The 230,686-nt window shown below is 51.4% G+C and carries 199 protein-coding genes, 1 pseudogene and 5 riboswitches (2 of these 205 cut by a window edge); of the genes and pseudogenes, 38 read left to right on the plus strand and 162 right to left on the minus strand.

Going from position 1 to position 230,686, the window contains the following annotated elements:
* The 11 genes from argH to hpf form a co-directional block, all read right to left on the minus strand.
* Positions 1–194, minus strand: the 5' end (the start) of a protein-coding gene (argH, locus tag AWM70_RS17010; protein ID WP_068698382.1) for an argininosuccinate lyase. The gene continues 1,225 nt to the left of window position 1, outside the view; 194 of the gene's 1,419 nt are visible here — the first part of the coding sequence; it begins with the start codon at positions 192–194; its stop codon lies off the left edge, out of view.
* Between the two features lie 326 nt (positions 195–520).
* Positions 521–1,756 carry an argininosuccinate synthase gene (locus tag AWM70_RS17015; protein WP_068698384.1) on the minus strand — a complete coding sequence of 412 codons (1,236 nt, stop codon included), beginning with the start codon at positions 1,754–1,756 and terminating at the stop codon, positions 521–523.
* Between the two features lie 86 nt (positions 1,757–1,842).
* Positions 1,843–2,799: an ornithine carbamoyltransferase gene (gene argF, locus AWM70_RS17020; protein ID WP_099093104.1), complete on the minus strand. Its 957-nt coding sequence runs from the start codon at positions 2,797–2,799 to the stop codon at positions 1,843–1,845.
* Position 2,800: 1 nt separating this feature from the next.
* Entirely contained in the window at positions 2,801–4,087 is a 1,287-nt protein-coding gene (locus tag AWM70_RS17025) for an acetylornithine transaminase (protein ID WP_068698386.1), read from the minus strand.
* A 34-nt stretch (positions 4,088–4,121) separates the two neighbouring features.
* Entirely contained in the window at positions 4,122–4,901 is a 780-nt protein-coding gene (gene argB, locus AWM70_RS17030; protein ID WP_099093161.1) for an acetylglutamate kinase, read from the minus strand.
* A 159-nt stretch (positions 4,902–5,060) separates the two neighbouring features.
* On the minus strand, positions 5,061–6,290 hold the full coding sequence (gene argJ / locus AWM70_RS17035; RefSeq protein WP_068698390.1) for a bifunctional glutamate N-acetyltransferase/amino-acid acetyltransferase ArgJ: 1,230 nt from the start codon (positions 6,288–6,290) through the stop codon (positions 5,061–5,063).
* Between the two features lie 21 nt (positions 6,291–6,311).
* Positions 6,312–7,367 carry an N-acetyl-gamma-glutamyl-phosphate reductase gene (gene argC / locus AWM70_RS17040; protein ID WP_068698392.1) on the minus strand — a complete coding sequence of 352 codons (1,056 nt, stop codon included), beginning with the start codon at positions 7,365–7,367 and terminating at the stop codon, positions 6,312–6,314.
* A gap of 290 nt (positions 7,368–7,657) precedes the next feature.
* Positions 7,658–8,545: a YitT family protein gene (locus AWM70_RS17045; protein WP_068698394.1), complete on the minus strand. Its 888-nt coding sequence runs from the start codon at positions 8,543–8,545 to the stop codon at positions 7,658–7,660.
* A 213-nt stretch (positions 8,546–8,758) separates the two neighbouring features.
* Positions 8,759–9,872, minus strand: a protein-coding gene (gene prfB / locus AWM70_RS17050; protein ID WP_099093105.1) for a peptide chain release factor 2 whose coding sequence is annotated in 2 segments (ribosomal slippage) — positions 8,759–9,799 and positions 9,801–9,872 — 1,113 coding nt in all. Because the reading frame shifts where the segments join, the coding sequence is not laid out codon by codon here.
* Between the two features lie 175 nt (positions 9,873–10,047).
* A complete protein-coding gene (gene secA, locus AWM70_RS17055; protein WP_068698396.1) occupies positions 10,048–12,552 on the minus strand; it encodes a preprotein translocase subunit SecA in 2,505 nt (834 codons plus the stop codon).
* A 216-nt stretch (positions 12,553–12,768) separates the two neighbouring features.
* Positions 12,769–13,332, minus strand: a complete 564-nt coding sequence (gene hpf, locus AWM70_RS17060; RefSeq protein ID WP_068698398.1) for a ribosome hibernation-promoting factor, HPF/YfiA family — start codon at positions 13,330–13,332, stop codon at positions 12,769–12,771.
* A gap of 89 nt (positions 13,333–13,421) precedes the next feature.
* On the opposite strand from hpf, the gene AWM70_RS24130 reads away from it, so the two are divergent.
* Positions 13,422–13,544 carry a hypothetical protein gene (locus AWM70_RS24130; RefSeq protein ID WP_257784531.1) on the plus strand — a complete coding sequence of 41 codons (123 nt, stop codon included), beginning with the start codon at positions 13,422–13,424 and terminating at the stop codon, positions 13,542–13,544.
* A 57-nt stretch (positions 13,545–13,601) separates the two neighbouring features.
* Here the strand turns inward: AWM70_RS24130 and AWM70_RS17065 are convergent, their stop codons facing one another.
* The 33 genes and pseudogenes from AWM70_RS17065 to AWM70_RS17225 all read right to left on the minus strand — a co-directional run bounded on the left by AWM70_RS17065 (position 13,602) and on the right by AWM70_RS17225 (position 52,229).
* Positions 13,602–13,799, minus strand: a complete 198-nt coding sequence (locus AWM70_RS17065; protein ID WP_068698400.1) for a cold shock domain-containing protein — start codon at positions 13,797–13,799, stop codon at positions 13,602–13,604.
* A 276-nt stretch (positions 13,800–14,075) separates the two neighbouring features.
* On the minus strand, positions 14,076–14,906 hold the full coding sequence (locus AWM70_RS17070) for a class I SAM-dependent methyltransferase (RefSeq protein WP_068698402.1): 831 nt from the start codon (positions 14,904–14,906) through the stop codon (positions 14,076–14,078).
* A 137-nt stretch (positions 14,907–15,043) separates the two neighbouring features.
* Positions 15,044–16,252 (minus strand): acylneuraminate cytidylyltransferase, encoded by a 1,209-nt coding sequence (locus AWM70_RS17075; protein WP_206093370.1) that lies wholly within the window; start codon positions 16,250–16,252, stop codon positions 15,044–15,046.
* Entirely contained in the window at positions 16,209–17,084 is an 876-nt protein-coding gene (locus AWM70_RS17080) for an N-acetylneuraminate synthase family protein (RefSeq protein ID WP_068698406.1), read from the minus strand. Before AWM70_RS17080 ends, AWM70_RS17075 begins: the two co-directional genes overlap by 44 nt.
* Before the next feature lie 25 nt (positions 17,085–17,109).
* A complete protein-coding gene (locus AWM70_RS17085; RefSeq protein ID WP_068698408.1) occupies positions 17,110–18,981 on the minus strand; it encodes a motility associated factor glycosyltransferase family protein in 1,872 nt (623 codons plus the stop codon).
* Between the two features lie 21 nt (positions 18,982–19,002).
* Complete coding sequence (locus AWM70_RS17090; protein WP_068698410.1) at positions 19,003–19,566, minus strand: hypothetical protein; 564 nt, start codon at positions 19,564–19,566, stop codon at positions 19,003–19,005.
* Between the two features lie 372 nt (positions 19,567–19,938).
* Positions 19,939–21,290: pseudogene (locus AWM70_RS22935) on the minus strand (IS1182 family transposase).
* A 130-nt stretch (positions 21,291–21,420) separates the two neighbouring features.
* On the minus strand, positions 21,421–22,239 hold the full coding sequence (locus tag AWM70_RS17100; protein WP_068698412.1) for a flagellin N-terminal helical domain-containing protein: 819 nt from the start codon (positions 22,237–22,239) through the stop codon (positions 21,421–21,423).
* A 113-nt stretch (positions 22,240–22,352) separates the two neighbouring features.
* On the minus strand, positions 22,353–22,778 hold the full coding sequence (locus tag AWM70_RS17105; RefSeq protein WP_068698414.1) for a hypothetical protein: 426 nt from the start codon (positions 22,776–22,778) through the stop codon (positions 22,353–22,355).
* Positions 22,762–23,151 carry a flagellar export chaperone FliS gene (fliS, locus tag AWM70_RS17110; RefSeq protein ID WP_068698416.1) on the minus strand — a complete coding sequence of 130 codons (390 nt, stop codon included), beginning with the start codon at positions 23,149–23,151 and terminating at the stop codon, positions 22,762–22,764. The genes AWM70_RS17105 and fliS overlap by 17 nt, the downstream gene beginning before the upstream one ends.
* A gap of 32 nt (positions 23,152–23,183) precedes the next feature.
* The gene (gene fliD, locus AWM70_RS17115; RefSeq protein ID WP_068698418.1) at positions 23,184–24,602 is read right to left on the minus strand and encodes a flagellar filament capping protein FliD; all 1,419 of its coding nucleotides are present in this window, start codon (positions 24,600–24,602) and stop codon (positions 23,184–23,186) included.
* Positions 24,603–24,651: 49 nt separating this feature from the next.
* Positions 24,652–25,050, minus strand: a complete 399-nt coding sequence (locus AWM70_RS17120; RefSeq protein WP_068698419.1) for a flagellar protein FlaG — start codon at positions 25,048–25,050, stop codon at positions 24,652–24,654.
* A 38-nt stretch (positions 25,051–25,088) separates the two neighbouring features.
* Positions 25,089–25,328, minus strand: coding sequence for a carbon storage regulator CsrA (csrA, locus tag AWM70_RS17125; protein WP_068698421.1), 240 nt, complete (start codon positions 25,326–25,328; stop codon positions 25,089–25,091).
* Position 25,329: 1 nt separating this feature from the next.
* A complete protein-coding gene (gene fliW / locus AWM70_RS17130; protein ID WP_068698423.1) occupies positions 25,330–25,758 on the minus strand; it encodes a flagellar assembly protein FliW in 429 nt (142 codons plus the stop codon).
* Positions 25,755–26,150, minus strand: coding sequence for a DUF6470 family protein (locus AWM70_RS17135; RefSeq protein ID WP_068698425.1), 396 nt, complete (start codon positions 26,148–26,150; stop codon positions 25,755–25,757). The genes fliW and AWM70_RS17135 overlap by 4 nt, the downstream gene beginning before the upstream one ends.
* Before the next feature lie 26 nt (positions 26,151–26,176).
* On the minus strand, positions 26,177–27,067 hold the full coding sequence (gene flgL / locus AWM70_RS17140) for a flagellar hook-associated protein FlgL (protein WP_237167741.1): 891 nt from the start codon (positions 27,065–27,067) through the stop codon (positions 26,177–26,179).
* Positions 27,068–27,091: 24 nt separating this feature from the next.
* Positions 27,092–28,669 carry a flagellar hook-associated protein FlgK gene (flgK, locus tag AWM70_RS17145; RefSeq protein WP_068698427.1) on the minus strand — a complete coding sequence of 526 codons (1,578 nt, stop codon included), beginning with the start codon at positions 28,667–28,669 and terminating at the stop codon, positions 27,092–27,094.
* A gap of 57 nt (positions 28,670–28,726) precedes the next feature.
* Positions 28,727–29,227: a flagellar protein FlgN gene (locus AWM70_RS17150; RefSeq protein ID WP_068698429.1), complete on the minus strand. Its 501-nt coding sequence runs from the start codon at positions 29,225–29,227 to the stop codon at positions 28,727–28,729.
* Positions 29,228–29,236: 9 nt separating this feature from the next.
* Positions 29,237–29,518: a flagellar biosynthesis anti-sigma factor FlgM gene (gene flgM, locus AWM70_RS17155; protein ID WP_068700789.1), complete on the minus strand. Its 282-nt coding sequence runs from the start codon at positions 29,516–29,518 to the stop codon at positions 29,237–29,239.
* Between the two features lie 128 nt (positions 29,519–29,646).
* Positions 29,647–30,054 carry a flagellar protein gene (locus AWM70_RS17160; protein WP_068698431.1) on the minus strand — a complete coding sequence of 136 codons (408 nt, stop codon included), beginning with the start codon at positions 30,052–30,054 and terminating at the stop codon, positions 29,647–29,649.
* 120 nt (positions 30,055–30,174) lie between these two features.
* A complete protein-coding gene (locus AWM70_RS17165) occupies positions 30,175–31,029 on the minus strand; it encodes a ComFC family protein (RefSeq protein WP_083180386.1) in 855 nt (284 codons plus the stop codon).
* Positions 31,030–31,069: 40 nt separating this feature from the next.
* Complete coding sequence (locus tag AWM70_RS17170; protein ID WP_068698433.1) at positions 31,070–33,154, minus strand: ATP-dependent helicase ComFA; 2,085 nt, start codon at positions 33,152–33,154, stop codon at positions 31,070–31,072.
* 165 nt (positions 33,155–33,319) lie between these two features.
* On the minus strand, positions 33,320–33,751 hold the full coding sequence (locus tag AWM70_RS17175) for a hypothetical protein (protein ID WP_068698435.1): 432 nt from the start codon (positions 33,749–33,751) through the stop codon (positions 33,320–33,322).
* A 268-nt stretch (positions 33,752–34,019) separates the two neighbouring features.
* Positions 34,020–34,748 (minus strand): response regulator, encoded by a 729-nt coding sequence (locus AWM70_RS17180; RefSeq protein WP_068698437.1) that lies wholly within the window; start codon positions 34,746–34,748, stop codon positions 34,020–34,022.
* The gene (locus AWM70_RS17185) at positions 34,749–35,915 is read right to left on the minus strand and encodes a sensor histidine kinase (RefSeq protein ID WP_068698439.1); all 1,167 of its coding nucleotides are present in this window, start codon (positions 35,913–35,915) and stop codon (positions 34,749–34,751) included.
* A gap of 52 nt (positions 35,916–35,967) precedes the next feature.
* Complete coding sequence (locus AWM70_RS17190; RefSeq protein WP_068698441.1) at positions 35,968–38,658, minus strand: stalk domain-containing protein; 2,691 nt, start codon at positions 38,656–38,658, stop codon at positions 35,968–35,970.
* Positions 38,659–38,910: 252 nt separating this feature from the next.
* The gene (locus AWM70_RS17195; protein ID WP_068698443.1) at positions 38,911–42,657 is read right to left on the minus strand and encodes a SwmB domain-containing protein; all 3,747 of its coding nucleotides are present in this window, start codon (positions 42,655–42,657) and stop codon (positions 38,911–38,913) included.
* A 231-nt stretch (positions 42,658–42,888) separates the two neighbouring features.
* Positions 42,889–44,307 carry a group II intron reverse transcriptase/maturase gene (gene ltrA, locus AWM70_RS17200; RefSeq protein WP_068693838.1) on the minus strand — a complete coding sequence of 473 codons (1,419 nt, stop codon included), beginning with the start codon at positions 44,305–44,307 and terminating at the stop codon, positions 42,889–42,891.
* 460 nt (positions 44,308–44,767) lie between these two features.
* Entirely contained in the window at positions 44,768–45,970 is a 1,203-nt protein-coding gene (metK, locus tag AWM70_RS17205; protein WP_068698445.1) for a methionine adenosyltransferase, read from the minus strand.
* A 213-nt stretch (positions 45,971–46,183) separates the two neighbouring features.
* Positions 46,184–46,456 (minus strand): alpha/beta-type small acid-soluble spore protein, encoded by a 273-nt coding sequence (locus tag AWM70_RS17210; protein ID WP_068698447.1) that lies wholly within the window; start codon positions 46,454–46,456, stop codon positions 46,184–46,186.
* Positions 46,457–46,593: 137 nt separating this feature from the next.
* Complete coding sequence (locus AWM70_RS17215; protein ID WP_068698449.1) at positions 46,594–47,112, minus strand: hypothetical protein; 519 nt, start codon at positions 47,110–47,112, stop codon at positions 46,594–46,596.
* Between the two features lie 115 nt (positions 47,113–47,227).
* Positions 47,228–49,795 (minus strand): hypothetical protein, encoded by a 2,568-nt coding sequence (locus tag AWM70_RS17220; RefSeq protein WP_237167742.1) that lies wholly within the window; start codon positions 49,793–49,795, stop codon positions 47,228–47,230.
* Positions 49,796–50,054: 259 nt separating this feature from the next.
* On the minus strand, positions 50,055–52,229 hold the full coding sequence (locus tag AWM70_RS17225) for a hypothetical protein (RefSeq protein ID WP_068698453.1): 2,175 nt from the start codon (positions 52,227–52,229) through the stop codon (positions 50,055–50,057).
* 549 nt (positions 52,230–52,778) lie between these two features.
* On the opposite strand from AWM70_RS17225, the gene AWM70_RS17230 reads away from it, so the two are divergent.
* On the plus strand, positions 52,779–53,426 hold the full coding sequence (locus AWM70_RS17230) for a hypothetical protein (protein ID WP_068698455.1): 648 nt from the start codon (positions 52,779–52,781) through the stop codon (positions 53,424–53,426).
* A 235-nt stretch (positions 53,427–53,661) separates the two neighbouring features.
* Here AWM70_RS17230 and AWM70_RS17235 read toward each other — a convergent pair whose 3' ends face one another.
* The 49 genes from AWM70_RS17235 to spoIIR form a co-directional block, all read right to left on the minus strand.
* Positions 53,662–54,468, minus strand: a complete 807-nt coding sequence (locus tag AWM70_RS17235; RefSeq protein WP_068698458.1) for a hypothetical protein — start codon at positions 54,466–54,468, stop codon at positions 53,662–53,664.
* A 53-nt stretch (positions 54,469–54,521) separates the two neighbouring features.
* Positions 54,522–55,430 (minus strand): tyrosine-type recombinase/integrase, encoded by a 909-nt coding sequence (locus AWM70_RS17240; protein WP_083180388.1) that lies wholly within the window; start codon positions 55,428–55,430, stop codon positions 54,522–54,524.
* 14 nt (positions 55,431–55,444) lie between these two features.
* Entirely contained in the window at positions 55,445–57,322 is a 1,878-nt protein-coding gene (locus AWM70_RS17245) for a DUF927 domain-containing protein (protein ID WP_068698460.1), read from the minus strand.
* Between the two features lie 86 nt (positions 57,323–57,408).
* Complete coding sequence (locus AWM70_RS23665) at positions 57,409–58,308, minus strand: hypothetical protein (protein WP_068698462.1); 900 nt, start codon at positions 58,306–58,308, stop codon at positions 57,409–57,411.
* A gap of 679 nt (positions 58,309–58,987) precedes the next feature.
* On the minus strand, positions 58,988–59,344 hold the full coding sequence (locus AWM70_RS17255; protein ID WP_068698464.1) for a hypothetical protein: 357 nt from the start codon (positions 59,342–59,344) through the stop codon (positions 58,988–58,990).
* 28 nt (positions 59,345–59,372) lie between these two features.
* On the minus strand, positions 59,373–60,257 hold the full coding sequence (locus tag AWM70_RS17260) for a tyrosine-type recombinase/integrase (RefSeq protein WP_206093372.1): 885 nt from the start codon (positions 60,255–60,257) through the stop codon (positions 59,373–59,375).
* Between the two features lie 49 nt (positions 60,258–60,306).
* Positions 60,307–60,519, minus strand: coding sequence for a hypothetical protein (locus AWM70_RS17265; RefSeq protein WP_068698468.1), 213 nt, complete (start codon positions 60,517–60,519; stop codon positions 60,307–60,309).
* 186 nt (positions 60,520–60,705) lie between these two features.
* On the minus strand, positions 60,706–61,002 hold the full coding sequence (locus AWM70_RS17270; protein ID WP_068698470.1) for a hypothetical protein: 297 nt from the start codon (positions 61,000–61,002) through the stop codon (positions 60,706–60,708).
* Between the two features lie 14 nt (positions 61,003–61,016).
* Complete coding sequence (locus AWM70_RS17275; protein ID WP_068698472.1) at positions 61,017–61,496, minus strand: JAB domain-containing protein; 480 nt, start codon at positions 61,494–61,496, stop codon at positions 61,017–61,019.
* A gap of 793 nt (positions 61,497–62,289) precedes the next feature.
* Positions 62,290–65,679, minus strand: a complete 3,390-nt coding sequence (locus AWM70_RS17280) for an Ig-like domain-containing protein (protein WP_068698474.1) — start codon at positions 65,677–65,679, stop codon at positions 62,290–62,292.
* A gap of 511 nt (positions 65,680–66,190) precedes the next feature.
* The gene (locus AWM70_RS17285) at positions 66,191–66,532 is read right to left on the minus strand and encodes a hypothetical protein (protein ID WP_068698476.1); all 342 of its coding nucleotides are present in this window, start codon (positions 66,530–66,532) and stop codon (positions 66,191–66,193) included.
* Positions 66,533–66,685: 153 nt separating this feature from the next.
* The gene (locus AWM70_RS17290; RefSeq protein WP_169823464.1) at positions 66,686–70,633 is read right to left on the minus strand and encodes an S-layer homology domain-containing protein; all 3,948 of its coding nucleotides are present in this window, start codon (positions 70,631–70,633) and stop codon (positions 66,686–66,688) included.
* Between the two features lie 223 nt (positions 70,634–70,856).
* The gene (locus AWM70_RS17295; RefSeq protein ID WP_068698480.1) at positions 70,857–71,981 is read right to left on the minus strand and encodes an MraY family glycosyltransferase; all 1,125 of its coding nucleotides are present in this window, start codon (positions 71,979–71,981) and stop codon (positions 70,857–70,859) included.
* Between the two features lie 121 nt (positions 71,982–72,102).
* On the minus strand, positions 72,103–72,852 hold the full coding sequence (locus tag AWM70_RS17300; RefSeq protein WP_068698482.1) for a WecB/TagA/CpsF family glycosyltransferase: 750 nt from the start codon (positions 72,850–72,852) through the stop codon (positions 72,103–72,105).
* A 6-nt stretch (positions 72,853–72,858) separates the two neighbouring features.
* A complete protein-coding gene (gene csaB / locus AWM70_RS17305; RefSeq protein WP_068698484.1) occupies positions 72,859–74,094 on the minus strand; it encodes a polysaccharide pyruvyl transferase CsaB in 1,236 nt (411 codons plus the stop codon).
* The gene (locus tag AWM70_RS17310; RefSeq protein ID WP_068698486.1) at positions 74,067–76,085 is read right to left on the minus strand and encodes a DUF5693 family protein; all 2,019 of its coding nucleotides are present in this window, start codon (positions 76,083–76,085) and stop codon (positions 74,067–74,069) included. The genes csaB and AWM70_RS17310 overlap by 28 nt, the downstream gene beginning before the upstream one ends.
* 139 nt (positions 76,086–76,224) lie before the next feature.
* Positions 76,225–77,943 carry a phospho-sugar mutase gene (locus AWM70_RS17315; protein ID WP_068698488.1) on the minus strand — a complete coding sequence of 573 codons (1,719 nt, stop codon included), beginning with the start codon at positions 77,941–77,943 and terminating at the stop codon, positions 76,225–76,227.
* Between the two features lie 53 nt (positions 77,944–77,996).
* A complete protein-coding gene (gene fabZ / locus AWM70_RS17320) occupies positions 77,997–78,419 on the minus strand; it encodes a 3-hydroxyacyl-ACP dehydratase FabZ (RefSeq protein WP_068698490.1) in 423 nt (140 codons plus the stop codon).
* 368 nt (positions 78,420–78,787) lie between these two features.
* Positions 78,788–79,117, minus strand: a complete 330-nt coding sequence (locus AWM70_RS23955) for a DNA-directed RNA polymerase subunit beta (RefSeq protein WP_237167743.1) — start codon at positions 79,115–79,117, stop codon at positions 78,788–78,790.
* Between the two features lie 12 nt (positions 79,118–79,129).
* Positions 79,130–79,966, minus strand: a complete 837-nt coding sequence (locus AWM70_RS17330; protein WP_068698492.1) for a flagellar hook-basal body protein — start codon at positions 79,964–79,966, stop codon at positions 79,130–79,132.
* A 10-nt stretch (positions 79,967–79,976) separates the two neighbouring features.
* Positions 79,977–80,852 (minus strand): flagellar hook-basal body protein, encoded by an 876-nt coding sequence (locus tag AWM70_RS17335; RefSeq protein ID WP_068698494.1) that lies wholly within the window; start codon positions 80,850–80,852, stop codon positions 79,977–79,979.
* 81 nt (positions 80,853–80,933) lie between these two features.
* Positions 80,934–81,929, minus strand: coding sequence for a rod shape-determining protein (gene mreB / locus AWM70_RS17340; protein ID WP_068698496.1), 996 nt, complete (start codon positions 81,927–81,929; stop codon positions 80,934–80,936).
* Between the two features lie 223 nt (positions 81,930–82,152).
* Positions 82,153–82,437 carry a sporulation transcriptional regulator SpoIIID gene (gene spoIIID, locus AWM70_RS17345; protein WP_068698498.1) on the minus strand — a complete coding sequence of 95 codons (285 nt, stop codon included), beginning with the start codon at positions 82,435–82,437 and terminating at the stop codon, positions 82,153–82,155.
* Between the two features lie 277 nt (positions 82,438–82,714).
* Complete coding sequence (locus AWM70_RS17350) at positions 82,715–83,494, minus strand: M23 family metallopeptidase (RefSeq protein ID WP_068698499.1); 780 nt, start codon at positions 83,492–83,494, stop codon at positions 82,715–82,717.
* A 77-nt stretch (positions 83,495–83,571) separates the two neighbouring features.
* Positions 83,572–84,957, minus strand: a complete 1,386-nt coding sequence (spoIID, locus tag AWM70_RS22950; RefSeq protein ID WP_083180574.1) for a stage II sporulation protein D — start codon at positions 84,955–84,957, stop codon at positions 83,572–83,574.
* A 23-nt stretch (positions 84,958–84,980) separates the two neighbouring features.
* Entirely contained in the window at positions 84,981–85,208 is a 228-nt protein-coding gene (locus AWM70_RS23530) for a hypothetical protein (RefSeq protein WP_169823465.1), read from the minus strand.
* 360 nt (positions 85,209–85,568) lie between these two features.
* Positions 85,569–86,357, minus strand: coding sequence for an alpha/beta hydrolase (locus AWM70_RS17360; RefSeq protein WP_068698501.1), 789 nt, complete (start codon positions 86,355–86,357; stop codon positions 85,569–85,571).
* A 173-nt stretch (positions 86,358–86,530) separates the two neighbouring features.
* The gene (murA, locus tag AWM70_RS17365) at positions 86,531–87,868 is read right to left on the minus strand and encodes a UDP-N-acetylglucosamine 1-carboxyvinyltransferase (RefSeq protein ID WP_068698503.1); all 1,338 of its coding nucleotides are present in this window, start codon (positions 87,866–87,868) and stop codon (positions 86,531–86,533) included.
* 336 nt (positions 87,869–88,204) lie between these two features.
* Positions 88,205–88,459, minus strand: a complete 255-nt coding sequence (locus AWM70_RS17370) for a DUF1146 family protein (protein WP_237167744.1) — start codon at positions 88,457–88,459, stop codon at positions 88,205–88,207.
* 536 nt (positions 88,460–88,995) lie between these two features.
* The gene (locus tag AWM70_RS17375; RefSeq protein ID WP_068698505.1) at positions 88,996–89,409 is read right to left on the minus strand and encodes a F0F1 ATP synthase subunit epsilon; all 414 of its coding nucleotides are present in this window, start codon (positions 89,407–89,409) and stop codon (positions 88,996–88,998) included.
* 49 nt (positions 89,410–89,458) lie between these two features.
* Entirely contained in the window at positions 89,459–90,859 is a 1,401-nt protein-coding gene (gene atpD / locus AWM70_RS17380; RefSeq protein WP_068698507.1) for a F0F1 ATP synthase subunit beta, read from the minus strand.
* Positions 90,860–90,987: 128 nt separating this feature from the next.
* Complete coding sequence (atpG, locus tag AWM70_RS17385) at positions 90,988–91,854, minus strand: ATP synthase F1 subunit gamma (protein WP_068698509.1); 867 nt, start codon at positions 91,852–91,854, stop codon at positions 90,988–90,990.
* A 232-nt stretch (positions 91,855–92,086) separates the two neighbouring features.
* Positions 92,087–93,601 carry a F0F1 ATP synthase subunit alpha gene (atpA, locus tag AWM70_RS17390; RefSeq protein WP_068698511.1) on the minus strand — a complete coding sequence of 505 codons (1,515 nt, stop codon included), beginning with the start codon at positions 93,599–93,601 and terminating at the stop codon, positions 92,087–92,089.
* Positions 93,602–93,616: 15 nt separating this feature from the next.
* A complete protein-coding gene (locus tag AWM70_RS17395; RefSeq protein ID WP_068698513.1) occupies positions 93,617–94,168 on the minus strand; it encodes a F0F1 ATP synthase subunit delta in 552 nt (183 codons plus the stop codon).
* Positions 94,165–94,653, minus strand: coding sequence for a F0F1 ATP synthase subunit B (gene atpF, locus AWM70_RS17400; RefSeq protein ID WP_068698515.1), 489 nt, complete (start codon positions 94,651–94,653; stop codon positions 94,165–94,167). Before atpF ends, AWM70_RS17395 begins: the two co-directional genes overlap by 4 nt.
* Positions 94,654–94,785: 132 nt before the next feature.
* Complete coding sequence (atpE, locus tag AWM70_RS17405; protein ID WP_068698517.1) at positions 94,786–95,010, minus strand: F0F1 ATP synthase subunit C; 225 nt, start codon at positions 95,008–95,010, stop codon at positions 94,786–94,788.
* A 104-nt stretch (positions 95,011–95,114) separates the two neighbouring features.
* Positions 95,115–95,948, minus strand: a complete 834-nt coding sequence (gene atpB / locus AWM70_RS17410; RefSeq protein ID WP_068698519.1) for a F0F1 ATP synthase subunit A — start codon at positions 95,946–95,948, stop codon at positions 95,115–95,117.
* Positions 95,949–95,977: 29 nt separating this feature from the next.
* Entirely contained in the window at positions 95,978–96,421 is a 444-nt protein-coding gene (locus AWM70_RS17415) for an ATP synthase subunit I (protein WP_068698521.1), read from the minus strand.
* Positions 96,414–96,647, minus strand: coding sequence for an AtpZ/AtpI family protein (locus tag AWM70_RS17420; protein WP_068698523.1), 234 nt, complete (start codon positions 96,645–96,647; stop codon positions 96,414–96,416). The genes AWM70_RS17415 and AWM70_RS17420 overlap by 8 nt, the downstream gene beginning before the upstream one ends.
* A gap of 176 nt (positions 96,648–96,823) precedes the next feature.
* Positions 96,824–97,996: a non-hydrolyzing UDP-N-acetylglucosamine 2-epimerase gene (gene wecB / locus AWM70_RS17425; RefSeq protein ID WP_068698525.1), complete on the minus strand. Its 1,173-nt coding sequence runs from the start codon at positions 97,994–97,996 to the stop codon at positions 96,824–96,826.
* Positions 97,997–98,055: 59 nt separating this feature from the next.
* Positions 98,056–98,685 (minus strand): uracil phosphoribosyltransferase, encoded by a 630-nt coding sequence (gene upp / locus AWM70_RS17430; protein ID WP_068698527.1) that lies wholly within the window; start codon positions 98,683–98,685, stop codon positions 98,056–98,058.
* 318 nt (positions 98,686–99,003) lie between these two features.
* Positions 99,004–99,477, minus strand: a complete 474-nt coding sequence (gene tnpA / locus AWM70_RS17435; protein ID WP_068693347.1) for an IS200/IS605 family transposase — start codon at positions 99,475–99,477, stop codon at positions 99,004–99,006.
* Positions 99,478–99,710: 233 nt separating this feature from the next.
* Positions 99,711–100,961 (minus strand): serine hydroxymethyltransferase, encoded by a 1,251-nt coding sequence (locus AWM70_RS17440; RefSeq protein ID WP_068698529.1) that lies wholly within the window; start codon positions 100,959–100,961, stop codon positions 99,711–99,713.
* Positions 100,962–101,042: 81 nt separating this feature from the next.
* Positions 101,043–101,636: a TIGR01440 family protein gene (locus tag AWM70_RS17445; RefSeq protein WP_418303221.1), complete on the minus strand. Its 594-nt coding sequence runs from the start codon at positions 101,634–101,636 to the stop codon at positions 101,043–101,045.
* 213 nt (positions 101,637–101,849) lie between these two features.
* Positions 101,850–101,931: riboswitch (ZMP/ZTP riboswitch) on the minus strand.
* A 92-nt stretch (positions 101,932–102,023) separates the two neighbouring features.
* On the minus strand, positions 102,024–102,614 hold the full coding sequence (locus AWM70_RS17450; protein WP_068698533.1) for a low molecular weight protein arginine phosphatase: 591 nt from the start codon (positions 102,612–102,614) through the stop codon (positions 102,024–102,026).
* Between the two features lie 83 nt (positions 102,615–102,697).
* Positions 102,698–103,258 carry a manganese efflux pump MntP gene (locus AWM70_RS17455; RefSeq protein WP_068698534.1) on the minus strand — a complete coding sequence of 187 codons (561 nt, stop codon included), beginning with the start codon at positions 103,256–103,258 and terminating at the stop codon, positions 102,698–102,700.
* A gap of 122 nt (positions 103,259–103,380) precedes the next feature.
* Positions 103,381–104,229, minus strand: coding sequence for a DUF72 domain-containing protein (locus AWM70_RS17460; RefSeq protein WP_068698536.1), 849 nt, complete (start codon positions 104,227–104,229; stop codon positions 103,381–103,383).
* Between the two features lie 13 nt (positions 104,230–104,242).
* Positions 104,243–105,457 (minus strand): L-threonylcarbamoyladenylate synthase, encoded by a 1,215-nt coding sequence (locus AWM70_RS17465; protein ID WP_237167745.1) that lies wholly within the window; start codon positions 105,455–105,457, stop codon positions 104,243–104,245.
* Positions 105,458–105,648: 191 nt separating this feature from the next.
* A complete protein-coding gene (gene spoIIR, locus AWM70_RS17470; RefSeq protein ID WP_237167746.1) occupies positions 105,649–106,380 on the minus strand; it encodes a stage II sporulation protein R in 732 nt (243 codons plus the stop codon).
* Positions 106,381–106,524: 144 nt separating this feature from the next.
* On the opposite strand from spoIIR, the gene AWM70_RS17475 reads away from it, so the two are divergent.
* The gene (locus tag AWM70_RS17475; RefSeq protein ID WP_068698540.1) at positions 106,525–106,974 is read left to right on the plus strand and encodes a DUF305 domain-containing protein; all 450 of its coding nucleotides are present in this window, start codon (positions 106,525–106,527) and stop codon (positions 106,972–106,974) included.
* A gap of 148 nt (positions 106,975–107,122) precedes the next feature.
* On the opposite strand, the gene AWM70_RS17480 is transcribed toward AWM70_RS17475, so the two are convergent.
* Together AWM70_RS17480 and AWM70_RS17485 are read right to left on the minus strand one after the other, a co-directional pair.
* Positions 107,123–107,539, minus strand: a complete 417-nt coding sequence (locus tag AWM70_RS17480) for a DUF421 domain-containing protein (protein WP_169823466.1) — start codon at positions 107,537–107,539, stop codon at positions 107,123–107,125.
* A gap of 69 nt (positions 107,540–107,608) precedes the next feature.
* Positions 107,609–108,505 (minus strand): SDR family NAD(P)-dependent oxidoreductase, encoded by an 897-nt coding sequence (locus AWM70_RS17485; RefSeq protein ID WP_068698542.1) that lies wholly within the window; start codon positions 108,503–108,505, stop codon positions 107,609–107,611.
* Positions 108,506–108,651: 146 nt separating this feature from the next.
* Here AWM70_RS17485 and AWM70_RS17490 point away from each other — a divergent pair, with 146 nt between their 5' ends.
* A complete protein-coding gene (locus AWM70_RS17490; protein WP_068698544.1) occupies positions 108,652–109,104 on the plus strand; it encodes a MarR family winged helix-turn-helix transcriptional regulator in 453 nt (150 codons plus the stop codon).
* An 89-nt stretch (positions 109,105–109,193) separates the two neighbouring features.
* Here the strand turns inward: AWM70_RS17490 and AWM70_RS17495 are convergent, their stop codons facing one another.
* The 3 genes from AWM70_RS17495 to prfA form a co-directional block, all read right to left on the minus strand.
* Entirely contained in the window at positions 109,194–110,360 is a 1,167-nt protein-coding gene (locus AWM70_RS17495; RefSeq protein WP_068700798.1) for an FtsW/RodA/SpoVE family cell cycle protein, read from the minus strand.
* A gap of 139 nt (positions 110,361–110,499) precedes the next feature.
* Entirely contained in the window at positions 110,500–111,507 is a 1,008-nt protein-coding gene (locus AWM70_RS17500; protein ID WP_068698546.1) for a N5-glutamine methyltransferase family protein, read from the minus strand.
* A 4-nt stretch (positions 111,508–111,511) separates the two neighbouring features.
* Positions 111,512–112,579, minus strand: coding sequence for a peptide chain release factor 1 (gene prfA, locus AWM70_RS17505; RefSeq protein ID WP_068698548.1), 1,068 nt, complete (start codon positions 112,577–112,579; stop codon positions 111,512–111,514).
* A 212-nt stretch (positions 112,580–112,791) separates the two neighbouring features.
* Between prfA and AWM70_RS17510 the strand changes: the two genes are divergently transcribed.
* Complete coding sequence (locus tag AWM70_RS17510) at positions 112,792–113,736, plus strand: SDR family oxidoreductase (RefSeq protein ID WP_068698549.1); 945 nt, start codon at positions 112,792–112,794, stop codon at positions 113,734–113,736.
* 43 nt (positions 113,737–113,779) lie between these two features.
* Here the strand turns inward: AWM70_RS17510 and AWM70_RS17515 are convergent, their stop codons facing one another.
* The 3 genes from AWM70_RS17515 to fni all read right to left on the minus strand — a co-directional run bounded on the left by AWM70_RS17515 (position 113,780) and on the right by fni (position 117,908).
* On the minus strand, positions 113,780–115,267 hold the full coding sequence (locus AWM70_RS17515) for a helix-turn-helix domain-containing protein (protein ID WP_068698550.1): 1,488 nt from the start codon (positions 115,265–115,267) through the stop codon (positions 113,780–113,782).
* Positions 115,268–115,534: 267 nt separating this feature from the next.
* Positions 115,535–116,635, minus strand: coding sequence for a redox-regulated ATPase YchF (gene ychF, locus AWM70_RS17520; protein WP_068698553.1), 1,101 nt, complete (start codon positions 116,633–116,635; stop codon positions 115,535–115,537).
* A 214-nt stretch (positions 116,636–116,849) separates the two neighbouring features.
* A complete protein-coding gene (fni, locus tag AWM70_RS17525) occupies positions 116,850–117,908 on the minus strand; it encodes a type 2 isopentenyl-diphosphate Delta-isomerase (RefSeq protein WP_418303222.1) in 1,059 nt (352 codons plus the stop codon).
* Positions 117,909–118,345: 437 nt separating this feature from the next.
* Here fni and AWM70_RS17530 point away from each other — a divergent pair, with 437 nt between their 5' ends.
* Positions 118,346–119,962 (plus strand): phospholipase D family protein, encoded by a 1,617-nt coding sequence (locus AWM70_RS17530; RefSeq protein WP_068698555.1) that lies wholly within the window; start codon positions 118,346–118,348, stop codon positions 119,960–119,962.
* Between the two features lie 106 nt (positions 119,963–120,068).
* Here AWM70_RS17530 and cls read toward each other — a convergent pair whose 3' ends face one another.
* Positions 120,069–121,577: a cardiolipin synthase gene (gene cls, locus AWM70_RS17535; RefSeq protein ID WP_068698557.1), complete on the minus strand. Its 1,509-nt coding sequence runs from the start codon at positions 121,575–121,577 to the stop codon at positions 120,069–120,071.
* A gap of 192 nt (positions 121,578–121,769) precedes the next feature.
* On the opposite strand from cls, the gene AWM70_RS17540 reads away from it, so the two are divergent.
* The 5 genes from AWM70_RS17540 to AWM70_RS17560 all read left to right on the plus strand — a co-directional run bounded on the left by AWM70_RS17540 (position 121,770) and on the right by AWM70_RS17560 (position 127,358).
* Positions 121,770–122,363: a TetR/AcrR family transcriptional regulator gene (locus tag AWM70_RS17540; RefSeq protein ID WP_068698559.1), complete on the plus strand. Its 594-nt coding sequence runs from the start codon at positions 121,770–121,772 to the stop codon at positions 122,361–122,363.
* A 91-nt stretch (positions 122,364–122,454) separates the two neighbouring features.
* Entirely contained in the window at positions 122,455–122,790 is a 336-nt protein-coding gene (locus AWM70_RS17545) for a DMT family transporter (RefSeq protein WP_068698561.1), read from the plus strand.
* Positions 122,790–123,104: a DMT family transporter gene (locus AWM70_RS17550; protein ID WP_068698563.1), complete on the plus strand. Its 315-nt coding sequence runs from the start codon at positions 122,790–122,792 to the stop codon at positions 123,102–123,104. Before AWM70_RS17545 ends, AWM70_RS17550 begins: the two co-directional genes overlap by 1 nt.
* Positions 123,105–123,196: 92 nt before the next feature.
* Positions 123,197–124,144, plus strand: coding sequence for a TetR/AcrR family transcriptional regulator (locus AWM70_RS17555; protein WP_068698565.1), 948 nt, complete (start codon positions 123,197–123,199; stop codon positions 124,142–124,144).
* A 43-nt stretch (positions 124,145–124,187) separates the two neighbouring features.
* A complete protein-coding gene (locus AWM70_RS17560; RefSeq protein WP_068698567.1) occupies positions 124,188–127,358 on the plus strand; it encodes an efflux RND transporter permease subunit in 3,171 nt (1,056 codons plus the stop codon).
* A 135-nt stretch (positions 127,359–127,493) separates the two neighbouring features.
* Here AWM70_RS17560 and mobA read toward each other — a convergent pair whose 3' ends face one another.
* The gene (mobA, locus tag AWM70_RS17565; protein WP_169823467.1) at positions 127,494–128,123 is read right to left on the minus strand and encodes a molybdenum cofactor guanylyltransferase; all 630 of its coding nucleotides are present in this window, start codon (positions 128,121–128,123) and stop codon (positions 127,494–127,496) included.
* Between the two features lie 144 nt (positions 128,124–128,267).
* Here mobA and AWM70_RS17570 point away from each other — a divergent pair, with 144 nt between their 5' ends.
* Complete coding sequence (locus AWM70_RS17570; RefSeq protein ID WP_237167932.1) at positions 128,268–129,482, plus strand: MFS transporter; 1,215 nt, start codon at positions 128,268–128,270, stop codon at positions 129,480–129,482.
* 69 nt (positions 129,483–129,551) lie between these two features.
* Here the strand turns inward: AWM70_RS17570 and AWM70_RS17575 are convergent, their stop codons facing one another.
* The 3 genes from AWM70_RS17575 to AWM70_RS17585 all read right to left on the minus strand — a co-directional run bounded on the left by AWM70_RS17575 (position 129,552) and on the right by AWM70_RS17585 (position 132,398).
* Positions 129,552–130,061 (minus strand): metallophosphoesterase family protein, encoded by a 510-nt coding sequence (locus AWM70_RS17575; protein ID WP_068698571.1) that lies wholly within the window; start codon positions 130,059–130,061, stop codon positions 129,552–129,554.
* A gap of 169 nt (positions 130,062–130,230) precedes the next feature.
* A complete protein-coding gene (locus AWM70_RS17580; RefSeq protein ID WP_151208770.1) occupies positions 130,231–130,674 on the minus strand; it encodes a hypothetical protein in 444 nt (147 codons plus the stop codon).
* 29 nt (positions 130,675–130,703) lie between these two features.
* A complete protein-coding gene (locus AWM70_RS17585) occupies positions 130,704–132,398 on the minus strand; it encodes a glutamine--tRNA ligase/YqeY domain fusion protein (protein ID WP_099093107.1) in 1,695 nt (564 codons plus the stop codon).
* A 137-nt stretch (positions 132,399–132,535) separates the two neighbouring features.
* Between AWM70_RS17585 and AWM70_RS17590 the strand changes: the two genes are divergently transcribed.
* Complete coding sequence (locus AWM70_RS17590; RefSeq protein ID WP_237167747.1) at positions 132,536–132,838, plus strand: DUF2164 domain-containing protein; 303 nt, start codon at positions 132,536–132,538, stop codon at positions 132,836–132,838.
* Positions 132,839–132,932: 94 nt separating this feature from the next.
* Here the strand turns inward: AWM70_RS17590 and AWM70_RS17595 are convergent, their stop codons facing one another.
* From AWM70_RS17595 to AWM70_RS17625, 7 genes are all read right to left on the minus strand, one after another.
* On the minus strand, positions 132,933–133,724 hold the full coding sequence (locus AWM70_RS17595) for an SDR family oxidoreductase (RefSeq protein WP_068698577.1): 792 nt from the start codon (positions 133,722–133,724) through the stop codon (positions 132,933–132,935).
* A 42-nt stretch (positions 133,725–133,766) separates the two neighbouring features.
* Positions 133,767–134,198 carry a GNAT family N-acetyltransferase gene (locus AWM70_RS17600; protein WP_068700805.1) on the minus strand — a complete coding sequence of 144 codons (432 nt, stop codon included), beginning with the start codon at positions 134,196–134,198 and terminating at the stop codon, positions 133,767–133,769.
* A 57-nt stretch (positions 134,199–134,255) separates the two neighbouring features.
* Positions 134,256–135,488: an MFS transporter gene (locus AWM70_RS17605; RefSeq protein ID WP_068698578.1), complete on the minus strand. Its 1,233-nt coding sequence runs from the start codon at positions 135,486–135,488 to the stop codon at positions 134,256–134,258.
* A gap of 123 nt (positions 135,489–135,611) precedes the next feature.
* The gene (locus AWM70_RS17610; RefSeq protein ID WP_068700807.1) at positions 135,612–137,690 is read right to left on the minus strand and encodes a molybdopterin-containing oxidoreductase family protein; all 2,079 of its coding nucleotides are present in this window, start codon (positions 137,688–137,690) and stop codon (positions 135,612–135,614) included.
* A gap of 385 nt (positions 137,691–138,075) precedes the next feature.
* Entirely contained in the window at positions 138,076–138,903 is an 828-nt protein-coding gene (locus tag AWM70_RS17615; protein WP_068698580.1) for a formate/nitrite transporter family protein, read from the minus strand.
* 97 nt (positions 138,904–139,000) lie between these two features.
* On the minus strand, positions 139,001–139,663 hold the full coding sequence (locus AWM70_RS17620; RefSeq protein ID WP_068698582.1) for a phosphatase PAP2 family protein: 663 nt from the start codon (positions 139,661–139,663) through the stop codon (positions 139,001–139,003).
* A 140-nt stretch (positions 139,664–139,803) separates the two neighbouring features.
* Positions 139,804–141,162, minus strand: a complete 1,359-nt coding sequence (locus AWM70_RS17625; protein WP_068698584.1) for an FAD-dependent oxidoreductase — start codon at positions 141,160–141,162, stop codon at positions 139,804–139,806.
* A 323-nt stretch (positions 141,163–141,485) separates the two neighbouring features.
* Here AWM70_RS17625 and AWM70_RS17630 point away from each other — a divergent pair, with 323 nt between their 5' ends.
* Positions 141,486–141,722: a DUF5316 family protein gene (locus AWM70_RS17630; RefSeq protein ID WP_068698586.1), complete on the plus strand. Its 237-nt coding sequence runs from the start codon at positions 141,486–141,488 to the stop codon at positions 141,720–141,722.
* Positions 141,723–141,763: 41 nt separating this feature from the next.
* On the opposite strand, the gene AWM70_RS17635 is transcribed toward AWM70_RS17630, so the two are convergent.
* From AWM70_RS17635 to AWM70_RS17670, 8 genes are all read right to left on the minus strand, one after another.
* Complete coding sequence (locus AWM70_RS17635; protein WP_068700809.1) at positions 141,764–143,017, minus strand: stalk domain-containing protein; 1,254 nt, start codon at positions 143,015–143,017, stop codon at positions 141,764–141,766.
* A 295-nt stretch (positions 143,018–143,312) separates the two neighbouring features.
* The gene (locus AWM70_RS17640) at positions 143,313–144,173 is read right to left on the minus strand and encodes an ABC transporter ATP-binding protein (protein ID WP_068698587.1); all 861 of its coding nucleotides are present in this window, start codon (positions 144,171–144,173) and stop codon (positions 143,313–143,315) included.
* A gap of 267 nt (positions 144,174–144,440) precedes the next feature.
* Positions 144,441–144,779: a DUF3243 domain-containing protein gene (locus AWM70_RS17645; protein WP_068698589.1), complete on the minus strand. Its 339-nt coding sequence runs from the start codon at positions 144,777–144,779 to the stop codon at positions 144,441–144,443.
* A gap of 290 nt (positions 144,780–145,069) precedes the next feature.
* Positions 145,070–146,023 (minus strand): M15 family metallopeptidase, encoded by a 954-nt coding sequence (locus AWM70_RS17650; protein ID WP_068698591.1) that lies wholly within the window; start codon positions 146,021–146,023, stop codon positions 145,070–145,072.
* Between the two features lie 240 nt (positions 146,024–146,263).
* Positions 146,264–147,712: a DEAD/DEAH box helicase gene (locus AWM70_RS17655; protein ID WP_418303185.1), complete on the minus strand. Its 1,449-nt coding sequence runs from the start codon at positions 147,710–147,712 to the stop codon at positions 146,264–146,266.
* A 276-nt stretch (positions 147,713–147,988) separates the two neighbouring features.
* Positions 147,989–148,867, minus strand: a complete 879-nt coding sequence (locus tag AWM70_RS17660) for a uroporphyrinogen-III synthase (protein WP_068698593.1) — start codon at positions 148,865–148,867, stop codon at positions 147,989–147,991.
* Positions 148,868–148,954: 87 nt separating this feature from the next.
* Entirely contained in the window at positions 148,955–149,704 is a 750-nt protein-coding gene (locus AWM70_RS17665; protein WP_068698595.1) for a winged helix-turn-helix transcriptional regulator, read from the minus strand.
* Positions 149,701–150,099, minus strand: coding sequence for a Fur family transcriptional regulator (locus tag AWM70_RS17670; RefSeq protein WP_068698597.1), 399 nt, complete (start codon positions 150,097–150,099; stop codon positions 149,701–149,703). The genes AWM70_RS17665 and AWM70_RS17670 overlap by 4 nt, the downstream gene beginning before the upstream one ends.
* 259 nt (positions 150,100–150,358) lie before the next feature.
* Here AWM70_RS17670 and AWM70_RS17675 point away from each other — a divergent pair, with 259 nt between their 5' ends.
* Together AWM70_RS17675 and AWM70_RS17680 are read left to right on the plus strand one after the other, a co-directional pair.
* Positions 150,359–151,924 carry an FAD-dependent oxidoreductase gene (locus tag AWM70_RS17675; protein WP_206093374.1) on the plus strand — a complete coding sequence of 522 codons (1,566 nt, stop codon included), beginning with the start codon at positions 150,359–150,361 and terminating at the stop codon, positions 151,922–151,924.
* Between the two features lie 345 nt (positions 151,925–152,269).
* The gene (locus AWM70_RS17680; protein WP_068698601.1) at positions 152,270–153,220 is read left to right on the plus strand and encodes a DUF4097 family beta strand repeat-containing protein; all 951 of its coding nucleotides are present in this window, start codon (positions 152,270–152,272) and stop codon (positions 153,218–153,220) included.
* Between the two features lie 157 nt (positions 153,221–153,377).
* Here AWM70_RS17680 and AWM70_RS17685 read toward each other — a convergent pair whose 3' ends face one another.
* A complete protein-coding gene (locus AWM70_RS17685) occupies positions 153,378–153,830 on the minus strand; it encodes a hypothetical protein (protein ID WP_068698603.1) in 453 nt (150 codons plus the stop codon).
* A gap of 299 nt (positions 153,831–154,129) precedes the next feature.
* On the opposite strand from AWM70_RS17685, the gene AWM70_RS24355 reads away from it, so the two are divergent.
* The 3 genes from AWM70_RS24355 (at position 154,130) to AWM70_RS17695 (ending at position 157,034) form a co-directional block, all read left to right on the plus strand.
* Positions 154,130–154,237 carry an RAxF-45 family protein gene (locus AWM70_RS24355; protein ID WP_418303223.1) on the plus strand — a complete coding sequence of 36 codons (108 nt, stop codon included), beginning with the start codon at positions 154,130–154,132 and terminating at the stop codon, positions 154,235–154,237.
* A 149-nt stretch (positions 154,238–154,386) separates the two neighbouring features.
* Positions 154,387–156,339, plus strand: coding sequence for a ribosomal protection-like ABC-F family protein (abc-f, locus tag AWM70_RS17690; RefSeq protein WP_068698605.1), 1,953 nt, complete (start codon positions 154,387–154,389; stop codon positions 156,337–156,339).
* Positions 156,340–156,527: 188 nt separating this feature from the next.
* Entirely contained in the window at positions 156,528–157,034 is a 507-nt protein-coding gene (locus AWM70_RS17695; RefSeq protein ID WP_257784546.1) for a DNA-3-methyladenine glycosylase family protein, read from the plus strand.
* Between the two features lie 146 nt (positions 157,035–157,180).
* Here AWM70_RS17695 and AWM70_RS17700 read toward each other — a convergent pair whose 3' ends face one another.
* From AWM70_RS17700 to AWM70_RS17725, 6 genes are all read right to left on the minus strand, one after another.
* On the minus strand, positions 157,181–159,079 hold the full coding sequence (locus AWM70_RS17700) for an ABC transporter ATP-binding protein (RefSeq protein ID WP_068698609.1): 1,899 nt from the start codon (positions 159,077–159,079) through the stop codon (positions 157,181–157,183).
* Complete coding sequence (locus AWM70_RS17705; protein WP_068698611.1) at positions 159,076–160,896, minus strand: ABC transporter ATP-binding protein; 1,821 nt, start codon at positions 160,894–160,896, stop codon at positions 159,076–159,078. Before AWM70_RS17705 ends, AWM70_RS17700 begins: the two co-directional genes overlap by 4 nt.
* 159 nt (positions 160,897–161,055) lie before the next feature.
* Positions 161,056–161,508, minus strand: coding sequence for a MarR family winged helix-turn-helix transcriptional regulator (locus AWM70_RS17710; RefSeq protein WP_083180394.1), 453 nt, complete (start codon positions 161,506–161,508; stop codon positions 161,056–161,058).
* A 109-nt stretch (positions 161,509–161,617) separates the two neighbouring features.
* Complete coding sequence (locus AWM70_RS17715) at positions 161,618–163,000, minus strand: ATP-binding protein (RefSeq protein WP_237167750.1); 1,383 nt, start codon at positions 162,998–163,000, stop codon at positions 161,618–161,620.
* Positions 162,997–163,671: a response regulator transcription factor gene (locus AWM70_RS17720; protein WP_068698613.1), complete on the minus strand. Its 675-nt coding sequence runs from the start codon at positions 163,669–163,671 to the stop codon at positions 162,997–162,999. Before AWM70_RS17720 ends, AWM70_RS17715 begins: the two co-directional genes overlap by 4 nt.
* A gap of 104 nt (positions 163,672–163,775) precedes the next feature.
* Positions 163,776–163,991: a hypothetical protein gene (locus AWM70_RS17725; protein ID WP_068698615.1), complete on the minus strand. Its 216-nt coding sequence runs from the start codon at positions 163,989–163,991 to the stop codon at positions 163,776–163,778.
* 13 nt (positions 163,992–164,004) lie between these two features.
* On the opposite strand from AWM70_RS17725, the gene AWM70_RS23535 reads away from it, so the two are divergent.
* Positions 164,005–164,172, plus strand: coding sequence for a hypothetical protein (locus AWM70_RS23535; RefSeq protein WP_169823468.1), 168 nt, complete (start codon positions 164,005–164,007; stop codon positions 164,170–164,172).
* Positions 164,173–164,247: 75 nt separating this feature from the next.
* On the opposite strand, the gene AWM70_RS17730 is transcribed toward AWM70_RS23535, so the two are convergent.
* Entirely contained in the window at positions 164,248–164,697 is a 450-nt protein-coding gene (locus AWM70_RS17730) for an SRPBCC family protein (protein ID WP_068698617.1), read from the minus strand.
* A gap of 122 nt (positions 164,698–164,819) precedes the next feature.
* Here AWM70_RS17730 and AWM70_RS17735 point away from each other — a divergent pair, with 122 nt between their 5' ends.
* Genes AWM70_RS17735 through AWM70_RS17750 form a run of 4 tightly spaced genes read left to right on the plus strand, consistent with a single transcriptional unit; the run spans position 164,820 to position 170,978 of the window.
* Positions 164,820–165,626 carry an AraC family transcriptional regulator gene (locus AWM70_RS17735; RefSeq protein WP_068698619.1) on the plus strand — a complete coding sequence of 269 codons (807 nt, stop codon included), beginning with the start codon at positions 164,820–164,822 and terminating at the stop codon, positions 165,624–165,626.
* A gap of 13 nt (positions 165,627–165,639) precedes the next feature.
* On the plus strand, positions 165,640–165,993 hold the full coding sequence (locus AWM70_RS17740; protein WP_206093376.1) for an MGMT family protein: 354 nt from the start codon (positions 165,640–165,642) through the stop codon (positions 165,991–165,993).
* Positions 165,994–166,017: 24 nt separating this feature from the next.
* Positions 166,018–167,778, plus strand: a complete 1,761-nt coding sequence (locus AWM70_RS17745; RefSeq protein ID WP_068700819.1) for an SWIM zinc finger family protein — start codon at positions 166,018–166,020, stop codon at positions 167,776–167,778.
* Positions 167,775–170,978, plus strand: a complete 3,204-nt coding sequence (locus AWM70_RS17750) for a DEAD/DEAH box helicase (protein WP_068698621.1) — start codon at positions 167,775–167,777, stop codon at positions 170,976–170,978. The genes AWM70_RS17745 and AWM70_RS17750 overlap by 4 nt, the downstream gene beginning before the upstream one ends.
* Positions 170,979–171,109: 131 nt before the next feature.
* Here the strand turns inward: AWM70_RS17750 and AWM70_RS17755 are convergent, their stop codons facing one another.
* The 3 genes from AWM70_RS17755 to AWM70_RS17765 form a co-directional block, all read right to left on the minus strand.
* On the minus strand, positions 171,110–171,472 hold the full coding sequence (locus AWM70_RS17755; RefSeq protein ID WP_068698623.1) for a fluoride efflux transporter FluC: 363 nt from the start codon (positions 171,470–171,472) through the stop codon (positions 171,110–171,112).
* Between the two features lies 1 nt (position 171,473).
* Positions 171,474–171,872, minus strand: a complete 399-nt coding sequence (gene crcB, locus AWM70_RS17760) for a fluoride efflux transporter CrcB (RefSeq protein WP_068698625.1) — start codon at positions 171,870–171,872, stop codon at positions 171,474–171,476.
* A gap of 72 nt (positions 171,873–171,944) precedes the next feature.
* Positions 171,945–172,005: riboswitch (Fluoride riboswitch) on the minus strand.
* Between the two features lie 92 nt (positions 172,006–172,097).
* Positions 172,098–172,940, minus strand: a complete 843-nt coding sequence (locus AWM70_RS17765; protein ID WP_068700821.1) for a helix-turn-helix transcriptional regulator — start codon at positions 172,938–172,940, stop codon at positions 172,098–172,100.
* 203 nt (positions 172,941–173,143) lie between these two features.
* Here AWM70_RS17765 and fabF point away from each other — a divergent pair, with 203 nt between their 5' ends.
* Complete coding sequence (fabF, locus tag AWM70_RS17770) at positions 173,144–174,382, plus strand: beta-ketoacyl-ACP synthase II (RefSeq protein WP_068698627.1); 1,239 nt, start codon at positions 173,144–173,146, stop codon at positions 174,380–174,382.
* 96 nt (positions 174,383–174,478) lie between these two features.
* Entirely contained in the window at positions 174,479–175,009 is a 531-nt protein-coding gene (locus AWM70_RS17775; protein ID WP_068698628.1) for a cysteine hydrolase family protein, read from the plus strand.
* Positions 175,010–175,218: 209 nt separating this feature from the next.
* Here the strand turns inward: AWM70_RS17775 and AWM70_RS17780 are convergent, their stop codons facing one another.
* Positions 175,219–176,445 carry an MFS transporter gene (locus AWM70_RS17780; RefSeq protein ID WP_068698630.1) on the minus strand — a complete coding sequence of 409 codons (1,227 nt, stop codon included), beginning with the start codon at positions 176,443–176,445 and terminating at the stop codon, positions 175,219–175,221.
* Between the two features lie 115 nt (positions 176,446–176,560).
* Here AWM70_RS17780 and AWM70_RS17785 point away from each other — a divergent pair, with 115 nt between their 5' ends.
* A complete protein-coding gene (locus AWM70_RS17785; protein WP_068698632.1) occupies positions 176,561–177,400 on the plus strand; it encodes a helix-turn-helix domain-containing protein in 840 nt (279 codons plus the stop codon).
* Between the two features lie 445 nt (positions 177,401–177,845).
* Positions 177,846–179,405: an MDR family MFS transporter gene (locus AWM70_RS17790; RefSeq protein WP_068698634.1), complete on the plus strand. Its 1,560-nt coding sequence runs from the start codon at positions 177,846–177,848 to the stop codon at positions 179,403–179,405.
* Here AWM70_RS17790 and AWM70_RS23540 read toward each other — a convergent pair.
* From AWM70_RS23540 to AWM70_RS17855, 13 genes are all read right to left on the minus strand, one after another.
* Positions 179,391–179,603: a hypothetical protein gene (locus AWM70_RS23540; RefSeq protein ID WP_169823469.1), complete on the minus strand. Its 213-nt coding sequence runs from the start codon at positions 179,601–179,603 to the stop codon at positions 179,391–179,393. The genes AWM70_RS17790 and AWM70_RS23540 overlap by 15 nt on opposite strands.
* A 191-nt stretch (positions 179,604–179,794) precedes the next feature.
* Positions 179,795–180,115 carry an SDR family NAD(P)-dependent oxidoreductase gene (locus tag AWM70_RS17800; RefSeq protein WP_083180402.1) on the minus strand — a complete coding sequence of 107 codons (321 nt, stop codon included), beginning with the start codon at positions 180,113–180,115 and terminating at the stop codon, positions 179,795–179,797.
* Positions 180,116–180,136: 21 nt separating this feature from the next.
* Positions 180,137–180,697, minus strand: a complete 561-nt coding sequence (locus tag AWM70_RS17805; RefSeq protein WP_068698638.1) for an NAD(P)H-dependent oxidoreductase — start codon at positions 180,695–180,697, stop codon at positions 180,137–180,139.
* 89 nt (positions 180,698–180,786) lie between these two features.
* Positions 180,787–181,548, minus strand: a complete 762-nt coding sequence (locus tag AWM70_RS17810; RefSeq protein ID WP_068698640.1) for an SDR family oxidoreductase — start codon at positions 181,546–181,548, stop codon at positions 180,787–180,789.
* Between the two features lie 93 nt (positions 181,549–181,641).
* On the minus strand, positions 181,642–182,220 hold the full coding sequence (locus tag AWM70_RS17815; RefSeq protein WP_068698642.1) for a TetR/AcrR family transcriptional regulator: 579 nt from the start codon (positions 182,218–182,220) through the stop codon (positions 181,642–181,644).
* Positions 182,221–182,291: 71 nt separating this feature from the next.
* Complete coding sequence (locus AWM70_RS17820) at positions 182,292–182,708, minus strand: hypothetical protein (RefSeq protein ID WP_068698644.1); 417 nt, start codon at positions 182,706–182,708, stop codon at positions 182,292–182,294.
* 227 nt (positions 182,709–182,935) lie between these two features.
* Positions 182,936–183,517: a TetR/AcrR family transcriptional regulator gene (locus tag AWM70_RS17825; protein ID WP_068698646.1), complete on the minus strand. Its 582-nt coding sequence runs from the start codon at positions 183,515–183,517 to the stop codon at positions 182,936–182,938.
* A gap of 201 nt (positions 183,518–183,718) precedes the next feature.
* Positions 183,719–184,792 carry an aromatic ring-hydroxylating dioxygenase subunit alpha gene (locus AWM70_RS17830; protein ID WP_237167751.1) on the minus strand — a complete coding sequence of 358 codons (1,074 nt, stop codon included), beginning with the start codon at positions 184,790–184,792 and terminating at the stop codon, positions 183,719–183,721.
* A 40-nt stretch (positions 184,793–184,832) separates the two neighbouring features.
* On the minus strand, positions 184,833–185,831 hold the full coding sequence (locus AWM70_RS17835; RefSeq protein ID WP_068698648.1) for an aromatic ring-hydroxylating oxygenase subunit alpha: 999 nt from the start codon (positions 185,829–185,831) through the stop codon (positions 184,833–184,835).
* 300 nt (positions 185,832–186,131) lie between these two features.
* A complete protein-coding gene (gene msrA / locus AWM70_RS17840) occupies positions 186,132–186,833 on the minus strand; it encodes a peptide-methionine (S)-S-oxide reductase MsrA (protein WP_083180405.1) in 702 nt (233 codons plus the stop codon).
* A 207-nt stretch (positions 186,834–187,040) separates the two neighbouring features.
* Entirely contained in the window at positions 187,041–188,267 is a 1,227-nt protein-coding gene (locus AWM70_RS17845) for a Zn-dependent hydrolase (protein WP_068698650.1), read from the minus strand.
* A gap of 236 nt (positions 188,268–188,503) precedes the next feature.
* Positions 188,504–189,607: a threonine aldolase family protein gene (locus tag AWM70_RS17850; protein WP_068698652.1), complete on the minus strand. Its 1,104-nt coding sequence runs from the start codon at positions 189,605–189,607 to the stop codon at positions 188,504–188,506.
* 102 nt (positions 189,608–189,709) lie between these two features.
* Entirely contained in the window at positions 189,710–190,810 is a 1,101-nt protein-coding gene (locus AWM70_RS17855; protein ID WP_068698654.1) for a mechanosensitive ion channel family protein, read from the minus strand.
* A 139-nt stretch (positions 190,811–190,949) separates the two neighbouring features.
* On the opposite strand from AWM70_RS17855, the gene udk reads away from it, so the two are divergent.
* From udk to AWM70_RS17880, 5 genes are all read left to right on the plus strand, one after another.
* The gene (gene udk / locus AWM70_RS17860; RefSeq protein ID WP_068698656.1) at positions 190,950–191,585 is read left to right on the plus strand and encodes a uridine kinase; all 636 of its coding nucleotides are present in this window, start codon (positions 190,950–190,952) and stop codon (positions 191,583–191,585) included.
* Between the two features lie 190 nt (positions 191,586–191,775).
* Entirely contained in the window at positions 191,776–192,420 is a 645-nt protein-coding gene (locus AWM70_RS17865) for a TetR/AcrR family transcriptional regulator (RefSeq protein ID WP_068698658.1), read from the plus strand.
* On the plus strand, positions 192,413–195,508 hold the full coding sequence (locus tag AWM70_RS17870) for an MMPL family transporter (RefSeq protein WP_068698660.1): 3,096 nt from the start codon (positions 192,413–192,415) through the stop codon (positions 195,506–195,508). The genes AWM70_RS17865 and AWM70_RS17870 overlap by 8 nt, the downstream gene beginning before the upstream one ends.
* Before the next feature lie 412 nt (positions 195,509–195,920).
* A complete protein-coding gene (locus AWM70_RS17875; RefSeq protein WP_068698662.1) occupies positions 195,921–196,190 on the plus strand; it encodes a DUF2188 domain-containing protein in 270 nt (89 codons plus the stop codon).
* A 241-nt stretch (positions 196,191–196,431) separates the two neighbouring features.
* A riboswitch (cyclic di-GMP riboswitch) is annotated at positions 196,432–196,515 on the plus strand.
* A 144-nt stretch (positions 196,516–196,659) separates the two neighbouring features.
* Positions 196,660–196,747, plus strand: a riboswitch (cyclic di-GMP riboswitch).
* 42 nt (positions 196,748–196,789) lie between these two features.
* Entirely contained in the window at positions 196,790–197,452 is a 663-nt protein-coding gene (locus tag AWM70_RS17880; protein WP_068698664.1) for an anthrax toxin lethal factor-related metalloendopeptidase, read from the plus strand.
* A 231-nt stretch (positions 197,453–197,683) separates the two neighbouring features.
* Here the strand turns inward: AWM70_RS17880 and AWM70_RS17885 are convergent, their stop codons facing one another.
* Positions 197,684–201,691: an S-layer homology domain-containing protein gene (locus tag AWM70_RS17885; RefSeq protein ID WP_068698666.1), complete on the minus strand. Its 4,008-nt coding sequence runs from the start codon at positions 201,689–201,691 to the stop codon at positions 197,684–197,686.
* A 69-nt stretch (positions 201,692–201,760) separates the two neighbouring features.
* A riboswitch (cyclic di-GMP riboswitch) is annotated at positions 201,761–201,859 on the minus strand.
* Between the two features lie 411 nt (positions 201,860–202,270).
* Between AWM70_RS17885 and AWM70_RS17890 the strand changes: the two genes are divergently transcribed.
* The gene (locus tag AWM70_RS17890) at positions 202,271–202,627 is read left to right on the plus strand and encodes a DUF1304 domain-containing protein (protein ID WP_068698668.1); all 357 of its coding nucleotides are present in this window, start codon (positions 202,271–202,273) and stop codon (positions 202,625–202,627) included.
* 227 nt (positions 202,628–202,854) lie between these two features.
* On the opposite strand, the gene AWM70_RS17895 is transcribed toward AWM70_RS17890, so the two are convergent.
* A complete protein-coding gene (locus AWM70_RS17895; RefSeq protein ID WP_169823470.1) occupies positions 202,855–204,054 on the minus strand; it encodes an MFS transporter in 1,200 nt (399 codons plus the stop codon).
* Positions 204,055–204,251: 197 nt separating this feature from the next.
* Between AWM70_RS17895 and AWM70_RS17900 the strand changes: the two genes are divergently transcribed.
* Complete coding sequence (locus tag AWM70_RS17900; protein ID WP_068698672.1) at positions 204,252–205,136, plus strand: LysR family transcriptional regulator; 885 nt, start codon at positions 204,252–204,254, stop codon at positions 205,134–205,136.
* A gap of 102 nt (positions 205,137–205,238) precedes the next feature.
* On the opposite strand, the gene thrS is transcribed toward AWM70_RS17900, so the two are convergent.
* The 8 genes from thrS to AWM70_RS17945 form a co-directional block, all read right to left on the minus strand.
* Complete coding sequence (thrS, locus tag AWM70_RS17905; protein WP_068698674.1) at positions 205,239–206,981, minus strand: threonine--tRNA ligase; 1,743 nt, start codon at positions 206,979–206,981, stop codon at positions 205,239–205,241.
* Between the two features lie 921 nt (positions 206,982–207,902).
* Positions 207,903–209,384, minus strand: a complete 1,482-nt coding sequence (locus AWM70_RS17915; RefSeq protein ID WP_068698678.1) for a chitinase — start codon at positions 209,382–209,384, stop codon at positions 207,903–207,905.
* Between the two features lie 479 nt (positions 209,385–209,863).
* On the minus strand, positions 209,864–212,653 hold the full coding sequence (locus tag AWM70_RS17920) for a glycoside hydrolase family 3 protein (RefSeq protein ID WP_068698680.1): 2,790 nt from the start codon (positions 212,651–212,653) through the stop codon (positions 209,864–209,866).
* Between the two features lie 279 nt (positions 212,654–212,932).
* Positions 212,933–214,009, minus strand: a complete 1,077-nt coding sequence (locus AWM70_RS17925) for an SPFH domain-containing protein (RefSeq protein ID WP_068698682.1) — start codon at positions 214,007–214,009, stop codon at positions 212,933–212,935.
* Positions 214,010–214,048: 39 nt separating this feature from the next.
* Positions 214,049–214,858 (minus strand): TPM domain-containing protein, encoded by an 810-nt coding sequence (locus AWM70_RS17930; RefSeq protein ID WP_068700827.1) that lies wholly within the window; start codon positions 214,856–214,858, stop codon positions 214,049–214,051.
* A 14-nt stretch (positions 214,859–214,872) separates the two neighbouring features.
* Positions 214,873–215,907 (minus strand): TFIIB-type zinc ribbon-containing protein, encoded by a 1,035-nt coding sequence (locus AWM70_RS17935; RefSeq protein ID WP_068698684.1) that lies wholly within the window; start codon positions 215,905–215,907, stop codon positions 214,873–214,875.
* A 29-nt stretch (positions 215,908–215,936) separates the two neighbouring features.
* Complete coding sequence (locus tag AWM70_RS17940; RefSeq protein ID WP_068698686.1) at positions 215,937–216,674, minus strand: PspA/IM30 family protein; 738 nt, start codon at positions 216,672–216,674, stop codon at positions 215,937–215,939.
* Positions 216,675–216,815: 141 nt separating this feature from the next.
* Entirely contained in the window at positions 216,816–217,655 is an 840-nt protein-coding gene (locus AWM70_RS17945; protein ID WP_068698688.1) for an aldo/keto reductase, read from the minus strand.
* Positions 217,656–217,822: 167 nt separating this feature from the next.
* Between AWM70_RS17945 and AWM70_RS17950 the strand changes: the two genes are divergently transcribed.
* On the plus strand, positions 217,823–218,953 hold the full coding sequence (locus AWM70_RS17950; RefSeq protein WP_068698690.1) for a 5-methyltetrahydropteroyltriglutamate--homocysteine S-methyltransferase: 1,131 nt from the start codon (positions 217,823–217,825) through the stop codon (positions 218,951–218,953).
* A gap of 61 nt (positions 218,954–219,014) precedes the next feature.
* Here the strand turns inward: AWM70_RS17950 and AWM70_RS17955 are convergent, their stop codons facing one another.
* Positions 219,015–219,782, minus strand: coding sequence for a hypothetical protein (locus tag AWM70_RS17955; RefSeq protein ID WP_068698692.1), 768 nt, complete (start codon positions 219,780–219,782; stop codon positions 219,015–219,017).
* Positions 219,783–219,919: 137 nt separating this feature from the next.
* Between AWM70_RS17955 and AWM70_RS17960 the strand changes: the two genes are divergently transcribed.
* Positions 219,920–220,549, plus strand: a complete 630-nt coding sequence (locus AWM70_RS17960; protein ID WP_068698694.1) for an HD domain-containing protein — start codon at positions 219,920–219,922, stop codon at positions 220,547–220,549.
* Between the two features lie 118 nt (positions 220,550–220,667).
* Here the strand turns inward: AWM70_RS17960 and AWM70_RS17965 are convergent, their stop codons facing one another.
* From AWM70_RS17965 to AWM70_RS17975, 3 genes are all read right to left on the minus strand, one after another.
* A complete protein-coding gene (locus AWM70_RS17965; protein ID WP_068698696.1) occupies positions 220,668–223,082 on the minus strand; it encodes a phosphoketolase family protein in 2,415 nt (804 codons plus the stop codon).
* A 179-nt stretch (positions 223,083–223,261) separates the two neighbouring features.
* Positions 223,262–223,990 (minus strand): GntR family transcriptional regulator, encoded by a 729-nt coding sequence (locus AWM70_RS17970; protein WP_068698698.1) that lies wholly within the window; start codon positions 223,988–223,990, stop codon positions 223,262–223,264.
* A gap of 149 nt (positions 223,991–224,139) precedes the next feature.
* Positions 224,140–226,359, minus strand: coding sequence for a bacterio-opsin activator (locus AWM70_RS17975; RefSeq protein WP_068698700.1), 2,220 nt, complete (start codon positions 226,357–226,359; stop codon positions 224,140–224,142).
* A gap of 229 nt (positions 226,360–226,588) precedes the next feature.
* On the opposite strand from AWM70_RS17975, the gene AWM70_RS17980 reads away from it, so the two are divergent.
* On the plus strand, positions 226,589–230,272 hold the full coding sequence (locus AWM70_RS17980; protein ID WP_169823471.1) for an S-layer homology domain-containing protein: 3,684 nt from the start codon (positions 226,589–226,591) through the stop codon (positions 230,270–230,272).
* 115 nt (positions 230,273–230,387) lie between these two features.
* Here the strand turns inward: AWM70_RS17980 and AWM70_RS23545 are convergent, their stop codons facing one another.
* Together AWM70_RS23545 and AWM70_RS17985 are read right to left on the minus strand one after the other, a co-directional pair.
* Positions 230,388–230,552, minus strand: coding sequence for a hypothetical protein (locus AWM70_RS23545; protein ID WP_169823472.1), 165 nt, complete (start codon positions 230,550–230,552; stop codon positions 230,388–230,390).
* A gap of 39 nt (positions 230,553–230,591) precedes the next feature.
* A protein-coding gene (locus tag AWM70_RS17985) for a methyl-accepting chemotaxis protein (protein ID WP_083180407.1) crosses the window boundary here: on the minus strand, positions 230,592–230,686 show its end. 517 nt of this gene lie beyond the right edge of the window; the window shows 95 of its 612 coding nt (coding positions 518–612); its start codon lies beyond the right edge, outside the window; its stop codon occupies positions 230,592–230,594.

Below are 230,686 nucleotides of genomic sequence, written 5' to 3' on the forward strand. Positions count from 1 at the left end.
GTCAGCAGGCCTTTTTTGATTGTCTCCACGTCTTCCTGCGGCACGATCCCACATTTGCCGAGCATGGTGACATGCGCCAGACTGCCCTGCACGTCCTCTTCCGCAAGCTTCTGATCGAATCCGATCGAAGCGGTGTATTCTTCTACCAGCTTGTTGGTCTGCTTCGTAAAGCGACCGCCCCACAGCTTGCTCAAATGGTTCACTCCTTGGGTGGCTTTATAGGGCATCGAACTTTTAAAAAAAACTCGCTAAGGATTTACGTCCTTCCGGTCCGCTACGGTTCGAATGTTCTTCCGATCGCTGTTGTATCTGAATTTTTCTGATTAGATGAATTCATGGAAAAAATTCAGATACAAGCTTATGCTTCCGATGCAGCTTTCCTCCGGAAAGCTTTTAGACGAACGCTCATGCTTCTCCAGAATCATTCGAGCTCCTCCGCTAAACGTCTGTTCTGCAACCAGCAAAGTTCTTTTCAAAAAAAACCGAGTCCTATAAAGCTAATTTTCTTATATAAAAAATACTACTTATTCTGCTGGTTAACACCCGCACTCACTTTAAGGCGCAAGGCGTTCAGGCGGATAAAGCCGGCGGCATCGGCCTGGTCGTAAGACTGGGTAGGGTCGGCCTCCATTGTGGCGATGTCCGGGTTGTACAGGCTGACCGGGCTTTTAACGCCGGCGCCGATCACGTTGCCTTTGTAGAGCTTGAGACGTACGGTACCGGATACGTTTTTCTGGCTTTCCGTCACCAGAGCTTGAAGAGCCAGCCGTTCCGGCGCAAACCAGAACCCGTTGTACACGAGGTTGCTGTAGCGGGTAATGAGGCTGTCGCGCAGGCTCATGACTTCGCGGTCCATCGTGATGGACTCCATTTTGCGGTGAGCGGTGAACAGAATCGTGCCGCCCGGAGTTTCATACACGCCGCGGCTTTTCATGCCGACGAAGCGGTTCTCTACCATATCTACACGGCCGATGCCGTGTTTGCCGCCAAGCTCGTTCAGTTTCTCCATCATGCGGAGCGGCTCCAGCGGCTCGCCGTTTAAGGCGATGGCGTTGCCTTGTGCAAACTCGATTTCGATATATTCCGGCTCATTCGGCGCATCCTCCGGGTCTACGCTCAGCAGGAACATATCTTTGTTCTCCGGCGCGCTGGCGTCGAACCAAGGATCCTCAAGCACGCCGCTTTCGTAGCTGATATGCAGCAGGTTGCGGTCCGTGGAATATGGTTTCGCCGCGGAGGCGGTAACCGGAATGCCATGAGATTCCGCGTAGGCGATCATTTCGGCGCGGCCCGGGAACGTATCCCGGAACTCCTGCAGGCGCCAAGGGGCGATTACTTTGATTTCCGGCGCAATCGCCGCTGCGTTCAGTTCAAACCGCACCTGGTCGTTGCCTTTTCCTGTTGCTCCGTGAGCAATGGCCGTTGCGCCCTCAGCGCGTGCGATCTCGACCATCCGTTTCGCGATCAGCGGACGGGCGATGCTGGTACCGAGCAGATATTGACCTTCATACAAAGCGCCCGCCTGGAACATCGGGTAGATGAAGTCTTTGGCGAACTCTTCGCGCAGGTCGTCAATATACACTTTGGAGGCGCCGGTCGCCAGCGCTTTCGCTTCCAGGCCGTCCAGCTCCTCTTTCTGGCCGATATCGGCCGTAAAAGCGATGATCTCCGCGTCATATGTCTCTTTGAGCCATTTCAAAATAATGGAGGTGTCCAGTCCGCCCGAGTAGGCGAGGACGATTTTTTCTTTTGCCATAAGAGTTCCGGTTCCCCTTCCAATTGTTGTTCTTCTATTCCATTCTTCTATTCCATTCTTCTATTCCGTTCTTCTATTCCGTTCTTCTATCCTATCAAAGCCGCCATCAGCGCTTTTTGCGCGTGGAGGCGATTCTCCGCCTGGTCAAAAATAATCGAATGTTTGCCGTCGATCACACCTTCGCTCACCTCTTCGCCGCGGTGGGCCGGGAGACAGTGCATGAACAGGTAATCCGGCTTCGCCAGCGCAGCCAGCTCTTCGTTCACCTGGTAAGCAGCAAAAGCGGCTTCGCGCACCTTCTGCTCTTCTTCAAACCCCATGCTCGCCCACACGTCGGTGTAGATCACGTCGGCGTCTTTAACAGCCGCTGCCGGATCGTTTACAACTTCAATCACAGCGCCCGTAGCTGCCGCGATCTCGCGGGCCTGCGCCACAATCTGCGGGTCCGGCTCATAGCCGGCCGGGCTGCCGACCGACACGTGAACGCCAAGTTTGGCGCCGCCGAGCATCAGCGAATGGGCCATATTGTTGCCGTCGCCGATGTAAGCGAGCTTCAAGCCTTCCAGCTTGCCTTTATATTCGTATACGGTCTGGAAGTCCGCCAGCACCTGGCACGGATGCGCCGCATCGCTCAGTCCGTTGATGACCGGAATGTCGGCGTGTTTCGCCAGTTCAAGGACGCGGTCATGACCGAACGTCCGGATCATGATGCCGTCCAGATAGCGGGACATCACGCCGGCTGTGTCGGCGATCGTTTCGCCGCGGCCGAGCTGGATGTCGTTTTTGCTGAGGAACAGGGCATGCCCGCCCAGCTGGTATACCCCGACTTCGAAGGAGATGCGGGTGCGGGTGGAGGATTTTTCAAAAATAAGTCCAACCGTCTTGCCCGCCAGCGGCTGGTAAACCTCGCCGTTCTTCTGCTTGCGCTTCAGCTCGATCGCCAGATCGATTAAATAGCGGATTTCCTCGCTGGTGTAGTCCGTCAATTCTATGAAATCGCGCCCTTTCAGCGCGAAGGTTGCTCCTGCTTGTGCCAAACTCATGTTAAACGTCCTCCTGGCTCTGCGCTTCATAAGCGCTGATCACGTTGTACAATGTCTCCACCGCTTGGTCGACTTCTTCATGCGTCACATAAAGGTTCGGCAGCAGGCGGATCACATTAGGGCCGGCTGTGATGAACAGCAGCTTATTGGCCTGCCCGGCGAGCACGAGGTCGCCGACCGGACCGGCACATTCGATGCCGACCAGAAGGCCAAGGCCTCTGACCTCCTTCACAAAAGAAAGCCTGGACAGCTTCTGCTCCAGCTGTTCTTTCAAATAAATGCCCATCTCTGCCGCACGATCCGGCAGCCGGTCTTCCTCCATCACTTCAAGAGTCGCCACAATCGCTGAAGTCGCGAGCGGCGTACCGCCGAACGTCGAGCCGTGGCTGCCCGCGGAGAAAGCTTCGCGCAAATAGGCTTTGCCCAGCATCGCCCCCGCAGGGAAACCGCTGGCAATCCCTTTGGCCACCGTAATGATGTCCGGCTGGATGCCGTAATGCTGGTGGGCGAACCATCGCCCAGTCCGGCCCATGCCGGTCTGCACCTCGTCGATGATCAGCAGCAGACCGTGCTCTTGGCAGAGCCCCGTAATCGTCTGAACAAATTCCGGCGTCACGGCATAAATGCCGCCTTCCGCCTGGACCATCTCCAGCATAATAGCCGCCGTGTTGGGGCCGATCGCTGCTTTCAGCGCTTCTTCATCGTGCAGAGGAACCGTCTTGAAGCCTTCCGGAAGAGGCAGGAACCCTTCTTTGACCTTATCCTGTCCCGTAGCCGTCAGCGTAGCGAGCGTCCGTCCGTGAAAAGACTGTTTAAACGTGATGATCTCATAACGTTCTTCGCCTTTTACCTTCTGAAAATAACGCCGCGCCAGCTTAATCGCCGCTTCATTCGCTTCAGCTCCGCTATTGCAGAAGAATGCCGCATCCAAACCGCTGTGCTTTGTGAGCAATTGTGCCGCCTGCTCCTGCAGCGGCAGCTGGTACAGGTTCGAGACATGCCACAGCTGATCGAGCTGGTTCTTCAGCTTCTCCTTCACTTTCTCAGGCGCATGGCCCAGATTGGTGACGGCAATGCCGCTCATAAAGTCCAGATAACGGTTGCCTTTGTCATCCCACAGCCAGCTGCCGTGGCCTTTCACCAGAGCAAGCGGATAACGGCTGTAATTGGGAAAAAGCGCGCTTGGCGCTTCCCCGGTTCCTGCTGCGGCTCCCGCCGCCGGCTGAACTTCCTTGCCCTGCGGCTGTGCTGATGCTGCCGCCTGAACTCCGGATGGTGTTATAGTCATTTGGTTCTACCCCTTCCTGAAATGGTTTTATGATCTACATCCGAACAATCCGTGTCCCGATCGGTTCGCCGGCCAGCACGCGGCTGAGCACTTTAGGTTCAGATCCAGGCACGATAACAACCTCCTGCACTTCACCGTGAATGCAGTCAATAGCCGCCCGTACTTTCGGAATCATGCCGCCGTAAATTTCGCCGCTGCCGATCATATCTTCGGTCTGCTGAACGGTAACCACTGGCAATACCTTGTTCTCGCCGTTAACGTTCCGCATAATCCCCGGCACATCGGTAACAACGATCATCTGCTTGACGCCGAGCTGGGACGCCACAGCTCCTGCGGCCGTATCGGCATTGATGTTCAGGCGCTGACCTGCTTTGGTGACGCCAAGCGGCGCCACAACGGGCATATACCCTAGTTCCAGCACACCCTTCAGAATTCCTGCCTCCACCGTGGTCACTTCGCCTACAAGACCTACCTCATGGCTTTGGGCCACCGGTTTGGCCAGCAGCAGCGAACCGTCGCTGCCGGATAAACCAATCGCCTTGCCGCCTGCCGACTGGATGCGGCGGACAATGAGCTTGTTGATGGTACCGGCCAGCACCATTTCAACAACATCCAGCACTTCTTCTGTTGTATAACGCAGCCCGTTCACAAACCTCGTTTCGATGCCAAGCTTGGACAAATTGTCCGAGATGGCAGGTCCCCCGCCGTGTACGATAACGGGCTCGAAGCCTTGTCGCTGCAGGGTCCCCAGCTCCTCGAAGAAACTTTCCGGCAGCGCCGCCAGCGTGCTGCCTCCACATTTCATGACGAACATGCCCTTTGGCGAAGCGCTGCCGCTCCCCGTCTGCTGGTTGGTTTGTACGGCCTGACCGGACGATGTTAGGCTCATCCTCTTGTTCCCCTCTCTCTTGGACCCTGTCTCTGCCTCGGCATAGACACGGGAAGCTAATCTAATCTGTAGTTTATAAAAGAATCAAGTCCGATAAGCGGCGTTAATCCGCACGTAGTCATAGGTTAAATCGCAGCCCCAGGCCGTTGCCGATCCAGCGCCGCCATGCAGGTTCACGAAAATCTGCACCGTGTCGCCTTTCAAATACTCCAGCGCCGCTTCCTCGTCGAAGGCAACCGGCTTGGAGCCTTCCAGCACAAGGATCGGCCCGAGCTTGATGTCAACGTTCGATGGATCAATCGGCTCTCCGGCACGTCCGGCGGCTGCGATGATCCGTCCCCAGTTGGCATCGGCGCCGAAGACAGCCGATTTCACAAGGCTTGAGCCAACAATTGTTTTGGCGATGGCTCCAGCCGATGTATCGCTGTTGCCTCCTTCCACCTGCACTTCGATCAAATGTGAAGCCCCCTCGCCGTCACGGGCGATCTGCTTCGCCAGCGATTCGTTGACATAACGGAAGGCCTCGGCAAAAGCTTCCCACTGCGGGTGGGCTGGAGATAACGGCTCATTTCCCGCCAGACCGCTGGCCATAACGAGCAGCATGTCATTGGTGCTGGTGTCGCCGTCTACCGTAATCATATTGAAGGTGACGTTCGTAGTATCGACTAGAAGGCTCTGCAGCACTTCAGGTTCAACGGCTGCGTCAGTTGTCACGAACGCAAGCATGGTCGCCATATTCGGGTGAATCATTCCCGAGCCTTTGCAGGCGCCGCCAATGGTTACCTCGTGCCCGTCAATCGTCAGTTTGACGCAGGCAGTCTTTTTCACCAGGTCTGTCGTCAGGATCGCCTGGCTGAACTGCTCCGCACCATCCGTACCATAAGCGGCCGCAGCCGGCAGCTTCGAAATGCCGCCGATGACCTTCTCCATGGGGAGATTTTCCCCGATGACCCCGGTTGAAGCGACGGCAACGTCGCCTTCCTCCAAACCAAACACGGAGGCTGCCTCCGCCCGCATCGCGAAAGCATCCTCTTCGCCCTGCTTGCCCGTGCAGGCATTGGCGTTGCCGCTGTTGACGACCACCGCGCGCAGGCGGCGGTCTTTCAGACTGTCCCGTGTCACCAGCAGCGGAGCTGCCTGGAACACGTTGGTGGTATATACCGCAGCGGCGACTGCTGGCACTTCGCAGAGAATGACGCCGAGATCGTTGCGGTCGGTTTTTTTCAAACCGCAGTGCAGTCCGCCTGCCTGAAATCCTAACGGAGAAGTGACGGAGCCGTCCTCCACCACACTCCAATGCTCAATTGTTCTCATGATTCTCTCCCTCTCGAAGCCTTACGGATATACGGGACTCAGCTGCAGCCCGGTCGTCTCCTCCCAGCCCATCATCAGATTCAAATTCTGGATCGCCTGACCTGCCGCACCTTTGACGACATTATCAATGACCGAAACGATCGTCAGCCTGCCCGTTCGGGCATCGGCGGCAAAGCCGATATCGCAATAATTGGAGCCAAAAACCTCTTTCGTCGCCGGAAACTTCCCTGGCTCCCGCACACGGACAAAAGGCCGGCCTTCATAATAATGCCTGTATAAATCAACCAGCTCCTGCTCGGACCGGCTGCCCGTCAGCTTGGCATACATCGTGCTCATGATGCCCCTCGTCATCGGAACGAGATGCGTCGTAAAAGTAACGGTAACCGGACTGCCTGACGCAATCGACAAGGCCTGCTCGATCTCCGGAATATGCTGGTGTTTGTTCACCTTGTATACTTTCATGTTCTCGTTGATCTCCGCATAATGCGTCATCAGGCTGGTGCCGCGCCCCGCTCCGGAAACGCCGGACTTGGCATCAATAATGATGCTGCCGGGATCAATCCAGCCTTCCTTCACCGCCGGAAGAAGTCCCAGCAGCGTTGCAGTCGGGTAACATCCCGGATTGGAGACAAAATCGAGGCCCTTCACCTGAGCGCCGTTCTCCTCGCATAAACCGTATACCGCCTGCTCCAGCAGGCCCGCTGGAGGGGCATCGTGTTTGTACCACTCCTCGTAAACAGCCCCGTCTTTGATCCGGAAATCGCCGGATAAATCAATGACTTTCAAGCCCTCTGCCAGAAGCTGCGGCACCAGCTTGCCGCTGACGCCGGAAGGCGTTGCCGTAAACACCACGTCCGCTTTGGACTTGATCAGCGCCGGATCAACGCCGTCCAGCCGCTGCACCAGAAGCTCGGACAGATGCGGGAATCCTTCGGTAATCGATTCGCCCGCATTCGAAGACGAAATGACCGAGGTAATCTCAACGTTTGGATGATTCAGCAAAAAACGAATCAGTTCCACCCCTCCATACCCGGTGGAACCGACAATGGCCACTTTCACTTGGTTTGACTCTGACAATCTTCTCCCCCGCTTCCCTGCTTCTAACTGTGTTGGACTTCGTTAGCCGTTATTAATTATTCATAGCCGATAATATTTATGAATTATTATACATTCAAGGTTATATAAATACAATGCTTTAAGCGTAATTTAATAGGCTGACCAAATGAGCTGTCCTTTATACCTAAACCAAAAAGCCCTCACGCCGAAGGGGATCCCCTAAGCGCGAGGGCTTGGATATTTTACTCGGATTAAGTTAGGTTGGAGCCGTCCCTTCCGTCATCCCGGCATTCATGGTTGAAGCCCTATTGTCAGGCCTGACGCTTAAAACCCTCCCCGAGCACCTCATGGGCATTGCTGATAATGACAAAGGCGTTCGGGTCAATGGCCTGGACCGTTGTTTTTAAGCGGGTCACTTCGCTCTGGTTCACGACCACCATTAAGACGGTCCGGTTGTCGCCGGTGTATCCGCCATGAGCATCCAGCTTGGTCAGACCGCGGTCCATGTGTACAAGAATAGCTTCGGACAGCTCATCGGTTTTGTCGGCGATAATATAAGCCACCTTGGTAAAGTTAAAGCCGAGCTCGACGGCGTCTATGATTTTGGCAGTGATGTAGAGCCCGATGAGGGCGTACAGCGCTTTTTCCCAGCTCAGCAAAAATCCCGCAACCGTGATGACCGTTCCGTCCATCAGGGCCACGCAGGTGGCCAGATTCAGGCCGCTGTACTTCTGGACAATCTGGGCCAATGTAGACAAGCCTCCTGTAGAACCGCGCCCGCGAAACACGATGCCAAGTCCCAAACCAACGCCGATGCCTCCATACAGGGAAGCCAGCAGCGGGTCGGTCGTCGGCGCAGTCCAATGCTGCGTAAATAACACAAACAGCGGCAGCAGAATCGTGCCAAGCAGCGAACGAATGGAATATTCGCGGCCCAGCAGCCACCAGCCGGCCAGGAACAACGGGATATTGAGCGCCCACTGGACATAAGCCGGGTTAATCCCCAGCGTATAGTTCAAGATAACGGAAATTCCCGACACACCGCCCGAAGCGATATGCGCAGGAAGCAAAAACAAATTAAACGCCAAAGACGTAATAAACGAACCGATGATGATCATCACCGTATCGACAGCATGGCGGCCCGGTCCTTCTACGGGGATCCATTCGTTGATCCGGCGTTTGCGGCCTTTAGGCGGCATGGAAACTTCACTCCTCTAAAGCGGTTAAGCTCTCTTCTTCATAAAAACACCCCACAAAGCTTCCTCCAAGAGAAGCCGGTGTAACCGGACACTCCCGTAGGAACCCTTGCGGGGGAATAGGATGGGACACTGTTCATAACCTGTTCATCAAAAAGGTTCACGCACCGTACTTGAAAAATCAGTAACGGTATCTTCGATCTTCTGTCTTCTGTCTTATTTCGGCTCGACCTTAATCTGGCTGCGCAAATAGCCATCAATAAACGGATCCAGATCGCCGTCCATTACCGCGCCTACGTTGCCGGTCTCTACGCTGGTCCGGTGATCCTTGACCATGCTGTAAGGATGGAATACGTAAGAACGGATCTGGCTGCCCCAGGCAATGTCGGACTGCTCGCCGCGGATTTCGGCCAGTTCCTTCTGCTGCTCTTCAATCTTGCGTTCATAGAGCTTGGAACGGAGCATCGTCATCGCGCGTTCGCGGTTTTTGATCTGGGAGCGTTCGTTCTGACACGTTACGACGATCCCGGTCGGAAGGTGCGTAATCCGCACGGCCGAGTCGGTCGTATTGATATGCTGACCGCCGGCGCCGCTGGCGCGGTACGTATCAATTTTTAAGTCCTCGGTACGGATATCAATTTCGACATCATCGGAAATTTCCGGCACTACATCGCAGGATACAAACGAAGTGTGGCGTCTGCCCGACGAGTCAAAAGGCGAGATGCGGACGAGCCGGTGTACGCCTTTTTCCGCCTTCAGGTAGCCATAGGCATTGTAGCCTTTGATCAGCAGCGTCACACTTTTGATGCCGGCTTCGTCGCCAGGCAGGAAGTCCAGCGTCTCCACCTTGAAGCCGCGTTTCTCGGCCCAGCGGGTGTACATCCGCAGCAGCATCGAACCCCAGTCCTGGGATTCCGTACCGCCCGCACCCGGGTGGAGCTCGAGAATCGCGTTCATTTTATCGTAAGGCTGATTCAGCAGCAGCTGCAGCTCAAACGTGTTCAGCTTCTCAACCAACTCCTGCACGGAAGCCGCAATGTCCGCTTCCAGCGATTCGTCGCCTTCCTCTTCAGCCAGCTCGATCATAACCGTAATATCGTCATACTCCTGCTGCAGGCGGGAATACTGATCCACAGACGATTTGACCGCATTCATCTCATTGATGACCTGCTGAGCCGCGTCATTGTCGTCCCAGAAATCGGGAGCGGCCATCTTCTCCTCGAAGTTGGCAATCATCTCTTGCTTGAGGTCTAAGTCAAAGAGACCCCCTAAGATTGGTTAGTTTCTTGCTCACTTCACGCAGATCCTGCTTAATGCTTACATCGATCATTTTGATTCCTCACCTCAGGCAAAAGTATAGCCGCCGCCTCTTTCCACTGCTTCTGAAAAAGACGGGGCCTCATTAGTAAGATATATAAAACTGGAGCCGTCCGGAACCCTTCCGGATAAAAACGACGTTTCAAACGACACAGTATATTGAATGATCCTTACGAGCTCTACGAGTTTTACGCTTCCTGACCGTGGCAATGTTTGTATTTCTTGCCGCTACCGCATGGGCAGAGGTCGTTGCGTCCAACCGCTTCGCCGCGCTGTACCGGATGTTTCTCGGCCGGTTCGCCGTTCGTCGAAACCTTGTTCTCGTCCACAACCGCTTGACGCTCCTGGTTGGTTTCGATTTGGGCTTTCATGATGTAAGTCGCAATTTCCTCCTGGATGGTTGCGATCATCTCATGGAACATTTCAAAGCCTTCAAACTGGTATTCACGAAGCGGATCGGTACCGCCGTATGCCCGGAGATGGATACCTTGACGAAGCTGGTCCATCGCATCAATGTGATCCATCCATTTGCTGTCCACGGAGCGAAGCACGATAACCTTCTCGAATTCGCGGACCATTTCTTCGCCGATTTGCTGTTCGCGGGCATTATATTTTTGCAGCACTTTATCAAAAATATACTCGACCATTTCCTCTTTCTCTTTGCCCCAAAGCTCGTCTTTGGTCATTTCGCCGTCGAGCAGTTTGGCATTTACGTAGTCGGCTACTTCTTCAAGCTCCCAGTTCTCAGGGATGTCATCGCTGCAGTGTGCTTCCACAATACGTTCGACAACTGGCTTGATCATATCCAGCACGATTTCTTTGATGTTCTCGGACTCGAGCACTTCGCGGCGCTGTTTGTAGATAATTTCGCGCTGCTGGTTCATCACGTCGTCATACTGCAGGACGATCTTCCGAACGTCGAAGTTATTGCCTTCAACCCGTTTCTGAGCGGATTCGATCGCACGGGTAATCATTTTCGATTCGATCGGTGAATCTTCATCAAAGCCCAGACGGTCCATCATGGCCAGCACGTTGTCAGCCCCAAAGCGCTTCATCAGCTCATCGCCCATGGACAGATAGAACTGTGTGGAGCCCGGGTCGCCCTGACGGCCGGCACGGCCGCGCAGCTGGTTATCGATCCGGCGGGATTCGTGACGTTCCGTACCGATGATGTGCAGACCGCCGACTTCTTCAACGCCTTCACCCAGCAAAATGTCGGTACCACGGCCCGCCATGTTGGTGGCGATCGTTACGGAACCGGCTTCGCCGGCATGAGAGATAATCTCCGCTTCTTCAGCGTGATATTTGGCATTCAGGACTTTATGCGGAACGCCTTTGCGTTTCAGCATTTCGGACAACAGCTCGGAATTCTCGATCGATACCGTACCGACCAATATCGGCTGATTGTTGGCATGGCGTTTAACGATTTCGTCCACAACAGCGCGGAACTTGCCCGCTTCTGTCTTGTAGACCACATCCGGCATATCAACGCGGCGGTTCGGACGGTTCGTAGGCACTTGAAGCACCTCAAGACCATAAATCTTCTTGAATTCTTCTTCCTCCGTCTTCGCCGTACCGGTCATACCCGCCAGCTTGCGGTACATCCGGAAGTAGTTCTGGAACGTAATCGTTGCCAGCGTCATGCTTTCGTTCTGTACTTCAAGCTGTTCTTTCGCTTCGATCGCCTGGTGCAGGCCATCGCTGTAACGGCGGCCCTGCATAATGCGGCCTGTGAATTCGTCGACGATCAGGACTTCACCTTCCGATACGACATAGTCCACGTCGCGGCGCATAATGGCGTTCGCTTTCAGCGCCTGCACGATATGGTGGTTCAGCGTAACGTGAGCGTGGTCGTACAGGTTGGAGATGCCGAAGGCTTTCTCCGCTTTCGCCACACCCGCTTCTGTCAGCGCCACCGATTTCACTTTAATATCTACCGTATAATCCTCTTCTTTAACGAGGCGTTTCACGAAACGGTCCGCCGCATAATACAGCTCGGCCGATTTCTGCGCCTGACCGGAAATGATTAGCGGTGTACGCGCTTCGTCGATGAGGATGGAGTCCACTTCGTCAATAATACAAAAATACAGCGGACGCTGTACCATCTGTTCCTTGTAAAGCACCATATTGTCACGAAGATAGTCGAAACCAAATTCGTTGTTCGTTCCGTAAGTAACATCACATGCGTAAGCTGCCTGCTTATCCGCATGTTCCATGCCGTTCAGGTTAACGCCGACCGTCATGCCAAGGAAGTTGTAAATCTGGCCCATTTCCGCGCTGTCGCGCTGCGCCAGGTAATCGTTGACCGTAACGACGTGAACGCCTTTGCCCAGGAGGGCATTCAAATAAACCGGCAGGGTACCGACCAGCGTCTTACCTTCACCGGTTTTCATTTCGGCGATTCTGCCTTCATGCAGCGCCATACCGCCGATCATCTGTACATCGTAGTGACGTTTGCCAAGCACACGTTTGGATGCTTCACGTACCGTTGCAAAAGCCTCCGGCAGCAAATCATCCAGTGTTTCTCCCTTATCCAGCCGTTCGCGGAATTCGACGGTTTTGGCTTTCAGCTGCTCATCCGTAAGCTCCACAAATTTCGGTTCTAATGTATTAATAAAGTCCACAGTCTTTGAAAGACGTTTGACATCACGTTCATTCATGTCGCCAAAAATCTTCTTTACAAGTCCTAGCATGGTTTTCCCCTTTCACGCAAAACAGGTCGTTTGCCTAAATTGTAACAGTTTGTAAGACAGGCCGCAACACGGGTGTTAATGCCAAATTCTCGTTCTTCCTATATATACGAGTAAAGAGCCTTATTCGGGTGCGAACAAGGCTCCATTTTCGACATTTTTGCTAAAAAAGTTTCATCATATATTCACATATTCAGTTACAGGGTTATTAAGTTCAAATTAATCCTGGGCAATTAACCCGTATCTGCCATCGTTCCGTTTGTAAACCACATTGACATCTCTCGAATCAATGTTGGAGAAGACGAAGAAATTGTGTCCGAGCAGATCCATCTGCAGGATGGCCTCTTCGACGTCCATCGGCTTCAGCGTGAAACGTTTGGTGCGGACAACCTCAAGACCGCTGTAGTCTTCGCTTTCATCCTCCGAAACGGCGAGCATAGGAGCATCCACCGGTTCCTCAACCACCAGGCCTTTAATGCCTTCCTGACGTCTGCGGTTCACCTTCGTTTTGTATTTGCGGATCTGACGTTCCAGCTTGTCCACGACGGCATCAATGGAGCCATACATATCGTCGCTCTTGTGCTCCGCCCGAAGCAGCATGCCCGGGAGCGGGATCGTAACCTCAACCGTGTGTACGCCTTTCGCAACGCTCAGCGTAGCTGTTCCATCAGAAGTGGGGGGTGCATCAAAGTATTTCTCTAGCCGGGTTAACTTCTTGCTCACGTAATCACGCAAAGCATCAGTTACTTCAATCTGTTGACCTCGAACACTTATATTTAGCATAAAGCACTCCTCCTTTGCCTCTATATTATACCACACTGTTAAGGCAGTGTAAAAACTTTGCAGAGGGTGGAGAAAGCGCTTTATATAGCGTGTACACAAGGAATTCAGCGAGCAGCCCAGTGGGCAAACCGGAGGTGCACAAGGGGGTTCAAACGGATCGCGAAGCGGACAAGAAAGAAAGACCCCATGGCTGGGGTCTGCTGCTACGCTAAGCGATTTCAATTGTTAACCATCAATACCGTATATGTAGGTCGGCCGGGCCGGGATGATTATAATTTGATAACGTTAGCCGCTTGAGGTCCGCGTGCTCCTTCAACGATGTCGAATTCTACGTCTTGTCCTTCTTCGAGCGTCTTGAAGCCTTCTGCCTGAATTGCGGAGAAGTGTACGAATACGTCTCCACCTTCGGAAGTTTCGATGAAGCCATAACCCTTCTCAGCATTAAACCATTTAACTTTACCTTGCATGCACTAACATTCCCTTCATTGTCAAATAAGTGAGTCAGTCCCACATTTCGAATATACCACCCGCTATCCCCTTCGTCAATCGGGGTAAAAACAGTTAAATTGTTGGGAAATGTAGAAAACTGTCTTTTTCCTTGTCTTTTCGAAGGAGACGGCTGTTTTTCTGACGTAAACAAAATGGAGCCTGACAATTACTATTAACCACGGAAGGGATACGATGAAACCTCAGCGAAAAAATCTTCATTTTATTAAGAGCAAAGTGGAATAATTAGAACCTAATCATTTATTTCCTAACGAGAAACTTGCAAATAATGTGTCACATTTCCCTATATTTGCAAGTTGTCTTTCATATGCCACTTTTAGGCTTTCTGAATCAAGAAAATTCCAAACTTGGTGCCCACCTGGTTTATTATTCGAAAGCCAGTACAAATGATTGGAAAGGGGATAGCGTTGAACTTGTGTGATGTAGTCTACCGTCAAACCAGCCTTTGTGGCAATTTCAGAAAGAGTTTGTTCATTAAATAAATATAAATGACAACTCCAATAAGTAAACTCTGAGAATGCCTCATTTTTATAAAGGGTAAGTAACGCATCATTAGAACTAGGTACTTCAACTATTATTCTTCCATGATTATTAAGCATTCCGGATAATTGTTTAAGCATTTTTATCGGATCTGATAAATGCTCTAATACATGAAAAAGCGTGATAATATCATAAGTCTCAGTTACGTCTTCGGCGCTTTTATAGACCTTTAATCCTTCAAACTCATTTAAGTATTCGTTTATTTTTTTATCCAGTTCCACACCACTTACTGAAGAACATAATTGTTTGGCCATATTCAAAAACCCACCAGCCCCACAACCAAAATCCAACAGTTTTTTGTGCTGTATTATCTTCTTTAGGTGATGAAACCTTCTTTGATCATCATCTAGGGAATTGGCTCTATATTCTTTAATATTTACTTTACCTGATAACATACCTGAATCCTCATAAAATTTGTCATTTATATGGTCAAACGAAGATAAATAGACCAGCCCGCAATTATTACATTCTAGAACTTCCAACACATCACTATCTCTAACCTTCCCCTCTCGTTTCCGATTGTCCAAGGAACCACATAAGTAACAATTATTCACTTTATTCTCCTTTACCCTTGATATTTAAGTATCCAATACCCTAAAAATAAGGGTCCTTCTAATAAAGGAACCCAGTCGTAACTGATTAAAGTAATTTTTAGAGAATATAATTATCCATTCGATTTAGATTTTATAATTAGATCGCATATTTCCCGAACACATCCTTCTCCACCCTTATAAGTGGAAACATACATTACTTTTTCAAGTACATCAGTTACCGCATTAACAGGAGAAGCGGAGAAAGCGACTTGACTTAAAGCCTCAAGATCATTGACATCATCTCCAATGTATGCTGTCGTTTTATAACTAAATTCAGGATTTTGTCGAAAGAAATCATCTAAAAAGGCAACTTTATTAAGGACTCCCATCCCCAAGAAGTCAACTTTTAGTTTCTCAGCACGGTTTCGAACAAGCTCTCGATTCTCTGAAGTGAGAATCATGACCTTAGTGCCTGTCGCTCTTAGTAATTCTATCCCTTTTCCATCTCTAGTATTAAATTTCTTCAATTCGTTTCCGTTTTCTGAATAATACATCCCAGCATCGGTAAGCACTCCATCAACATCAGTTACCAACAGATTAATATTTGATAGATCACTTACCTTAGTATGCAAACGCTTCGCCATTAATTTCTCCACGACTTCCCAATCACTCGGTTCGTCAATCTCAAAATAGGTGTCTTCATGCATTTGGAACGTAAGTACTTTCCCTGAAACCCTGCATCTGCTATTAATTAACGCAGATCTACTCGTTAAATAGAAGGCACCATTTTCAACAAAATAACCATCCCAATCTTGCCGACGAGGTCTATTATTAGGATCATAATTCAAAGGAGAGAAAAAACGGCTGTTCTCCTCCTTTCTCCAAACAAATCGTTTTTGCAATACTACAGAAAGCAAACTATCAGCTTTTTCATTTATATACTGAGAGTATGCACTCTGAAGATCTTGTGTCTGGAGCAAAGGAGAAGTAGCCTGAATCAGAAATATATAATCAAACATTTCCTTCTCTGCAAATTCAAGAAGTACATCTTCTGTCGCTGCTTGATCTGTCGCACTCTCGGCACTTCTATGATATATCTCAACATTATCAAATCCAAAGGAAGACACTACCTGCTCAATTTCTGCACTATCAGTAGCAACAACAACCTTTGTAATGATATCGGCTTCTGCTGCAGCCTTAATTGTCCAATAAACAAGAGGTTTACCAAAGAAATTCTTAATATTCTTTAAAGGGATACTTTTACTTCCGCCTCTTACCGGAATAAATGCCACCGTTCTATAATTCATTTTTCTTAAGCTTCTTTCTTTGTATTTTTTCAATATCAAGAATATCTTCTCTCTTAAATGTAAGTGCAGTACACACGTTATTCAAGTCCCTCACCAACTTCAACATACCACCAGGTTCTAGACTAGCTGCATGGTCTGTCCCTTTCCAAGTACGATTTAATGTAAAGTGTCTTTCGATAAATTGTGCTCCAAGAGTAAAAGCAGCAACATCCGCGGCAATACCGTTATGATGTCCTGAAAAACCTACCGCTTTTACACGTTTCGCAAATTTTTCTTTTAAGTTTACAATATCCAGCAATGAAAGATCCTCAAAGGGAACCGGATAACCTGATACACAAGAATAAATTATAAGATTTTTATTTTTCCCATTTTGTTCAAAAAAGTCGATTATTTTTTCTTCTTCTTCTGGTGTAGTCATTCCGAACGACAAATGAATATCCCCACTGTAATTTCCCGAGAGATAAGTTAACATGTCAAACTGAAGGTTGCTTGCAGAAGGTATCTTGATAAATTTCGGATTTAAAGCAGCAATTTCTTTGGCTGAGGTTAGATCCCAAACAGAAGTGCTATAGTCAACACCAAATTTATTACATTCAAACATCAATTCTTCATGTTGTTCAACTGTAAATTCTAGGAACTCCCTATGTTCACCATATGTGTTGCCATATGAGTTATATGGATTTGGATGAGGGGCATTATACTCCTCAAATGTAAGCAGTTCTTTAGGATTCCTTTTTTGGAACTTAACTGCATCAACTTTACAATGCGTTGCAGCAACTTGAATCATTTCTTTGGCAATCTTCAATTCACCTTTGTGATTGCAACCAACCTCAGCTATAACGTATGGCTTTTTATATTCGGTCATGTTGTTACTCCGTTCTTTATATTAGTTATAATTGTGTGTTGACTTCAGAACTAATTCTATTTAAAGCAGATTCTAATGCGCTTTTTAACTCCGGATTAAAATAGACAATTTGTTTTACTAAATTCCCAAGATGTTCTTCTATCAATTTTGCTTTCTTAAACAAATCTGTCGTTTCAACAATCTCCGATACATTTCTCATATATATATTTGTATAATGAGCCAATGAATAGTCGTAGAATACATTGAACACTTCCTTGCTTGTTATCCAATTCCAAATTTCATTGATCTCGTTAATAATTGCTTCGATTCTCTTATGATTATAAACGGCTGCAGCTTGTCTTAGATCTGTTAACTTTTCCAATAGTTTCTTGGATTTAATTTCTATTTTAGAGACTTGTAATATAACCTTGTTAAGATTATTTAATATTACTTTTAATTTTTCATTTCTTTGAACTACTCCCACAGGAGTTAACAAACTCTTCAAATCATTGGGATCAAAGCTTAAATCATTAAGTTGTGGAAGCAATTCCTCCAATGATATCCACTCTGTTCCTTCAATAATTGCCCCTTTTTTTGAAGTGTTAATGATGCTAACCCCTCTTAACTTCATGACTTGTACTAATACTTGAATATCCTTAAGAAGGACTTGCATACTCCCTTTAGTTCTGTTTTTGCCCCCTTCAACATTATCAACCCACAGAGAAGCCTGAGAAATGCGAGCTTCTTTATCTTCAGTGCTTATATGATTTACACCTGGAGCATAATATTCATTGTCAGGGAAGGATAAATCTTGCCCCATAAGAACAACTTCTTCTATGCCCATATATTCGGCCAATTGAATAGCGGTCCCCGTTACAGTAGAAGTAGATATGAATTTTGGAATTTCATCCTCGGGATCAACAAGATAACTAATAATTGAATCACTCTGAAACTTGGCGTGAAACATTTCACCCTTATAACTTTCAGTAATCAAATAATTAATGGGCGGTAAGAAAATTAATGAAGTGTTTGCAGTATTAATATTTTCAAATACGTTGTAATTAGATAAACTACCGTCCATTGAAATTACAAAATGAGGCGATATTCCATAGCTCTCCATTGCTTGAATACTCGAACCTGCAGCGATTATTATACATTTTTCTTTCAATTGAGGAAGTAAATGTATATCCTTTTTTAGTGATGGACCCGATCCTACTACAACCGCTTTTACACCTTTTCCCAAAAGAACACCTTTTAACGCTAAAATGGAAGATGTACTTGCTATATATTGCATATTGTTAAGAATATTTGTTAGCCAGATTACCTTGTTTTCCTGCCTGGTCTGCATATCAGATATTTGCTGAATTATCATGTCTTTCAAATAATTATCAAAACGACGAATTAACTCAGGGTATTTCCTCTCATATATGGGTGGTGTGACTTTGACAAATGCACCTGAAATTTGCTCAGCCAAATTCTTGGCTACTAGAATAAAAAGGTGCTCATCTTCTCCTATTGCAATTAACCTAATTCTTTTATCTGATAGTGCGGTACGTACATCTCTTAAGTACAGCCAGCTTTTAAATACAGTAATGGAAGGTTCATAAATAAATATATCTTTTACCTTTGTAAATTCTAAATATGACTCGAGAAAGTAGCCTAGACCGGTACCTAATATAAACGCATGCTTACTTTCCTTGGCTCCTTTCTCCAAGGTCAAGGTCCATTTTCTCGCTTCTTCCGTTGCATTAAAACGACTGTGTAATGGATATACACGATCACCGATATTGATCATAATGTTAGGCTCACCCATACGAGTAGAATAATTCTCTATTTCAGCAGAATGACCTTCTAATAGCGGTACCAGGTTCGGATAATGCACCTTTAAAAATTCTAAATTGGTCTTATAATAATTCATTGGTTTTGCTCCCTAATTAATCTATACAAAAAGTTTTATTTTTTCAATTAAAGGAATAAGATCATAGTTAACCAAATCTCCTATCAAGACCATCTCATTATTTTGTAGGGCTTGATCAAGTTCAGTAACTCTAGCAGTAATTTCGTCAGCAAGATTTGAATAGCTAGTAGCTGTACTATTGGAAAGAACCTGGATAAATTCTAAAGAACTAATAATCCACTTTATTCCTTCTAACAGATCAGTAAACTCCGTCCAATGCTCATCTTTCATATTCCCATAAAAATAGTCTGCGATTTTCTGAGAAATTGGAATGAATCCCTCCAAATACTGGCCCAACAAAATTTTTGTTTCTTCTATACTTTCTTCTTTACCTTTTGTGTTTATATTAATCCTGCTAATATTATTTATATTTTCATAGATTATCAATTCATATCCGTTATAGAAGATGTTGCTGTCTATTTCTACGTTATATATTAATCGGTTTTCTTTATAAATCTTTGCTGTGGCTCCTGTCCACCATTCATCCAATTTTTTGAAATCATCCTCAATAGTAAGTACTTCAATATTATCAATAGCTACTTGCATAAAATGATCACACCTTTCTGGATCGTTAATATATTTATCGGAATCCTAAAGGAATTTATGTATAGAAGTAAAAGGAGGCTGTCCCAAAAGTAAACTATGGAACACCCTCGCAATGCATTAGAGTCATTTTTCAAAGAATTTAGGAGCTAAGCGGTCTATTTCCGCTTAGCTCTTTGGCTTTTGGCGTCCATTGATGCTTTCTTAAGCAGATTATAAGCAAGCGAAAGCCACCCGACTTCCAGACTTACTTTGTGTAAGCCTCGAAGCAGGAATCTTTTAAAGCCTCCTCCTCAGAATGTCGAGAAACCCACGTCTTTGAGACGTTGGGTTTCTTTTTTTCATTGGTAGTTGTAATGATCCCCCCAAAAGGGGTTACCCCTTCTTTTCCAGGCGATCCAGGTGAATCGCCATCTTCTTCATGTTCTGCACGGCGGCCGTCATCAACGCCTGTTTCCTTACGTTTGAGAGTCCTCTCAAACGGCAATAGCGAAACCCATGGGACTCTTTAGCATCCACGAAGCTTCGCTCAATCGTTTCTTTTTGTTTTCGGTATAGCTGCTTGCCGTCTCGGCTTAGTCGGTTGTTGAACCCCCATCTTTACTGTCTTCTCAGACGTGCCGGGTCAGCGCTTTCGGTGGTTTTGGGTGTAAGTACACCCGGCAAGCATCGGGCAAGTCTTGCAATGCGATGGATCTGACGCATACTGCCGGTAACCCTTCCAGTCGGTTGTCCGGTACGTTAGCCGGTGTTTCTCCGGGCAGGTATAGGTGTCACTTTCAGCGTCATAATTAAACTTTCACTTAGAAAACAAACCCTGCTTCGGGTGAAATCTTCGGTGAGCAATAACGGCAAATATTTTTCGCTTCTGTAGGCCTCGGCAAATCGGCGTTGTTAAATAACCCGAATCCGGGGCTACAGCTTCAACCTTGAATCCAAAGAGGTCTCTTTGGCAGTCTAACCGGGACAAATACGGAACGGAATCATGGACATTTCCTGGCGTGACATGGACATCAGTAATGAAATTGTATTTCAGATCCACCGTCTGGTGATCGAGATAAAAGAACCCCTCCGGTTTGCCGTCGCGAATCATATAGCCGCTATCCGGATCGGTGGTGCTCACTTTTACTTCTTTGGTTTCGTTCACTTTCTCTCATGCTTTTGGGCTCTTCTCCGTGCGCTTTGCGGTCCTCCGACACAGCCTCATCGAGTTCGTCTAGGTAGTCTTTGGTGTTTTGCAAAACTTCCTGCTTGGTATAGTGGTGTTTGTTGGCATTGGCTTGTACGTGAGTCGAATCCGTAATGAGTACACTTCCGCCCACAATGTTGTGCGAAATGGCTCTAAGAACGATTTCGTCAAAATTTTCTGAAAAATGCCGGTATCCTTAAACCGAGTACGCCAATTCCAGCTAATCGTGGAGTGATCCGGGCTTTGTCAGTTAGACCCAGGCCTAAAAACCAGCTGTAAGCGACAGTGGTTTGAATCTCGCGCTCCAACGGGCGTTCCGAGCGAATGCCGTAAAATAACCGAGGAAAATCATCTTAAATAAAACAACTGGATCGATGGCCGGCCGCCCCTTATCTGCGGAATACAGAGGACGAACCTTGTCCTAAATAAAGGCAAAGTCGATATATGGATCCACTTTCAAAAGCATGATCCTGCGAAACCAACTCCTCAATAGATACGAATTCGTTTTTTCTTGTTTTTCCCGGTTAGATCTCAGCATTCTATCTATATTATATACATTAATGCGATGTCGTCTTAAAATAAACACACATAAAGAACGGCTGTCGAGACTTTCTCGACAGCCTGAAAAGGAGACCTCCAATGAAGGTCTCCTTTTACTGGAGTATAAATTATCCCAAAAGTTTCAATACAGCTTGTGGTGCAGAATTAGCTTGAGCCAACATTGCTGTACCAGCTTGAACCAAAATCTGTTGTTTTGTAAAGGATGTCATTTCAGTAGCCATATCAGCATCCTTGATACGGGAGTTAGCAGCCGAAAGGTTCTCAGAAGTTACTCCTAAGCTGTTGATTGTGTGTTCCAGACGGTTTTGATAAGCCCCCAGATTTGCACGGTTAGTAGATACTTTAGAGATTGCAGATTTAATAGTCGCCAATGCAGCTGCTGCTGCAGTAGCAGTACTAATAGAAAGACCACTGATACCCAAAGCAGAAGCTTTATTACTTGCAAGAGTTACTGTCAAAGACTCTGTAGATGTTACACCGATTTGGAAGGAAACGTTGGTTTGAGAACCGTCAAGCAATTTAACACCGTTGAAGTTAGAATTGCCAGTGATTCTGTCAATTTCGCTAACAAGTTGGTTAACTTCTTTTTGCAGATTAGCACGGTCTTCAGATTGGTAAGTACCGTTCGCAGCTTGGTTTGCCAAGGTGTTCATACGTTGCAGCATGGAGTGAACTTCAGTCAAGTCACCTTCAGCTGTTTGCAAGAGGGAAATACCGTCTTGTGCATTACGCTGAGCTTGATTCAACCCGTTAATTTGGTAGTTCATTTTCTCGGAAATTGCCAATCCAGCAGCATCATCAGCAGCGCGGTTGATGCGGGAACCGGAAGAAAGCTTTTCCATTGTTTTGCTCAAGCTAGTGTTGTTAGTGCTCAGGTTGCGGTTAGCGTTGATAGCACCAACGTTTGTGTTAATGTACATTGCCATTTCGAATCATCCTCCATGATTGGTTGTTTTAGCCACATCCTTGTGGCCTAATACATTTATCGACTTAAAGTCCTAGTTTATTTAGAGCTTTTGGATCTAATTCAAAAATATTTTTATTTTTTCTCATCGAAATAGAGCGGCACCTGTTCACGGCTTTGCAGATGATAATAAGCATTCATAACCTTCTGCTGATTTTTTACATTTTTTAAATTTTGTCCGGTAGATTGGGAATATCTTCCCAAAGCATTTTGAATAGACCTTACTACTTTTTGAATTTCAGAGATTAGTTCCAAGACAACTGGAGCAGGGGAACTGTCTGGATCGTGCATGTTGATTTGAACTTGCAGATTCTCTATTTCATTCTGAATCTGAGTACTGGAGTCGACCAAAGAAAGAAAGCGAGAAGAAATTTCTTCCCACTCGTTCTCCACTATCAACAACTCACGCTGCTCTACGAAGCAGGCGAGCAGTCGACGGTACATGGCTTCTCTTTGCTCCAAATATCCCGTTAGTGTTATTGCGTTATCCAAGGGTTCCACCCTTTCCAATTTCCTCCCATGCCGACTGTAGTTCTTTCAAGAGACCAATTACTTCTTCAACTTTTTCTACTTTCTTATTAACATTGGCATCAATTAATTGCTGAATCATGTACATATATAATTGATTAAGGTTATGGGCAATTTCTCCGCCAGCCTTAGGATTCAAGGAAGAAACCAATTCATAGATGATGTCCTGAACCTTTTGAATCCACTTATTAGTATCCGCAATATTGTTATCTGTAATGGCCTGCTTGCCTTTTTCCGCAAAATTAATCGCTCCGCTGTAAAGCATAAGTATTAGTTTATGCGGAGATGCTGTCTGGTATTTGTTTCTTTGATAAGCTTGATAGCCGGCCAGGTTGGTTGATGTCATTGGATCTTCATCTCCCGAGTTTCGTTTTCTTCCTATTTAGAAGATTTAGTCAAAGCGTCAAATTGGCTGGTTAGCCAAGTAGAAGTGTTGTTTAGTGATGACATTACAACTTCCAAATTAGCGTAGGTCGATTTCAGAGCGGCTTCTTTCATATCCAGCCGATTTTGCATATCGGAAATCTGGTCACTTATAAAATCAATATCATCCGAATAGCCTTTAATTTTAGATGTAATTAATCCGTCTACACTATCTGTATATACTTTTAGACGTGATTCGAACATAGCTCCAAAACCATCATAAGTTGTTGCTGTTCCATTTATGGGGGTTACTGTTCCTCCACCCGTTAGAATTTTTTGAACAGCATCTGGATTCTGTGATAGTTTTGATAAGAATGTATCTTTATCGAAAGTAAGCGTTCCGGTCATTTCGGCTGCTGTAGTTGCACCTTTATCCACTTCTAATCCAATGTCAGACAACAGCTTAAAACCAGGAGTATCCCCAACAATGGTATTCATCATGTCGTTTAGCTGAGACTGCAAGTCTCTAAGTAATGAATCTCCTTGCAGAGTAAGAGTTGTACTGCTGCTTGAGTTGGGGTCTGGGGTTGCCGTACTATTGCGTATAGAGGTTACTATGTCGTTATAAGCTTTTACAAAAGCGTCAATCTTATCAGTAATGGCCGCAGTATCTTGAGATACCTTGATAGTTGAGGTTCCCGTCCCTGTTAGGTTTAAAGTTACTCCAGGGATTGAACCCTCTATAGAATTGCTGTTACTTGTAATTTCAAGCCCATTTACAGTTAACTTTGCGTTAGCAGCACTTTGAATGTTATTAACAGCATAACTGGAAGAATCCGTTGAAACGGTAAACTGGTTATCTTCACCAGTTTTACTTGCAGTAAGAGTAATTGCCTTTTCTGTCGAAGAGGTCTGGACGACCGCAGCCGTTATCCCTAAGTCTGTTTTTTTATTGATAAGTTGAGCGACTTGCGTTAACCAATCATTCGTATTAGTTGCGCTAATATCCTTTAAATCAATTGTCTCGTCATTAATAGTAATACTTGTTGGTAAATTGCTGTCTTTTGTTGTGGAACTTGCAGTGAATCCTTGAATTGCAGATACTTGTGCCGCAGCCAAACTCGTCACATTTACAGCATAACTCCCGCCGGTCGCTCCCGTCCCGGCCGTCACTGTCATTTTAGTTGTATCCGAGCTCGTCGCTGTCAGTGCTTGAAAGTTCGAAATATCCTTCAAGGCTGTTGCTGCTGTCTTCAACGTATTCATCTTAGTATTCAGCGTAGTAAACGCTGTTTTATAAGCTGTCAGTTTAGACTGCTTCGTCTGGAGATTCGTGAGCGGAATTTTCTCTTGGTTCATAATCGCCGTTATATAATCAGCTGAATTAAACCCTGAAGCTAAGCCGAGAATACCGCCTGTTGATGATGTTGCCATTAGTGCTCATTCCTTTCTAAAATAAATTTATACCTTTAAGAGTCGTTCCTTACACCTTCTTATCCATAAACATCCCGATCATTTCTTTCATTTTTATAGATAAATCAATAAGAAACTCAGGTGGAAGACTTGTGACTACTTTTTTGGTCTGGGAATCAACCACTTCAACATAAAGCTGCTTCGCTTCGTCGTTATATTTGAAATGCAGTTCTTTGCCGGACTGAGCAATGGACTTGTTTAAGGCTTCAATCTGCTTGTCAAGCTTGGTTTTATCCTCTTCAGTCAAGGAAAAATAATCAACCCCCCCATTTCCGAGCCCGTTGGTACCTGAAGAGTGTACCGCGGATGAGGAAAAAGAAGATGAGCCAGATTGTCCCATTGCTAACCCAAAGTTGTTTTTCACATACTCCATGCTGACGCTTTCGATTTGATGCCTGTTAATATGCATAGGCGATCTCTCCCCAATATCAGGAATGATAAAGCAGCTTATACTTTAAAATTCTTAAGCAAGTCAAGGAGTTCTTCCTGCTGCAGTTGCCCACTCTGTTCCTTAGCCGACTTATTTTCCTCCACAATGCCTTGATAAAGCTCCTGACGAAGGATTTGTATTTCCTTAGGTGCAATAAAGCCAAGTTTGATCTGATCCCCCTCTATACCGAGGATCTGGATCTGAATGTTGTCCCCGATCATAACTGTTTCTCCAACCCGGCGCTTCAGGACAAGCATCTTAAGCTTCCTCCTTCCGCCGCTGCAAAGGAAATCGGAGAGGCAATTCCTGATCCGTTATAATAAACTGATGTGCTTTATGGATTTCTGGAGAAAATAAAAGGGGAGCCCTCATATTAACAAAAAGCTCGCCGCCGCTAATGTTTACGATCAACATAACTCCAGCATCTTCACCAGACTTTAATCCAAGCAATTCAACAACTTCTTGATTGATCTTAAAAGAATACTCACTTACCGCTTGTTCTGCCGGCAAAAGAATAAAGCTGACGTCTTCCTCAAGAGCATGAAGGACGAAAAAAGGCGTATCCCCCAGCGGCATGAGTCCATATTCATAAATACCTGCTATACCTAATATTTCGGTATCGAATCGGTAAATCTGTTCTTCGTCGATTTCAAGCTCTCCGTAAGTAGAACTATGAATGGTCCTCATTTAGGTAATACTCCTCTCGCCTCTACATGGATCTCCGGCGGATAACTTCTGAAATCGATATAAACGCCCTGCGAAGGAACTAATGCTATATTGGTTTCTTTTTGACCAAAGCGAGTGAACCGTTCAAAGGCAACATGGCCAAACGCATTTTTTTCGTTTCTAGCTAAGTTCCCTATCCTGTCGCCTTCTTGGGCTTTTTCAGCTACAGACTGCGTAAACTCTGCGTTTGTTTTCCCAGAAAGATCCTTTCGAAGCTTTTCCGGCCTCTTCAAATCCATATCGTTGTAAACATTGGTCCAGTCGGTTGTCAGCTCCGCCTGTTTGATTCGAATCGTAATATCAGCAGGGCGGTATTGTCCCCAGTTAGGCGACAGGGAAACGTCAATTCCCATGGTTACTCCTCCTCAAATCTCTGATATTATCTTAAGAAGTCCAGCAGAGACATTTGAGAAATCCTTGCTCCGGTAGACAAGGCCGCCTGAAGAACCGTTTCATTTGTTTTTAGCTCTGTGATTGCCGAAGGCATGTCCACATCAGCAACATCGGCCCGCATACTTTTGGTGTTCACCTGATCATCCTCAATCCGGCTTTGCATGATTTCAAAACGGTTCATTCTCGCCCCTACCTCTGCCCAGCTGAGCATTAAACGGTCGGCTGACTGGTCAATTTTGTCCAAAGAAGCGGAGATGCCGTCCACATCGTTGGAGTTAAGCGCAGCCACCAGGTCATCTAACGTCTTAAAAACGTTATCTCCCCCTGCCTCTCCAAACACCGTCTCCCCCGTAATACTCACCGGCACCGAAACAGCAGCGCTAACATTTAAATAAAATACGCCTTGGTCCGTCTGATCGTTGGCTGCATTTGCTGACGAATAGGGTGCCTGATCAGTCTTTTGACCATTAAACAAATAACGACCATTAAATGTGCTGTTCCCGATGGTCACCATCTGTTCTTTTAACTGCTCGATTTCTTTGGCTATAACTTGCCTTTGATTTTCGTCATAAGTTCCATTAACCGCTTGCAGCGTTAGCGTTCGGGCTCGTTTCAGCACATCATCTGCCTGCTGGAACAAAGAATCCATTGTGCTCAGAATATTGCTGCCTGTCTTCGAATTTTCCATAAACTGATCGCTTCGCGCCAAATCTGTATCATACCGCATTTGATATCCTACACCTATCGGATCATCACTTGGCTTAGAGATCTTCTCTCCCGTTGCTAACTGGTTTTGTCCAACGTTCATTGAATTATTGATGTTCCGCAAATTTTTAAGCAGCTGCATATTTTGCATATTGCCGGTAACACGTATCATGATTTAACTCCTTTCTTTAGGGGATTAGCGCCCTACTGTCCCCATTTGATTGATAACGCGGTCCAACATCTCATCAACGGTAGTCATGGCTCTGGCAGCAGCATTATAAGCCTGTTGAAAACGAATCATGTCCGACAATTCTTCATCCATATTTACACCGCTGACCGATTGTCTTGACATTTGAAGCGTATCTACCATATCCTGTTGGTTTTCTTGGTTCCGGGTTGTATTGCTGGCCTTAATCCCCAAATCTGACGTTAACGCACGGAAGTAATCGTCTGTTGTTCCCTGTGTCAGGGAAGTCAGATTACTCGGAAAGGTAAAGCTTGCATCACGCAGGGAAGCAAGAGCGTTGGCAATATCACTATTCCCTTTAATGGTCTGGTTAGCGCCGCCCACCACTTCAAATTTGGAGGATGCTGCAATTTTATTCGTATTTTTGACGATATCTGGATTTACTGCAATATTATCGATTGTAAATGTGCCGCTTCCGTCTGTTGTAGTGAAGAAGGATAAGCCGGTTTCTGCCGGATTCTGAAGGTTATATCCTAACTGATGCAGTCCGTTAAAACCGTTAACCTGAATCTTCATTTCCGACGTAATCGTTGAGCCGGCAGGGATATTTTGTCCAGCAGGAATCGTTGTTCCGTTCGATAAAGTTACATCATTTAAAGCTGTAATATTGGTCGAAGTCACATAACCATTAGCTAAAGTAACTGTGACAGGTGCGCTCACAAGCGTGTTGACCATCCCGTTCAATTGATTGCGAAGTGAGCCGATCTCGGCCAAGGATTGTGTATACCCGTACAATTCGCCACCTGTGGCTGCCTGCGCACTTTCTGCTGTTAACGGGGTCACTCCATCCCCTGATACAAGGTCCACCCCTGCAGCAGTTACAGTAACCATCCCCGTATCGTCCTCACTGTAGGTTATATTAACCAGATTGGATAAGTTATCAAGCAAAAGGTCCCTCTGGTCCCTATAATCGTTTGCGTGATCACCAAAAGCTTCGTTATCGCGGATCAAAACATTCAGCTTCGCAATATTATCCGCAATGTTGTTGGCCTCCAGAATCTTCTTGTCGATATTGGAGTTCGTATCATTCTCCAAGTTAGTAAGAGAATCGCCAACATGCTTCAACGTATCTGTTAAATTTTGAGCAGCACCAGATACTGCGACACGTGCGCTAAGCAAGGAGGGATCACGATTCAGCGCTTCCCATGAATCCCAGAAATCATTCATGACGTTGCTGATACCGTTATCGGAAGGTTCATTCAAGATGTTTTGGAGCGAGGTCATTGTAGTATTCAAAATATTATAGACTCCCAAAGATTGATTCTCTCTTCGGTATTGAGTATCAAGAAAGCTATCCCGCATTCGGGTAATGCTGTCTACCTGAACGCCGGTTCCCAATTGACCAGGCATTTGGCTTTTGGTCATTCCCATCTGCCAAATGGGGTTAGTTGCGGAAGTATTTACCCGCTGACGGGAATAACCTTCTGTATTGACATTGGCAATATTTTGCCCGAGTGTCTGCATGGCTGTTGTATTGACAAAAAGCGCCCGCTTGCTGGTTTCTAATCCATGAAAGGTGGATGTCACTTATTACACTCCTTTACTATAAGAACTGGCCATAATGGTAAAACTATTCACTTCCCATCAGGCTCTGGTATCAAACATACTTCTGCTTTGTGTTTTTTTATCTGGAGCAGTTGGAGGAGCATATGTGGCCTCTTCGTCCCGGCTACCGATCATTACATTCATTGAATAATCTATAAATGAAAGGGATTGTGCAATCAATCTCTGGTTAAATTCATTATGTGATTTCAGTTCTTCCAAGGTAACATTCAATTTGGCATGTTTTTCCCTTAGAAGGGCTTTCTCCTCAGGATCAAAAACCACCCGCATGATTTCGGATAATGTCAGCTGCAAGTTGGATTGAATTCCCCTGTCCCTCAAAAGCTGCTGGACGGCCTGTTGAAGCTGTTCCTCCACTTCCTTTATAGCCTTTGATTTTCTGGATTCAGCATTCAGTGATTTGAGCAATTCCTCATAGTTCCTCGAAACGATTGCTTGTCTTTTGGCAATAGAAATCGAAAGCAGTTCACTGTACTTATTCTGGAGATCAGACATAGCTTTCAAAAGGTTTTGAACAGACATTTCTGCCTCCTACTTAATATAGTCCGTAAAATAAGGAGCTAACTTCTTAGCAAGCTTCTCGGCATCCACACGATAAGTCCCTGATTGAGTTTGTTCTTTAAGCTCCTGAATACGTTTAGCATTAGTCGAAGCTGCGGTTGTATCAGAAGCCTTCAACATTTCCAATGCTTCGGAAGAGATTGAAACTTCATCTTTTCTTTTGTTTTTCTTATCTTCAATTTGTCTTATGTTATCTGTTTGACGCTGATAGGAATTTACCGCTCCGAGCCGTCCAATATCATTTATCTTCAAGATCATAGTCCCCCTTAACAAAAATATAAGCCGATAACCTCATATCAAGTTTATCGGCACGGTTTAAAGCAATGTTAATAGATATTTAGTCCAAATCATGTATCTGTGTAACAGATATTAAAGCGTTTTTAATCCTTCCGGAATTTGTTTATAGCTCCATATGTCATAGTTCCCTGGGCCTCGGTCTCGACTGACAAATCCTGTGCGGCTGAATTCAGATCCCTGGTTAGCCGGGTCCGGCAGCTTTCGCACATGTTCCCTTCGCGGATCATCGTAACTCCGCACACTTCGCAAGGATACGCCATCTCCGGATTGTTTTCAATGGAAATCCGGCCCTCGCGGATGAATTTGGTGATCTGCTTGATGCTGACACCCGTAGCATCCGACAGCTGCTGCATGTGAGTGCCTTTATTCTCACGAAGATAAGTTTTACATTTATCGTATTCAAACTCAATCTCTTTAATACAATCGCCGCACAGACCCATGAAGTTCTTGGCATATAGTTTTCCGCAGCGAGGACAGTTATCCAGATTCATACTCATTCCCCCACCCAAAAAGTTAAAAAAGCGGTTATTTCATATATAGATTACTGCATACCTTCCCGTAAGTCTATCCAGTCTAACTCTCTATATCGGAAGAACCGCACAAAAAATGAATCAGGAACGCGCCCAGGTGAGACTGTAAATTTCGGCTTCCCGCCCCGATGGACAAACAAGTGTCTGCAATTGTTCTGCACAAGCGCCAATGGTGCTGCCCGTGGTATAGATATCGTCAACAAGGAGCAACCGAAGCCGCGGCTTATATCGATTCTGCCCCATTTGGGCTTGGGCAATATTTTGCCGGCCATCTCTACGGGATTCAAATCCTTCCATTAGCTGGTTTAGTTGATCTGCCGCTCCCGGTCCGGGGACAAAAACCTTTTTCATATCTTTGAGACGCTCTGATCGAGACTTCAGACTTTGCTTCTCTGTGTCCCGCGAACGCTCGAGCAAAGGGATATAGGCTGCTCCTGTCCTTCCCGCCACTGCCTCGGCCAGATGCTCGGCCTGATTAAACCCGCGCTCAAGCAGTCTGGAGGGACTTACGGGCACGCAGGTAACCGCATCGATCCGCCAGCTCGGGTCCTGCCAGGAATCCCGCATCTCCTGTTCCAAACGATTGTAGGCCTGGATCATCATTTTGCCGAATAAAGGGGCCAAGCTTTCACGTCCTCGGTATTTATACTGCCCAAGCCACTCTCTCATCCGCTCATCGTACAGGACCGCACTCCGGTTCAGAACAAAGGAACGCTCCACGGCCCAGTCCCCGCGCGTACAGTCCGGACAACCTATCCCTCTGCCGCAAATCGGGCAGCGCGGAGCCTTGATCCAGGGAATGGCTCCTGCACAATCCGGGCAAAGTTCCGTGAATTTCTCCGACATGTGCCGGGTTTGCTTGCCGCAGCCCAAACAACTGCTCACTGGAGGTGCAAGCAGGGCGTACAGTTGTTCAAATAAAGGGATTGAAAGCATAAACTCACCCAACTCCTTTTATCTTTTAATAGTTAATAGATCAGACTACCTTTAGATACCCTTTGCTGAGCGCGATCCGATTCATCTGCTTAATCTGCCGGATCGCCCCGCGCTGAGCCGAATTGGCCTGTCTGGAGAAAAAGAATACCCTGCCCGTCGGGTCCTCCATGGACCTTCCGGCTCTTCCGGCCATCTGCACCAGGGATGCTTCATCAAACAGCCCGCTGTCGGCATCCAGAATATAGACGTCGCTTCGTGGAACGGTTACGCCACGCTCCAGAATGGTTGTCGTGATGAGAATCCGAATGGCCCGGCTGCGGAAGGCCAGCACCTTGTCCGCACGTTCTCCGTCCTGCGAAGAAGTACCCTCAATCCTGACGCCAGGCAGCTTGCTGCGCAGCAGAGCCAGCAGCGGAGGAATCTGCTGAATCCGGGATATAAACAAAAAAATCTGCGCGTCCCGCTGCAAGGAACGTTCTAACTCCGTGATCAGGTTTGACGGCAACCTTTTACGGCTTATATTCTCGTCCGTGCCTGGGAACGAAGTCCGCTTGGGCACCGGAAGCGGGTGTCCATGGAATCTCGCCGGGACCTTGGCCACCCCGCAGCGGCCGGCGGCTGCGTCCCGCTGGAGCTTCTTAGGCGGCGTTGCCGATAAGAAGATAAAATGGCCGCTGTCTTTGCAGCAGGCTTCGGCGGCATAAGCAAGCATGGGGTCATTGTGGTAGGGAAAAGCATCAAGCTCGTCGATTATGACTAGATCAAAGGCTTGATGAAACCGCAGCAGCTGGTGGGTAGTCGATAAGACGAGATTGGCCGGAGTCCAGCGGTCCTCGCTTCCCCCGTACAGCACGCTCATCTGCTGCTCGGGGAACACCTTGGCCAGCCGGGGGGCCAGCTCAAGCACCACATCGCGTCTGGGCGTCGCCACAAGCGCCCGGCCTCCAGCTTCCAGCACATGGGCCAGAAGCGGGAAAATCATCTCGGTTTTGCCGGCGCCTGTCACGGCCCAGAGCAGGAAGCGGGCCGGACGGACGGGAACGGCGGACGGCGCGGCAGGCGGCCTGGCGGAGGACGATGCGGACTCCGCCGCGGCGGTTGCGGCGCGCCCGGCAGATGGCGCGGCAAGGAAGCGCAGCGCTTCGGCAGCGGCCTCGCGCTGCGCCGGGCTGAGCCCCCACCGATCGAGCTGGCGATCGGCGGGGGCTGGAGGGGCCGCGTGCCCCGCCGCGGCCCCGGAAACCGCGCTGCCGCGAAGCAGCAGCGCGCAGGAGCGGCTGCGCCCCATAGCGAGGCAGGCCTCGCAATAGGCGCAGCTGCTTTGCCCGCACCCGGCGCATGGCGCCGTGCGGGTCACTTCGCTGCCGCAGCGCCGGCAGCGGGGAAGCGCCGGCCCGCGCAGCAGGCCGGCGAACCGGCGCCGCCGCCCCGTCTGCGCGGGGGCGACGCCCGCCATCAGCGCAGCGTGCCCCGCAAGCTGGGCGAGCTGCGCCAGAGTGCGCCAGCTGCCGGCCAGCTCCGGCAGCTGCGCTTCGAGCAGCCCTCGCAGCTCGGGCTGCAGCAGCGAGCGCCCCGCGGTCAACGCAGCGAAGCGCGCCACCTCCCGGGCCGCCGGCATCCGGCCCGGCTCGGCAACCCCCTGTGCCCCGTCCATGTCCGGGGCACACAGCTCCCGCCACCGGGGATGGCCGCCCGCCCGGCGGTCATACAAGCAGACGGGAAACCCCATTTCCCAGTCTTTCTTATCCTGTTCCCGGTTATCTCTACCGGCTCCCCAGCCTTGCTTATCCTGCTCTCGCCGCTGCCCTGCCGAATTCCCCCTCAATCTCTCTGCCCCTTCCCATCTCGCTATACTCGCGCCAGCCGAGAGCAGACGCCCCCAATCCTCCAAGCTAAAACGGTCAAAACGCCACTCCGAATGAAACTGATCCCGCCAGGCTGCGGCCTGCCCGAGCGGAATCTTTTTTCCAAGCAATACGATCTTGTCCGCCGCCGGCTGTCCGGGCCAGCCTCCTGACCGTTCCCCGCTCCCGCTTGTCCAACTTACCCAATCCACCCGCAGATCCAGACTGATATAAGCGCTCCACTCGCCGTTTGACCTTACCACATACAGAGAAACCTTCATGTTCTCGCCCCTTGTTTTATGGATTCCCAGTCTAATGCTGCTGCCTGGTTTTTTTGAAAACACACAAAACACAAAAAAGCACACCCCACCAAGTTCAAGAACTTGTAGAGTGTGCTTCACCCGTCGTTTCTATTTCTCTTCCGAAACAAGAAACCTGCTATGAAATTAGACGACATGTACATAGGGGATTTTGGCAGCCTCCCCCGGCTTGCGAAGATCGACAAACAGAAATCCGTCCTGCTCAAGCTCTGGCGAATGCTGGGCCAAATCCTCCCGCGACAGCTCCCCGGAGAAGCGGATGACCTGAAGCTCCATGCCTTCCGACCGGCTCATCCGCTCGGCAATGGCCAGCGTATCATCTTCCGAGTGCTCATCAACCAGAGTAACCAAATGAGGTTTGCTGCTCAATTTGGCGTACCAGGAAATAGCGCGCAAATACCATTCCAGCTGACGTCCGTGATTCCGCGTTACCAATACATAGTGAACAAAACGCCGCTCCCCGGCGGCCTCACGGTTCAATGAACGACGATACAGCCCATGAACGGCGAGTGCCGCCAGCGCATATCCGGCCACAATCCATAAAGCCAACGTGATCATGGAGTCCACCTCCCTGTCTTGCAGACGAACGCCGCTTGCTGCTGCAGCGTTATGCCTGCCGCAAAACCTTAGGTTTTAACTAAGATACTATATGCGGCCACAGGGGGTCCGGTTACTGGGCGGCCCGGCTGCCGATCCGAACGGTTCGGGCCAGTCTTATCCTTCTTACGCAAGTTGGCTCCCGACCAGCGTCTATGTAGGGCATAGGGCAGCCAACGGTCTTATGTGCTTGTTCTTAGTGCTTAAGTATAGAAAAGCGGAACCGCGCCTACAAAGTCACCCAGCCCAGCTTGATAGCATTGATAACCGCCTGCGTACGATCATCGACTTCCATCTTCTGCAGGATGCTGCTGACGTGGTTCTTGACCGTCTTCTCGCTGATGAACAAATGCTCGCCGATCATTTTGTTGCTGCGTCCCTCGGCCATCAGGCGGAGCACCTCGGCTTCGCGGCGGGTCAGCGGATTGTCATCGCCGGCCACAAATTTGACGCCCGCTTCGCGCATCGTGCCGTCTTCGGCAATTGCGCCCGTTTCATGCAGATATTCCATGCGGCGGAGCTGCTGAATCAGCTTGCCCGTTACCTTTGGATGGATAAAAGCATGGCCCTCGGCTACGGAACGGATCGCATTGATCAGCGACTCCGCCTCCATATCCTTCAGCAAATAACCGGTTGCGCCTTTGCGCAGCGTTTCAAAGACATAACTTTCATCATCATGAATTGATAAAATAATTACCTTAATATTCGGCATCGCTTCGCGCAGCAGCTCTGTGGCATCAACACCGTTCGTTCCCGGCATGTTGATGTCCATCAGCACAATTTGCGGTTGGTATCGCTCACAGGCCTCCAGCACCTGCGAGCCGTCGCTGCACTCCCCGACAACCTGGATTTCTTCCTCCATATTTAAAATCCGCTTCAGGCCTTCACGAAACAACTGGTGATCGTCCGCCAAAAGCACTTTGATCTTCATGTTCTCCTCTACGTTGCTCTGCTCCATCTATTCTTGCTCCTTTCTCTTCTCTACATTTGTCGGGATATGAATCACAATCTTCGTTCCCTGGTTCTCCGCCGATTCAATTTCCATTCTGCCATCGAGCAGTTCAACCCGTTCACGCATGCCTATCAAGCCAAAATGAGAGTGTTCTTTGGACTTATGCTCCAGCTGATCCACTTTGAAGCCAAGACCATTATCCTGTACCACAATTTTGATCATCTGTGCTTGATAAGTAATTTCGACACCGACAAACGTAGGGTAGGCATGTTTGGCCGCATTGTTAAGAGCTTCCTGTACAAGACGGAAAATTGCTGCTTCCATGGCAGACGATAACCGCTGCTCTTTGCCTCTCGTCTCAAAGGTGGTTCTGATTTTGGTCTTCTCTTCGTAGTCGTGAACATATTTGCGCAGCGTTGGGATCAGCCCCAAATCATCCAGCGCCATCGGGCGCAGATTAAAGATGACTTTGCGCATCTCCTCCAGGCTGGATCTGACCTGCTGCTTCAAATCTATTATTTCGTCCCTCACCATATTGAAATCCTGCTTGATCAGCATTCTTTCGACAATTTCCGTCCTAAGCACCATATTGGCGAGCAACTGGGCAGGACCATCGTGAATTTCCCTGGAGATTCGCTTGCGCTCCTCTTCCTGGGCTAAAATAATTTTCAGTCCGATCAGCTGTCTGTTCTTGGCGGACTCGAGAATCCGGGTGACCTGGCCCAGCTCCCCGGACAAGTATTCCAGAACTACGTTCATCTGCGTCCCGATCGTCTCCGCCCGCTCTACGGAACGCTCGACATTGCGCGCCCGTTTCTGAAGCTCGTCCCGGCGGGCCTTCAGATACATCTCTTTCTCCCGGTAGATCAACAGATCCAGCTGCAGCTGCGTTGCCACTTCATAAGCCTGCTTGATGTCCTCTTCCTTGTAACGCACAAAATCCCGGCTGACTTCCGTCAGCCGGATTCGTGAACGGCGGTAATTCAGCTCTAGCTGATCGACTTTCTCAATCGTCTCCGCCGTCTCTTTCATCACCTGCTGAAGCTCGGTATTCAGCATCTTCAGCTCTGTCTGAGCGGCATCCAGGATTTCAATCATCTGCAGCTTGCTGTCCTGCATGACATTTATCGCATTTTTAATGACGCGGTCGATCGCATCGGTTTGAAAATCCACGTAGGCCCAATCTCCATTCTTTTACATCCGTGTAATGATCAAACCTATCATATCATGATTGCAGGGTGATAGACTTCGTTTTTTGTTCCCAATTTACAAAGATTCCTAGCCGTTCAGACACCAGTCTGAGCGGGACTAAAGTCCTACCATTGATGATCAGAGGTGTTACTTCGGACGTTTGGCGTCCGCCATTCAGAATGTAATCTTTGCTGCCTACAAACAGATCGATCAGCACGCTGCCGCGGACCACTGTAATCCGCTTGCTGGACGCGATCCAGTCCGCGGAACCTCCAAAGGAATCGACCACATAGCGGATTGGCACATAAGTGGTTCCATCCTTGACCACCGGAGCGGCATCGAAGGCTTTCTTCTGTCCATCAAGGAAATAGGATTTCTGCCCGACGGTCATAACCATTTTGGCGTTTGGATACAGATCGTCTCCGCCGGACGGCACCGTGAACTGGATATTATCGAGCGACACACTGCCGGTCATGGCCCGTTCATCCTGGCCATCCTCCAGATTCACGAGGTAGATCCGCTTCAGCTTTGCACCGGAGGCGAGTCCATAAGGACTCAGATCAATATTGATGTTCTTCCAGCCGGTCCAATCGACCTGTTTGGCGATATCTACGTAGGTTGTTTTTCCATTATTATCGATTTCGGCCCGCAGCCAGTTCAGACTGGAGTCACCCATCACGTCAATCGACATCGCCGATGCTCCGTCTGGAATGGCGCGTCCGCTGGTTCCGTTAAACTGTGCATAAGCAAACCGGCTGCCGGTGCCTGCCGTCATGTCATAACGCAGCTGCAGCACTTTGCCGTGACTGTCGCCGCTGCTGACCACCTGCGCTTGCCCGGTTACCTGTGACGGACTGCCGGTAAATCCAATGCTGTAAGCGAGGTTCTCAAAGTCTTCCCACGACTGGCTGCCGGCTGCGCTGAACGTAATGACCGAACTGAATCCGTCATACCGGGCAATCGCATAAGCAACCTTGACGCCAGGATTGATCGAGTTGATCGTTAACACGCCGCCGCCAACGCTGGCTTTCATGCCTTTGAATTCCCATTTCAGGGCACTGGACGGCACGTCGACCGTGCTGCCCGTCTTCAATTTGGCTTTAGGCGTTATCGTCACTTGTGCTCCAGCCTGAAGCGGACCGCTTTGTGCCCCCAGGCTCAAGCTGCTGAGGCTGTCTGCGCCCAGTATCGTCACTTTCGTGCTGGCCGAAGCTTGGCCGCTTACTGCCGTCAGTTGAGCTGTACCCGGCTGCACAGCTTTAAATGCACTTCCGGTCCACACCACATTGCCGTTGCTGGACTTCCAGGTTGGGCTGATTGTGGACGTATCAATCGGGTTGTAGTAAGTGTCATAACCTTTCAGCGAATAAGTCGCTTCCTGGCCGATCAGCAGCGTTTGCGCACCGCTTACGGTCAGGCCTTTGAGCGTGCCTTGCGGAGCGGTCGTATAAACCCCAACACCGTTGGCGACTTGACGCTGGGTTGTTCCCCCGTTGGACGTGGCAAACGTCAAGGTTGCATCGGTCTCACCAAGCGGACGGGAGACCAGGGTGGTCGAACCGCCTCCATCCAGGTCAAGGCCTTTCCATACGCCGATGCTGGTCATAAAACCTTGCAGCTCGGCTAAGGTCAAGCCGCTGCTGCTGTCATTTTTCTCGGCTGTAATCAAATAAGCGAATTTGCCGTCTTTAGAGTATCCAATCGCAGTCCGGGCCACGGCACTGCTGCCGCTGACACCGCTCGTGGAACGAGTGAAGGATGATGCCTTCCCCTGATCCACCAGCAGCGTATGGCCGCTGATCAGCATCTGCAGGTTCGCCGGGTTGACCAGCTTGCCGCCCGCTACCGTACGAAGCGCGTAATTGGACGTAATCGACTGACCGACCTGCAAATGGGTATTTACAAAAGTCGCCGCCGTGCCATGCGCCCGCAAAATATAACCATCAGCCGGAACCGGCCCCGGAATAGCCGCTCCAGGTGAAATCTGCTGAATGATGCCATTCTGCACCAGCACCTCCGTAGGTGTCGTCGAAGAATCCTTCGGCCGGTCTGTCGAAGCCCAGGCGCTGGTATAAATGTACATCGCGTTCACATGGCTGTAGCCGTTGTCCGGTTCGGTCCGGTAGGCTTCTTTGTTGATCCCGGCAAGCGGGAAGCTGGACCCGTCTGCTGCCGTCACATTCCCTTCAAATGTAAAGCTGTCGATCGCCGGTACCCGGTTCTGATCCAGATAGAAAGCATACATGCCCTTGAGCTGATTCGGACTGGTTACGAGCGTTCCCTGCGAGACCGATGCCCCCATGGCCACACCCTGTCCGCTGGTATTAAACACGTCCCCGTTCACGCCGGCAACCGCGCCGGTCTCCTTCGCCATACCGCTGACCGATTGGCGGGTTGTCACCTGGCCATTCTTGCCGGTCATCGTATCCAGTTTGACGTACGGATTCGTTAAATCAATCTGCACCACATCGGCCAGCACCTTCACCTGTTTGCCGGAGCGGGTGACGGTGTACTGATATTTTTGAAGTTTAGCGCCTGACGTAATGATATCTTCCGACAGTTTAACCGCCTGACTGCTCGCGGCATAAATCGTTGATGAATTTCCCCATAAAGGCGTTGCCCCCAGCACCGGCTGAACCCAAATCAATCCGGCCAAAGACAGAACGGCCCATTTCCTGCTTTTTTGTCCCCAATTGTGCTTTGACGCACCTTGTTGTTCTACCATTTCTGAAGCGACTCTCCCATCTCTTCCGCAGTCTCTTACGGCTGTTTCTCCTTAAACTACCAAGTCAGGAATACATCCTCTAGAATAATAGACTACAAAGTAACAAAAAAGTTACGAAAAATCATGAATTTTATGCTAAGGGAAATTTGTGGAAGAGTTTTTGGGACAAAAAAATAACCTCTTTTGGTTCCAAGACCTATTGTCATAGGCCCGCCAAAAGAGGTTGAGAGATTATAGTCGCCCTAGTCTTCTTTATTTTAGGAATCTCAGTTTATCCAATACCCGTTTGAGCATGACGGCAGCTTCGGCGCGTGTGGCCGTGCCTTTCGGATTAAAGGTACCTGTACTGGTTCCTTGAATGACCCCCGCATTTACCGCTTGAGCCACCACGGCCTTGGAGGCCGCAGAAATTTGTTTATTGTCTTTAAACTTGGAAAGGACACCGTCTGGATTCACGGAAGCATTAAGAGGCTGTCCGGCTGAGGACATCGCCCGGGCCATCATCAAGGTCATTTGCTCTCTTGTGATATAGCTGCCCGGTTTAAAGGCCGTGCTGGACACACCGGCCACAATCCCCGCTTTAGCCGCGGCACCGATATAACCGGCCGCCTCGGAGGATGGGGAGACATCGCCGAAGGCAGCCGCGCTCGCCTTGTCCGGCGACAAGCCAAGTCCTTTTGCGATATAGGTCGCGAATTCCGCCCTAGTAATATTCTGTTTCGGTTTAAACAAACCGCTCGCCGCCGGGTCCATAACCGATTTCGAAACCAGTTCGGAAATCGTTGTATTCGCCCAATGGTTCTGGATATCCGTCAGGTTCGCATACCCGCTTCTTGGGCCAACCAGGCTGCTGCCCGACTTCAGTGTTGTCGTAAGAACGGTATAGGCTCCGCTGGACGAAATCTTGGTCGGCACAAACAGCACCTTCTGCGTGCTTCTATCATAAGCATACATGGCCGTGTTAGAGGCGGATACCGATCCGCCGGTCTTGATGAACAGGTCACCCGAAACATTCATATAGCTAAGGTCCGCAGATGCACCTGTTGCCGCGCTGATGAACACTTCCGTCGGGTCGAGCAGCGGAAGCGTGGTGACCCCGTTTGAGCTGTTGATGATGTTCAGGTTATCTTTGGAAACCTGCTCGATTTGGAACCAGACGTTGGCGGAGTTGAATCCTGCTCCCAGCGACATGGCCAAACTTGAGAACGGCAGCTGCTTGAGCGGCAGCAAATATAGAACATCGCCATATTTAATGCCGAATTCCGCCTCGCTGCTCCGTGTAAAAGCATCCATAAGCGGTTTCAAAGGCGCTCCAACATAAGCCGCTTTGTTCGACGAAGGCACCTCAAACACCATCACGCGGGCATTCGCTGCCGCATTGGAGGCTATATAATTATAAGCATCCGTCAGCTTTGCAGCGTCTATGGTGTATTTATTTACGGTCTGCCCGCCTCTGGAGTACGCCGTAGCAGCTGTTGCAGCCGCTCTGTCCAGCACATAACCGCTTTGATTAAATTCACTGGAAGATAAAATACTCAAGTTAGGAGCAATCGCGGAGCCTGTTGTTCCGCCATTATTAACAGAACCGGTTGTATTTTGTACCGCTGCCTGGCTGATGGCATTCAGGCTGTTCCCCTGACTGTCTCTCAGAACTCCGGAAGATCCCGGAATGTAAGAGAAAGTGACCGTTTGTCCGGCATTCACCGGTGACCCCAGCATGATCGTTAACGTGTTGCCGCTAAGAGAAGCCGACATCAGGCTGCGATTCTGGTTATCCACCGTCACGGCGAAATAGCCGATAGAGATCCCGGAAGAGGAGGAAGCAGTCGAAAGCGAATTGTTAAACTGAATCTTCATCGTATCTCCGTTGACGGTAGCACTGCCGATTCCCGCCGTCACGTTTCCGTACTGGACAGGCACCAGATTCAAGTATCCGGCCAGATTATTGCTCCAGTCGGAAATCCCGCCGGCCGCCGAGACATACGAAAGCGTTACGCTCTGCGAAGCGTTGAAGGATGAAGCAAGCGTTAAAGTCACCTGGTTATCCTTAATACCAATAGCCGTGACGTAGACCGGACTATTATTTACCAATATGGAATATTGGCTCTTTAGGGGCACGTTGGTGGTGCTTAGTCCCTCATCGTAGGTCAAAATGATTTTGTTATTGGAACCCACCACACCCTGGAACTGCGGTGGCCGGTTATCGTTATAGTTCCTTACAAAGAAGTCGCTAAACGTTGGAATCTCAAGTCCGCGATAATCCTTGAGCGGATAAGAACCCGGAGTATAGTTCACTTTAACAACGGCGTTCGCTATCGCTGAGCTTGACAAAGTGAGCGTTACTGTTGAACCGCTTTGACTGATCCCCGCAACCGAAGTCGAAGATCCGTCCTGCGTCACCGTAAACTGACTGTAAGCGTAGGAGGATACACTCTGGAGACTGTCTGCAAAATGCAGAACTACCGTATTGCCGGAAATATACCCGTCTTTAGGTTTCGGCATGGAAGTTTCAAGTCCGTTCTCGACTTCCATATTGGAGAAAGAAGCCGCTGCATTTTGACTCAGATCCGCTACTCTTAAATAACTGCTGCTCGGGCTGTAGCTGATCCTGATGTTCTGCCCTACCGCAACACCTACCTGCAAGGTGACATATACGCTGTCGCCTGCCGCATACGCGCTGCTGATGCTTCTTGTTTCTCCATTTACCGTTACGCTGTAGATATTAGCAGGCAGCGAAACCGAACTTAAACTTTCGTTATATTGCAGCCGGATCGTGTTGTTGGAATACACCTGGGCTTTCTGGATTACCGGAGGTGTTTTATCCAAAGTAGCCGTTGTAAAATACCAGCCGCTTGTACTGGTCAGTCCACCAAAATAAGCGTTTGTTACTGCATCCATAATGGCTGTACCGGAAATGATAATGTAGTAACTGGAGCCTTCCGTTAACGCAGATGCAGGCGTAATCACCAAATTTTTTCCGCTTACAGCAGCCGTTCCTGAAAGAGGCGTTGAAGAACCATATTTATAAAGCAAGACCCCGCTGGCCGTTCCCAAACTAAAAGTTGTCCCTGCAGCAGCTTTGATATTTGAATTAAATGTAGCCGTCAGAACGGAAGTACCCGGAGACACGTTCGAACTGCCATTAGACGGACTCAGGCTGCTAATGACTAGCTGGCTCGATGTACTGCTGGCCGTTGTAAAGGTCCAGTCCGAATTCGCTATAGCCGGAGTCAAAACATGATCATTGTCTTCGAAAGCACCAGCTGGTACGGAAACCGTGTAAGACGTATTATATCGCAGGTTTTGAGGGAGCGAGATCACAACGGTATTAGTTCCGTTGACCGCTACAGCATTCGAGCTTATATCAATATTTTGTTTCGCTACGCCTTGCCCCTGAACCGCGATGGTTCCGCTTTTCTTGCCGATAATAGGCTTGCTGAATTGAATCGTCAGTTGAGTAGGAGGCTGGACATTTGTTCCTGTAGGTGTAAGTCTGGATACGATCGCTGGACTTGCCTGCTTGGTCTGAAATCTCCACGTCTGATCGTCTTGAAATCCGTCATAAATAACTGTTGGATCGTTAGCATCTACAAAAGCATCATCATCTATTGTGACATAGTAAGTTTTCCCGGGGCCTAGCCACTCTCTATTAACCAGGAAAGAAAGCTGTGGATTTCCGGAGGAATCCTGTGTTAAGGATTTTATGTCCCATGAGGCCAAATTTCTCTGAGGCGCATCCGCATCTATCAAATGAGCTGAGCGGTTCACGTTATCCGGATTAACCGCCACACTTGAAGTGAAAGTAGCTGTTAACGTAATAGTATCCCCAGATTGGGCTAAATCAATTGTTGCTTCTGGTGCCGGTAAAGTTGGCGGAACCAAACTGCCAATAGGCAAAGGCACAGCGTCCGCAGCCGAAACCGGTCGTAGTCCGGTAAATCCGCTAAATACAAGGGCTAAGGTAAGCAGTAACCCTGTCATTTTCTTGATCCATTTCAAAATCTTCAACTCCTCTTTGGTTAAACGTTAAGTCTTATGTACATCATTTCTGCCCATGCAAAAAAATAGAAAGCTACTATATTCGTCGGCAAATTACTATCTAATCTTTAGGAATCCTTCAGAATTGGCGTTCCCCGCTGCTCCAAAAATAATCGGGTAGGAGGCTACCCATTAATTGGGCAGCCGACCTCCCACACCACCGTACGTACCGTTCGGTATACGGCGGTTCCATTAGGAATGCGCAGTAACTTGTCGATAATAATCAGAAAAGAAAAGGAATCCGAGGTTCTTCAGCCTATTGTTACCGAGGGACTTCGAGAGGATTGGGCTATTGGAGATTCTCCAATAGCCCTTTCTTGTGTTTGCGTATTCCCACGCCTTCTGTTCATGAATTCCGAGCGATATAAGCCTTTCGAGTTTCGTCCTCACTCGTTTCCATTGCTTCCAGAAGACCATTCGGATACGCCTTCTCATCCATTTATCAGTGGTTTGGAGTAGTTGTTTCATGTCAGCAAGCTTGAAATAATTTACCCATCCCATGATGTAACGCCTAAGCTTCAGCGCCCGGTCGGTGTTGCCCATTCCGTTGCTTCTCGACGTTAGCTCTTTCACTTTAGCTTTCATCTTGGATACGGATTTGGGATGGATTCTGACCCGCGTTTCCCCTTTGCTCTGGTAGAATGAGAAGCCAAGAAATTTAACTTTTGTCGCATCGTCCACAATCGTTTTCTCCCGGTTTACCTTGAGAAACAACTTCTTCTCGATGTAAGGGAGAATTTTCGTCAGGGTACGCTCCGCACTCCTCCTGCTCCGGCAGAATATGAGCATATCGTCTGCGTATCGCACGAATCGATGTCCTCTTGCTTCCAGTTCCTTGTCCAATTCATTCAGCATGATATTGCTGAGAATCGGACTTAGGTTCCCTCCCTGCGGTACGCCGATTTCCGTGTCCTCAAACTTATGCTTCACGACGACTCCCGCCCGGAGATACTTATGGATGAGCGAGATCACTCGTCCGTCTTTGATCGTTCTTGAAAGCACCTCGATAAGCTTGCTTTGGTTGACGGTGTCAAAGTATTTCTCCAAGTCCATATCCACCACGTAACGATATCCCTCTTGCACGTATTGTTGGCTTCGTTTCATCGCGTGGTGTGCGCTCCGTTTGGGTCGGAATCCGTAGCTGTTGTCTGAAAACTGCCTCTCATAAATTGGCGTAAGCACTTGGGCGATTGCCTGCTGGATGACTCGGTCAACCACTGTTGGGATGCCAAGGTTTCTCTTCTTTCCGTTCTCTTTGGGAATCTCTACCCTTCGAACGGGATTCGGGCGGTACTTGCCGCCCAAGATCAGTTGCTTGATGGTCTCGCCGTTGTCTCTGAGATATTGTAGAAGTTCATCTACTCCCATCCCGTCGATTCCGTGCGATCCCTTGTTCGCTTTGACTCTCTTGAATGCTTCGTTCAAGTTGTCCCTGCTAACGATTTTCTCAAGCAACCGGTCCTTCGACTCGGTTGCGTTGGTGTCGTCGGTTTCGGTTATCCTCGCAGGACTGTGCACTCCCGCATATCCTTCGTGTTCCGCACTATTCTTTTGCAAAGAGTCTTCCGTTAGAAGTTGGCTGCCCTTGGCTCCTGTTTCGGTAACTTTCATTGACTTCACCTCCTAAGGTTCAGCCCTTCCCTCGAACCGTCGACTGTTCGCGGTACTATGGCGTCTGCTGACTTCTCATGATAAATCTTGTTTCAACCGTGATTCGAAGTGCATCTCCTCACGTCCATGAGACCTCCCACGGTAAGACGATTCACTTTCCTTCCATATACCCACATCATTTACATTGGTACGTCCGTGTAGTTAATTGGACTTCGTCTTGTTTAGCAGACTCATCCCGTATCCTATGCCTGATGATGTTCGTGTTCCTTGGGCCGGAAGTTTGCCTCCAGCTTCCTTTGGATTCCACCTCGCGGTGGACACCCTTGCTCTTGGCTAGTGGTTGGTAACTACAAACCCCCACAGTGGACTTTCACCACCTAGTTAATCGCCATGCGTGGCACACTAAAAAGGACAGTCCGGCCAAGGCCGGCTGTCCTCTAAACAAGCTAAGTATTAAAATTTACAATCCCGCCTGCTCCTTCAGCAGCTCCGCTTTATCCACGCGCTCCCAAGGCAGATCCAGATCGGTACGGCCGAAGTGACCGTATGCAGCGGTCTGACGGTAAATCGGACGGCGCAGGTCAAGCATTGAAATGATGCCGGCAGGGCGCAGGTCAAAGTTCTTGCGAACCAGCTCAACCAGCTTCTCTTCCGGCACTTTGCCTGTGCCATAGGTGTCCACGTTAATGGAGACCGGATTCGCTACGCCGATTGCGTAAGCCAATTGAATTTCCACTTTGTCGGCCAGTCCGGCAGCTACCAGATTCTTAGCGACATAACGTGCAGCGTAAGCAGCGGAACGGTCTACTTTTGTAGGATCCTTACCAGAGAACGCACCGCCGCCATGACGGGCATAACCGCCGTAAGTATCGACGATGATTTTACGACCGGTCAAACCGGCATCCCCCTGCGGTCCGCCAATGACGAAACGGCCAGTCGGGTTAATGAAATATTTGGTCTCCCCGTCCAGCAATTCAACTGGAACTACAGGAAGAATGACATGCTCTTTGATATCCTTCTGAATCTGCTCTAGCGTAATATCTTCCGAATGCTGCGTTGATACTACTATGGTATCCACCCGTTTGGGCTTTCCGTCTACATATTCAATCGTGACTTGCGTTTTGCCGTCCGGACGAAGGTACTCCAAAGTACCGTCCTTGCGAACCTCCGACAAGCGGCGGGCAATACGGTGGGACAATGCGATAGGAAGAGGCATAAGTTCAGGTGTTTCATTCGTTGCAAAACCAAACATCAAACCTTGGTCGCCTGCGCCAATATTGGCTGTCTCTTCAGCGACTTTAGCCGGATCACGATCTTCTAGGGCCGCATTCACGCCTTGGGCGATATCTGCCGATTGCTCGTTCAGGGACGTCAGCACAGCGCATGTATTGGAGTCGAAGCCATATTTGGCCCGGGTATAGCCAATCTCTTTGATGGTGTTGCGTACGATGGATGGAATATCTACATACTCTGATTTTGTGCTGATCTCGCCAATCACCAGAACCAGACCTGTCGCTACGGAAACCTCGCAGGCCACACGTGCATTCGGGTCATTCGCCAGGAAAGCGTCCAGAACCGCATCAGAGATTTGGTCACAAATTTTATCCGGATGTCCTTCGGTTACAGACTCGGAAGTAAATAGGTGTCGCCCTTGTATGGACATGAATGTTCAACCTCCCATAAGGATAGTATGGCTCCCGCCTGACCATCCTACACAAAAAATGAACCTTTTCCGAATGGAAAAGGTTGTTATACAAGCCTTACGTTTATTATCTTATTTAAAAACATAACTGTCAATCAATAGCCTGCGGAAATCAAGCTGATTTTGGCGAAATCCGCCGCTGTCACGGCTGACAATCGAAGGCCGTCAGAGCTATTACAGCAGGGATTGTTTTTCGGCCATGGCTACCAGACGTTTAGTGATTTCCCCGCCGACAGAACCATTCTCACGTGAAGTCAGATGCCCCCAGTAGCTGGATTGCGAAGAACCTTCACCAAATGCGCCCAGTTCCCCGGCAAACTCCGTATCTCCAAACCCATTGCCCCCATAACCCACCGGCAGGCCAAACTCGGCGGCAATTTCATATTTCATTTGTTTAATGGCATCCTTCGATTCCGGAATAAGCTGACGATTATTGCTTCTAGCCATATAAATACACCTCCAGATGATATTTGTTCCCTGTACGTGTATTATGCCGCCTGAACCCGCACATACACGTATGAATCATTGTTAATCAGGGAAAAACATACCTGGAGGCTTGAAATCATTTAGTCCAATATTAAAGTTTATTTGCTGATCGTATACCCGCCTCTAACCATAACGGTCAAGCTGCTGGTCACGCCGTCCTGAACCCTAATGCCACGGCCATCTCTTGGAAAAGAGAGCAGATGGTTGTTGCCTACCGGCTTGCCATCCATAATATCCGTTCCGTCCGTCAGGTCCGCAACCCCGTTGGAGTCCGTGCTGTAAATCGCAGCTTTGCCTACACGGACAATAAATTCCGCGCCAGCTTTAGCGATCAGCTTCTCGCCCGGCTTAACCGTAACCACTTCAACCGCTTCGCTGTCAGCGGACGAACCGGAGCCGCTTCCCGTAGAAGGTGAAGTCGGAGCCGTTGGTGTCTTGCCGTTCAGAGCGGCTTGAATTTGCTGATCCACGTAACTCTTCGTTACTACAGGATCGTCAGCCGTACCCGGCTGGACATTTGTTCCGGCGCCCTCGGCATTTCTATTCAGAAGCGACCCGGCCCAAAGACCGCCGCCGATCAATACAACTGCTGCTGTAATCTTCCAAACTCTGTTCATAAGTTCCTCCTAAACACATCATTCATTCTATTCTATCGGATATTTTGATAGTTTTAATGATAGGTGGTTTTAGGAAGAGTGACAACCCTGCAATAGGCCTGATTCCCGGATGAAATTATCTCGCAGAAGTATCCCCGTTGTAAATATAATAAAAGCCTTGGCTGGCCAGCGGGATTCTGGCTCCCTGGAACTCATCGTAAACGGTAAGCGTAAAGTTGCCGCCCTTAAGTCCCTCATACACCGAATCGCTGTTGCTGAAGCTGAGCGTATTACCGGAACCCGTCTTCAGGTCCGTCTCCGGTGTCAATTCCTTAGTGAAGATGCGTCCAAGCGAATCCTTCATTTCCAGCACGTATTTGTGCCCGAACTCTCCCATGATATAAGCATTACTGCGGGTGAGGCTGTACGTTAATCCGACCTGTACAGATGAAGAACCCGTCAGGGTGGCCGCAACATCCGTAATGCTCAGTGCATAAGGATTGATTACCATACCCGAAAGCGTGGAATTCGTTCCTGGCGTCTGAACATTCAACGCCATTTCGGCGGCATTGATATAGCCGGTAGATTCGCCTTTAAGCGGAGTAAGTTTGTTGTCCGCGATTCCTTCTCCGACAACCAGTTTCATGTCCTGCGTGTAAATGCCTTTTGGCAGCTTGGTCCAGAGAACAACAAGACCGCTTTGCAAGGATGGAGCAGGCGTATCCACCTGAACAGCCTGTGCTTGATAGGATTGTCCGGAGCTGGTTTCGAAATAACCCACCAATTGAGATAAATCCAACTGGTATTTCTCCAGGTTCTTCACTTCAAGTTCGGTATACATAATATCGTTAGAATCTCCTGTATAGACTACAGATCTAACTTCTTTAATTTCTTCCTGACGCCCCTGGTTGTCGAGCTTGTAGCTCTTTCCTTTATCCACCTCAGGCAAGCTTGGCATTTCACCCAAGTGGGTGAAACGGAACCATTCGGAAGAGCTTTCCCCTATTTTCTCCATCAAAGCCACTTGCAGCTGTGACACGTCCAGACTGGCTGGAAGCTTACTGACCACATAAACATTCGTGCTTTGATCTGCTCCCAGCAGACCGGAAGCCGAAGTGCTGACCAGCTTCACATCATTAGCAAGCTGCGCCGAATCAACTTTAAATTGACCGGTTAAATCCGGAAGCGTAATCGTTTTGTTCGCATGGTTGGCGATCGTAATCTTGGCGCTGACTAAATCTCCGTCGCTCCAAGGCAGGCGCTGTATGGAAGAGAGTGTTAATCCAACCAGGCCGTTATTGGTTTGCATAAACTGCTCAGTACCCAAAGTATTCTGCAATTGAACGGCCTCAGGCAGCTGGAAAATCCCTACCGGATAGTTGAAGGAAGCCGCTGAAGAAGTACCCGCACCAGTTCCTGTGCCAGTAGAATCGCTTGGTGTCTGCTGCGCTGCACCAGGAGCATTTACAAACAGCTGCAAGCCATCAGTAATGACAGAAGAATCTACCGTAATATTAAGTTTGATGCTTCTGCTCTCCTGAGGGGCCAACGTCACGTTGTCCAAAGCAGACGTTGTAATCGGAAGGGTGTAACCATTAGAAGTATGCAATTCGAACCCGTATTTAGGAACACTTACGGTTTGCACACCGGAATTACGTAATAAGAATTGGATGGATAAATCACTTTTGCCGTAACTTTGATTCACCCAAGCCCCTGTAACGCTGGCGGCCAGCTTCCCATTCGTCAGATCAATCGTCTTCTCAGCGTTTGGTTGGACAGCGATGGTTTCGTTCTTAACCGCTGCAAGCTGCATAGTAGCGATTGGCAAGCTTGTTTTAGCTGTTTCATCGTCTTGGATTACTTGCAGCTCCAGATTTTTAAGAGAAACGGATTTAGGAATGGAAGCCATCAGCTTTAAGGTTTGGCTATCCTGAGGCTGAATCGAATAGCCCGTACTCGATGCGTCTGCTGTCAGCGGGTAATTTGATCCGCTAGCCGTCTTGATAACAAACTTCAGCTTAGGATCTTCGAATAGTCTGTAGCCAATATTCTGGACATTGAGATCAACCCCAACATAATTGTAGCTGCCGGAGAGGAATGAAGTTGCGTTGTTTACCTTGAGTTTAACAGGCGCTTCATTAATTCGAAGCGTCTTCGAATATGCCGCTGGCGTAGACAATAAATAGCCCTCAGGAATCTTGAATTGCCCCAGCTTTCTTTCATAATTGGCCTGACTGAAATCCCATTTCACAATATCAAAAATCAGACTCGTAGGTTTAATATGCTTGGCCACTTTCACGGAGTAAGTCAAAGTCACCGATGATCCCGGAGCAACCGTTTTCTTTTCTTTGTCGGCTGTAATCAAGGTCGGATTATAGACCGTACCGCTTACCGTCTTGACCTTGGTCCAGTAGTCAAGCAAATTCAAGCTCTTTGTATCGCCGTTAGTAACGGTCAAAGTGTAAGTAATCAGATTCGAATCGTCTTGGGATAGAGTATTAATATCGGTTAGTCGTATGTAGCTCTTAGAGGTAAGTTTAACGGAAGGTAGATTGTTGATGGTATGTATGACTGGCGTGGAAGCAGCCTTGGATGTTGAAGCCTTGGAAGTTTGAGTGCTGCCTGTTGCCGCCATAGCTGGTGGCACACTGCCAACCAAAAGGGTTAGCCCCAACGCCGTCGCTGTGATTTGGATCTTTTTCAAACCTGTGACCTCCTGTTTATCTTGATATAGTATTTAACGTATTTGAGAGGAGAATGTTTCTTGGAAATGGAAAAAAGTGCATAGCTCTTAATTAGACCTATCGGCCGATTAAGGTTTGCACTTCCATTTTAGCATTATTTTATTGATTGGTGCCTTAAAGTTGGCTGAATAGAATCGTTATTTTTTGTATTTTATCTCCTCAAAAAAAGAAACCCCTGTCTACATGACAAGGGTTTCTCAGGAAGTTTCAAACAGTTACTTACTTAACAGCGCTATACAAAGCGGCTTTTGTAAAGCCAGCAGCTGCATTTTTGTTTGTAGAAGCATCAGTAATTGCTTTGGCACTAGTGTTAGCAGCAGCCAAGGAAACTGTGATTACAGAATCATAATCCAACGAAGCATTAGTAGTAAAAGTAATCACCAGTTCATTACTTGCGGCACCTTGATCATAAGATACATCGCTAACATCAACACCGGTAGCAGTCACATCGACAAGGTTTGTTCCTTCTACAACACTGATACCTTCATTGAAATATACATGTACTTTGTAAGTGTTAGCAGCACTGCTTGTTACTTTGAATGGAACATTCGTCGCAACATCTACAGTTTCTGGAGCCACTTTATCAGTGATTGTTTGAGGATTAAACTTTACCTTACCGCCGAATGCGTTTTGTGTGCTTGGAGAAGTAGTGTTGTTCAGTATAAACTTAGCAACTGGAGCAGCACCAAGGTCACCAACTACAGTAAAGGTTGCAATTGTATTGCTACCATCGTAGCTATAGCTATCCAAGTTAACATTATAAGTTGCATCTGTAGTAGTGACTCTGAAATCAGATGGATCAACGCTTGTCAACTTATCATCAAATGTAACTTTGATAGTATCCTTAGCAGTTGCTTCTACCTTATCAACTCCCACATTAATGGAATTTTCGGTAATTGGACCAGAAACGTAACCAACTCCATCATAAGCTAAGTTTCCATCTTGGTCAGCAATCAAGGATACTTTCAATTTAGGATTAGAAAGAGTCTTTTCAGTATAAGGCACTGTAATTCTTACTGTCTCAGGTGTTACCAAATCCACATAAGAGTCAACTGGCAAAGCAGTGAAGTTGTCGGTTCCATCCCAAGAAATGCTATATTTAGCAATAGAAGTTGCATCGCCTACACCAGAAGTAGCCACTGGCTTACTGAAGGAAACGTAGAAGTATACATCATGTTTATTACCTGTAGTGGTTTGTACTTCATGCCAGAACTTAGACACCTTGAATTCCGAGCTATCGCCAACGGTAAAGGATGTTGATACTGGCAAAATTGTATTAGCAACATAAGCAGTATCTTGAACACCAGTAATATCAAGAGTATAAGTACCTTGATTCAAGGCTCCAGCAAAAGTAATAGTAGCAGTGTTAGTAGTAGCATTCCAAGTAATAGTTCTTACCGGATGACCATTTGCATCCAAACCATTACCAGTTACTACTTTACCGTTTGCATCCTTAACTGTGTAGTTAGCACCTTTAAGAGCTGTATCATTCACTGCTTTACTGTATTTAACTTTCAAGATTGTATTACCTTGGTCAGCGTCAGAAGTTACAGAAACAACTTCTGGGCGAGTAGTATCAAGGGTTGGAGTCACTTTCACTTCACGAGTTGCACTATTGCCGCTGTAGTCAGTAACGTTGTTGAATACAAGAGTATTCTCATTAACACTCAGAGCATTATCTTTAGTAAATGTTACAGTTACTTCATTGCTAGCTGTGGAGTGAGTAACTGTACCCGTTTTGGAAGAAATGCCGTTGTATACTGTTCCTACAGATTTAACTGGTTCGTTGAAAGTGACAACTACTTTAGACAAATCAGTTGTTTTCACCGAAGCTACAGTTGGTGCTTCAGTATCTTCAGATACTGTCAAGTCGCTTTCTACAGGAACCACTTTGAGTCCAGAGAAATCTTGAACGTTGCTTACTGTTAATTTGTGATCGCCAGTTGTAAGGGCTGTAGAAATCACAACAGCATCTGGGTAAGCATATTCTACAGAACCGGCGATTGCTTTACCATCGATTTTGTAGTTAGCAGTAGAGATTGCAGTTGCACGATCTACAGGTTCAGAGAACACTACTTTGAAAGCTTTAGTTCCCAGGCCAGTAACTTCCTTAACCGAAGGTGTAGTTACATCAACTGGAGTGAAAGTAATATCTTGAGTGATTGTTTTAGACTTGTCGGAGTTTTTCACTCCAGATACAGTCAATTTCACTTCTTTTTGATTTTCCAGTTTGTTTGCATCTGTGTAATACTCACCATCAAGTGTCAATACAACAGTTTTATTGTCAGAAGACAAATCAGCAGATTTAATTGTTCTGTTAATTTTGTAGTTAGCTACATTCTCAGCAGTTTCAGCATCCACTTCACCATCAAATGCAACCGTAATTTGCTTCAAGTTAGTAGCAGAAAAGCAACCCGGCCTTTTCCTATTTTTTCAAGCCCCCAACCCCAAGCGGCACAACAGTTTGCGAAAAGGGAATGAGTTGTTCCATAGTTGCTCAATACAGAAAAAACAGAAAGTTTCCGCAGAGCTACGAAATCAATACAGAGTCAATACATACGAAAACCATAGTTTTTTGTTGCTGGAAAGGACTCTTTTCCCCTCTCTCCCCTTCCGCTCCCGACGGCACGAATCACCCAGGCCCATGCCGCACATGGAATCCCCCGAATCCCCTAGCTCCCACAGTTCCAAATAGATCGAAAAAAAATACATTCCCCTTTTTTGGAGGGTAAGGGAATTGTCCAATTGGGCCCAGATCGAAGTCTCCCTTTTTCCCGATTCTCTTTCAAATTACTCATCATAAAAATCGAGTTTCTTCTATTATATACATTCCAAAATGCCCCCAAATTTCTTACTGCTGGATTAGTGGCTTCCATACGACTAAATCCTTCATTACAATTATGATTAAGGTGCAATCCTATTCAAAGGGAGGTCTACATAACGATGTCCATAAATAAGGAACTAGAAGTTCTATATCAGAATTGGCTTCAAAGTCATCCAGGCCATTTCGTTACCGGTGGTGTTGTTGACGAAGATATGTTTTCAAGTTGTGAGGTGAAGCTATTATTCCTCCTAAAAGAGGTCAATGATGTGGATCAAATAGAGAATTGGTCGTTAGTACAGCTCATGCAAGATCAAATCGAAAGAATGGAGTTTTACCGCATCTGGGAAACGGTAGGACTTTGGAATTTCGGATTACTGCAAGGCTTTCCACCTTATCAGAAATTGAAATACATGAAGGAAGCCAATATAACGGAAGGATTGCTAAACATAGCCACCACGAACCTAAAGAAAACAGGTGGATCTGGAGAAAGCAATTACGAAGAAATCAAAGAACATGCCATCATGAACAAAGAACTCTGGATGAGGGAAATTGAAATCATCAAACCCGATGTTGTGATCTGTGGAGGGACTTTTCCGATCGTTCAGGAGATACTTGGATTCGAGGCCACAACCTGCGATTCAGGAGCTCTAATTGGCAAAGCTATGAATACTCTCTTTGTCGATTTCTATCATCCCATGTACCGGGTCAGTCCAAAGGTTTTGTACGCTTACTTCAAAGAAACGATGAAATCCTTGGGTTACCATTAGACCAATTTTGTTACAAGTTCAGAAAGAAGCAAAAAAAAACGGCCCTTATAAGCATAACTCCCTTACTCCTTTTAACCTGATGCATGTCCATCCGGTTTTGTTTTTCCTTTGTTTCTGGAGGGGGAGAAGGGGGACGGCTCCCAAAGCCTTGCCGCGACTGGGTTTCCGTGTCCCCCGCGCTAGGGGATGGGGCCGGGGAGGAAAGGGGAAAGCGCCGACTCGTGAGAATCAGCTGCTAATAAGACCCCATTAAGTTGGCTACTTCATAGTGGTATCCGTATTTCTTAAAGAATTCAATCAGCGCCACTTCGAAAAGTTCACGCTGTTTAATGTTTCGCTCATTGCAAAACGTAACCGCCATGTCCTGTAAGGAATCTGACATCTGGATGGTCTTCCCGGTAGCCCTCCCAGGGAGAATGTACCTAGGCAACGTATCCGCCCTGGTCGGTTCAATCATTTCTGAGATTCGGCTTTGATTGGCCTTTAACCATTGGAGCAGTGGCTCATATTGCTGTATGAAGGTGACCGGGTCTTGTGAATCGGTCCACTGTACAGGAACAGGCGGTGCCATGGACGCTCTGCTCGTCTCGGTAGGCTCTTCTATGAGCACCTCCCTTTCTTTTCCCTCTGGTCCATTGTGCTGTTCGACTCTTCCAAATTCCTTCTTGTACGTCCGATCTGCGGATGACCACGTGTATCCCTTTGAGGTCATGTATTCTGCTAACTGGCGGTTATCCCTGAAGCCGACGGCTGAACAGATACGCTCAATGTCGTAGTCGGGCTCTTTCATCATCTCTACCACTATTCCCGCTTTACTGGTGGGCATCACTTTCTCCTTTGCTTGGCTGCCCGTCACTTTAGGAACATAGGTCCGGTTCGTCTGATCCCAAGTGAAGTTCTTGCGACGCATGTAGATATCAAGGGTTTTGTAATTCTTATGTCCGAATTGCTGGGCCAGTTGATCCCTCGGAATCTTTTGGGACAGGCCTTTCAATATTTCTTTCACTCGTTGATTATAGATCGGCTTGGTATCTTCCGTCATTGTCACTCATTCCTCCCCTTCTGATCGTAAGAAAAGAGGGACTAAGCGTCCCTCTATAGTACATCTACAGCTTTAGCGAGTTGATCGTAATTGGAGTGTACGTAGCGCGAAGTCGTCTTGAGATCGCTATGCCCCAGTAGCTTCTGGATGTGAACCACGTGAACATCTTTCTTAACCAGATTGGATGCAAAGCTATGCCGGAGGATGTGGCAAGTGATCACCTTCTCCCACCCCAGCTTAGCTGTCGTTTGATGCAGAACATAGTTCACGTACACGTCCGAGACCTTTCCTGTTTTTTCGAGCGCGAAGAACCGTTTGCTGCTAATTTCGGGCCGTATGGCGTCTTTGTACTCGGCCAGAATCGGAGCGAGTTTCGCGCTAATGGGAACATTCCGCTCCTTATCCCCTTTCCCATGCTTGACATGAATGATGAGGTTAACAAGGTCCACATCATCTAGGGTAAGGCTTAGACATTCCGCAATTCGCAGCCCCGTGTAGAACAGAAATTGCACGATGGTTTTGATGGTCGGATGGTCAATGGCTTGTACGAGTTCGTGGTATTCCTTCTCGTCGATGTAGGTTCGCTCCTTCGTAGGTGCTTTCAGCGGATCGATGGGGGCTGCCGCATGGACGTTCGTCCAGCCGCGCTTAATGGCGAAGTTATAGAAGGAGCGCATCGTACACAAATGCCGATTCACGCTCGCCGGTTGATACTTACGCTCACGGCTTAACATCTTCAAGTAGTCTTCCAAATCTTGCGTCTTGATGTCATGCAGCATCACGATGCCATTGTATCGTTCCTCCAGGAAGCGGTTGATCATTTCCAAGTCCTTTTTGTATCCGCTTATCGTTTCACTGCTTGCGTTTTTCGCCTGTAGTCCTTCTAGGAATCTTGCCGAGTACACTTGAAAGGGCAAGTTGGCTTGCGCAGGTGTAGGAATGGTTGAGTGGGTTGTTATCATGTCGTATCGCTCCCTTATCTTGTGATTTGATTCGGAAAATTCCCGTTATCTTTCTTCTTCCTTTTCTTCGTGGCTACATCCCTCGGTAACATCAGACGTTGCATTTTGGAGATTTCTTCACTTTTTAGTACTTTGCGGATGCCGAACTGCTTCAACTGTTTTCTGTCAAAAAGCAGAACATACACAACGTCCTGCCCCCTGGTTCCTGTCCCTTCAGGTAAACCCACTTTTTTTCTGAATTCTTTCGTTCCCACTTTTCGTCGGTTCGTGAACTTATTCGGCTCTGTCTTTAGCCGCTTTTCTTCTCTCCACTGCTCTAACACGACTTTAGGATCAGAAACACTGGCTTCTTTCATCAGACGATGAAACTGATGTTTAAGAACCGCTACTTCGATGTGATCCGTCTCGTATTTAATGACACCCCAGCATTCTCGACCTGTAAACACCCGATCGTGGGATCGGAAATTTCCATAGTTCTTAATGACTTGCTCAAGCATGAAATGGTAGGCCTTATCCGATTGGTTCCGTTCCATGGAAATCTCCTGCTCCACTTCATGTAAACGTTCCATCATTTGTTCCAGATTTAGGCCTAGCCCAAGCGATTCATTCACGAGGTCAGCTGTCGCCAGGATCATACCGAATTTCTCGGAGACACGCGTGACAAAATCTGAATCGGGTAACGTTTCTTCACATCGGTCCTTCCAGCGGTTACAGCGTTCTTCGACTTCTTCGACATCAAGCGACTGCAGGTACCGAACAAATTCAATTCCCGCATGTCCGTAGTGATCGAGTAAACGCCGTTTCAGATTGTCTGCATTCTCGCCCGAATTGGTCCATGTGGTATTCGCAAATTCAAAGACCCGAACCCGGAGTCCTTCATTCGCGTTGGTCTTCTGGAAAATGGAATGCTCGGCGATGGAGATGATGGTGGTTGACCAGTTGCCTTGGTCACGCAAGCCTCCCTCTTTGGTCATGCGGTCCTTCTCCCGATTCTCTGCAAAGGTGTAGATGAGCGAAGTAAAGTCTTTCAGGTTGCTCATGGAGGCTTCATCGAGCACGATGGGAACGCCGTAGTTGTTTCTCAGGTACGAAACCACGGCGTTGCCTGTGGCGTTCCAGCTTTTGATCAGTCCCTTCGAGGTCTTGCTTGGTCGGCCGAAGGGGGAGACCGCTAATTGGGCGGCGGTTGTTTTGCCACGTGTGCTCTTTCCGCAGATGTGCATGATCAAGGTATCCGCATCCTTAAGGGTGGACAGCATCCCCACCACTGCAGCAGAGAAGCCCATGGTCAAAGCAAGCTCCAGATTGACATTCCCGATGACCTCGTCCGCCACGATGGACTTCCATCCGGCTAAATTGCCTTTGGGCTTCAAATTGTAGTCACCCTTATAGCTGGAAGTCGGCGCATTCTCGCCAATGATCTTTTGGTGCTTGTAAAGCAGCCCATTTGGCGTATCCTGCCAACCCATATGCGTATGCACCGTGGTATAGGGTGCGGATTCCTCTTGAATGCGAAGGTACTGGATCAACTGTTTGGCGTTATGGTAAAACACGTCCACGCCTTTCTTGCTGAGCTTCTGTATGTCATTCGGATGCAGCTGGTCGCGTGTCACTTCAATGGAGCGCTTTTTATCTAAGTAGCTGTATTCGAGCGTCAGCGTGACATCGTTTGTTTCTTCTGCTTGTTCAACTTGGCTAATCTTCATGTACTTGCTGACAGGTTTATAGCTGACTTTCCCGTCCTTCTCCTCTTTGATAAAGAGCAGATCGCTCGTCAGCTTGAAGTTTTGATTTGAGCCGTAGTATTCTTCTTGGCTTTTCTGAAGGAACGAGAAGCTTTTCTTTTTGAGCTTCCTTTTCGGTGGGGTACCTTGTCTTTCATACGATTTCATGCGGTCTCTCCCTTTCCAGCGTAGATTTAGTACGAAGCCAGGAAAACCCGCATGGGCCTTCCTGGCGGTCAGCTTGGTTCATATATTTACGGGTTTACATGAATGAAGGCCGCTTTCTTTCCTTGCATCGTTTTGTACGTCACCTTGGAGAACGTGATGGATGTACGCCCGCTGAAATCAAGTTGATGGAAATTAGTCACTTCTTGCACCAATTCCGAGGAGTAAACGACTTTCTTTGCTCCGTACTTCTTGAGAGCGTAACTGGTGTACCCTTCGCCTAGCTGAACGGCAATGATAATGAAGTTAGGTGCGAACCCGATTTGTACGGTTTCAGCGAGTTGAAGCTTTCCGGCGACTCCCGATGAAATGACTACCCGCTTTCCATTATCCGAATTGACAATGGAAAGGACGCCCGCATCGGGAATTCTCCCCTTCACTTGTTTGGATTTGGAGGGAGTCAGGTCACTAATGTCAAAGTCTGGGACATCCTCGTCCGGATCGTACTCCTCCGAGTCGTCTTCGTCCGGGTCGCCTTCATCTGGTTCGTCCTCATCCAGTTCATCTTCGTCCAGATCGTCTTCGTCTGAGTCATCCTCATCCAGTTCATCTTCGTCCAGTTCCTCTTCGTCTAGCTCGTCCTCATCCAGTTCGTCTTCGTCCGGGTCGCCTTCATCTGGTTCGTCCTCATCCAGGTCTTCTTCGTCCAGATCGTCTTCGTCTGAGTAATCCTCATCCAGTTCATCTTCGTCCAGTTCCTCTTCGTCTAGCTCGTCCTCATCCAGTTCGTCTTCGTCCGGGTCGCCTTCATCTGGTTCGTCCTCATCCAGGTCTTCTTCGTCCAGTTCGTCTTCGTCCGGGCTGATGTCCCAATTGGGCTCCCATTCCTCTTCGATCTCTGATTCATTCGCGTTGCCTTCCTCCAGGTCATCCAAAACGTCCACTTTTCCATTCATTACCTCTGTCACCATTCGGTTTCTTTTCTTCATCCTTAATCTCTCCCTTCGAAATGGGAACCCTTGTCATGCAGGCAGACTTTTCAGCAACAAAAAAGACGCCTAGCATAAACAAAGATTCATAGAAAACGGCATAGTTATCCCGTTTCTATTTCTGTAATCTTTGCAAATGCTAAGGCGTCTGTAGCAGGGTTATGCCTCAATCGAGGTTACCTGAATGGTGACTGTAGTAAGCATGGACACGGACACGTGAAAGTGTCCACCAGAAGCTTCCTTAGTTAAAATTCTAAACATATGATGTTGTAACGGTATCTTATACTAACCTTCAAGCCCTTGTCAACACTAAACTATCCATTGATTCTTGTTGTTTTTGGCTTCTATATTTCTTTGTAGGTCACTGATTTGGCTATTGGGCAGTCCTTACTGCCCAATAGCGTTCTTGGGTCGCTGTTTGATCTATCAAAAATGGCTCAAAAAAACTTTTAAATCCTTCTCCCCTAAAGAGAGAGAAGTCACATGTTTTCCATTCCATGTCATGGTTAGTTTTAATTTAGAATGATTACTTTTTATTGTTTCGAACCTTTCCGATAGTGATCCTCTATGTGGCTAAGTGTCAAAAAAATAGGGTTCCTGTGGTGAAATCAAGAACCCATCCTGCTCGTGCAGAGATTTACCCATTTTAATTTATCCATCCTAAGCGTAACGAATCTCTTTAGTTCTGGAGCCACTGTTCTATTCTGGAACTCAGAGTTCCTTCTATGAAGAAAACAAGGTTCATCTGATGGTCATTCATGATGCCGATCCGAAAGTATCTGCAATCCTGAACTTCTTCTGTTTCTACGTATTCCACATGAATGAGCTGATCCAAAATGAATTTAGCATCCTTTTCCTCCTCCAAATGATGGATACAGGATTCCGCAGGTAATCGGAATTCGGTAAGGCATTCGTCTGTATGGTCTGATTCGTACCATTCCTCAAACTGGGTTCTAACTACGCTGATATACGAAAGGGGGATGTTTCCCCCGGCTTCTAATTCTTCAATGTCATAGATGGACTGGATCATCTTCATGGATCACTCCTCCTTTCTAGATCCCCTATTAAAGTTGGTCTACGGCGTTTTGCTTTTCCTGCCGCGTGGTTTGGATGTAGAATTTGGCGGTCATATTAACGGTCGAGTGTCCAGCCAATTTGCTTACTGTCGTGAGGTCTACGCCCTTTTTCAGTAATCTTGTACAGAAGGTATGGCGGAAGAGATGCGGGTACAGCTTGAATCCAAGCTCTCTTGAAACCATCGAGAGCCAATTCCGAACGGCATCCTGGTGGACTTTGGGAGAGCGCTGGCTCAGAAACAGATACTCGCTTTCCGCATGTTCGCTTCTGGCCCGCTCTCCCTTGAGGTACTGCTTCATGAGGTCCATGACGTCCTGACGCAAGCTGACTTCCCTCACCTTTCCCCCTTTGCCCATGACCAGAAGCGAAGAAGTCAGGAAGTCGATGTCCTGCCTTTTAATGCCGACCAGTTCGCTAACCCTCAGCCCACCGTACAGAAGCAGGTAACACATGGCCTTGTTCCGGACGCTCACCTTCGGCCGCTCCAGAAAGTGCAGCAGCGTGTCGACCTGCTCCTCCGTCAGGGCCTCGACGATCTGCTCGCTTCCGGCGGCGATCTTCACCTGATCCCTCTTGAGCTGGATGTACGATTCCCCCACCCAACCCTTTTGGAGGAGGAAGTCGTTGTAGACTTTGAGGCTGTTGATTTTCTTGTTGATGGTCGCCATGGCGAAATGCTCGTCCACCAAATGCTGCTTGTACCTGACGAAGGCGAAGCGGGAGAGGGGCTGACCGGGGTCAGCTGCCTTCTCGCCAAGGTACTTTTGGAACGCAATAACATCGCCTACGTAAGACTCGATTGTTTTCTCAGCTCTTCCTTCCTCAAAGAGCCAACGCTTAAAGGCCAGCGAAAGTTCATTCACTCGATTCATCCCCTTACACGCAAAAAAGCCATGAATGCTGTAGGGTGCATTCATGGCTTTAGACGTTCATTTGATTTTCTGTAAATACACGAAAGGCTTCCCTGATCTCCATTTCATCGTATCCCCACGCCTGACGAATCTGTCGGGGGTCCAGGATTCGGAAATGCTCGGTGAAGACATTCCGCTGCAGTTTCCATCCTCTCCTCTGGAGCACTGTCTCCCAGAATACGTTCCCTCCGAGTGTCTTTGTCGGGATGTTCGGAAATAGCATGTAACCACTCTCCTTGTCTTTGTTACTCACGATAGAATTATATTTATGCCGTGAGTTCTGCCCTCTTAAATAGGTGTCAAATGCTTGCCCTACTTCTAATTTCTCTGTCTGTCACCTCGCTAAAATAGTTATTTCGTGAGTTTGCACGTAGAAATACCGTGAGTTACCGGCTACGGAGCTGCTCGCCTAAACTCTTCTTCTCAGGAGAGGTTCGCCACTTTTCAGGATCATTTGCAGGTGCCACTTCTTCGTTTCCGTGGACATTGCGATCACTCCAAGCCATTCGGTCCCGTCCTCGCTATCGTACACAAGCGTTTCGAAGAGCAGGAACTCAGGCAGATCGTGAATCAGTTCACGCGGGATTAGGGATTCGTCCAGCTCGTTAAAGGATAATTCAACGGCCTCGTAGCTCACCTCTTCCCGATTCACTCTGACCTGAAATTCACTCTCTAGGGTCGTTACAAACCAATCCAGTTCCTTCATTCGGTCACTTCCTTTCAAATGTATCCCCGTGTCTTCAAGGAGACAAAGTTATCGTTACCTACGATGATGTGATCCAGCAGCTCGATGCCGATGATCTTACCTGCTTCCGCCAGTCTTTCAGTAGTGGAAATGTCTTCTTGAGAGGGGGAGCTGTTTCCGCTGGGGTGGTTGTGTCCTACGATGATGGAGGATGCATTGGAGAGGATTGCGGCTTTCATGACTTCCCTGGGGTGGACGATTGTGGCATTAAGGGTGCCGATGTGGCAGACGTTGATGGAGACGGGGGAGTTCTTGGTATCCAAGTTGACGACGAGGAAGGCCTCGCGGTCAAGGTCGGCAAGGAAGTATTTCATCAGCTTGTATCCGTCTTCTGGAGAGCGAATGGAGCCTTCATTGTAAGGCAGAATGGATTCCTTGACTAGTTTTACACTGACGATGTTGCTCCTTTGAGGCAGTTTTTTTGCCTCGAGTTCTCCCGAATGAATCTGATCCAATAACTTTGTAATGATCCATGCTTACAAATTCCTTCTAGAACTAGAAATAGCCCAAACTCCATAAAGGAATTTAGGCTGATGTATCCGTATACATGATAATAATATAAGTTTAATTTCCGTTACATTTCGGATTACCAAATGCACTTATAATTGTTACTTTTAGCAAAAACTGTGCTTCGTCGAACTTGCAATTTAATCCAATAATATTGTAGATGGAACCGATGGCTAATCCAGCTAATCGACGGTTCCGCTTGAAAGAAATAAATAGACAAGTCAATATTTCTATAGATTCAGTCATCCAAGTTCTTTCACACTGGCCACCAGTTGGCCACTGATCAAGGAGTTGTCTTAAGTAATGTCTCTATCTGTAGAATATATGCAGCTCTTTGCTATAGTTTATTTAAGCTAGGTTGTATCTTGTATGTACGACCTTTGGAAACAATGAAGTTGTCTTCTTCAATGTTCTTAAACTAATTGTAATTGTTTGTAATCATAGCAGGGAGAGAAGCTCCAACTTAAAGAGCCATACTATGAGTCGTTGCTGTGGCTTGAACTTTATTAAGCCTATGACCTCCTGTATCAGCGATAAAGTAAATACATTATTCAAAAATATTATTCTAAATGAATAAAAGTACATATCCTTTAAAGTTCTAAAGGGTTTGTACTTTTTATCTTAGGAATAATTAATTGGGTAGTTCCATAAAGTTGGCGTAATTTCACATACTTTATTTCAAAGAAAAGAAGCTTTCGATCAATGTAAGATCGAAAGCTCTTTTCTGAGAAATTTGGACTATTAAGATAATGTCCAACCAGTAGCGGTATTTGTTGCTGTGTAAGTTTTAACGTTACCAGCAGCATCAGTTACAGTGAATACTACAGTTTCACCAGTAGCTGCAGTAATACCACTGATTGTTGCTTGAGTTGTTGCAGTAGCTGGAGTAACAACAGCCGTACCAGTTTGAGTTCCACCAGTTACATCTACAGTAGCAGACTCAGATAGATTCAATACCAAGCTAGTTGTAGTCGAAGCAGCATCTACATTTGCAGTTGGAGCTTGATAATCAAGAACAATAGCGTTATTGTCAACTGCATCTTCAGCCACATCAAAGTTACTTACAGCATTTTTGATTGGTGTTTTACCATCAAAGTCAACAGCAGATGCTGTATCTGTAATGTAATTCGATACATTTGTCAAAGCAATACGATAAATGCCGTTGTAACCTTCTACATTTGGACCAGTTGGATTCAAAGCCAAAGTTACAGTTGTTCCAGAAATTGCAGCAGTGTAATCAGCGGTAGTACCGTATACAAGCTTAGTACCATCGGATTGAGTAATTGCGAACATTTGACCAGCAACATCCTCAGATGGAGCAGTAACATTCTCTGTGAAGTTCACAACGATTGTATTAGCACTTCTATCAAATACGATACCTGCTGTAGCAGCGGCAGGAGTACCTGCATCAGCAATAACAATTTTTCCATCGCTATTTTTCACAACGCTAGGAGCAATTGCATCCTTAACATTAACTGCTGTACCAGCTGCAACAATAGTTTGACCAGCTAGAGATTGTGAAACAGTACCAGTGCTCTTAGCATTAACAGTAACAGCGGAAACTCCAGTTGTTAAAGTATTGTCAGCCAATTTCAGGTGTACAAGAGTATTATCAGAAGAGTCAACCCATGCATCAGTTGCGGCTTTAGAAGTGCCACCAACTTTTACATCGAAGTCACTAGCCACAGCAGAAGCAGCCGGCTGAGACAATTTCACAACGACCTCATTGGTTGCAATTGCTTTTGCGTCAGCAATTTTGAAATCACTAACTACGATGCCAGATGCCAATGCATCAGCAACATATCCACTCAAAACATTACCAGCTGCAGATCTTACACCTTGAACAGCCAGTTTGCTAACTGTAACATTAGCAGGCAATTTGATCAGTACACTCTTTTGATCAGCAAGTGTTTCAAAAGTAGTTCCTGCAGGCAATTGACCTGTAACTGTGTTTCCGTCAACAGTGTAAGTAGCATAGTAGTTAGCTGGGTTCAAAATGGAACCTTCGCCATCAACCGCCATTTTCTTATCAAAGTTCAAAATGAAGGAAGATGCCGTTTTTACTGTAGAAACCAACTTAGGTTGTGCAATATCCCCTACTGTGATTTCGCCAGTGTAAGGCAACATTGTGTTAGCCAAAGTTGTAGTGTCTTTCAGACCAGTCACTTCGATGGTGTAAGTACCAGCAGCCAAAGCGTTGGAGAAGTTAATAGTCAACGTTTTGTTGGAATCGGACCAGCTTGGAGTATAGATATTAGTCACAACTTTACCAGTGCTGTCTTTGATTACTACATTTTTAGCTGCAAATGTGGATGTATCAACAGCTTTAGTAAATTTCAATACAGCACTCTTGTTAGTGTTAGTATTAAATGTGAAGCTTGCTACTTCCGGACGAGTTGTATCAATAACTGCATTTACAGTTGTCTTGGAGTCTGTAGCAATTTGGTTGCCAGAGTAGTCTTTAACCCCATTGATGTAGAGGTCAGTAGCATAAGATGGGAGTTTCTTCAAGCCAGAGAAAGTGATCTTGAATGTTCTTCCATCAATTTGTTTTTCATATCCGCTATCTGCATAACGTTTTTGGCTACCATCCAACCAGTAGATGTTAGAACCAGAAACTGTAGAAGGATCTACATCTTCACTAAATGTTACAGTTGCACTTTCAAAAGTAACGTTGGATACACCAGCAATCGTTGGTGCAGTTGTATCTTCAGCTACAGTGAAGTCGAAAGTTTTCTCAAGAACTGGATATCCAGCGTAATCTTGGATCGCTTTCTTAGTAACAATTTTGTGATCACCGTTAGCAAGCTTAGTGAAAGATTTGATGATTACAGTGTTGCTGTTCACATCAAGTGTACCAGAAACAACTTTACCATCAATTTCAAAGTAGTTGCTTGCAGCCGATTTGTTAGTAATGTTTACTGGCTCGCTAAATGTTACTTTCACAGCAGAGTTACCCAATGCTTCTACTTTATCAACCGTAGGAGCTGCAACGTCAGCAGTAGTAAATTTAACATCCTTAGCAGTTACAGTAGCAGTGCCGCCTGTTTTAACACCTGTAGCAGACAATTTGTATGCAGTGTTGTTCAACAGACTACCAGCAACAGTAAGAACTACAGATTTCTTATCGGCAGATACAGTTGCTTTTTCAATAGTAGTAGCATTTGCACCAGTGATGTCTCTCACTACAGAATACAAAGCCACTTGTTCTGCAGATGTCTCATCTACAGTACCATCAAAAGTAACTGTTACTTCTTTAAGGTTAGTTGCAGTTACGCTGTCAACTTTAGTTGCAGTTGTTACAACATAAGTTACTTTAGTAGAAAGTGTGTTACCTGCAGCATCTTGGAACTCGATTGGAGTTTCAACATTAGGTTCCAGCGCAGTTTTCAGTTCTACTTTAACAACTTCGCCAGTGGAAAGTGTAACGTCAACGTGAGTTGCGTCAACTACATTAGCACTTGTTACTGTAGGAAGCTGAGATTTCTCCCAAACTGCATATGCAGCAACGATTGCTTGGGAGCGAGTTGCAGCTGCAGTCCAGTTAGTGTTAGCTTCAAGGAAACCAGCGTTGATTGCGGCTTGAACTTCGCCTTTAGCCCATGCAGCTGCGTTGTTGTCAACGCCAGTTGTTGGAACTTCAAGTTTCAAGGCGCGAGTCAGAACGATTGCCAATTCTTGAGCCGTTACGTTGTCGTTAGGGTTAAAGAATTGTTTGCCGTTAACTACGGAACCTTGCATGATTTTAGCGCTAGTTACCGCTTCGATGAATGGAGCTGCCCAGTGGTTAGGACCGTAGTTTTTGTCTTTGTAAGTGTAGACGCCTTCTACTGGTTTCAATCCCAGGGAGTTAGTGATGATTTTAGCCAGTTCAGCACGAGTCAATGTTTTTTCCAGATGAGCCAAGCCGTCTGGCAAACCATTAACGATACCTGCTGCTTTCAAAGCTTCAAACTTTTGGTCTGGTGTAGTTGCTGCGTCAGCACCAAATGCTACAGAAGCAAACATGGAGAATGCCATTGCTGTAGACAGAGCTACGGATAAAATTTTCTTCATAACCTTTTTTTCTCCTCCTTGAATAACTTTCATGTGTAAAGAGTTTTCTTTAGATGAATAGCTCGTGTTACTCATTAGCCGTGCACCTCCTTTCCCGAGTTGAGCAAACTTCATATGAATGATGTCTGTGAGTTCGTCACAGAAACTTGTAAACATTTCCACAGGTAGAAATAGAGTAGTTTCCTAATCCTACCTTTCACATTATACAATGTGCGACTTTAGCCGTAAAGCTAATTTTTCTAATAGATAGACAAGTTTCCCCATTAGGTACAGTCTTCCATGTCTAATTAGGTCGCCCTTGCGTAACGCTCTACATCTTAAACGCTTAAGTTTCAAAAAAGTTGCGCCTTTCACAAAAAAAATTACATTTATTTAATTACTGTTACTCCGCGCCTTTTATTGAACTTTTTAGCAATTATGGCGTCTTACGGAATTCAGTATAGCACTCCTGATTCTCCCAGTCATCAAGCAACTTTTCCCAATACAATAACCTAATTTTATGCAGCTGAAACGCAAAAAAGACACCCGATGTCAGGATGCCTTTAGAGATTTTAAAATTATTTCTACTATATAATAGTAGCTAGTCTTATCTAACCTTCATCGCCAAATTAATCAATTGAGCACGAAGCTCCGGGCTCGCATTCACATTGGAATAGAAATTATCGATAGCCTCTTTGTTGTCCTTGTATTCTTTCTCATGTTTCATGGTTACGCGGGACCACTCGATCAGCTCGTTCTCTGCTTGAGTCAGGGCCACATAAGCATCATGAAATCCCGTCTCCAGTACGAGTCCTTCCATAACCTCTTCCGTAATCTCTTGCAGCTTCTGCGTCTCTTCGATCTTCTTCTCCAAAACTTTCGCTCTATCCTCAAATTTCGTCTTAGCTTTCGTATAGTTCAGCTGCGGTCTTGATAAAATCGGTTTCATATTCCCCTTCACCCTTTTGCAAAAAATGTCTGGCCTTCTGTTATTGTATCCTAAATTCTATTAAATTACAAAAAGATGTAATTGGTAATACTAGACGATCAAGGAAAGAGAAGCCATTGGAGCATCTCCAAGGCTTCTCTCAGAATTGTCCTATTAATTAAAGGTCTTAGGGAACATGCTGGTGCTCTTCTTAAGCAGTTCGACAGCTATTTTGCCCGCTTCTGCTCTAGACATGTAACCCTTAGGATTGAAACTGAACTGTGCTTTCTTCTGTCCAGGGACAGTCACCGCGCTGCCTTCCATAATCTTGGCCTTCGACACAGCTTGAATGGCCGGCTTCGCGTAGTTGTCCATGTTGCCGGAGTCTACAAACGATTTATCCAAAGTTGCACTGAGTTTGCTGTCATTCAAAGCAAGCTTCAGATTCAGCGCTCTTGCAATCATCACCGCTGCCTGCTCTCGGGTAATCGGCTGATCCGGGCCAAAGAAACCATCTGTTTGACCGGTAATAATGCCTGCTCTTGCAGCAGTCTCGATGTAATCGTAGCTCCAGGTAGCCGTCGTGATTCCTGGTGAAACGTCACTGAACGATTTTGGTGTTAAAGAAGTATCCGAGTTGATCGGCAAGTTAAGTCCTTTAACCAGCAGGGAGGCGAATTCTCCGCGAGTGGTTTGGTCATCTGTGCCAAATGCATCTGTACGGAGGTTAGCCATAATGCCTTTCGCGTACAATGCATTCAGGATATTCCGCGCCCAACCGTGGTTCGTAATATCCGGATATCCCATCCGAAGCTTCATGACTTTATAATAACCGAATTCGTCGAATGGTACGGTTACCGTATGGGCTTTCGTATCGACTTCGCCGCCAATGTTCTGCCAAATTCCGTTGTCTGTGTAACGGAAGACGGTGATCGTTGTTCCGGCGTCGTCAACGATATTAGGGTCATAAGCAATGGTTAATTCCCCTCGCTGCGAAGGAACAAGCTTTCTTGGTTTACTGAACAGCGTAAAGGTACCTTCAACCGAATAAGGAGCAAGACCATTTAATACCGGCTGATCCTGGTAGTCGGCAAGACCTCCGTTCACCCAGTAAATCGGAGACACCAGCGAGAAGTTTCCTGTCGCAGCCGTGGTCGAGAAGTTTTGAGAAACAACAGCAGGAATATTGATGGCAGGCTGACCGCTCACTTCGGTTGGCTGACGTCCAATCGTATTGCCGTAGTCGTCTTTACGTCCAACAGCTCCGTCAATCGGATCTGCAATTCCGAACAAAATTTTATTGTTCGGATAATATTTGGTTACGTCCGTACCTGTTGCGATCGTCTCCAGCACAGTTGCTTTAGGGAACGATAGGGTTAATCCCTTGTTGAATACCGTATATTTGTTGCTTACTTTCTCGGCCATATATTCGCTATTAACGCCCACAGTAGTCGTATAATACACCGAAAGACTACCTGTCAGATTGCCGCCTGTGCGTTCGATCTGAATTTTGATTGTATTAAGCTTATCTGGTTTAAGCCCTACATAATCATAAATGAAACGGTCTTTCATATCCGTTCTTGGAGTAGCTTCATCTTTGCCAATCAGAACTCGGGTAGCACCGGCAGCTTCAATATCAATATGAACAAAGTTTTTGTTTACTACAATTTGATCCCCGGAGGTAGCCACTGGTGAAATAATTCGATAAGGTTCAACTACCCGTTCGATTTCAACCTTTTTCGTTGTACGTGCTCCTGTATCGTTGACCAACTCCAGTGTGTAGAACTGGCTGCCCGGAACATCAAACTTCAAGTCATCAACACGAAGGATGAAGTCGTCTTCGTTGCCGGCCAGTTCATAGGTATAATCTACACCATCCATCTTAAAGGTTCCAGTAGTCGTTTGGGTGTTATTAAAATTCAATGTGAACAACCGTTCAGAACCCCGATAGAAATTCAAGACACTGACACCGCCGCCGCGGGCCACCAAATCATATTTCGTTTGGCTTGTTGTGTACTTATCTGCTGTTGCATTATAAGTAAACTCAGTCGAATAATTCAGGATTTGATTAATTACGGTTGGATCCGCTGTGGCCAAGTCCGTAGGGAAAGCCACGTTATCCGGTCTTACATTCGGATGGAACTGCTCGATTGTAGATCCATTTGTATCTGTAATGTAGATTGTTAAAGTAGTTTTTACAGTAGTCGAATTGCCTTGGCTGTCCAGGTAAACGCCTGTAAATACAATGTTATTTTCGCCATACACAAGCGGGCCATTGTTGCTGACTTTAAGCTTCAAATTGAAGCTTGTTGATGCCGGAACTCCAAGTTCATAGCTGGTGTCCGGTTCGTCCCCATACTCAGTTTCAAGATTCTCATCGCTGATTCCGTTAACAAAATATTGAGCGCTGCTGATATTTGGAAATCCCAAATATTGTCCGGATACCGGAATAATAGTGTCGCTTGTCGACTTGGAATTGATGCTGATGTTTTGCCCATTTTGCAGATTGCTGATCGAAATAGACGCTTTGGATACAAAAGTAATCGTTACGTCTTTGTAATCAGATGTATTGGAATCATAATTGAGTCTTACCTTTTGCGTACCGCTCGCAAATCCGCTTACCTTATAAATAATTTGATTAGAGCTGCCTGTAACAGCTACCGGATCAGTCACCGTTACCGTTCTTGTTCCAAGCGGCAAATATTGTCCGACGAGTTTGTCAGCCGGGTTTCTGTCCTCTGTTGATTCAACCATAATATAGAAATCGCTGGAGTTCACGTTGGCACCGTTGAGCGGCTCCTTAGAAACGCCAGTAAGATCCCCATTGTTTTTGGTAGGGTCATATTTCGGCAAATAATAGATTTGGTTAATTTGGTTCTGACCCGGCAGGTAATAGAAGCTTCCCCGAGCCTCTGGGTTTACCAAGGTTGATCCGGAACCATATTGCACTTCTACTCTAACATTGTTCAACCCGCCGTTAGCTGTTGATACAGGCACATTGTCAATCTTGAAAGTAGCCAGCCGATACTTTGGCGTTACCCCGTCCGGTCCCGGCACCCGAACTTCCGTGCCTGCAGGGTTATCAAGAAGTTTGCCTGAGGTATCAAACGGATTCACCTTAAGAAGAGGAATGTTATGATTGGCATTCAAATCTTTGGTATAGTCGCCATTCAAATAGATGGATACATTATGCTGGAAATCTCCAGTGAAGGCATCATAAGGGATCAGCACCTGAGCGATCAGGGAAGTTCCCGTCGCAGCCAAGTCGGCAGGCTTCACGATCTTTGGCTGGTTGTTCTGTAAGCTGAAAGGCTCGTTCTTAGCATCACCTGCCAGAACATAAAATCCTGTATACGGCGCAGTAGAATCATACAGATAAACCGTTCTCTTAAAGGTCACGGAATCGTTATCACTGCTAATAATGATCGTTAACTCATTTGCTCCCGGATTAAGAGGCAGACCCGAACTGAAGAAGTTCCCCGACGTCCGGTCCAGAGAGGCATCATAGGCTGTACCCCCGTTAACGCCAACAGTCACTTTAGTTGCATTCTGGGCTACACCCTGAAGGGCGATTGGCTGCTCGGTTACTACAACCGGCGTACCTTCATTCAGCGGCGTAGAAGCTCCCCCGCCGCCCGCTACAAGCAGGCTTTGCAGATAAGGAACCTTGTCAAACAGGACGTAAAAAGACTCTGAACGTGTTAATCCGCCTTGTACTCCTGAGAATGTAATCTGGTTATAACCAGGGTATAACTGCAGATTATTGGCAATAAAACGTTGGCCGCTTGTAGCGCTCGGATCGACACTTACCGCTCCATTGCTGTAGTGAGACGGATCTGGCTGCCAGCTGACCTGCCCTTTCGCATTTGTAACCGGTGTAATTTGCTGGACAACAACTGACAAGCTGCTTCCAGTTACACTAGTGAAAGAACCTTCAATAGTCAGCGTAGGTTGCGAAGTCGTATAGACATTTTCACGTTTGATTTGCTGAGCTTCCACTGCTGTATACTCCATGCTCAGTCCAACCGTCTTCCGGATATCCAGAACGTCCGGACTGAAATAACGGGTCGATATGACGTCAGCTTGAACGGCTCTTGGAAGCCCGCTAGGAATTAAAGTCAAAATAAGTGTCAATAATAGCAGCCCTATGAAAGGCTTCTTAAGGCGATACATTGGCGCAACCTCTCCTTTTTCCTCGATAGTGTTACCTCTTTTATCGGACAATCCCCTCTAAATTTGAAGAAAATTGGCATAAAAAAGTCCCCTTTTCTCGGAAAAGGGGGCCTGGTGCCTAAATAACAACAAGCCCTCCACCCGCAGGTGAATGGGCTTGTCCGATATAATCTTATTTCGATCCGCGTTCTGCTGTTACCTTGAGGCGCAGGCGCATCAGGAAGTTGATCAGCGGGCGTTTCGTCTTGCCGATCAGGCCGATGACTTCCGCACCGATCTGCAGGAAGAAGGCCATGATGCAGATGACGACGAAGGTGACCCAGTTGGCCGAATACAAAGCGGCCGAAGACTGAATGACGGCCAGAATGCCAAAGAATGCGGCAATGCCGTAAATGATCAGCACTGTCTGGCGGTGGCTGAAGCCAAGCTCGCGCAGGCAGTGATGCAGGTGGCCTTTGTCCGGCGAGAAGATCGGTTTCTTCTGCATCCAGCGGCGCACAATCGCAAACATCGTATCCGACAGCGGCACGCCGATCAGAATCAGCGGCGTCAGGAACGAGACGATCGCCACCTGTTTGAATCCAAGCAGGGACAGGAGCGCAAGGCTGAAGCCCAGGAACAGCGCACCGGAATCGCCCATGAAGATCTTCGCCGGATGGAAGTTGAAATACAGGAATCCAATAATGCTGCCGAGGAGCAGCAAACAAATAACAGCAATAATTTCATTGCCTATAATAAAGGACATAACGGCAATTGTACCGATGGCAATGGCAGATACACCTGCAGCAAGGCCATCCAGACCGTCAATCAGGTTAATGGCATTGGTTACGCCCACGATCCATAGAATCGTAAACGGAATGGCAATCCAGCTTTCAACGGAAGAATAAGAATGAAATGGAATATTGGCAAATTCAATTCGAATATCAAATCCAAAAACAACGATACAAGCGGTCACAATTTGAACCACAAATTTCAGCTTTGCGTTCAATTGGAAGCGGTCGTCCAGCGCACCGAGCAGCATAATCATCGTTCCGCCGACCATAAAGGCTCTAACGAAGTTCACGTCACGCGTAGACAAGTATTCGTCCGGAATGAACGGCAGGATGGCAAACAGCGCAACCATCACGGCTACGAAAATCCCCAGTCCGCCAAGCCGCGGCATAATGGTGGTGTGCACCTTGCGAGCGTTTGGCTTATCAACTGCCCCAATAAAGAAAGCAAATTTCTTAACCAGCGGAGTCAGGACCAGTGCCAAAGCTAATGTCAGCACAAACCCGATGATATAAATCATCAACATGTCAATTTCAACCCCCATTTGTTCTACCGAATGAATTATACTCCGAAAGCAACTAAAGACCAACCTCTCCAAACCGCTATTGTAGGCTGATATTCTGGTGAATTAGCCTGTTTTCCCGGAATTAGCCGAGGTTTTCTTTCTCCTTTAGCACTTTTACGGCGAATTTCGGCAGCGCAAGCATTCTGCGGTAGCGGGTCGGCTCCTTAATGAGCCGGTACAACCATTCGGCACGCAGCTTCTGCATCCATTTCGGCGCCCGCTTGGAACGTCCGGAAATGACGTCAAAGCTCCCACCGACGCCCATCATCACGGGCACAGCCAGCTGCTCCTTGTACTTGGCGATCCAGGGCTCCTGGGTATCCGCTCCGCGTGCCACAAACAGAACGTCAGGTGCGGCGGCTTTAATAGCCTCAACTACTTCCTGATCCTGTTCGGATTTAAAATATCCATCGCGCCATCCAACAATCTTTACACCCGGATAAAGCATTTGTAACCGATCTTTTGCTGCCTGAATCACTTCCGGCGAAGAACCGAGCAGGTAAAATTTCCAAGCCCGCTGCTCGCCCAGCTTCATCAGCTCATGCAGCAGGTCAAACCCGGCTACCCGCTCCTGGACGGGATTTCCGGCTTTGTTCGCCGCCCAGACAACACCCGTGCCATCCGGCACAACCAGCTCCGCCTTCTTCATAATCTCCATATAAGAAGGATCTTCGAGCGCCGCCATCACCATGATCGGATTGGCTGTAATCACCTGATGCGGCTTGCCCGCTTCAATCGCCTGAGTCAAATAGCGAACCGTATCGTCCATGCCCCATTTGCTCACCCGGATGCCGAATAAATCCACCGTTGGAATCGTATTGTTCTGATTCACCTTGAGTCACCCTTTATCCTTCACAAAATAATCCGCAATCCGCTGCGCCGGGAACACCACTTCCCGCTTCAGCCGCTCGATCTGGCCGCTGTGCTGCTTCTGCCAGTCACCGCGGCTGCCGAGCAGATGCTGGGCTTTCGCGGCCAGCTTCTCTGCCGACAGCTGATCGCTGGTCCCCACCGGGACGCTGCCCAGCCGGGCCAGAAAATGATCAATCTTCGGATCATAAGAAATGCCCAGCAGGGGAACGCTTCTGGAGGCGGCATAAATCAGGCTGTGCAGCCTCATGCCGACCAGCAGCGAGCAGCCGTCCACCTCACGCAGCATATCCTGCGGATTATCGGTGGCCGGAGCCATGCTGATTCTGCTGCCGGTGCCGGCCAAATCGCCGATCCGTCCCATGCAGAAGCGGGAAGCTTCTTCGTCGGAGGGCAGATGGAACGGCAGAAACCGCAGATGGACGCTGCGCTGGCGGGCCAGCTGCGCCAGCCCATCGGCCAGGGCCGTCAGCTCCGCCCGCTCCTTGTTCCAGAAGCGGACGGAAATGCCGATCACCGGCAGCTCCGCTTCTTCTCCGCTCTGCTGCGCTTGAGCGGCAGATGCTGTAGCCTCCGGTGCGGGAGCCGGCTGATCCGCATCCCCAGCACCTGCACCAGTCGCCGCTCCTGCAGCCCCTGCCGAAGCGGCTTCTTCCGTTTCCTCCGGCAGCCGCATGCCCATAACCGGATCAGGGACCACCTCAATCCGATCCTGCTTCACACCCATCGTGTGAAGCAGCTCCGCCGATTCCATGTCCCTGACCGAGATGTACCGGCATTTCTTGAACACCGAGGCGATCAGGCGGTGGAACAGCTTGCGGTTCACCGGGCCGACGCCTTGGGCATACACGAAGGTCGGTTTGCCCAGCCACTGCGCCAGCTTGATGATGCCTAGATAATAAGGGACCGAAGCGGGGCCTGTAGCATCCTGGAGAAGGCTTCCTCCTCCGCTGATCAGACCATCGCTTTCCTGTATAGCTTTCCTGACTTCAGACAATTTCATCCGAGGAACGGCCCGGACTTTATACATTTTTGTTGTCCATTCCGGATCGGCGGACAACACGATCGGCTCGAAGGTTATCCCGGCCTTCGCTCCTTCTTCATCAAGCGCGGTCAGAATCGAGCGAAGCACCGCTTCGTCCCCGCTATTGCGGAAGCCGTAGTAACCGGACAACACTATTTTTCGAGTAGCAGAGGCGACCATTTCTTCCAGCACCTTTCAAGGATTTGCCAAATCAGGACAAAGACCAGACCGACAATCAGGCCAAAGCCGAGACCCAGCAAGCCGCGGATCAGGGAAATGAAGAACGGCGAATGGATATGAGCGAACGTATCCACCATCGACAGCTGACCTATCGCGGCAATGATCATGATGTACAGCACTTTCGGATATCGCAGGGACGCAAAGACCCCAACGATAAACAACGGATGAGCGAACAAAAATTCCTTATTCCGCGGGCGAACGCCAATCGTATTCTCCAGGAATGCGCGGAACGAAGCTTCGCCCGGCAGCAGGCTGCCCGAGTTGCCTGTCCGCGACAGGTAATACAAGCCGGCAATGCCGATGATGGCGACAATGACAACCCAAAACACGGTAATCGGCATACGCAGCCATCTGCGCAGCTCGGCCAGAACGGATTCGCCCTGATAAAGGAACACGTAAATGGCCACCAGCAGCATCGGAACCGCATGCAGCAGGCTCACGCCGCGGAATTGGTTCAATACAAGCGCATAAGTAATGTTATTGAGCAGGCCGACTACAAATGGAACGGCGCTCAAGCTGATCAGCGCGGACTTGATAAACAGCACCAGGCTGTGCGATAGTCTGCGCGAGGCGCTCATCCCCGGATGGGCGGCGCCCAGCTCCTTGACCTTGCGGATCGCCAGAATCGTTGCCACCGTAGGGGCACTGATAGCTGCCGCAAGCGCGAGCATCTGTTCCAGCAGCGTCGGCTTCAGCACATACAAACCTGCACTGCCCAACAGCCCCAAAATCAGCATGGCCAGCGTCCATGAAGGCAGGAACAAGGAGATCATCATTGCCGTGAAAGCAACGGCTCCCAGGACCACAAACAATTTGGCCGCTTTCTCCCACGAGTGATCGACTACGTCAAACGCCTCAGCTGTGCCGATTTGAAAACCGTCCTTCTGAACCCGGCTGATCGCATTGCCCGGCTCCTGAAGCGTATGAATCAGGTTGTCGATCGGATCCGTAATCGTCGCTTTCTCCGGATTGCGGGAAGGCGAAGCATTCAGATACACCATCCGGATTTTGCGGTCTTTCACCGCCAGTGCAATCCGGTCAGCCAGCGTGGAGGTCGATTGCACCGCATCCGTATCGCTGATGGAATGCAGGCGTACTACATTGTAGTCCAGCAGGTAGGCCAGCTTGGCAAAACCTTTCTGCTGCTCCTTCAAACCTTCGATAACGGCAATGCCCATTCCTCTTTGTTTCAGGGAATTAGCAAAAGCCTGCAGGGAATTCTTGTCGGCATTGTCCCCGTAGCCTTTAACAGCGTTGCCGTCGAACAGAATCCGGTTCACGCCATAGCTGGTGAACAAATCCAGCTCCTTGTCCACAATCTCTTGACTGTAAGGACCATTGTCGTTCATCCGCGGCAGGATCATAAATCCTTTGCTGTGGATCAATTCAAGCGCCTGCGGATCAGGCTGCAGCGACTTCAGACCTGCATCCTCCGGCGAGGTGTTCAGGCGAAGCCCCTGCAGGCCATTCACGCTCCAAGGCGTGACAGCAATATCAAACGGCTTAAAGCCGTCTTCAATGATCGGGGCGTAAATCTTCGCATTGTCCTCGGACGTAAAAGCAATATAAGTAGCATTATCCTGGGCCGTTACGGCCGACTTATTCATTTCGGCAACATCCTGCGAGTTATAAACCATAATCCGGCGCGCTTTCTTCAGCTCGTCCAGATTACTCTCGAACACGGCAATGGTGTTCACTCCGGAGTCGTGCAGCTTATCCAGTTCTGCAGACAAAGCCTCCTGCTGGTTCACCTGGTAAGACGAAATGTCGAGCAAGCTGCGATAATTGAATACAAACTGTACCTGCTTGGCGGAATTCTCCGTCTCTACCCGTTCGTAAATGATCGGCAGAGAGGCCACCAATCCCACAACAACCAAAATCCACAGCCATTTGCGGGTGGTGTTGTTCCCCTTTTTCCACGTTGAATACACGAAAGAACCTCCTCATTAATGTAGGAACGGCGCAGCATGGCACATCCCCGCTAAAAATCCAAAAATGGAAAGGCCACAGCCTGTCCATTTCCAGATTTGTATAAAAGGCGGGCACAAGTCCCGCCCATCCGCATCCGCTTTACGCTTCAACGCGGGATAAAACCTCTTCCTGCAGCGAAGCCAGGCGCGCTTTGGCCTCTTCATCCGACGAACCTTTAACCGCGAAATAGAATTTGATCTTGGGTTCGGTTCCCGAAGGACGCAGGCAGAACCACGAGCCGTCTTTGAGCAGGAATTTAAGTACGTTCTCCTTCGGCAGACCATCCAGGCCCTTCGAATAATCAAGCATCTTCGTCACCTTGGCACCGTTCACGGCATCCGGCGGACTTACGCGCCAAGTGGTCATCAGGTCATTGATTTTGGCTACGCCGTCTTTGCCCTTCATCGTCAGGGAAGACAAAGCTTCGCGGTAATAACCGAACTGGCGGTAGATGTCTTCGAGCACGTCCATCAGCGTTTTGCCCTGCTGCTTGTAGTATGCCGCCGCTTCGGAAATTAATGAGGCTGCCACTACCGCATCCTTATCCCGGGCATAGTTGCCTGCCAGATAACCGTAGCTCTCCTCATAACCAAATACAAAGGAATGGTTGCCCGATTTCTCGAATTCGTTCATCTTCTCGCCAATGTATTTGAAGCCGGTAAGCGTGTTGAATACCGTCAATCCGTAATGCTCGGCGATTACCGCTCCAAGCTCGCTTGTAACGATCGTCTTGACGACGGCGCCGTTTGCCGGCAGGTTGCCCTGCTCCTTCAACTGGCTTAATAAATAATTAACGATTATTGCACCCGATTGGTTACCGGTTAATATTTCATATTTGCCATCTGTCGTACGGACAACGGCTCCCATGCGGTCAGCATCCGGGTCTGTGCCGATCAGCAGGTCGGCATTCACCTTGTTCCCCAGCTCAATGGCCTTTGTAAAAGCTTCCCGTTCCTCCGGATTCGGCGATTTCACCGTGGCGAATTCGGCATCCGGCTGCTCCTGCTCCGGCACGATATGAATCTGCGAGAAGCCCAGCTTGTCCAGCACCCGGCGCACCGGCTTATTGCCTGTACCGTGAAGCGGCGTATAGACAATGACGACGTCCTTGCCGGCTCCCTGCTCAAGCAGGTCGCGGTTCACACTGACACTCGCAACCGTATCGGCAAAAGCTTCATCTTCGGCTTCATCCAACCATACGAGCAAACCTTGTGCTTCCGCTTCTTCCTGAGTCAGGCGTTTCACTTCGGCAAAAGACTGCACCTGGCGGATTTGCTCAATGACCTGTTCCGCTTCATGCGGAACCAGCTGTCCGCCGGTGTTGTTGTATACCTTATAGCCGTTATACTCCGGCGGGTTATGGCTCGCCGTGATCACGATCCCCCCGTCGGCGTTCAAGCGGCGTACCTCAAAAGATAATTGCGGAGTCGGGCGAAGCGAACGGAACAGCTTGGCTGTAATTCCGTTGCCTGCCAGTACCAGTGCCGATTCCAGGGCAAATTCCGGCGAGAAGTGGCGGGAGTCATGGGCGATGACGACCGAAGGAGCGTTATTGCCGTGCTCCCGCGCATTCGCCAGCAGGAACGCGGCGAAGCCCTGCGTAGCCCGTCCAACCGTATAACGGTTCATCCGGTTGCTGCCTGCGCCGATTACGCCGCGCAGTCCCCCTGTGCCAAACTCCAGATCTTTATAGAAACGATCCTCAAGTTCGGCGGCATTGCCTTCAAGCTCACGAAGCTCCTGTTTCGTCGCTTCGTCAATGTTGGCATCCTCAAGCCAGCTTTGTACTTTGTCCAGAACGGTCAGTGGGTTGCTCATCACAATTCCTCCTATAGGTAAGATTGTCGAGTGTATGTCTTTCTTTCTACATTTTAAGACAAAGCAAACATAATTTCGCCTTCGGCCACTACTTTATCTTCGACTTTGGCGACAGCTTTCCCTTTGCCAATGGAGCCCTTCACGCGGATAATCTCCACTTCAAGGCGCAGCGTATCGCCCGGCACCACTTGTCCGCGGAACCGGAAGCCGTCCAGGCCGGCCAGGAAGCCGATCTTGCCTTTATTGTCTTCCAGCGTCAGAATCGCGGTTGCTCCGACCTGCGCCAGCGCCTCGGTAATCAGTACGCCCGGCATCACCGGATACTCCGGGAAATGACCTGTAAAAAAAGGCTCGTTAATCGTTACGTTCTTGATGCCGACAGCCCGCTTGCCCGGCTCCATCTCCAAAATCCGGTCGACCAGCAGAAACGGGGGGCGGTGCGGAATAATTTGCTGAATTTCACGTACGTCCATCATGGTTAGTTGTTACCCCTTTCAAATAAAGGCCCGAATAAAAACGTCAAAAAAGGGCCATACTGTTATTATCCTTCGTCCCTGCAGAAGCGAAGGTTAAGATAAGGGGCTTATCCTTTAGGACGGCGGCTGTGCCGGATAAAGGATACAGCCCTTTTGAATTACCCAACCTTGCCTGCTGTATAACAATCCCACACCATTATACATTTTCCTCCACCAAAAAGGAAACTACCTTCGTCTACCGCAAATCCGCCTTTAGAGGGATGCCATTCAGCAAAATAACCTCCGCTCAGCCGGCGGCAAACCGGTAAGCGGAGGTTATTTTATTTGTTCAGGTCAGACTTATTTCATTCTTAAAGCTTGTTAATGGTTTAAGGAGAGAACACCAGATCATAAACATGATGCCAGGTGCTCCATTCCAGGAGATCACTCCAGGGCTGTTTACCGAAGAATACATACCCTACCCCTACACCGCCGAAGCCGGCCGCGGCCAGAATAACAAGGATCACCAGCGTCCAAACGAGTCTCCACACCCAGCGGCGCTTCCGCCGCCCGGCTTCGGGAGCTTTCATTTCCTTCACGTCCGTTTGGCTTTCGCTGCTGCCGCTGCGCGGCTCTTGTTCCCCGGTTCTATTCTGCACACGCGACCGCCTTGGTCCGTCTGTCCGATCCTGCTGTTCCGGTCCGGTGTATTCATTCATTTCAGCACCACCTTATCCACGCAAGTGATTCGCCATATTCATCATGGCTTCGCTCGAGGTCAAGGCGCGTGCGGAAAGCTGATAAGCGCGCTGCACCTGAAGCATATCGGTCATTTCCTTGGAAATATCCACGTTGGATTGCTCCAATGCGCCCTGCCGTACAGAAACCTTATTAAAACGGGGATCCCCGTCAACCAAAGTATCCACCGCAGTCAACACATCGCCTTGAACCGCTCCGCTTACTAAACCATACCTATTATCGGTCAATTCTACAAGTCCTTCCGGACGGTTGACATAATCCAGCTGAAGCCGGCCCATATCAAAAGTGCCTGTCCCATCCGTCACCGTAAGCGTCCCGTCTGCCCCAATCTGCAGCTTGCCGCCCGCCGGCACGGATACCGGCTGGCCCGTTGTATCCAGAACGCTGTAGCCTTCGCTCGTCACCAGCGCGGCTTGCCCCGGAATGGACGGGTCCGGATGCAGCTGAAAATTGCCGGCGCGTGTCCAGGCAACGCTGCCGTTAGCATCCCTTACCCGGAACAACGCATTGCCCTGAATGGCCACATCGGTAGGAAGCCCGGTATCTTTAATCGCACCCTGCGTGAAATTCAGGCTTAACCCGGACAGCTTGGTTCCGAAACCCAAATTATAACCGGAAGGGGTGCTGCGTCCGGTCAGCTGCGTCATGTCTTTCTCCTGCTGCTGAACACGGGTCAAGGTATCCACAAAAGAGGCGTCTTTGCTTTTATAACCATTCGTATTCAGGTTGGCAATGTTATCGGCGAGCAGATCCAGCCTTTGCTGCAGGCTGTTCAGCGACACCTTGGAGCTGATTAATGAGTTATTCATGCGGCACCTCCTATACCCGGCCTATTTCGTTGACGGCCTTGTCCAAGCTTCGATCGTAATATTGGATCACCTGCTGATTCGCTTCGTAAGCCCGCTGGGCTGCCATCAAATCAACCATAGCCTGCGCAGAATCCACATTGGAATTCTCCAGCGAACCCTGGCGCACTTCGACCTGGGCACCAGCCGCCAGCGGATTGATGCCCGCCGCGTTCGGATCGGCCACTTCATATACGCCGTTGCCGTCCCGAACGAGCTGGTTCGGCTGGTTCGCCACGCTGATAAGCAGCTGCGGACCTGCGGTCCCGTCCGGATTGACAATTCTACCTTGATTATCTACTTTAAGCTGATCTACAGCTCCCGCAATCGTAATTGGATTATTGTTGGTGCCCAGCACCTCATAACCTTCCGCCGTCACCAGGCGCCCGGCGGCGTCCACATGGAACCCTCCGTCGCGCGTGTACTTCACATTGCCTTCCGCATCACGCACCGTAAAAAAAGCCTGCGGCTGGTACACCACGCTGCCGTCCTCCTGCACCGACTTCCCGCTCGCATCAAATACATAATCTTGACCGTTAGCCGGGTTCTGAAGCTGAAGCGAACCAACCAGCGCAAAATCCGTCCGATTGCCGGTCTCTCTGGCATCTCCCTGCGTAAAGGAAGGAAGGCTTTCCTCGGCAAATACGCCCGTATTCAGCTTGCCGATCGGCGTGCTGGCCTTCTGGCTGCCGCCTACAGCGGATACCAGAACCTCCGGGAAAGAGCGGGCAACGCTGTTCACCTGCTTATACCCTGTTGTATTCACGTTTGCGATATTCTGGGTCACTGTATCATGCACACGCTGCTGAGTGATCATGCCTGCGGCCGCTGTATAAAGTCCTCTTAGCATGGAAGATGCCTCCGATTCTTAATGTTTCTATAGTATGTAGCAGCTTGCTGCAACATCATTCCTAAATCTATTTATCGGTTATTAAAACTTTTTCTTTACAGCCCGGTCCAAATTGTCGAGCATGATGCCGGTGCCCTTCACCACGCAGTGCATGGGATCTTCGGCAACCAGTACAGGCACGCGAAGCTCCGTCGCCAGCAGCTCGTCCAGCCCGTGCAGAAGCGCTCCGCCGCCGGTCAGAATGACGCCTCTGTCGATGATGTCTGCGGATAATTCCGGCGGTGTGCGCTCCAGCACGGATTTAGCCGCGGAGACGATAGAAGATACCGAATCCCACAGCGCTTCCTGGATTTCTTCGGAAGTGATGCTGATCGTCTGCGGAAGACCGCTGACCATATCCCGGCCGCGAATGTCCATACTCGCATTTCTGCCGCCCGGGTGAACCGTTCCGATACTGATCTTGATATCTTCGGCCGTACGCTCGCCGATCATCAATTTATATTTGCTCTTAATATAACGGATGATAGCGTCGTCCAGCTTGTCCCCCGCCATTTTAATCGAGGAAGCCGTGACGATGTCTCCCATGGAGAGCACCGCCACATCGGTCGTTCCTCCTCCGATATCGACTACCATGTTGCCGCTCGGTTCATAAATATCCATACCTGCGCCAATAGCCGCAGCTTTAGGTTCTGCTTCCATAAAAACTTCTTTTGCGCCGCTGCGCTCCGCCGCTTCCCGAATCGATTTCTGCTCAACGGACGTAATATTAGTAGGCGCGCAAATCAAAATGCGGGGATGGCTGTACCAGTTCTTCCCTCCGACACGGTTAATAAAATGCTTTAACATCGTTTCCGTAATTTCAAAGTCAGCAATAACCCCGTCCATCAGCGGACGAATGGCTATAATATGGCCGGGTGTACGACCCACCATGCGCCGGGCATCTTCCCCCACGGCAAGGACACGCTTGGTATCGCTCTCAATGGCGACCACCGATGGTTCGTCAAGCACTACCCCTTTTCCTTTTACGTGTATCAGCACATTAGCCGTTCCGAGGTCTATCCCGATATCCTTGCCCATTCCTGCATCCCCCAAAGCGATTATTTTAATAAAATATGGTGAAAACCTGCGATTTATCGACAGAATCCGTCTTTTCCTTGGAAAAATCCGCATTCTATTTCCATATTTTAAAATATCATACTTCGGGGGAGCTATTCAATCCTTAAAGCCTTATTACTAGGCTTAAACTTAACATTTACCCGAATTTGCACAGACTTAAACACCTTTTTCCTGAAGCTGGGGATTATTGAACGCTTGTCACGATTTCCCGATTTTTGGAGCTGCCTTTTTTGTATTTGATCTTGGTCGCTTCTCCTCCCCTCAAATGACGGATTGATTTGTGGTATTCCAGAATGTGCTTCACCTGGTCGGCAAGATCCGGATTGATCTCCGGCAGCCGTTCGGTCAAATCCTTATGCACAGTGCTCTTCGAGACGCCAAATTCCTTGGCAATCGTCCTGACCGTATGTTTGGTCTCCACGATGCAGCGGCCTATTTTGATGGTGCGCTCCTTAATGTAATCGTGCACGCTCCCGCCTCCCTACTCGAGATAGTTTGGTACATTATATGAGGGGCGGGCCTAGATATTCTTTGTTTCACGCGGCCTTCAGCCTGCAGGGGTTCAAAGATCAGCGGAATGTAAAGCTTGCCCGACCTGCTGGGACAAGAACAAAACCGCGCCAGTCCGGCATTCGGACCATCATGGACTTGAAGGGTACAAGCAGGCAATTTTTCGTAAAAAGACAGAAAAAAACCGGAGAGTCGCTCTCTCCGGTTCCTTCTTGAGGCGGTTATACGCCGCCGATTTATTTATTGCTGGCGCTGCTGTCAGGCAGCAGGGAAGCCGGGTTGACGGGTGCGCCGTTCTCATACACCTCAAAGTGGAGGTGGTTGCCGAGCGCTTTGCCGATTTCATTTTTACCGGCGGAAGCGATCGTTTGACCCTGCTTCACTTCGTCGCCCTGTTTGACCTTCACGTCAGCCAAGCTTTGATAAACCGTCTTCAGGTTATTAGCATTGGTGACTTCAACGGTGTAACCGTTCAAGGCATGCTGCTCCACCTTCGTCACTTTACCGCCAAGGGCTGCCTGCACTTCAAAAGCCGCATTGTCGCTGCGCGCGATGTCGATTCCGCTGTTAGTAAGAAATTCATCTTTGTATTGTACCAGTGCTGCCTCATGCTCTTCGGTGGAACCGTCTTTATCATAGAACGGCTTAACGATGGACACCTGAGTGGCGTCTGCTACCGGCCATACAAAATCTTCGCTTACCGCTGTTGCTTCTACAGCTTCTTCGTCTTTCTGGCCGGCCTGCGGGTCTGCCGCCGGTTCAGCGCCGGTTTCGACCGAGCTCACATCATCCGTTACGGTAGCTGTGGTATTCTCGGCCGCCTGCTTGTGGCTGGCGTCCTGATAGACCCAAACTAACGTTAGGATAAGAGCTGCTGCGACCATGTAAGCTGCGGGATATACCCATCTCTTCGACAATGCTTTCTTCCAAGCCGACACCGGAGCGACCGGTTCTCCCATTACATTTTTAGGAGATTCTTCTTGGTTTGGTTTGTTGTTGTTCTTTTGTTCATTCATATGATTATCACCTCAGTAACAGTGTTACCGGGGCGGAATCTTTTATACTTGCTTTATAGTAAATTTTTCAAAAGTTTTCATTTTAGAAATTTGGAAGAGGATTCAAGGGAGATTCCCGTGTAGTAGTGTTTCAGGATGTCGGCGGCGCTGTAGCCTTCCTGGGCCATTCCGTTCGCCCCCCATTGGCTCATGCCGACTCCGTGGCCGTACCCGTAAGTCGTAATAAGAGCTTCGTTCTGCTGCACCTTTATATCAAAACGGCTCGACCGCAGGCCCAGTTTCTCTCTCACCTCTCGGCCGGTGAACAGCTTGCCGCCGATGCGAATCTCTTTAATGCTCTCCCCTTGGGTGCGGTCCAGAACGGTAAATAGAGAGGCTGCCGTCTGGGCCGCTTGTCCGGTGCCGGTCCCGGCCAAAGCCGGAAGCGAAGCTGCGCTAAGTCCCAGCTTGCTGTAAATCTCCTGAACAGGCATCTGCACAGTTTCCTTATAGGAAGGATCGATCTTCGCATCCCAGGGGCTGGGTACGCTGCGCAGGTAAGGAATTCGTTCGCTCCAGTAGTCCTCGGAGTTCTCCGTATAACCGCCGCTTGCCGAGAAGAACAACGCCGAAATCGGCTTGCCGTCATAAGTCATGATCATCCCGGCTGTATCGTTAACCGCTTGCTGCAGCTTCTGCAGCGCGGCCCCTTTGCCCGCCTGCTTCCAGGCGGCGAGAGCGGCTTTGGACAGGTACGCCTGATGGGTGACGGTATCCGTCACATCGGCGCTGCCATCCGGGACGCCGCTGCGATCGCCGGCGGCGAGCCGTTTAACGATGAAGGTCCGGGCGGCGATCGCCTGGGCCTTCATCGCTTCGATGCCGAAGTCGGACGGCATCTCCGCCGCGAGTACGCCGAGCACATACTGCTCGAGCGGCAGGGTCTCCACGCCCCCGGTGTCCGACAGGTAGACGGACACCGGGGGCCCGTCCGCCCGCTGCACGGCGGCGGGCGGGGTTTGCGCGGCCGGCTGCTGCTGGGCCGCGGGGGTGCCCTGCGCCGGCGGTGGCGGGGTTACGCCCCCGCGGTGCACCAGGAGCGCTGGCAGCAGCACAGCCAGCGCGGCAATCCCTGCGGCGGCCACAGGCAGCCGCAGGCGCCTCCGGCGACGCGGGCCGCCCCAGCGGGGAGGCCGGCGGAGACCGGAGGGCCAGCGCAGCGGCCGGACCGCCGCCGGCTTGGGCACAGGCCGCTGCGCCGTGCCTGCCCGCTCGCGCTGCCGGGCCGCTTGCTCCCACCGCTCACCTGCTGGCTTCGCCTGCTCATCCGCCTGTTTCGCCCACTCATCCACTCGTTTTGCCCGCTGCTTCGTCTGCTCGCCCGCCTGCTCACTCGTTTGTTTTGCCGGCTCTTCCTTTCGCCCGCTGACCCGTTCCGGCCATTCGTTCGCCCATTCTGCCCGCTTGCCCGGCTGCCCCTCCATGCGATCAGCTCTAGCCGCCGCCTTCACCGGCTGGACAGTTGCCCGCCGCTCTGCTTCCCTGTGCCTTCCGGCTCTTCCGGCTGCTTGCCCTGCACCCTCTCGCCGCTCAGCCTCAGCCTGCTCTGCTCCCACTCTCTCCATTTCCGGGCTTCCACCAGGCTTAATGCGCCTCTGTTCTGCTTCCAACGGCTTCTCTTGAGGTTTCCATGCCGATTCTGCTTCCGACGGATACGTTCCAGCCAAGTCTTCACCTGCACGTATCACATGCCAGCCTTGTTTTTTATCCGTTAATTTGAATGTTAAAGATGCCCTGTCCTTGGTCATTTCCCTGTTTTAAACCTCCGCACTGCATTCTCGTGTTGCCTCCACCGATGCCGTTCCTGCTCTGTGCAGCTCTCTAGCTTGCGGCATTCAGTATACTTATAGATATGAGTTTTCAGGAACTGCTAGAACCTTTTAAAGTCCATCGAAAGCAGAGAGAAAGCTAGAATCCGGGTTGTACCGCTGAACCAACCTAACAAGGGGACCAGCCCAAGGCCGGTCCCCGTAATCCATTTTCCGTCTCTTCTATTTCTTGCATTCTTTCAAGTATCGGCCGCCGGCCGCCTTCCTCACAAACTTGCACGTTCCTTAAGCGGCAGCCACTTCAGCACCTTCTGAATGTGGGCATCCCAGTATTCCCAGTTATGATCGCCGGGATCAAACTCCGTCGTCACTTCATAGCCAATCCGGTCCGCCAGCTCCTTGAACTTCACATTTCCTTCGTAGAGGAAATCTTCTGTTCCGCAGCACTGATAAAGCAGAGGTTTCGGCCCATTCGAAGCCGCTGCCTTCTCCAGCAGCCAAAGTGTATCTTCTTCCGATCCCGTGATGTCCCGGTCTCCGAACACCAGCTGCAGGCTCTTCAGTGTAAAAGGCCGAGTTTGAATGTGTGCTGCCAGATCAAGCACTCCCGACAGGCTGGCCGCTGCAGCGAACTGATCCGGACAGCGCAGCGCCCATTTAAAGGCACCATAACCACCCATCGACAGGCCCGCTACAAACCGGTCTTCTCTTTTATCCGACAGCGGGAAGAAAGAGGAAGCCAGCTTTGGAAGCTCCTCCGACAGGAATGTCCAGTAAGGATTCCCATACTCCATATCACTATAGAAGCTTTGATGCACGTTCGGCATCACGACTGCCATCCCCAGCTCTGACACATACCGTTCAATAGAAGTTCGTCTCAGCCAGATCGTGTCATCGTCGCTGTAGCCATGCAGCAAATAAAGCACCGGATATTTCCCTTCACGCCGAACGCTGTCCACACCGATTTCTCCTGCCGCCTTCTGCGGAAGGATTACCGTCATCTGGGTACTGAGCCCAAGCACTTCTGAAAAAAACTGACACTGAATCAACGCCATCTTCCTCATCCCTTCTGCTATCCCGAATAAATGATTGCGCTTTCTTATTCTATTATAACGGCTGCTCAGGCTGCTGTGCATTTTTCTTCTTTATGTATGCTCTTAAAAAATGAAAAACCGCCCGAAAGGGCGGCTTTATGTCTCCGAAAGCGGTGAGTTCAGGCTTTGAAGCCTTAAACCCCGCTCGTTTGAATTTTCAATTTCGGCAATTCTTCCACAGCATGGCTGGGTTCAAGGGTTTTGCCTTCCTCATCAAGCTCGATACGCCAAATATCGGCGCCTAAGCCGGACAATTTCTCAGCCAAGTTCACATAGCCGCGGTCAATATGATGAATTCCGCTGACCTCAGTTGTGCCTTCAGCTACCAAACCTGCAAGAATCAGAGCAGCTCCGGCTCTCAGATCCGTTGCACAAACCTTGGCTCCGACTAAGTTCGAGGAACCAGTAACGATTGCCGTACGTCCTTCCACTTTGATTTGCGCATTCATCAGCGTGAACTGTTCAACGTGCATAAAGCGATTTTCAAATACGGTTTCGGTTACGACGCTGGTGCCTTCCGATTTCAGCAGCAGCGCCATCATTTGCGACTGCATGTCGGTAGGGAATCCAGGATACGGTAGTGTTTTGACGTCCACAGACTTCAGCGGGTGTGTTGCCCTTACCCGAATTCCGTTCTCTTTCACGTCAATTTGCACGCCCATCTCTTCCAGCTTGGCTATTACCGGGTTCAAATGATCGGCAATTGCGCCTTCTACAAATACGTCGCCGCCTGTAATGGCAGCAGCAATCATATAAGTGCCCGCTTCTACGCGGTCAGGAATAACCGTATGCTCGACGCCGCGGAGCTTCTCCACGCCTTCGATGCGGATCATTTCCGTCCCCGCTCCCCGTACGGTTGCTCCCATGCTGTTCAAATAATTGGCGAGATCGACAATTTCCGGCTCTTTCGCCGCATTTTCGATAATCGTTGTGCCTTCTGCCAAAGCAGCGGCCATCATAATATTTTCAGTCGCGCCTACACTTGCGACATCCAGGTAAATTTTCGCACCGCGAAGTCTGCCTTCCACCGTGGCTTCCACATAGCCCTGACCAAGCTGAATCTTGGCTCCCATAGCTTCAAAGCCTTTCAAATGCTGGTCGATCGGTCTCGTGCCAATTGCACAGCCGCCCGGCAATGAAATGCGGGTATGTCCGAGTCTCGTCAACAGCGGACCCATGACCAAAAAGGACGCTCTCATCTTGCGTACCCATTCATAAGGCGCTTCGTAAGAAGAAAGCTGTCGGGCATCTACAGTGATAACCTCTTGGTCATATGTAACCTTTGCCCCCAACGATTCCAATACTCGGCTGATCGTCCTTACATCGTCAAGAGGTGGAGCATCACGTATAATGCTAACTCCTTCTTCACCTAATAAAGAAGCTGCGATAATCGGCAGCACTGAGTTTTTTGCTCCGCTAACTTTAACGTTCCCGGTCAACACATTGCCGCCGCGGACGATAAATTTACTCATACGGTTCCCTCCGCGCGTTCATTTTCTCTTTTCTCACCATGAATTTGCGGATTGCTCCGCTAGTGAATGGAATGTTGGAATCCCATTTTTGCAAAAATCACAAAGTTTTTTTTTGAAAAACCACAAATTCCATCTTAGCATTGTTAAATCCAGGCGCACAAGGTACTTTTGCCGGAGGGGTAGGCCATAGGAATCAAGACCCTTACACCTTGGGCATTTTTAAGAATAATTAAAAACAAGATCCTTATTCACCATTGTTAACAGTTCGTTTTGATGTTATTCGACAAAAATTGTGGCTTGCGTGGCCTAACATCATATAACCCATGTCCTTAAAAGTTAAAACAAGTAACGCAGCATATGGGTATAGCCCAGGTACTGAATAATGAAGTCCGCAACAAATTTGCCCAGAACAATCGCAAGCAGCAGATGCAGCAGCTTGCCCTGAGGTCCCTTAGGATGGCGGATCACCAGATCCAGCTTTAAATTTTGCAGAGCCCACCAGGAGATGCAAATACAGATCAGGGAAATCATAATCGCCGTTAGCGAACTTACCGCGGCTGCAGATGAGATTTCACTCAGCGAAGTATTCAACCCATCTCTTCCCCCTTGCGTACGATATGTTATGCCGTCAGCCGCGATTCGGTTAATGCTCCCGAAATCTTTGATTTAGGGCATTCACATACTCTGTAAATAAATAGACCTTCTATATCATACTTGCCAAACGAGTAATAATCCAGTTTTTTATTGTCATAAATTGAACGCAAAACGTATTTTTGTAGATTTTTTTCTATTTTATATGAAAAGCATTTGGCTGCAAGGCAGTAATAGTTCCCCTATCCGATTTGACCCTGTCAGACGGACTTTCATAAAAGCGTTTTCTCTTAGTCTGCCCAAGCCTTTGCGATTGCTTGTAACCAACAGTACATATCCAGGAAATAACATATAAACCTAAAGAACTTATAAATAGAAGTAGGTCTTTATAACCACAATCATCCAAAAAAAAACACCGCACTTTACGCCCATAAAACAGGAATAAAGAACTAATCCATCCATTGAAAACTCGGTAAAAACGGTTAAAAACGAAAAAGGCTGAACCCTCAATTTGAGATTCAGCCTTCCATCGTCTACTATTCCTTGCTTCTCGAAGACACGTTAATCCGGGTAACGGCTCTTTGCAGGGCCAATTCTGCCCGGCGGTGATCAATATGGTCCTTGCTGCTGCGGTTAGCGAGTCTGCGTTCGGCCCGTTCTTTAGCCGCTCTGGCGCGTTCCACATCGATATCCTGGGAAAGCTCCGCACTTTCAGCCAGAATAATCGCTTTCTCCTTCTGCACTTCAATAAAACCGCCGTGAACGGCGATTGAGGTTCTATTGCTGCCGGCTTTAACCACAATGGGCGCGACCTGAAGAGGCGTGACCAAAGGCACGTGTCCGGCCATGACGCCGAATTCCCCTTCTATGCCGCGTACAATGACGTTATCCACCTGCTGGGAGAAAACTACGCGCTCCGGTGTGACGATCTCAAGCAAAAAAGTATTCACGCTCATCACTCCTTAGGCTATTTGCAAAGGATCTCCATCAGCTACAAGCTTACAGAGTTTTTGCTTTCTCCACAGCTTCTTCAATAGTCCCTACATACATGAAGGCTGCTTCCGGAAGCTCGTCATGTTTGCCGTCCAGAATTTCTTTAAAGCTGCGAACCGTTTCCGCAACCGGAACATATTTACCTTTGATACCGGTGAACTGCTCGGCTACGTGGAAAGGCTGGGACAGGAAGCGCTCGATCTTACGAGCACGTGCTACAACCAGTTTGTCATCTTCAGACAATTCGTCCATACCGAGGATGGCGATGATGTCTTGAAGCTCTTTATAGCGGGCAAGGATTTGTTTAACGCCTTGCGCTACATTGTAGTGCTCTTCGCCAACGATCTCAGGCGTAAGCATCCGGGAGCTGGAAGCCAGCGGATCGACCGCAGGGAAGATCCCTTTCTCGGAGATTTTACGCTCAAGGTTTGTTGTGGCGTCCAAGTGAGCAAACGTTGTTGCTGGAGCCGGGTCAGTATAGTCATCCGCAGGCACGTAGATAGCCTGAATCGACGTAACGGAACCTTTTTTCGTGGAAGTGATGCGCTCCTGCAATTGGCCCATTTCTGTCGCCAGTGTAGGCTGGTAACCTACCGCGGACGGCATGCGGCCGAGCAGGGCGGATACTTCCGAACCCGCTTGGGTAAAGCGGAAGATGTTATCGATAAAGAGAAGTACGTCACGGCCCTCTTGGTCACGGAAATATTCAGCCATCGTCAAACCTGTCAAAGCCACGCGAAGACGCGCACCCGGCGGTTCGTTCATTTGTCCGAATACCATCGCGGTTTTGCTGATAACGCCGGAATCCGACATTTCATGATACAGGTCATTACCTTCACGAGTACGTTCGCCAACACCCGCAAATACGGAGATACCGCCGTGTTCCTGCGCGATGTTATTGATCAGCTCCTGAATCGTAACAGTTTTACCTACGCCGGCACCGCCGAACAGACCGATTTTACCGCCCTTAGCGTAAGGAGCAAGCAAGTCTATAACTTTAATCCCGGTTTCCAGGATTTCAGATTGCGTAGAGAGCTCTTCGAAAGAAGGAGGCTCGCGGTGAATCGGATTTTTAGTTCCGCCTTCAGCCGGTCCTTTGTTATCGATGGTTTCGCCAAGTACGTTAAATACGCGGCCCAAAGTTATTTCGCCTACAGGTACAGAGATTGGAGCCCCAAGGTTGGTGGCTTCAACACCGCGAACCAGACCGTCTGTAGAAGACATGGCGATACAACGTACCAGATTGTCGCCCAGATGGTTGGAAACTTCCAGGGTCAAATCTTCTGGGCGGCCGGCAGCGGCATCACCCGGGATACTAATAGCGTTGAAAATTTCCGGAAGCTGACCGCGCTGAAATTCAACGTCGACAACCGGACCCATAATGCTGACAACGCGTCCTTTGTTCATCTTTTGTTTCCCTCCTCAAAGTTTGCGGAGAACTGCTTATGCTGCAATTCCGGCATCATGCACACGACAGCTCGGGAAAAATACAGCAATGGCTTGTTTTCCGCAAACTGTCATCATAGCCTTTAGATTTAAGACTGGGCGTTGGCGCCTGCGACAATTTCCGTAATTTCCTGGGTAATTGCAGCCTGGCGAGCCCGGTTGTAAGTCAATGTCAATTCGCCGATCATCTTCGATGCGTTCTTCGTTGCCGATCCCATTGCCGTCATCTTGGCGCCAAGCTCACTCGCTTTGCCCTCCAGAAGTGCTCCGTAAATGAGCGTTTCGGCATATTTGGGAAGCAGAACCTCGAGAACGCCTTCCGGTGAAGGCTCATATTCGTAGGAAGCTTTAAGTTCGCCGTTTGACGAGCCTTCCGCCCGTTCAAAAGGAAGCAAGCGGTCGATCGTTGGCACTTGGGTAAGCGGGTTGATGAAACGGTTGAAGCAAATGTAGATTTCATCAAACTGCTCATTCTCAAAACCTTGAACGGCTGCGCTTGTAATCTTCTTGATATCGGCAAATGAAGGGGTGTCGGACAATTCAACAACCGACTCCACTACCGGAAGGTTGCGGCGGTTGAAATAATCCCGTCCTTTGCGTCCTACCACGAACAAGCCGTATTCTTCTTTGGAGGCATGCTGCGACAACCGCTCCATCACTTTACGAAGCATGTTGGAGTTGTAGCCGCCGACAAGACCGCCGTCGGAAGTGATCACAATATAAGCCGTTCTTTTGATCGGGCGGGTTTCCAGCATGGGATGGCTGACACCGCTCGAACCGGCAGCAATGCTGGTTACTACTTCCTTGAGTTTCTCCTCATAAGGACGGGCAGCCTGTGCCTTCTCCTGAGCTCTTCTCAATTTCGCGGAAGCGACCATTTCCATCGCTTTGGTGATCTGACGGGTGTTCTGTACGCTCTTGATCTGACGTTTTATCTCGCGGATTCCTTTTGCCATGATTTCACCACCTTAAAGTTTTGGCTGAAAGCCAAAACTACTTCGTAAGCATAAGCCAAACTTTGGGTGAAACCCAAAGTTACTTCGAAAGCATTAACGTAGAAAGCATTAACGTAGTTTTTGGCTGAAAGCCAAAACTACTTCGTAAGCCTAGCCCGGGCATTGCCCAAGACATATAGGTCCGTATGCACACAAGCTTTGGCAATCGCCAAAGCCCGTGCATATTCATATATTAAGCCTTAACAGCAAAGCCCTTTTTGAATTTCTCGATAACTTCTTTCAGCGCGGTTTCATTCTCTGCTGTCAAATCTTTGGTATCGCGGATCGACTGCAGCACTTCACCATGCTGATTTTCTACGAAGGACAAGAATTCGGCTTCGAAACGACGGATATCGCCAACCGGAATTTCATCAAGATAACCTTTAACAGCTGTGTACAAGCTGATAACCTGTTTCTCGACGGGCAGCGGCTGGTTCACGCCTTGTTTCAGGATTTCCATCATTCTTGCACCGCGGTTAAGGCGGGCTTGAGTGGATTTATCCAGATCGGATCCGAATTGAGAGAACGCTTGAAGTTCACGGTATTGGGCCAAGTCCAGACGGAGTGTACCGGCAACCTTCTTCATCGCTTTGATCTGTGCGGAACCACCTACACGGGATACGGAAATACCTACGTTGATCGCCGGGCGTTGACCGGAATAGAACAGGTCGGACTCCAGGAAGATCTGACCGTCGGTGATCGAAATCACGTTGGTAGGGATATAAGCGGATACGTCGGAAGCCTGGGTTTCGATAAACGGCAGGGCTGTAATAGAACCGCCGCCAAGTTCGTCGCTCAGCTTCGCTGCACGTTCCAGCAAACGGGAGTGCAGGTAGAATACGTCACCAGGGAATGCTTCGCGGCCTGGAGGACGACGGAGCAGCAAGGACAATTCGCGGTAAGCTGCCGCTTGTTTGGAAAGGTCATCATAAATGATCAAGACATGCTCGCCTTTGTACATGAAGTACTCACCCATAGCTACGCCCGCATAAGGAGCGATGTACAGGAGTGGGGACGGCTCGGAAGCAGAGGCGGTTACTACGATCGTGTAATCCAATGCGCCGTGGCGGCGAAGCGTTTCAACCACGCCTACAACGGTGGATTGTTTCTGACCGATTGCAACATAGATACATTTCACGCCGTTGCCTTTTTGGTTGATGATCGTATCGATGGCGATAGCCGTTTTACCGGTTTGACGGTCACCGATGATCAATTCCCGCTGGCCGCGGCCGATAGGTACCATGGAGTCGATCGCTTTGATACCAGTCTGCATTGGCTCATGTACGGATTTACGGTCGATAACGCCAGGAGCGTTGTGCTCGACAGGACGGAATTCCGTTGTAGCGATAGGACCTTTGCCGTCAACAGGCTGACCCAGCGGATTCACTACGCGGCCCAGCAAAGCATCGCCTACAGGAACCTGCATGATTTGACCGGTGCGTTTCACTTGGTCGCCTTCGCGGATTTCGCTGTAAGGGCCCAGGATAACGACACCCACATTGCTTTCTTCCAGGTTGAGGGCAAGGCCTACAACCCCGTTTTCGAATTCGAGAAGCTCGTTCGCCATCGCGTTTTCGAGTCCGTGAACACGGGCAATACCATCACCGACTTGAATAACGGTTCCGACTTCGGCTACTTCGATTTCCGTCTTATATTGTTCGATCTGACTTTTAATCAGTGTGCTGATTTCTTCAGGTCTGATACTCAAGTGTTTCACCCCTATCTACAGTGCTTGTCTTCGAAAAGATTTCTCAAGCCGATCCAGCTTGCCGGCCAGGCTTCCGTCATAAAGCGTATCGCCGATGACGACTTTCATGCCGCCGAGCAGACTGTTATCCACCACGTTCTCCACGCGGATTTTCTTCTGCACAAGAGCGCCGAAATGTTCGGAAACTTCTTGTTTTTCTTCTTCGTTCAGAGGGTAAGTCGTATATACCACAGCTGTAGCGAGGCCGAGCGCTTCCCCGGAGATGCGGATATAGCTTTCAAGCAGCTCTGGCAGCACATTGACTCTTCCTCGTTCTACCAGCAATTTGAGCAGGGAAACAACCGGCTTTGAAAGTTTGTCTGCAAGACTCGTTTCAATCACCTGCAGCTTCGCCTGATCGGTAATGCTAGGAGCCGCAATAAAGTTGACGATCTCCTTGTCAGCGGTCAAGGCTTCAACCGCTGCCTTCAGTTCTTGTTCAACCTCAAGCGTGCGGCCTTCCTGCGCTGCAATTTCATAAATCGCTTTGGCATAACGGGAGGCGATAACCGCTACTTTGCTGCTCATGAGCGGCCACCGACCTCTTTGAGGTATTGGTCAACGAGTTCTTCTTGCACGCCGTCTTCCTTAACCTCTTTCTCAAGCAGCTTGGACGCAATCTTTACAGAGGCAACGCCCACTTCCGAACGGAGCTGCTCAACCGCTTTATTCTTCTCGGTCTCGATATCACGGACGGCCTCGTCTTTAAGACGTACGGCTTCTTCCTTAGCGAGCTCAATAATTTGGGCAGCTTGTTTGCTGCTTGTTTGCTTGGATTGCTCGATAATATCGTATGCATCCTTGCGGGCTTGCTGCAGCGCTTGTTTCTGTTCTTCCACATACACATTGGCCTGTTCACGCGTCTGCTTGGCTTCTTCCACCTGCTGAAGCACTAACTCGCGGCGTTTTTCCATTACGGAGAAAAGAGGACCAAACGCATACTTGTTAAGCAGGAAGTAGAGAATCAAGAACGCAATTAACGCAAACACGAGAGATTCCCATGAGAATTCCAATCCCAGTCACTCCTTTCCAGTCATCGGTACATTCTGGCTCCCGGTTCCCGAGAGCTTAATGGTGAAATCAGGTGAAAGAGATATGGCGCGGACGGCCACGCCTTCCCCGCCATATCTCTTCTTGTCCGTCTATTAAGCAGCTGCGTAGAAAATGAACGCAAGGACTACCCCGATGATTGGAAGGGCTTCGACCAAACCTACACCGATAAACATCGTAGTTTGCAGCGTGGATTTTGCTTCCGGTTGGCGAGCAATACCTTCTACTGTTTTACTTACGATCAGACCGTTACCAATACCTGCGCCAAGCGCGCCCAAACCTACTGCAATCGCAGCGGCGATAAATGCCATAACTCCCATTTTGAAAAATCCTCCTTAAAGATATCGTTTTTATAAAACTATTATAAAACTGAGCATGGACCAAGGGTTATGCCCAGCCGCAACAACCTGAATCTCGAATCACCCTAGTGCTCGTCGTGCGTTTCCATAGCTTGCGAGATATACACAAACGTCAGAATCGTAAAGACAAACGCTTGGATGGAGCCTACAAAGATACTGAAGCCCTGCCATACTACGAGACCTGCAACGGAAGCGATCCATCCGCCCCATCCCAAAACGGTAAGCTTCAGGAGCACGGAGATCAGCACCTCACCCGCAAAGATATTCCCGTATAGACGCATGCCGTGTGTTAGCAGCTTCGAGAATTGCTCAATCAAGTTAATCGGCAGGAAAAATACGTAAGGTTGAATATAGTGTTTGAAATAACCTTTGGTGTTTCGCGTCATGCCCAGGAAGTGAACCATCAGGAAGACCATGATCGCAAGTCCCATGGATACCCCGGCATCGGCCGTAGGCGATTTCCACCAGGCGACACCCACCTCGATTTCTTCATGTTCACCGGTAGTTGCTTGTTCAGCCTGAAGTTTATCAAACTCCTCCGTAACCGAAATAATCGGTTTGCCGAAAATATGAGCCGCTTCTTTGTGGTCATATTCCGTTACGATCCCGAACGGCAAGCCCAGCATATTACTTACAAAGATAAACATAATGAGCGTTAACCCAAGCGAAAGGAATGGTCTGCCTTTCTTCATATCCATTGTGCTTGAGATCAGCCCTTTGACGAAATCAACGACCCATTCCATGAAGCTCTGAAGTTTGCCAGGGTTCTCGACTGACAAATTCCGCGTAGCGATGAAAGCCAGCAGGAACACAACCAGACAGGAAACGACGAGCATCAGAATAACGGACAGATCGATGTGGAGCCCATGCCATTCAATAATCGGTGACTTATGCAGCATAATTCTCACCCCTTTCCCAGTCGGGAGTTCTAGTTCTGTTGTTGTTTAGCTTTCTCTTTCCGGGCCAGTTCATCTCTTAATCTTTCCTCTTTAATAGAGAAAATGATTCCCAGAATTTGAAGCAAGAAATGGGCGAATACCAGACTGGCCAAGACGGCAAGCTCACTAAAATAATGAGGAAACTCAAGAGGAATTACGATCGCAAGGATCGATGTCGCCAAACGGAAGCCAAATCCCAGTCCTACGCGCCTCTTGGTGCCTTTACCTTCCGCAGCCAGTACCGCTGCCTCAATAATCAAACGAACTTTGTAAGCCATATGAATGACATTAATACAGCTTACAATGGAACCTAAAATCAAACCGTGAGCAATAGCCCGATGCTCCGGAAGAATCACGGAAATGAGCAGGCATAAAGCAGCAAAAATCAGAACAATCCGGACAACGAGTACCCGATATTTGGTTAGTTCATTCATCGTTTTCCCTCATTATCCTTCTAATTACGGCCACAGCGCCAAACGCTCCAGCTGCCATGCCGGCGAGCACCCCAATTCCGACTCCGATTCCACGATTGCCGAGCAGATTGCCCAGCCATGACCCGGCATAAAACCCGGCCATCGTGCAGACAGCAAAATCCACACCTATCAAACTGACTATACTAGCCATTTTCCAGGCGGAACCGCCCCTTTCAGGTTTGTCCATTTTCTGTCCCACCCTCGGAATTCTAGTTCATTTTACTAATACAAAATAAACTTTGTCAATTGAGGGGAATTGCTGACAGAGCCTGCAAGAAAGCGCTTTTGAAACCCTATTTTCATTTTCAACTCTGCAAACCCCTGAAAACCGTACAGTTTAACTGTATGCTGTACGTTTTTCTTTTACAACACTTGGCTGTTTTCATTTGTGAACTTTCTGTGAAATTGTTCAGGACGCTCGCTTATCACGCCGAAATTGTGAAGTATCGCATTGACAATTCTTTGCGATGCTTTTCCATCTCCGTACGGGTTGGCGGCCCGGCTCATGGCCTGATAAGTCTCGGTATCGCTGAGCAGCGCTTTTGTCCGTGCATACACCTTCTCTTCATCCGTACCGACCAGCTCAAGCGTTCCCGCCTCAATTCCTTCCGGACGTTCCGTCGTATCGCGCAGAACAAGCACCGGAACACCAAAGGAAGGAGCTTCCTCCTGCAGGCCGCCCGAATCCGTCAGGATCAGATGCGTATGCGGATAGAAGTTGTGCAAATCAACGACATCCAGCGGATCAATCAGCTTGATGCGCGGGTGATTGCCCAGAATCTCATGCGCAGGTCCGGATACGGCCGGGCTTGGATGCACCGGATAACAGATGGCGATATCTTCAAACTCATCGGCAATCCGTTTCACGGCGCGGAAAATATTGCGGTGCGGCTCCCCTTGCGATTCACGGCGGTGCGCCGTCATCAGAACCAGGCGTTTGCCGCTAGCCCAGTCAAGTACAGGATGGGTATAATCATCTTTTACCGTATATTGAAACACATCCGTAACAGTGTTGCCTGTGATATAAATACTTGACTCCGCCTTGTTCTCTTTGCGCAAATTGCCTGCTGACCAGTCAGTCGGCGCGAAATGCAGATCGGCCAGCACACCAGTCAGCTGACGGTTCATCTCCTCCGGATAAGGGGACATTTTGTTCCAGGTCCGCAGTCCGGCTTCGACATGACCAATCTTGATCTGCTGCAGGAACGACGCATAGCTGGCCAGGAAGGTCGTCAGCGTATCGCCGTGAACCAGGACGATATCCGGCTTGGCCTCTTTCAGAACGCCCTCCAGCCCTTCCAGAACACGAATCGTAATTTCGTTCAGGCTCTGCTGATGTTTCATCACGTTCAGGTCATAATCCGGCTGGATCCGGAATACTTCCAGAACCTGATCCAGCATTTCGCGGTGCTGGGCCGTTACGCATACGATCGACTCGATCTGCTCCGGATGTTTCTCAAGCTCCAGAATCAGCGGAGCCATCTTGATCGCTTCCGGTCTGACGCCAAAAATGGTCATCACTTTAATCTTAGACACTCAAATCCCCCGTTTCTATTTCCCTCATGACTGTATCCACTCCGTACGGAACAAACGGATTATTTAGTTCCGTATAGACGGTCTCCGGCATCGCCCAGTCCTGGAATAATATAACCGTGATCATTCAGATGGCTGTCCAGGGCGGCCACGTAGATATCCACATCCGGATGAGCCTCCTGTACGGCCTTAACGCCTTCAGGCGCCGCAATCAGGTTCATCATTTTGATTTGGCTGCAGCCGCGTTTCTTCAAGACGTCGATAGCCGCAATCGCCGATCCGCCCGTTGCCAGCATAGGATCAATAACGATCAGCTCACGTTCCTGCACGTCCGTAGGCAGCTTGGTATAATATTCGACCGGCTGGAGCGTCTCCGGATCACGGAAGAGACCCACATGCCCCACCTTGGCGCCGGGAATCAGCTTCAATACGCCGTCTACCATACCCAAACCCGCACGGAGAATCGGAACCAGTCCGAGCATCCGTCCGGAAATGACCTGGGTCTCCGTCTCAGCCACCGGTGTTTGAACCGTTATGGTTTGAAGCGGCAGATTTCTTGTAATTTCATAAGCCATCAAGGTGGCTACCTCATCCACTAATTCCCGAAACTCCTTGGTGCTTGTCCGCATATCGCGGATAAACGTCAGTTTGTGCTGAATCAGGGGATGGTCGCAAACGATCAATTTTCCCATTATATTCCCTCCGTACAAATCCCATTATTCACAGCTTGCGTCTAATATTTCCTATGCATGTCCGTAAATCTTGTTCATTATATCACTTGGCGAACTCGTTTTCATCTAGTGCTGTCAGCTTTTCGGGAAAAAAACAGTCCTTTAGTCGCTTTCGCACTATCCAAGGTCTCGGCATAAATCAGAACCACCCGTCCAACGGGTGGTTTGCACTAGGGGTATAACCCCTTGTTGCCAAACTGCGCCTAAAGACGCTAGCCTGACCACAAAGCGTTCAGGCTCAGTGTTATTTGTCTCTTTCACTTACCAGTTAAACTGGTTTTACTTTTTCTTGCTCTTGTTGCTGCTGAATGGATCTTCATACTCTTTTACACTCAGCTTATCCACTGCCTGGTCATGTGCCTCTTGCTCTCGAATGTATTTGGCGACGGTGGCTTCATTTAGCCCCACTGTACTTACGTAGTAGCCTTCCGCCCAGAATTTACGATTCCCATACTTATACTTCAAATTGGCATGCTTCTCAAAGATCATGAGTGCGCTTTTCCCTTTTAAATAGCCCATAAAGGAAGACACAGATATTTTCGGTGGAATCGCCACCAGCATGTGCACATGATCCGGCATCATATGTCCTTCTAATATCTCGACTCCCTTGTATTTACATAGACGCTTCATGATTTCAATTAGATCTCGTCTCACTTGATTGTAGATCTCTTTACGTCTATACTTCGGGGTGAACACAATGTGATACTTACACATCCACTTTGTGTGCGCTAAACTAAAGTTTTTATTTGCCATTTAAGACCATCCTTTCGAATTGAGCCTGAACATCTCAATTTTATCGGGATGGTCTTATTGGTGTAACCCTAGATCCCTCCACCCGCATAGCGGGTGGTTTTATATTTCGCGCGTTTCACGCGCTCAACAGGCTGAAGCCTAAAAACAAAAAAGCCCGCCTGCTCCTCGGGGAGCGGGCGGGCGGCCTGTCAGGCCGGCTGCGCAGATCAGCCGGGACCTAGTACGGGCATTTCTTAATATTTCATTTCCGGATACAGCGGGAACCGGTCGGTCAGCGCTGTCACGCGTGCTTTAGCTTTCTCAAGTGCAGCAGCGTCCTTCGGCGCTTTAAGGGCAGCCGCGATGATTTGGCCGATTTCGACCATCGCTTCTTCGTCCATGCCGCGGGAGGTAGCCGCAGGCGTACCGATCCGGATGCCGCTGGTGACAAACGGGCTGGTCGGATCAAACGGAATCGCGTTTTTGTTAACGGTAATACCGATAGAATCCAGCACATGCTCGGCCTCTTTGCCGGTGATGTTCAGGTTGCGGGTGTCAATCAGCATCAGGTGGTTGTCCGTACCGCCGGATACCAGGTTCAAACCTTCTTCAAGCAGCGTTTCGGCCAGCTTTTTCGCATTCTTCACAACGTTCTCGGCATAGGTTTTGAAAGAAGGCTCGAGAGCTTCGCCCAAAGCAACCGCTTTGGAGGCGATGACGTGCATCAGAGGACCGCCTTGAATGCCCGGGAAGATCGCTTTGTCGATCGCCTGCGCCCAAGGCTTCTTGCACAGAATCATGCCGCCGCGCGGACCGCGGAGCGTCTTGTGTGTCGTTGTCGTAACAAAATGCGCATGCGGTACAGGATTGGGATGAAGGCCCGCGGCCACAAGACCGGCAATATGCGCCATATCCACCATAAACAGAGCGCCGACATCATTTGCGATGGAGGCGAAAGCTTCAAAATCAATCGTGCGCGGATAAGCGCTGGCGCCGGCCACGATCAGGCGGGGACGATGTTTGAATGCCGCTTTGCGCACTTCTTCATAATCAATCGTAAACGTATCTTCCTGTACGCCGTAAGCGACGAAGTTGTACAGCAAACCGGAGGCGTTAACCGGGCTGCCGTGCGTCAAGTGGCCCCCATGGGCCAGGTTCATGCCGAGCACGGTATCTCCAGGTTTCAGGGCTGCCAGGTAGACAGCCAGGTTGGCCTGTGCGCCGGAATGCGGCTGCACGTTGGCATGCTCGGCACCAAACAGCTCTTTGGCACGGTCGCGGGCCAAATCCTCGACGATGTCCACATGTTCGCAGCCGCCGTAGTATCTTTTGCCCGGATAACCTTCTGCGTATTTGTTCGTCAGAACTGAGCCCATAGCTTCCATAACCGCTTCGCTGACAATGTTCTCGGACGCGATCAGCTCAATGTTGTTGCGCTGGCGCTTCAGTTCCAGATTCATCGCTTCCATAACCGCCGGATCTTGCTTTCTCAAATACTCCATCATGCCAAAAATCCTCCCTGTATATAAAATTGAATAACTTCCTGGTTCGGTGAATCCCAAAAATATCTTATCGTCAGACGGGGATTAATCGCAGAGCTCCCCGCCCTCCGTCTGCGGCAGCCGGTAAACCGCCCGCTCCCCGCCGATCAGCTTCGGACGGGTCATCGCCGCGTTAACTCTCGCTTGTCCGACATACCGCCGGGACAACCGGAGCGGAACCGCTACCCGGCGGAGATGCATGCCTATCAGCGTCTCGCCGATATCGAGCCCGGCATGGGCTTCAATACTTTCGGCCAAACAAGGCTCGGCAAACCGCAGATAAGCTTCAGCGGCCATCGATCCTCCTGCCGTCCGCACTGGGACCGCGCTTACTTCCGTCAAATTTAATCGTTCCAATACAGCACGTTCCATCACCAGCGCCCGGTTCAAATGCTCGCAGCACTGGAAAACCAGCTCAAAGCCGTACTTCGCGCGGATTTGTTCAAACCCCCGGTAAAGCTCGGCAGCAATTTGCTGGGCGCCGGCGGTTCCGATGCGCTGACCGGCAATTTCGCTTGTGCTGGTGCCGATCACGACGATTTTTCCCGGCCCAAGATTAGCCGTTTCGGCAAGCTCCTTCAAAACCTCGGCGGCCTGACCAGCCAATTGATCCAGCTGAAAGGTTGGTTCCACGATGATCCCCCCTAGAATTCCGGCGGATTCCGCCGTTCATGGCTCCTGAGACAAAAGACAAGCCATACTTGAACCCATTATATAATGAGAGCAGACCAACTTCCATGCGAGAGGCCGGATTCCGCTTCCCGCGCGCCAAATTTCTCCGAAGTCCCGCCCGGTCAGCAATTGACCGCCGGTAAAAATGCAAAAAAGAGCAAAACGCACACTCGTGCGTCATGCTCTTGCCCAGGCGACCGGCCGTATATTCCGATGCTCCACCGTGGTTTCATCCACATCGTCGCCAGTTACACCGGAACTGATCTTGTTGCCTTTAGCATATAGCATACCGGTCAGAATTGCAACTTGGAAAAATTCAAATTTAAACGTTTAACAAGCTTTTAACAGCGCCGGTTACCCTTCCTGCTCCCGCTCCTTCAAAAGTTTGTGCAGCAGCTTCTCCAAAGCTTCCCGGATTTCAGCCGCCGTCTTCTCATAATCCTCCCGGCTTCCGCCAAAAGGGTCCGAAATATCATACACAGGGATACGCTGCTGCAGCTCGGTAATTCTCCGGGAGTCCTCTTCCGTCAGCCTGCCGCCTAAAGCGGCCTGCAAGGCTCGTTCAGCGAGCAGTCCGTCCAGCTCCTGCAGTTCTCCTTCCGCATTCTCCCGTTCATCTACATACTCTTTCAGCACATAGGTTTTAGAGGCTGCATCCGGAAAAGCGTACAGCAGCTGCCTTTTATGACCCTGCGTCAGCGTCAGGATCATGTCGGCCCAGTTCACCAGCTCTTCGCTTACAGCGGTTGAAGTCAGACGATCCGTAATTTGATGATCTCTGAGTACGGCTTCCGCATGTCTGGAAATGGACATCCCGGGGATCGCCGCCACGCCCGCAGATTTGACCTCTGCCGACAGACCCGCCTCAAGCGCCATTTGTCTGAACATGCCTTCCGCCATCGGACTGCGGCAAGTGTTGCCCGTGCAAACAAACAGGATGCGCATATGTTCTCCCCCCATTTTCCATCTTAGTTGAATGATCTAAATAAAGCCTCTAGGCTTAACTACCGTGGTTGAACCTTATTGTATCAAAAGATAAACATCAGACCAAACGCCAGCAGAATCGCTCCGCCCAGCGCCTCTCCATAATCGCCGAGATTGCGCCCTACCCGGCTTCCCAGCCAAAGCCCCACGACGGACATCAGTCCGCCGAAGAAGCCGAAGGTCAACACCGTCAGCAGCAGGCTGCTGCGGAACATGCCAAGCGATACGCCTACCGAAAATGAATCCACGCTGACGCTGAGCGCAAACAAAACAACACCCCAGAGGCGGGTATGATCAATCGGTCTGGCCCCCTCCTCGCGAAACGACGCCCAAACCATATGAGCGCCAAGCAGAACAAGCAAACCGCCGGAAACGTAACGGGCAATCGCCCCGAGCAGGTGTCCCACATAAAGGCCGGTAAACATTCCGAGCAGCGGCATCAAAATATGAAAAATCGCAATCAAGCCGCTGATCCGGGCTATATCGAAGCGCCGTACGCCTTTCATGCCAATGCCTACGCTGAGCGAAAAGGCATCCATGCCAAGCGCTACGGACATCACTGTTATCGTTACGAGCTGCCCAAACTGGGTAGTAGCATAATCCATGCGTGTGCGCCTCCAAGTCTACATTAGGTTGTGTTGTACAACCATATGCGGACAAGGCGGCAATCATGCCTTGCGAAGGTAGGACTAGAAGATCCTCGGGAAGACAGCTGCCTAAATAAAATCTAAAACAAATCGATTTGCTCCGGAGGCAGCTCGGAGGCCTGCTGGCCCAGCAGCTCCATCATCGTCCGGCCGTTAGGCGCTGCGTCTCCGCCCGAGTTGTTGTTAAAGATCATGCAGATGTCCTTCACGCCTTGAGCGGATAAAACCTCCAGCTTCCCCGCCCACTCGGCCAACTCTTCCCGGCTGTAATGGTACAAATAGCGGACTTCCCGCCAATTCGGCGCTCCGCTTTGATTCCAGGCCGATGTATTTCGTCCGTGCATGCGCACGATAGCAAGCTCGGGATCAGTGGACTCAAGCACCGTCGGCACGGAACCTTCTCCGGCCTGCGGTTCGTCGCAGATAATATGGATCCATCCCTCTTCCCGCATGAAATCCAGCGTACGCTCTTTATACTCGCCAAGGAACCAGCTGCGGTGCCGGAATTCAAGGGCGACCGGCAGCTCTCCCATCCGCTTCCGGACGGCGCGCAGCTGCCGGACATGGTCCGGGCTGCAGTCAAACCAGGGCGGGAACTGAAACAGGATAGCCCTCAGCTTGCCTGATTTCACCACCGGGCTAATCGACTTCAAATAAGCATCATACATCTCGCCCGCGTCGTTAAAGGGGATGTTCCCCCGGGAATGGCCGGTCATCCCCTGATAAGCCTTAAGAATAAAAGCAAAGGAAGGCGGCGTCTGCTCCACCCATTTCTGATAAGTGGCTTCAGCCAATACGGCATAGAAGGAGCTGTCGACCTCCACCACCGGAAAATGACGGGCATAAACCGTCAGCTTCTGGCTGGCCGGCGTCCGGGGAGGATACAACACATCATGATCCCCCCAGCCCCCGAGTCCAATTCGGATCATGGCGTTCCCTCCTTTATACGTATATAACCTCATGGCCCGCCGCTTTAAGCAGGCGGTTCATGACGGCGGCGCCGAGCCCTTCCTCAGGGCAGGCCTCGGCCATCATGAAGCCGACGCCCTCCTCGTCGAAGCGGCGCAGCGCAGCGTACAGCCGGTGCGCCGCTTCGGCCAGCTCGGCAAGGCTGCCGAGCGACTGTACCGCGTCAGCCCGGTACAGCTGCAGGTGCTCGTCAAACGCGAGCACCCCGGTCCGTTCGCCGCGCGCGGCGGCAGCATCCAGCTCCGCCTGGATGCGGGCCGCAACCTGGGGCGCGGCGCCCTTGACCACGCACAACCGTCCCTTCGGGGCGTAGTGCGTGTACTTCATGCCCGGCGAGCGCGGCTGCGCCGGGACATGGGCGACCCCGCCGCCTTGCAGGGCGGGGTCCAGCGAGACGCATGCCGCCACGGCGGCGAGCGCTTCGGCCGTGATCCCGCCTGGGCGGAGCACGGTCACTTCGCCGCCTGCGCCGCATTCGACCACCGTTGACTCCAGGCCCACCCCCGTGGGCCCGCCGTCAACGATGCCGTCGATGGCGCCGGCGAGATCCTCGCCCACGTGGCTTGCCAGCGTGGGGCTCGGCCGGCCTGACCGGTTGGCGCTCGGCGCCGCCACCGGGCAGCCCGCTGCGGCGATGAGCCGCAGCGCAATGTCGTGGGCGGGCATGCGCACGCCCACGGTGAACAAGCCCGCCGTCACCTTCGGGCTGACGGCGCCTTCGCGCACGGGCAGCACTATCGTGAGCGGCCCGGGCCAAAAGGCCGCCATCAGCTTTCTGGCGGCCTCCGGCACGTCCGACACCAGCTCCGCAAGCTGGCTTTCATCGGCAATATGCACGATGAGCGGATTGTCGGACGGACGTCCCTTGGCGGCAAAAATCCGTTCCACCGCTTCCGTGGAACGCGCATCCGCGCCAAGGCCATAGACCGTCTCCGTCGGGAACGCCACCGTCCCTCCGGCAGCGAGAACGGCTGCGGCTTCTTCAATTGCCGCCTCCGCTTCCCGTCTGTCCTGCTGTTGCCCGCCTTTTACCGGCTCCAGCAGGCTGCTGACCTCCCAATACCGCGTAGAAGTACTTTCGCTGCTGTTTCCTCTGCCTGTATTCGACTCCACCTTCGGCATGGAAGAACGACAATCCTCCACACCTTCCGGTTGATTCCCTTTTTTAGGTTGAAATTCGTTTGTCATCAGTCCGTCAACTCATTCTTTCTTTATATGATAGACCGCAAATCGGCCTGTGAATAGCAATCAATCTCTATTGTAGTCCGAATCGCAATATCCGTAAATCCGAGCCAAAAAGGGCTGCCCGATAAGGCAGCCGCTCTAGTATTCGAATAAGTGCATTTTTTGTTACCGTCACCAGCTGAATCCACCATCGTTTAGGCAAAAATACTAGTCACCCAGCCCCAGAACTCCTGCAGCATATCCCAAATGAAGAAATGCACCTCCGGCGCCTCAGCCTGGCCTGCCTCCTGCCCCGTTTGTCCGTTAGCCGCATCGTGATTGGGCTCGCTGTCTCCGCTCTTGGCCGCAGCCGCCGAAGCCGTCTTCGTATCTGCTGTGCTTTTCGCCAGAGCATCGCCGCTTCCCCCGTCAATAAAGCAAAGGGGCGGGAACAGCACGCACCACCAGTTCTGACCTTGTCCGGAGCCCAGCGTGATGCGCAGCGCTTCATAATTGCCGGCCGGATAAACCTCGCCTCCGTACATTTTGGCTGGGAAAGGAACAACGCCCAGCTCAACCTTATAGCCGTAGCTTTCCCCGTTAGCCTTCAGGGTAACTGCCACCTGACGCTCTACCTCCGGCAGATGCTCCCGGATCACCGTGCGGGCCTGCTCCAGGCTTTGCGGATTATCCAGCGTCTGCACCCATCCGTTCATCTGTTCCACTACCGCATCGCGGACCTTCCGTTTGACCAGCTGATCGGTAGGGCTATCCGAGTCCGCCAGAATCCGCAGCCGGATCGATTCCTGGGGGATTTCGGTCTGCACAGCCGCAGCATCGGTCTTCTGATTGTCCCACGACATCAGCAGAATCATCAAACTGAAAATCAGAAGCACCGCCGTTTTCGAGTTATTTCCTTTACTGCCCCGTTTCATCCCGTTCCCCATTTGAAATCGTCCTCCTCGCTGATCTCTTTCTATCAGCCAGTATGCCCGCAATTCCAAATCTATAAACCTATTAAATATGATTCAAAACAAAAGGTTGTGTTAAAAGCCTAGGGAGATCACATTTTAAAAGAGGAGGGTACTTTTATGAGGAACTACGGAAAATTTGGACTAATGATCGTAGTCTCGACCTTCATTATGTACGGGCTTATGTATTTGAATGTTTTTAAGCTCGATCATATTTTCTTCAGTGAAACCCGGGTGTACATGGCCCTTATCATGGGAGCCTCTATGACGATTGTCATGCTGCTTTTTATGTGGAAAATGTATACCAGCCGGAAGTTGAATGCAGTCATCCTTGGCGTAAGCGTTGTTGTATTTGGCGTATCCTTATGGCTGGTACGCAGTCAGTCAACGGTAGAAGATGTGACCTGGATGAAAGCTATGATCCCCCATCACTCCATAGCCATTTTAACCAGCGAACGGGCTCACTTGTCTGACCCAAGGGTTCAAGAGCTTGCCAACAGCATCAGCGAGTCCCAAACTCAGGAAATCAGCGAAATGAAAGATTTGATTAAAGAACTCCAAAACAAATAAAGCAGGATTAATTAGTGTAATCTGGAAGGAATATCCTCGTTATGCCCGCCCTCAAGCTCTGAAAAAAGGGTAGGCGCCTGGCCAGCCGGAGCGGAGAGATTCAGCTGGGGGAAGTTTTGCTTCAGGAGCCTTTCCAGATCTCCCATCGTTACCGACTTGGCTTCGGGCACAAGTTCATAACCAAACAAACCGTTATGTTCAATCGTTCCGAATTTGACAGATTCAATCCGAAAATGCCCGTAGTCCGCATGCGTTTCTCAAGATCGTCTACTTTAATCCGGAGCTTTTTTAAATGGGACTGAACCAGCCGGCCGTTCTGAATAACTACAACCGAGCCGCCCTTTAACACCTTTTCGCCTCCGTTCCATTTCAAGGTGATCCATTCGACCAGCACCAGTATGCCTAACAAAATGGCTCCGGAAACCAAGGCATTGCCTAATTTCCCAGAGACCCCCGAGCCCAAAACAGTTCCCACCATCAACAGAATCGCCACCTGTGGAATCGTCATCTGGGAAATGGATTTCCGTCCGCTTAATCGGAATAATAACAGAGCAATCAAAGCCAAAAGTAGCGATCTCCAAATTAGGTTAAAATCCAATTGTCTCTCCTCCTGACGCATGTGCGGTAGTAAAAATCAAACCTGAAGCGACAAATCCGATCCCACTTGGTTTTTCAGCAGTTTCTCAGTTTCCTCCCAAAGCTTTTTTTGCATGAAAGGGTCGTCAGCCAAAGATACAGGCACCAATTCGGTTCCGGTTTTTACGTTATAGTACCCTCCCGAGTGGCCTTTATATTCAGCGGCTGTTGCCAAACGCACAATAATTTCCGCACCATACCGCGGATCCCCTAAACGCAGAAATTTTAAAATTTTCTCAAGCAATGCGGCAAAACGAAGTTCTCTCCCCAGACCTGTGACATTAAATCCCGGATTCAAAGCAAAAGCTTCGATGCCCGTTCCCGCCCATCGGCGGGCCAGCTCTTTGGTAAACATGATGTTATACAATTTGGTTTTTCCATAAATGGCAGAGGACCCTCTCGCTGAAAATGGAGTGGTATCCGTCAAATCGCCGGGGAGCTTAAACTTTCCATAATTTCTTGATGCCTCCGATGCCACATTAATAACTCTTGCTTGTCCGGATGCCTGAAGGGAAGATTTTAGCTGCTGCGTCAGGCACCACGGAGCAAAATAATTCACTGCAATCATTTCAGGATAACCTTCAGCAGTGATCCGCTGTTCAAAAGCATGAAGCCCAGCATTATTGATTAGAATATTAATTACCGGATGATCCTTAGAAATTTCCTCTCCCATTCGTTGAACCTCTTTCAGAACCGAAAGATTACCATAATAAACTTTCACCTCTGCCTCCGGAGAAACTTCTCTGATCCTGCGAAGGGTTGCCTCCGCTCTCTCCTCACTTCTCGCTGTCAAGACAAGCTGAATCCCCTGTTTGGCAAGTTCTATAGCGGCCAATTCCCCAATTCCGCTGGTTGCTCCTGTGATCACTGCTATTTTTTTAGTTCTTTTTCCCATTTCAACGCCGCCTCTCCCTTATTGTTTTGACTTTCCTGCTCCTCGATTTTATATTTGATATATATCAACAATGTAGCCAATATACAATTTTGTTTGATATATGTCAAATAATTTTCAATTCCAATCCAGAATGGAGCTGTTTTACTATGAACCCAACCAATAATCGTTCATCATCCAGGCTGAAGCTGGAGTTAGAGCTGGGAGAACAGCTTAATATCCTGATCAGCGCTGCTCACGCACTGAATGTAAAGTCCGCAGCACGTTTCGATCCCGAGCTTCAGCCTGCGGCTTTCCTTCTGGTCCGCTGGCTGCTTTCCCACGGTCCTGCAAGCGCAACGGCACTTGCAGAGGCAACAGCCATGGATCGAAGCTCCGTCACAAGACTGATCAATCCATTAAAAGAACGGGGTTACGTGTACAGCGAACCCGATCCGAACGACCGTCGCGGAGTCCGCTTATCCTTAACGGACTCTGGAAGAAAACAGGCTGAAGAAGCACTGAAACTTAAAGAAACCGTCTTTTACGGCAGCATTGCGAAATGGGAGGACAACAAGCTGGAGCAATTTATTACGTTGCTTGACCAATTTAACAGTCCTTAAGGCTCTCCTCAAAGGGCCGAATGCACAACAAAAAGCCGCTTATCCCTTAAGGCAAGCGGCTTTTCTATGCTTTTCAACGTTCCTTCTTCTCAGGAACCCTGCTTTTGGACAAGAGGATCTTCTTTCTCCCGCCCGTGCAGCCGGACGCTCATGACAACGCCCAAGCTGGCCATGTTGATGAGGAGCGACGTGCCCCCGAAACTGATAAAAGGCAGCGTAATCCCGGTCAGCGGCATAATGCCGATGAACATGCCGATGTTCTCAAAGATTTGGTAGAGCAGCATGGCCACGACGCCCACAATGAGATACGGCCCGCTCCTCTCCCTTGCCTCAAGCGAGATCAGAATCATGCGGTGAATCAGGATGAAGTAGAGCAGCAGCAGTACCGAACATCCGACAAACCCGAACTCTTCAGCCACCACCACAAAAATAGAGTCGGAATACGTGTAAGGCACCCGGCTGCTCTGCACAAAATCGCCCTGCATATACCCTTTGCCGAACATGCCTCCCGAAGCTATGGCGATCTTCGCATTACGGGTATGGTAGGAGGCGTCTTTGCTCGCCTCGTCCGGCATCAGCCAAGGGTCGATCCGGTCAAGCCAGTGCGCTTTGCTTGTGCCTGCCAAAGAAGCTTCAATTTGGTCGTGGAAAGAAATATAAGATTTGATGCCGACAACCACAGCTACTGCAAACACAACGATGATAATCAGCGCATGCGAATACTTCAGATTGCCAATCCACAGCAGACCCAGCAGAATAACCAGGTAGCTTAGCCCGTTGCCGATGTCATTCTGGGCCATAACCAGGCCAAACGGGACCAGGGTCACCAGGGTGAGAGGTACAACATTTTTCCAAAAAGAGAGCTTGGCTTTATGTTTCCTCACCAGCAGCGCCGTAAGCGTAATAATCAGCACCAGCTTGAACAGCTCCGCCGGCTGCAGACTCAGCCCGCCCGGAACTTTAAGCCAGCCTTGGGCCCCGTTCACGCTGCTTCCGATAAACAGAACCAGCAGCAGCAGCGCCAGGCCCAAACCCAAAATGTACATATAATATTTGACCAGCAGCTTGTAATCAAGCAGCGCAATTCCGAAAAAAGCGATAAAGCCGGGGATATAATAAAGCGCCATTCTTTTATCGGCACCCTTAAAATCCTTCCAGCCCGCAATCCCGCTGTGGATCAAGATGATGCTGAGCACCATCAAGAGCCCGAGAATGACTACTATTACCCAGTCCATCTTTTTTAATTTGTTGATGATTATCAACCCGGATCCCCCCAGAGTCCTTTTAGCCTGAACTCTGTCTTATCGCAAAGTTCTTAGTGACTGACATACTGACATATGAACTACGTTCAAACTCCCCTTAATGTTACACTATCCCTGCCCGTCAGAACAAATCTTATTCGCTCTCAGCAATTCCGATTACATGGCGTTCAATGCCCGCATAATCCCGGATGGTTTCGATCCTTGTCCAGTGTCCGGCCTGGCGAAGCAGCCCGGCAACATCTCCGGCCTGGCCCATCCCCAGCTCAAATCCGATCAATCGGGGCGGGGCCGCAAGCAAAACCAACTGCCGCATCATGATCCGGTACGGGTCAAGGCCGTCTTCCCCGCCATCCAGTGCAGACCGGGGCTCAAAGTCCTTGACTTCCGGCTGCAAGCCTTCAATAACCGCCGCCGGGATATAAGGCGGATTGGAGACGAGAATATCCAGCTTCATGCCCTGGAAAGGCTCCAGCAGATTGCCTTCGCGAAAAGCAATCTCAAGGCCTAATTCGGCTGCATTGCTTTTGGCCGTCTCCAGGGCAGCCGGGGAGATATCACTGGCCATTACACGCCACTCCGGCCGAAGCTGCTTCAGAGCTGCGGCGATAGCTCCGCTGCCCGTACCAATGTCAGCCGCCAGCGGCTGAGGATAACTCGGGATGGCCGCACCCGCCGCCGCAGCTGAATCTCTTGCTGCACAAGGTTTCGCTTCCGCAGCCAGCGCTGTCCCTCCGCCTGCGGAAGGGCCAGCGCTGCCCCGTCTCTCCTGCGGCCAAAGCTCGCTGCCGAGCTGGACGATGCGCTCCACCAGCAGCTCCGTTTCCGGCCGGGGGATCAGCACGGCGGGGTTCACCTTAAACGTTAACCCGTAAAATTCCTGTTCGCCCGTAATATATTGGGCAGGTTCTCCCTCGGCTTTGCGGGTGATCGCCTGCTCCCACTGCACCTTCCGGTCTTCCGGAAAAGGTTCTCTCTGCGAGGCCAGCAGGGAGGCCGGCGATAAGCCCAGCACATGGCCCAGCAGCAGCCTGGCATTGGCATCCGGCTCGCTGATGCCGGCCGCCGTCAAAAAAGAAGAAGCCTCCTGAAGGGCTTCTCTGATATGGATCGCTGAAGACATGACAAACCTGTCTCTGTTCAAAGCGTTATTCTCCTTTTTCCAGCAATTCGGACTGCTCGGCAATGGTCAAGGCGGAAAGAATTTCTTCGATCTCCCCGTTCATAACCTGATCCAGCTTGTGCAGCGTAAGACCGATGCGGTGATCGGTTACGCGGCTTTGCGGGAAGTTGTAGGTCCGGATGCGTTCACTGCGGTCACCGGTGCCGACTTTGCTTTTGCGTTCTCCGGCGTATTTTGCTTCTTCTTCCTGACGCATCATATCGTAAATCCGGGTGCGCAGCACCTGCAGCGCTTTCTCCTTGTTGGAGTTCTGCGACTTGCCGTCCTGGCACGTAGCGACGATTCCGGTAGGAATGTGAGTCACCCGTACTGCGGATTTGGTTGTATTGACCGACTGTCCGCCTGCTCCGCTGGAGCAGAATGTATCGACGCGGATGTCTTTATCGTTGATCTCGATATCGACTTCTTCCGCTTCCGGCATGACCGCCACCGTTGAAGTCGAGGTATGAATCCGTCCGCCAGACTCTGTGGCCGGAATCCGCTGCACGCGGTGAGCGCCGCTTTCGTATTTCATTTTGCTGTAAGCGCCGCGCCCGTTAATCATAAAGATAACCTCTTTGAAACCGCCGAGGTCGCTTTCATTCACGTCCATCAGCTCTACGCGCCAGCCTTGGGCATCTGCATAACGGGTATACATGCGGTAGAGGTCGGCAGCAAACAAAGCTGCTTCGTCTCCGCCGGCAGCGCCGCGAATTTCGACGATCACGTTCTTGTCGTCATTCGGGTCTTTAGGCAGCAGCAAAACACGAATCTGCTCTTCGAGCTCCGTCTTGCGGGCAGTCAAATTGTCGATTTCGCCTTTGACCATTTCTTTCATCTCATCGTCAAGCTTCTCGTTCTGCATCTCTTTGGCAGCTTCGAGTTCTTCAACAACTTGCTTGTATTCATTATAAGCTTCGTAAGTGGGCTGCAAATCGGATTGTTCTTTGGAATAATCTCGCAGCTTCTTCGGATCGCTTGCCACATCCGGATCGCAAAGCAGCTCACTCAGCTTCTCGTAACGGTCGATCAGGGCTTCAAGTTTATCCAGCAAAGGAGTTCACCTCTCATAAGGTCATGAAATATAGACATAATATATATTTATTCTCGAAATTTCGGGTTGGTAAACGACTTTTTATTATATCATGAAGCTTTAAATTTGAACAGATAGGGTTTCTTGATTTTTGTTTCCAGAACTTTTAGACTGAAATCAGAACCGTTTCATTGGTGTTTAACTATTACGATTTCAACGGAAGGTGAAGCACAATGTCCAATCCAGATAGCAGCAAGGCCGACGGACGGCCAAAAATCGCCGTCGTAACCGGTGCAAGCGGAGGGATGGGACTCGCCACAGCCAGGCTGCTCGCCTCTGAGCACGGCATGAAGGTATACCTGCTGGCCCGGAGCCTGGAGCGGGGAACCGCAGCCCTGGAGAATATCAAACGCTGCAGCAAACGGGATGATCCGGAGCTGATCCTGTGTGATCTCGGCTCCATGGAGCAAGTCCGGCGGGCCGCTGAAGAAATCAGGTCCCGCTGTGGACATATCGACGTCCTGGTGAACAATGCCGGTGTCCTAACCCTGAAGAGGGAAGAAACCGAAGATGGATTTGAACGCCAGCTGGGCGTTAACCATCTTGGACATTTTGTTCTAACCCGGGAGCTGCTCCCCTTGCTCGCGGAAAGCCCTCAAGGACGGATTGTCATCGTCTCTTCGGCCGTTCACAAGATCGGCAGAATGAATTACAATGATCCGCACATGAAGCGGCATTATACGGCATGGGGCGCTTATGGCCGATCCAAGCTGGCTAATTTGTGGTTTATGAAGGAACTCAATGACCGGCTCAAGGACAGCCGGGTGACGGTCAATGCCGTCCATCCCGGGGCAGTATCGACACAGATCGGCGTCAATCGCAGCACCGGCTTCGGAGCCTTTGTACACCGGATGCTGAAGCCTTTTTTCCTGACGCCCGAGCAGGGCGTGGACACGGCTGTTTATTTGGCCTCCTCCCCGGAGGTCGCCGAAATGTCCGGCCTTTATTTCTACAAGCGCAAACCGGCAAAAATATCGGCGAAGGCTTCTTCTCCTGAATTGGCCCACCGCTTCTGGGAGTGGAGCGAAGAGGTAACCGGATACCGGGATACACCAAAGCCAAAATCCGTTGAGGCAACAATTCCGACAGGTCCTTTGGGCATAAACTCTTTTCGCTAGGTCCTTTCGCCATTTCACAATATAACTATAAATACGTTTTTGTCTAAGCGCCGTCCGCAGGAGTACGGCGCTTATTCTCTGTCTGCTCATGCAGGACCTCGATCAGCTCGCGAAACATGGCAAGATCCTGGGGGCCCGCATGCTCGCGGTACTGCTCGAACAAAGCGGCACAGCGAATGATGCCGGCATTATTCCTGGCAGCAATTCCCCACGCCAGGCTCCGCAGCAGATGAGCCATAGCCGGGGCAAACCGCTGCTTTTTTAACTCGTACACCGCCAGTTCACCAAAGAAATGCACGCCCCACTCGCGGGCAAACGGGCTGCTCACGAACTTCGGAGAATCCGCCAGGTGTCGCTGCAGCCCGGACAAGACTCCTCCATCAGCAGCTGGTATTTCGCCAAGCGGAGCGGCGATCCCGTCGATGATCGGCTGGCAGCGCTCCAGAATAACGTCCAGGTCATAGCCGTGTTCGTTAGCGGCCTGAACCATCCGGAAGACTGCTCCAGGCTTGTCTGCCCCCTCGGACAGCAGATTCCGGTCAGCATAAGCCTGCAGCGCTTCCGGTTCTCCGGCCAGCATCCGGCAGGCAAGGGTTTCGGCCTCCACCCAATCCTCGAACGGCTTCAAGCTTCCCTGCATCCCCCCGGCAGACGCCTGTACTCTGCTTGTGTCCCTGCATAAGGAAAGGTAATGAAGCGCCCGGTCATATTCTCCACGTTTCTCAAATACGATTGCCCGCAGCCGGTAACTGTGCAGGATATAACTCAGCTGGGGCCTGAACGGGTCCCCCTGGTCAAATCCGGCCGGTTGGGCAAGCTGTTCGGGCGCCTTTTTTCCCCTCTTATGCAACAAAGGAGATTCGGCTGACGTTTTTCGTTCAAGCTCTTCCGCCAGCTGCTCTACTCTCTCCCATTTACGCAAAAAGGCATACGTATCCGCCAGATCCAGCAGCGCTTCCACCTGATCGGCTTCGTCCAGCCGCTCCAGAAAACCTTCGAATCTCGTGGCCGATCTTAAAAGCGTATCTTTATCCTCCAGGCTGAACCTGGCGATTTGAAACAGCCGGTATTCACATAAAGCCAGTCGTTCCGAGTGCTGATATTTCTCGCTTTCCGCCACGTTCTGATAAAGAATGGAAGCCGCCTCCATGCGCCCTTCGCCAAGAAACTGCTCCGCGAGCTCAAACAGCAGCGGACCGTAGGACGGATTCTCCAGCATGCTCCGAACGACAAGCACCATTCCTTCTGTTTTGCCAAGCTCGGCAGAGCGGCGGAGGAAAGGGGAATATCGCCGCCAATCCGGCGCCGTCTCCATACATGCTTTGCCATACTGGTCGTAGAAATAACCTTCCGGCAGCCCCATTGCTGCCGTAATCCGGTCCATCTGGCCAACGGACAAAAACCGGTGACCTTTTAAAATATTGCTGACCGTGCCGGAATTAAGTCCGGACCGTTCAGCAAACTGGGTGATCGACAATTGATGTGTCTTGAGGTAATGTTCGATTGCCGTTTGAATGGTTCTGTCTGCCAATCTTGCTCCCCCAGTTCTTCCAGTCTTGTTCCTTGTCCTCTTTCGAGACAAGTTTATTTTATGATCGTGATCGATTTGTCGAGATTATGGATAGCTTCATAGTATTCAGATTTCCAGCAGTGGTCAAGGAATTGTGGCCGGTTTGCCTTCATTCCATTACAAAAAAGCCCCGTCAGGGAACCCCGCGGGACTTTGAAGATGCGACGGACGCCAGCCGACCGGTTTACCTCCGACCCTGCTCTGCCAAGCTCGCTTGAATGAGTTGTTTTATACGTTAAACCGGAAATGCATGACGTCTCCGTCCTGCACGACATAATCTTTGCCTTCGAGACGAAGCTGGCCGCGCTCTTTGGCGGCGTTCATCGAACCCGCAGCAATCAAATCCTCATAAGAGACAACCTCCGCACGGATAAAGCCGCGCTCGAAATCGCTGTGAATCACGCCTGCTGCGCCAGGAGCTTTGGTCCCTTTGCGGATGGTCCAGGCACGAACCTCCTGCACGCCGGCCGTAAAATAGGTATACAAGCCAAGCAGGCTGTAAGCCGCTTTGATCAAACGGTTCAAACCGGATTCCTCCAGGCCCAGCTCTTCCAGGAACATCGCTTTGTCTTCGCCTTCAAGCTCGGCAATTTCCGCTTCCACTTTGGCGCTGATCGGCACCACAGCCGCATTCTCGGCCGCTGCAAATTCGCGGACCTGCTGGACATACGGATTGGTATCAGCATCAGCTACGCCGTCTTCGCTGACATTCGCCGCATACAGCACCGGCTTCATCGTCAGCAGATGAAGATCGCGGATCAGCAGCTTCTCTTCATCGGACAGCTCCACGCTGCGCGCAGCCTGATCGTTGTACAGCGCTTCTTTCAGACGCTCCAGCACTTCCACTTCCTGCGCGTATTGCTTGTTGCCGCCTTTCATGTTCTTCTTGGCGCGGTCGATCCGTTTGTCCACGCTCTCCAGATCGGCCAGAATCAGCTCCAGGTTGATCGTCTGAATGTCGCTGACCGGGTTCACTTTGCCGTCAACATGCGTAATGTTCTCGTCTTCAAAGCAGCGCACCACGTGAACAATCGCATCCACTTCGCGGATATGCGCGAGGAATTTGTTGCCCAGACCTTCGCCTTTGCTCGCTCCGCGCACCAGACCCGCAATATCCACAAATTCGAACGCTGTTGGCACGGTCTTATTCGGTACTACCAGCTCCGTCAATTTGTCCAGACGTTCATCCGGAACCTCTACGACCCCCACGTTGGGATCAATCGTACAAAACGGATAGTTGGCGGATTCCGCACCCGCTTGTGTAATCGCGTTAAACAGTGTGGACTTACCCACGTTCGGCAGACCCACGATTCCTGCTTTCAAAGCCATTTATATGACAACTCCTCATAATACGTAAAATGGATTTCATTCTTCTTTATCTCATTCTTCTTTAGACCTAATGTCAAAACCTACTATCAAACAATCCTACTTATTATATATTAGATCAAATACGGGGGCAAGGCTTGAAGAACCCTTGTTTCTGCCTGGCACAAACAACCGGGAACCGCCTGCCCCTGCGGTGCGGTCTCTTCCTTCTCCACGCTCATGGCAGAGGCAGGCGGACAAGCCGCTGCGTCTCCCGCAGCTCGCGGATCGTGCCCGCGCCGATGCCAAACATCGCCACCCGCAGCTCCAGCTCGGTGAGGGCGAGCTGCTCGTCCACCGACGCCTCCGACGTCACCGCCGGAGCGAGCAGCGCCCGCCCGAAGCCGGCCAGATCGGCGCCGAGCGCAATAGCTTTGGCCGCGTCCAGCCCGCTGGCCAGGCCGCCGCTGGCAATAAGCGCCGCCTCCGGCAGCCGTCCGCGCACATCGCGGACGCATTCGGCGGTCGGATTGCCCCAGCCGGCGAAGGTGTCCGCGGCCATGCGGCGGAGCCTATCTGCGCTGCGGTATTTTTCCACCTGACTCCAGGAGGTGCCCCCCGCGCCCGCCACATCAATAAAAGCTGCCCCCGCCGAATAGAGGCGCTGCGCTGTCTCGCCGTCGATGCCCCAGCCAACCTCTTTGACGCCGACCGGAACCTCCAGCTCCCGGCACAGCTGCTCAATCCGTTTCAGCAGACCGCCGAAGGCCGTGTTCCCTTCCGGCTGGAACACCTCCTGCAGGCTGTTCAAATGCAGCACCAGCATGTCCGCTTCGGCGATCTCCACAGCCCGGCGCACGTCAGCCGTGCCGAAACCGTAGTTAAGCTGCACCGCTCCCAAATTCGCAATGACGGGAATCGTCGGCGCAAACCGGCGGACAGCGAAGGTAGATGCCAATTCAGCACGTTCTACCGCAGCCCGTACCGACCCCACGCCCATCGCCCAGCCTCGGTGTTCGGCCGCTTCGGCCAGCCGCTCGTTAATCGAGCCGCCCACCGCGCTGCCTCCTGTCATCGAGCTGATCAGCAGCGGAGCCCGCAGCTTATGGCCGAGAAATTCCGTGTCCAGGGAAATCGCATCAAAGTCCAGCTCCGGCAGGGCGTTGTGCTGGAAGCGGTAACGCTCCAGCCCCGTTGTAATCCCGGCACCTTCCACGTCTTCCTCCAGAACAATCCGGATATGCTCCGTCTTCCGTCCGGAGGTATCCGTCAGGGCTGCAGAAGAGGACGAAAGCAGCGCTTCAAGTTTTCCCGCGGCTGTATGAGCAGCCTTTTGCCTGTCTGAACCTCTCTGCGCCTCCTCCGTCCGGATTTCCTTCTTTCCTTCCCGCAGGACCTCCGACCGAATTTCCCCGCCTATATCCTGCCGCCCTTGCTGCCGTCTCCGGCCTCTGTAAACATTCCCGTGCCTCTGCCGCTGCTTCACTTCGATTTCTTCCTTTCTTCCTTCAAACGTTCATCGTCCACTTGCCGAACCGAACCAGCCGTTCAGAACCAGCTTTGGGCCGCCATAGGGTAAACAGTAATCATTTTTGATGCCGAATGCAAGAGGGGCCGCGCATCCTGCCTGCCTCGATCGAACGATCCGTCCAGGAGCCCTTGCTTCAAAAATGACGGTTCAAGGTATATAAATGGCACAGAAACCACAAGCTTACCCTCAAGGAGGAGAAGGACATGAACAGCCGCAAAGAACCGAAGCCCGGAGCTCATAGGCCGGGCCGGCCGCTTGAAACCGCCGCCCACCGGCGCAGGCGCCTTACCGCGCTGTCCCTCGCCGGATTGGCCGTCCTCCTGGTGCTGTGGGTGGCAGGCGTCATGATTTATCAGACCCACAAACCGCTGGCCCATGGCGTATCTTATGAAAGCCCCGAATACACCGTATCCGGCGTTCGGTTCTTATATGATCTGACTTACCCGGACGGGGACGGCGGAATTCTTCAGGAACGGAATATCGTGGACCGAATGTACGAAATGGTTGGAGAAGCCAGGCAGTATATCGTCCTGGACATGTTCCTTTTTAATGATTATGTACATAAAGGCGCTGTTTTTCCGGATGTGAGCGGGGAATTGGCGCGTAAGCTTATTGACCAGAAAAAGAAATATCCCATGCTTCAGGCGCTTGTCATAACCGATGAAATCAACACCAACTACGGTTCTGCGCCGAATAAGTTATTTGAACAGCTCAAGCAGGCCGGCATCCGCGTCGCCATTACGGACTTGAACCCGCTTCGCGACCCGACACCCGCTTATTCAGCCGTGTGGCGGACCTTCCTCCAGTGGTTCGGTCAGAGCGGCAGCGGGTGGATTCCGAACCTGATGGCCTCGGACGGTCCCGACATTACCTTGCGTTCTTATTTGAAGCTGCTGAACGTGAAAGCCAATCACCGGAAAGTGCTCGTCACGGAGAACAGCGCGCTGATCTCCTCCGGGAACGTCCATAACGCCAGCGCTTATCATTCGAATATTGCTTTCGAGGTGAAGTCGGAGCCCCTGGCCGCAGACATTCTGCAGACCGAGCAGGATGTGCTGCGCTTCTCGGGCGGGGGAAGGCTTCCCGGGCTGGGCGACGAAAGCTCCGCCACTCCACCGGCATCCGCGTCGGCATCCGCGTTGGCATCCGTACCCTCATCCCTATCGGCACCGGCTCCAAGCATGCCGCCAACGCCGCAAGCAGCCGCTCCGGCGAACGGAGACGAAGTACACATCCGGTACGTGACCGAAGGAAAAATTAACAGCCGCGTCCTGGAGACAATCGGCCAGCTCAAGCAAGGCGATACGCTGTGGATGGGCATGTTCTATCTGGGCGATCCCAAAGTGATCAAAGCCGTGCTGAACGCCTCCAAGCGGGGAGCGGCGGTCAAGCTGCTGCTTGACCCCAATGAAAATGCCTTCGGCCGCGACAAGGCGGGCATACCGAACCGTCCGGCCGCGGAGAAGCTGTTCCAGCGTTCAGGAGGACGGATCGAAATCCGCTGGTACAACACTACCCGGGAGCAATATCACACCAAGCTGGTCTATGCCGCCAAAGCTTCGGGTGAAAGCCTCCTGATCGGAGGATCGGCTAACCTGACGCCGCGCAATCTCAGGGACTATAACCTGGAGAATGCACTCAGGATCAAAGCTCCGCGAAGCAGCGAGGTCGTGAGCGAAGTCGGCCGGTATTTCCACCGGCTTTGGAGCAATGAAGGGGCCTCCTACTCGCTTGATTACGAGGCCTACCGGCAGAAAAGCGTGTGGTTTAAGGAGATCGTTTTTAACCTGCAGAACTGGCTTGGCTTCACGACTTATTGAGGTGTTACAGCCGAATCCGTCGCCTTTGGGAGCGGATATAAGGAAAGACCCTCCGGCCTGCGGCCGGAGGGTCTTCCTGTTTGACAAGCTGGAAGGTTTATTGAAATTAGAGGAGCGGAGACATCAGGCGGGCAGCCGATTCCATGAACCGTACCACGATCTTTTTCCGCATAAAGGCATTTAGTTCGATCAGGTGGGTGGATAACAAATCGCGTTCGAAATCGGCAACCATCTTGTCCACGCTTTCCGTGCCGACAAGCAGCGCATTGACCTCAAAATTCAAATGAAAGCTGCGCATGTCCATGTTGGCGGTGCCGACCGTCGCTACCTTGCCGTCTGCGATCAGCAGCTTGGAGTGCAGGAACCCCTTCTCATATTCGTAAATCTTGACCCCTGCTTCAAGCAGGGACGGGAAATAGGAGTGGGAAGCCAGGAAAGGCAGCCATTTGTCCGGTTTGGCCGGGAACAGGATGCGCACGTCTAGCCCGGCAAGGGCCGCTACCTGCAGTGCGGTCAGGATGTCGTCGTCCGGGATGAAATAAGGCGTCGCCAGCCAAACCGATTTCTCGGCGGATACGATCATGCTGAAGATGATATTTTTGAGCGAGTCGTTCTCGTTATCCGGACCGTTGGGAATAATCTGTACAGCTCCCGTACAGTTGCGTTCAAGCTCGGGCGATAAATACTCCAGCCCCATGAGGGTTTGACCGGTGACGTATTTCCAGTCCTGGAGAAAAATAATTTGCAGCGTCCGCACGGCTTCGCCTTTGACGAGCATATGCGTATCGCGCCAGAAGCCGTAAGTCTTGCTGCGGCTCAAATATTCGTCGCCGACGTTCAGGCCTCCCATGAAGGCCGTCTTGCCGTCAATAACTACAATCTTGCGGTGATTGCGGTAATTCACGCGGCTGGACAAAGCCAGAAAGCGGACAGCACCAAAAATACCGATTTCAATACCGGCATCTCTCATTTCCTTCAGAAAGGATTTGGGCAGGCCGATGCTCCCCACCGCGTCATACATAAAGCGGACCTCGACGCCTTCCTTCGCTTTCTCGATCAACGTCTGCTGGATTTCCCGGCCGATCGCATCCGCGCGGTAAATATAATATTCCATATGGATATGGTGAGTCGCCTTCTTCAGCTCCAGGAGCAGCGAAGAGAAGGTTTCTTCACCGTTCGTCAGCACCCAGGTGCGGCTGGCCAGAGAAACGGGAGTACGGGCCATTTTCTGCGAGAGGCGCAGCAGCTTCTGCTGATCATGGGAGAAACGGGTATCCTCGCCTTTGATGATCAGGCCATTATGGTCGATCCGCTCATATGCCTCTTGATCCTCCAAAGCCTTCTTGTCGTATTTCTTTCTTCGGAAATAGTTTTGTCCGATGAGGAAATACAGGACCAGGCCTACGACAGGCAGCAGGGCCAGGACCAGAATCCAGGCCAGCGTACTGGACGGGTTGCGGTTCTCCATAAAGATGGCAAGTCCGATCGTAATTACCGTCAGCGTTTGGAAGATACTCAGCAGCGTACCGCCGAACTTCCCGAAGAAATTAAAGCCGAACAGATAGAAAATAATCAATATGACCGTTATGAAAAATATCTGTATCCCTTTTCTCATATCATTCCCCTTGATCTGTCTATATCGCAAAAATTTTGCTGAAGATATGCCTTAGTCTATATTACACGAACAAACAAATTCTTCCTAACAAAATTCATCATGAAATGTCAGGTTTTTTCAGGTCCGGTTGACAAAACGTTCGGTCCGTGAAAGAATATACCTAACGAACGTTAGGTAGGTGAGCGGATCATCATGAGCAGTGGAAAAACAAAGTTGCTGGACGCCTCCAGGGATTGTTTCGCCGCCCAAGGCTTCGACGGAGCTTCTCTGCGCGACATCGCCGAGCTGTGCGGCATTAAGAAACCTTCGATCTACGCCCATTTCCGGGGCAAGGAGGATTTGTTCCTGCAGGTGCTGGAACGTTCCGCCAGACAGGCGCGGCGCAGCATGAGCCGATATTACGCTGTCCATCGTAGACAGCCCCTGGAGCGGCGGCTGAAAGGACTGCTCTCCCTGCTTCTGGAGCAATACCGGAATAACCAGGATCTCAAATTTCTGCTTCGGACCTGTTATTTCCCTCCGCATTCCCTGCATGCCGAGGTGCTGGCTGTTGCGTACCCGTTTCTGGATGAAATGGAACAGCGGCTGACCCGGGTCTTTCAGTCCGAGGCTGACAGCGCTCCTGCAGAGTCCGACCTTAAGACCATTGATCCGGTCCAAGCCGCCGCTGCCTATATGACCATGGCGGACGGCGTGCTTGTTGATATGCTCTACGATTACCCCGAGCGCTCCGAGCGGAGACTGGAACTGGCCTGGCCGGTGTACTGGCGGGGAATCCGCGGATAAGCCGCTGCAGGGCGGCCACCTCGAAGACCCGTATGAGGACCGTTCCGGATTTCAAGAATTCATCATGAACCACAAAGGGGCTTTGGATAAAATGAACCGAAACTGGCTGTACGTTCTCATCGGCGGCTTGATTGAAGTCGTCTGGGTGTCCGGCCTGAAACATGCATCCAGCTGGTGGGCATGGCTTGGCACCGTGCTGGCGATTGCCGCAAGCTTCTATTTGATCATAGAAGCCTCTAAACGGCTGCCCGTCGGGACGGTTTATGCCGTCTTCACCGGACTGGGTACGGCCGGCACCGTGCTGGCTGAAATGGTGTTCTTTCATGAACCCTTCTCGCCGGTTAAAATGCTGCTGATCGCCCTGCTGCTCTGCGGCGTACTGGGGCTGAAGCTGATTACCGATAAGCAGAAGGAGGCTGAGCACTGATGGCTTGGGTATTTCTGGTGTTAGCCGGCTGCTGCGAGGTGCTGGGGGTCATCGCCATGAACCGGATTGTCCGGAGGAAAACCCCCTCCGCCTATCTGTTGATCCTCGCCTCCTTCGCCGGCAGCTTCTCGCTGCTGAGCTCGGCTATGGGTTCGCTGCCGATGGGTACCGCTTATGCGGTCTGGACTGGTATAGGGACGGTAGGCAGCGCACTGGTAGGCATGTTCCTGTACGGCGAATCCCGCAGCTGGACGCGTATGCTGTGCATCGCTGTCATTCTGGCTTCGGCCATAGGATTAAAGCTCATTACATGAAATTTGTAATGGGCTTTTTTTTATACTATAATCGATTTTGACTACATAGTCACCAATAGAACCCGAAAGTCAGAAAGGAGTGCTCTTGCGTTTTGTCGGATCGGTCGGCAGATAAGAAACAACTTATTTTACAGATGGCGCTCAAGCTGTTCTCCACTCAAGGTGCCCGCACCACCTCCATGCAGGACATTGCTGATGCCTGCGGAATCTCGAAAGGCAGCCTGTATCTCCATTTCAAATCGAAAGAAGAGCTGGAGACGGCTATATCGCATTACTGTCTGAAGAAGCTGGAGGACCTGCTGCTGCTGGTGGAGCATGAAGCGGGGTTAAGTCCGCGGGAACGGCTTTACAAGCAAATCCTCGTTCTGCTTCAGCAGGTGGTTGAGCTGCGGGAATATTTGAAAATGCAGTTTATGGACCATTCTCGAAACGGCAAGCTGCCTCTCGAGCACGATCATATCCGCCGCAACAACTTGAGACTACTGCTTCTATTGCAAAAAAAGCTGCTGGATATCTACGGGCCGGCTGTCTCACCTTATATCGGAGATATGCTGCTGATGATGCACGGCATGATCAGCTCCTGCATCCAGTTGATGCTCTTATATTCTTCATTGCCGTTCTCTCTGGAAAGGATGGCCGGACATCTGATGGAGCTGTTCGACCATACCGCCAACCTATATATGAAAGGTGGGGCGGCGCCCCTCATCCCTCCCCAAACGATGGAGGAATGGATCCAAAGAGAGAAGGACGGGCTGCCCGAAGCCCCGCGCCATCCGCTTCTGATCATTCAGCAGCTTCGTCAGGAGCTGACGGACGACAACTTGTCTGAAACCCGGGAGCAGGAAGCTGCGTATGAAACCTTATCCATACTGGAAGAGGAATTTCTAAGAGCGGAGCCCCGCAGGGCTGTTTTGACCGGCATGCTGCATAACCTCGCCTTTTTAGAAGAACATGACCAAGCCGGCGATACCTACCGGGAGCTGAAGCTGCTTATCCAGGCTTCCCTCGGAGCTTATGCTGCGGTCCTGCCTAAGGAATAACCGCCCAAACAAGAGAAAGTTATAAGGAGTGAAGAAACCTGCTATGAAAGGCATCATTAATTTCTCGCTGAGAAACAAATTCGCCATCTGGTTCCTGACGATCATCGTTGTATTCGGCGGATTGTACAGCGGCCTAACCATGAAACAGGAGACGATTCCCAATATCAACATCCCGTTTCTGACCGTTACCACCGTTTATCCTGGAGCCGCGCCGGAAGGCGTGCAAAAGGAAGTCACCGTTCCACTGGAACAGAAGCTTCATAATCTAGACGGCGTAAAGACGATTACGTCAACCTCCATGGAGAACGCCTCTTCCATTCAGGTCGAATTTGATTATGGCGCCAATCTGGACAACGCCTCTGCCGCCCTGCGCGAGTCCTTGAACAGCGTAACGCTGCCTGACGACGCCCAGAAGCCGCAAATTTCCAGATTCAGCCTGAGCTCTCTTCCCGTTATCTCCTTAAGCCTTGCTTCAAACGGCGCCAACGATCTCGAACAGCTGACTCATCTGGCCGAAGCCGATATTCAGCCGATGCTCGAAGATCTGGACGGCGTTGCTTCCGTGCAAATCGCCGGACAATACACCAAGAACGTCGAGCTTACTTACGACAAAGCCAAAATGGCTGAGCTGGGTTTGACGGAGGACACCGTCAAGCAGATTATTCAGGCCTCTGCCGTCCATGCGCCTCTTGGACTGTTTGAACTGGACAAATCCCAGACAGCGGTTGTTGTCGATGGCAACATCACCACGTTGGATGATTTGAAGAAGCTTGAAATTCCGCTGGTTCCTTCCGCAGCCGGGGGTCAAGGCGGTGCTGCTGCAGGTCAAGGCGCTGCTGCAGGAGCAGCTGGAGCAGGGGCTGCCAATGGGGCTTCCGGCTCCGGCCAGGCTGGTTCGGCAGCAGGATTGCCAACCGTCCGTCTGGACCAGATCGCCAAAATCGAGGTAACCGGCCAAGCCGAATCCATCTCCCGCACCAACGGCAGAGAATCGCTTGGCATCCAAATCGTTAAATCCAATGACGCCAACACCGTTGACGTGGTCAACGAAGTGAAAGATACGGTCAAACAATTGAAGAAGGATTATCCGGATCTTGACTTGACTATACTGCTGGACCAAGGCAAGCCGATTGAAGACTCCGTCAACACGATGCTGTTCAAAGCCTTGTTCGGCGCGTTGTTCGCGGTGCTGATCATTCTGATCTTCCTGCGCAACCTCCGTTCCACGATTATTGCCATTATCTCCATTCCTTTGTCGCTGCTGATCGCCATCTTGGCGCTGCGCCAAATGGATATTACGCTGAATATGATGTCGCTGGGCGCCATGACAGTCGCCATCGGCCGGGTTGTCGACGACTCGATTGTCGTTATCGAGAATATCTACCGGCGTTTGTCCCTGAAGGGCGAACAGCTTAAGGGCCGCCGTCTGATTCTCGAATCGACCCGCGAAATGTTTGTTCCGATCTTCTCGTCAACCGTCGTAACTATTGCGGTGTTCCTGCCGCTCGCTTTCGTCAGCGGCATGGTTGGCGAACTGTTTACGCCTTTTGCCCTGACGATGGTATTTGCCCTGCTGGCTTCCCTGCTCGTGGCGATTACGCTTGTGCCGGCGCTGGCTCATACCCTGTTCCGCAAAGGCTTGAAGAAAACCCATGATCATGAAGAGAAACCAGGTGCGCTGGCTAACGGCTACAAGCGGATTCTGAACTGGACCTTGTCCCACAAGCTGGTTACTTTCGGCCTTGCCGTTATTCTGCTGATCGGCAGCTTGTTCCTTACGCCGTTCATCGGCAGCAGCTTCCTGCCGGACCAGGAGGATAAATCCGTGATGGTGACCTTCTCGCCCGAGCCTGGACTTACCCTGGACGAAGTGAAAGAGCATGCGCTGGAAGCCGAGAAGATTTTCCTCGATCAGCCTGATGTAGAAAGCATGCAGTATTCCGTCGGAGGCAGCAACCCGCTTAGCCCGGGGCCTTCCAAGTCGGGATTGTTCTTCGCCAACTATAAGAGCGACACGAAGAACTTCAGCAAAGTGAAAGAAGACCTGATTGCCGAATTAACCAAAAAAGTTCCTTACGGAACCTGGTCCGAGCTCAGCGCGGGCGGCGGCGGTCTTGGTGGCAGCCAGCTGACCGTTCAGGTGTTCGGAGACAACATCGAACAGATCAAACCTTTTGCAGATCAAGTGCTCAAGCTTGTTCAGGACGATACCGCTAATTTCGCTAAAGCGGAATCCAGCTTGTCCGACGCTTACGACCAATACACGCTGAAAGCCGATCAAGCTAAACTGAGCTCGCTTGGACTTACAGCCGGTCAGCTCGCCATGACGCTGGCTCCGGTTACAACCGAACCTGTGCTGACCAGCGTAGATATCGACGGCAAACAATATGAGGTTCATATCAAAACTGACAATAAAACCTACAACAGCATTACCGATATCGAAAATCAAACCATCGCATCGCCGCTTGGCATGCAGGTTCCGATTAAAGATGTTGCCCAGGTTGTCAAAGGAACGTCTCCGGACGCCATCTCCAGCATCGACGGCAAAACGGTCGTTGAAATTACGGCCAACATTCTGGCCAGCGATGTCAGCGGCGTTTCGAAGGACCTGGAGTCCAAGATCAACGGCTTAACCAAACCGGATGGCATCTCCGTCAAATTCGGCGGCGTTACCGAGCAAATTAACGATACCTTCACCCAGCTCGGTCTGGCGATGGCCGCAGCGGTTGCGATCGTGTATTTTGTTCTCGTCGTAACCTTCCACGGCGCGCTTGCACCGTTTGCGATTCTGTTCTCGCTGCCATTCACCGTGATCGGAGCGCTGCTAGCGCTGCTGATTTCCGGCGATACCCTGAACGTTTCGTCCCTGATGGGGGCACTCATGCTGATCGGTATCGTCGTTACGAATGCTATCGTGCTGATCGACCGCGTCATTCACAAAGAGCGTGATGGCCTATCGACCCGGGAAGCCCTGCTCGAAGCCGGCGCTACCCGTCTTCGTCCGATCCTGATGACGGCGATTGCGACCATCGGCGCATTGCTGCCGCTCGTCTTCGGCTGGGAGAACAGCGCGGGCGTCATCTCCAAAGGACTTGGCGTGACCGTTATCGGCGGTCTCATCAGTTCCACCCTGCTGACGCTGGTCATCGTACCGGTCGTATACGAATTCCTGGCCAAGTTCCGCCGCCGCAGCCTGGCTGATCAGGAGGATTAATTTCCATCCTCTTGCAGTCTAAGGAAGCCTTTGGCGGTATAAATGGCCAATCAAATAAAGGGAAGCCCGAAGTCAAACGCTTTGGGCTTCCCTTTCGCTATTTTCCTCATCCCATCCCCGTCCGAATCCGGATTTCTATTGGGGCCGCGAGCGGTGCCCCAGCTCGGCAGCCAGCCGGAGCGCCTCCGCGTAGTCTTCGGGACGGTTCATATTAAACAAGGCCAAACCCGCTTCAAATCCCCTGCTGTCCGGCCATTCACCGACCTCAATCGGCTTCACATTCAGTTTGTCGGTCCAATCCCGGACCCGGCGCTCGCCCTGCTGAAGGCAGTAATCCAGCTGGGCAAACGTCCGTTTGCGATAGGCGGCAACCAAAGGCTGGCCTCGTCCCTCATAAACGGGAATCACCGCGTCTACGGTTTCATCCGCCTGCTCTGCTATGTCCATCAGCTGCTCGAAGAGCATCCGGCTGGCAAAAGGATGGTCGCAGGAGCATACCAAATTCCATCTTTGCTCAGAATAATCCAGAGCGGCATGAATTCCGGCGAGCGGGCCGGCACCCTCATAGCTGTCCGGTATAACCGGCAGTCCGGTGAACGCGTACAGGTCCGGCTGCATCGAAGAGACCACCAGCTGTCCGCATACCGGAGACATGGCTTCGATAATGGCACCGATCACCGTCCTGCCTCCGATTTGCAGGAGCGCTTTATTCCGGCCCATCCGCTGAGACTGCCCGCCAGCTAAAATAACTCCCAGTCCGTTCATCCTTTCACACCCTTTAACCATAAAGTTATATATCAAGCAAAAATTGGTTTGTAACAACCTAAAAGCCATGTTACATTAATGCAAACGCCTCCTTTTGTATAAAAGGCGTTGTTTCTACCTATTAGAAAGGAATGGCGCAGATTGGTGCACAAAGATTCCGGAAGCCAAGCTTCCCTTTCCTTACATCTGTTGAACTTCTTCGTCTACGGAATTGCTTCAATCTTTACGTCCTATCTTCAGATCTATTATATGTCCGCAGGACTGGACAAGCTCCAGATCGGAGAACTGCTGGCGGCCGGCCCCCTGGTTTCGGTGGCAGCACATGCCTTCTGGAACTACTGCCGGAGCAGACAGCTCAGCACCAGGAACACGCTGATCCTGCTTCTCATCGGGATTCTCTTGTCAGTTCAACTGCTGCTGTGGGTTGAAACCTATCGTTGGATTGTTTGGGGCAGCCTGATTTTATTTTTCTTCCTGTCCCCGTTATTGACCATGAATCATACCTTTACACTTGAGAAATTGGGGGAATCCTCCCGCGAGCTTAAACAAAGTTATCCTGCAAGCCGTCTTTGGGCCTCTCTGGGCTGGGCTATTCTGCCCTTCTCCTTAAGCTACACCCTTAACGACGGCATCTTTCACCGACTTCCGATTATCATTCTTGTAACGCTGTTTGCGGCCGCGGCCATCGTGTTCGGTTTATCTTTTCCGTCCGTTAGGCAGCTGGACCCCACACCGCCTCTGACTGGCCGGCAAATTACCGGGGTGCTGTTGAACAAATATTTTATGGCCTTTCTGCTGCTGGGGATGCTGATCACGATCCCATTTGCCGTCAACCAGCTGTTTATGCCGCTGTTTATGACCGATTTGGGCGGCAGCGTTCTGGATGTGTCACTCGCGATTTTTGCGGCAACTATCCTTGAAGCCGTTATCTTCTACGGTCTGGCCCGGTGGATCAAACGGCAGATGTCCAGATTGCTGCTGGTGCTGACCGCGGTCTCCTTGTTGTCGACCCTGCGCTGGAATCTGATGGCCGGCGCTACACTGCCCGTTCACGTAATTCTGATCGGACTGCTGAACGCGGCCACTCTGGGGGGATTTTTCCTGGTGGGTACCCGTCTGACCTCCCTGTTTCTGCCCAAGCCTTTCCGCTCTGCCGGACAAACGTTATGCGTCCTCTGCTGGAGCGGCATGTCAGCGGTCATAGCAGGACTGATGGGCGGCTGGCTGTTCCAGAACTTCGGCTCGGTGATCTTATATAAGACGCTGGTCTCGATGGCATTGTGCGGAACTATTGGATTAGGACTGCTTTGGGCCTATATCCACCGCAACGGCTACGCGCCAAGTAAATATTATTCCTGATGCTTCTGAAGCCCGGCCGGTCGGCCGGGCTTTTTGTTTATTGCGCAGCAGTCCCCCTTCCAAAGCCAGTCAGCTTTTATCCGCATAAAACACATGACGGGCCGAGATTTGACCCTGGTCGATCTCGAGCAGGCCAAAGGAATATTGCTTCTCCCGCCGCTTGTCCGTCGGAGAACCGGGATTGAACAGCAGCACCCCGTCTTCCTTCTGCAAATAAGGCTGATGGGAATGACCGAATAGAACGCAGGACACCGAGTCGCCCTCAAAAGCTTTGCGGGCCTTCTGCGGCGTTGCGAGCCTTGAAGAATAAGGCTCATGACCATGAACCAGCCCGATGCGCACGCCTTCAAAAGAAACAATCTTTTTCTCGCCAAAACGTTCTATGATTTCGTACCCGTCATTATTTCCGGCAATTCCGTCAACCGGGGCTAAAGCAGCCAGCTGGTCATACACCTCCAGGCTTGTCCAATCACCCAAATGAAGAATATAATCGACCTCTTTAAACGCTTCTGTCAGCTTGTCCGGCAGCTTCACTTTCCCTCCCCGCAGATGAGTGTCCGATACAATGCCAATAATCATCTTTATTCCTCCTCTCTTGATCTTTAAGGCTAACCATGAAATGGGCCCAGGCCTTTATCGGCGGCCTCAATACCTGTATATGACCAAAAAACGCGGGATATCAGTCCCGCGTTCCTTAGTCTGTCTGTGTTTGTGTATTATGCTCAAGTCCAAACGGCTTTTGTCCCGTTCAGGAACGATGGGCAATCCGGTATAAAGGCTGTCCCGAAGGTGCCGTCTGCCCGGTCCGCGTGATCTCCCAAGGCACCGTTACCAGTCGTCCCAGCTCCTGGACCGCCTCGTCTTGCAGTGGAACCTCCTCTGCGGATTGTCCGCCATCCTGATAGTCCTGGCCGATCACCAGCCCCCATTTCACCTCCAGCAGCGTTCTTACCCCGCCGATGGTTGCGAAATTAAAGCGGTAGCCTTCTTTCAATGCCGCCAGAAGCATATCCGGCTGGTTCGCGGCAAAGTCAATCCAGCCTTCCCAGGTTCCCCGTCCCTCGGGCAAAGCCGGCAATGCCGCCCAATTCTTCGTCTCCACGATCTCAATCAGCTCTTCGGCTGTCTTGCCAAGCGCTTTGGCCATTTCGGTCTTGAGTCCAACCGGCTGCGGCAAGCGAATTTCCCGCATCTCCATTCCCCCGTTCTTCTGTCTGTCTCTTATTGTTTGGGAAGCTGAAACGAGCTCTTCAGCGATACAATCCGGTTGAATACCGGCGCCCCGGGCTTGGATACCTTCGGATCCACATTGAAATAGCCGTGACGGAAAAATTGGAATTTGTCATGCGGCTTCGCTTCCGCCAGCTGCGGCTCCACGAATCCTTTGACAATCTCCAGCGAATTCGGATTCACTTGATCGAGGAAGCTCTTCACTTCCACCTTCTCCGATTCTTCCGCTTCCCCTTCTTCTTCGTCATCCGCCGATGAAATCAGCGGCTCATACAGGCGAAATTCGGCCGGAACCGCGCTGGCGGCATCCACCCAGTGTATTGTGCCTTTCACTTTGCGGCCGGTAAAGCCGGTGCCGCTCTTCGTCTCCGGATCGTAGGTGCAGTGGATCTCCACGACATTCCCTTCAGCATCCTTGATGACTTCGTTGCATTTAATGAAATAAGCATGCTTCAAGCGGACTTCGTTGCTCGGGAACAAACGGAAATATTTGCTCGGAGGATTCTCCATGAAGTCTTCGCGCTCAATATAGATTTCGCGGGAGAACGGAATTTGGCGGCTGCCCATCTCCGGATTCTCGGAGTTGTTCTCGGCCTCCAGCATTTCCGACTGGCCCTCCGGATAGTTGGTGATGACCACCTTCAGCGGATCAAGCACGGCCATGGTGCGCGGAGCTTTCATTTTCAAATCCTCACGGATAAAATGCTCCAGCATCGCCAGATCCACCGTGCCTTGGGCTTTGGAAATTCCGGCCTCGAACACAAAGTTCTTGATCGCTTCCGGCGTGTAACCCCTGCGGCGCAGGCCCGAAATCGTCGGCATCCGCGGATCATCCCAGCCATCCACATAACCTTCGTCCACTAGTAGCTTCAGCTTCCGTTTGCTGGTGACCATTGTTTCAACGTTCAGGCGGCCAAATTCATATTGATGAGGTTCGGCTTCCACTTCCGTCTCGGCAATGACCCAATCATAGAACGGACGTTGATCTTCAAACTCGATCGTACAAAGCGAGTGGGTTACGCCCTCGATAGCATCCTCCAGCGGATGGGCGTATGCATACATCGGATAGATGCACCAGGCATCGCCCGTATTATGATGTTTAGCGTGGGAAATCCGGTAAATAACCGGGTCCCGCAAGTTAATGTTAGGGGAAGCCATATCAATCTTGGCGCGCAGCACCTTCTCCCCGTTCTTGAACTCGCCAGCTCTCATGCGGGTGAACAGATCCAGATTCTCTTCAACCGAGCGGTCCCGGAACGGGCTGTTGGCGCCCGGCTCGGTCAGCGTACCGCGGGTTTCGCGGATTTGCTCGGCGGTTTGATCGTCCACATACGCTTTGCCCTTCTTGATCAGGAGCACAGCCCGGTTGTACATCTCTTCAAAATAGTCGGAGGCAAAATGCAGCTCCTCCCACTCAAAGCCCAGCCATTTGACATCCTCTTTAATGGAATTAACGTATTCCACGTCTTCTTTAGTCGGATTTGTATCATCAAAGCGGAGGTTCGTCCGTCCGCCGAACTCGTCTGCAAGGGTGAAGTTCACCCAAATGGCCTTGGCATGTCCGATATGCAGGTAGCCGTTCGGCTCTGGCGGAAAACGGGTAATAACCTTGTTCAATTTGCCGCTCTTCAGGTCTTCGGTAATGATGTTTTTAATAAAATTTGGAGGTGTTGTGCCGTGTGTCACGCGAATCAACCTTTCTGTCCGAATAGGATCCGTTTCGTTTATATAAATATACCGATATCCGGGCAAGAGTTCAATGCCTTGGGCCTTTGACACAGGCCGCCCGGATGCCTTAGCATGGCATTAGCTTTATGTTGAAAATGACAATTCGAAATAGACTTAAGAAAGGGGTTATTCCCATTATGCCCACCAAACCGGTCAAATTGCCCAAAGAACAGCGCGATCAGATGATCAGGCTCATTCAGCAGTTCTTCGAAGAGGAACGGGGCGAAACGCTGGGAGATCTGGCCGCAGACGGCGTGCTCGATTTCTTCATGACCCGCCTCAGCCCGTATGTTTACAACCAGGCGCTGGCCGATTGCCGCAACCTGGTTGGACAGCGTATGGTTTCCCTGGAAGAAGATATTTATGCGCTGGAACAGAAAGTAAAACTGTCCCGCTAGACAATCCCCCGGCCAAAAGGCAATAGGCAGGATGGCAGTCTCTCTCCAGAGAGCTGCCGTCCTGCCCCTATATCCATTTTGCGATAAACCCAACTTAAACTGCGTTCATAGCCCCGCCGTCGATCACCTGAAGCGTACCGGTGATATAGGTATTGGCCCCGGAGAGCAGGAAGACAACCGCCTTTGCAAATTCCTCGGGAGTTCCGAAACGCCCGAGCGGAATGCCTTGCATCTCCTGCCGGGCCGCTTCCTGGACCGATATGCCGTGCTGATCAGCCCGTTTTTGATTCAGCTGCATAATCCGGTCGGTTTCGATTTTCCCCGGGGCTGCCGTGTTGATAAGAATCCCGTAAGGCGCCAGCTCTTGCGATAATGTCTTGGTCATGCCCAGCACGCCCATGCGCATCGTATTGGACAGGATCAGCCCGGGAATCGGCTGTTTGACCGAGCTGGAGGCTATGTTGACGATCCGCCCGCCGTCCGTCTTCATCAGCGGCAGGACGCTGCGGATCATGCGGACATAACTGAGCAGGTTAAGCTGAAAAGCCTGGAGCCAGGCCTCATCCTCCAATTCCTCGAAAGAGGCCGGAGGAGGTCCGCCCGCATTATTGACCAGAATATCGATCCGGCCTCCGAACACCTCGGAAGTCCGCTCAATCAGATGTTCAATCTGCAATTGATCCGTCACATCCACCGTGGTGTATTCCACCTGCCCGCCGGCAGCAAGATCACGAAGCTCCTGCTGTACCCGGCGCAGCTTGTCTTCGCTTCGGCTGGCCAGCATGACATCCGCTCCCTCAAGCGCCAGTTCGCTGGCGATCGCCTTGCCCAGGCCCTGGCTGGAGCCTATGACAAGTGCTTTTTTTCCGCGTAAATCCAGATCCATTCCATCCCTCTCCCTTCCGTCTCGTCACGCATGAACTATCACTCAAACCGGACACCACATCAAAATATCGTCCACATAACGCCCGTCCAGCCAGAACTCTTCAGGCAGCACGCCCTGAACACGGAAGCCGCAGCGTTCATAGAAGGCCTGGGCCGTCTGGTTCGTGCTCAGCACGCGCAGCGATAGCTTTCTCACACCGTCCGCTTTGGCCTGCTGCTTCATAGCCTCCATCAGCTTTCTTCCAATGCCTCTGTGCTGATAGTCTGGATGAATCGCAATATTTAATTCATAAACATGGCGGTTGCTCGCCAGACCCGTCGGATGATCGAAGCCAAGGTAACCAACCAGCTTAGGACCCAGACAGGCCACCAGTTGACGTCCCGGCGGACACTGCTGCAAAAACTGCTCTCTGGTCTTTCTAACCATAGGCCCGGGCGTAATATCCGGCGTCCATACAAGATCATCAATCTCCATCAAATCACCGGCATCACGAAGCTCGGATAACCGGATTTCTATTGGCTCTGACACGTTCTATTCGCCTCCAAAAGCATATTGATCCTCGAGCGCCTGCCTGTCCCGGTTGATCGAAGCATGGACCGCAAAACCGGCGATCGTCAGCACCGCTATGACAACAGCCAGCCAGGCTACCGGCGTCAGTCCTCCCCAATCATACAAGACCCCCATTGCATAAGGACCGACAACCCTTCCCGCAAATCCCATGCCCCCTACGAGCCCCAGATAAAAAGGAGCCGTCTTCCCGGTATGCTCCGAGATAAACGCAGGGATCGCAGGCGAAATCAGCATTTCACCTATCGTTGCCAGCACCATGGCGAAAGCCATGGCCGAATAGCTGTGGAACGCCAAGATGCAAATATACGCCAGCAGGTAGAAAACCCCGCTCGCCAGCATCTGCCGCTGCGGCGTTTCGGCGCACAGACGCCGGATCCAGGAGACCAGCGGCTGCGCTGCAAAGATCAATACACCGTTTAAAGTCCACAAAATGCTGTACCGCCACTCCGGCATGCCCATGGTGATCGTATAAGGCGATACGCCATTGTTCCAGATGCTGTTGGCCAGCCACAGAAACAGCGAACCGACTCCCATAAACAAATAAACCCGGTAATCGGAAAGCAGCTCCAGCGGGCGGTGACCACTGGTCGATTTGCTGCGTCTTCCGACCTTGAGATCGCCCTGCTCCCGCTCGACGCGGCTGAGATAAGCAAAGAAGAACAACGCGAATACCAGCGAGGTCGCCCCGTTAGCCATAAAGCTCAAATGATAAGAAATTCGCGCCAGCACGCCGCTTAACGCCGTGCCCAGCGCCACCCCGATATTGTTCGCCACGTAGACTACGTTGAACATCTCGGCCCTCTTCTGCGTAAATCTGAATCCGATAAAGGCCTGAATGGCCGGCATGGACATCGCATTGGTAAAGCCGATGATCAGCATAAGCCCCATAAAGACATGCCAGTCTGCCGCCCCGTAAGGAAGGAACAGCAGGCCCGCCGCATTGAACACAAGCGACCCGACGATCAGCCGTTTCACGCCTACCCGGTGGTAAAGCGCACCCCCAAGGATTTGGCCTGCAATGCCGCCGATATTCTGCACCAGAATCACCAGACCGGCATCGGTCATGCTCCGGCCCATCTCCTTGAAGATAAACATCGTGATCAGCGGCCACATCAGCGAACCGCCGGCGGAATTGATCAAGCTTGCCACCAGAAAGACTTTGACTTCCCGCGGATAATTCTGTAACCCTTTCATCTGCATAAAGCTCCTATATTCATGTTGTCATCGTCTTCTTCCATCTCAGATGCCAATGTCATCCAGCTTCCAGTATGGCGCAATTGATCGGCAGCGGCAAGCAAATAATCTTCCTGTCTCCAGCTATTCCTTCAACCGTTCAACCTCTACTGCCGTTGAGAAAAATGTTGCTCCGCCGCCCATGTCCGCCAGCCGGCCGGAGGTCAAGGCATTGACCCGCGTCTGCCTGCCGTCTTCGCCCCAACACAAGCCCTGGCTGACGACCGTTCCCGGCAGCATCCGCTCGGTCACAACCGCCGCGGCCTCCAATTGTCCGCGGTCATTCCGGACACTGACCCGGTCTCCATTCCGGATCGCTCGTGGAAGCGCATCTTCGGGGTGAATCTGCAGGACAGGCCCCTTCTCCAGCTTCGCCAGCTTCTCTACGTTAGCGAAAGTAGAGTTCAGGAAGCTGTGATTCGGCGGGCTGATAAACATCAGCGGGTAAAGCTCGCCGACGCCAGGCCGCCGGCGTCCATCATAACCTTCTGTCAGCGGAATATAGGTAGGCAGAGGCGGCAGGCCGGCTTCCTCCATGCGCTGTGAATACAGCTCTATTTTCCCGGAGGGGGTGGTCAGCTGATCTAAATAATGGCGATGCTCAAACGGCTCCATGTTCAGCTTGACGAAACGCTTCTCCTTCAGCTTGTCCAGCGTTACGCCGTCCAAGTACGGATTCGCAGCATAATCCAGCGCCTGGCGGATCAGGTCCGCCTCAGAGTCCCGGAAATCCGGCTCATCAAACCCCATCGCTTCGGCCAGCAGCCTGAACAGCTCAAAATTGCTTTTGCTTTCCCCTTCAGCCGGGATGACCGGCTCCTGAAGCTGCATGTACAGATGCCAATAGGAGCCGTAGAGATCCGTATTCTCAAAGGTAGAGGTCGCCGGGAGCAAAATGTCCGCGTATTTAGCCGTATCGGTCAGGAAGAGATCATGAACAACGGTGAACAAATCCTCCCTCATCAATCCGGCCAGCACCCGCTCCGTATCCGGCGCTACAACGGCCGGGTTCGCGCAGTAGACGAACAAGGAACGGATCTTGGGCTTCAGCTCAAGGAGAGCTTCGCCGATCCGGACCATGTTAACCGTGCGGGTCTGCGGATCGGCTCTCAATCCTGGCTGCTCCAAGGCTTCCCCATTAATCGAGCCATAGGCCATATTCGATTTGAACGCCCCGCCGCCCTTTATCTTCCAGGCGCCGGTCAAAGCCGGCAGGCAGGCGATGGTGCGGACAGCCATCCCGCCGTTGTCATGATGCTGCAGCCCGTTCCCGATGTGGATGTAAGCCGGGGAGGTTTCGGCATACAGCTGTGCCAGCTTGATGATGTCCTCTGCAGGCACACCCGTGATCTCAGCCACCAGCTCCGGCGTGTAAGTCTTAACCTGTTCGCGCAGCTGTTCATGACCGACCGTATAAGCCGAGAGGAACACTTCATCCGTCCAGCCGCGTTCGAACAGCACATGCATCAAGCCAAGGGCAAGCGCAGCGTCTGTACCGGGGTGAACGGGAATGAACCAGTCGGCTCGTTCACCGGTTTTATTTTTGTGGACGTCAATCACAACCAGCTTGGCCCCCTGCTTGCGGGCTTTCTCAATCAGCATGAACTTGTGCATCGAAGTGCTGACGATATTGCCGCCCCATACGATAAACAGCTTGGCTTTCGCCGCGTCCTCGGGAGGCACGCCGCCCCCGAAGCCCATCGTGTAATTCCAGCCGACCGTTCCGGCCGAATTGCAGATGCTGCGCTGAAGCCTGGAAGCCCCGAGCCGGTTAAAGAAACGGCGGTCCATGCCCTGTACGCTCAAATATCCCATATTCCCGTAGAAATTATAGGGCAAAATGGATTCCGGCCCATATTCCCGGCTCAAGTGGCGGTAACGGTCCGCAATTTCCTGAAGGGCTTCCTCCCAGGTAATCCGCTTGAATCGGCCTTCTCCCTTTCGGCCAACCCGCTTCATCGGGTACAAGATACGCTCTGAATGATAGATCCGTTCCGTCATATTCCGAACCTTATTGCAGATGGCTCCCGCCGTAATCGGATGTTCGGGGTTGCCTTCGACTTTTACGATTCTGCCGCCACGCTTATGCACAAGCAAACCGCACGTATCCGGGCAATCCAGCGGACATACGGCGGGAAACAGGCCGTCCGGCTGCTCCGCCATAGATAGGGAAGAACGGGTAAAGTCCTTATCCCCAGACTGTGTAGGCATAAAGGGTGCTCCTCCGATCTGTCTGTCTCTTTCAGCTGTAATATCTATAAATCTATTATTACTTCATCCGGCAGGTGTTTCAATCTTAAATCCGCAGGGTAATAACCAGTTGGATAGCAAACCCGTGAATTTGTGACTTCCCCTTAAGCGATATTCATGGAATCTTTGTGCACCCGGCACAGGCAGGAACAACCGCTGCGAACAGCAGCGTTGTTCCTGCTCTTTTTTTGTCTGGAGAATAGGCCGCAGCAAAAAAACAAGCTTTGACGCACCTGCGCGCGCCAAAGCTTGCTGCCTTAAAGATCTTGGTTATTTTGTACTGCCGGATAAAAAATGGTTATTTGCGGGCTCCGCCTTTGGAGGACGCCTGTTTGGCAACCGGTTTACCCGCTACCGGAGCTTGCTTAAGGTAGGCCAGGTAGTAAGCCGTGGCGACGAACAGGGCACCGCCGACAAGGTTGCCGAGCCAGACCGGAACAAAGTTCTCGAAGTATTGCCCCCAAGTGTAGTGGCCTTCGAAGATCGCTGCCGGGATCAGGAACATGTTGGCCACAACGTGCTGGAAGCCGATGGCGACAAACGCCATAACCGGGAACCAGACGGCCAGAATTTTGCCGCTGATATTGTCAGCCCCGTAGGAACCCCAAATCGCCAGCGCAACCAGCCAGTTACAGCCGATACCGGAGAAGAAAGCCTGAACGAAGCTGTCATCCAGCTTATGCCCCGCCATATCGACCAGTTTGTCCAGATAAACGCCGCTGTGCGTCAAACCCACCACATGGCCGAAAAAATAAGCAATAAAGAGGGCCCCCACGAAGTTGGAGATCGTAATCAGCACCAGATTGCCGATAAGTTCACTTGTTCTGATCTTGCCGGCAAAGCGGGAAATCGGCACAGCCATCATATTGCCCGTGAGCAGCTCAGCGCCCGCTACGACGACCAAAATCAGGCCCACTGGAAAGACTGCTGCCCCTATAAAGCTGGAAAGTCCTCCCCACTGTGCGGGCATTCCCGCTGTAACTCGAATATCCAGCAGGAATCCTAACGAAATAAAAGCGCCTCCGAGGAATCCCAATACCAGCATCGTCAGAAGGCTGAGGCGTGCTTTCTTGATCCCGACGTCTACAACAAGATCGGCAATTTCATTCGGTTTGTAATAAGCCATTGCAAAATCTCCTTTTGTTTCCCTTGTGGAAAATTTGTTCTTATTGTACCTTTGCCCAAACGACCAAAAAGTAACATTCGTCACGGCATCGCTTACATTAGGCTTTTAAATTGGCTTTGCCTTGCCTGATCCATTTGCCTCCGAGCCAAATCGCGAGCGTCAGCCAACACCCGCTGGCGATATAGCCGCCAAGAACGTCGCTTGGATAATGGACGCCGAGATAAATTCGGCTTAAGCCAATGCCTGCTATCATGGAACCGTTCAATACCAGAAGTGCGGTTCGTCCAGCCCGGGAGGAAATATGCTTCCACAGCAAATAAGCCAGCGAACCATATAAAGCGAAAGAAACCATGGAATGACCACTGGGGAAGCTGTAACCCGTTTCTTCAATGATGCGGTGCAGATCCGGACGCTCACGCTTGAACATGGACTTGATCACAATGTTCAGCAGACAAGCGCCTAAACATACCCATACAAAAAAAATCAGTTCCCTCCGGTGTCCAAACCCAAAGTACAGCAGCAGCATGATTACGACAATAATGGTGATGACCACCTTGGTTGTTCCGATCCAGCTTAGTGCTTCCATGAAACGGGTCAGACCAGGAGTTTCCCATCCCTGAACCTCTTGAATGATCGTCTGGTCAAAGGATACAATCCACTCACGCCGAATAGACAGCGCTAACACAACAAACAGAATAGCACAGAGCAGGCTGATTAGGAATGCCAAAGATAAACCTTTGTTTAAATTTTCGTCCTTCATTCTCCTTAAACCTTTCTATCCCATGTAAACATACATTGTCCACTTTATCGTCATTTTAAAGCTGTGGCAACGAAAAAAATAAAAGGCAGCGCCGGCAAGGACCATGGTCCTGACCGAGCACTGCCTTTATTTTTTTACTATTAACGGGTAAGCTCCAGGGACGGAACCTCAGGCAAAGCCGCAAGCCCTGCGGTATTCAGGAAGTTCCACGGTTTGTTGTAATGCGGCTGGAAGAAGAAATCGACAAACGCCAGCTCTTCCATCGTCATCTGATTCTGAATGCAAACTGAAAGGGTATTGATCGATTGGGTCAAGTTGGCTTTCGACATGAGCTGGGCTCCGACAATACGGCGGGACACCTTCTCAAACACGACCTTCAGCATCACTTCCTCGTGCGTAGGCATAAATTCCGGCCGGTAATGCTCGCGGATGACTACACTGTCTGTATCGAGACCAGCTTCTTTAGCTCCGATCTCCGTAAGCCCCGTGGCTGCGATGTTGTCTTCATAAATTTTGATGCCCGAGGTTCCTTGTGTCCCCATGTAGGATACCGTAGGTTTGATCAGGTTCCGGGCAATCAAGGTTCCCATGCGGACAGCGTTGGTGGCCAGCGGAATGTAGGCATGCTTCCGGGTAGGGTTGTAGTAGACCGCACAGCTGTCACCGGCCGCGTACACATCCGGGCAGCTGGTCTGCATATAGTTATCGACGATGATCGCTCCGTTCTCCAGCATATCTACCTGGCCTTTGAGCAGTTCCGTATTCGGACGGAAGCCGATACACAGAATTACCAGATCGGCTTCGTATTGTCCTTTATCCGTCATGACCTTGTTTACCTTTCCATCTTCACCTTCAAAGCGGGTCACCTTCTCGCCGAGCGCCAGCTGAATGCCATGCTCCTGCAGGGACATTTCGATTTTGTCCGTGTATTCGGAATCGAGGTATTTGCTCAGGATCCGTTCTTCCGCGTCGATCAACGTGACCTGCTTACCGTTAAGCTGAAAAGCTTCTACGAGCTCAACGCCGATGTAACCGGCGCCTACAACAACAATGCTGGTGGCCTGCTTCGCCTTCTCAATGATCGTATTAGAATGGTTATAATTCTTGGATAACAGGATGTTGTCCAGATCGCCGCCTTCAAATTTGGGAACAATCGGCCAGGAGCCGGTTGTAACAATCAGCTTGTCGAAAGAATCCTGCATCACTTCCCCGGTTGCCAGATTTCTTGCGGTTAATGTTTTGCCCGCCGTATCAACAGCGGTCACTTCATGCAGCATCCGGGTTTCAACACCCAGCTCTTTGAGCTGCTCAGGCGAGGAATAAAACAGTCCGGCCGGATCCTTGACCATTCCTCCTACATAAAGCGCAATGCCGCAGGAAAGGAAAGAAATATTATCATTCCGTTCGTAGACGGTAATCTGGGCTTCCGGATACAGTTTCGCCGCATTCACAATAGCTGCCGTACCTGCATGAGTACATCCAATCACAGCAATCTTCATCTCAAAATTCCTCCTCAGGGTTGAAAATAGATTCGAAAATGGACATTCCGGCGGATGGGACGCTCGCTAAATTCAATCTGTATATTTGCTTTTTGGTTTGTGAAAATGTTCACCTTGTTTATGAGTTTTATTATAGTGTGACTTTTTTCACATATCAAGTGATTTTTTTCACTTTCATGATTTGTTCACAATTAAAGGACTGTAGAATTCAAGCACGGCCGCCTTGATCCTAATACCTGAATGTTAGATTTCCCTGTATCGGCTGCCTTCAATCCATGTAAAATAAAGTTAAAAAGGAACGACTTCCAAGGAGGATTTCGCTTATGTCTGACTTCGTTCGCTGGCTGTCTTACCTGGGATATGCCCTGCTGGCCACCGCCATTCTGCTAAGCGGCTCGGCCGTCGGCGGCGATCGGATGCGTGCCAATCAGGCTTATGAAAGCATGAATGATCAGGATGGAATGGGACGAAGAACCCGGCTGAAATGGACGGGCTGGTTGTTCCTGGCCGGAGTGCTTGCGTTGGCTGCCGCCTTTATTTTGCATAGAGTGGCGGAGTAAAAAAAAGACCCTCCCTGCAATAAACAGTTCGGGTCCTGCCTTTAATTCAAAATGACGTTTTGTTTAAGAGCATTCACAATATCGTCGCTGACTAAAGTCAATCTCCAGATCGCAATTCCCTTCAAGTCATATCGCTTGGCCAGCCCGACAGGGCCCCTTAGAGACTGGGCATTCTCGCTGCCAAGGGAAATGCCGAGCACAAGCTTGCTTTTGTCCACCTGCTGCAGGGCCAGCTTGATCGCAGTATCTATGCTGCTCAGCGGCTCCGGTCCGGATTCCTGTTTAAAATCATAAGCCATAATGATCAATTCATCCGCATAAGAGCCCAGCGTTTTGTAATCATAACCTTTATAAGAGCCGTTTAAAGGATGCAGGGCCAGAGACAGCTTGAGTCCAGCCTGATGGGCTGCCGCCGCTATATCTTTAACAAAGGTATTCAATGACTGCTGTACTACCTGCGCGTCCCCCGTCAGTCCCAGTCCTTCAAAATCCAGAGTAATGCCCGTAAAATGTTTGTCCGATGCCAAACTCACTATATCCGTTATGGCTGAAGCACGCAGCGAAGGATCGCCAAGCAGCCTGGTCAGCTCCCCTTTGCCGTCGGTGCCTACCACCATAAGCTGTGCATCCTGTCCAGCGGGTTCAGCTCCTTCTACCAGCGATTCCGGAGTAATGTCGCCGGCGGCTTCCGGCCAGTAATAATCCTTGCCGTCCAGGATCACTTTGCCGTCTTCACCAATCCGGGTCCAGCCGAAGGAGACGCCATCAAACAGCGGCATGTAGCTGCGTTTGGCAAACGAATTCAGCGCATAAAAGACAGAAGTGTACAGATCCTCAGCCGGGGACTGGATCGACACCGTCTTGGTCGCTCCGTTCCAGCTTACAGTCGCGCCGAATTGACTGCTGAAGAAGCTGAGCGGCACAAGCACGCTCCCATTTTGAGCATAAGGAGCAATAGCCAGCGCAACAGCGCGGCCATCCACCGAGGCTTGCTTGCTGCCCTGTTTGAGAACTACTTTACGGGTCTGTCCCCCGTTTGCAGCCTTGGTTGCGGTAATCGTCCGGGCTTTCGCGTCCCATTGCACCGTTATATGCAGAGCTTCGGCCACCGCCCGGAACGGAACCATCGTGGTTCCCGACTTGACCACGGGAGGAGCAGGGAATGGCAAATGGTATCCGTCCAGCAGAATAGCAGGCGCAGCAGCCGACTGAGCCGCGGCGGCCGATGCTGACGGAGCTTTCCCGGCAGGAACACCAATGCCGGCCAAGAGAAGAGCGGCCGCCACTGACGACATGAAATATTTCTTGAGTTGGCGAGATTTCAACGTAAACGCCCCTTTCATTCTGATCAATTCCTATAAATCTGTCATGACTAGTAAACTATGAATCTATCAACTCTTCCTAGTATACTTAATTCAGGGTTGAATTCCAAATTTAGTATCTTTGAGCGAAACTTCGGTGATTTAATGGAATTTAATAGATTCTGCTCAGTTCAGCTGAAAAGCACAGCAAAAAACGCAGTTCCCCACAGGAGGAACTGCGTTTAAAAGTCTTCTTATCAAAGCCCGTTCGAGAATTCGCAATTCACAATTACCGGAAGGCTGCCGCCATCTGCGCAGCCGGCGCGACTTCCTTCTCGGCTGCTTTCACACGAGCAGAGGCCTTGCGTCCGCACAGTCCGTAAGGCAGGCAAAGAGGAACACCGCTGCGGGGGTCGATAATAATATCAGCTTCGATCCCGAATACTTCCTGCAGCACTTCAGGAGTCATAACCTCGGTAGGTGCTCCTTCAGCAACTGCTTTACCCGACTTAATGGCAATCATGTGCTGGGCATACCGGGAAGCATGATTAAGATCATGCACCACCATCACGATGGTCCGGTTCTGCTCTGCATTCAGCTCCTCCAGGAGCTCCAGCACCTCGAGCTGATGCGCCATATCCAGGAAAGTGGTTGGTTCGTCAAGGAACAGGATTCCTGTCTCTTGAGCAAGAGCCATGGCAATCCAGGCCCGCTGGCGCTGGCCGCCCGAGAGCTGCTCGATCGGACGCTCCGCAAAAGCGGACATCCCCGTAACCTCGATAGCCCACTCGATCACTTGGCGGTCCTGGGCGCTCATGCTGCCAAAGCCCTTCTGGTAAGGGAAGCGGCCATAGGATACCAGCTCATACACGGTCAAACCGTCCGGAGCAGTCGGGTTCTGCGGCAGAATAGCCAGCTGCTTCGCTACTTCGCGCGTGGACTGCTTATGTATGGATTTCCCATTGAGCAGTACACTCCCGTTCTTAGGTCCATGAATCCGCGCCATGGTCTTTAAGATCGTAGACTTGCCGGAACCGTTAGCTCCTACAAGCGCTGTAATTTTGCCGTCAGGAATCTTGATATTCAAGTCCTCAACGATCAGCCGCTCCTCATACGCGATATCCAAATGAGCCGTTTGCAATGATACCATGGCCATAACTTCCTTTCCCCTGATAAGTGATATATGAACATCCGATTAAGTTCGTTGATAATGATTATCATTTTATATGTATAACCATACTGATAATCATTATCAGTGTCAATAAATTTTTGCGATTTGATGATGATTTTATGAAGATTTGATGAGATTCAGACGGGATTCACAAACTGGATTCACAAACTGGATTCACAAAAAAACCTCCGGATTCAAGAACCCGGAGGTTCCGTTATCCGAAGGTTTTGCCTCAAGCTAATCCGCTCAGGATTTAGCCATGCCCACCAGCATATGCGCCAGCGCATGCTGCTGTTCTTTGTTCCCGGCCTGCCAGAGCTCGCGCAGCAGCTTCTCTTCGGCATTGCGGGGCTCCTCCTGCTTGGCCAGATAAGCGGCCACTTTCTCTGCGGCAACAGCGATGGCTTCGTCGTTCAAGCCGATGTTCTGCGCCAGCTCGATTCTTTTGCTCAAATAGGATTTAAATTCGTTAAAGCTGCCCAGGATTTCATCCTTGCGTCCTTCATCGATCCGGTTCAGCGCATCATCGACTTTGTTCAGCGCCAATTCGCCTTCCTTGTTGACTACATGATTATGTTCAGACATGGACAATACCTCCTTGAGTATGAACCCTAAAGTGCTGTACCGGAGTGCGGTACGGCTCCTCCATAGGTTCCTTACCCGGTCTGCAAACGGCATAAACCTGTCTGACGATAATCAAAACAAGTCTTGGTTTCACCGCTTAATTCGATCATCTAATGTATTGGCAATAAGCTGGCATTACCCATCTCATAAGATAAACGGAAGCCATCAAAAAAGCCGCACATCCGGGACTGATGCCCGAAATGTACGGCTAATTTAAGTGTTGACTGTAGCGTTTCCCTGCAAAAGCCTATTTATTTGCTGACCGGAATCGCATTGTAATACTCCTCAAGGGTAATGCCGCGATCTGCAATTTCCTTAGCGATGTCTTTGCCGACATAACGGATATGCCATGGCTCATATTTGTAGCCGGTGATATCTTCTTTGCCTTCCGGATAGCGGAGAATAAATCCATATTCCGCCGCGTGTTTGGCAATCCATTCTGCCTCCGGCGTTCCGCCAAAGCAGTCTTCGGCCGCACATTTGCCGTCGCTGCCGGAAACGTCGATGGCAAGTCCCGTTTCATGCTCGCTGTAGCCCGGATAAGCGCTGTACGTTCTCGCTTTCTCTTCGCCGTCTCTCTTCACATAGTTCTCGAAAATAACCTTCTGCCGTTCATAAGAACGATAAGCCGAAACGCCAGCCAGATAGATGCCGTCCTTCTTGGCTCCGGCGAACATCTCCTCAAGCGCATCTGCGGCTACTTTGCGCATTTTGCGTTTCTCGATTTTCTCCTTGAACGTAAAAGGCACATTCGGATAAACCAGATCCTCAGGTTCAAAGTTCTCAGGAAGACCAAACTGCTTATTCACCAATACGGCAACGCTGTCCGGATTGGCCACGACAGATTGATCCTTCTGGCCGGAGTCTACGACAGGCTGATGGGGTTCGCTGGAACCGCTGTCCCCCGGAGCATCCGGACTAGCTACGCCCGGATCGGTTGCACCCGAGTCCCCGGAGCCGGTATTTGCAGCAGCATCGGAATCCGGCGTACTTGTATTAGCATCGCTTTGCCCTGCTGCGCCTTCCGTGTCAGTGGCCGCATCATTTCCAGAAGCGGTAGCGGGCTCCAAAATTCCAGTCCCGTTGGATGCCGGCTCTTCACTTGCCGTGTCGTCATTCCCGCCACCACATGCGGTTAGTAGAACGGCTCCGAGCAGCAGCACCGCGGCAGCGGCCGTTCCCTTCTTGAATCCCGTTGATTTCATCGTTGTGTTCCTCCTCCAAGCATACCTTCATCGCTGTATCTCTCTGTATCTGACTGTCCCGATGCCGAGCCTGCAGAGATCTGAAAGGCCCGGCATGCCTATCCAAACCGTACGCCTACTCTCTAAAAAAGACGAAGCAGCCCCGAAAAAAGTTTCTTGCGGCTTTAAGAATTGTCCTCATGCCGTGGTTCTCTCCTGCCAAGGCCATCTGCATTCGGGCTGGCTCAGCCCGCCAGCCGCCTAACCCCGGCGGCCACCTCCGCGGCCGCCGGAAGACGACCCGCGGCCTCCCTTGGAGCCGCCGCGGGAATCCTGCCGCCCGCCGCGCCCGCCGGCGGACGGTCTGCCCTCGCCGCCGCGCTTGCCGCCGCTGCGGCTGCCGTTTGCGCCGGTGCCGCTGCCGCGGCCGGCGCCCGCACCTTGGCGGCCCGCCCCGCGGCGGCCGCCCGGCTTCGCGGAGCGACCTCCAGAGCCGCCTTTGCCCTGGCGGCTCTCGGCGCGTGCTCCGCGCCCGGTTTCACCGGCTTGGCCAGCCTGGCTGGCCGTGCCGGCTTTCTCTACGAGGCCGGTTGAGGCCTCGTAGCGCTGGCGCGGAATACGGAGCCCGAGGAAGCGCTCGATATCGCGCAGCTCCGGCAGATCCTTCGGCGCCACAAACGTGACGGCCAACCCTTTGCCGCCTGCGCGGCCCGTCCGGCCGATCCGGTGCACATAATATTCCACTTCCTGCGGAATATCATAGTTGTAGACGTGGGTTACACCTTCCACGTCGATTCCGCGGGCCGCCACGTCGGTGGCGACCAGCAGCTGCAGCTTGGCGCTGCGGAACGACCGCATCACCTGCTCGCGTTTGGCCTGGGACAAATCGCCGTGCAGCTCGTCCGAAGCATACCCTTTCTCCTGCAGCGCTTCATTCAGCGTCTTCGCCCGGCGTTTCGTCCGGCAGAAGATCACCGCCAGATAAGGGCGGTCCCGTTCAATCATCGACACCAGCGCATCCTGCTTCGAGCGGTCCGTACACTCGATCGCGAGCTGGCGGATGTTGTCCAGCGGGATGTCCGAATCCGAAGAGATCCGGATGTCGCGCGGGCTGTTCATCATATTTTTGGCCAGGCGGCGTACGCCGTCCGGCATCGTTGCCGAGAACAACATGCTTTGACGTCTGCGCGGGATGGAGCGGATAATGGCCTCCACTTCCTGCAGAAATCCCATATGCAGCATCTGATCGGCCTCGTCCAGCACCAGCATGTTCACGCCGCCTAGCGACAAAGACTCCCGGCGCATATGATCCAGCAGCCGTCCCGGCGTGCCGATGACCAGATGGCTGCCGCCCTCCAGCTTGCGGAGCTGCCGCTCCACATCCTGCCCGCCGTATGCGGCCAGCAGCTGCAGGCCCGGCTTGGCCGCTGCAAGCTTGCGCGCTTCGGCCGTCACCTGGATCGCCAGCTCGCGCGTCGGCAGAATAACCAGTGCCTGCGGATGATTTTTACGCAGATCGATTTTCTCTATGATCGGAAGCAGAAAAGCCAGCGTTTTTCCTGTACCCGTCTGTGCCTGGGCAATGACATCCTCCCCGGCCAGCAGCACCGGAAGCGCCTGCTCCTGAACCGGAGTCGGAACCCCGATTCCCTGCTTTTTTAATATTTCATTCATTTCGGGCGTCAGCCCAAATTGCTCAAATGTCGCCAATACGTTCACCTCATTGTGGACTGGACCTTCAGGCCCGTACGGACATTGTAACAAGGAATGGCGCAAATCTAAAGTAAAGCCCGCCAACGACTGTCAATTGACATGCACAAACCCTCAACATCATCTACTCTAACCGGCGGATGTTTCTATTTTGCATCGACTTGTATCCAGCTTGTAAACATTTTCGAAAATGACAAGCTCTATCCCGCAAAAAAAAGCCCGCCCGGATTCCCCACCCGGACAAGCTGCTCCGTTCATCCTATGTATTTCCGAAATTCAAGATTTAGCCGTGCCATTCCCGCTTGCATAAAATTTCGCCAGCTCGACCATCATGCTGCCCATCCGTTCCTCCTGCGGGGCAATAACCCGGCTGAGTCCTGCTTCCTTAAGGCCTTGAGCTGTAATTCTGCCGACCGACACCGCAACAACCGGGCCTTCAAACGCAGAGAGCAGCGCCTCCAGCCGGCCTGAACGCTCCGCATAGTCCAGCAGGAAGCGAACCTGCGGCGCACTGGTGAAAGTAACGGCATCCACTTCTCCGCTCAGCACGTCGCTTAAGAGCTGCTCCAGCTGCTCTTCCGGCGGGGCAATATGGCGGTAGGGCAGCAGCTGCATGATCTCTGCGCCTTCCCGCTCCAGCCACTCCACCAGGAGCGGTGCCGAATCGCCATGCAGCTGGACCATCACCTTCCGGCCTGCCAGCGGCTGTCTTAAGGCCGCCCAGGCGCGAACCAGTCCTTCTGTGCTGCCATCATCGTCGCGGATGACGGGGTTCAGGTTTCTGCGCCGGAGCGCATTAACCGTCTTATAGCCTCGGGCCGCAATCCGCGAATTCTCCAGAAGCTGCTGCAGCTCCCCGGCCTGGCCGATCTCTTCCGCAGCCGCAAACAACGCCTCAAGCCCTACACCGGTCGTGAACACCGCCCACTCGGGCCGGCTCGACAACCACGCCCGAATTCCCTCCTTCAAGGACTCGTCATCCAGAAAAACCGTTCCCTGCGCGGGGCGCAGCAGCGCCTGCCCGCCCATGTTCTCCACCAGCCTGGCCAGCTCTTCCGAACGCCTTGGACCAGTTAAGGCCACTTTTTTCCCCGCAAGCCTGCCTGGTCTTTCTGATCTTTCTGATCTTTCTGGTCTTTCCGTTCCGTCTGCCATACCTTCCTCCCACTCCAGCGGCTCACGCCCGCTTGTTCAGGTATATCCGAATCCCTATCCGAACTCTAACGAACCCTAACCTGCCGTTTAATCCGCCAGCCGGTAGCCTACGCCGCGAACCGTGGCAATATAGTCAGGGGAAGCGGCGCGGTCTCCAAGCTTCTTGCGCAAGCTTTTGATGTGCACATCGACGACATTGCTGCCGCCAAGGAACGTAGTCCCCCACACGGAAGCCAGCAGATCCTCACGGGTCATGACGCTGCCTTCGCTTTCCAGCAGTTGAATGAACAAATCATATTCCGTTTTGGTCAGATCTATCTGCTCGCCTTTGCGATAGACCGCCATCTTCTTGCGGTCAATCCAAAGGTCCTTGAAGATTGCCGGAGAAGTGCCCGCCAGCAGCCGCGAAGCCACGGGACGTTTGCCCTCCGAGCTGCGGATAATCCGCTGGGCGTGATAGACAAGCTCCTGCGGACGGCAAGGCCAAACCAGCAGCTCCTTGCGTTTGAAATCCTCGTCCATGCTGCCGAGCATATCTTCGCGGATCAAATACAGGATCGGCACGCCGCCCGTATCCACCGAACCAAGCGATCGGACGAGCGCAGCATCCTGTTCCCGGTAGCGGGTCAGGTCAAAGATCAGCAGATCAGCCGACAAGGCATTGCGAATGCCTTCCTCGCGGTGGTGGAATACCATGACGTCAAAGCAGCCCTCCGACAAGTCGCGAACCAGTTCATAGATGCCGCCCGGAAAAGGACTGACCACGATCACTCGCTGCGTAACCGGGCAGGCCTCAACGAAGGGCATCGCTTCATTTTCCATATAAACTGCATTCATCCGTTGCTTCTCTCCTTCAAACACTGCGGACACATCCCTCCGAAGACTACGTGTGCATGGTGCACGTCGTAACCCGTTTCTATTGCTACTGCTTTCTTCCAATCTTCCGGAACCGACGTCATGACTTCATCTACACGGCCGCAGGATTCGCAGATAATATGCTGATGTTCATCCATCTTGGCATCGTAGCGGCTGGCTGCTTCGCCGAGCTTCAGCTCGCGTATTAATTCTTTATCGGTCAAGTAACGCAAAGAGTTATATACCGTACCATAGGCAAAATTAAAGCCCTGCTCAACAAGCCGGTTCATCACCTCGGCTGCGGTGGGGTGGTCATCCGAATTTCTTACAATATCATATACGGCTTTCCGTTGGGTCGTTAGGTTCAGGGGTTTCATAGCTGTTCATCCTTCAATTTGATTTTAGAATAAGTATAAATCCTATTTTAGAAAACGTCAATTTCCCATTCATGGAATAATCACCACGAAAGCCGGTATGGCTGCGGGGCTGAATATAGGGGCTAGTTTCTTTTCCGAACCGGGTGGTAATAATTGAAAAGATGCAAGTCTTCGCTTTTAGAGTTCACGATTTCGTCCGTCAAGGACTGTACAGCAATAGCAGGGCCAATAACTTTCAAACCCAAGGAGGAAGATGCGCATGGCAAGCAGCGAAATTCCAAGCACCAGCGAACTGCCCCAATTTCCCGAATCCCTGTGGGAGCGTACCACCGAGTTCCCCCGTTTCCCGCGGCTTCAGGGCGAAACCAATGCGGATGTTGTCGTGGTGGGCGGCGGCATCACCGGACTTACGACAGCCTATCTGCTGATGAAGGAGGGGCTGCAGGTTGCGCTTGTTGAAATGGGCAGCCTGCTCCACGGCACAACCGGGCATACAACGGCCAAAATCACGGCTCAGCACGGACTTATTTATGATCAGCTGATCGGTCACTTCGGAGAAGAGAAAGCCAGATTATATTATGAAGCCAATGAGGAAGCTGTCCGTTTCATGCAGAACTTTGCCAAAGAGCATGGAATTGACTGCGGCATGGTCGAAGAGGATGCCTATTTATTCGCCGAGTCGGACGATGAGCTGAAGGATCTGAAGAAAGAGTGGACAGCTTATCAGAAGCTCGGCATTCCGGGCGAGTGGCAGGAATCCCTTCCGCTGCCCCTCCTGGTTAAAGGGGCCATCAAGCTGCCCGGGCAGGCCCGTTTCCATCCGCTGCAGTATCTCCATTTCATGGTGCAGGAGCTGCAAAAGGGCGGTGCTGCCATTTACGAGCATACTACCATTGCCGAGAAAGTGGACAAGGCGAACGGCCGGCTGAACCTGCATACGGAAGATGGAGCCTCCTCCATCACCTGTAATTATGCCGTTTCCGCTTCCCATTTCCCTTTCTATGACGGAGGCGCGATGTATTTCTCCCGGCTGCACGCCGAACGTTCCTATATCGTAGCCATCGAACCTGAGACCTCATTCCCCGGCGGCATGTATATCAATTGCGGCAATCCGAAACGTTCGCTCAGAGCGGCGGAGTGGAACGGCAAACAGCTGGTTCTAGTCGGTGGAGAGGGCCACAAAACGGGCAAAGCCCTCTGTACGATCCGCAATTACGAAACGTTGGAGCTTTACGGCGCTTCACTGCTTGGAGCAAAAAACATCCCGTTCCGCTGGTCCGCCCAAGACTTGATCACGCTCGACCAGGTGCCTTATATCGGCCAGGCCACAAACGATGACCCGCATATCCTGGTTGCCACAGGCTTCGCCAAATGGGGCATGTCTACCGGGACGCTGGCCGCCCTGATGTTCCGCGACCGGATCATGAAACGGGATAACCGGTACGAGGAAGTGTTCACGCCGCAGCGCTTCAAGGCTGATCCGGGCCTCAAAAATTTCATTGTGCAAAATGCCGGCGTTGCCAAAGATCTCGTAGCCGGAAAAATAGGGCTTGTCCACCGCAAAGTGGACGAGCTCAAGAACGACGAAGGCGCTATCGTCAAACATCTCGGCAAACGGGCCGGGGCCTACAGAGATGAAAAAGGCCAGCTGTACCTGCTTGATGCCACCTGCACCCATATGGGCTGCGAAGTCGACTGGAACGAAGGCGAACGCTCCTGGGACTGCCCGTGCCACGGTTCGCGGTTCAATTACAAAGGCGAGGTTATCGAAGGTCCGGCGACCCAGCCGCTTACGCCGCTGACCCAGCACCAGCATGAAGGCTGATTAGGATCGCCGCCCAATAAAAAGCGGAACACCCCGGCTCACCTGAAACAACCAGGCCGGGGTGTTTGGCTTGCAAGCAGATTCAGCCGAAGAGAATCAAGCGGACTCGGCGGTCCCATCCGGCTTGGAGCTGGTGCGGACCTCCTTCTGCAGCCCGATTTCGGCTGCAAAAAGTTGTGTTATCTTTGGAAGAAAGAAAGGTCTGTTTCTGCGAAGGCATGGATTGAATTCTTGAATCCAACCCGCCGGCAGACCTATCGGCAGAAATTCCCTCCCCGCGTCCTTAAACCTACGCTGTAAATGGAGCGGACTGTTCTGCCGGGAAAGGCAGCGTGAACCCTGAACATGAATAAATCGAGAAACTGGCCGGTGGCGGTGATCGTGCTTCTGGCCATCGGGCTGGCCGGCATGGCTTATCAGCATTTCAAATTCGGCGAAGAGCGGAAGGATTTCGAGCGGCGCTGGAATCTAACTGCCGCTCAGCTGCACAACCTGTCCATTGTGAGCGACGTTCCCTCCGACATTAATTTCATCCCCGCTAAGGAAGGCAGCGGCTACGTCCAGCTGAGCGGCAAGCTCAAGTCTGAAATCGTCCGGAAGCTCAGCCAGACCGAACCGGCCTCGGATGGACTTCAGCTCGACTTGAGTTCTGATTCCTTCTCTATCTTCTCCTTCGACTTCAGGTCAACCAAATCTCAAATCACGGTTGCTCTTCCGGAAGGACTGGAACTCGGACGCTTCCAGCTTGATCTCAAATCCGGCGGCGGCAGCGTCCGTGGAGTGAGAGCCGGCCAAGCCGATTTGAAGACTTCCTCCGGCCGTCTGGTCGTCTCGGACGTCAAAGCGGCTCAGATCAACCTTCACTCCTCTTCCGGCAAAATAACGGCCGAACAGCTGGAAGGCACCCTAACGGCAGCAACAAGCTCCGGCGGCATGTCTTTAACCAGGATTTCCGGAGACGGGACGTATACCTTAAGCTCCGGCCATTTGAACGGAACCGGGATAACCGGCCATGTCGCCATCCAGACCTCATCAGGGGACGTTACGCTGAGTCAATTCAGCGGCAGCGGGCAAATCGCTTCCAGCTCAGGCAGCATTACGCTCAGCGGCCAGCGCTCTGACTCGCTGAATATTACAGCTCGTTCAGGGAACGTTAAGCTGTCCAAAGACGACGCTTTCCGGGGAATATACAATCTTCGGACTAGCTCAGGCAGCATTCACGCGCCCGATTCGCCCGGACAAACCCACGATGTGATCGAGGTCCGGACCCGGTCGGGCAATATTACCATCCGATAAGCTTTACCAGCAGCAAAGCCCGCCGGAATTCCCGGCGGGCTTTGCGTTGCGGCCTGGCGCGCATTCGCGTACGCGCGCCAGGCGTTATTCTTCTTTGGCATTCAAACCTCAACTGTCTGTCTATCCGGACGTAACGCCGCTTCCAGCCTCTATGCTCTTAGGCAATACCCTCGGCTACCGCTTCCCGGTAAGCTTTAAGGGAGAAATAAATCATGGTATCGAGCAGTCCCGAATCCACCTCGGTCAGCAGTCTGCGGGCGAAATCCCAAGCATTCTCCTCGATCCGTAAAGCCAACCGATTGTATTCCGGCTCCGACTGGCATTCATCCAGCTGCTCTGAAAGCAAAGGCAGCTCCGCATCCTCGGCGTGTCCCAGCTCATGAGCCGCAACGATCTTAAGCACATCTTCGGCATATTCCTCCGTACCAAAAATCTGTCTGGCCTGGATGCCGATTTCCTCCAAATATAACGTAACGGAATGATCCTTCATTGTATATTTGCCGCCCACATTGCGGCCGCCGGGAAAACGCGATTTCAGCTTCAGCGAAACCGTGCTGCCCGAGCGCTCCAATAATGGCTCAACTACAAGTCTAGCTGCTGTCTTGTTCAAAATGTAATCCCCTGATTTCTGTTAAGAGTCTAAAGCCCATTATAACCTATCGGTTCTGGCATTTAAACCCAAACCTGTTTATTACCCGCAGAAAATACACCTCAAACAACAAATTGACGTTAATTGTTCAAGAGGGTTGCCTGCTTGCCTGCGGCCATTAAACTCGCCCTCTGGCCCTGCCATGAACTCGGGCTTGCCACCAGCCGCCCTGTCCTATAAAATGAAACTATCTGATGCAAAGGTGGTGAAGGTAGGTTATGGACCGCAAATTGGCGTGGAGCCGGATCGATCAGCTTCCTATGATTTTGTCCGGCATTTTTTACAGAGGTTCGTTGAACGGGATCAGTCTGCCCTTTTTCAACAATCTCATGTACCGCCAAAATTGCGAAATGCCGCTCCTACCTTGACCTCACGGACATTATTTGGGATCACGATTGGTTGATCCCGTCACGATTCGTGGTTCAGAGGCTGCAGGATTTCCTGCAGCCTCTTTTTGTTCTCTTTAAGAGGTCTGCCAGGGTTCGGAGGACGGCACGGGAACAAGGAGAACTTAATCATGATTCTGCAAACACAACATATTCAAAAATATTACGGTGCCGAGCTGGTGCTCAGCGATGTCTCGCTCGAAATCGGCGCCGGGGAGAAAGTCGGTCTGATTGGCCGTAACGGTGCCGGCAAAACGACGCTGCTGCGCGTCCTGTCCGGACTGGAGAAGCCGGACGGCGGACAGCTTGCTGTCCAGAAAGGCACACGGATCGGCGTGCTGGCGCAAATTCCGCAGGGCCTGGAGGGCCAGACGGTCTATGGCAAGCTTCAGGAGGCCTTTAAAGAGCTGCTGGACTGCCAGGCCGAAATGGAGCGGCTGGCTTTGGAGCTTGGCAGCAGCGGAGGCGCAGGACAAGAAGCCGCGAATCACGAGGCCGCATTGGCCAAATATGGTCAGCTGCTGGAGAAGTTCGAGGCCGGCGGGGGTTATGAAATGGATGCCCGTATCGAGCGGGTTACCCGAGGTCTGGGCATCCCCGAAGAGCAGCTTGAACGGCCTTTCGCCTCGCTGTCGGGCGGGGAGAAGACGAAGATCGGTCTGGCCGTCATTTTGCTGCAGGACCCTGACCTGCTGATTCTTGATGAGCCGACCAATCACCTCGACCTGGAGGCCGTGCGATGGCTGGAGGAGTATCTTCGTGCGCTTAAGGCGGCCGTTATCGTGATTTCTCATGACCGCTATTTTCTGGATGCCGTCACAGTCAAAACGATCGAAATTGAAGACGGAGAAGCCTTCACTTATCATGGGAACTACAGCTGCTACAAAACGGAAAAAGAAGCCCTGCTAATGCGGCAGTTCGCCGATTACCAGGAGCAGCAGAAGAAGATCAGGAAGATGCAGGAGACGATCAAGCAGCTCATTGAATGGGGCAACCGCTCCAACCCGCCGAATGCCGGCTTCCACCGCCGGGCGGCCTCGATGCAGAAGGCGCTGGATCGCATGGTCAAGCTGAAGCGGCCGGTGCTGGAGCGCAAGGCGATCGACCTGCAGCTGACGCAGCAGGACCGCTCCGGCAAACGGGCGATGGTCCTCGACCAGGCCGGCAAAAGCTTCGGCGGGCGCCGGCTGTTCGCGGGTCTGAACGCGACCCTCATGTACGGCGACTGCGCCGTCCTGATCGGCGGCAACGGGACAGGCAAAAGCACCCTGCTGAAGTGCGCAATCGGCCAGGAGACGCTGGACGAAGGCGAAGCCCGCCTCGGTTCCCGGGCGGAGCTTGGATACCTCGCCCAAGAGAGCGTGCCGGACGCGGGCAAAGACACGGTGCTGGACTATTACCGGCGCGAAGCCGGAATGGAGACCGGAGAAGCGCGCGGCCAGCTGGCGCGCTTCCTGTTCTACGGCGCCGACGTGTTCAAACGCGTCAGCGACCTGTCAGGCGGCGAGTGGACGCGGCTGCGGCTCGCCATCCTGATGCGGCAGCAGCCAAACCTGCTGCTGCTCGACGAACCGACGAACCACCTCGATATCGACTCCCGCGAAGCGCTGGAGGAGGCGCTGGAGGAGTTCGCCGGCTCGGTGCTTGCGGTCTCTCATGACCGCTACTTCATCAACCGGATTGCCAGCCGGATCTGGAGCCTGGAAGCAGGGCAGCTGTATGATTACGCCGGCAATTACGACGATTATCTGGAGCAGCGGGCAGGCAGACGGGACTTCTCTGGCGGGGTCCTGAAGGCTGAGGCCGAGGCTCCGTCTGCTCCCGCTCCACTGCCCTTGGCCCCGCCGGTCAAACCGTCCGGCGGCTCTAAACAGCCAGCGGCAGCCAATCCCGCCTCGATCGCCCGGCTGGAACGGGACATTGCCGAGACAGAGTCCGCCCTGGCCCGTTTGGATGCCGCCATGCTGGAGCCGGCAAACGCCTGTGACGCCGAGAAGCTTCAGAGGCTGCAAGCAGAACGCGAGCCTCTGCAAAGCAGGCTGGACGCTTTTTATGAACGATATTTTGTTATGCTTGAGGAATAACTCAAAATCAAGGATTAGAGGAGGTTACCGTCATCGAAACCCAGCAACCGATTGTTCTCCACCCGGAGGAGCCGCGAATCAAGGAGCTATGCCGCCTCGATCCCCGGCTCGGCGCGCTGATCGCCCGGCTTGGGGCCCTTACGATTTCTCTGGAGCGGGACCCGTTTGAATCGCTGGTCCGCTCCATCATCAGCCAGCAGATTTCCGTGAAAGCTGCGGCCACCATCCGCGAGCGCGTTAGACAGCTTGCCGGAGCCTTTACGCCCCAGGCGCTGCATGCGCTTGAGGACGAATCTTTGCGCGGCGCCGGATTGTCAGCCTCCAAAACCGCTTATCTCCGCGACTTGAGCAGCAAGGTATTATCGGGGGAGCTGGATTTTGCAGCCTTCCCGCAAATGGACGACGAGCAGGTCATTGCCGCGTTGACCTCGGTGAAGGGCATTGGGCGGTGGACCGCCGAAATGTTCCTGATGTTCGTGCTCGGCCGCGAGAACGTCATTTCGTTCGGCGATGCCGGCCTACAGCGGGCTGCGCTTTGGCTGTACGGCCTGGAGCCCAGACAGGATAAAAAATATTTGCAGCAGGTCGCCCACCTTTGGCCATCCTATGGCTCTTACGTTTGTCTGTACCTGTGGGAAGCTATCAATCAGGGGCTGGTGGATTCCGGCCAAACCCTGGACGAATTAACCGTCTGAAGCCGATCCTGACCTTAACCTATCCGCACCGGTCCCTTCCCGGCAGGCTTGGCTGCCGAATGGAAAGGACGGATGCGGATTTTTTTCACCCAACAACAAAAAGATGCCCTTTGCTATTCGCAAAGAGCATCCCCTCATCCTGTTATTCAACCGGCACTTGGCTCGGCATCGTCGCTGAACTGGCTGTTGTACAAATCGGCATAGAAGCCGTTCTGAGCCATCAGTTCATCGTGTGTGCCCTGCTCGATCACCGTACCCTGATTCATGACCAATATCAGATCGGCGCCTTTGATGGTCGACAAGCGGTGAGCGATAACAAAGCTGGTCCGGCCCTTCATCAGTTCATTCATAGCATTCTGAATATAAACCTCGGTCCGCGTATCCACACTGCTTGTCGCCTCATCAAGAATCAGAATCGCCGGATCGGCCAGAATGGCACGGGCAATCGTCAGCAGCTGCTTCTGTCCCTGCGAGATGTTGGATGCTTCTTCATTCAGCACCGTATCGTAACCGTGCGGCAGCGTGCGGATAAAGTGGTCTGCATGCGCCATTTTGGCTGCGCGCACCACCTCGGCCTCCGAAGCCCCTTCACGGCCATAAGCGATATTATCCCGGATCGTGCCGTTAAACAGCCAGGTATCCTGCAGCACCATGCCGAAGAGCTTGTGCAGATCGCCACGCTTCATGTCTTTGATGTCCATGCCGTCGACAGTAATCCGGCCGCCCCGCAGCTCGTAGAAACGCATCAGCAGGTTGATCAGCGTTGTTTTACCGGCACCAGTCGGCCCGACAATCGCAATCGTCTGTCCCTGCTTGGCTTCGATGTTCATATCCTCAATCAGCGTAGGTTTGCCGTCATACCCAAACTGGACATGCTCGAAGGCCACGTCGCCCCGCGGCGATGCCAGTTTCTTCGGAACGGATACCTCCGGCACCTCTTCTTCTTCATCCAGCACTTCAAAGACACGTTCTGCCGAAGCTACGGTCGATTGAATGATGTTGGCTATGTTGGCGGTTTGCGTAATCGGCTGCGTGAATTGACGCATGTACTGGATAAAAGCCTGGACCTCACCGATCGTGATCATGTTTTTGGTCACGAACAAGCCGCCCACGACTGAAATCAGCACATAACCGATGTTGCCGATAAAGTTCATGATCGGCATGATCACGCCGGACAGGAATTGTGCTTTGCGCCCGGCATGGAACAGACGGTCGTTGACTTCATCGAATTTATTCAACGATTCCTGTTCACGGCCGAAGACCTTAACGATTTTGTGACCGGTATACATTTCCTCTACATGGCCGTTCAGCATCCCGAGTTCCTTCTGCTGCTCGGCAAACTGCTTCTGCGAACGCTTGGCGACCTGGGTAATGGCCAGCACGCTGACCGGCAGCGTAACCAAAGCAATCAAGGTCATCCACGGGCTGATCGTCAGCATCATAATCAATACACCAATGATCGTAACCACGGATGTGATCAGCTGCGTCAAACTTTGCTGCAGCGTTGTGCTGATATTGTCCACGTCGTTGGTAACACGGCTCAAAATTTCCCCGTTGGTCCGGGAATCAAAATATTTCAGCGGAAGCTTGTTCAGCTTCTCGTTCACGTCCCGGCGCAGCTGGAATACCGTACGCTGGGCAACGCCTGCCATCAGATACTGCTGGATGTAACTAAAGATGGCGCTTAACAGGTACAAACCGACCAGTTCCAGGACGATACGCCAGATGCCCTCAAAATCAATATGGGCCCCCGGAACGCCCTGCGCCTTGCCTATCAGACCTTCAAAAAGCTTGGTCGTCGCATGGCCGAGCACTTTCGGACCATAAATGCTGAAGACCGTACTCAAGATAGCCGTAATAAAAACAATCGATAATTTGAAACGGTAGGGTTTCAAATATTTCATCAGCCGCAGGAGCGTGCCTTTAAAATCCTTTGCTTTCTGGACGGGCATGCCCATTCCCCGGCCGCCTCCGCCAGGACCCATCGGTCCGCGCCCTCCGCGCGGCATTCCGGCCGATTTTCCGTTTCCGTTAGCCTGACTCATGCGATCTCCTCCTCCGACAGCTGGGAGCTGACAATTTCGCGGTATACGTCGCAGGTTTCCATGAGTTCGCGGTGAGTACCGATTCCCGCTACCTCGCTTTCATTCAGTACGATAATCCGGTCAGCATCCATAACCGTGCTGACCCGCTGAGCGACGATCAGCATGGTGGAGTCGGACGCTTCCTGCTTCAGTGCGGCGCGGAGCTTGGCATCGGTCTTAAAGTCGAGTGCGGAGAAGCTGTCGTCGAAGATCAGCAGCTCGGCTCTGCGCACCAGCGCGCGGGCAATGGACAAACGCTGCTTCTGACCGCCGGAGACGTTGGAGCCGCCTTGCGAAATCGGAGCGTTATAGCCCTCTTCCATCTTGGAAATAAATTCGTCCGCCTGGGCGATTTTCGCCGCATGCCGCACTTCCTCATCCGTTGCCTCTTCTTTGCCGTAACGGATGTTGTCCGCCACCGTACCTGTGAAGAGGACCGCTTTCTGAGGCACAAAGCCGATTTTGCTGCGCAGCTCGGCTTGAGTCATTTTTCGAATATCCACGCCATCAATCAAAATCTCCCCGCTGTCCACATCATAGAACCGGGGAATCAGGCTGACCAAAGTCGATTTGCCCGCGCCCGTACCGCCGATAATCGCGGTGATTTCTCCTGGTTTGGCTGCAAAGGAGACGTCCTTAATGGCCGGCTGCTCGGCACCCGGATAACTGAAGGTCACATCCCGGAACTCCAGATAACCTCGAAGCGGCTTCGTCTCAGCCATTTCGTCAGCGGACCAAACATCTGCGCCAGACTCGTCTCCGGCATCTGCTTGCCCGGCACCCGCAGCTGCTTCACGGGCAGCCTGTTCATCCTGCTCGGTCCAGTCCTTAATAGCAGGCTCGACATTCAGGACTTCATTAATGCGCTCCGCCGAGGCGGAGGCCCGGGGAATCATAACGAAAATCATCGTCACCATCAGGATGGAGAACATGATCTGCATCGCATATTGGATAAAGGCCATCAAATCGCCGACCTGCATTTCATCAGCATCAATCCGGTGACCCCCGAACCAGACGATGGCGATTTGCGTGAAATTCATAATAATCATCATTGCCGGCATCATAATCGCAAAAATCTTGTTAACCTTGATCGAGGTTTCGGTCAGATCACGGTTAGCCTCATCGAACTTCTGCTTCTCGAATTCAATCCGGTTGAAGGAACGGATAACCCGGATGCCCGTCAAGGCTTCGCGGAGCACCAGGTTCAGCTTGTCGATCTTCTTCTGGATCGCCTTGAACAAAGGCAGTCCTCTGCTGGCAACCGCCGCAATCACCAGCGCCATCACCGGGATGACCACAACAAAGATCAGCGTCAGCTCCCGGTCTTTGGACAGCGCCATAATCAGGCCGCCAATCGCCATCATCGGTGCCATGACCATGATGCGGAGCATCATGACCAGCACCTGCTGGACCTGGTTGATATCGTTGGTGGTCCGGGTAATCAGCGAAGCCGTACCGATCTTGTCAAATTCTTCAAGCGAAAAGTTGGTAACGTGCTTGAATACCCGTCCGCGCAGCAGCTTGCCAAAGCCGGTTGCCGACATGGAAGAAAAATAACTGGCCGCAATGGAACAAATCATACTGCCCATCGCGACCAGCAGCATATAGAATCCAAAACGCCAAATGTATGCCGTATCCCCTTTAACGACCCCATTGTCCACGATATCGGCCATCAGGGTTGGAAGGTATAATTCCGCCAGTGACTGGATGAATACCAATATGAGCGTAATGATCACGGGAATCCGGTATGGCTTCAAGAGCCTGAACAGCTTGAGCATTGCTCTATCATCTCCACTTGTTAATAAAATGCTTTCTACGTTTATGGCTTGCTGGAGTGTTGTTCCAGAAAACGGATCTCTTGCCAACTTTAATCTCTGCCAAATTCCCGCAATTTCTTCAGGCATTCCTTTCCGGCTCGTCTTTCAGCTCCGGGTCGCCTATTCTTCAGGAGTCCGGGTTCTCATGTAATCGACGACTTCCTCCAGTAGATCCGCAAGCTGTTCGGTTTTCTCCTCGCCCAAATGCTCGCTGATCCGCTTCATAAAAGCAAAATTCATTTCCCTAGCCCGCTGGTAAAGCGCCCGTCCCTTCTCGGTCAGCCGCACCCGCACCACCCGCCGGTCCTCCTGATCATTGATCCGCAGAACAAGGCCATCGGCCTCAAGCGTTTTGATGAGCGGGGTGACCGTAGGCGGCGTTACCTCCATCAAGCTGCTGATCTCGGAAACGGTCAACCCGGCAAGCGGACTGCCTCTTCTCCCTAACAGGAACAAGACTCTGACCATGCTGGGGTTATAGCCTTCAAAAGAAACCTTGTGAATCTGGCTTCTGCGCAGCTGTCTCATCACCTCCATCAGCCTGCCTACCGCCGACTGATCCTGGATGTCCAAACCCAATCCCTCCCGTGTGATATTGTGTACCACCTAATTTTTAAATCATTTAATAATTAGTACATACAAACTATTATGAAAATCATTATAGACAGCATGATTGACCAAGTCAAGCAGACTTCTGCTGCAGCGGCAGGCGGACGATAAATTCGGTCCCTTCTCCAACCCGGCTATGCACGGAAACTTCTCCTTTGTGAAGCTCCACAATTTTATGCAGGATTGACAATCCCAGTCCGTTTCCGCCTTCCGTACGGGTTCTGGACCGGTCTACCTTGTAAAATCGTTCAAAGATATGAAGAAGATCCTCCTCCGAGATGCCGATTCCCGTATCTTGTACGGAGACCAGAGCATGATCGTGCTCGACCGCAAGGGAAATCTTGATCGTCCCTCCTGCCGGAGTGAATTTGATGGCATTATGCAGCAGGTTCACCCATACCTGGCTCAGCAGAATCTGATCGGCTTCCAGCTCTACCGGCACAAGCTCGGCGTCCACCTCCAGATTCTTCTCCAGCCACTGCGGTTCGCAAGAAAGCAAATGCTGCTGAAGCTGTTTATCGAGCCGGAACCGTTCGGTTTGAAGCTTTACATGTTTGGAATCAAGCGACGCCAGCCGGAGCATATTGTCGCTGAGCTTGGATAGACGGACGCTTTCCCGTTCAATAATATCCAAATAGTGAAGGCTCTGCTCCCGGCTCAGTTCCTCCTGCTTTAAGATCCGGGCGAACCCGGCAATCGAGGTCAGCGGCGACTGGATTTCGTGCGATACGTTGGAGATAAATTCCTGGCGCATCTCCTCGGTATTCTTCAAATTAATCGCCATTTCGTTGACGCTATCGGCAAGCACGTTAAACGGGTGATTACGGAATCCAAAGCCCAGATTTCTCAAATCAACTTGGAAATCCCCGCGCGAAATTTTGCGCAGGGCTTCAATGGTTTGCTCAAAGTAATCATTTTGCTTTTTTCTCGGGATTCTTGATATGAGTGAAATCACAGTTCCCCAGAACAACATGCCGAGCCCCGAGGTTATTAATTGTCCGACCAAAGGATGCGGATGCCGGCCGATCCAGTTATATACATAATCTGCCGCATAAAAAGCGCCGACCCAGCACAAGCTGAGCAGCAAAGTGATCCCAATGAAAGCCACCAGACGCTCCATGATTTCACGGAATCTGCTCTCCTCCCGTTCTTGCCCCCGCTGCATAACCTGCCGCTGCCGCAGGTCCATCTGCCGCTGTTTCCGTTCCATCCGCATCTCCAGCTGTCCCTGCTTCCGCTCGATCTGGCGCTGCGCATGCTCCAAATGGCGCCGGATATGCTCCTGCCCGCGTTCCACCTGACGTTTTCTTTGCTCCAGGTGCCGCTCCAGATATTCTTTCTGGCGGTTGATCCGGCGCTCGATATCGGCCGCGGACGGCCCGATGCCCCGGACGCCTCCCCGGTCTCCTCTGCGGTCCGGCTTGTCTCCGTCTGCTCCCGTGCGTTTGTCTGTCATCCCGTCACCTCGAACCGGTAGCCAAGACCGCGCACGGTTGCTATCCGAAACGAATGGCTGTCTTCGGGGAAACGCTCCCGCAGTCGTTTGATGTGGACATCCACGGTCCGCTCATCGCCTTCATAATCGTAACCCCAGATCTGTTCGACGATCTGGTCGCGCAGCAGGGTCCGGCCCGGATAGCTGGCCAGCATAAAAAGCAGCTCAAACTCCTTCAGCGGCAGTGCAACCGCTTCTCCCCGGACTCGGCATTCATAGGTTTTCCGGTCCAGCAGCAGCTCGCCCTGCTGAATTTGCTGAGAAGCCGCAATCCGGTAGCGCTTGAGCAGCGCTTTGACCCGGGCAATCAGCTCCGGCGCTTCAAACGGCTTCACCATATAATCGTCCGTACCCAGCTCGAAACCTTTGACCTTCTGGGCGGTATCTCCTTTAGCCGTCAGCATCAGCAGCGGCATATCGTAATGGGCTTCAAGCTCCCGGCACAGCTCCCATCCGTCCATTTCAGGCATCATGACATCCAGAATAACCAAATCGGCTTTCAGCTCCTGAAGCAGACTTAGCGCCTCCAGACCGTTGGCGGCGGTCGAAACCTCAAACCCTTCCTTCACCAGCACATGGCCGATCAGCTCTTGAATATAGGGATCGTCATCGACAACAAGAATTCGGGTCATTACCTATCACCTCTCCAAACTTCGTTTCCTCATCCATTAACCCCATTGTAAAACAGTTAAATGAACCGAATATGAACAATCTGGTTCCGCACAGACAAACCTCGTCAGAAGCCGCCTCCATTTCCTTTCAGAGCACGTAATAATATCTCATACGCATAAGCGGAGAAGGCTTCTTTAATCTTAAGTGGTGAGAAGAGTGAGACGGCGATCAGCCCCGGCAAAATCAAAGCGCTCCCGACGGGCATCTCGGCGCTGTACAAACCGGGCGTCCGGCCGGAAGCGCGATGGACCTCCTCGGAAACGCCGAGCTCCTCCTCCATTTCGACATCCTTAATGTACTATCTTGCTGACTCCAACGGCAAAAAATGTATCTACGAGGACCGGGATGCCGCTGCTCTTTGGCCGGCGCCGGTGAACCTGGAGCTGCACGACTATTCGGGCACAACCTCCACTTCTACTTCCGTTCCCCATCTGACTGTAGCGACAACCATGGCAGCCTGAAGCATTCCGGATGAGCGTACCCGAAAGAACCCGATCCGCCTGTCGGCGAATCGGGTTCTTCTATTTCCTGTCTGATTACCAGCCAAAGTCCAGCGTTCTTTCGGTTTCCGTGTAGGTCTTGATGTTGCTGAGAATCATCCACCAGTGGCCCTCCGTATGTTCCAACGCCGGATGTCCCGGTGTCCACTCATCGTTGACCAGCGTCAGCTTCGTGCAGCCGCCGATTTTGTCCATCCGGAAAGTCACCCTCGATTCCAGCTCGGCATGATTCTCGCGGTAGGACGGTCCGGGATGCTCGCGGTAGCTCAGCACTTTGCCCGGCTCAGCCTCCAAAATGACCCCATATACATGCACCGTCTCATCGCCGTCTGCCCCCGGACCCACATATTCGAAAGAAGCCCCTGGTGTTAAGTCGGATTTCAAGAGAGAACCGAAGAAGGTGCTGCGCGTGCCCTCCGGCGAAACCAGCGTCTGCCACACCTGCTCCGGCTCCGCTCCGATATAAAACTCATATTTCAATTCCATGTCAATCTCTCCTTCCGAAATTTGGATTGTGTTAATATGATTTTATTAGCTGAACCGATGGCATGTCTTGTAAAAAGGCGACAAACCTGATCCTATTTCTCGAATTCCGGGAGGACGATAACATGAGTCAAAAACCCATCCAGCCAGCCATGGGTATACTTCGTCATACGCAGGCAAATGAAAAGTTCCGGCTTGCCCGCTTGCAGCCAGCTTCCGCGTTAACCCCTTTCATCAAACATTATTGGATAGCGCAATGGAACTTAGACGGACAAGCTGCCTACGATCAGGAAGTGGTTCCGAATCCGTGCGTCAATCTGGTTGTGGAGCGGGGAAATACGTTCTTCTACGCGCCCTCTGCCCAAAAATACGCCCACCGGCTGGACGGCTCGGGAGCGGTGTTCGGCGTCAAATTCCATCCCGGCGGATTTTATCCGTTTCTGCGCGACTCCGTATCCGGATTGCAGGGAATGCCGCTGCCCTCCTCCCCTATTCTGGGTTTGGCCGGAGCCGACCTTGAGCAGCAGCTGCTTAGCCCGGAGATTTCGGATGAAGATAAGGCTCAGATTGCGGACCGGCTGTTTATGAACGTGCTGCCTGCCGAGGACCCGCAGGTTTCCTTTATCCGCGATATTGTATCTTATATTGCCGAGCATAAGGAATTATCCCGGGTTGAGCAGCTGTGCACAGTATTTGACTGCAATATCCGGACTCTGCAGCGGTCTTTCGGACAGTATGTCGGACTCAGCCCCAAGACGGTTATCCGGCTGTACCGCCTGCAGAACGCCGCAGAGGCCATGGACAAAGGTCAAAGCAGCAGCCTGACCGACTTTTCGATGGAGCTGGGCTATCATGATCAGGCTCATTTTATTAAAGATTTCAAAGCCGTTATCGGCCTTACTCCGGAGCAGTACATCCGGTTGAAAATATAGAAGGGGCGGTATCATGTTGCCTTTTACACAGCAAGTGATTTCAATCATTAAGCAGATTCCCGAAGGACGGGTTATGACTTACGGCCAAATCGCCGCCCTGGCGGGAAGCCCCCGCGCCGCAAGACAGGTTGTGCGGATTCTGCATTCCTCCAGCCGCAAGCACCAGCTCCCCTGGCACCGGGTAGTGAATGCAAAGGGCGAAATTGGACTTCAGGATGAGGAGTCCCGTTTTATGCAGCGGATGATGCTAGAGCAGGAAGGCGTGGAGTTCGGATTGGGAGAGCGGATTAATCTGGAGATTTTTCGAGCTGATGGGGAACAAACGTTTCTGAAATGTTATACTAATTCTGAAGATACCACTGAGTAGGAAAAGGGAGAACCTATCGTGACGATGAAACCAGACGGCCTGATCCGGGATGCCGAATGGAACAGGCTGGTTCAATATACAGGCAGTCAATTTGACGAAGTCACGCTGAGCCGGGGCTTTCTTTATTTCAAGCAGGGAAGGGTTGAGCGGCTGGAAATGCCCGAACCGGAGCTGGTGGAAGCGTCGGTCAAGGGGAGCGCTGCCGATCCTTACAAGGTCAAGATCCCGCTCGACACCTTGTCCCTGGCAAGCTGCACCTGCCCGGTCGATGTGCCCTGCAAGCATATCGCTGCCGCGCTGATGAAGCTGGCCGAAACCCAGGGGCGGTCGGTGAACAGTCTGGCGAATGCCAAAGCCAAACAAATGTTGGCCTCCACTCTGCCTTCCGTTAAACCGGCCCCTCCGCTGATCCGAAGAGGGCTGTTTGCGGAGGAAAGACGGGCAGAAGGTCCCTCCATGAGTCAGGAACGGACGAGCAGTGCCGGGCCTGCGGCTCCTGCAGACAGGACAACGAACAGGGACGCCATGGACAGCGGCATTGCCGGATGGCATGCCCTCTTTCAGCAGGTTACGGCCCCACTTGACCGGGAGGTCCGCAACTCCACTTATGCGGATCAAGCGCTGGAACGGATTCTCCAAGCGAAGCGGAAGCTCTCCCGAGGTGCCGAGCAGCTATATGGACTGCACGCCCATCTGTTTGTGCAGCGTTCCCTGCTCCAGCCGGTCAAAATCCCCGGGGCGGCGGCAGCCTACAGCTCCCACCTCGGCTATTTCACCCATCTGGCCGTAGGGGAGATGGACAAAGCCGTCCTCCTGTCCCTGGAGGATGTCCCGTCCGGTATAACAGGGGAAGAACAGGAAAAGCTGCAGCCCCTGCTGCTTCAAACCTTGGACTGGCTCCGCCGCGAGATGCTGGCCGAGCCGCGGGAACGTTATTATTTCTCTCACTATTATTATCGTTATTGGAAGCAATGGCTGATGCCCTTCTTCCCTGGAACGGAGCGGCTGCGGGAAGAACTGGCCAAGCTGGATGCCGGGGAAGCCGCTGGTCAGGCTTCGGTTAAAAGCGGTGGCGCCGCGGCCCAGCTGCCGCCCCGAGTCGTCCAGCCCTATGCGCTTGGCGTCTCCAGGGCCTGGCTCCTGGCGCTGCTTGGCGAAGACGAGTTGGCCTGGGAACGGCTGCGGACGGCCTCTTCCCCGCCTTCCGGACTTCGTCAGGAGGATCAGTCCGCCCTGCTGGACATCGTGCAACAGAGCGGAAGCGGTGCAAGGCTGACCTCCTGGCTGATGCGGCTTGTTCCCCTGCTGAAGAACAGCAGAACCAGCCAGCTTGAATCTTATTTTGGATACTGGGAGGCGGCTGCCGCACTTGATCCGTCTGCCGGAACCTTGATGTGGCGCATTCTGGAAGAGCTGCTCCCTGCAGCCCAGCGTTTCTATGAACGCAAGCTGTTCGAGCACGGCCGCTTTCGGGAATGGATGGATTATCAGCTGTCGGCCGGCGCGGAACCGCTCGACTTCAAGGTGAAGGAGCTGCAGATGATCGAGAAAGCCGACCCGCGGCTGCTGCTGCCCTTCTACCATCAGGCGGTAGAGCGTTATGTCACCCATAAGAACAGGGACAGCTATAAAAAGGCGGTCAAGCTGCTCAAACGGCTGGCCAAGCTCTACGCCAAGCTGAAGCAGTCTGAGCGGTGGGAACTGTTTATCACCGCTTTCGCCGTGCGTCACAGCAGGCTGCGGGCCCTCCAGGAAGAGCTGCGGAAAGGAAAGCTGATTTCATGAGCAAGCATTTACAAAGCATACAAGTTCACGCCCGGCTGACGCCCTATGGGGATGCGCTGTTGTTCGGACAGAAACAAGCTTATGGCTACGAGCCGGGACTTTATCTCAAACAGCTGCTGTTCGCCTGGCATGAAGAGTCATTCTATGGCACCGAGCTGGAGATCCAGCAGACGGACGGAGCCGACATTATTGTCCTGCCCGCCGAACAGGTTATCCCTTATATAGCCGACTCGGCGGGTATGCTGCAGCATGTCGAATGGACCTGGGACGAAGAATCGCGCCCGCTGCAGCTGCTCGCCCCGGGCCTGGCCGCCTGCATCCGGCAGCGCAAATTCCATCCGAGCCTGGAGGCTTTCCGACAGGGAAAGCTGCAGTGGGTATGGGATGAAGATTTTGTAAGGGAGAGCGCAGCGGAACATTTGCCGCCGGGCGCCCGGACAAGCGATGTTCGCGAGGCGCTTGAGGCGGCTGCAGAGGACAGCGAGCTGCGGGAAGGGCTGCGGGCCGCCTTCTCGGCTTCGGTGTTCCAGCGTTATTACAACTCCGAAGAAGAGGCGGCCGATCTGCGCAGCGAATTCCCGCGGCTGTTCGAGCGCGGCGCCGCCCGGTTCGCGGGCATGAATGAACAGGCTTGGCTGGTCGCGATCGGCTGGAGGGCCGATACAGCGCCGTTTAGGCCGGTTCTTCAGCTGCTCGAACCGGAGGAAGCGGAGCCCCGGTGGCGGCTCCGGCTTCAACTGCAGGATAAACTCGACGCCTCGTCGCTTTATCCTGTGCAGCTTGCAGACAGCGGCGAAGCCGCGGGAAGCTGGCCGGCCGAATGGACGGCCCATGTCCGCGAGCGCAGCGCCGGCTGGCTGGACCGGCTGCGCGCGGGAATGCCGCCCGGCCGTCTGATGGACGGCCCGGACGTGCTTGGACGCGCGCTGGACAACGACGCTGCCTGGCAGTTCCTGCGCCAGGACAGCGAGCTGCTGCTGCGGGCCGGCTGGCTTGTGCTGCTGCCGGCCTGGTGGGAATCCGCCAGCCGCCGCAAGCCGCGGCTGCGCGCCAAGGTTCGCGCGGTGTCTGAAGAGGAGCAAGCAGCGCGAGGCCCTTCTTATTTCGGCTTCGATTCGCTGGTCGATTTCGACTGGCGGATCGCCATCGGCGACGCCGATTTAAGCGAAAGCGAATTCCATGAGCTGATCGCCATGAATGAACGGCTAGTCCGCTTTCGTGGGCAGTGGCTGGCGCTGGACCCCGCCTTCCTGACCCAAATCCGCCGGGCGATGGAGAGTATCGATCCGGAGCAGGGCCTATCCTTCCAGGATGTGCTTCAACTGCATTTGCTGGAGCAGCGGAAGCAGGAACGCCTGCAGGCTATCCAAGACAGCAAGGGTGAAGAAGATCAAGGCGGCACGGAAGACGCGCCCGAGGAAGAGGAAGACGAGGCCCGCGTCCGGATCGAAGTGGAATTAAACGGGCAGCTTGCCCACCTGTTCAGCCAATTGAACCGCAAAGAGGACTGGCCGCTGGAGCCGGTGCCGGACGCCCTTCAGGCCACGCTGCGCACTTATCAGCACGAGGGATTTGCCTGGCTTGCTTTCCTGCGCCGCTATGGCCTGGGCGGTATTCTCGCCGATGACATGGGCCTCGGGAAAACGGTGCAGCTGATCGCTTATCTGCTGTTTGTGAAGGAGAGCCGGACGGGCGAAGCTGCTGCGGCAGAGCGGCAGACGGTGACCGGATCTGCGGCCAGAGCCGCCCGAATCCGCCGCCATACTCCGGCGCTCGTCATCTGCCCGACGTCCGTGCTCGGCAACTGGCAGAAGGAGCTGCAGCGGTTCGCGCCTTCCTTGTCGGTCAAGCTCCATTACGGCAGCAGCCGGCAGAGCGGAGAAGCCTTTGAAGCGGACACGCTGCAGGCGGATGTGGTCCTGACCTCCTACGCCACGGCAGCGCTTGATCAGGAGCTGCTGCAGACGGTGACCTGGGAGTCGATTTGTCTCGACGAAGCGCAGAATATCAAGAACGCCCAGACGAAACAGTCTACTGCCGTCCGCAGCTTCCCGGCCAAACACCGCATTGCTTTGACCGGTACGCCGATCGAGAATCGCTTGGCCGAGCTGTGGTCGATTTATGATTTTATCGCGCCTGGTTATCTGGGGTCGGCGAGATCCTTCCAGCATCGGTTCGCTACGCCGATCGAAAAAGAACATGACGAACGCCGCACAGCCGATCTCAAAAAGCTGGTTCATCCCTTCCTGCTGCGCCGGAAGAAAAAGGACCCGGCCATTCAGCTTGATCTGCCCGAGAAAAACGAGATGAAAACCTACGTCCATCTGACCGCCGAGCAGGGCGCCTTGTACGATCAGGCCGTCAATCAGCTGATGAAACAGATGGGAAGCCTCAAAGGCATCCAGCGCAAAGGCGCGATTCTGTCCGCCTTGACCCAGCTGAAGCAGCTGTGCGACCACCCGCTGTTGTCCAGCGGAGAACCGTATCCGGGCATGGCCGGGGAACCGGTGGAGGATGCGGACATCGCTGCGCTGGTCGAGCGCTCCTCCAAGCTGGAGCGGCTGCTCGCGATGGTGAAGGAGCTGCGTGAGGAAGGCGAGCGCTGTCTGATCTTCACCCAATACATCGGCATGGGCAACATGCTGAAGACCGTGCTTGAGCATGAGCTGCAGGAGCCGGTGCTGTATCTGAACGGCAGCACCTCCAAAACGGTCCGCGACCGGATGGTCGAGCAGTTCCAGACAGGAACAGCCGCACCGGCGGCAGAGAAAGCTACGGACAGCGGAACCCGGACAGCGGCTGCGGATCAAACCCAAGCGACGGCGGATGAAAAGGCAGCTGAAGCTGCGGCTGCCGCTTCTGCCGCAAAATCTCCGGCCGTGTTTATTCTGTCCCTGAAGGCAGGCGGAGTAGGCTTGAACCTGACGGCGGCCAACCATGTCTTCCACTTCGACCGCTGGTGGAATCCGGCGGTGGAGAACCAGGCGACAGACCGGGCTTACCGGATGGGGCAAACCAAAGACGTGCAGGTGCACAAATTTATTTGTCTGGGCACTCTGGAAGAACGGATCGACGAAATGCTGGAGAACAAGCAGCAGCTCAGCGACAATGTGATCTCCAGTACCGAAGGCTGGATCACCGAGCTGTCCACCGAGGATCTGCGCGAGCTGATTACACTGCGGAGGGATTGGGGCGGTTAACGATCCGTTTTAGGGGATTACAAGCGTATAAACAGATAAGCGTGTAAGAGCAATCAATCGACTTACAGAATGATCAAAAATAGACCGTGCCCTTGTGTGGGGACGGTCTATTTCTTTGTTACAGGCAAAGGCTACAACCCTTTTCCCAGCTCAAAACCCGCATAAGCCAGCACCAGCCCCAGCACGACGCTGAGCAGCAAATATTGTCCTGCAGCGCCAAAGCGCTTCTGCTTGCTGAACTGGACCAGCTCATACTGAAACGTAGAGAACGTAGTGAACGCGCCCATAAATCCCGTGCCGAGCAGCAGGATCATCTGGACGTTTGCATCCAGCCCGGTCAGCAGCCCCAGCAGGAACGCGCCGAGCAGATTAACAAATAGCGTGCCTATGGGCATGATGAGGGACGGGAATCTTTTTCCCAGATAAGTCACTGAGCCGTAACGGCAGACAGCCCCGGCAAACCCGCCGATGCCTACCCAAATCCAATCCGCCATCCTAATGCCCCTCCCCTGCGGTTTGGACGGACTTAAAGCTGCCGAGCCGTACGCCCAGCCAAGCGCAGACATATCCGCCAACCAGACTGATCAGGATGTAAGCCAAAGCCGTGCCCGCATGGCCATCCTTCATCAGCATGATTCCTTCTTTGCAGAACGTGGAAAACGTCGTATAGGAGCCGATAAACCCAGTCCCGAAGGCTACCCTGAAGGGTGGACTTACTTTAAAGCGGGTTGTTGCCGCCGTGTAGAACAAAGCCAGCACCAGACAGCCCGTCAGGTTCACGATCAACGTCCCGAACGGGAACAGGCCTACTCCCGGCAGGACGATCCACCGCCCCATTTCATAACGAAGCAGCGCACCCAAAATTCCGCTTAATCCAACCCATAAATAAATCATGGCTTCTCCTCACCTCTTACCTTTTCCTGATCTCTATTTTCTCCAAAAAAATAGACTCCTACCAGCACAAATAAACTGGTAGGAGTCATCAGCCCAAAGGGCGGTTATGGCGAACTCCATCGCCTATCGTGTTGGTAGCAGTCTACCGTTATTTTAGACGGCTATGGAATCCGGGTCAACAGAATTTTGGGAACAGAAAGGCTGTACCGTATTCCCGGTCCCCATTTACAGCCCTCTGCTCATCAGCTTCATCAGCTTGGCTTCCGTATTGGTATGCTGGGCAGGGGTATAGACGCTGCAGCGAAGATCATCGTCGCCCTGCACCTGGAGCGAGGTGAGCTGAAACATCATTTTGCCGGCTTTGGCGTGCCGAAATTCCAGCAGCACATCGGGCGCCGAGCTTACCTTGCTTTGTTCCCACAGCCGGTTGAAATCCGGATGCTGCTGCTTCATCTCTTCCAGGAACAGATCATACCAGCCGTCATCGACATACTGTCCGTAATAAGAGCGGAACATGGACAGGTAATCGGAGGCGAACTGTTCCCAGTTCACGGCCAGGCGCTGGAATTCGCGGCGGGTGAACAGAAGCCAGATCAAATTGCGCTCCTCCGGCGGAATTTCGTCGAAGTTGAGAAAGATATGCGATGCCGCCTCATTCCAGCCGACAATATGGCAGCGGGGATCAGAGATGATCACGGGACAGCTGCGCAGGTCACGGATGATCTTCTGCAGGGAAGGACTAATTTGGGCCGTTTCCCGGACCGGGAGGCTGCTGCCTTTGCCGGCTTCAAAAGCCAGCGAAAATAAGTATTTGCGTTCATCCGCCGTCAGTTTTAAAGCGCTGGCCACATTGTCCAGCACGGAAGCCGACACCTGGATGTCACGCCCCTGCTCCAGCCAGGTATACCAGGTGGTGCTGACGCCGGCCAGATGGGCAACCTCCTCCCGGCGAAGTCCCGGAGTTCTGCGGCGGGTACCGGCAGGCAGCCCTACCTCCTCCGGCGAAATTTTGGCTCGCTGAGCCTTCAGAAAAGCGGATAAGGCCTGTAAACGCACTTGGGTAGACATCTTTTTTGCCACCTTCAATTTGTTGTAGTAACCGAACAGGAAGCCCAAGCTTCCGTCCTTCAAATCCAGAAATTAGGCTTATTATAGTTATTATGGTGCTTATTATACTAGGATAAACCACAACTTGTAATAGGATTATTTTAGTGACAAGATAGATTTAGTACCTGGTCATATATTTTTTCGAAAACAGGAGAGTGAAATCCATGGAAAGAGTAGTTGTAACAGGCCTGGGCATCGTTTCCCCGCTTGGCAACAGCGTGGAGGAATTCTGGTCCAACATGCAGCAGGGGAAATCCGGCATCTCTTATATAGATTCTTTTGATACCACCGGTTACAAGGTGAAAATAGCCGGCGTCGTGCACGACTTTGATCCAAAGGCGCTGTTTGGCGTCAAGGAAGCGCGCCGCATGGACCGCTTCTGCCAATTCGCTTTGGCAGCCGCTATACAGGCCGTAGAAGATTCGGGTCTGGACCTCGAGGCGATCGACCATGAACGGATGGGCGTCTATGTCGGCTCCGGCATCGGCGGGATCGAGTCGCTGCTTGACCAGCACAAGGTGCTGTTGTCCCGCGGACCAGAGCGGATCAGCCCAACGCTGGTGCCGATGATGATCGCCAATATGGCAGCCGCCATGATCAGCATTCATTTCAAGGCCCTGGGCTCAACCCTGGCCCCTGTAACCGCCTGCTCCATAGGCAATACGTCGATCGGCGAAGCTTATTTCAACATCCAGGCCGGCCGGTCCGATATCATCATTGCGGGAGGAGCCGAAGCGGCGATCAATCCAGTCTCCCTGTCGAGCTTCAACAACTCGACCGCCTTATCCAAAAGCAATGACAACCCGCAGGGAGCAAGCCGCCCGTTCGACGCCACCCGCGACGGGTTTGTCATGGGCGAAGGCTCAGGCATCCTCGTCCTGGAGTCGCTGTCCCACGCTCTGAGCCGCGGTGCGCGCATATACGGCGAGATCATCGGCTACGGCGCCTCCTCGGATGCCTACCACATGGTCGCAACGCCTGCCGACGGCAACGGGGCGGCCCGCGCCATGAAGCTTGCGCTTAAGGACGCGGATCTGCTGCCGGAGCAGATCGACGTCATCAGCGCGCACGCGACGAGCACCCCGATCGGCGACCGTTCCGAGACGGCCGCGATCAAAGCCGTGTTCGGGGAACACGCGCACCGCGTTCCCGTCACGGCCAACAAATCGATGACCGGGCACATGTTCGGCGCCGCCGGCGGCGCCGAAGCCGTCGCCCTGGTCAAAACGCTGCAGGACGGCGTCATTCCGCCGACCGTCAACCTGGTGCAGGCCGATCCGGAGTGCGACCTGGACTATGTGCCGAACACGGCCCGCAAGGCCGATCTCACGATCGGCATGTCCAATTCGTTCGGCTTCGGCGGTCATAACGCGGTGATTATTATCCGCAAATATGAGGGTTAATTTCTCCTGACAATTCATGTAGAATGGGAACATATGTGCAGATTGTTCCCGCCTGGGTTAAGGCTGCATGACATTTTTGAAGGGGGCTGTGTCCTTGTGAATAAAGCCGTAATCGTGATCGACGTGCAGGAAGCTTTTTTCGAGAATCCGTCTTGTCTGCTCCACGAGAAAGAACAGCTGGTCCGCAATATTAACGCTTTGATCGAACAAGCCCGCAGCCAAGACGTGCCTGTCGTGTTCATTCAGCACACGGAATATGAGAATGCCGACGATGAGTTTCTTGTAGACACGCCGGACTGGCAGCTTCACCACGGACTCAACCGGCTGGACAGCGATCCTGTTATCCGCAAATCTACGCCGGATTCTTTTCATGAAACGGACTTGGCCGCTTATCTTCGGGAACGGGGAATTGATCAGCTGATCCTGGCCGGGGCTCAGACCGATTTCTGCATCAACGCTACGGTCCGCCGGGCCCATGCCCTCGGATACAAGAATAATATTTTGTTAAAAGAGGGGCACAGCACAGTCGTAAATTCCGTGCCGTCCGCCACCCGGATCATCGAAGACCATGAGCGATCCTGGGAAGGTCTGGTGGCTATCAAACCGCTGACGGAGATCGAGCTGTAGCGCTGGGCAAGATTGTGATAATGCTGGGCCATGCTCGTATTCATCACACAAAAGAACCGCAACCATTTCTGGAAAGCAGATGAGTTGCGGTTCTTTTGTCTTGTCTCCGTACAACCCCAGGTTTAACGTTGTGAAGGATTATGGAAATGGATGAAATCAGGTGTAGTCGCCAATGTGTTCATACAAATGCTTCATCCATACTTTATCCATCAGCGCCCCGTTTTTGTTCCCAGCAGCTTAAGAATGACTCCCTTGTTGCCCACCCAGAAATAATAGATAATAGGCAAGCTTAGAAACAGACATCCTCCCATGACCATTCCCTTTATATGTCCCGACTGATACGCAATGTTTCCCATCCAGGAACCGAAAGAACCGCCAAGATAATACCCCACCATATAAAGCGAATTTATGCGGCTGTGTGCAGTACCAGGCAAGTGATTCAAACGCCCCTGGTTTAGGGTCATATTCATTCTTGAGCCGATGTCAAGCACAAACGTCACGATCACAAGCCCTAGGAAGATATGCCAGACGAATCCCAGCAGCAGGAACGAAAAAGCCATCGTAAGCAAAGCTGCGATATTCCACTCGCGTGCATGGCTTCCGTCTGCCAGTCGTCCGGCAAATCCTGCCGTCAAAGCCCCGGCGATCCCGATGAGGCCAAACGAACCCGTTATTCCATTGCCCAAATGGTAGGGCGCTCCGGCCAATATAAATGATAACGGTACCCAAAACATATTGAACGCCGCAAACGCCGCAGCTCCGAACAAAATCGTTTCCCTGAGCAAGGGCTCTTTTCGCAGCAGCGGCCAGAGCGACAACACGATTTTTTTGTAGGAGACTTGCTTAGATGCCAGGTCTTCAGGCAGCTTAAAAAACAAATATGCGGCGACCAGCAGCAATATGGCCCCTACGGCAAAATGCACGGCACGCCACCCGTAGATCTGGCCTACCCATCCCCCGGCAACCCGCCCGAGCAGCACCCCCAGAAAAACCCCGGTCAGCAATCTGCCGGTAAGCGCTCCTTTGTTCCCTCCCTGCATGTTGGAGGATACAAATGGAATGATCAGCTGTGCGGCAACAGTGCTTATTCCAAGACCAAGACCTGCCAGCAGGAGCAAAGGAAAATCAGGAGCGAGCGCCATGGCTATGAGCCAGAATGCGGATAACATCAAGCTGGCGAGCACCAGCTTCCGTCTGTTGAAACGGTCTCCAAGCGGGACCAAAAACAGCAGCCCCGCTGTGTAGCCTACCTGAATAAAAGTAAACAGCAGTCCTACTTTGCCTACAGAAGTATGAAAATAATTGGCGATATCAGAAAGCAGAACCTGATCGTAATATAAGTTCGCTACAGCCAGGGCACAAACCAAAGTGAGCACCCACTGCAAAAATGCGGGAAAACGAGTTTCGCTGGCACGTCCAGCTTCTACAGTTCCCATAATAAAACACCCCTCTCAAAATTACGGCTGAATCCAGTGTATAATAGGACATACACCATAATAAGAGACGGGGAATCCTAGGATTGCCGGTCCTAGGGAAAAGGGGGGGGGAAAGTTGAATGCAAAGGTCGATAAACATCTGGAATTGGGTAATTTCTTGCGAAAAAAACGTGCATCGCTAACACCCGAACTGGCCGGGCTGCCTGCGGGAAGAAAACGCCGGGTAGAAGGGCTGCGCCGGGAAGAGGTGGCCGAATTGGCCGATGTCAGTCTCGATTGGTACGTGCGGCTAGAACAAGGCAGACCTATTCACCCTTCCGCAGAGGTGCTGCTTGCGTTAAGCGAAGCTCTGCAGCTTAACCGGAAAGAAAAAGAGTATTTATTTACGCTGGCAGAACAAAGGCTGCCGGATGAAGCGCCGACCAAACTTGAGGTCAGTCAAGGCATGCAGGACTTTCTCGATTCACAAAACCCTTCCCCAGCTTATATAACGGACCGGCTTTGGAACATTATAGGATGGAATCGAGCAGCCCAGCTTGTATTTGGAGACTATTCAGTCATGACAGAGCTGCAGCGCAACTCCATCTGGCGCGCATTTATGGATCCTTATATGCAAGCCCTCCTGGACAATTGGATAGGCCATGCCAAGCTGCGCGTCAGTCAGCTGCGAATGGCCCACAGCCAATTTCCAAACGACTCTCAGCAGATAGAATTAATAGAGCGGATGCGTGAAAGCAGCAGCCAGTTTAAGCTGTGGTGGGATGAACAAACGGTCATCGGCACGCCGGAAGGGAAAAAGCTGCTTCATCATCCCCTTGCCGGCGATATCCGACTGAACTTTCTCTCCTTTCAATCCGAGGAACTGCCCAATGCTACGATTACCGTTCACCTGCCGGCCGATGCGGTTTCGCGCAGCCGCTTAGAGCGGCTCATTGCTTCTGGAGGCAAACAGTAATTGAAATGCCATGCGACGCCTAATAGACGTATAGAATAGAGCCGTCCGAAGAGGGCAGAGCCGGGGATCATCCAGGCAGCCTTTAGCTTTGGGGCGGCTTTTTCTATGAGCTCTAATGAACAGGCTTTCAAAATATAAACCCACATGTTGTGGGTTTTCTTATTACCTCGCCTTTCCTTCTACCTGCGGCTCCTTTGTCCGTCTCCGGACGGAGGTTTCCTCTTCTCCAGACCGAATACATTATTCCATCCCTCGCCGCTTGGCACCTCCGCCAGAGGCGAGTATACTGATAAATCTGACAGCCAAGATTCAGCGGATCGCAGTTATTCATATTCGGTTCATAATTGTGCGTTATCTTGGTTAAGGCCGATGACGGAAACGAGAAACAAACCATGAACAACGGTCATCGTCACCGATCTTCTAAACGAAACGAGGGAACAAACAAGTGACTGCTTTAGGAAAAACAAACAATAAAAAGCTCATCCTAATCGGACTGCTGATCGGTCTGATCTTCTCCGAGCTGGATGAAACGGTGGTATCCACGGCGATGCCGACTATTATCCGCGACCTGCACGGCTTGTCGCTTTACGGCTGGGTGGCCGGCCTTTATATGCTGGCCGCAACGATCTTTATGCCGGTGCTGGGCAAGCTGGCCGATATTTACGGCCGAAAAATCGTCTACCTCAGCTGCATGGGTCTATTTATCACCGGCTCGATTGTCTGCGGTCTAGCGCCTTCCATGACGGTGCTGCTTGCCGGACGGGGACTTCAGGGAATTGGAGCAGGCGGTTTGATGCCGCTGGCCATGGTCATTTTGGGCGACTCCTATTCGCTTGAGCAGCGGGCCAAAATCCAGAGCATGGTCGGTCCCATGATGATTCTCCCGCAGCTTCTCGGTCCTACCGTAGGCGGCTTTCTGGCCGGACACGTCAACTGGCATTGGGTCTTCCTGATCAACATTCCAGTGGGGCTTCTTGCAGCCCTTGTGCTGTCTATCGGGATGCGCGAGTCGCGGGGCGATGAAAGAAAGCCGATCGACTGGGGCGGTGCCGCTCTGTTGACCGGATCGCTGCTTTCCTTCCTGATGGCGCCGGTGCTGGTAGACAACCAGGGCTTGTCCTGGAGCTCCCCCTGGATGATCGGCCTGCTCGTACTCGGCGCTTTACTGCTGGCTCTCTTCATCTTAGTGGAGACCAGAACGAAAGAACCGATCATTCCGCTTCATCTGTTTCGAATCAGAAGCGTCGTGGTGCTCGCTTTAATCGTGTTCACCCTGATGCTGGGCCTGATGGGCGGCATCTCTACCTTCCCGTTTTTTGCACAAAATGTGATGGGCCTGACGCCGACTGCCTCCGGCTACCTGACGCTGGCCTTTATGGCCGGGGCGATCCCGTCCAGCATTATTAACGGGTTTATGATTACCAAGCTCCCTTACCGGAACCTGTTTATCGTCTGCTTTATCCTGCCGATTATCGGGATCGCGCTGTTGACTCAGCTAGGTGTTCATACCTCGGTCCTCTATGTGGTGATCTCGTTCTTTACCCTGGGCCTCGGAATTGGCGTCCTGTTCGGCAGCGACAACCTGATTGTTCAGGAGTCGGTGCCGAAAGAGCACAGCGGCGTTGCCGTAAGCACCATCGGGCTTGTGCAGTCGCTTGGCGCCACGATTGGTCTCAGCGTATTCGGCAGTCTGCTGGCCAGACATATCAAAGAAGGCGTTGCCGGCTACGCCGGTGATCTTCCGGCCGGGGCAACGGAAAACATCGCCTCCGGCGGCATTCCGGCAGGCACAGCCCCGGATCTTATCCTGAAGATTCAAGAAGTCTTTGTTGGCGCGTTCCAGAATTTGTTCTATATTGCATTGGTCTTCAGCGTTATTGCCTTCATCATGTGCTGGTTCCTCGGCAAAGGCGTGCTCTCTAAAGAGAAGGAAGACAGTGAGACATCTGACGCGGATCAGGCGATCAGAAAAACGGCCGAAAACACGGCTTTACACCGGCTTTAAAGGATTGAGCAGCAGAATAACCGATTCGAATCCAATGCTGTCCCAAAAATTAAATACCCGCCGGGCTGTTGAGCCTTGCGGGTATTTGGATTTCAACGGAGTTGTATGTGAAGTAGAGCCTGGCCAATCAGCTATAGAGCTCTGCGTAAAAGTTCCAAAGGTGCCGATATTGACGGCGAGAACCTTCATTTTTGTCATCAATCCCCAAACCGGTCACTTTTCTTACAATATTCAGTGTTAATTGAATGACGCTTTACTTAAATTTGCTGACGAGTTTGCGTGGAACCTGTCCTCGAAGATCCGAAATAGCGGCAGCGCCATGTTGGTGCTGATTGCCATGAGCATAATGCCGAACAAAACCCGCTTCATCGGTTTGCCTCCTTCCCTAGTTACCAAGGAAGCTGATTGTCCAAGTAGTAGAAGGTTCCAGTTGGGCCGTTCTCCGGCAGGGTAGCCATGCGAACCGCCGTTTTTGCGCCCTCTTCCGGCGACAACTCAGCTTTGTCCCCTCCCATTTGGGTTTTGACCAGGCCGGGGTGGACCGCATTAATTTTGAGATTCGTGGATGCCAGCTTGATTGCCCAATACGCTGTCAGCATATTTAAAGCGGCCTTGGAGGCCGAGTAGCCCGGCGTGGCAATCCGCTGCGCCAGATCACTGGACCCTATCCCTTTATTAGCTCCTGTTACTAAAGCAATTTTTTTCGTCATCGTAACTTCCTCCTTTATGATTTATTTTGCCATAGTGATAGGCTCTGGACTTTTGACGTTCCGCACATGGGTCAGATGATGCAGATAAGCCTCTTTGCTGGCTTCAATTTCTTCTTCTGTCACGTGATTAGTGTTATGAAAAGCGAATGGCGGTAGGTAGAACGCACTCACATAGTTGGCGGTAGCCTCCATAGGTTTGGCGATTTCCCGGATCGTAAACAGGTTCGAGCCCCCTGGCTGATACGAGGCGGCGCTGCCAACAGTCGAAATGGCTATGCCCAATTCCTTGCCTTTCAAATGGTCTCCGCCAGGGCCAAAAGCCCAGCCGTATGCAAAAACTTCATCCAGCCATTGCTTTAAAAGCGGAGGGGTAGCGTACCAGTAAATCGGATATTGCAATATAATCCGGTCATGCGCATCCAGCAGAGCCTGTTCTTCTGCGATGTTGATTTTGCCATCTGGATACACTTCGCTGAGCACATGAACCGTGATGTCCTTTTGCTGCTTTAGCGCTTCTGTCCATACGCTGTTAATACGGGAAGTTTTCAGGTCGGGGTGTCCCACAATTACCAGAGTTTTCATTTAAAATTTCTCCTTTTTGTTTGTGAATTTATTTATATTTTTGTTGAAACAGAGAATTCTGTATTCTCCTGAGATGGACACGTCAAGCTTTACCAAGGGACAGTAGTGTCTTTATGAAAGAAACCTCCGGTTGGCCCATCTTTAGTGATGGAAGCGAGCAGGATACTGGTTTCAGCGCCGGCCGCTTCGTCCATATCGGCATACTGGCCCCCCAGTTCCGTACGAACCCAGCCTGGGTGAACGGAATTAACTTTAATGTTAGTGTCTTTCAATTCAGCAGCCAGATGGATCGTGAAAGCATTCAAGGCAGCTTTGGACGCATTGTAGGCAAACGTTTTAATTGGATAATACGGGGATGATGGATCTGCCTGGACTGCCAGGGAGCCCAAAACACTGGACAGATTTACGATTCTGCCGCCTTCCGATCTGCGGATCAGAGGAAGCAGCGTTTGTGTCAATTCAATGAGAGAAAAGAAGTTCACCTCAAACGTGTCACGCAGATTTTTAGAGGAAAGGATGCTGGTCCGGTTGACCGTCTGAACAGAAATACTTTCCTGATCTAACAGGACGCCTGCATTGTTAATCAGGATATCCAGCCGGCTGAAATTGTCCTCAAAATAGCGGTATGCTTCTTCGTGATCCCTATGTGCCGTGACATCAAAAGGAATACTTACCGCCTGCAGTCCTTCTTTCCTTAACTGGTCCGCAGCCCCGTAGGCTTTCTCGGGGTTACGGGCTCCAATGACAACCGTTGCGCCTAGACGGGCCAGACCTCGGGCAGTCTCCAGGCCGATTCCTCGGGCACCCCCTGTAATAAAAGCAATTTTTCCTTGCAAATTTGTGGTATTCATAAATTTAATCTCCTATCTTTTTTATGGTTCGGGTTAACTAACCCGATCTCTTTTCGGGAACGATCATTCTATTTCTTTCGAAAAAAAATCACTTCATTTTTGTACTGAATGTATCAGTAATGCCATAATCTGTTCTAATTTCTCCTTAGGGACGGAAGTGCGTGCCATCACCCGCAGTCCGATTAAAGTGCTGTGAATATATTCAGCAAGGTCCTCAGGATGATAAGAGGCCTTGAATTCGCCGTTTCGCTGGCCCTTAATCACGATTTCCCTGATTAGATCTTCCGTTTTCCTGAAGCCCTCCAGCGTCTTGGCATCAACCTCTACATCTCTGACTGCGAGCTCGGCTGCCGTGTTGACCAGCAGACAGCCCGGGGGCATTTCTTCATCCCCGATCACCATAAACCGGAGTACAAAGACCAGTGCATCTGCAGCCGTTTCATAACGCTGAATTTCCAAACTCAGCGTTCCGTTAATCGTTTCGTCAAAACGATCCATGGATTTAAGGAACAAAGTGTGTTTGTCACTGAAGGTATCATAAAGGCTTCTTCGGTGAATCCCCATATGCTCAACAAGATCGTTCATCGAAGTTTTCTCGTAGCCCTGCTCCCAAAACAGCCTCATCGCTTTATCCAGAACGGTTTTTTCGTCAAATTCTTTGTTTCTTGCCATTCATGTCCCCCTTCCCTTATCCGCCTGAATGACTGGAGACACCAGTAAAAATTCTCTTAAAACGCCTTCTGTCAGCTGATCGCCAAGGCTGGTTTGGGTGTCACACTCAGCCATTCTACGGCCTCATCCCAATCCGTAAAATTCTCCTGTAAATAAGGCAGCGATCCGAGGCCGCTGACCGTGCGGGTGACGCTAAGCTTGGCAACCATGCTGGCCGGTTCCAGCATTGCCAGCCGGCGAAGTCCACTCTCATAAGCCCGGCGGACAAAGAATTCGCCGATCCAGGTTTTGTCTTCAGCTTTGATAGCCGATCCCTGCCGGGTGTCCATCAGCACTCTGCTGCCTCCCATCTGTTTAAGAAGCTCTGCTCCCTGCAGCAAAATGGATTTGAATTCCTCGCCGTAAGCAAATCCCTTCCACTCCACCAATACACTTTGCAGGTTCTCATCCCAGGACACTACCCCATGTTTTGATTCAAAATAAAGCATCTCACCCAACTCCTTAATTTTTTGAGAATGATCGTTCTAATTTTTGTCCTTTCTATCTTGTTTCTTGCTGTTGAATTCAATATAGCATATCGGGAACGATCAGTAAAGAATTATTTTTTACCGATCGTTCTCGATTGCTGATTGATATGTTACTTCCTTATTTTGAAACTTATGAATCCTAAAAAAACAGCCCTATCAAGGACTGTCCCTTTTATCGTTTCCAGGTTTTATTTCTTCTTTAAAATATACATCGACAGCTCGGCGATCCGCTCCAGCTTTTCTTTCGGCGTAGACGTTCGAGTCAAAACTCGGAGCCCTACCAGGCTGTTATGCAGCACCTGGGCCAGGTCGTCTGCTTCTATTGCTGTAGTGAACTCACCCTTTTCTTGTCCCCAGACCACGATTTCTTTAATCAGACGTTCAGTATCCGAGAATCCTGCCCGGGTCTTCACATCCACTTCCATATCCCGGACCGCGAGCTCAGCAGCCGAATTGACCAGCATACAGCCCGGAGGTGTATCCTCATCGCCAAAAATCATGTACTTGAACAAAAATTTCATCGCATCCTCAGCGGTTGCGGACTCTTTAACTCCAGCAGCCAACCTGCTGTTGGTTCTCTCCGCAAACCGGTCAAAGGCTTTTAGAAAGAGTGTATGCTTATCTGTAAAAGTGTCATACAGGCTTCTCCGGTGGATACCCATATGCTCAACCAAATCACTCATGGAAGTTTTCTCGTAGCCTTGCTCCCAAAAAAGCTTCATGGCTTTGTCTAAAACGACTTTTTCCTCAAATTCTTTGCTTCGTGCCATTTGGATTCCCTCCCGCTCCCATTTTAGCATAGGAGGGCTCCTTTTTAAAACGATCAGTAAAGAATTGCTCTATACAAAACAAAAACCCGCTTCTATGACCCTTCGAAATAACAATCAGGTTCATTCAGATCTATTGTCAGAACTTTGCTTATACGAAATGGGCGTAATAAATCCCTAAGTTCGTTGTATTTCTAATACAGATTAAGAAGTATAATTCCTTCCCAATCCCAGCTCGGTCAACAGCTGCCGGTAAGCAATCGATGTCCTGTCCGCCGGGATGTGCGCTTCGGCCAGCAAGTCGAGAGGCAGCTCCTCCGGTGTCTGAGCCTCAACCATTTCCCGGTCCTCGCTGAACACCTTCAGGTTGAAGTCGATGATCTCCTGCACCGGTGTATCCTTATCAAAGTTGCGGCAGATCGGGCTGAACAGCCGCGTATATTTCGCCGATACCGGTGAAGCGCAATTCAGGATGCAGAGGCGGCCATCCGCCGGGAAATAGACGGTCAAAGATGCCGCAAACGGCGGGAATACACGGAATTCGCGCAGCCACTGGAAGCCCTCCGGCGCTTCATGCAGCTGGCTTTTCCCGTAATTGCTGACCGTGCTCCAGTATTCGACGTGCAGCCCGCCGTCCTCCCGGGTAACGGCATACTGCGGAACCTCCGTGTTGTTCCGGTCTCCAAACGTCTCCGTATGCACATAAGCGAAATGGGAGACATCCAGGAACCCCTCCATCTGGCGGCCTGCCGAGCCCGCTATATCAAAGCTTGGCGGCAGAACCTGCAAATAATCGGGATCGTCCCAGTGGGGAAATTCCGGGATCTGCGGCTGCTCCGCTTCCGCTTCGGGCGACAGACAGGTCCAAATCAGGCCGTAACGTTCCACAGCCGGGTAAGTGAACAGCTTCAGCTTGGGCGAAATTTTGGCGCCGGGATGGGCCGGGACGGCTGTACACTTGCCTTCGCAGTTGTAACGAAAGCCGTGATAAGGGCAGACAATCTCCCCGTTCTCTACCCAGCCTTTGCTGAGCGGAGCCCCCCGGTGAAAACAAAGATCCCTTGCTACAACGACCCTGTCTCCACTGCGGTAGCAAACCAGCTTCACGTCGAGCAGCTTGACGGCAAGCGGCTGATCCTGACGAACGTCACCGGCCAAAGCTACCGGATACCAAGAGCTGCTCAGTACCAGCCAATCCTCTTTCGTAAAGGTGCAATTCTTCGGATAATCCCTCAGCAAGAGATTCTCCGTGTTCAGCTTCAGCATTTCCGGCGTCATCAGCGCCACACTCCTTTGCGTATGATCGTATTGTTGTTAACTAACGAAGGCCCCGGACATCGCTGCCATAAGTGACCCCAAGCTCACCCAGCCATTTCCGGTAAGCAATGCTGACCCGGTCTGCTTTCAAATGCAGTTCAGCCTGCAGATCCAGCGGCAGCTCCTCGGGCTTCTGGTTCTCTACGATAAAAGCATCCTGCTCAATAACCTTCTGTTGGAAATCCCGAAAAAACGAATCCGGCTCATACAGCGCATAATTGCGGCTGACCAGGGCAAATACGGTTGTCTTCCGCTCATCCTGCGGCAGAACGGTAAACAAAATGGACAAAATCTGCTGGTTCTCATAGTTCACTTTCTTGAGCCTGGCCGTCATCGGCCGGAGAATTTCGTAGGTGTAATAGAGCGTCGCATAGTTTCCGGAGCCGTCGGCATCGGCATAAATGGCGATTTCATCGGAGACGTAACGATCCTCCTTCCAGTGAACGTGATAATCCGGAATTTCAGGAAAATTGGAGTCGCCGAGCAGCCCTTCATGTACAAAAGCGAGATGGCCGGCATCCAGAAAATTCTCCACCACACGCGGTCCGGCCCCATGCAAAACAAAGGGCGGAGCTTCTACCGTCCGGAAAGCGGGATCATCGAACTCTTCATAGAAAGGGACGGGCCTTCCGGTTTCTTCGGCGCTGCCGTCAAGATTGACCCAGACAATGCCGTATTTCTCGGTACAGGCGTATACGATCGCTTTAGCCTTTGGAGGGATGGTCTGCTGCGGGGGCTGCTGGGGGATCTTCACACACTTTCCGTCACTGCCGAAACGCCAGCCGTGGTAGGGACAAACGATACAATCGTCTGTCACCTTGCCAAAAGACAGCGGGGCGCCGCGGTGAATGCACAAATCCTTGAAAGCTTTAATCCCTGAAGAAGTACGGAATAACACAATCGCTTCCTCTAAAAGTGTAACCTTCACCGGTTTATCCGCAATATCACCGGCATAAGCAACAGCGATCCAATCCTTGATCAAGACGGGGTCCTGAATCATCCGTATTCCCTCCTTTTAAGATCATATCTGCCTTATAACTAACATCTTATGATACTTTATTACATGAAAAGAAAGTTTTTATCGTATATTACCTGCTTTTCTGGTTATTGGCTAATACATTTTATGTTGATCGGCGCAAAAGGATTCTTATCATTGTCAGGTAAACTGACACAAACACATTATGACGGTCAAAAAATATAGGACTAAACACGCCAAAAAAGGCCTCTCTCCGTTTCGGAAAGAGACCTTTAGCCGTTGTAGAGGTGCCACAGGAGGGAGGCACATCGTTCGGAGCTGCCTTTACCAGCGAATGCTGCGGATCAAGGCAATCAGCTGTTCCCGCTCAGCAGCAGGCAGCCTCCACTCCCGGACTTCGCTGACAATCCGCTCCAGATTCGTGTACCCTTTAGCCAGCCCGTTCAGCCGGGCAGACAACGTGGAGTCAAGCAGGGCTTCCATGGACGGATACACCGTGCGGAGTTTGTCCAGCGCATCCGGAAATCTAGCCAAATAATATTTCTGATGCCGTTCTTCCGCCGGATAAAAAACCTTGAAGGCTGCCACCTCGGTCCCCTCCGGCCGGCTGTCGCCGCGGGCCTTGCGCTCCTGCGCGACCCGGCTGATCGCTTCCCGCTGCCGCTCGCTTCGGGGCAGCAGCAGGGACAGATACTGCCGCCCTTTATAATCATTGATATTTACCGGATTATGATGATCCCAGAACAGGTTCAAAAGCTGATCATAAGTGATAACGGAAGGGTCAAACCTAATCTCTACCGATTCTGTATGGTCGCCCATTTGGTGATAAGTCGGCGCCTCAGCCGTGCCCCCGGCATAGCCGGTGCGGGTGCGCACTACGCCTGGCAGCTGACCAAACAAGGCTTCAGGGCTCCAGAAACACCCCATGCCAAACACGGCCGTCTCCAGAGGAACCTCAGAGCCCGGTTTCGCTGATTGCCGCTTCTCAAGTTGGTCAAGCTGGAAGTGGCGGCTCGTTTCAGGCATTGCAATCCCTCCCTGCGTATTCAGGTTGTGTTTATACAGCATTGTACCTGATCGGCCTGGGAAAACAAAACCCGGACGTCAAACGTCCGCTACCCCCTCAATACACCGGCCTCTGCGCGGGTTGGCGGAACCATGCCAATAAACTCCCGCCACGCTGACAGGAGTTTCAACTATTTTTACAGATTTCATATAAGATCAATGCCACTGTTACTCCTCCAGCAGCCGCAGCACTGTCTCCAACAGCACGTTGACCCCTTTCTCGCAATCTTCGCCGGAGGTGAATTCCTCTTCGCAGTGGCTTTTTCCATTCACACTCGGCACAAACAGCATCACCGACGGAAGGAAGGAGGCCACGAACTGGGCATCATGCCCCGCACCGCTGGCCATTCTCTTGTAACTGTATCCAAAAGAGCGGGCCGCTTCCTCCAAATGTCCGCAGAGCTCCGGCTTGAACCAGACCGTATCCCGTCCCCACAGCTTGGTTGCTTTGACTGTACATCCGCCTTCTTCCCCAGGAAGCTCTTGAATGATTTGCTCTACCCTGCGGACAACGTCTTCTTCCTTATGCCGGGCTTCTACCGTGAACACAACCTTGTTCGGAATCACCGTATGGATGCCCGGATACACGTTCACCCGCCCCATCGTGAAGACCAGCTCCGGATCCAATACGCCAAGCCTGCTTCGCAGCAGAGTGACCAGATCATTAGCCGCAAAGAAAGCATCCTTCCGCATCTCCATCGGTGTCGTGCCCGCATGGTCCGATTCGCCGGCAACCTCGATCTCATAACAGGCCATGCCAACAACAGCTTCCACAATACCGATCGACAGCCCCTCTTTCTCCAGAACAGGTCCCTGTTCGATATGCAGCTCCAAATAGGCGCGGGCTTCGCGGAGCCGGTGGTCCGGCGACCCCAGGTAACCGCCATCCTCCAGTGCCTGCCGGAAGGTCACTCCATCCGCATCGCGCTTATCCAGCATCTCGTCCCGGTCAAATTTACCGGCCAGCACGCCGGAGGCCATCATGGAAGGCTCAAACCGGGCTCCCTCTTCGTTCGTAAAATTCATAACCGTAATCGGAATCTCCGGCTGAATCCCCGCATCCACCAGCGTCCGCACCACTTCCAGCCCGGCAATGACACCCAGCACGCCGTCGAAACGGCCGCCTTTCTTGACGCTGTCCAAATGTGAGCCAATCACGATTGGCTGGGTTTTACGTTTTCCCTCAAGCGTAGCGTACATACAGCCCAGATCATCTGTTACCACCGTCATCCCCAGCTCCTCGCAGCAGGTACGGAAATAAGCACGGGCCTGCAAATCCTCCGGACCCAGGGAAAGGCGGGTCACCCCATTTGCCGGCGTCCGCCCAAACTCGGCAAAGGTTTCTATCGTCTCCTTCAATCTTGCTCCGTCCACGAACAATTTCTGCCGCTGCATGCTCTCATCCCCGTTTCATCCTATTTCCTTCTATCATAAAACGAACGGGGACGTTTGCCATTTGACAAACTGTCATAAATAAACGGCGGCAGGGAGCAAGGTATGCGACACGTCGAAGCACCGAATGTATCTCTCTCGCTTAAACCTCCTTATCTCTGAAACACAAAACGGGCGCCGATTCTCCGGCGCCCGGTCAAATAAACTGCTTATTATACGAGGAATCCTCGTCATACACGTCACCCGCGTCCCAGCGCCTTCAGCTTCTCGTTCAGCCGCTGGAACGTGGCTGCCAGCTTGTCCTTCGGAATTGTGCCGAAACGTTCGCCCAAGCTGACCTCATAAGAGCTGGTTTGGTCGTCATAAGCATTCACGTAATATGCAATCGCCACGCCCGTTTCTTCGGTCAGTTCGATCAGCAGCGGCTCCACCTGCTCCTTCGGATGGGCGATATGAACATGGAACATGTTCGATACCGGCACCTCCGGCAGTGTCTTGACGGCCTCGCAGCCGTTATACAAAGCCGCCAGCTCTTTGGCATATTCGTAGTAACGGGCCATGCGGCCGCCGTATTTTTCATAATAATAATCCGCACTGATAATATAAGGGTAAAGGCTGATCAAATCACCGCCATGGCGCCGTTTCCAGACCACCGCTTCCTGCGTAAAATCCTTATCTCCCGCCAATATTGCGCCTGCGACGCCGCCGATGCCTTTGTAAAAGCTTACATAGACGCTGTCGAACAAAGCGCAGACCTCTGCTGCTGTCTTCTCGTAATAAGGCAGAATCTCCAGCAATCGCGCCCCGTCCAGGTGCAGCCTGATTCCGTTCTCGCGGCAGTAGGCGCTGATCGCTTCCAGCTCCCCGAAAGGCGGAAGCTGCCCGCCGATTTCACGCTGCGGCAGCTCCAGCAGCAGGCAGGAGATGTCCTCCTGCAAGGCTTTGATATCCTCAAGCGTAATCAGGCGGTCCTTGTCCGCCAGCAGCAGCGGCGTAATATGGTGGAGCTTCTTCAAGCCGTCCTGCTCGTGGAGCTCTAAATGGCTGAGCGGATGGTAGGCTACCTTCGGCAGATCCCTACGGTCGCACCAGATCCGCAGCGCGATTTGCTGGGCCATCGTCCCGCTTGGGAAAAACACGGCCGATTCCTTGCCAAGCAGCTCCGCCATCTTCCGTTCAAACCGCTCGATCACTTCGCCTCTGCCGTACATATCGCTCGCCTGGCTGACGTCTACCTGCTCCAGAGCTTCCTTGAGCACTTGAACGTTCCGCGGTCCATGCCCGTCCATAATCCATTCCGCCCCGGATATGGCGTCCGCCAATGTTGTCGGTTGCTGTGCCATCTTCTCCTCTTTCCCCTCTATAGAAAACCTGACGTTTTCTTTTATTAGCCAGTATAGCACGCGCGATCAAGCCGGTCCACCTTCGTTAAGGATAAATAAACTTTAAGCGCGAAGACTCTCCTGCTCGCGGTAATAAGCGCCCTGTTCCTCCAGGAAAACACGCTGCATGGGATAAGCCAGCCGGATGCCTTCCTCCTCCAGCACCTGCAGCAGCTCAAAGTTGATCTCCTCGCGAATATCCAGATATTCGCTCCATACGGTAGTTTTCGTAAAGAAATACAGGAAAATGCCCAGGCTCTGCTCCTTAAAATCCGTAAAATTGACCATAATCGTCACCGGATCAATATGCTCGTTATGCCGCAGCAGCTCTTTCATCCGGGCAACAGCCCGGTTCAGCGCGGTTCGATCCGAATCAAGCGCCACATCCAGGGTAAAATTAACACGCCGCTTGCCCATTTTGCTCCAGTTCGTTATCGGCTGATCCACCAGCTTCGCATTCGGCACGACCACAACCGCCTGGGCAAACGTACGGACCTGCGTGCTGCGGAAGGTAATATCCTCCACGACGCCTTCTACGGACGGCGTCAGAATCCAATCGCCTTTGGAGAAAGGTTTCTCGGTAATAATAACGATGCCTCCAAAAATATTGCCAAGCGTGTCCTTGGCGGCCAAAGCGACCGCCAGACTGCCCAGACCCATGCCGGCGACAAGTCCATTCACGCTAAAGCCCCATTCGGAGCCGACCAGTCCGGCCGTAATCACGGCCACAAGAAACCGCAGCACTTTAGACATAAAAGGAATCAGCATGCTGGTATCGTCCAGCTTGAGCTTTTTGCTTAGATCCACCAGCAGCACCGAAGATTGAGCCGAAAGCTTGTAAGTGCCCCAGCCCAGCAAAATAATCATCGCACTGCGGAAAATCGCGTCCAGATGGAATGCCGTTTCCAAACGCGGGACAATATAAGTTCGAATTGCCAGATAAATGCCCAGCACAATAAAAAAGACCCGGAGCGGCTTCTCGAATGCCTCCAGCCAGGCCGCTGTTCCGCCGGATGAATGGACTCTGCTGCGCCAGAAAGCAAACACCGATTTGGCAAACACCCTGCTGAACAGCCAGAAGAACGCTAAAATCACTAAGGAAATCGCTAAATCCAGCCACCTAAAGCTTTCTAAAAAGCCGGTTGCCCACTCCCAAATGGCCATATCCTAACACCTCCAATTGAAAATGAGTTTCTATTGTAACATATTGGCCTTAGCCGTTTCACCTCTGCAAGGTGAAAAATCTCGCTCGCTGTGCTACAATACTGGAATTGCAACATCTTAGGGAGGGTATTCGAGCGTTATGCTTATTATTGGTATTGCCGGCGGCACCGGCTCAGGAAAAACTACGGTAGCCCGTTCCGTAATCGACCGTTTGGGATCGGGTAAAGTGACTTTTATATCGCAAGATAACTATTACAAGGATCATTCGCACCTCAGTTTGTCGGAACGCGAATTGATCAATTATGACCACCCGTTTGCGTTTGACAACGAGCTGCTGATCGAACACCTGAAACAGCTTAAGTCCGGGAGCCCGGCACAGGCTCCGGTTTATGATTTCACCGTACACGGAAGATCCACGGACAAATCCGTTGAGCTTAAGCCGAATAATATCGTTATTATCGAAGGGCTGCACGTCTTGTCCGACGAGAAGCTGCGCGAGCTGCTGGACATCAAAGTATTTGTGGATACCGATCCCGACGTGCGTATTCTCCGCCGGGTGCTGCGGGACATTGAGGAACGCGGACGGACGATCCAATCCATTCACAACCAATATTTGACCACCGTGAAGCCGATGCACGAAGCTTTTATCGAACCGTCGAAGAAATATGCGGACCTGATTATTCCGGAAGGCGGCCATAACGAGGTCGGCATTCAGCTCCTGGCTATTCTGACCGAAAAATATCTTTCGGGCGACCGAGCCTGGGGCGAAGCTTAAGCTTTAAAGCAATCAAATAAGGCCATTCATTCAGCCAAGCTGCCGGATTAATCCAGCGGCTTGGCTTTTTTTATGCCTTTTGACCCGCTGGGCTATTCCTTTTCCCATGGTCACCAAAACACTTAGTTGCAAACCAAGCCGAGACGGATTTATAATATAAAATATCCCAAAAGTAAACAGGTGTTCACTAATGCAAACCCAAAAAGAAGAAGTCCGGGATGCCATCCTGGAAGCCGCAACAACCGAGTTTAGCCAGCATGGCTATGCGGAAGCCTCTATGCGCCGGATTGCCAAAGAAGCTGGCATGACGACCGGCAACATTTACCGCTATTTCAGCGGAAAGGAAGAGCTGTTCGACGCGATCGTAGGCCCGGTCTACAGCCAGTACAGCAGTTACGCCAGCGAATATCTCCAGGCGGTGGATCTGCACGTTAACACCGACGAGAATGCCACCAACGATTTCTGGCAGCGTGTGGAGGACGCCCTCGTCGGCTTGCTCAAAGCTTCGGGCACCGGGCTGATGCTGCTGCTCTGCCGCAGCGAAGGCTCGAAATACGAAAGGATCAAGCAGGAAATTACGTTATTCTTGGACACCCTGCTGCTAAAAGTGTTTGCGGCGGCCAAACCTAACGGAACCCTTACGGACTATGAACAGCGCGAAGTAAAAATGATCAGCTCCACTTTAATTGAAGGCGTCGTGCTCATTATTCGCGACAACCCCGAGCCAAAGACGCTCGGACTTCTGACGGATCGGCTGATCGCCGTTTATTCCGGCGGAATTGACCAGCTGCTGGAGGAGTACAAAGAGAGAGAAGGAGAAAACCATCATGCGTAAAATAATTCAGTGGCGCTGGCCGCTTCTTGTCCTGTGGCTGGCGCTGGCGGTTGTGCTGACCGTGATTTCGCCGAATGTTAATGACATTTTGCATGAGCGCGGGCAGGATCCGCTGTCGGCTGACAGCCCCTCCAAAGTAGCGGGCGAGCTGCTCCAGAAGATGAACAAAACAGTGGGCCGGAGCGATCTTGTGATCTTCTATGATGCAGATAAGCTCTCCAATGAGAAAATGAGCAATATTGAAGCCGGGGTTCAAGCCTTGAGGGATCAGAAAGAAAAACTCGGAATCACCGATCTGATCGACCCTTTCTCCTCGCCTGAAGCCAAATCTTCCCTGGTGTCCGAAGACAACACGACCTTGATGGTTTCGTTCACCCTGGACATCAAGGGCCGCAGCGTGGACGAAATCCAGGATCAGCTCGATTCGGCTCTGAAAGATGTTAAAGTAACCTATTATCTGAGCGGCGAAGATTTTATCGAAAATGATTATCTGAAGGCTTCCACCGCTGGAGTGGAGAAAAGTGCGGCTCTGACCGTTATTTTCATTCTGGTCGTGCTGATTCTCATGTTCCGTTCCGTTGTGGTTCCTTTTGTTTCGCTGGCGGCGGTCGGGGTGTGTTATCTAGTATCCATGGGGATCGCCGCACAGGTCATTGATAAGCTGAACTTCCCGGTAACCAGCGTTACGCAGATGCTGCTGGTGCTTATTCTATTCGGGATAGGCACAGACTATAATATCCTGCTCTTTAACCGTTTCCGCGAGGAATTAGCCCATGGGAAATCCACGGACGAGGCGATTCTGATCTCGTACAAAACGGCTGGCAAAACGATCTTCTACAGCATTCTGACGATTTTCTTTGCATTCGCCTGCCTCAGCTTCTCAAACTTCGGGATTTACAAATCGGCCAACGTAGTTGCCATCGGCGCCGTGATCCTGGTGCTTGAAATCTTTACGCTGACGCCGTTTATTCTGAAGGTCCTTGGACCGAAGCTTTTCTGGCCATCCAAAAATGTCAACGGACACAAGGAAAACCGCCTGATGGGCAGTCTTGCGGCTTCATCGGTCAAACGGCCTTTTATTACCGTAATCGCCATTATCGTATTGCTTGTCCCTGTATTCCTGACCAGCGGCCAAAAGCTCTCCTTTGACCAGATCGCCGAGCTTGGCGACAACTACCCGTCCACCAAAGGATTTGGGCTTGTCGCGGAGCATTTCACACGCGGCCAGGCTTTGCCGACCACAGTGGTCATCGAAGGCAAAAATAAACTCGACAACAACGACGCATTTGGCGTCATTGACAGCTTAACGAACAGCATCAAAAAGCTCCCCGGCGTCAAATCGGTCTCCAGCGTGACCCAGCCGCAAGGGGAACCGATCGACGACTTCTACATCAGCAGCCAGACAGCTGAAGTGACCAAAGGCATCGACGCTTCCAAAGACGGTGTCAACCAGGTCAAGAACGGTCTTGACCAGATGCAGAACGGCCTGACCGGCACCGAGGATTTCTCCCAGGTCGCGCAGCTGGTCAGCGGTACAGCGCAGGTTAAAGACGGCTACGAGCAGATTACTTCTGCACTGAACCAGGTATCGTCCGGTGTAGGCGATGGCGCTTCGGGCGCCGAACAGCTCGAGGCGGGTATTGCCAAACTGCATGACGGCATGAAGCAAATCACGGCGCAAACCGGCAAGCTGTCCTCCGGTTTGAAGCAGCTGCAGCAGGGTTACACCTCCGCCCAAAGCGGTTTCGACAAGCTGGCCGCTGGTCTGCCGGATGTGCAAAGCGGCCTGACCGCCATGAACGGCTTGATCGACAAGCTTGGCGCAAGCCATTCCGAGCTGCAAAGCGATGCGGATTATACAACGCTGAAGGCAACCGGCCAACAGCTGTCTACCGCGCTTGCTTCGATCAGCAGCGGCATGACGACGCTGCAGCAGAATTACAAGCAGCTTAACTCCTCCTTCGCCAGCGCAACCGGCGGCTTAAGCCAGCTTGACGCTGCACTGGACCGCATTTCTAGCGGGCTGGGCGAACTCGAGCAAGGCGCCGGCAAGCTGGCTGACGGCCTGAAGCAGGGCAGCTCCGGCAGCAAGGAAATCGCCGCCAACATGGCTAAGCTGAATAAAGCGCTCGGCGATATTCAGAATGGCCAGGAGCAGCTGAACAACGGGCTCGGCAAACTGTCGGGCGGGCTGGGCCAGCTGAAGACGGGACTGCAGAAGAGCAGCCAGGGACTCGGCGACATCTCCGACGGACTGGGCAAAACAGCCGGCTTCCTGAACCAGATGGGCACAACCAAAACGTTCTTTATTCCTAGCGAGGCGCTTTCGAATGAATCGTTCCAGAAAGCCGAAGACGCCTTTATGTCCGAAGACCGGACTTTAACGAAAATGATTGTCATCCTGAATGAAGATCCTTATTCGCCTGCAGCACTTGATATTATTGAGAAAATCAACGATACCGTCGATACCGGCCTTGCCGGAACGGTTCTGGACGGCGCCGTACACGGAGCTACAGGACCAAGCTCGACCACGTACGACATGAACAAAGCTCAGGTGGCTTCCTTTAACAGCACCGCGGTTATTGTCATCATCAGCGTGTTCCTGGTTCTGCTGCTGGTCATCCGTTCCTTCTGGCCGGCCGTATACATCGTATTGTCGCTGGTGGCTTCCTATTATGTAGCGATGGGAGCCTCGAAGCTCGTTACGGAATATATCATTGGAGCGGACGGCGTTTCTTCCTTTGTTCCGTTCTTCTCCTTTATCATCATCGTGGCGGTCGGCGTCGACTACAGTATCTTCCTTATGATGCGTTACAAGGAATACGGCGTGCTAGACCACCGCGAAGCGATTGTCCGCTCGGCCCGCGGCGTCGGCGGCGTTATCATCTCCGCGATGATTATTTTGGGCGGTACCTTCGCCACACTGATTCCGTCCGGCCTCGTGCTGCTGATCGAGCTCGCCGCAGCGGTCATCGTTGGCCTTGTGGTCCTGACCTTCATTCTGCTGCCGATGTTTGTACCGGCCCTAATGGCCGTGCAAGGATTCCTGCAGGATAAGCAGGCCAAAAATCAGGAATCGCACGAATAAAACGAAGTTCAGTTGACCAAAAAGCAGTCTGCCGGAAATTCCGGACAGACTGCTTTTTTCATCCCATTGCCGAGTTGTGGACTTGGAGCCGGATGTTCTGTTCATTAACAATTAGTTCCCTTCGTCTGGAACAGTCTGACCGCAGCAATCCTCAGAAGCGAGATGATCAACTCAATAAAGCCCATCATATACAAAGCACACTTCCAGGTGGAATCCAATTATTCTACGAGTAAATTGCAAGCGGATTAGGCCAGGAAGGCTTTAGAACCGTTAAATAGACCCATTTTCATAGAACAAACGCCCCACCTTCCCATAACCTCCGAAGACGATTGTCTCTCTGGGAATCGGGTAATGAAATAGAGGCGGCGCAAGGACAGCTGTTGCCGCTAAGAACAATAAGGAGGTTTGTTCGATGGCTGATCAAAGACAGAACCATAACGACCGCGAGGATTACTTTGAGGAGCGTGCAGGCACCGACAATGCCCGCTACCACGCTGTTCCCCATGATGAAGGAGGCTGGGCCGTGAAGAAGGAAGGCGAAGACCGCCCTGTATTCACTACAAACTCCAAGTCGGAGGCCGCAGATGAAGCGAAAAAACGTGCCGAAGAAGCCGGTACTATGGCCATTCTTCATAATGAGCACGGCAGAATTGAAGACCAGCTGAATTATCAGGACAAATAATAGTCTGGTAGAACCAGGATTATAATAAGAAAACAATAAAAGCCGGGAACCAAGGAGAACCCCTGATCCCGGCTTTTATCGGTTGTTTGAAGCCGCCGGCACGCCCCCTGCTATAACTCCTAAAGATTCTCCCCTTGATGTCCTTCTTTTTTCCTAATTTTCTATTGACTAACCTAGCATTCAGTTCTAATATAGGGGTTAGATATGAGTTTCATAGATTTACCAAAGCTATAAACCAATAAAATGATAAAGGCAAAACCATCGAAAGATGGTGACGCAAAACTACAGGGGCTAAAGCGATTCGCTAAGCCAGCCAGTTACCGACATAAGGCGCAACGTTTATTCGTTGATTTCACCCCTTCTTATTTCGGTAAGAAGGGTTTTTTATTTGGGCCAGAAGTTTTTTTGGATAAGAAGTTTGGAGTATCTTAGGGCTGGATACCTAATTCCGATTAACTTCTCCACTCCGTATTGAAAAAGGCAAACTCATCGAAAGGTGTGGGCGCAAAGCTACAGGAGCTAAAGCGATTCAATCGCCATGCTAGCCAGCTACCAGTAAAGAAGCCAGGTTTGCCGCCGGCTTTGGGAGGATGTTATTGATGAAGAAATGGACAAGAAGTCTGATTGCCGTATTGCTTGTTTTTACCGCCATCCTTGGATTTATTCCTGCAAAAACAGCTCACGCCCAAGACGCTAATTCCTTCATCAGCTCGATGATTCAGCTGCCTACGGGAAGCTACAACACCAAAGAAGCCCAGGCGATGATCGGACGGATTCAAAGAATCCCTGCTCCCATCCTCAAAGCTTTGAACGACAAAGGTGTAAAGATCATCCTGACCAACGACATCATCACCAATGTTCCGGAGCTAAATTATCTGAAAGGCGTTACGCCTAGAGGCTGGGAGAAAACCGGCCTGACCTGGGATGACGTTCCCGGCGTCAGCGAGAAAGACGTGGTAGTCCGGATCGGCTACAGCCAAAAGGGCAAAGGCCACAACTCGTTTAACCTTGAAATTCACGAAACTATGCATGCTGTTGACCGGTTTGTGTTTAATACGGTTAGCAGCTCCCAAGAGTTCAAGGATATCTTTAACAAGGAAGCTAGCGTAAACTACAAAGGCGACGGTTATTTCTCCGCATACCCGGAAGAGTATTTTGCGGAAGCCGCCAGCATGTATGTGTACAATGACAACACTCGTAAGCAGCTGAAAGATAGTACACCGTTAACTTACGCATTCTTCGATAAATTGTTCAACAAATAGGGTTGGACGCTTTAGCTTCAAGCAGCAATAAAGCAGTGTCAAAAGCAAGTTAGCAAGTTTAGCTTTACTTCAGCATCAACCATAAGCTTCACCTTAAATATCATAACTAGCAGTTCCCAAGTTTTCTTTAGCAGTCATTCCTACACGCAAGAAAGGCACCTCTCTTAAGAGAGGTGCCTTCTGCATTTTTCGGACTATAGGATCTGGTGTTTGAAGCAATGAACCTAGTTGTTAGGGGTAGATATGCGCTGGCTTAACCTCTGTCCAGATTTCCCATTCTCCCTCTTCGTCCCGGCCGTAATCGTGGTTGTTGGTCGCTTCAATCACATCTTCGTAATACCATTTATCCGGCGTGTTATCCGGCCACATTTTAGCGTCTGCGCTGATGCCTTCTTCCGCAACCTTGCGGTTCAGTACGCTGTTAATAAAGGCCATCGCTTCGGCGCGGGTAATGTATTGATCCGGCTTAAAGGTGCCGTCCGGGTAACCCTTGATCCAGCCCTTATTGGCGGCGGAAACGATATACTTCTCTGCCCAATGGCCGCTGATATCCGAGAATGAATCATTGTCCTGCTCGTCCAGATTATCGAATCTGGAGGCAATAGCCGCAAATTCGGCACGGGTAATCGCCTGTCCCGGCTTGAAGGAGCCGTTCAGATAACCGGTGATAATGCCCGCATTCTGCATGGTAGCAATCGCTTTGTTGGACCAGCGGGTATCGCCGACATCCGAGAAGGAACTATCATTGATCATATAATCACTGCGCGTTGCATCATCCATTAAACGATAGAAGATAGTCGCCACTTCTTCTCTGCTGATATTATTCAGCGGTTTGATCATGCCGTCCGGATAACCAAAGATGTAATTATAATGGTTCTCTTTATCCAGCGTTGGCGGTGCTGGAGGCAGTGCCGTCACCGGCGGTGCGGGCGGCAGAGGTGTCACGTTATTGTCCGTCGTTGGAGGAGGCGTGACGACCGGGGTGCTATTTTTGGTGTAATAGAAAATGTATTCCTGCCCCTCAGCATCCGTAAATGTATAGATGTACGCTGCGTTCACTGCCGTGTATCCGGAAATTGATGCAGCGGTTAAAGTAAGGGTGTCCCCCGGTTTACCCGTTTTCACCGTTGGTGCAGACAAGACTGCTCCTGTCTCCTGCTGCAGGTATCTTACCGTTACTTGCTGATCTTCCGCTACCGGCGGCTCCTCAGTTTCCTCGTCCAGCGTGTAATAGACTTGGAACTCCTGGTTAGGCTCGCCTGTAAACGTATAGCTGTAAAGAGACTGCTCTGGTTTATAGACAGCATCTTCTACCGTAATTGGCTCAGGTTTGATTTCGATCATATCATGCTCGCGGCCTTGGTAGCTGGCCGTGCCAAGCTCGGTTCCTGTATTACGGTCCAGGAAGGTGACCAGCAGCTGGAGGACGTCTACCGCTTCTTTTTGCTCATAATAGAACGTGTATTGCTGATCTTCTACATCCTCGATCGTATAGTCGTAATTTAATACGGTCGGCGAATAAACAACATCATCAACAGTGATAGGCTCAGCCGTTAAATGCAGCACATCGCCTACGGCCCCCGTTTGGACAGCAGGATCAGCAATAGAGATGTCTTCCCCGCTTTCCGGATCCGTGTATACATAATGAATGGTTACCGTACGCTGTACCGGTTCCTGAACGTCTTTCGTGTAATAGAACACTTGAACTTGAGACGGCTGCGCAGTCAGCTGGTAGCTGATAGTGTATGAATCCGGCGTGTAGCCTGGAATCTCAATGGCCGTCAATTTAACTGTCTGGTTTGTTTTACCAGAGACAATGGTTTCGTCCTCAAGAGGTTTAAGGGTTTCCCGCTCCAGATATTGAACCGTAACGGATTGGTCATTAGCCGTGTAGTAGAAGACATGCTGCTGCCCCTCTTCCGTCGTAATGGTATAGCTGTAAGCCGGTTCTTCCGGTGTATACCCGGCTATTTCGCCTGCAGTCAGCTCCAGAGTATCTCCAGGGTAACCGGATTTGACCGTCTCATTCGCCAGTACAGCTCCGGAGTCTTTATCCAGATATTTCACCGTAACGGACTGCTCGGCTGCCGTGTAGTAGAATACGTACTCGTTGGGTCCGTCTCCCGTAATCGTATAGGTATCTTTTGATTTCGTCGCCGTATAGCCCTGAAGATCCAACGCGGTTACGTTAACCGTTTCGCCAGTCCTGCCTTTCACTTCCGTGGAAGGCACAAGCTCTTTTTTGGATTCAGCATCTAAATGTTTTACCGTTACGGTCTGCTCATTGGCCGTGTAATAGAACACGTACTCCTGCGCGCCGCTGGATGTGAATTTATAGCTATGGGAGGTTTCCTCGGCTGTATAGCCAGGAACATCCGCAGGATGAAGCGTTATTTCCGAATTCGTAACCCCGTCAAAGCTGTCTACGTCTGCAAGCGGTTTGTCTGTCCCCCGCTCCAGATATTTCACCGTTACCTTTTGCGGCGCCGCTTCATAGTTAAAGGTAATGGTTACATCGTTATCAGGCATGCTGCCGGTGACATGATCGGCTTTGACTATCAGCCCGCTGCCGGAACTGAGCTGTACGTCTTTTAGCCGGTAACCGTCGAAGGTTCTAGCAGTGATGTCTACCGCTTCGCCTTGTACCTTCAGCAATTCCTGTGTTTGTTCCAAAACCGTTTCGCCTGCTTTGTATTCCACCTTCAGGCTGTTAGGCATGTTGGCATAGCCAAACCACACGGTTTGGGTGGGCTCTTTAAGCGTCAACGTCACTTCAGCTGGGCTGACGCCCGTTTTGAGCTGATACCCTTTGACCTCTTTAGCCGTTACGGAGTAAGTTTTTCCGATATCCAGCGATTCTTGCCCGTTCTGAGAGAAAGGATCATTGTAAAACTGCTCCGCAAGGTCAGGCCGGTCTACGACTACCCCTTCAGCATTTACCGGTTTGCCTTCCACGTTGACATGATAACCTTTGACTTTAATGGACCCCTTGCCGAAGCTGACCTGAGGCACCTCAAAGTTCTTGGAGGTTTCTTTACCGTTGACATCGGTATAGGAAATAGTTGTTGTTCCATTCGTCGGGTACAAGTTGTTTGGATTTGGATTTTTGGACTGGTCCATTTGGACGGTATAAGTCAAAGTCGCCGGAGCGCCTTCAATCACGTTTCCAATCATCCAGGTAAACGTTTCTTTCCCCTTGTCCCATTTAATTTCGCCTTGCGAAACTACAGGATCACCAACCAGATTAAACATATCGCCCATAGGGTCTATGACTGTGGCGTCTTGTGCTGCATAAGAGATTTTGCTGGAGAGTTCCCCAAATACCTTGCTCAGATCGGAGCTGTTGGAGGAAAAGTATCCCCGGTTCTGTACGTTATTTAAGACGTACTGGGCATCCTCGTCTTTCCCAACCTCCAAGCCAATAGAGTAAATGCCGTATCCTTGATCCTGAATCAGTTTAGCTTCGGACAGAGTTGGAATTCCATTATCCGAAACTGTATATTTCTTTTTATTTGCTCCGGTAAGGGTATACTGTTGTTTTTTTGGGAGTTCATAATCGCCGCTTGAGCCCTTCACGCTGGAGTAGTCAAAGTTAGAAAGTCGGAAGTCATACTCCCCGCCCTGCCAATTAAAAGCCTCTGCACTTTTTGCTTCGTAGCTGCGCGTAGGTGCTCCGTCACTGAGCAGCACAATGACCTTATTGTCAGCCGTGCTTCCCTGCAGCAGATTCCCTGCTTCCCGGAGGCCGCTTTGAATATTGGTATATTCAATATTCCTTCCATAATCCCCAGCACTTATTTTACTGATCTCAGTGGTTAATGCAGCCTTCTGGTCAGTCCCTTTAAAATCAGAAAGTTTTGCAGCGGATGTACCAAAGGTCACCAAAGCGATTCTGGTATTTGCATCCTTGATCAGCAGATTGTCCACAAACTTCTTCGCTGCGGTTTTGGCGCTGTTCATCCGGCTGCCATCCCTCATACTGGACGATTTGTCGATCAACAGAACTACGTCCGAGCTGGTCTGGATATTTTTCCCCTCGACCGTCAAGGTGACTTTCCATTTCCCCTGCTCCCCTGCCGGTACAGCAGTTTTGGTCAAGTTAATGGCTCCGGGATTTGGCCAAATCAGTTCGCCTGAAGCCGCAGCCGCAGAACCCACGAACAGATTGGCCGGAATAAAACCTGTAAAAACCAGTACTACGCACATCCACGACATCACAACTTTGAAATACTTGTACATACACGCCTCCTTATGTAAGTTCCTTTCCTTCCCCTAACGCAAAAAAAGCCCGGCCGCATTAACGATGTTAAGTGCAGCCGGACGATCATGAGTCAGAGACCTGGGTCAAGACTTGTAGATTCCGAGGCTTTGCGAGCTAACCTTTCGGTTAGTGTGCCAAATATGTAATTGAATTACCGTTATCGTTTAAGGCTAAGGCTATTTAATAGGCTGATAGAGTCCGGAATGTGACATTCTCCATTGAAAAAAGAAAGAAGGAGATTCCGTCTGAACCAATATATACCATACAAAAACAGTCTGTCAATTGGTTCAAATTTTTAGTTATACTTCGACAAAATTTTTAATAGTTTTGATTTCCCTCTTCGAAACTTCGATCTTTTTCGTACCTCTAAGGGATAACAGGCCGCCAAAACCCTGATTCCCGCCCGCACTTCTGGCCGGTTTGCGCCTGGATCCTGCGCTGTTGTACTTGAAACTAATTTAAAAAAGGAGCCACGGTAGCTTTACCGGGCTCTTTTTTGTACTGCTGAGGCGATCTTTGCGTTAAAATAGAATAAATTTGAATGAAGAGGTGAAGTCTTGATCGCTCTTATCCTGGTAGCTTTAGTAGCAGTAGAACATATTTACATATTTGTTTTGGAAATGTTTCTGTGGACGACCCCCAGAGGCATGAAAACCTTTGGTACCACCAAAGAGGTGGCTGAGGCCTCCAAATCCTTGGCCGCTAACCAGGGATTATATAACGGCTTTCTGGCGGCCGGTTTGTTCTGGGGAATGCTTCACCCGGATGCAGCCATAGGCCGGCAAATCGAGATTTTTTTCCTGATCTGCGTCATCGTAGCAGCGGTCTACGGCGGGGCTACGGCCAAAAGGTCCATTTTGCTGGTGCAGGGTCTGCCGGCTGTACTTGCTTTGGCGGCGGTGCTTTTTCTGTAAAAGGCTCCGAACGTATGGCTCTCAAGCTTTTGCATCAAGCCAGCTGAACTGAATTCTCGCACATGAAAAAAACGGCGGACAGCTCCTTATCGGAGTGTTTCCGCCGTTTTTTGTTGCAGCTGCAGTTATGCAGCCATTGTCAGTTAAGCAGGTTTGCCCATATCAACGCTTTGCGAAACACGTTGCGGTGACACAGGAAATCCGGCGGTTTAGATCGTCCAACACCGTTAAACCGCCTTGGCCCCTTGTCCTGGAACTGCGTGTTTCGCCGCATGACGGTGGTGCAGGATATAATAAACCGCTACGGACAGCAACGGAATTAAACCAGCCACCAGATACATGACCCGGTAATCGCTGTAAGAAGCAATCATTCCCATGAAATAGGAACCCAAACCGTAACCCAGATCGAACAACAGGAAAAAGGTTCCGTTAGCGCTGCCCCGCCGGTGGGCCGGAGAAAGCTTTAAGGCAAGCGCTTGGAAGCAAGGCAGCAAGGCGCCATAGCCGATGCCCATCACTACACCTGAAATCAGCACCATGGCTGCCGAGTGAGCCTGACTCATGACCACCATGCCGACCGCAAACAGCACGATTCCAGGATAATACAAATAATGCTCTTTATAACGGTCAAAAATTTTACCGATCACAGGGCGGAACGCCACGATCATGACCGCAAACACAACAAAGAAATAACTCGTCACCTTGGTTTGATGAATTTCAGCCGTGAAAGAGGACATGAAACCCGATAAAGAGCTGTAGGAAAAGGCCAAAATAAATCCGACGAGCGAAATCGGCACCGCTTTGGGTTCGATGAATTGGCTGAGGCCGAGCCGTTTTTTCCCGGTGGAGACAGGGACACCTGAGGTTTCGGGCCCGGCAGCTTCCGTTTCAGCGACACTGCTGCTGTCCACGGCGCCCTCCCGGCGCGGCAGCTTGATCAGCAGCGTAAACAGCAGCGACAAGGCCGCTATGACCGCAACACCTAGCAGCAATACATTGACGTTCTTATCCTTCCAGAGGAAAAGTCCTAGCGCCGGCCCAATGACCATTGCAATGCTCATAAACATACTGAAGTACCCCATGCCTTCGCCTTGGCGTGAATCGGGAATCATGGCTGACGCGGCTGTGCTTGTTGCCGTCGAAGCAACGGCGTAGCTCATGCCGTGCACAAAGCGAACGATCAGAAACAGCAGGATGCCTTTGGCTCCGAAATAAGCTAAGCAGGCGGCCAGAAAAACAATCATGCCAATGACGGCCATTTTCTTTTTCCCGAAGCGGTCTACCCACTGCCCGGAAAAAAGCCGCAGCAGCACGCCCCCAATGACGTAAATTGTAATGGCGAGGCCCATCTGCTGTTCGTTGCCATGAAGGCTGTCTTTCACGTACAGCGGAAAGGCCGTAGCCAGAATATAAAAAGTCAAAAACATAAAAAAGCTGCTCAAACAAACGACAAGAAAACTCCTCGTCCAGATTTTCTCTTTTATCAAGCTGATTCTCTCCATTTCCCGTCTCTATCTTTTCTCTGTATACTTGTATAATTATAAATTTGGATATTAATAAAAAATAATACTTATTTTATAATTAAATCATTACATCAAAGTTATGGATAGAGAGGATTTTACCCATGGAGTTTCTACAGCTGAAATACTTTCAGACCGTCGCCCGGCTTGAACATATCACCAAAGCAGCCAAAGAATTAAACGTCTCGCAGCCTTCCCTAAGCAACTCCATTCAACGATTGGAAAACAGGCTGGGCATGCCGCTGTTTGAGCGGCACGGGCGGCAAATCAAGCTGAACGCCTTCGGGAAAACGTATCTGCGCAGGGTCGAGCAGGCCTTCCTCGAGCTTGAGGAAGCAGAACGCGAGCTGAGCGATATGGCCGGCCTGGAGCATGGCGTGGTCAGCATCGCCGTCTCGCTCCCTTACGTGCTGCCCACGCTGCTCAAGCAGTTTCTGACGCTGCATCCCCATGTGCGCATCATTCAGCGCCAGCTCGGCTCGGCGGCCGAAATCCGCAGTGAGCTGGAGAATGCCGAAATCGACTTCTGCATCTCTTCTACACCGGTGGCAGGCCCGGACATCGAATGGCTGACCCTTGCCGAAGAGGACTTGTGCCTCACCGTCCCCAAGGGGCACCGCTTCGCGTCCAGAAAGTCGATTGCCCTGCGGGAGGCCGCGGACGAACCCTTCATCTCGTTATCCGCCCGCACCAACTTCCGGGAAATCACGGATGCCTTCTGCCGCCAGGCCGGCTTCGAGCCGCATGTCGCCTTCGAGCTGGAGGAGGTCAGCGCCATCCAGACTCTGGTGGAGATGGGACTTGGGATTACCTTTACCCTGCCCCTTTCTTTAGGCAACCGGGCTCTTAATCCAGGCACCGTACAGCTGCAGATTACCGAGCCGCGCTGTCAGCGCACCTTCGGCATCGCTTGGAATCGGAAGCATTATTTATCCCAGGCAGCGCTGCATTTCCGGGAGTTTGCGGTGGAGTTTTTTGGGGGACATTAATCGGCGGGCTTTAATTAGTACAGCCCCTGCTGCGCTGTTTCCTTGCTGACCCGCTGCCCTGTTGCCTATTTCCAGATGACCCGCTGTCCGGCTGCCTCCTTCTTACTTTTGTTCCGCCATCCGCTGCTGAAGGGAGGCCATAAAAACATCCAGATCCATCGACTCCTGGCGCTGCTCCCCAAAAGCCCTGACCTGGATCAGCCCGGCTTCCCGCTCTGCATCGCCCACAATCAGCATATAAGGGACTTTTTGCAGCTGGGCTTCCCGGATCCGGTACCCCAGCTTTTCATTTCGCTCGTCCAGCTCTACCCGGATTCCGGCTGAACGAAGCTTTTGGCAAATTTCCTCCCCGTAAGCGGCATGAGTCTCGGCCACCGGAAGCACTGCCACTTGAACGGGAGCCAGCCATGCCGGGAAAACGCCCCCGTAATGTTCGATCAAAATCCCGAGAAAACGGTCAATCGAACCGTATACGGCGCGGTGAATGACGATAGGCGTTTGTCTCTCGTTTCGTTCATCGTAATAGGACAAGCCGAATTTCTCCGGCATCTGGAAATCTAGCTGGATCGTGCCGCACTGGTGGCTTCTGTCCAAAGCATCTTTGATATGAAAGTCGATCTTGGGTCCATAGAAAGCCCCGTCTCCCGGATTTAAGCTGTAGTCCAGCTCTAGCTCATCCAGCACCGTGGCCAGCGCCTGCTCAGCCAGCTCCCACTGCTCATCGCTACCCATCGAATCGGCCGGGCGTGTGGAAAGCTCCAGGCTGTATTCGAAACCAAAGATGCCGTAGATTTCCTGGATCATCTGCAGCGTCCGTTTGATCTCCTGTTCAACCTGTTCAGGGGTTACAAACAAATGCGCATCATCCTGGCAAAAAGTCCTTACCCGGAACAATCCGTTCAGCGCTCCGCTGTATTCATAGCGATGAACCTGGCCATATTCGGCATACCGGACCGGAAGATCCCTGTAGGAGCGGCGTTTATTTTTATAGAGCAGCATGTGGCCGGGACAGTTCATCGGTTTAACGGCGTATTGATGGTGGTCAATCTCCGAAAAATACATATTTTCACGGTAATGCTCCCAATGCCCGGACTGCTCCCACATCTGCCTGTTCATAATGAAAGGGGTGCGAACCTCTTCGTACCCGTATTTCTTCAGATACCGGCGGGACAAGTTCTCCAGCTCATTACGCATCTGCGTGCCTTTCGGCAGGTAAAAAGGCATGCCCGGCGCCTCATCCGCAAACATAAACAACTCCAGCTGTTTCCCCAGCTTGCGGTGGTCCCGTTTTTGCGCCTCCTCCTGGAGGGATAGAAAACGCCGCAGTTCTTTTCCATGTTCAAAAGCCACGCCATAAATTCTTTGGAGCACCGGTTTGCTGCTGTCCCCCTCCCAATAGGCGCCTGAAACGTTCAGCAGTTTGAACACGGGTTTCTGCGAAGCCGACCACTCCGCTAGGACTGCGGAATAACGAATATCCAGTACGTCTACAAATCCCGACTGCTCAAACAGCAGAACCGGCTCGGAAGCAGGAAGGGACTTCAGCCACTCCACCTTCCAGCGCTCCTCCCTGGCCTCAAAGATCAGCAAAGCCTCCTCTTTCGAAATGTCCCTGTATCCGAAAGGGGCTTTTTCAGCCGCCAAAGCATCCATATGCTGCTCGATGATCTTCAAATCTTCTTCCCCTAAAGGGCTCGGCAAATCAAAGTCATAATAAAACCCTTGATTTGTTAAAGCAAACAGGCCTAATTTTCCTCCGGCAAATGCCTGCTGAACGGCTCTTGCCAGCAGCAAGGCGGCATAACTGCGAACCGGACTAGCCGGGTCTTGAACAAAATGACTCATAAACAACACTCCTCAATTTTATATTTGATGAACAAAAAACACGCTGTCCGCAAGGGACGAGCGTGCTCGTGGTTCCACCCAAATTCAATCCGCCGGGCTTCGGCGAATCCTTTGCCTTCTGTAACGGGAATTCCCGGCGTCCCTTACTCCCGCGGAAGGTTCTGCAGTTTCAAAAACGCAGCTACAAGGCGGTAAATCCATACGACTGCCGAAGGGGCTTTCAGCCGGTGACCCCTCTCTCTGATCGGTATCCTGCATGGGTTCTTGTCCTTGATCTCAGCTATTTTTGTATAAAAATAAAAAAGAGCATGCTGTCCGCAAGGGACGAGCATGCTCGTGGTTCCACCCAAATTCAATCCGCCGGACTTCGGCGAATCCTTAAACTTCTGTAACGGGAATTCCCGGCGCCCCTTACTCCCACTGTGTTCCGCAGTTTCAAAAACGCAGCTACAAGGCGGTAAATCCATACGACTGCCGGAGGGGCTTTCAGCCGGTGACCCCTCTCTCTGATCGGTATCCTGCATGGGTTCTTGTTCTTGATCTCAGCTTTTTGTATCCAAAATAAAAAAGAGCACGCTGTCCGCAAGGGACGAGCATGCTCGTGGTTCCACCCAAATTCAATCCGCCGGGCTACGGCGAATCCTTAAACTTCTGTAACGGGAATTCCCGGCGTCCCTTACTCTCACGAGAGCTTCGTGGTTTCAAAAACGCAGCTACAAGGCGGTAAATCCATACGACTGCCGAAGGGGCTTTCAGCCGGTGACCCCTCTCTCTGATCGGTATCCTGCATAAATTCTTGTCCTTGATTCCAGCTTTTGTTATTCAGCTTGATATGGAAATTATGATAAACAAGGGGACCGGTTTTGTCAAACCTCTTTTTAAAGTTATCAAAAAGATGGCCTGCTATACGCCCGGTCTCCTTTACGGCAAAGCATTTACGACCGGCTTCACGGTTCTCGACCAGTTGTAGCTGCTTGCAGCGTCCCAGTTGATGGACCAGGTCATCGCGCCGCGGATATTCGGGTACGCTTGAACCGGTTTATAGCTGCCGCTTTGCGTGCCGTTTGCCAAACTGCGGAGGGCATCGTTAACCACGGATGGAGCTACGTAACCGCCGCCTGCCGCAGAAGCCGTAGCTGGAACGCCGAGCCCCAGCTGGGATGGCGCCACCCACTGCAGCGATAGGTCGGTCAGAGCGGTGAGGAATTCCACCGTACCTTGAGAGTAGCACTTTCCATCCCGTCCCAGCATACAGCCGGAGTTATAATATTGCACATTTATGACCGTCGTGATGTCTTTGAGGTTGCTGTAAAGCTGCATATAAGCCGTATTTGGGCTTTGCATGTCGATTGTCTGCGGGGCCATAGTCAAAATAAATCCAGGCCCTACTCTTTGCTGCAGCTGCCGGATCGCCGAGGTCAGGTTCGGCACGTTCATGCCGTGCTCCAAGTCAATGTCAATGCCGTCCAGACCAAAACGGGTGATGATGCTGTACATGCTGTCCACAAAATTAGCCACGTTAGGAGAAGCATTGTCCAGACTGATATTGCCCTGCTCCCCACCGATCGAGAGGATCACCTTCTTGCCTGCCGCATGTTTGGCCTGAATGTCGCTGATGAGATTGGCATCCGAATAGCCGCCCAGCGCAGAAGACAAAGAGGAATCCACGCCGAATTTAACGGCGCCTGGTCTGGCAGTATCCATTTCGGCAAAAGCCAGCACGATCAGGTCATAATCATTTGGCACCGCGCTAAGTTTCAACGGGGTTGCTCCGTTGACGAAATTTTGCCAGTAGCCGGTCAGGATATGTTTAGGCAGCGTTCCGCCGCCTCCGCCTCCGCCGTTCGCGGCGGTTGTGGCGCTGACCGTTCCGCTCGCCGCGGAAACGTTGCCTGCGGCATCTTTGGCCGTTACCTTAAACGTATAGGCCGTAGCCGCAGCCAGCCCCGTAACCGTTACGGACGTGCCCGTTACAGTCTGAACAACCGAGCCATTCCGGTAAACGTCATACCCCGTTACCCCTATATTATCGGTTGAGGCGTTCCAGCTTAACGAAACGCTGGAGGAGGTGGTGCCGGTCACCCTCAGGTTAGAGGGGGCCGAAGGCGCCTGCGTATCGCTTCCGCCTCCACCTCCGCCGCTTTGGGTTAGCTGCCACAGGGCCGGAACATTAGGCGGCTCCCAGCCAACCAGCGAGGTATGCGCTTGAATGGCTTTGTACGTACTGCCGTTATAGGTAACCATATCATTAACCGCATAGGAAACGTTTGGGGCCCAGGCCCCCCGATCCGCAGCAGATGCAACGTCTGCGCCCAGCACGCCAAAAATCATCGTAAAAACGAGGACAAGCGGAAGAAAAAGACCTTTGAAAGACAACTTTTGAGGGAAAAGCTTCTTATTCATAGATTCTCCTCCTTTATGAATGTGCATTAACCGCCGGACAAACCAAAGCTCACCTCCTTTACTAGAGTTTAAGCGCGTAAAATCCAGCAAAATACGGATATAGGGAGCCATCTAGCAGCAAAAGGAAACAACCGGGAGAAACGCAGAACAGGCAATTCAAGCAGCCAAAACCAAAATAAGAGACCCTAGTCGGATTAATTGCGGAAAGAGTATTGGGAGAATTATCAAGAGTATTTTACGAAGAGTTACTAGAAGATATTTTCCATTTTTTCGGAGTTAATATAACATAATTGTAATTTTATGGATAGGGATAAATTCATGCGATCCTACTCCTTTAGAACCGGAACAAGAAGATTTCATCCCCTGCCCAAGCTCGGTCCTGAGCAGCATAAAAAATAAAGAAAGAGCAGATCCCCATAGGAACCCGCTCTTTCTCGCTACTTTACCCCAATTCCAATCAAAATTCAGATTTGTATCTCTTAGATCCGTTTGAAATAGATCGTGTTAATTTGCAGGCCTGGTTTGGTTAGCTCCAGCTTCATTTCGTATACGCCGGCTTCCAGGACAACATGCACCAGAGTCTGCTTGATCCAGTTGGCATTGGTGCCGTTCGATTGAATGGTCGTTACCGCCTGCCCGTTCAAAATCAAATTGCATGCGCTTTGAGCCTGATCCGATTCCGCAGACATGAGACCGGCGTAGAGACGGTATTTACCGGCTTCTTCAACCCGGATATAGGTCGTTCCTTCTGTCTCCGTTGCCACCGCGGTCTCTTCCGCTACAACCTGAACCTGTTCAGGCGCAAGGCTGGCATCCGCTTTAAAGGACTTCAACTCTTCGTCTGTTGCCTGCCAGTCTCTGGAGAAGACCGGAGCATGCATCAGGAAGCGGCAGATGTTCATAGCCGAACGCTGCAGCTCTCCACGGGTCAAGGTACCGTTCTTCAGCGATTCGCTGGAGTTATCGTCCCAGACATTCGTCTCCGCGCCATAGTTGGCCACAACCATGTACAAATCGTTCTGAGCGCGAACCATGAAATTGGTGAATTGACGGCTTGCCGGTCCACCATTCACCGTATCATTCATAACCGCCCACCAGTCCGTCATCACAATACCGGTATATCCCCACTCGCCGCGAAGAATTGTGGTATTCAGGTCGTAGTTGGAAGCCGCCCAGTGACCGTTCACCGGATTATAAGAGGTCATGATGGAATTGGCTCCGCTTTCCTTGACGGCAATTTCAAAGCCTTTCAGGTAAATCTCGCGCAAAGCCCGTTCAGAGACCACGGCATCTACCTTGGTCCGGTATTTCTCCTGGTTATTGCAGGCAAAATGCTTCAATGTAGCGTTGGAGCCGCCTTTCTTGATGCCATTCACGCAAGCTGTAGCAAACAAACCGGAAATCAGCGGATCTTCGGAAAAATACTCAAAGTTCCGCCCGTTCAGCGGGCTTCGGCGGATGTTCAGGCCAGGTCCAAGCAGCGTATCAATCTCGTTGCGAAGCAGCTCCTGTCCCTCAAGCACATAGAGCTCCTCAACCAGCGCTGTATCCCAGGTAGCTGCCAGCAAAGTGCCGATCGAAACCTGGGTTGCTTTGTCTCCGCTGTCCATCCGGATGCCGGAAGGGCCGTCCGCCGTACAGCCGACAGGAATGCCGAAGCCTTGAAGCGGCTCGCTGACTCCGCCGAACGCCGAAGCCGTTCCCGGCGTAACCCGCGGGCTGCTCATGCCTTCTCCGCGTACGATGGCCATCAGATCCTCATCGCTCAGCTGGGCAATGAAGGTCTCCATGCTGACTTTGCCGTCCAGCACATCCTGCAGCTTGTAGCCTTGGTCGCCTGTGTACTCAAGCGACTGTGGAAGGTTCTTCTCAATCCGCTCGGCCAGCGAGAATTGCAGCTTTGGAACTTCAGTGTATTCCAGCTCATAGGTGCCGTCGGCTTTGCGGCTGCCTGGCTTCATACGCGTAAAATCCTCGGTCGGCGCAAGCGCCTGCTGGAGCTGTTCGATCACCTGGAGCGACTCCACTACATAACCGGTTTGGCCGTCTACAGCCACCTCGGACAGCTTTTTCACACTGGTGCCGGCAAAAATGCGATAAGTTCCCTCTTCCAGCACATAAGCGTAAGGGTGTCCCGTTACCCCGGCATCGTCGTAGGAAGCCATACGTGTTACCGGGAAGCTGATCGTCAGCTTCTGCGATTCGCCGGGCTGGAGAAGGTTGGTTTTGCCGAAGGCTGCAAGCGCTTTGGCCGGCTGGCCCAGCTTCCCTTGAGGAGCTTCATAATATAGCTGAACTACTTCTTTGCCTGCAAAAGTGCTGCCCGTGTTCGTTACGTTGACAGTTGCTTCGATATACGGCGCTCCGCCCCGGGTAACCACTTTGGCTGCCTCTGGCTTCACGTCAAATGTAGTGTAGGATAGACCAAACCCGAATTCGTATTGGACTTTATCCGGGCAGAAGGTTTCGAAATAACGATAACCTACGTAAATGTCCTCCTGATAAAGGTTCTTGAATTCATTTCCATAGTTCTGTGTAGACGGATAATCCTCAAGCGAATAAGCAATCGTATCGGTCAGTTTACCGCTTGGCGTTACTTCGCCGGACAGCACGTCTGCAATCGCATTGCCGCCCTCCATGCCTCCATGCCAGGAATAAATGACAGTGGAGATCGGATGGATATAGCTGCTGTCGTTCACCCAGCTCATGTCAATAATATTGGATACATTAAGCACTACCACCGTTTGCTCGAAATGGGACGTAACTTTCTTGATCATGTCCAGTTCATCCGCGGTGAGCAGATAACTGCCGGGTTCGCCGGCATTGTCCTGGTCCTCGCCAGCCGTGCGTCCAATCACTATAACCGCCTTCTGCGAGCGGGTTCTGGCCTCGGCTACAAGCTCGTCGCTCAGCGGCATTTCCTTCTGGTGCCAAGGTTCGGCCGCCCAGCCGCCTCCGCCGTTGTCAAACGGGTTCTGCTCGATCCATTTCTCATAAACCGCTGCAAGCTCTTCATCGACCTTCAAGTTGGTCTTCGAACGCAGCCCGTCGAGCAGGTTGGTGGTGTAAGCCACATTTACGCTGCCGCCTGACCCTGTGCCACTGCGGTAATAGTTAATTTGGGTACGTCCAAATACGGATACGCTTTCACCATTGCCAAGCGGAAGGACCTGCCCTTCATTCTTCAGCAACACGGCGCCGTCAGCCGCTACCTTTCGGCTAAATTCTGCGAAACCTTCCAATGGAACTCCGATTAGCTTCTTGCTCAATATGTTCCCCTCCAAGTAATAAAATACTGAACGATTCGTTGCTCATAGCTAATTTATAGGCGGTATTCTCTCTCTCTTCAACCGAGTGGTTGCCCTAAATCGATGAAATCGATTTTATTTAGGACCGGTTTGAATGAAATCGATTTTATTTTATGAGCAGGAAATCCGTACAGCTTATGTTACCAGCATAATCTGTCACGGAATTTCCCACAAGCACCTATTCAAAGAACTTTTAGTGACCAAAGCCTAAACGAACTCGATCCTCCCGAAAAACGCGGGTTAAACCAGTTTCTGACCGCAATTCGGGCAGAAATTGGCACCTTCATTCTTCGCTCCGCAGTTCGGGCAGAAATTCGGCCGTTTGACGCTGCCGGAAGCTGCAGCGGGTGCCGCAGGTGGCTGCTGAGAAGACGGCTGGCTTGCCGGGCCTTGAGTCTGGCTTTGATTCTGGCTTTGATTTTGACCTGCATTCTGTCCAGCGTTCTGGCCTTGACCTTGGCCTTGGCTTTGACCGCCGTTCATGTTCTTCAGCATTTCATTCGCCATATTCATGCCCATCATCATGCCGGCCATGTCAGACGCCGCACCGCCGCCCGCAACCTTGCCGGAAGCGATGCCGTCGGTCATGCTGACCTGCTGGTATTTCTGCAGATCGCCGATCATCTGGTAGGAAGCATTTTTCGTAATCATCTCCTGAATTTCAGCCGGATAATTGAAGCTCATCACCTGAAAGCCGGTCACCGTCAGGCCGTCACCCATGATCTGCATATCCAAATCCTCGCGGATCCCTGCCGCAATCGCATCAGCGTTAGCCTGCAGATTAAACATGTCTTTGCCTTCTTTGCTGATCCACTTCATCAGCAGCTGGTTCAGCACCGAGGTGATCCGCACCTTGACGTCATCGACCAGGTAGCTTTCCTTGATGCCGGCGATCTTGTCAATCAGCGTCACATAATCATTCACCTTGAAGTTGAACGTGCCGTTGGCCCGAATCGGCATGCCGCCTGGCAGCTGCGGCGTCGGGATCAGAATCGGGCTTTGCGTGCCCCATCTGACCGTGAACTCCTTCGTATTCACGAACAGCACTTCAACTCTCATGCCGCTGTTGAAGCCGAATTTAAAGCCCTTTAACGTGGAGAGAAAAGGAATGATGTCCGAGTCCACGTTATAGACGCCTTCTTTTTCAAAAATGCCCTCAATTTTGCCATTGTTAATAAACACGGCATCCTGGCCGGAGCGGATGATCAGCTTACTGCCCTTCTTAATCTCCCGGTTGCTCCATTTCCAAAAGATCATATCGTCGCGGAACTCTTCCCATTCCACAACATTTGAGAACTGGTTTTTAAAGAAGCCCATTTCATCCTCCACCTTTCCCTGTGTAAGTCGTCCTCCGCCTTAAAAAGAACCCCGGCTTCCACTATGCGAATGCCCGCCGCCGGTTCTGCCGCCTCCACCGCCTCCGCCTGAGCCGCTGGATTGCCGCTCAATCTTCCGCCTTGTCGTAGTCGTCCGGATATAACGGTCTTCTTGGGCAAGAACACCCGATGTCGCCGCATCTTCATAAGTCATCCGGTTCACGGTAACGGTTCCGCCTGAACGGTATGCCATGATGCCAACCACGATACCGCCGATAACAACGGCCACGCCGAGCTGGAACCACCCGTTAAACAAAATATTGTCCGGATTCACCCCCGGCTTGAAGCCCATATATTTGTATGCGGTCTTGATGTACGTTTCAAATGCATCCGCATAATTCCCTTCGGTTAGATCCGGCGTAATCTTGCTGCGAATCTTTTGCAGCCGTCCGTCATCCAACCTTTCCTCCGCTTTATAGAATCCGGCCAGATAAACGTCCCTGTTCCTCATATCCAGCGTCAGAATTGCCGCATTGCCATGGGATTTATCGTACCCCGGCGCCTTCTCGTCGTAGAAATTCTCCGTCAGATCCACAACGTCCAGATTCTCGGGATTATCGGTAGTAAAAATAATAAAGTCCGTTTCACGCTCCGCTCCGTAACGGAGAGCCAGCTCGTTAAGCTCCTTGGTCTGCTCCGCGGTCAGCAAATGTGCCTCATCATAAATAAGCGACTTGTTCGCATTCCCTTCGGAAGCTGCGGACGCGTGCTGAAAAGGAAGACCTGCCGCCACCCATACAAGAAGCAGAAGCAGCCACATGCTGGTGTTCTTGTACCTGTTCTTGTTCATGTGCGTATGCTTATTCACAGGAACCCGCCTCCCAACACCAGGGATAACAGCTTCAGCGCCACCAGGGAAACGCAGGAGACGCCTGCAAACCAGGCTGTCACCTTCGCTTTGCTGATCGGCGGTTTGCCTACAACCTTGCCCGTTTGTCCGTTCATCGCAAACGTATGCTGCTGCTTGTTGAAATCGTAATACACCATCCAGACCGGCAGCAGGGCATAATCCGACTGCTTCAGCGAGGTGTCGATATTTTTGTTCGTATAATTAACGGTTGTATACCCCGACACGGAAGACGAAATCGCGGATTCGATGTATCCTCTTATTTTCTCTTTGGCGCGGGGGAGAAGTTCTCCATCGTCAAAGCTGTATTTTTCAGCGATGAATCCGGCCAGGTAAGGCGTCTTGAAATCCTTCATCTCCCCATAAGGGAATGGCTCCAGCTTATCCATCAGCCCATCGTTCATCTTCTTGGAGGCATCCACCGGGACCCGTTTGTAATTAAGCTTCAGCCGCCGATAGACTTCAAAATGCTGGGTTTCCGTAATCTGATAATCGCCCCTGGTATAGGTTCTGACCCGGGTAGCATGGCCCTGCACTTCCACGTTGTTATGAAGCTCATACAGCCAGAAGGGAACGTAAATGCCGGTTATGCTTTTGACCCGGTCGGCTGTCATGAATCCGTTTGGCGTCAGCAGCCCGTTCTTGCACCATTTCTTGAAGGCCTTCATAGCCTCTTCTTTGCTGATGGAAAAAGGTATGACCAGCGCCGGGGCCAAATCCCCGGTCAAACGGTCGCCCAGCACAACCGCCGAGCCACAGAAGCTGCAGGTTGTCGCGCTGGTGTCCGCATCGGTGATGATTACCGCCCCGCAGCTGGTGCAGTGGTATTCCTGAGCCTGGTCTTCTTCCGTAAATACGGTCTGCGTCAAAGGGTCCTGGAGCTGTTCGATATTATCCTGCCTGCCGCAGCTGGGACAGGAAAGCATTCCGGTCGCGCTGTCGAACACCATTCCGCTCCCGCAGTTCGGACATTTGTATTCAATTACCGGCACAATCTCACCTCTTTGGAACCAAAGAAGGATTATTCCTTTCGGTTCAGTTTCTCTTTGATAGCAGCCAGCTCTTCTTCCGGACTTGCCACAGGGGTCTCCCCATTGGAGGAAGACGGTTTATCATCGTCTGAACTCCCGGGCGAACGGCTGTCTGGAACGCCCTCCGTCTGCTCCAGCTTGGCAATCAGCGTGTCCAGATCGTCCTCCTCGGCGCCGCCCCTCAGCTCTGCCAGGGCAAGAGCCTCGTTCAAGGCCAGATCGGCCTTCTCTTCCAGCGCTTTGAAGGCCGAATTTGCTCCGCCGGATTCGTTCAAGCGCTGCTGGAACTTGGCCTCCGCCAGCTTGCCCTTCAGATCGGCCCGGCGCGCCTCCAGCCGGTTCAGATCGGCCAGCAGCTTCTCCTTCATCCGCTTCATGCCTTCTGCTTGGGCTGCCGCCTGGTCATAAGCCGCGCGAAGCCCGATCAGCTTCTCTTCCCTATCCGTCTTGCGCTTCAGAAAGTCCAGCGCATCTTCCTCCCGGCCTGCTTCCACCGACTTCTCGGCGTAACGCTGCAGCTTACGGATCTCCGCTTGAGCTTCATCCAGGGCCTGGCGGGCTCTCCGTTCATCCGCCTGTACGGCAGCGGTTTCGGCCTCCAGCTGCCCCAGATCGCTGCTCAAGCTGCGCATGTAAGCGTCAGCTTCCTGCTCCGGATCCGCTGCTTTGTCCAATAAAGCGTTCACATTCATCTTCATCACTTGGCGAAATCTCGACAGGATCCCCATTCGGCGCTTCCTCCTCGATCAATTTCATGTATTCTTATAATACATGAAAAAGGCGGCTAAGGTTTCATTTTGACCAAAAAGCCATCATCCTTTTACGAATGATGGCTTAGATTCTGCCTAGCAAAAATGCCTATCTAGGAGTCAAAATTCCTCATATTCCGCAGGATCCTGTCCCCACAGCCGGCCGTCTTCCCGGTTAAAGCTTGAAATAACGTCCATTTCCGCATTGGACAGCTCGAAGTCAAAAATGCTCAGATTCTCGACCTGATGCTCAAGCAAGCCCGCTTTCGGGATCGGAACCGCTCCCAGTTGGATATGCCAGCGCAGGATGATCTGCGTGTTCGTTTTGCCGTGGGCGGCGGCGATTTTGCCGATTTGTTCGTCCTGCAAAATACTGTGCCCGCGTCCCAGCGGGCTCCACGATTCGGTTACGATGCCGTGTTCCGCATCTTTCTCCCGCTGGTAAGCCTGGTCAAAAAACGGATGCAGCTCCACCTGATTGAGGCTTGGAGCTACACCTGTCTCCTTGATAATCCGCTCGTTATGCTCCGGCAGGAAATTGCAGACGCCGATGGAGCGGATATAGCCCCGTTTCTTGGCTTCGATCATCGCCTGCCAAGCCTCCACGTACCGGTCCGTCTTCGGATTCGGCCAATGGATCAAATAAAGATCATAATAGTCCAATCCGGCGCGGTACAGGGACTCCTCAATGGTCACCAGCGCCTGGTCATAAGCCTGGCGGCGGCCTGGCAGCTTGGAGCAGATCAACAGCTCTTCGCGCGGAACGGAGCTGAGGCGAATCGCTTCGCCAAGTGCACCTTCATTTTCATAATTAAATGCGCTGTCCAGCAGCCGGTAGCCGGCATCAATCGCCCCGGCCATTGACTTTGCTCCGTCTCTGCCTTTTAGCGTATACGTGCCAAGGCCGATCTGTGGAATTTTCAAGCCGTCGTTGAGTACAATTTCAGGAATCGGGTTCATGTCCATGCCTCCTCATTCAGTGTGCTCCATTGATCTTAGTCTTCTACTACTCTTTACCTTATCACCATTTGATTGGCCTGGCAAAATGAGCAAACCGCGTTTACTTCAACCCTCTCATTTGATAAGCTAACAATTAAAAAATTCCTTAAGAATGGAGATATATTCAAATGAGCGAATCTAACCAAACCCCATCCACCGGACCGCGTTTGGCCCCTCCATTTCGCGCCGATCAGGTCGGGAGCCTGCTGAGAACTGACCGAATCAAACAGGCCCGCCAGCAAAAGGCCGCAGGCAGCTTGTCTGCCGAACAGCTGCGCCTGATCGAGAACGAAGAAATTGCTCGTATTGTAGAGAAGCAGAAAGAGGTAGGCTTGCAGGCCGTGACAGACGGCGAGTTCCGCCGCGCTTACTGGCATTTCGATTTTCTGGAGCATCTGGACGGCGTGACCGGCTATGAAGCGGAGAGCGGTATCCAGTTCCAGCAGACCCAAACCAAAGCCCATTCTATTCTGGTCAATGGCAAACTTGGCTTCTCCGCCCACCCGATGCTGGAGGATTACAAGTTCTTACATAGCATTGCCGGCAGCCACACAGCCAAGATGACGATTCCAAGCCCAAGCATGCTGCATTTCCGCGGCACGATTGATCCGAAGGTTTACGGGGATCAGGATGAGTTCTTCCATGACCTGGCCGCCGCCTATAAGCAGGCGCTACAAGCCTTCTATGACGCCGGCTGTCGTTATTTGCAGCTGGATGATACGGCCTGGGCATACCTGTGCTCGGAGGAGCAGAAGGAACAGCTTCGCGCCCGCGGCCTCAATCCGGACGAGCTGTCTGCCCGTTACGCACAAACGATCAACGACGCCGTTAGCGGTCGTCCGGATGATCTCAAGATCACCATGCATATCTGCCGCGGCAACTTCCGCTCTACCTGGATTTCCTCAGGCGGTTATGAGCCGGTGGCCGAGACGCTGTTTGGCGGATTGAACATTGACGGATTTTTCCTCGAATATGACAGCGACCGGGCCGGCGGTTTCGAACCCCTGCGTTACGTGAACCGTCCGGATCTGTCGATCGTGCTTGGGCTGATTACCTCCAAATTTGGAGAACTGGAGCAAGCTGACGAGATCAAACGCCGGATCGAGGAAGCTTCCAGGATCGTAAGTCTGGATCAGCTGTGCCTCAGCCCGCAGTGCGGATTTGCCTCCACCGAAGAAGGCAACCTGCTGACCGAAGAACAGCAGTGGGCCAAACTCCGCCATGTCGTGGAAATTGCCCGGGACGTGTGGAAGGGTTAATCAGCAGCCGAAGGCCAGACCAGCCGTCAGCCCGGATCGGGCAGACGGCTGGTCTTATTTTTCAGCGGAAATAGGCTCTTATGATCTCTCTCATAGAACCCCTTTGCTCATTAAATTGCCGGACCCGGTGGCCGTTCGCCCCTGACGGATGCGGGAATCCCCATAGACATTGCTCCTCCCGGAGGATACCCTTCTGTACCAGCACCCGGCAAATCCCTTCAACTGCTTTGCCCAGCGGAATGACGAGCACACGGTGAAAGCCGCCGCAAGCGTCCAGGGAACCGAGTTCCTCTTGGATAGAATTTACGGCAAAGTCCCTGAGGAAATCGGACGACAGCAAATCCGGCCTGCTTCCCGTGTAATTATGGCCGCGGGCAAACACTGGATAACGCAGGACGGAGGTGGTATGCATAAGCTGCTGACTCCCCTCAAACAACAGCTGAGCGGAAGACAAGCCGAGCGGCGCCGGCAGGTCTAGGGTATCCAGCATCCGGATGATATTGTTCCGCATGGGACCGGCAAAGCGGGCAGCCTTCTTAGCTTGCTGAAGAATGTCTTCATCCCTAAGCTCCGGCCCCTGATTCCGCTGCAAACTATCCCTCGCCGTTTCAAAAGCCAGCTTCATCTGGCTCCAGCCGGGCGTTAAGCCTGCGATAAGAATCTGCGCGTGCGGGTTAACGATTTCGTTATGCGGCGCATAATACATGGATACAGGCCCAGATTCGGCCAGCAGGAAGCGCTCATGGAGCAGATCGGCTTTGGTAAGGGGCCGGGAAGGAAGCTGGCGAATATAAGGTTTGTATGCTGAAAAAGCTGCTGCGTACAACATGCTTTGCTTCTCCTCTCTCCTTTCGATCGGGACCGCTCGGAAATAATTACCTGGTAGAGTTAACGGTCCAATAACAAATAAAGCTTATACTACGTATACAGCACTACATTTCATTCAACAAGGAAAGGAACTTTAAGATGGGGATACACACCTACTTCCAATCGTTAACCGATTTAGAGCGAATCATCCGATGTCCCGGTAAATTCAAGTTTCAGGAGCACAGCGTTGCCGAGCATTCCTGGAAAGTCGTGCAATACGCCAAAACCTTGGCCGATATTGAAGAAAGTCACGGCGTCCTCGTGAACTGGAAGAAGCTGTATGAAATCACGAGCAGTCATGATTACGGGGAAATTTTTATCGGGGATATCAAAACCCCTGTGAAACACTACTCACTCGAGCTCCGCGCCATGCTGCAGCAGGTGGAGGAAGGTATGGTTGCGCATTTTATTGACGGGCATATTCCGGAGGAATTCAAACCGATCTTTCGCAGACAGCTGCGGGAAGGCAAAGACGATTCCGTAGAAGGCCGAATCCTAGAGGTTGCCGATAAACTCGACCAGATCTACGAAGCCTTCGCCGAGCTGCAAAAAGGAAACACGGAGAAAGAATTTGTATTTATGTACCGGAGCGCCCTGATCAAAATCAAAGGCATCCAGCTGCACTGCGTGGATTATTTTCTGGAACAGATTCTGCCTGACCTGGTCAGCGAAGGCTCACGATCCCCTATCGATATTGAGCAGATTACCAAAGACGCGTTGGCGTCTTAACCTCCCCTTATGCCCCTCCTTTTAATCCCCCTCTTGATTCGCAAATCTATTTTATTTGAAAAGAAACAAAAAGCCAGCCTCGGACAGGCTGGCTTTCTATTGGAATGAGAACCGACCTTCACCTCCGTGTTCCCGCCCCTTGGATGGATGATTTCACGCCTTTCCAAACCCAGCTGTCCACTTCCGGCAGGTCGACGCCTTCTTCGCGGATATATTGATGATGTTTCTCTAACATCTGTTCCATTTCTTTCACGATAGCAGCATATTGTCCGGCTTCAGGAAGGCTCAATACAGCTTCCTTCACCAGATCAAAGCGGTCCATCTGGTTGAGCACGCGCATGTCGAATGGGGTGGTGATGTCGCCGTTTTCACGGTAGCCGTGAACGTGCAGATGATGGTTGTGACGTTCAAAGAACAGATCTTTGATGAGCCCTTCATAACCATGGAAAGCGAAAATCACCGGTTTATCGGCTGTAAAATAACGGTCGAACTCCTCATCGGACAATCCCCGCGGATCAAGCTTCCGGCTTCTCAGCTTAAGCAGATCAACCACGTTGATATAACGGATCTTCAGCTGCGGCAGCTTCTCGTGCAGCATGGAGATCGCCGCCAGGCTTTCAATGGTTGGCTCGGTGCCGGAGGACGCCATCACCAGGTCCGGCTCCCCGCCTTGGTCCGTGCTGGCCCAATCGATGATTTTGAGGCCGTTATCCACCAGCTCCTGCGCTTCATCTGCCGAGAAGAACTGCGGACGCGGATGTTTGGACGACACGATCAGGTTGATCTTCTGACGGTCGTTAAGCACTTTATCGAACACAGCCAGCAAAGTGTTGGCGTCAGCCGGCAAATACTCGCGGATGAATTCCGGTTTCTTGTCGGCCAGGTGCCCGAGCAGGCCTGGATCCTGGTGCGTATACCCATTGTGGTCCTGCTGGAACACCGTCGAGGTCGCCACAATGTTGAGGGACGGAATATCGGCGCGCCAGCTTTGCTCCGTTGCTTTGCGCAGCCATTTGAAATGCTGCGTAATCATGGAGTCCACGACCCGCAGGAACGCTTCATAGCTGGCAAAAAATCCGTGGCGTCCGGTCAGCACGTATCCTTCCAGCAAGCCTTCCGCCTGATGTTCGGACAACTGGGAATCGATAACGCGGCCATAGGAAGCCATAAATTCGTCGTTCGGCTCCATGATTTTCTCCAGCCACTGGCGTTTTGTAGCTTCAAAGACAGGCGCCAAACGGTTGGACATCGTTTCATCCGGTCCGAAGATGCGGAAGTTTTTGCTCGTTTCGTTCAGCTCAATGACTTCTTTGAGGTATTTGCCCAGCACGGACATGTCCTGGGCGGTCTGCTTGCCGGGCTCGCTGTTGTCCAGCGCGTATTTGCGGAAGTCCGGCAGCTTCAGGTCTTTGATCCGCTTGCCGGCATTGGTCACCGGATTCATCGCCATCCGTCTGTCTCCTTTTGGCGCGAGCTCGGCGATTTCGGCGTGCAGACGGCCCTTTTCATCAAACAGCTCTTCCGGTCTATAGCTGTTCAGCCACTGCAGCAGGGCATCTGCATGCTCCATATGCTTCTGATCCACCGGGATCGGTACCTGGTGGGCACGGAAGGAGTTTTCATTCGGCACCTGATCCCACTCTTTAGGACCGGTCCAGCCTTTAGGGGAACGGAATACCAGCATCGGCCAAGCCGGGCGTGCGGAGTCGTTATTTTCACGCGCATAGCTTTGAATAGCACCAATGCGTTCCACAATCGCATCCAACGTTTCCGCCATAGCAGGATGCATGTGCGCCGGTTCGCTGCCTTCCACGAAATAAGGCTCCCAGCCGTAACCTTTGAAATAAGCGGTCAGCTCTTCTTTGCTCATCCGCGACAGCAGCGTCGGGTTGCTGATCTTAAAGCCGTTCAAATGCAAAATCGGCAGCACGGCACCGTCGGTGATCGGGTTAATGAAGCGGTTCGAGAACCAGGAAGCGGCCAGCGGGCCCGTCTCGGCTTCACCGTCACCCACAACCACAGCCGCAATCAGGTCAGGATTATCCAGAATGGCCCCCGTACCGTGGGATAAAGAGTATCCAAGCTCTCCTCCTTCATGAATGGAACCCGGCGTTTCCGGTGCCGCGTGGGAAGCGATCCCGCCCGGGAAGGAGAACTGCTTGAAGAGCTTCGTCATCCCCGGGATATCCTGCGTAATTTGGGGATAAATTTCCGTGTAGCTGCCGTCCAGATACGAATTGGACACCATAACCTGGCCGCCGTGGCCCGGTCCTTCAATGTAAAACATATTCAAGTCATATTTGTTGATCACCCGATTTAAATGAGCATAAATAAAGTTTTGGCCCGGAATCGTACCCCAGTGTCCAATCGGTTTCACTTTGATATCCTCGGCTTTAAGCGGTTCGCGGAGCAAAGGGTTGCTTTTCAAATAAAGCTGTCCCACCGAGATATAATTGGCCGCCCGCCAAAATGCATCCAATTTGTCCAGGTATTCTTGGGACGAATAATCCACCTTGGTATCGGTAACTAACATTTCACCCACTCCTTTATCTCTAATATTGTGAATAATTTCACTTATAGTTACATCATAACAACCTTTTTGAAAAATGATACGGTCCAATTTTGTGAAAAAGTGAACATAGTATGAAATTTAGAACTCAACCTCCGAAGGAAACAAAAAGAAGACCAGCATCCGCTGATCCTCAGTCTTCCCTACCGCTCCTGAACCGATACAAAGCTATTGAATTTCATGTACTGATAATGGAACCGCATATGGGAGAATTCGAAAGGCGTCCCGTTGTCCAGAAAAAAAATCCCCTCCATAACGCCGACCGGCTCATGCGGCTTTAAATGAAGCAGTTCCTGGTCGGCAGGCTCGGAGGGCTCGGCGAACACGGACAAAAACGATTTGGTGACCGCCAGATTGTGCGCTTCCTCCAAGTAATTAAAAATCGATCCTTCAATGATGGCCAGGTTCAGATTCTGCACGATCTTGATCGGAATGTAGCCTGTCTCAATCATAAACGGATCTTCCTCAAATAACCGGAGGCGGACGATTTTATACACGAAGTCATGAGGCCCCAGGAACAAATCCCTCTGCAGTTCTTCCGTAGGAAGGATCACTTCAAAGCTGATCACCTTCACCTTCGGCTTCTGCCCGTGCATCTGGAAATTGTCGGTGACGCCCAGATTGGAGCCCTCGTAATTGAAGATCGATTCGTTCTTGATGTACAACGGATTAATAAAGGTGCCTGAACCCTGTTTCTTAAAAATAAGTCCGGCATGTTCCATTCGGGCAAGCGCCCGTTTCACGGAGCTCCGACTCACCCGGTAATGCTCGCTGAGACTCCGCTCATCCGGCAGACGCATGTCCGGGAACTGGCCTGCCAATATTTTTGATTTAAGATCATCCATAATTTGCTTGTACACAAACTGAGTCATGGCCTACTCCTTCTTCGTTTCGTCAGCTCTCGGCTTCTCGGATGCGCGTTGGCCCGTCCAATGCAGCCCTACTATACCATAACGAGGAACGGATGAATGTGAGCGAACCCACGACCTGTCCGGCCGTGCTGCCTAGTAGTCTTTAGAGTCTATAGAGGCTTTAGAGGCTTTTCCGCCTGCGCCGGGTCCAGCAAACGTTCCAGCGCAAAAGCCAAATGCCGGACGGCCGTCCGGGAATGACGGTAAAAGGTTGTCCGGCTCATATGAAACAAGTCAGCCAGCTGGTTTTTGTTCCGTCCGCGATGCAGGTACGTTTCTCGTAAAATCTGCTGTTCCAGCGGTGTCAGCGGCTGAAGGGGCCGCTCGTCCGTTAGGATCTGATGAATCTGCGCCTGGATGAAGGCGCCTGTAAGGCCAAACATACGGATGACCGGATGCTGGTTCAGCAGATGAACATCAAACAATTGCTGTAGAATTTGCTGCACAACGTGTTCGTCTAAGCTAAAAGAGGCTGGCATTGAAGCTGCGGCTGCTTCTCCCGTTTGCCAAATAATCCTCTGCACCCATGCGTCAAACGAGGTATGCCGAAAATCCAGCTCCCATATTTGCCATGGGGGTGTGTCCGCCTGGGCTTTTGGCTCAGGAGACGGGCTCTGTTCTCTAGAGGCGGCAAACGTTTCGGGTTCCGGCCATAACGGTAAATCTGCCGGTAAAGCGGTCCGCTCCTGGAAGCCCATAAACGGCAGCAGCGTATTCAGCTGTGGATCGGCTGTCACCAAAATCCCGCGCAGACCGCCGGTCATAAAGACCAGCCACTGCTGCATCAGCAGGGCCCCAAGCTCTTCCGGACGGTACAACGGCTGCGTAACATCGACGGCAGCGAGCAGTACAAACAGGGTATCCGCTGTTTCAGGCTCCAGCTCATTCAGCCGGTCTGCTTCCCCGCCAAGCACCCGCTCCCACCCCGGAGCATATCGCTTTAGCAGCGGCATAGTCCCGGCATGGAGCCACAAACCGGCGCTGAAAGCCAGCGGCGTTCTCGCGTCGCTGCGAACAACCCGGATACCCTCCGGGCTGTGCTCCGCGATATCCTCCAGCAGCGCCGGGTAATCCTCCGGCCGGACCAACTCCGACTGCCAGTCGGACTGGGCAACGGAAGCCGCCATAAACCGCTGCAGTTCAGGCAGATCCTCAGGCTGGAACGGGGAAGGCTCCGGCACCCGCAGCTGGGAGGAGAAATGCGCATACGCATGTGCGGCCGGCAGAAACTCGCGGTACAGCTCCAGCACGTGGGCGGCAATCCGCATTTGCTGCCGTTTGCCTGCCGTTTGAAACCGCTCGGCCAGCACGGTAAACACCCGATTCCGCAGCAACTGGAAGGCATCCGCCCAACGCTGGGCATAATCCTCCCGCAGCAGCCGGGATACCACGTGATGCAGGGCAAGGCCCTCGGGAGTCCGGCGGACGAACGACAGCTGGCCAAGCTCGTAATAAGCTGCCGTATCCATCTGACGCTCCAGCAGGCTGCTCAGCAGCGACTGATCCGCCGCAGGCAGCAGCGAAAGGACAACCAGCGCCGGGTATAATTCCGGAGAAGTCGCTTCGCGCAGCAGATCGGCGCTTAGAATCGAAGGAATTTCATAAGGCGCTGCCGAATCTCCCTCCGGCTCCTCCCCCTCTTCCGCCTTCGCTTTCACACGTCTGGCCCACTCCACGGTCAGTACAAGTAGCAGCGGATGGCCTTCCGTCTTCTGTGAGATATCCATACGGATATGCTCTTCTAAGCCGGAGCCCGCCAAATATTCATGCACCTGTCCGCGTGTGAACAGCTGAAGGTTAAACTGATCCAGCCGGCTTCCCCAGCGAGGGTTCGTCTGCCATTGGAGCGAGAGTCCGGTGCGGCAGGCAAATACGATTAACACCCGGGCTCCCGCCGATTCCAGCTGGGGCAGAAAGCTGGAAAGAAACCAGCCGTCCAGCCGTTCGGAGCCTTCGGCATTGTCGATCAGCAGCACGGTCCGGCTGCGGGACAGCTCATCTATGACATAAGAGAAAAGAGGGACGTCCGGCTTGCGTTTTCTCCCGTGTTCACTCTCCAAAATCATTTCCATACTCGTCAGGAACGCTCCGGAGGTGGCACATTCACTTTGCCCATCCAGCCAAAAGGTCGGAACGGAAGCCTTCCTTGCTATTCGGGAGAATTCCAGCAGTAATGTGGTTTTACCGATTCCGCCGATGCCTGACACTGAAACAATCCGAGTTTCCGCCTGGGCATCCCCCAGCCAGTCATGAAGCGCTGCGCACTCTCTTGAAAGACCAACTACCGGCGGGCGGAGTGGGGTCTCGCGGTCTGTCCTCTCTAATTCCACTTTCTTTCGCTCCCTAAATTCAGAATCATTCTCAATATCTTAAAATTGAAACATTTATGAAACAAGCTTATCTCTATTTTAATACTAAAATGGGGAAATAGAGCGGAGGAATTTCATTTAGATAACCATTTACAAGTTAAAAGGGAGCTGGAAAATGATAGACCTAAACAGAATAGCAGGTTTAAGAACCCAAAAACGCGCAATCGGTTTAAAGCCCTTTTGGATTTCGATGCTGGCATTGACATTATTTTTGTCGGCAGCCGACAATTTTGGAGGAGCCTCGCTGGTGCTGGCAGACGGGTCTCAAGATGCTCCGCCCGTTGTAAACGGCTGGGTTACAATCTCAAACACGGATCAGCTCCTTTATGTCGATCAGCACCAGGCCGGTTATTTGGACCAGAAGCTTCGCCTGGCAAACGATATTCAATTATCCGGCTATGACTGGATTCCGCTAGGCGGGAACCTTGCCCTGCCTTTCAGCGGTACGTTCGACGGCAGGGGCCATCTTATCTCCGGTATATCCATTTCGGGTGCCGGCCTGGACAATGTGGGCTTCTTCGGCGAGGTTTCGGGTACGGTCAAAAATCTTGGCTTAGAAGTCCAAGTCGCCGACGGCGAAAATACGGGTGGGATCGCCGGATACCTGAATGGCGGAAAGATCGACCACTCCTATACGCTAGGGAGCGTTAAAGGCCGCCCCAGTACAGGTGTACCGGATTTAACGAACCTTTCCGTCGCAGGAGGATTGGTAGGCGCTTCGGTCAATTCTTCCATCACCCGCTCTTATTCGGCGGCCTCCATAACCACCGGTTATGCATCAAACGTTTATGGCGGCGGACTTGTAGGCTCTCAGGGCAGCGGAGAAATAAGCGATTCTTATTCGATAGGGGCTCTGTTTGTTCAACAGGCACCTAACAGTTATTCCTTTATTAGAGCCGGCGGTCTAACTTCATTTCTGATCTACGGAAGCATTGCCGATAGCTTTGCGGCCAGTTCTATAGACACCGCTAATTTAGATACTTTTTATTACCAGCTTCTCGGCGGATTAGCGGCGGATGCGCCCAGCGGTCCGGCTAGTTCCCGTTCTTATTTTGATTCCGTGGTTTTTGGGCATTTGGATGAAGGGAGCGGTGCAGCTCCCAAAGCAACTGCGGAAATGCAGCAGCAGTCTACTTATACCGGCTGGGATTTTGAAGGAACCTGGGCCATGCCAAACAGCTCCAGTGTGAACGGCGGGTACCCGTACCTCCGGCCTGAAATCTTAACAGAGGAACTGCCCGATGCTTTATCAGGCACCGCTTATTCGCTTCAGCTCGAAGCTTTTGCCGGTGCAGCAGGCGGATTGAGCTGGAGCGCCACCGGGCTCCCTGACGGCCTGGTGCTTGATGCGGATACCGGCTTCCTGCATGGCACGCCCGCTGAGCAGGGCCTCTTCAGTGTCGATATCACAGTAACCGACGCCGCTCTTAACAGCGCTCATACGATATTGAACCTAAATGTCGGGCAGCCTGCTCCAGATATAGCGGGTTTAGTGGTTGAGCCTGGTCATGCCATGGGTGCGGTCAAAGCGGTTGTAGATTCCCCGGCTGATGAAATTCATTTTGCCTACAGCCTGACTGAGGCTGATACCCGGCCGGAACGACCGCTCGTTGGCGTCAGCATGCCTGCTGATGCAGTCTCATATACGATGGGGAGCGATATCACAAACGTCTCTCCCGGTCAGTACATCACCTTCTATCAACTAGATGACAACCGGCAAATAGAGGCTTGGAGCAGCCTTCAGCTGACTGCGGATCAGATCCAAAGCAGGATCGCCGTAACAGGTGTAAGTCTGGAGCCTGAGGAGCTGACGCTAATAGAAGGCCAGGAGCCGGTACAGCTTACGGCCTTGATTCAGCCTGACGATGCCTCTAATAAGTCGGTAAGCTGGACTTCCAGCGATTCAACCAAAGCCTTCGTCGACCCCTTTGGCCGGATAACACCTTACGCAGCCGGTAAGGTCTGGATCACGGTGACCACAGAGGACGGCGGTTACCACGCTCAGACTACCGTCACCATCCAGCCGCGGGAAACTGCCGGAACGGTAACCGGCAGTGTGTACGGGTTGTCTGAGCGTGCTCTCAGTGACGACAGTACGCTCAGTGAAAATGTTACAGACACTACAGGAAATGCGGTTATGGCCCCAGCCAACGCTGGCCGCCTTGCCGCTGAGTTTCCGCTGGAAGGAGCAACCATAAAGCTTGGCCGGACAAGCGGGGGACAGACGACTTCCGGCATAAATGGTGCTTTCATGCTGAATGACGTACCGGAAGGAAGCCAAATGCTTATCATTTCCGCCGACGGCTACGTAAGCAAGGAAATACCGGTTAGTGTTACGGCTGGTGAAACCATCGATATCGGACGGATTACGCTTGAGCCCGTCGCTCCCGAGGAGCCGGGCGGGAATCCCCCCGGAAATAACCCCGGCAGCGGAGGTGATGGACCACCAAGCTCTCCTTCAGGCGGTTCAGGCATCCCGCCTATGGCACCCGTGGCTCCGACTTTGCTTGTGCAAATAAACGGCCTGCCAACTGCTTTGCCGGCTACGAAGGAAACGGCTTCTGACGGCCGATCCGTGATCCGTTTAACACTGAACGATTCGTTGCTGCAGAAGCTGTTCGCTTCGGACGAAACCGCTGTTCTGGAGGCTGAGGCTGACGATGAGCTGTTAAAGGTGGATCTGCCTTCCTCAGCGCTGGACAGTCTGTTAGGGAAGCAGCCAGGCTCTAAACTGCTTATCCGGTTTAACCGATTGGAGTACCTTCTCCCGTTAAATCTTTGGGAGGATGCTCCTTCGGGCAAGGTAAAGACAATAGCCATAGGCAAAGCGGCCGCGGCCACAATCCGGGTGCTGAACGCTTCCTTGTCCGCCAAGGGCTTCCGCCTGCTGGCTGACCCTGCAGAGTTCTCGCTTAATGTAGACAATGCCGAATGGACAGGGCCTAAGGATCTTTATACAGAAAGGGCAATTTCCCTGATTAATTCCGGTGACCTGGCCGATCCAGCTGATTTGGCGACTCCCACTGGTTTGACAGGACCGGTTGATCCGGAGACCTCCACCGTGGTCTGGATGGATGACTATAACCAGCCTCATTTTATTCCTTCTGTCTTTCAAACGGACAACGCTGCAGCCAAGGCTGTCTTTTATTCGCCGCACAACAGCCTTTACGCCGTCGTCCAGGGCAAGCGCGACTTTACCGACATCACAGGCCACTGGGCCGGGCCGGACATCAAGCGGCTAGCGAATAAGTTTATTGTGGACGGCTTAACCTCCACGACCTTTGCACCGGACAGACCGGTGACACGTGGCGAGTTTGCCAATATGCTCGTAAACGCCCTTGGATTTGCTGGACCTGCAACCGGCAGGTTTGAAAATAATGATGGTCAAGACAGCAAGCCAGACGTTTATTCCAACAGCGAACTAGATATGGACAGAGGATTGGGCGACTCTAATGACCTGCTATTTTCAGATGTGCTGCCGCAGGCCTGGTATGCCGGAGCTGTAAAAACAGCCGCAAAATCCGGTATCATTACCGGCTACAGCGATGAGACATTTGGACCAGACAACCTCGTCAACCGCGAGCAGCTGGCCGTCATGATCGTCCGGGCCATACACTTTGCCGGCACCAGCAGGGGGGCGGACTCGGGTCCATTTAGTCTGGATACAGCCCGCATGGCTGTGCCTTTTTCAGATGCTGCCGCCATTTCAAGCTGGGCACAGGCTTCGGCAGCCGAACTGTCTGCGGCACAAATCCTGTTAGGCAATACTTCCGGATTCTTTGAGCCAAAAGCGTATGCCACCCGTGCCGAATGTGCTGCCGTTTTGAGCAGGATGCTTGAAGCACTGGGATTTATCAATCCCCCAAGCAACTAAATAGCAGCATAACAAACCTGAAAAGAGCCGTGTTTCCAAGCGGCTCTTTTCGGGTTCTCTTGACTACTTTTGACTAAGCTGCCGAACTAGGATACAGAGAAAAAAAACAGCCGCGCTAAAGCTTCTTGGCGTACAGGTTTAATTTCTCCGACATTTGGTGGATTTCTTCGATGAACGTTGAAATTTGCTGCGACGAGGCCGCCTGCTCGTTCACCACTTTCGTGATTTGCTCAATCGAGGTTTCAATCCGGTTCGTGGCTTCCCTGAAGTTCTTGAGCACCTCTTGAACCTCTTTCGTGGAGTCAACCGTAGTATGGGATTACTTGCGGATTTCACCGGCTACGATGCCGAAACCTCTGCCTGCATCCCCGGCATGTGCCGCTTCGATAGCTGCGTTAATGCCAAGCAGATTGG

The sequence above is a fragment of the Paenibacillus yonginensis genome (assembly GCF_001685395.1).
GTDB classification, from domain to species: Bacteria; Bacillota; Bacilli; order Paenibacillales; family Paenibacillaceae; genus Fontibacillus; species Fontibacillus yonginensis.

What these genes read in the sequence shown, in the direction of transcription:
- AWM70_RS17015 (WP_068698384.1), bottom strand. Translation starts at nt 1,756, where the DNA reads ATGGCAAAAGAAAAAATCGTCCTCGCCTACTCGGGCGGACTGGACACC.
- argF (WP_099093104.1), bottom strand. Translation starts at nt 2,799, where the DNA reads ATGAGTTTGGCACAAGCAGGAGCAACCTTCGCGCTGAAAGGGCGCGAT.
- AWM70_RS17025 (WP_068698386.1), bottom strand. Translation starts at nt 4,087, where the DNA reads ATGACTATAACACCATCCGGAGTTCAGGCGGCAGCATCAGCACAGCCG.
- argB (WP_099093161.1), bottom strand. Translation starts at nt 4,901, where the DNA reads ATGTTCGTCATGAAATGTGGAGGCAGCACGCTGGCGGCGCTGCCGGAA.
- argJ (WP_068698390.1), bottom strand. Translation starts at nt 6,290, where the DNA reads ATGAGAACAATTGAGCATTGGAGTGTGGTGGAGGACGGCTCCGTCACT.
- AWM70_RS17045 (WP_068698394.1), bottom strand. Translation starts at nt 8,545, where the DNA reads ATGCCGCCTAAAGGCCGCAAACGCCGGATCAACGAATGGATCCCCGTA.
- secA (WP_068698396.1), bottom strand. Translation starts at nt 12,552, where the DNA reads ATGCTAGGACTTGTAAAGAAGATTTTTGGCGACATGAATGAACGTGAT.
- hpf (WP_068698398.1), bottom strand. Translation starts at nt 13,332, where the DNA reads ATGCTAAATATAAGTGTTCGAGGTCAACAGATTGAAGTAACTGATGCT.
- AWM70_RS17065 (WP_068698400.1), bottom strand. Translation starts at nt 13,799, where the DNA reads ATGCAAGGTAAAGTTAAATGGTTTAATGCTGAGAAGGGTTATGGCTTC.
- AWM70_RS17080 (WP_068698406.1), bottom strand. Translation starts at nt 17,084, where the DNA reads ATGACCGAATATAAAAAGCCATACGTTATAGCTGAGGTTGGTTGCAAT.
- AWM70_RS17085 (WP_068698408.1), bottom strand. Translation starts at nt 18,981, where the DNA reads ATGAATTATTATAAGACCAATTTAGAATTTTTAAAGGTGCATTATCCG.
- AWM70_RS17090 (WP_068698410.1), bottom strand. Translation starts at nt 19,566, where the DNA reads ATGCAAGTAGCTATTGATAATATTGAAGTACTTACTATTGAGGATGAT.
- AWM70_RS17100 (WP_068698412.1), bottom strand. Translation starts at nt 22,239, where the DNA reads ATGGCAATGTACATTAACACAAACGTTGGTGCTATCAACGCTAACCGC.
- fliS (WP_068698416.1), bottom strand. Translation starts at nt 23,151, where the DNA reads ATGACATCAACCAACCTGGCCGGCTATCAAGCTTATCAAAGAAACAAA.
- fliD (WP_068698418.1), bottom strand. Translation starts at nt 24,602, where the DNA reads ATGGCAACATCATCAACAGGCGGTATTCTCGGCTTAGCTTCAGGGTTT.
- AWM70_RS17120 (WP_068698419.1), bottom strand. Translation starts at nt 25,050, where the DNA reads ATGCATATTAACAGGCATCAAATCGAAAGCGTCAGCATGGAGTATGTG.
- csrA (WP_068698421.1), bottom strand. Translation starts at nt 25,328, where the DNA reads ATGCTTGTCCTGAAGCGCCGGGTTGGAGAAACAGTTATGATCGGGGAC.
- fliW (WP_068698423.1), bottom strand. Translation starts at nt 25,758, where the DNA reads ATGAGGACCATTCATAGTTCTACTTACGGAGAGCTTGAAATCGACGAA.
- AWM70_RS17135 (WP_068698425.1), bottom strand. Translation starts at nt 26,150, where the DNA reads ATGGGAATTGACGTTTCCCTGTCGCCTAACTGGGGACAATACCGCCCT.
- flgL (WP_237167741.1), bottom strand. Translation starts at nt 27,067, where the DNA reads ATGATACGTGTTACCGGCAATATGCAAAATATGCAGCTGCTTAAAAAT.
- AWM70_RS17150 (WP_068698429.1), bottom strand. Translation starts at nt 29,227, where the DNA reads ATGTCTGTTCAAAACCTTTTGAAAGCTATGTCTGATCTCCAGAATAAG.
- AWM70_RS17160 (WP_068698431.1), bottom strand. Translation starts at nt 30,054, where the DNA reads ATGAATCTGGATAACTGTCCTCGCTGCGGAAAACTATATGCCAAGAAC.
- AWM70_RS17165 (WP_083180386.1), bottom strand. Translation starts at nt 31,029, where the DNA reads ATGCTTTCAATCCCTTTATTTGAACAACTGTACGCCCTGCTTGCACCT.
- AWM70_RS17170 (WP_068698433.1), bottom strand. Translation starts at nt 33,154, where the DNA reads ATGAAGGTTTCTCTGTATGTGGTAAGGTCAAACGGCGAGTGGAGCGCT.
- AWM70_RS17175 (WP_068698435.1), bottom strand. Translation starts at nt 33,751, where the DNA reads ATGATCACGTTGGCTTTATGGATTGTGGCCGGATATGCGCTGGCGGCA.
- AWM70_RS17180 (WP_068698437.1), bottom strand. Translation starts at nt 34,748, where the DNA reads ATGGAGCAGAGCAACGTAGAGGAGAACATGAAGATCAAAGTGCTTTTG.
- AWM70_RS17190 (WP_068698441.1), bottom strand. Translation starts at nt 38,658, where the DNA reads ATGGTAGAACAACAAGGTGCGTCAAAGCACAATTGGGGACAAAAAAGC.
- ltrA (WP_068693838.1), bottom strand. Translation starts at nt 44,307, where the DNA reads ATGAAAGTTACCGAAACAGGAGCCAAGGGCAGCCAACTTCTAACGGAA.
- metK (WP_068698445.1), bottom strand. Translation starts at nt 45,970, where the DNA reads ATGTCCATACAAGGGCGACACCTATTTACTTCCGAGTCTGTAACCGAA.
- AWM70_RS17210 (WP_068698447.1), bottom strand. Translation starts at nt 46,456, where the DNA reads ATGGCTAGAAGCAATAATCGTCAGCTTATTCCGGAATCGAAGGATGCC.
- AWM70_RS17215 (WP_068698449.1), bottom strand. Translation starts at nt 47,112, where the DNA reads ATGAACAGAGTTTGGAAGATTACAGCAGCAGTTGTATTGATCGGCGGC.
- AWM70_RS17230 (WP_068698455.1), top strand. Translation starts at nt 52,779, where the DNA reads ATGTCCATAAATAAGGAACTAGAAGTTCTATATCAGAATTGGCTTCAA.
- AWM70_RS17235 (WP_068698458.1), bottom strand. Translation starts at nt 54,468, where the DNA reads ATGACGGAAGATACCAAGCCGATCTATAATCAACGAGTGAAAGAAATA.
- AWM70_RS17240 (WP_083180388.1), bottom strand. Translation starts at nt 55,430, where the DNA reads ATGATAACAACCCACTCAACCATTCCTACACCTGCGCAAGCCAACTTG.
- AWM70_RS17245 (WP_068698460.1), bottom strand. Translation starts at nt 57,322, where the DNA reads ATGAAATCGTATGAAAGACAAGGTACCCCACCGAAAAGGAAGCTCAAA.
- AWM70_RS23665 (WP_068698462.1), bottom strand. Translation starts at nt 58,308, where the DNA reads ATGAAGAAAAGAAACCGAATGGTGACAGAGGTAATGAATGGAAAAGTG.
- AWM70_RS17255 (WP_068698464.1), bottom strand. Translation starts at nt 59,344, where the DNA reads ATGAAGATGATCCAGTCCATCTATGACATTGAAGAATTAGAAGCCGGG.
- AWM70_RS17260 (WP_206093372.1), bottom strand. Translation starts at nt 60,257, where the DNA reads ATGAATCGAGTGAATGAACTTTCGCTGGCCTTTAAGCGTTGGCTCTTT.
- AWM70_RS17265 (WP_068698468.1), bottom strand. Translation starts at nt 60,519, where the DNA reads ATGCTATTTCCGAACATCCCGACAAAGACACTCGGAGGGAACGTATTC.
- AWM70_RS17270 (WP_068698470.1), bottom strand. Translation starts at nt 61,002, where the DNA reads ATGAAGGAACTGGATTGGTTTGTAACGACCCTAGAGAGTGAATTTCAG.
- AWM70_RS17280 (WP_068698474.1), bottom strand. Translation starts at nt 65,679, where the DNA reads ATGAGTAACACGAGCTATTCATCTAAAGAAAACTCTTTACACATGAAA.
- AWM70_RS17285 (WP_068698476.1), bottom strand. Translation starts at nt 66,532, where the DNA reads ATGAAACCGATTTTATCAAGACCGCAGCTGAACTATACGAAAGCTAAG.
- AWM70_RS17295 (WP_068698480.1), bottom strand. Translation starts at nt 71,981, where the DNA reads ATGTTGATGATTTATATCATCGGGTTTGTGCTGACATTAGCTTTGGCA.
- csaB (WP_068698484.1), bottom strand. Translation starts at nt 74,094, where the DNA reads ATGGTCGCCTCTGCTACTCGAAAAATAGTGTTGTCCGGTTACTACGGC.
- AWM70_RS17315 (WP_068698488.1), bottom strand. Translation starts at nt 77,943, where the DNA reads ATGAGCAACCCACTGACCGTTCTGGACAAAGTACAAAGCTGGCTTGAG.
- fabZ (WP_068698490.1), bottom strand. Translation starts at nt 78,419, where the DNA reads ATGATGGACGTACGTGAAATTCAGCAAATTATTCCGCACCGCCCCCCG.
- AWM70_RS23955 (WP_237167743.1), bottom strand. Translation starts at nt 79,117, where the DNA reads ATGAATGAATACACCGGACCGGAACAGCAGGATCGGACAGACGGACCA.
- AWM70_RS17330 (WP_068698492.1), bottom strand. Translation starts at nt 79,966, where the DNA reads ATGAATAACTCATTAATCAGCTCCAAGGTGTCGCTGAACAGCCTGCAG.
- AWM70_RS17335 (WP_068698494.1), bottom strand. Translation starts at nt 80,852, where the DNA reads ATGCTAAGAGGACTTTATACAGCGGCCGCAGGCATGATCACTCAGCAG.
- mreB (WP_068698496.1), bottom strand. Translation starts at nt 81,929, where the DNA reads ATGGGCAAGGATATCGGGATAGACCTCGGAACGGCTAATGTGCTGATA.
- AWM70_RS17350 (WP_068698499.1), bottom strand. Translation starts at nt 83,494, where the DNA reads ATGAATGAACAAAAGAACAACAACAAACCAAACCAAGAAGAATCTCCT.
- spoIID (WP_083180574.1), bottom strand. Translation starts at nt 84,957, where the DNA reads ATGGAGGGGCAGCCGGGCAAGCGGGCAGAATGGGCGAACGAATGGCCG.
- AWM70_RS17360 (WP_068698501.1), bottom strand. Translation starts at nt 86,357, where the DNA reads ATGGCGTTGATTCAGTGTCAGTTTTTTTCAGAAGTGCTTGGGCTCAGT.
- murA (WP_068698503.1), bottom strand. Translation starts at nt 87,868, where the DNA reads ATGAGTAAATTTATCGTCCGCGGCGGCAATGTGTTGACCGGGAACGTT.
- atpD (WP_068698507.1), bottom strand. Translation starts at nt 90,859, where the DNA reads ATGAACAAAGGACGCGTTGTCAGCATTATGGGTCCGGTTGTCGACGTT.
- atpG (WP_068698509.1), bottom strand. Translation starts at nt 91,854, where the DNA reads ATGGCAAAAGGAATCCGCGAGATAAAACGTCAGATCAAGAGCGTACAG.
- AWM70_RS17395 (WP_068698513.1), bottom strand. Translation starts at nt 94,168, where the DNA reads ATGAGCAGCAAAGTAGCGGTTATCGCCTCCCGTTATGCCAAAGCGATT.
- atpE (WP_068698517.1), bottom strand. Translation starts at nt 95,010, where the DNA reads ATGGGAGTTATGGCATTTATCGCCGCTGCGATTGCAGTAGGTTTGGGC.
- atpB (WP_068698519.1), bottom strand. Translation starts at nt 95,948, where the DNA reads ATGCTGCATAAGTCACCGATTATTGAATGGCATGGGCTCCACATCGAT.
- AWM70_RS17415 (WP_068698521.1), bottom strand. Translation starts at nt 96,421, where the DNA reads ATGAATGAACTAACCAAATATCGGGTACTCGTTGTCCGGATTGTTCTG.
- AWM70_RS17420 (WP_068698523.1), bottom strand. Translation starts at nt 96,647, where the DNA reads ATGGACAAACCTGAAAGGGGCGGTTCCGCCTGGAAAATGGCTAGTATA.
- upp (WP_068698527.1), bottom strand. Translation starts at nt 98,685, where the DNA reads ATGGGAAAATTGATCGTTTGCGACCATCCCCTGATTCAGCACAAACTG.
- tnpA (WP_068693347.1), bottom strand. Translation starts at nt 99,477, where the DNA reads ATGGCAAATAAAAACTTTAGTTTAGCGCACACAAAGTGGATGTGTAAG.
- AWM70_RS17440 (WP_068698529.1), bottom strand. Translation starts at nt 100,961, where the DNA reads ATGATGGAGTATTTGAGAAAGCAAGATCCGGCGGTTATGGAAGCGATG.
- AWM70_RS17450 (WP_068698533.1), bottom strand. Translation starts at nt 102,614, where the DNA reads ATGCGCATCCTGTTTGTTTGCACGGGCAACACTTGCCGCAGTCCGATG.
- AWM70_RS17455 (WP_068698534.1), bottom strand. Translation starts at nt 103,258, where the DNA reads ATGGATTATGCTACTACCCAGTTTGGGCAGCTCGTAACGATAACAGTG.
- AWM70_RS17460 (WP_068698536.1), bottom strand. Translation starts at nt 104,229, where the DNA reads ATGATCCGAATTGGACTCGGGGGCTGGGGGGATCATGATGTGTTGTAT.
- AWM70_RS17465 (WP_237167745.1), bottom strand. Translation starts at nt 105,457, where the DNA reads ATGACAAACGAATTTCAACCTAAAAAAGGGAATCAACCGGAAGGTGTG.
- spoIIR (WP_237167746.1), bottom strand. Translation starts at nt 106,380, where the DNA reads ATGGGGAACGGGATGAAACGGGGCAGTAAAGGAAATAACTCGAAAACG.
- AWM70_RS17475 (WP_068698540.1), top strand. Translation starts at nt 106,525, where the DNA reads ATGAGGAACTACGGAAAATTTGGACTAATGATCGTAGTCTCGACCTTC.
- AWM70_RS17485 (WP_068698542.1), bottom strand. Translation starts at nt 108,505, where the DNA reads ATGGGAAAAAGAACTAAAAAAATAGCAGTGATCACAGGAGCAACCAGC.
- AWM70_RS17490 (WP_068698544.1), top strand. Translation starts at nt 108,652, where the DNA reads ATGAACCCAACCAATAATCGTTCATCATCCAGGCTGAAGCTGGAGTTA.
- AWM70_RS17510 (WP_068698549.1), top strand. Translation starts at nt 112,792, where the DNA reads ATGTCCAATCCAGATAGCAGCAAGGCCGACGGACGGCCAAAAATCGCC.
- ychF (WP_068698553.1), bottom strand. Translation starts at nt 116,635, where the DNA reads ATGGCTTTGAAAGCAGGAATCGTGGGTCTGCCGAACGTGGGTAAGTCC.
- AWM70_RS17530 (WP_068698555.1), top strand. Translation starts at nt 118,346, where the DNA reads ATGAACAGCCGCAAAGAACCGAAGCCCGGAGCTCATAGGCCGGGCCGG.
- cls (WP_068698557.1), bottom strand. Translation starts at nt 121,577, where the DNA reads ATGAGAAAAGGGATACAGATATTTTTCATAACGGTCATATTGATTATT.
- AWM70_RS17540 (WP_068698559.1), top strand. Translation starts at nt 121,770, where the DNA reads ATGAGCAGTGGAAAAACAAAGTTGCTGGACGCCTCCAGGGATTGTTTC.
- AWM70_RS17545 (WP_068698561.1), top strand. Translation starts at nt 122,455, where the DNA reads ATGAACCGAAACTGGCTGTACGTTCTCATCGGCGGCTTGATTGAAGTC.
- AWM70_RS17550 (WP_068698563.1), top strand. Translation starts at nt 122,790, where the DNA reads ATGGCTTGGGTATTTCTGGTGTTAGCCGGCTGCTGCGAGGTGCTGGGG.
- AWM70_RS17560 (WP_068698567.1), top strand. Translation starts at nt 124,188, where the DNA reads ATGAAAGGCATCATTAATTTCTCGCTGAGAAACAAATTCGCCATCTGG.
- mobA (WP_169823467.1), bottom strand. Translation starts at nt 128,123, where the DNA reads ATGAACGGACTGGGAGTTATTTTAGCTGGCGGGCAGTCTCAGCGGATG.
- AWM70_RS17575 (WP_068698571.1), bottom strand. Translation starts at nt 130,061, where the DNA reads ATGATTATTGGCATTGTATCGGACACTCATCTGCGGGGAGGGAAAGTG.
- AWM70_RS17580 (WP_151208770.1), bottom strand. Translation starts at nt 130,674, where the DNA reads ATGCGGGAAATTCGCTTGCCGCAGCCGGTTGGACTCAAGACCGAAATG.
- AWM70_RS17590 (WP_237167747.1), top strand. Translation starts at nt 132,536, where the DNA reads ATGACAATTCGAAATAGACTTAAGAAAGGGGTTATTCCCATTATGCCC.
- AWM70_RS17595 (WP_068698577.1), bottom strand. Translation starts at nt 133,724, where the DNA reads ATGGATCTGGATTTACGCGGAAAAAAAGCACTTGTCATAGGCTCCAGC.
- AWM70_RS17600 (WP_068700805.1), bottom strand. Translation starts at nt 134,198, where the DNA reads ATGGAGATTGATGATCTTGTATGGACGCCGGATATTACGCCCGGGCCT.
- AWM70_RS17605 (WP_068698578.1), bottom strand. Translation starts at nt 135,488, where the DNA reads ATGAAAGGGTTACAGAATTATCCGCGGGAAGTCAAAGTCTTTCTGGTG.
- AWM70_RS17610 (WP_068700807.1), bottom strand. Translation starts at nt 137,690, where the DNA reads ATGGCGGAGCAGCCGGACGGCCTGTTTCCCGCCGTATGTCCGCTGGAT.
- AWM70_RS17615 (WP_068698580.1), bottom strand. Translation starts at nt 138,903, where the DNA reads ATGGCTTATTACAAACCGAATGAAATTGCCGATCTTGTTGTAGACGTC.
- AWM70_RS17620 (WP_068698582.1), bottom strand. Translation starts at nt 139,663, where the DNA reads ATGAAGGACGAAAATTTAAACAAAGGTTTATCTTTGGCATTCCTAATC.
- AWM70_RS17625 (WP_068698584.1), bottom strand. Translation starts at nt 141,162, where the DNA reads ATGAAGATTGCTGTGATTGGATGTACTCATGCAGGTACGGCAGCTATT.
- AWM70_RS17630 (WP_068698586.1), top strand. Translation starts at nt 141,486, where the DNA reads ATGTCTGACTTCGTTCGCTGGCTGTCTTACCTGGGATATGCCCTGCTG.
- AWM70_RS17635 (WP_068700809.1), bottom strand. Translation starts at nt 143,017, where the DNA reads ATGTCGTCAGTGGCGGCCGCTCTTCTCTTGGCCGGCATTGGTGTTCCT.
- AWM70_RS17640 (WP_068698587.1), bottom strand. Translation starts at nt 144,173, where the DNA reads ATGGTATCATTGCAAACGGCTCATTTGGATATCGCGTATGAGGAGCGG.
- AWM70_RS17645 (WP_068698589.1), bottom strand. Translation starts at nt 144,779, where the DNA reads ATGTCTGAACATAATCATGTAGTCAACAAGGAAGGCGAATTGGCGCTG.
- AWM70_RS17650 (WP_068698591.1), bottom strand. Translation starts at nt 146,023, where the DNA reads ATGAAATCAACGGGATTCAAGAAGGGAACGGCCGCTGCCGCGGTGCTG.
- AWM70_RS17660 (WP_068698593.1), bottom strand. Translation starts at nt 148,867, where the DNA reads ATGGCAGACGGAACGGAAAGACCAGAAAGATCAGAAAGATCAGAAAGA.
- AWM70_RS17665 (WP_068698595.1), bottom strand. Translation starts at nt 149,704, where the DNA reads ATGAATGCAGTTTATATGGAAAATGAAGCGATGCCCTTCGTTGAGGCC.
- AWM70_RS17670 (WP_068698597.1), bottom strand. Translation starts at nt 150,099, where the DNA reads ATGAAACCCCTGAACCTAACGACCCAACGGAAAGCCGTATATGATATT.
- AWM70_RS17675 (WP_206093374.1), top strand. Translation starts at nt 150,359, where the DNA reads ATGGCAAGCAGCGAAATTCCAAGCACCAGCGAACTGCCCCAATTTCCC.
- AWM70_RS17680 (WP_068698601.1), top strand. Translation starts at nt 152,270, where the DNA reads ATGAATAAATCGAGAAACTGGCCGGTGGCGGTGATCGTGCTTCTGGCC.
- AWM70_RS24355 (WP_418303223.1), top strand. Translation starts at nt 154,130, where the DNA reads ATGATTTTGTCCGGCATTTTTTACAGAGGTTCGTTGAACGGGATCAGT.
- abc-f (WP_068698605.1), top strand. Translation starts at nt 154,387, where the DNA reads ATGATTCTGCAAACACAACATATTCAAAAATATTACGGTGCCGAGCTG.
- AWM70_RS17700 (WP_068698609.1), bottom strand. Translation starts at nt 159,079, where the DNA reads ATGAGTCAGGCTAACGGAAACGGAAAATCGGCCGGAATGCCGCGCGGA.
- AWM70_RS17705 (WP_068698611.1), bottom strand. Translation starts at nt 160,896, where the DNA reads ATGCTCAAGCTGTTCAGGCTCTTGAAGCCATACCGGATTCCCGTGATC.
- AWM70_RS17715 (WP_237167750.1), bottom strand. Translation starts at nt 163,000, where the DNA reads ATGACAGACAAACGCACGGGAGCAGACGGAGACAAGCCGGACCGCAGA.
- AWM70_RS17720 (WP_068698613.1), bottom strand. Translation starts at nt 163,671, where the DNA reads ATGACCCGAATTCTTGTTGTCGATGACGATCCCTATATTCAAGAGCTG.
- AWM70_RS17725 (WP_068698615.1), bottom strand. Translation starts at nt 163,991, where the DNA reads ATGGAGGAGGAGCTCGGCGTTTCCGAGGAGGTCCATCGCGCTTCCGGC.
- AWM70_RS23535 (WP_169823468.1), top strand. Translation starts at nt 164,005, where the DNA reads ATGTACTATCTTGCTGACTCCAACGGCAAAAAATGTATCTACGAGGAC.
- AWM70_RS17730 (WP_068698617.1), bottom strand. Translation starts at nt 164,697, where the DNA reads ATGGAATTGAAATATGAGTTTTATATCGGAGCGGAGCCGGAGCAGGTG.
- AWM70_RS17735 (WP_068698619.1), top strand. Translation starts at nt 164,820, where the DNA reads ATGAGTCAAAAACCCATCCAGCCAGCCATGGGTATACTTCGTCATACG.
- AWM70_RS17740 (WP_206093376.1), top strand. Translation starts at nt 165,640, where the DNA reads ATGTTGCCTTTTACACAGCAAGTGATTTCAATCATTAAGCAGATTCCC.
- AWM70_RS17745 (WP_068700819.1), top strand. Translation starts at nt 166,018, where the DNA reads ATGAAACCAGACGGCCTGATCCGGGATGCCGAATGGAACAGGCTGGTT.
- AWM70_RS17750 (WP_068698621.1), top strand. Translation starts at nt 167,775, where the DNA reads ATGAGCAAGCATTTACAAAGCATACAAGTTCACGCCCGGCTGACGCCC.
- AWM70_RS17755 (WP_068698623.1), bottom strand. Translation starts at nt 171,472, where the DNA reads ATGGCGGATTGGATTTGGGTAGGCATCGGCGGGTTTGCCGGGGCTGTC.
- crcB (WP_068698625.1), bottom strand. Translation starts at nt 171,872, where the DNA reads ATGATTTATTTATGGGTTGGATTAAGCGGAATTTTGGGTGCGCTGCTT.
- AWM70_RS17765 (WP_068700821.1), bottom strand. Translation starts at nt 172,940, where the DNA reads ATGTCTACCCAAGTGCGTTTACAGGCCTTATCCGCTTTTCTGAAGGCT.
- fabF (WP_068698627.1), top strand. Translation starts at nt 173,144, where the DNA reads ATGGAAAGAGTAGTTGTAACAGGCCTGGGCATCGTTTCCCCGCTTGGC.
- AWM70_RS17780 (WP_068698630.1), bottom strand. Translation starts at nt 176,445, where the DNA reads ATGGGAACTGTAGAAGCTGGACGTGCCAGCGAAACTCGTTTTCCCGCA.
- AWM70_RS23540 (WP_169823469.1), bottom strand. Translation starts at nt 179,603, where the DNA reads ATGACAAAAATGAAGGTTCTCGCCGTCAATATCGGCACCTTTGGAACT.
- AWM70_RS17800 (WP_083180402.1), bottom strand. Translation starts at nt 180,115, where the DNA reads ATGACGAAAAAAATTGCTTTAGTAACAGGAGCTAATAAAGGGATAGGG.
- AWM70_RS17805 (WP_068698638.1), bottom strand. Translation starts at nt 180,697, where the DNA reads ATGAAAACTCTGGTAATTGTGGGACACCCCGACCTGAAAACTTCCCGT.
- AWM70_RS17810 (WP_068698640.1), bottom strand. Translation starts at nt 181,548, where the DNA reads ATGAATACCACAAATTTGCAAGGAAAAATTGCTTTTATTACAGGGGGT.
- AWM70_RS17815 (WP_068698642.1), bottom strand. Translation starts at nt 182,220, where the DNA reads ATGGCAAGAAACAAAGAATTTGACGAAAAAACCGTTCTGGATAAAGCG.
- AWM70_RS17820 (WP_068698644.1), bottom strand. Translation starts at nt 182,708, where the DNA reads ATGCTTTATTTTGAATCAAAACATGGGGTAGTGTCCTGGGATGAGAAC.
- AWM70_RS17825 (WP_068698646.1), bottom strand. Translation starts at nt 183,517, where the DNA reads ATGGCACGAAGCAAAGAATTTGAGGAAAAAGTCGTTTTAGACAAAGCC.
- AWM70_RS17830 (WP_237167751.1), bottom strand. Translation starts at nt 184,792, where the DNA reads ATGACGCCGGAAATGCTGAAGCTGAACACGGAGAATCTCTTGCTGAGG.
- AWM70_RS17835 (WP_068698648.1), bottom strand. Translation starts at nt 185,831, where the DNA reads ATGATTCAGGACCCCGTCTTGATCAAGGATTGGATCGCTGTTGCTTAT.
- msrA (WP_083180405.1), bottom strand. Translation starts at nt 186,833, where the DNA reads ATGCCTGAAACGAGCCGCCACTTCCAGCTTGACCAACTTGAGAAGCGG.
- AWM70_RS17845 (WP_068698650.1), bottom strand. Translation starts at nt 188,267, where the DNA reads ATGCAGCGGCAGAAATTGTTCGTGGACGGAGCAAGATTGAAGGAGACG.
- AWM70_RS17850 (WP_068698652.1), bottom strand. Translation starts at nt 189,607, where the DNA reads ATGGCACAGCAACCGACAACATTGGCGGACGCCATATCCGGGGCGGAA.
- AWM70_RS17855 (WP_068698654.1), bottom strand. Translation starts at nt 190,810, where the DNA reads ATGGCCATTTGGGAGTGGGCAACCGGCTTTTTAGAAAGCTTTAGGTGG.
- udk (WP_068698656.1), top strand. Translation starts at nt 190,950, where the DNA reads ATGCTTATTATTGGTATTGCCGGCGGCACCGGCTCAGGAAAAACTACG.
- AWM70_RS17865 (WP_068698658.1), top strand. Translation starts at nt 191,776, where the DNA reads ATGCAAACCCAAAAAGAAGAAGTCCGGGATGCCATCCTGGAAGCCGCA.
- AWM70_RS17870 (WP_068698660.1), top strand. Translation starts at nt 192,413, where the DNA reads ATGCGTAAAATAATTCAGTGGCGCTGGCCGCTTCTTGTCCTGTGGCTG.
- AWM70_RS17875 (WP_068698662.1), top strand. Translation starts at nt 195,921, where the DNA reads ATGGCTGATCAAAGACAGAACCATAACGACCGCGAGGATTACTTTGAG.
- AWM70_RS17880 (WP_068698664.1), top strand. Translation starts at nt 196,790, where the DNA reads ATGAAGAAATGGACAAGAAGTCTGATTGCCGTATTGCTTGTTTTTACC.
- AWM70_RS17885 (WP_068698666.1), bottom strand. Translation starts at nt 201,691, where the DNA reads ATGTACAAGTATTTCAAAGTTGTGATGTCGTGGATGTGCGTAGTACTG.
- AWM70_RS17895 (WP_169823470.1), bottom strand. Translation starts at nt 204,054, where the DNA reads ATGTTTTTGACTTTTTATATTCTGGCTACGGCCTTTCCGCTGTACGTG.
- AWM70_RS17900 (WP_068698672.1), top strand. Translation starts at nt 204,252, where the DNA reads ATGGAGTTTCTACAGCTGAAATACTTTCAGACCGTCGCCCGGCTTGAA.
- thrS (WP_068698674.1), bottom strand. Translation starts at nt 206,981, where the DNA reads ATGAGTCATTTTGTTCAAGACCCGGCTAGTCCGGTTCGCAGTTATGCC.
- AWM70_RS17915 (WP_068698678.1), bottom strand. Translation starts at nt 209,384, where the DNA reads ATGAATAAGAAGCTTTTCCCTCAAAAGTTGTCTTTCAAAGGTCTTTTT.
- AWM70_RS17925 (WP_068698682.1), bottom strand. Translation starts at nt 214,009, where the DNA reads ATGGGCTTCTTTAAAAACCAGTTCTCAAATGTTGTGGAATGGGAAGAG.
- AWM70_RS17930 (WP_068700827.1), bottom strand. Translation starts at nt 214,858, where the DNA reads ATGAACAAGAACAGGTACAAGAACACCAGCATGTGGCTGCTTCTGCTT.
- AWM70_RS17940 (WP_068698686.1), bottom strand. Translation starts at nt 216,674, where the DNA reads ATGGGGATCCTGTCGAGATTTCGCCAAGTGATGAAGATGAATGTGAAC.
- AWM70_RS17945 (WP_068698688.1), bottom strand. Translation starts at nt 217,655, where the DNA reads ATGAACCCGATTCCTGAAATTGTACTCAACGACGGCTTGAAAATTCCA.
- AWM70_RS17950 (WP_068698690.1), top strand. Translation starts at nt 217,823, where the DNA reads ATGAGCGAATCTAACCAAACCCCATCCACCGGACCGCGTTTGGCCCCT.
- AWM70_RS17955 (WP_068698692.1), bottom strand. Translation starts at nt 219,782, where the DNA reads ATGTTGTACGCAGCAGCTTTTTCAGCATACAAACCTTATATTCGCCAG.
- AWM70_RS17960 (WP_068698694.1), top strand. Translation starts at nt 219,920, where the DNA reads ATGGGGATACACACCTACTTCCAATCGTTAACCGATTTAGAGCGAATC.
- AWM70_RS17965 (WP_068698696.1), bottom strand. Translation starts at nt 223,082, where the DNA reads ATGTTAGTTACCGATACCAAGGTGGATTATTCGTCCCAAGAATACCTG.
- AWM70_RS17970 (WP_068698698.1), bottom strand. Translation starts at nt 223,990, where the DNA reads ATGACTCAGTTTGTGTACAAGCAAATTATGGATGATCTTAAATCAAAA.
- AWM70_RS17980 (WP_169823471.1), top strand. Translation starts at nt 226,589, where the DNA reads ATGCTGGCATTGACATTATTTTTGTCGGCAGCCGACAATTTTGGAGGA.